Source organism: Mucilaginibacter sp. UYCu711 (assembly GCF_050433825.1).
Classification (GTDB): domain Bacteria; phylum Bacteroidota; class Bacteroidia; order Sphingobacteriales; family Sphingobacteriaceae; genus Mucilaginibacter.
The window spans coordinates 115,343-346,028 of record NZ_JBNPWM010000002.1; the positions used below are offsets into that span (position 1 = coordinate 115,343).

Sequence of the window (230,686 nt, forward strand, 5' to 3'; positions counted from 1 at the left end):
GTGGAGTATCTGACCGGGCTTGACGAAATACCGGCATTGGTAGAACGCACCCTGCTTTGCAACGACCACGTAAAAGAAATTGCCGCCCGTTTTAAGGATGCCAACAATGCCTTATTCCTGGGAAGGGGAAGCTCTTTCCCGGTGGCGTTAGAGGGCGCTTTAAAACTTAAGGAGATCTCATACGTACACGCCGAAGGTTATCCTGCTGCCGAAATGAAACACGGCCCTATCGCCTTAATTGACGAGGATTTGCCGGTTATATTCATCGCTACTAAAAACTCGTCGTACGAGAAAGTGGTGAGCAACATACAGGAAGTTAAAGCCCGGGGCGGTAAAATTATAGCCATAGTAACCGAAGGCGATACCGAGGTACGCGACATGGCCGATTATGTAATAGAAATACCACAAACTGACGATGCATTCGTTCCGTTGCTGGCAACCATACCACTACAATTCTTATCATACCATATAGCCGTAATGCGCGGCTGTAATGTCGATCAGCCACGTAACCTGGCTAAGTCGGTAACGGTAGAGTAGAGACTAGTATAAACATATAGTAAAAGCCGCTTTGATATTCAAGGCGGCTTTTTTGTTGTCCGTCCACCCGGGAACCACACCTATTGCGGATGGTCGGACACAATTGCTTAATCAATTATTACAATATCGACTAAATCAATAAAACTATTACCTTTACATAGATTTGCTCTATAACTCAATACACACCACTCAAAACTCATCACCCAACATGACTATTACACAGCTTGAATACATTGTAGCGGTTGATACCTACCGCAGTTTTGTGGCCGCGGCCGATAAGTGTTTTGTTACCCAGCCCACGCTTAGTATGCAGATCCAGAAGCTGGAAGACACGTTGGGGGTAAAACTATTCGACCGCTCCAGGCAACCCGTTACACCCACCGAGATCGGTATCGACATCATTAACCAGGCCCGCGTGCTGCTGGCCGAGAGCGAGAAAATAAAAGAGATCATATCCGACCGCCAGAAAGAACTCTCGGGCGAGCTAAAGGTGGGTATTATCCCCACCGTATCGCCTTATATATTGCCCAAGATCCTGCATGGCTTCATTCAAAAATACCCGCAGGTAAAACTCATCGTGTGGGAGCAAACTACCGAGCAGATCATCCAGCAGCTAAAACTGGGCACTTTAGACTGCGGCATCCTAAGCACCCCGCTGCACGAAAGCAGCCTGATAGAGATGCCCGTGTTTTACGAAAACTTTGTGGCCTATGCCAGCAAGCACAGCAAGCTGTATAAAAAGAAAACCATCAACCCCGATGATATCGACATGGAAGAGATCTGGGTGCTTAACGAGGGCCATTGCATGCGCGAGCAGGTGCTAAACATTTGCCAGCGACGCAAATCGACGCAGGGTTTCCAGCATTTCGAGTATAATACCGGCAGCGTGGAAACCTTAAAACGCATGGTCGACCAAAACAATGGCGCCACCATACTGCCCGAGCTTGCCCTGGCCGATTTGACCGACAAGCAGCTCGACCGTGTCCGCTACTTCAAGTCGCCCGAGCCGGCGCGCGAAGTAAGCATCGTCATCCAGCGCAACTACCTTAAACGTCGCATGATAGAAGCCCTTAAAAACGAGATCCTGGAGTTTGTACCCAAACGCATGAAGAATAAGAAGAAGAAGGATGTGATGGAATTTTGATTACGTTGTACGTGGGACGTAATACGTTTTACGTTGGATGCATATTTAATGAGCAACGGCCTGCGCGATTCCCTCCCAACGGGAGGGTGTAGGGAAGGGTCTCTCAAAGCGACAAGCAACTAATCTCTAATCACTAACCTCTAATCTCTAGTTCCTAAACGCCTGCGTAATCATCAACCCATACCAGCCGGCATCCAGTATGCCGATACCCAACCGCCCGAAGGCCGGGTTAAGGATATTGGCCCTATGCCCCGGCGAATTCATTAACCCCGTATGCGCCATAGGCAGGGTTTGGGTGATCGCGATATTTTCGCCGGCGGTTAAAAAGCGCAAGCCCTGGTTCTTCATCCGGTCGAACGGGTCCAACCCCTCGGGCGTGTAGTGCGAAAAGTAGCCCCGCTGCAGCATGTCGACTGAATGGTCGCGCGCTACCCGGGTTAATTCCGGGTCGGGTTTTAGGGTTTGCAGGCCGCGTTTATGCCGCTCTTCGTTCACAAGCTCCAGCATCCGGGCTTCCAGGTCGGGTCGGGGTTTGGCGGTTACCGATCTAAAGGGCAGCGTTATCATCCGCTCGTGGCTCACCATAGCCGTGCCGGTGCCCTTTAGTTGCATCAGCGCATCCGTAAATATGGGCGACAGGCGCTCGTTAATAAGCCCCACGTTGCCGGCCAGTTTTTTGGCTATGGGGCTTTTGCGGGCCTCGCGCATAAACAAATTATCCAACGGGTACACCACCAGGAAGGTGGCTATCAGTATCGCCCAGATATAACCGTTTACCAGCCCCGGCAAAGTGCCCAGCGCCAGGTTAAGCCGGCTTTCGGTTATCCGCTCGGGCACGCGGTTTAACAGCCAATGCACCAACCTATCCACCCCCGCCTGCGCCAGTATAATAGTGATAATAAACCCCAACGCTGGCGACCATACCCCCGTTTTAGGCAGCACCTTTAACAGCACGCCGCTAACCGGCTTGTACAACAGCAGCGCCAGCGCAAGCGTTGTAACCCACGACAACAGGATCAACCCCGACAGGATAAACCCCCGCCGGTACCCCGTATAAATGCTAACCAGCACCACAATAATTATCAGTAGGTCTACTATGTTCATATAGGTTATAACCTCCAAAGGAGTCCTTCGGATAAATATAACAGATTTTTTGTTTTGCAAGGCGGGGGGGAATTAAGCGATAGTAACTAATTGCTAATTATGGCGTTGCCTGCGGCCCACGCTTTCCGCTCATACTGCGCAGGCCTTAGCCACAAGGCAGGTATCCGCTGCAATCGTTAACGCAAGACAAATCAATTCCATAATTTTGCCGTTATTACATTATGGCAGACGTGCACAGCAAAGAAACCCGCAGCTATAACATGTCGCGGATTAAGAGTAAGAATACTAAGCCCGAAATGCTGGTACGCCGGTTTCTGCACAAAAAAGGTTTCCGCTATCGCCTGCACGTAAAAGACCTGCCCGGCAAACCCGACATTGTACTACCCAAATACAAAATCGTAATATTTATACACGGCTGCTTTTGGCATGGGCACGAGGGGTGTAAATACTATGTTGTGCCGAAAACAAGGACCGAGTGGTGGTTAAATAAAATTCAAGGCAATACCAATAACGATGTAAAATCCGAAGCTCTTTTGACAGAGGCTGGTTGGAAAATTATTAAGATTTGGGAATGTGAATTAAAGAAGCCTTTATCTGAAAAAACATTAGAGCAATTACTCCTTTTTTTGACACAAGAATAATTTTCCACAATCGCAAAAGTTCACTTATATCCGATTGACTTATAGTCGAATAGGCGATAGCTTGCAGCTATGGATATTCGCAAGAAAATCGGCCTTCGCATAAAGGAATACCGGACAAATTTAAAACTCACTCAGGAAGCTTTAGCCTTTAAAGCAGAGATAGATAAGACGTATGTAAACGAAGTTGAAAACGGAAAAAGAAACATTTCTGTAATCAATCTTGAAAAATTGATTTGTGCACTTGATGTAACTGTTAGAGAGTTTTTTGACAGCAAATCTTTCGAAGGAGGCATCGAATAATGGCTCTTAAATCTTCAAAGGCTAATTCTCCTCTTGTACCTAATGAATTAGATTCGGCAGTACTTACACATTATGTTGTAACAAAAAATAAAGTATATAAAGACAAGGCATACGAAATTGCTGAAAATAATCCGAGCGAGTTCCATGAGCCGGAAGCATTATACCAAGCCGTACAAAAAAGCTTATTTGATGTTACTGATATTCCTTTTCCCGGACCACCAAAAGGAAAAGAAAAATTCACGTTTATTGATTTGTTTGCTGGCATCGGGGGGTTTCGATTGGCTTTGCAAAATCTTGGCGGCCTTTGTGTATATAGTTCTGAGTACGATAAGTATGCCCAAAAAACATATTTCGCAAACTTTGGAGAAACACCTTTTGGGGATATTACCAAAGAAGAGACCAAATCTTTTATACCTGCTAAATTTGATATTCTTTGTGGTGGCTTTCCTTGCCAGCCATTCTCAATTGCAGGAGTGTCAAAGAAAAATAGCTTGGGAAGAAAACACGGTTTTGAGGATGAAAAACAGGGCAACTTGTTTTTTCATGTTGCAGAAATAATAGAGAAACACAGGCCAAAGGCTTTCTTTTTAGAGAACGTAAAGAATCTTGTATCTCATGACAAGGGCAATACATTCAAAGTAATTAAAGCCACACTTGAAGATTTAGGATATTCATTTAACCATCGGGTATTAAACGGAAAACATTTTGTTCCACAACACAGAGATAGAACGATTATGGTTGGGTTTGACAAAAAAGAGTTTGGTGAGAATGTCGCATTCGACTTCAATTTAGTCGAGCTACCGGAGGCTGATAAGCAAATAAAGTCTATACTAAAATCAGATGTCGACCCCAAATATACATTGTCGGAACACTTGTGGAATTACCTGCAAGGATATGCCAAAAAACATAAAGAAAAAGGAAATGGCTTTGGCTTTGGGTTGGTAAATTTAGATGGCATTAGCAGAACCATGAGTGCTCGTTATTATAAGGATGGTGCTGAAATTCTAATCCCACAAAATGGTTCAGTTCCCCGAAGATTGACGCCCGATGAATGCGCAGCATTACAAGGATATCCTGTGAACTTGGGAGATAAAAGTTTTAGAATACCCGTGTCGGATAATCAAGCATATAAACAGTTTGGGAACTCTGTTGTAACACCACTTATTGAGGCGGTTGGAAAAGAGATTGCAACTGTTTTAAGAACCCATAAAAATTAGCGAGATGGCCAGTTTAGACATTAATTCAATGCAATCCTACTTGTCGAATAGCGTAAGTAGCTTAAATGCTAATAAGATAAACGGCATGCTCGCAGAAATTGAATTAAGAAATTATCTTGAAAGATTAGGATATGGAGATCGTATTTCTCAAGGAGGCTGGATAGTTAGGAGTGTTGGGAGTAATTTTGGAGAGTTTACGTCAGTTTTATTTCCGCATACTATACAGCCGGGCATTAATTATGACCCCTCTAGGACCCTTGAAGGCCCAAGCAACGCTTTACACACGATATGCTCGACGATGCATCAAATCGGAGTGCATAGTTACTATTGCGTTCCATCTATAGCAGTAATTAACGATGCAAGCACTATTAGTTGGAATATTATGCAATTAGGCATTCCGGGTGCTCGTCCTTATACACCATTAAATAATACAATAAACAATTTCTTGTTGAGGAGTCGTAGGTATAATTTCTTACGTTATCATACCAATTCTTCACAAATCCCTATTGCGTCAATACCTGAAGAATTTACCAAAGAACATTTGCGAATTTCTTTTCAAAATAGTTTCATGTCTGAAATGTCTGATATCGACGGCGTTTTATGGGGTGAACAGCATACATATCCAATTGAAATAAAAGAAAAAACTGTCGCTAATGATAGTAAAGTTGGAGCCTATTTTGGATTAGATGTGGGTCCCTTTGTTAAATTGGCCTTTTATGCAGCAAAAAAAGGCAATTTGCATTCATTATTTTTCGTTCGAGAGATTAATAACGTTAATGACAGAGAATTAGTAAATTGGTGGTTTATAACCTTCGACACTATGGCTCAATATGCATCTTGGATTCCTATGGCCGGAGGAAAAAATATGTTAGGGGGCGCAAGCACGGTAATAAAAATTCCAAAAGCTAAGTTCACTGCATTAAATTCAACCAGTCTTTCACAACTTTAATCATGTCAAATTCTTTATCCAGTTATTTCAAAAGCATCGGGGCGAAAAGATTAAGCCGGGTCGAAATTGACCCTAAGACATCTCATCAACACGAGCTTAACGGCATAACTGGGTTCAAGGAAATATTTGGTTTAGATCCAATTGAATTTAAGACGAAGTTTATCTACTTAGCTGACGATGAAGATGGGATTTTTGAAAACGAAGGTTTTTTAAAATGGTACGATGCCAGAGAAAAGCACATTACCAGAACAGAGCATAGGCTATATTATTCCGATAATCAAGTTATTCCAATTTCTGCCGAAGGCGATTTAATTGTCGTGGGCGTGACACAAAAGAATGATGCAGTTGTCCTTGTTGCTCCTAATGGCTCTACTTCAGAAAAGCAATTACTTTGGTTGTTTAATCTTTCGGAAGTTAAAAATAAATTTATCGTCAAGGACTTATCCGCAGATAAGGCAGATATTGGGTTTGCGGGTAAATATATTATAGCATCGCTTGGCATTGAAATCGAAGAACCAGAAACGGACGATCTTGAAAAACTTATTGCCTTATTCGGCAAGAAGTTTCCGCCCACCTATATTTTCTCGGAATATGCCCGTTCAACAGTTAAAGATATTTCAATAATAGAGGCGCCGGATGAAACGCTTCTAAAATGGCTTGAAAGAGAAGAACTATTATTTCGAACATTAGAAAATATTATAGTCAAGGAGAAATTAACTACGGGTTTTGGTAAAGACAATAGCGACGTTGACGAATTTATCAGTTTTTCGTTAAGCGTTCAAAACAGACGGAAATCGCGAGCCGGCCATTCATTTGAAAATCATTTAGCTGTGATATTTGAAGGCAACAAGTTATCGTTCGATAAAGGAAAAACAACCGAAAGGAATAACAAACCGGATTTTCTATTTCCTAAAAATGGATATGCTGACCCGTTTTTCAATATTGAACTTTTAACTATGTTGGGCGTAAAAACTACTGCAAAGGATAGATGGCGACAGGTTTTATCGGAAGCTGATAAAATTCCGTATAAACACTTAATAACTCTTGAACCTGCGATTAGTAGAAATCAGACGGATGAAATGTTAGCCAAAAACTTACAGTTGGTGATACCCAAATCAATCATACCGACATATCAAAAGGACCAACAAGAACAATTGATTTGCCTTTCAGATTTTATTAAACTTGTGGCAAATAAACAAACCTTTATTTAAGCACATAAGAGCGCCCGCGAATTGCAGGAAATATTAGGCTATCAACGAGGGGGAAATTTTCTTATGCAAAGCAAAAAAAGCGTGTGAAAATTCCGGCTCTGCTATTGAGGATCATTTTCGTGATGTCACGAAAATGATCGCTATAGCCAAAGGCCTTGACGTTGAGGGTGTTGCAAAACTGTTTCACCGTGTTTTGTTAGATCATTGTATTTCTGCAGTTAACCTGAAACTGTTTCATAATGTTTCATTTAAAAGTGAAACACTTCAACTAATCCTGTAATCCTTAAATCCTGTTAATCATGGTTCAGACAATGCGTTAGGGGTAGCAGCGGATACCGGCTGCGCGAAAGCCCAAAGCATCGGCCGCGCTTAATGCCTCTGGGCGTATGAGCGCATAACCCGGGCCGAAGGCAACGCCATTATTACTATCGCTTTATTAAACCCCTCCCTACACCCTCCCGATGGGAGCGAACCACACAAGCCGCCGCCCACCCCAACGTAAAACGTATTACGTACAACGTCAAACGTAATACGTAACACGTTCGCACATTAACATAACGCAATCCCGCTCAAATCTGCCTTCCCGCTTTTCAGGAACTCGTAGGTCATGCGGTCGGCGTGGCAGTTGATGAACTTAATGCCTTTTAGCTTGCTGTTTTTAAAGAAGGTGTTAACCAGCGTCGCGTTTTGGAAGGTCACCCTTAAAAAGCCGCAGTTCTCGAAAGCGCAGTCCTGCAGTGCGCCTTCAAAAACCATATCGTCGATATGCGAGCCGTTAAAGGCCGTATGTTTTAACACCGCGTTGGTGAGCGTACTTTTTTGCAGGGCCGAGCCTTTAAACACTGCCCCGGTTAGGTCGGCACCGGTAAAATCGCAGCTTTTGATATGGCTTTTTGAAAATTCGGCGTCTTTGAGTAAACAGTCATTAAACTGGTTACCTGCCAGGTGCGAGCCTTGGATCTGGGCGTTGCTCAAGTCAGACCCGGAGAAGTCGCAGCTATCTACATGATTGCTTTTTAGCAACAGCCCCTGCATTGCCGAGCCTACGAATTTGCAGCGCTGCATGTTTGACGAGCTGAACTTTTCGTGCAGGTTTTTCAGCCCCGAGAAATCGGCATCCACCCAGTTCCCGTCGGACATGTTCCAGCTCAGTTTTTTCTCCTGCTTTACGGCTGCTGACCCGGCCGCTGCCATATCGCCACTTGCCGGCCAGGTGTTATCCGAAAAATAATTAAGGTCGACGCCCGTAATTTCGGCAAGGCGGTTTAAGGTGATGATATCGGGCATTGATTCGCCGCGTTCCCATTTACCCACTGCCTGCGGGCTGATGAACAGTCGGATGGCCAGTTCGGCTTGTGATATGTTGATCTGTTTTCGTGCTTTGGCAATTTTGCTGCCGATGGTTTTTGTTTCCATAGTTACTGTCTTTTTTTGTTTTAATTTCGACACAGCAAATATATTTAGCCGGTATCCTGCCTCCGGCAAAAACGCCGCCACTATTAGTTGTAATATAGCTACATCTGGTTGTTATTTGGCAACTAATGGTAGTGTTGGCTGGAATTACGCCGGCATGCCTTCATCACGGCACAAAGTTATGAGTCCCGATAGCTATCGGGATGAGTGGTGGGTTTTGAATTTCCTGTCGCGCCCAATTTTGTTTCAGATGTTTAAACATTATTTATTTTTACAATAATCTTATTATCAAATAGTTAGGCTGAAATCTTGTTTCATTTTGTTTCACTCGTTTTTTGCATGTCGCTATATTTCAGCCGGTTAAGCCGAAATCTTGTTTCACGTGTTTCATTTGTTTCACCCGCACGTGAAACAAAACAGGCGGTCCTGTAATCGTAACTTGCTGTAAATCACGGTTCAGACAGCCCTTGCGTTAGGTAGCAGCGGATACCGGCTGCGCGAAAGCCCCGGTGCAGGCCGCGCCTAATGCCTCGCGGCGTATGAGCGGATAACCCGGGCCGCAGGCAACGCCCAATTATACCTCCCCACCCCCACGTAAAACGTATTACGTACAACGTACAACCTCGCAAATCAAAAAGTCATTACCATGACACTACTTCGGGCGGTTTTAGTAATTTTGCTACTAATTACGCGCCATCCAAAACACATGACCATTACCAAAGAACAAGTACTGCAAGCTTTAAGCAACGTAGAGGAGCCCGATCTGAAAAAGGACCTGGTTACGCTTAACATGATCCAGGACATCGAGATAGACGGCAATAGCCTTAGCTTCTCGGTTATCCTGACTACGCCTGCCTGCCCGCTAAAGGCGCTGATTGAGAATGCCTGCCGCAATGCTATTGGCCACTTTATAAGCAAGGAGATACAGGTTACGGTTAACATGACGTCGCGCGTTACCACGCAGAAGAACACGGGCGTGCCGGGGGTGAAGAACATCGTAGCGGTTGCCAGTGGCAAGGGCGGTGTGGGTAAAAGCACCGTCGCGGTTAACCTGGCGCTGGGCCTTGCTAAAAGCGGTGCCAAGGTAGGCCTGATTGATGCTGATATTTACGGACCAAGCATCCCGATTATGTTCGGGCTGGAAGGAGCCAAGCCAAGGGCCAGTAACGAGAATGGCAAAACGCGCATTGAGCCTATTGAGAAGTATGGCATCAAGCTGCTGTCGATAGGGTTCTTTACTGATCCTAACCAGCCGGTGCCATGGCGCGGGCCAATGGTGTCGACCGCCGTTAAACAGCTATTTAATGATGCCGATTGGGGCGAGCTTGACTACCTGGTGGTAGACCTGCCACCCGGTACCGGCGATATCCATATCACCATTACGCAGACGTTCCCGGTTACGGGGGCGGTGATAGTAACCACTCCGCAGGCTGTTGCGCTGGCTGATGCCAGGAAGGGCATAGGCATGTTTTTGATGGAGAGCATAAACGTGCCGCTACTGGGCATAGTTGAAAACATGGCCTACTTTACCCCTGCCGAGCTGCCCGATAACAAGTATTACATCTTCGGGCAGGGTGGCGGCAAGAAGCTGGCCGAGCAGCTGGAAGTACCTTTTTTGGGCGAGATACCGCTGATTAAAGGCATAAGCGATAGCGGCGACGCGGGTAAACCCATTGTTTTAAACGAGGAGCACCCGCTGATGGTTACCGCCTTTACCGAGATGGCGAACCGCGTAGCGCAGCAGGTGTCGATCAATAATGCGATGGCTGCCAGTAGGAATATGATAAATAATTAATAACTTTACTTATAAATTAGTAAAAATGAGTGTATTAGAAAGGGTTGAAGCAGCGTTGGATAGCATACGCCCGTACCTGGAAACAGATGGCGGCAATGTATCGGTTGAGGAGATAACACCCGAAGGTATAGTGCGTTTGAAGTTGTTAGGGTCGTGCGGGTCGTGCCCAATGAGCATCATGACGCTTAAGGCGGGTATTGAAGGTGCCATTATGAAAGCAGTACCCGAAATTACCGGCATAGAGGCCATAAACCTTACCGATATAGACGACCCTAACGCGGTGCTCCCCGAAAATTTGCGCTAACTAAATGTTAAGTATTGTTAAAATGCCCCGGGGTATTGCTGCGATACTATTTTGTTAAGAAACTAAAAACTATTTTTACCCGTTAACAGTAATTATAGAAAAGCTTAGCCGCTAAATGAAATACCTAATTGGCATATTATTCTTATTTATAACCGCAACGGCAGTAGCGCAAACTACCGATAAGCCGCTGGTGCAGTTTAGCGGTATTACCCGTAATACGGATAGTGTCCGGGTTATTGTGCCTTACGTAAACATAACCAACGTTACTACCCATAAACAGGTTTATATTTCCAATTTCGAGGGCTATTTCTCGTTTGTAGCGCACGAGCAGGATACGCTGCGTTTTAGCAGCGTGGGTTATGTGCCTGTAACGGTTGTTATCCCCGTACACGTAACCAATCAAAGCCTGGTGATGAATGTGCTGCTGAAACCACAAATTATTAACCTGCCGGTTTTCAGGGTGTTTCCATGGGCTACCACGGATGAGTTCAGGAAAGATTTTTTGGCGATGAAGATAGCGGATGATGACCTGGAGATTGCCCGTAAAAACCTTAACCCTGCATCCATACACGCTGCCGAAGCATCAGCGCCGCATTATGGGTATGAGGGGATAAACGTGCAGGAAATGCATAACAGCATTGTTAATTCGCACTCAATTACCAATCCGCTGCTTAACCCATTTGCCTGGGGTAGTTTGATCCGCGATATTGCCGCCGGCGATAGATCTATTGGAGGCAAATAAGCTTAGCGCCCTTTCTTAACAGCCGGGAACTTCATTTTATATTCCACGTCCACTATTCCTTTTGAGATATCGGTCAGTCGTTTTTCAAGCATGCGCTTGCGTAGCGGGCTTAACCTATCGGTAAATAGCTTGCCTTCAATATGGTCGTATTCGTGCTGGATAACACGTGCAGCCATGCCGCTGAAGGTTTCGTCATGATGCTTCCAGTTCTCGTCGTAGTATGATAGCCTGATGGTTGATTTGCGGGTAACGTCTTCCCTAACATCGGGTATGCTTAAACAGCCTTCGTTAAAGCTCCATTCATCGCCGCTTTCTTCCTCGATACAAGCGTTAATGAACACTTTCTTGAAATTCTTCAATTCAGGCTCGTCATCATCAAACGGGGTGGCATCTATCACAAACAAACGCATGGAAAGCCCAACCTGCGGGGCAGCCAAACCAACGCCACGGGCAGCATACATGGTTTCGAACATATCTTCGCACAATTGTTTGATATGCGGATACTCTGCAGGCTCGATAGCCGTTGCTTTTCGTTTTAATACCGGGTCGCCGTAGGCTACAATAGGAAATTTCATGGTTACAAAATTACGGCTTTAATCCTTAGGCTCAAATAGCAGCGTTATCATTTTACTTTCATCAAATATTTCATTGCTAATCTCCAGCAATTGCTCTGCCGTTACGGCGTTTATCTTCTCGAATAATTGGGGCAGCGTATCCACATAATTAAAGTCGATCAAACTTTTAGCCATAGATATGATCAGACTCATGCGGTTCTCTTCGGCCAATGCTATCTGGCCTATAAACTTTTGCTTGGTTTGATGCAGTTGCAGGGTACCCAGCTTTTGCTCGCGCAGCTTCTTTAGCTCTTTATGCACCAGTTTGGCGGCTTTGGCAGCCTTTTCGGTATCGGTACCAAAGTAAATGGAGAAGATGCCGGTATCGGTGAACGCGGTATAGTTTGATTCGATGGTGTAGGCTATACCGTGTTTCTCGCGGATCTCCAGGTTCAGGCGGTTGCTCATACCCATGCCGCCAAGCAGGTTGTTCAGCAACAGCAAGCCGGTTTTATGGTGATGCGATGACGAGTATGCCTGGTTACCAATAACACAATGTGTTTGCGATATGGGTTTATGGATAATATGATTACCGCTGATATTAACCACCGGGGTTATCCTGCTTTTTTTATTATAATTTGGCTCGATATGCCCGAAATACTTATCGCCCAGCTTACTTATCTTTTTAAAATCATAATCGCCTATAACCGCGAAAATGATCTCGTTAGTATTATAATTTGTGGCGATGAATTGCTTCATGTCATCGCGGCTTAAAGCGCCAACGGTTTCGGTAGTACCCAGTATGTTTTTGCCTATCGGATGATCTTTAAACAGCAGTTCCTCAAAATCATCCTGGATAGCTTCCTCAGGCTGATCAAGGTAGGATGCGATCTCGTCCTGGATCACTCCGCGTTCTTTCTCCAGCTCATCTTCGGGGAAGGTAGAGTGAAATACAATATCCTCGAACAGGTCCATAGCACGCTCTAAATAAGGGTTTAAAAATGACGCGTGGATGCAGGTATACTCCTTTGTCGTGTAGGCATTCAGGTCGGCGCCGACAATCTCCAGTCGGTTCAGGATCTGGTTGGTGCTGCGGCGCTCGGTTTCTTTAAACAGCAGGTGCTCAATAAAGTGGGCCAGGCCTTCCTGGTTAGGCAGCTCATCGCGCGAGCCGGCGTTCATCAATATGCAGCAATGCGTAACCGCCGAAGGCGCATGCTTATACATAATACGGATGCCGTTGGATAGGGTATAGAGCTGGTATTCCATCATTTGAGGGGCAAAGATAGGGAATTAATAAACAGCTAATCATCAGCTATAAATCATAATAGCATCGCTTAAAATAAATACATTTATTACTTTCGTTTAAATAATCGCTCAAGTGTCCGGCCGGCCGAAAGGTGTCCGGATAGTTCCGGACGGACACCCTTAATAATATCATCGCAATGAACATAAAAATAGCCGATCTCGAATTTGAACCACTAATATCTGCTGAAGAGATCCAAACCCGCATCAAACAAATTGCTGCCCAACTAAACGCTGATTACGAAAACAAGACCCCGATCTTCGTCGGCGTACTTAACGGCTGCTTCATGTTTATGGGCGATCTGTTAAAGCAGATCACCGTCCCGTGCGAGGTCGCTTTTACCAAATTATCATCATATCACGGCGGCACAACCAGCACCCGCCGCATAAATGATGATTTTGATCTGATGGTTGATATCGCCAACCGCCATGTTGTACTTGTTGAAGACATTGTTGATACCGGCAACACGCTCGACTATTTAGTCGCCAAACTTAGCCACCGAAAACCGGCTTCCATAACGGTATGCGCCCTCTTGCTAAAACCTGATGCTATTGAATATCCTATTGAAGAGTTAACGCACGTTGCCTTTAATATCCCCAATGAGTTTGTAGTTGGCTACGGTTTGGATTATATGGAGTTGGGTAGAAATTTGGATGGGATTTATAAGAGGGTGGTCTAAGCGTTTTCTCAGTTTGTCATCCTGAGCATAGCGAAGGATCTTGTATAATTGACAGGTCGCCGTTCATTCTTATCGCGTGTAGAAGATCCTTCACTATGCTCAGGATGACAAACTGAATATATTTATTATATGCGTCAACACAATTACTATACATACATATTAACCACTTCAACTAAAAAGGTATTGCATACCGGCGTTACCAATAACTTGGAAAGGAGATTATATGAGCATTATTTTGGCACCGATGCCAAAGATAGTTTCACAACAAAATATAAATGCTACGATTTGGTATGGTTTGAAAGATATCAATATGTTAATCACGCCATCGAAAGAGAAAAAGAAATAAAAGGCTGGTTGCGAAGCAAAAAGAATAAACTTGTCGAAGAAGAAAATCCTGAATGGCGATTTTTAAACAATGATTTGATGGAATGGCCGCCTACACCAACAAAAGAATAACCCGACGCTTGTCATTCTGAGCGTAGCGAAGAATCTTCTACAAATGATAGGCAAGCGTAGTACTTATAGCGTTTAGAAGATTCTTCGCTACGCTCAGAATGACAACTTAGTTTGCTTCTTCCACCGCCAACATCCCACCCAATAACTCAACAGCTTCATTAATACCATATACTGCTTCAATGCTTAAGCGCAGGGTATCTTTTACCTCCTTTAAATTGGTACGGCGTGGGTTAACCTGAACAAAGGTTAGTACATTACGGAATGCCGCTGTTTCAAAGTATGGCGATTGCTGGTTAGTGATAAAGTAGCCGCGTAGTACGCCTTTCTTTAACGAGATCTTCTCGAAACCAATGGCTTTACCCATCCATTGCAGGCGCATGGTGTTAAGCAGATCATTTACCTGTGGCGGTATGGGGCCAAAACGATCATGCAGTTGTTGCTGGAAAGCCTGCAGCTCGGCTTCATTTTCCAGCTTTGAGAGATCTGAATAAAGATTATACCGTTCTGATAAGCTGGTTACATATTCGTTAGGGATCAATATCTCCAGGTCGGTATCAATTTGCGTAAACGCAATGAAAGGCCGCGGCTTATCATCAGGAAAAAGGCCTTTAAACTCGTCATCCTTCAGCTCGTGGATGGCTTCATCCAATATCTTATGATACATCTCGAAGCCTATCTCGGCAATAAAGCCGCTTTGCTCGGCACCTAAAAGGTTCCCGCTGCCGCGGATATCAAGATCGCGCATGGCAACGTTAAAGCCGCTGCCCAGGTCGCTAAACTCTTCAATGGCGCTTAATCGTTTCCGGGCCTCGTTAGTTAAGGTTGATAGCGGTGGGCTCAATAAATAACAATATGCCTTTTTATTACTCCGCCCTACACGGCCCCGCATCTGGTGCAGATCGCTCAGGCCAAACATGTGGGCGTGGTTAATGATAATGGTATTGGCGTTAGGGATATCCAAACCGGCCTCGATAATTGTAGTGGCTACCAGCACATCGTACTCATTATTCACAAACTTCAGCATTACATCTTCCAGCGCGTCGCCCTCTAACTGTCCGTGGGCGATGCCCACACGTGCGCCCGGCACAAGCTTGTGGATCATACCGCCCAGTTGCGGCAAATCAGCAACCCGGTTATGGATAAAGAAAACCTGGCCGTTGCGCTCCAGCTCAAACTCGACAGCTTCTTTTATCAGCTTATCATTAAACACATGCAGCTCGGTAACTACCGGCTGGCGGTTAGGCGGCGGAGTTGATATGATAGAAAGATCGCGCGCACCCATTAGCGAGAAATGCAGCGTACGCGGAATAGGTGTCGCAGTCAGCGTCAGTGTATCCACATTGGCGCGCATTTGCTTCAACTTCTCTTTAGTGCTTACGCCAAACTTCTGCTCCTCGTCAATAATCATCAGGCCCAGGTCCTTAAACTTCACATCCTTGCTCACTAAACGGTGGGTACCAATGATGATGTCAACCTTGCCTTCTTTCAGCTTTTCTAACGTTTCCTTTATCTGCTTGCTCGATTTAAAGCGGTTCACATAATCTATATTGCACGGGAAGCCTTTTAAACGCTCGCTAAAGGTTTTATAATGTTGGGCGGCTAAAATGGTCGTCGGTACCAATATGGCTACCTGTTTGCTATCTGCAACTGCTTTAAACGCTGCACGGATGGCCACCTCGGTTTTGCCAAAGCCCACATCGCCGCATATCAGGCGGTCCATAGGGTGTGGGGCCTCCATATCCTTTTTAAAGTCGGTGGTAGCTTTTTCCTGGTCGGGGGTATCCTCGTAAATAAAGGATGCTTCCAGCTCGGTCTGTAAATAGCTATCCGGCGAAAACGAGTTACCCACCTGCGATTTACGCAAGGCGTAAAGCCGGATCAGGTCGCGGGCTATGTCTTTAACTTTTTTTTTTGTTGTTTTCTTGAGTTTCTCCCACGTATCGGTACCCAGCTTGTTCATCCGGGGTACGGTACCTTCTTTGCCGCTATATTTAGAGATACGGTTAAGCGAGTTGATGTTTACATATAACAGGTCGTTATCCGCATAAATTAAGCGGATCATCTCCTGCTGCTTGCCGGCAACTTCTACTTTTTCCAGGCCGGCATATTTGCCTATGCCGTGGTCTATATGGGTAACATAATCGCCGGGCTTTAGCTCGCGCAGTTCTTTTAGAGTGATGGCCTGCGAGCGCTGGTACCCTTTTTTAAGCTTGTATTTATAATAACGATCAAAGATCTGGTGATCGGTATAGGCCGCCAGGTGTTGCTCCCTATCCACAAACCCTTCACGGATACTGATGCTTATAGGCGTAAACTTTACGGTTTTATCCAGGTCCTCTAATATGGCGTATAGGCGCTCTACTTGTCGCGCCGAATCGGTGAGGATAAAATTCTCTATCTTCTCGGCTTCGTTATTTTTAAAGTTATGGATCAGCAGGCTAAAGTCTTTATTAAACGATGGCTGCGGACGCATATCAAAGCTGATGGTCTCATCAGGCTGATAAAAGAATTGTTTACCAAATTCTATAACGGCATAATCGTGCAGCTGGTCGGCAATTAGCTTTTCGTCGGTAAAGCCAAACTTGGGGTCTATCCAATCAGGGTTCTGGTTCTTTTCATCTGCCGACAAAGCGTTCCACAACTGGGTAGCTTTTTTATAACCCGATTGGATAATATCGAACGTAAACTGCACATCCTTTATCCAGATCTGGGTATCATCATCAATATATTCTAAGAGCGATATATTGCTTTCTGTTAAAAATTTAGATTGCACATTAGGCACAATGGTAATGCTTTTAACCTGTTCGACTGATAGCTGGCTCTCTATCTCGAACGTGCGGATAGACTCGATCATATCGCCCCAAAACTCAACCCGGTAAGGCAGCTCGTGCGAGAAGGAGAAGATATCAACTATACCGCCACGGATAGAGAACTGCCCCGGCTCGTACACAAAATCTACCCTGTCAAAGTCATACTCCACTAAAAACTCGTTGATAAAATCAATGCTGAGCTTGTTGGTTACAGCTATTTCTAAAGTGTTTTTTTCTAAGGATGCGCGGTCTATCACCTTTTCGGCAAGGGCCTCTGGATAGGTAACTATTAGCCGGCCAAATTCGCTTGAATGGTTCAACTCATTTAATACCTCGGCACGCGCTAAAACATTGCTGCTATCGGGCTGGGTAAACTCAAACGGTTTGCGGTATGATGATGGAAAAAGCAGGACTTCTTTACCTGTCAAATTTTCCAGGTCGGCCTGGAAATAGCCGGCTTCTTCGCGCTCGGGCAATACAAACACCATGTGCTTGTGTTGTAAAAAATACAATGCTACCGCCATGGTCGCATCACCCGATCCGACCAAACCACGAAGCTGTATCCTTGGATTTTTCGACGCGTTGGTGGCCTTAGCCAGCGCCTTTATCCGGTCATCAGCTTTATATCTTTCTAATATATCACGGATGTTCAAAACTGCTGCAAATATACAGAAAAAGAGTTTTAAGCCTGATGGTTATCTGCAATATCTTGCCAGGCTGCTTTTGGCTCCTGAAAAACCCACAGACGCCGCCTTATTAATATCGACGCATGCCCCCTTTTTATCACCATAAAAGTATTTAGCAATACCCCGACTGTTATAAGCGTTGCCATAGGTAGGATCAAGTTTAATAGCCTCGTTATAGTATTGTATGGCAGTTGCGTAGTTGGCCGAAAAGATATATGAGTTTCCTAAATTTAAGTACGCAGCCGCGTCGTTTGGATTAATAGTTAATGCTTTTTTAAGATCGGCAATTGCTCCTTTATAATCTTTATGTTGGTTTTTTGCTAAACCCCTGTTACTGTAAGCTATTGCCAGGGTGTCTGTTATCAAAATGGCTTTATTGCAATCAGTAATGGCACCATCAAAATCACCCTTATGGTTTTTTGCAATTGCCCTGTTGGCATATGCTTCGGCATTGTTGGGGTTTAGCGCAAGTGCTTTATCAAAATTAATCATCGCGTCATTAAAGTTTCCTGTTGAAGCCTGTGTGACACCAAGTTTGATATAAGCTCCTTCATTTTTTTCATCCAAAGCAATTGCTTTATTATAATCAGCCGTAGCGCCAGTAAGGTCTTTCAGATCGGCCTTCATAATGCCCCGGTTGTAATAAGCATACGGTTGTTCGGGATCTTCTTCTATAGCTTTTGAAAAATCCGAAATAGCGCCGCCTTTATCATTAAGTTTTGCTCTAAGTAATCCCCTAAGCATGTAAATGTCTGCCCGGGGTTTTAATTCAATCAGACTTGTGCAATCGGCTATCGCAGCAGGGTAATCTTTTACATATTTTTCAGCGATGGCTCTATTAAAATAGGCGTCAACAAATTGCGGGTTATACTTAATGGCCTGATTGTAGTCTTTAATAGCATCGCTATAGTTGTTAGTTACTGCCTTTGTTGCTGCCCTGTTATAATATGCTACGGAATTGGTTGAATCTAACTTTATCGCGGTATCATAATCTGCAATTGCACCGGATATGTCATTGATATATCGCTTTGCACTACCCCTATGGTCAAACATAACCGAGTTACGATTCATAATTGAGATGGCAGATGTATAATCTTTTATAGCGCCCTGGTAGTCTTTAAGTTCAAACCTGGCTAGTCCGCGATGATAGTAAGCGTCGCCAAAACCTTTATCAGTTACAATGGCCTTGTCAAATAATTTAATGGATTCTGCGTAGTCCTTCTTGTTAAATTTATCGTAGCCTTCTTTATCATATTGATAGGCAGTTTGGGCAGATGATATCAACGGTAGTGTTAATAATAGCAGTAGTAATTTTTTCATAATCATAAGCTTGTTAAAGGTATTAAATTTTAAAAGCCGTTTTATTTACCTATCAAAAATATCAGATGGCTAAAACAAAATCGCCTTAAAAAGCCTTTTTATGGTAGTTTAAACAACGTATGGCATTTATAGCACGTATTTAAATTACAACTCACAACTTTTAACCTAATACTTAAATAAAATGAAAAATGCATTAATATGGGGCGCTGTTATAGGAATACTTAGCGCGGCCTGGCTATTTATTACACACGCAATGGGTTATGATACCCAAAATGATAACACTGCACCTTACGAATACTTTTCGATATTGATACCGATAATAGGTTTGTTTTTTGGCATATTAAACTACCGCACCGTAGAATGCAATGGCCAGATGGGATTTTTAGAAGCATTGATACAAGGTTTTAAAATTTTATTGTTTGGCGGTATCCTGGCTGTATTTGTAGCTATTGTTTATATTAACTATATCCAACCGGGCGATGGTAACTTTATGGCATTTTCGGGCCGTATGTTTGGCGCTTTGTTAATTGGATTATTGTCTGCATTAGGTGTATCTTTGGTTTTGGCGACAAAATCAAACAAAGTTGATTAAGTTTTTAAAAACAAATTTCGAACTCATTTTTTGGATTGCGGCTTTGATAGCATTGGGCGTAAGTAACCCTGCTGCGGGGCCGCAATATTCATTATGCCCGTTTAAGGCTATGGGGATAACCTGGTGCCCCGGCTGCGGCATAGGGCATGCTATATCATGGTTGTTGCATGGCAATATCGCCAAATCATGGCAGGCGCATTGGCTGGGAGTGCCGGCTTTATTAATTATAGGTTATCGTATTTATGTTTTGGGGCGAAGTTTGTTTGTGGGTAAACAAGCGTATAACTTTGAATAACTTATGGTTCTGTAATTATCCATAGCGATTGGTTTGAAACCCATCACTATAGATAATTCGCCGACACCCGCACTTCTCCCGCCATTTTCACCGCTTAAATTCCCGCGCTTACCGAGTTGTTTACCCGCCCTGCCCATTTTGCATAGGCCGATATTTAGTTCTATATTAGTTTTGGGGTATAAATAATAAACAATCACACTAAAAACAAAGATCATGGATATGTATCAAAACCCGTATATGAGCCTTCCAGGCATTTCATCTGAAGAATTGGCTCTGTTACAACAAGCAACTTCTGGCTTAACAGACGACCAGAAAAAATATTTCTTTATGAGCTATTCTGGTAAAAGAAAAACACCGCAGGATGTATTAATATTTACCCTGATAGGTTTCTTTGGCGTAGCGGGGATACAACGTTTCTTGTTAGGGCAGATAGGTATGGGCTTATTGTATTTCTTTACCGGTGGCTTTTGCTTAATAGGTACAATTGTCGACCTGGTAAACCACAAGAAATTAGCTTTAGAGTATAACCAAAAAATGGCTTTCGAAAGCTTTAACCTTGCCAAAATGGGTAACTAATCATCCGTAGGGGCCAAAACCCCGATCTATCATATATTGGAATCGTGAAGACGCAAAAGACATTTGCGTCTTTACTTGTTAAGAGGATTTTTGGTACTTTTATCAAAATCTGCGATCAATGAAACTATCCCAACTTACCACCTATCTTGAAAGTATTGCACCGCTGGCTTACCAGGAAGATTATGATAATGCCGGACTTATAGTGGGTAATCCCGACCAGGAAATCAACCAGGTCCTGATTTCGCTGGATTGTGTGGAAGCTGTGGTTGACGAGGCTATTGCGACTAACTGCCAGGTTATTGTATCCCATCACCCCATAGTTTTTAAAGGCTTAAAAAGATTTAACGGCAAAACCTATGTAGAGCGCGTGGTAGAGAAAGCCATCCGTAATAATATAGCTATTTATGCCATCCATACTAATTTAGATAGCGTGCTAAACGGCGTTAACGCTAAAATTTGTGAAACCCTCGGTTTAGAAAACTGCCATATCCTATCGCCTAAACATGGCATTTTAAAAAAGTTGGTTACCTATGTGCCTACCAGCCATGTAGACCAGGTGCGCAACGCGTTGTTCCACGCCGGTGCAGGTAATATTGGGAACTATAGCGAATGTAGCTTCAATGCCGAAGGCACCGGCACATTTAAAGGAAACGAGGATAGCGACCCATACGTTGGCGAACCCGGCATACGACATACCGAAGAGGAAACCCGCATAGAAACCGTTTACCCTGCCAATTTAGAAAGCAAGATATTAATGGCGCTGATACTGGCGCACCCCTACGAGGAGGTAGCTTATGATCTTTACGCGCTAACAAATCAACACCAGCAGGTAGGATCGGGCATGATAGGCGAGCTGGACCAGCCCATGGATACCGAAGAGTTTTTATATCACCTTAGAGAAAAAATGCATGCCCAGGTAATAAGGCATACCGCTTTCACCGGCAAGCAAATTAAAAAGGTAGCGGTTTGTGGTGGCTCCGGCGGATTTTTGCTAAAACAGGCCATTGGCGCAGGCGCTGATATCTTTGTCACCGCAGACTATAAATACCACGAGTTTTTTGATGCGGATGGCAAGATCATTATTGCCGATATAGGCCATTTTGAAAGCGAGCAATTTACCCAGCAATTACTGCATGAAATGATCCGGAAAAAGTTTGCCGATTTGCCTTTGCGCCTAACCAGTGTGAATACTAATCCGGTTAAGTATTTTATGTAGCCTGGCTTAATGTCACTCCCCTTTCCTTTGACAAACAGCAATTTACAATTGAATTATAAAATATTTTAAAAAAGTTGTATCTTTGCCATCCGTTTATAAAAAGAAATAAGTATAAATCCCGTCAAAATAATGGAACAAACCGTAGAACAAAAGCTTAAAGCGTTATACGAATTACAAACCATCCACACTAAAATTGATAAAATTCGCCAGATAAGAGGCGAGTTACCTATGGAAGTTGCTGATTTGGAAGATGATGTTGCTGGTTTGGAAACCCGTATACAAAAAATTAAAAGTGAGCTTGATGATTTGGAGGATGATATTGTTACCCGCAAAAACCTGATCAAAGAAGCGCAGGCTAACACCAAAAAATACGAAACTCAGCTTGGCGAAGTTAAAAACAACCGCGAGTATGACGCGATCTCGAAAGAGATTGAAATACAAGGGTTAGATATACAAGTTAGCGAGAAGAAGATTCGTGAATTTGGTTTTGAGATCGCTTCAAAAACCCAGGTTTATGAAAAAGCTCTTGCCGACTTAGAAGCCCGCAAAAGCGACCTTGAAGCTAAAAAAGACGAGTTAGGCACCATTACTGCCGAAACCGAAAAAGACGAAAGCGAATTAACTGTACAGGCAGAAAAAGCTATCCCCAACATCGAAGAGCGGTTATTGGTTGCTTACAACCGTTTGCGCCAAAATGCTAAAAATGGTTTAGCTGTAGTTACTATCTCCCGCGATTCATGCTCAGGATGTTTTAACCAGATCCCGCCTCAGCGTCAGTCTGATATCCGTCAACGCAAAAAAATTATTGTTTGCGAGCATTGCGGCCGTATCCTGATAGATGAAGTAATGGCTTTAGAAGCAGAAACTGCAACTGCTTAATTATTAAGCAAGAAAAATATAAAAGCGCCCCTGGGCGCTTTTTTTGTTTGCAGACTTTGCGTGTTGTAAAATATACATATATTTAACCATGTTAAAGGCGCGCCTGATCTATTTGTTCCTGATTGTAGTAACAGTTATTGTTGGCCTGGTATCGCGCGAGCCGTCTTCGGCAGTTGTACCATTGTTTGTCGGTGATATTTTATGGGGATTAGCAGTATTTCTGCTAATGCGGTTTATATTTATAGCTAAGCCGTTATCTTTTATCGTAATAATAAGTATAATTTATGCTTATGCGACCGAACTTAGCCAGCTATACAGTGCGCCCTGGATAGATCATTTGCGCCAGACATTTTTTGGCAAAGTAATGCTTGGCGAAACGTTCTTCCTTGGTGATATTGCCAGCTATACTATAGGTATTGGCCTGGGTGTATTGGTTGAGCTTTCGCTGCGCACGCTGGTAAGAACGATGTATCCGCAAGCGGATTGATAACTTTCGTTTTTTCCTGCAATTTCTAAAACATACTCGTCTGTTTCCCTCCCTTCGGCGTAAATAAACTAAAATCATACGGTGGCATTTCGCGGCCGGCTAAAAAACGGTTACAGGCCATCTTATATAACTGGCTGATAGATTGAGCAACCGGGCCATCGCCACGCATGCGGCGGCCAAATTCGCTGTCGTTTAAATTACCATCATGGCAGGCGCGGATCATATTTAAAACTTTCTCGGCACGGTCGGGGTAGGCTTTGTGGATCCAGTCGGTAAATATTTCGCCTATGCTACCGTTCAGCCTCACGATGGTAAACCCGGCCGATAGCACGCCCCGGTCGGCAGCAGCCTTAATGATATCCGGGATCTCGTTACTGTTTAATCCGGGGATGATCGGCGCGGCCATAACCCTTACCGGTACACCTTTTTCTGATAGCTTTTGTATCACACCCAATCGACCGCTTGCTGTTACCGTACGTGGTTCCAATTTTTGCCTTAGCGGTTCGTTTAACGAAGTGATTGATACATTGACATGGACCAAATTCAGCTTAGCCAGTTCGGTAATTATATCCAGGTCGCGGATGATGACATTGTTTTTGGTGATAATGCTTACCGGGTTTTTATATTGCAGAAATACTTCCAGCAATGCCCGGGTAATTTTTAAGCGGCGCTCTATGGGCTGATAACAATCTGTATTGCCTGATAGCAGGATCACTACCGGCTGGTAATTGCGCTTGTTAAAATATTTCTCCAGCAACTCAGGCGCGTTGCGTTTTACGATGATCTTACGCTCAAAATCCAGTCCGGCACTGAAGCCATAATACTCATGCGTATTACGGGCATAACAATATATACAGCCATGCTCGCACCCCTGGTAAGGGTTAATAGAATACATATTGCTCAGATCAGGGCTGTTTGATTCGCTTACTATCTTTTTGGGCGTCTCCTCAAATAATTGGGTCGCCCTATTTTCAAGCAGCGGCTCATCCAATCCCTCTATATGATCCAATACATATTTGCGCTTTAAAAACTTGTTATCGGTATTAACCTGCGCGCCGCGTCCCTTAAAAAAATCCGGATTATCCTGATGTGCCATAGCACAAATATTGCTAATATTTTTAGCAAATCACAATTCTATCAGGTTATTTTTTATGGCGTATAATACCAGTCCAACACGGCTTTTAATTTGCAGTTTCTCAAAAAGCTGATCGCGGTAACCGTCAACGGTGCGTACGCTTATGCACATTTGTTCGGCAATTTCCTTATAGGTAAGTTCGGTGCCCGATAGTTTTAAAAACTTAAGCTCGCGGCTGTTTAAGTTCACTGCCATAAATAGTTAGTTTAAATTTTTTAATACGCTATATTCCCTGCAACATTTATGAGCAATATATGTTAACAGACCATGCGCGAATTCCTGCAACGCTTATTAACTAAACCTGTTATAAGGTTAGCCAATAAATGGTCATCCCGGCCTGATAAAAAACGGGTTAACAAAGCGCTGAGTGATCTTTATCAAAATATAACAACCAACCCTGGTAAGCGCGGGTTGGTTGTTCCGTTTAATGCCGGTGAAGACAGGTTCATCATCCTTTCCGATCAGCATAAAGGGGCAAGGGACGGATCGGACATCTTTGCCCGGTCAGCCAAAAACTATTTAGCAGCTTTAGATCATTATAATAAACAAGGTTTTTGTTACATTAACCTGGGGGATAGCGAAGAGCTTTGGGAAAACCTGTTCCTCACCATTAAAAAGCACAATAAAAATACCTTCGAAGCCGAAAAGCTGTTTTTAGCGCGGGGTGCATTCATCAAAATTTTTGGCAATCACGACTTGTATTGGGACAACGATCCGCTGGCAATTGTAAGCCTGCTCCAAATTTACGGGCAACAAATTAAGGTTTATGAGGGCGCAATCCTGGAGACCATCGTCAACAACAAAAAACTATCCATCTTCCTAACCCACGGACACCAGGGCGACCTGCAAAGCGATGGTAACTGGTTCAGCAAATGGTTCGTGTCCGACGTATGGGCGCCTTTTCAATCCTACCTCCGGATAAACCCCAACACGCCGGCAAATAACGACCAGTTAAAAACCGACCATAACCGCCTGATGTATGAGTGGAGCTCGAAACGAAAAGACATTATTTTAATTACCGGGCATACGCACCAGCCGGTGTTCCGGTCGTTAACCGAACTGGAGATACTGTACGAAAGTTTGGCATCCGCCACCGGCGAAAACCAAGCGGTAATACAGGCGCGAGTTGACAAGCTGCATTTAGATGACTTTCGACCGCCCGATTTTAAAGGCTATTTAGACAGCTATTTTAACAGCGGTTGCTGTTGTTTTGATGACGGGGATATTACCGGTATTGAGATGGCGGATAATTGCATCCGTTTAATAAAATGGGAGTATAAAGGCAAGGAAAGCGTACGGATTGTACTGGAAGAATCACAATTAAAAGATTTGCGGTTATAGTGTGTTTGCATTGCTTAATTTAGTTGCAAATTCTACCGTCTTTCATGAAAAAATATATTTCCAAATTCCATTACTTAACCCAGGATCTTCCCAACCGCACCCATATTGAACAAGCGCAAATAGCCTGCCAGGCCGGGGCAAACTGGCTGCAGTACCGATGCCTTACCAAAAGTGACGATGAATTGGTTGCCGAGATAAACCAGGTTGCTGCCATTTGCGACGATTGGGGAACAACACTCATCATCACAAACCATTACCATTTATTAGATAAGGTTGATGTACAAGGTGTGCATATTGAAGACCTTGATGCTAACTTTGCTTCCATCAGGGCGCAGATAGGCGAGGATAAAACCCTGGGCGGATCGGCAACAAATGTTAAACGTTTGCTGGCTGTCCAGGCAACCGGCATGGTTGATTATTGCGGCTACGGGCCCTTTGCACATACTAATACCAAGCCAAACAACAGCCTGCTTATGGGGTTTGAAGGATATAGACAGCTGCAACGAATGATGGTAGAGATCCCGGTTATTGCCGTAGGCGGTATCCGGTTACCTGATGTTGACGCTTTATTAGAAACAGGCGTTTACGGCATAGCGGTATCTGCAGCGGTAAATTTATCGCCTGATCCGGCCGGGGCTGTTAAGGCGTTTTATAAGAAGATATATTAATCAGCGGCATCATTAATCACATTAATTAAGGATCATATGTCATCACACCACATTGTTCGCGAAAAACAGGAGCCGGCGCTACTGGTACTTGGGCTTGATAATTTTGATGATGAGCAACTGGGTCAGTTGCTGGAATGGAGTCCAACCCTGATCGTCACACCGGACATTGCCGAAAAGCTAAACGCCTATGGCATTAAAATAGACTGGATAATTACCGATGACGCAATAGACAACCTGCAATCAGACATCAAATGGCTGCCTGTGGGTAAGGATACCACGATAGCTGCGGCCCTTAATTATTTAACCAATCAGGGCTATCCTTCTGTTAATGTCGTAACCGATGAATTTGAGCTGGATGATTACCTGCCATTTGCCGATAAAATAAACCTTGTGATCTTTTATGATCAGCAAAAGATCTATGCCGTAAGCTCGGGATTTGGCAAGTGGAAACCGGGCGGCGAAATAATTAATATCCTGTCAAAAACAATCGCTTTAAAAACATTGGGATTAGAGGAGGTCGACGAAGACGAATACAAAACTATAGCCGATGGCTTTTTTACCCTGGAGTTTCACGAGCCGCTAATATTTATTGCCGAAAGCCTGTAACCTTTCGCGTTTAAATTCATCCGCTTATTATACTTGATCCTGGGTATTAACGTTATTTTTGTTACCATTAAACTTTTTACGCTGTTATCTGTCTAAAAAGTAACAATCGGCCTTATAACAATTACATAATATCACTAAAATGAGAAAGACATATAAAAATTTAACCGGATTTGCTTTAAGCGCTATATTATGCTTGGGCGTGGCACTTTCGGCCAGCGCACAAAGGGGTGGCGAACATAGCGATACTAAAACCACTCCGCCACCGGCAGCACCTGCACCGCAAGTACAACGCAGCAGCCCGCCGCCTCAACAACAGTCGGCACCACGGCAACAACCACCGCAGCAACAGGCTACGCAACAACAGGCTCCCCAACGTCAGCAGCCACAAGTGCAGCGTGGTGGCAGCCAACAAGGCCAGTCACAACAGCAACCAAACTCTTTCGATCGTGGCCGTGCCAATAACGCTGTTGGTACAACACAAAGCTTAGAGCCACGTGGTGGAGAACATAGGACGCAACCTGTTTTTACACCGGCCAACCCTAACAATGGTGGGCGCCGCTATCCGGGTATAACCCAAAGAGGTAATTCTAATTCATATAACCCAAGAGGCGGCGCATACAACCAGGGCAGAAGCAGCGGCTTCGATTATCGTCGTGGCAATAGCTATCGCAGCTATCCGGGGTTACAATTTGGCCACAACTATATAACAGCAAGGTCCCGCGGATTTTATTACCGCAACCGTGGCTATTATCAAACTTATTATACTCCGCAACTGGGCTTTAACTTAAGCGTGTTGCCATACGGGTATTATCCATTTTATTTCGGTGCCGATCAATATTTTTATAACGAAGGCCTGTATTACAGGCAGATGGAAAACAATGAATACACCGTAGTTGAACCACCAATAGGTGCAGCTATAGATAAGCTACCTGCAAAAGCACAGGCCATATCCATAAACGGTATGCAATATTATGAGCTTAACGGTGTTTACTATCAGCCGATAACTAAAGACGATGGCAGCTTAGCTTACCAGATAGCTGGTAAAGACGGCGAACTGAATACCGTTGATAACGGCAGCCCGGCAGATGACCTGCCGCAAGTTGGCGACCTGGTTGATAACCTGCCCGAAGGCTGTAAAATAATAAAGCTTAACGGACAGAGATACTATGTATCCCAAGAAGGATACTATTTCCAGGATGCGGTTGATACCAACGGCGACAAAGTATATAAAATTGTAGGCACGCCAACTGATGCGCCTAACGATTAAGTAATAACACGCCATTGCACATTAAGGGCGACTGTTTAGGCAGTCGCCTTTTTTTGTTGGTAAACTTTATGCCGGGTTAAAGGTTAATGCTATATATGAAAGTACTGGTATTAAACTGTACGCTAAAGCCGTCGCCGCAGGCATCAAACACCGAAGCGTTGGCCCTTGAGGTAATAAAGGAACTGGAAAAGCTGGGTGCCGATGTAAAAATGATACGGGTTGCCGACCATAACATTATCGTAGGCAGTAAATCAGACATGGGTGCAGGCGACGGCTGGCCGGCTATATTGGAGGACCTGTTGGCAAGCGATATCTTAATTATGGCAACGCCCACCTGGATGGGCACCCTATCAAGCATGGCTATGCGTGTTATGGAGCGCATTAACGGCCTTTATTCGGCGCGGGACAAACAGGGCCGGCCGGTAACTTATAATAAGGTAGCGGGCTTTGTGGTAACCGGCGAGGAAGACGGCGCCCGCCACGTTGTCGCCGAAATAGCCCACGGTTTGATGGATGTCGGCTTTACCATCGCGCCGCAAAGCTATACCTATTGGAACAATGGCCCCGGACCCGGCAAGGCCTATTTAAAGTCGGATTTCAGGAAGGACTGGTCGATAGAGACAGGGAAGCTGGTAGCCGCGAACGTTATGGCGGTAGCTAAGGCGTTGAAAAAGAGCCCGATACCGCCGCCCGCTTAGCACAAGCTATGCGCTGTTTGTTTCACGTGTGTGTGAAACAAATGAAACACGTGAAACAAGGTTTCGGCCATACGCGCTGACTATCAATCGCTTGCAAAAAACGCGTGAAACAAAATGAAACAAGATTTCCATTTAAATATCTGATAATAAGATAATTGTGAAAATAAAAAATGTTTAAACATTTGAAACGGCGTTTGTTGCCGTTTTTCACCCACATCTCACCTGTTTTTTCCCATATATCACGTCCTGTTACATTTAATCACGTGCTGTGCTGTGAAAGGCTTTTATTTAGTTATTTAACATGAAACTGCGACAGCAGCCATTTGGTCACTAAGTCCCCCTGTTCGGGGTATTGCCAATGGCCGGTATCCGCAAAAGGGACAAATGTTTTGGGCGAAGTAATGCTGTTGTAAGCCGCAAACGTGCTCGAAGGCGGGCAAACCTCGTCATTATATCCCGATGTATAAAAACCGGGTACTTTTAGTTGTTTGGCAAAGTTTACCACATCATAGTATCCGCAGGTAGCTATCTTATCCTTTTTATTGTTGAAGGCCATGTTGGCGTTTTCAAAATACTGCGGCCAGCCGCCGGCGCGGTTTTTTAGGGTGGCCGTTAAGTCGCATAAGGCGGGGTACATGGCGGCCAGGAAAGTTACCCGCTCATCCAGCGCCGCGGTTACAATGCTGAGCGCGCCGCCCTGGCTGCCGCCGGTTACGGCCAGCGTAGTGCCGTCAAACTGCGGCAGCGAAACCAGAAAGTCGTTAGCCCTAATGCAGTTTAAATAAACCCTTTTATAGTAAAACCTGTCCTTGTCGTCCAGGTTAATGTTGGGGTAGCCGGCTAAAGCACCGGTCGCCAGGGTGGCATATACACCTGGGTCCATGGTTACGGGGATACCGTGGATGCCTATTTCAAGGGTGATAATGCCCTTATCAGCCATGCCAATATCGCCGTTGTAGGGCCTTATGCCGGCACCCGGCACTTTCAGCAAAGCGGGGAACTTGCCCGCCTTGGTTGGTACACAAAGTATGCCGTATACGCGCGACCCTTTGTACCCGGCTAAATTAACCTGGTAAACATTTACCGTTTGGGTGCAGCGCTCGGGCAGTAAGGTCATTCGGTTCTCCATCGGGGTGCCCGCGAGCTCTTTTTTCCCCTGATCCCAAAATTGTTTAAAATCCGCCGGGAGTTCGGCCATAGGCTTAATTTTTTCGGGCTCGAAGCCGACCGTAGCCAGGTCGCGGTACTTTATGCCGTTTACTTCGGCAGTTACACTACAGCGCAAAAACCCGGGCTCTTTTAAAGTGCCGCCGTCTATCGTATACGACTTATCTGCCGAAACAAACGATCCTTTGGCCGCGGGCGGCATCCGCTCGGCGCCAACCTGGTAATCAGCCTTTATATTACTTAAGGTTACATTGTATTGGCTAATGGTAACATTAAACTTTACCTTTTCGCCAATCTTATACAGCCAATCGGCATGATCAGGAACTACGGAAATTCTAACCAGTTTCCCCGGCGGAACCTGCGCACTTACAAAGCGCGTTAACCCCAATAAAATACACAGACATAGGTATAATCTTATCTTCATAATTATTGCTTTTTATAATTAAATCTTCTTTTCAGGTAAGCTTTCGGCGTAGCCTATGGATAATAGGCTTGTTGGTTTATATAAAGGCTAATGTAAATAGTTTTGGCTAAATTCCAAGCTACCAGATTTATACCTCGTGGTGGGTTGTATATCCGATAATCAAATTTGTGCAACTTTAATTTATAAACAAATTTGTTTATCTTTGTTTTGTGGAAATAGTAATAGAGAAATATAAAGGCATTCACCCGGGCTTTATACTGGAACGCGAGCTTAAGAAAAGGAACCTTAAAAAAGGTCCTTTCGCGCTTTCATTGCAGGAATATCCGCAAACATTAAATGGCATAACAAAAGGCCAACGGGGTTTAACGTCCGCTCTTTCTTTAAAGATTGATAAAGCATTAGGGTTAGAAGAAGGGACTATGCTTTTGCTCCAGGCTTATTACGAAATAAAAAAAGAGCAACAAAAAAGTAATTCAGGAAAGCACCCTAATCTTTCTGTTATCCGAAAAATACTTTTTTGGGATACGGATATCAATAAGATCGATTGGGAAAAGCAGTATAAAGCCGTTATTAAACGTGTTTTTGAGCGTGGTAATGATGATGAAAAAAAGGAAATTTTTATGCTTTACGGTAAAGACAAAATTAAAGAGGTAACAGGTAGTGACCGGATAGAAAATAACACCATACCTGTAATGGCACATATCAAACCAAAACAATAATGCTTTATTGGAACACAGTTAATAGCATTTTAAAAGACTGCTTGCTAACCTTAATGGCTGCCGAAGAACTAAAAGACTTTAGATTGGTGGGCGGCACGGCTTTAAGTCTGTACTTGGGTCATCGGATATCTGTTGACATAGATCTTTTTACAGATGTAAAATATGGTACTATTGATTTTGATGCCATTGAAACCATGCTTAAAAAAACATTTGGATACGTAGCCGGTGAATTTGGGGGGAATCCGGGTATGGGAAAATCCTACCTCGTAGGAACTGATGCAGAGAGCGTTATTAAAGTGGATCTATATTATGCCATGGATCCATTTTTTCAAGATCTATTCTATGAAGATGGCGTACGAATGGCTACCGTGGAAGAAATAATTGCGATGAAGGTTGATGTAGTGCAGCGAGGCGGAAGAAAGAAAGATTTTTGGGATCTACACGAACTGCTTAGCCGGTATCCGATTACTGCCATGATTGATTTGCATAAACAACGTTTTGAATGGACGCATGACGGGCCGTTGATCACAAACAATTTTACCGATTTTGCTGACGCAGATAATGATTTAAACCCAATATGCTTAAAAGGCAAAGAATGGGTTTTTATCAAGGAAGATATTGAAGCAGCCGTAACTGATAGATAATCAAATTCAATGCACGCAAAGCAGATATAGTTTCCTGCTTTGTCCTCTTATCACACTTTTGCTTAGGTGATGACAGTCAATATATCCTAACTGGCCCATACGTTCTTTAATGATCTTTCCCTCTACTTCCTTATCCGCTACCTGTAAACGGTTCTTTTGGTGCCGCTTCAGAATGTTGTATACACCTGACGCTGATGGGTTAAAGTTATTTGATTTTTGTTTAAGCTGGTCAGCTATTTCAAACTTATTACAACCCCGCAATCGCAGATCAAGCACTTGTTGTTCATCATCAGGCGCAGGCCGCCTGGTAGCATACCTGGGGCCACGCTTAGCAGGCAACAGATCCAGTTCATTACCCGACTGCTTAAAACGATTATAATACTTTAAGAAACTTCTCGGATCGGTATCGTGAGCCAAATAAAAGTCTTTTGCAAACCTGAAAACAGGATGTTCCCCAGCTGGCGCGAGTATGCAGCGCAGGCCACTGCCGGGCGTACTCGTGACTTTACCAACTGACAGGATTTTGATTAGTAAGTGCAGAGATTGCTTCGTTCCTCGCAATGACGTGGTGGCGAGTGTGAAGCATCGGCCCGCGTTAGGGGTAGAAGCGGATACCTGCCGGGCGCGGCCTTTGCCATGGCCGCGCCTAATGCCTGCGCAGTATGAGCGGAAAGCCTGACCCGGAGGGGAACGCCCAAATTCAGTTGGCCGTTGTGAGTTTGCAGTTACCAGCAACCCATCGCTTTGTTAACCCCCTCCGCCCTCCCAGGGGAGGGAAGCGCACCAGGCCACCGCTTTTAAGGCCATCGTTAAGCAACCCCACGCAATCTAACTTTTAATAATTCGTTCTATATTTACACTTTATGTTTATAGCGATGAATATTATAAAACATCTTGCCGGTACAATTAAACAGCTTTGTTTATTACCGGCTATTGCACTTTTAACTGTCGCCCCCGCATTCGCGCAGCAAATAAAGGTAGCTGCTGCCGCTAACCTGCAATCTGTCATTACCGTATTGCAAAAGGATTTTAAACAAAAAACCGGTGTTGATATCGAACCTATCGTTGGCTCATCGGGCAAACTGGTGGCGCAAATTAAGAACGGCGCGCCTTTCGATGTTTTTTTATCGGCTGATATGGATTTCCCCGAGACCCTATATAAAGATGGATTTGCCACTAAGGCCCCCAAGGTTTACGCGCTGGGTAATCTTATTATTTGCAGCAGCAGGGACCTTGGCTTCGAGCGTTGGGAAAGGATCTTACTAACCCCGCTTATAAAAAAGATAGCGATAGCAAACCCCGCTGTAGCGCCTTATGGCAAGGCGGCAGCTGCCCTGTTAATGAAAAAAGGCATACTGGATAACGTGAAAAGCAAAATGGTTTACGGCGAAAGCATAGCGCAGGTAAATACTTATATAACTACGGGTGTGGTTAGTGTAGGCTTCACTACGCAGGCCTTGGTGAAAGACCCGGCCAATAAAACCAAACTGTTCTGGAAAATCATCGACCCAAAAAGTTACGACCCGATACAACAGGGCGCAGTGATATTAAAACATGGTGCCGCCAACCCCGATGCCGAAAAGTTTTACCGCTACCTGTTAAGCGCCGACGCTAAAAAGATCTTTGCGCAATACGGGTACCGCACACTATAATAAACAGTAAATGGACCTATCACCAATCTGGCTTACGTTAAAGCTTGCAGCAATTACAACCTTATTGCTGTTGTTGGTTGGTGTACCCATAGCCTGGTGGCTATCAAAAGGACGGTCGTTTTTTAAAACTTTGATAGAGGCTGTTATTACCATGCCGCTGGTGCTGCCGCCATCGGTGCTGGGGTTTTATTTGTTGCTGGCTTTTAGTCCGGCGCATGGTTTGGGCAAATGGCTGCAGGATAGTTTTGATGTTCAGTTTGTTTTTTCCTTTAAGGGATTGGTGCTGGCGTCGTTCATCTATAGTATGCCCTTTATGATCGGCCCCATTAAATCGGCGCTGCAGCAATTACCCGCTTCGCTGGCACAAGCATCGTATACGTTGGGTAAAGGCCCGTGGCAGACCTTTAAAAGCGTGTTGCTGACTAACATTAAACCATCAATGCTGACCGCCATTGTATTAACCTTTGCCCATACGCTGGGCGAGTTTGGGGTGGTGCTGATGATAGGCGGAAATATCCCAAATGTAACCCGCGTAGCATCCATCGCCGTTTATGATTCGGTTGAGCGGATGGATTATGCCGCGGCCAATAATTATTCGCTCATCCTGTTTGCCATTACATTTATAATGGTGATAAGCGTTTTTATATTCAATAAGTACCAGGCTAAATCTCCGTTAGAATGATAGATATAGCGATAGAGAAAAACCTGAAAGTTTACCACGGCAAGCGCGTATTAAAAATTGAGCATCAGTTTGCCTCCGGCAGTATTACGAAAATATACGGACCATCAGGCGCAGGTAAAACCACTTTTTTAAAGATCATTGCCGGCCTGGTTAATCCCGGCAAGGGAAAGATAGTTGTTGATGATGTTGTATGGTTAGACACCGACACAAACATCGACATCGCCCCGCAAAAGCGGATGCCCGGCTTTGTTTTCCAGGATTACGCGCTGTTTCCAAATATGACAGTTTTAGAACATTTGCAATACGCCACTAATGATACCGAATGGATAAACCGCCTGTTAGTTTTAGGTAAGCTGGATACGCTGACCGATCATAAACCTATCCACCTATCCGGCGGGCAGCAGCAGCGTTTAGCTATTTTACGGGCGCTGGCTATTAAGCCAAAGTTGCTGTTAATGGACGAACCTTTTTCGGCTCTGGACCCTGAAATGAAAAGTGAATTGATAGGCGAGCTAAAGATAGTTTTTAAGCAGATAGGTGCTACGGTTTTAATTGTTAGCCATAACCCGGTGGAACTGGAAGGGTTGGTTGACGGGGAGATTTATATTTCTTAGCGATAGCTTTTTGCCTATGCGCTCATGGCTTGCCCCGCTATGGCCGCGGAGGCCTTTTACTTTTTGCTTGATCAAAAAGTAACAAAAAATCAAGTCAGACGGGATGCTTCTTTGCCACACCGGCCACTGCGCTGCAAATCAGCTAAAACCTAAGGCCGGGTCCTTTTGCCGCCTATTGTCGCGCAAGGCTACCGTTTCCGGCAAAATTACCAATGCCTTTGCAGCCGCACTGCCCTACTTGTTTTATCTGATTTCGACCGAAGCTGCCCGTCTGACGGGTTTAGCTATAAAACAAGATTGCTCTTATTTTAAGCACCCTTATATAATCTCTAATATTAGCATGATGTAGGTAGTGTGCAAAGTGTCACCAAAAAAGCTTCGGGTGAGGGAAGGTAAAACAATGGTGGGTTGTGCAGTGGCACGGGCATCCGCAGATTTTGCTGAAGCGTGGGGCTGTGGGTGCGATAGCTGCGCAAAAGCGGCGCGGCCCGAGGTTTTACCTGGACTGCCGGGCAAAGGCCCCGAGCGCAAAGAATCCTCTTTGCTGACTTGATTTTTTGGTTACTTTTTCATCAAGGAAAAAGTAACTGGGGCTCCGCGCCCAAGAGCGGGGCAAGCCAAGAGCGCTATTACCAACAAGCGATAAGTAAGCGCCTCCTTACTCCGCCATCCCCACAATAACCTTATCCAAATTATGCAGATACCTGCGGCCTGTTTTCATATCCATCATGGAGGTCATTTGCAGGCTTTCTTTCATATCGGCGGCTTTAACGCCATTCTTTTCCATCAGGATGTATACATGGTTGCCCACCTCGGTATTGTAAAGCTCGTTCCATGAATAAACAACCTTGTAGCCATCGGCACCAACAAATACAAAGTACAGGGTGCTTAATAGCTTTGGGCTTACATTAAATAGGGTATGGCTTAACACATCTTTTATCAATATGCCTTTTAGCTTGTCGTCCTTGTGCTTAAAAACGCCGGTGTGGTCGGTTATTTTAATATCGCCAATGGTTTGTATGGTGTATTGTTTCAGGCTGTCCATAGTTATAACAGATCCTTTTTTAACTTTTCCGGCAATGCTAAACTGCGAGGTTTGCTTAACGGTTTCCTGCGCGAAGGCTACAGATGTGCAAAAAGTTAGGAGCAATAAAAGCTTTTTCATGGTAGATCTTTGTATCGCCCCTAAGTTAAATATTTGCCAACTTTTTAAAGCACACTTAACAGCGTTTGTATCGACGCCCTTTTACGGTAATCTTTATCAAAATGTACATATACCAGTTTACCGTCTTTACCAATAACATAAGTTGCGGGCACCGGCAGCATGTGGTCGGTATTACCGTTGTTGGCTTCCAGATCAATTCCGTAGCCTTTATATTTGGTAACCATTGCCGGGTCCATAACATAATTAACATCATAAGCTTTCATGATGGCATAGCCTTTATCAGACACCATAGAGAACGATGCATGTGTTTTGCCGACGGTTTTATCAAGGTTCTCCCGGGTCTCGGGTGTTACACCAACAACGTAGGCACCCTTGCCGGTTAGCAGTTGTAAGGAGTCTTGCAACTGCTGGATATGCTTATTGCAATAAGGGCACCACTGGCCCCGGTAAAAGAAAAGGACCACTGACTTATTGGTTTTTAAAAGAGATTTCAAGTTTAATGTTTTGCCATGGTTATCAACGGCTGTAAAGGCTGGTGCAACGTCGCCTTTTTTAAGGCCGGCTTGTGCAAATAAAGCAGCCGCAGCAAATATAAAGAAGGCAATAAGTATTAGCTTTTTCATGTTATGGGTTTTATAATATCTGGTGGTGATTTTAACAAAGCGGGAGAAGGATCTCCCGCTTTGTTAATTTACATTTTTTTCATTTTACCGGTGTCCTTAGCCATTTTCCTGGCTGACATCTTATCCATCTTTTTATCCATTTTGGAATCCATTTTGGAATCCATTTTTTTGTCCATCTTCTTATCCATTTTAGCCATTTTCCCGGTATCTTTTTTCATTTTTTGATAAGGGGTGCCGGCTACTGCCGATAAAGAAAGTGTTGCTACGATGGTACCTGCAGCCAGGATTTTTGAAATAATTGCTTTCATGTTGTTTGTGTTTGATTTAATGTGTGTTTCAGGCTTAGTCGCAGCCTAAATCTGTTCCTTACAGCAAAATCAATTTTTATTTAATTCTTGTTCAATCCGGTGCTGTAAGTCTTGCTTAAAGGTATCATCGAGCTGCACTGCCGCATCGTTACTGCTTTTAAAAAGCTGCTGCACCATTTTATTAATTATGGCGCTTTGCTTATCAAAAATGCGGCAAACCGAGCAACCGTACAGGTGAATGCGCAATTCCATCTTTTCGCGCAGCGTAAGGCGGTCTATCAGCTTTTTTTCAATTAAAAAAGTAGCGCGCTTACAGTTGTATATTATCTTTTTTATCGGGCCCATTTTAAATCCATGTTTTTTGAAGGCAAGCCCTCAGGTTAAGTTTGGTACGGTGAATAATTACCCAGAAGTTGGAGTCGCTAACCTTTAATTCGGCGCAAATATTAGTAGTTGGCTGGTCCTCCATGTGCTTCATGGTAAAAACCGCCAGCCAAAGCGCGGGCAGTTTTTGCATGCATTGCTGCAATACTTTGTTAAACTCCTTAGTGTGCAGCGGGTCGGCGTTTTCTATTCCTATTTCGCGCGGATGATATTCTTCTTTCCAATGGCCATCCTCATAAAAGAAATCATAGTCAGGCTGGCGTTCAACTTTTGCATCAATGTTAGCCAGGCCGGATGACCTTTTACGGTACACATCTACTATCTTATTTTTAAGTATAGCTGTAAGCCATGTTCGTTCGGTGCTTTTGCCTTCAAATTTATCGGCGCGCTCTAATGCTGCCAAAAACACCTCCTGGACTAAATCTCGCGCCTGCTCTTCGTCGTTTATCCTGCTTATCGCGTAAGCATATAAATAATCGGCATGGTGTTCAACCCATTTATGTGGGTTTAATAAAGATGTGGCTAACATTTTAGTATTATGTTGTTTATATAGTATTAGTCGCAGATATGGGTAAACCCTTACAAGAAAAAGATATATCAAATAAAAATATTAAATTTATTGTAAGGAATGTACTTGCAGCACGACCAATTGCGTATATAACCTGTAACTATTTGCAAAATGAGAGTCTTCAAAATATCCATATTAACAGCTGCTATTGCCGTATTTGGCTTTGCTGCTGCCGCGTTTATAAGCGCAAAGCCTTATAAAGCTAATAACACGGCCGGTAAAGGCTTTGCAGTAATTGAGTTGTTTACATCCGAAGGCTGCTCAAGCTGCCCGCCTGCCGACGAGCTGGTATCAAGGATTCAAAAAGAATATAAGGACCAACCTGTATATATCCTGGCTTACCATGTTGATTATTGGAACCGTTTGGGCTGGCGCGATGTTTTTAGCAATGCAGCCTACAGCGCCCGCCAATACGAGTATGCTAAATATTTAAAGACCCCGCAGGTTTATACCCCGCAAATTGTAGTTAATGGCAAGAAAGAGTTTGTAGGATCAGAAGAAAGAACATTGCGCAATGCTATTAAAGGCAGTTTAAAGCAAGATGCACCGGCACAAATAATTTTAACTGCCTTAAAGGTTGATGGCAATAAAGCCACCCTGCATTACCAAACCGAAGGGAACGGAAATAACAGCGTATTGCTTTTGGCATTGGTGCAAAAAAACGCCGTAAGCAATGTAAAGGCCGGCGAGAATAGCGGCCGCAAACTGGCGCATGTACAGATCATCCATGAATTAAATAGCGTGGTATTAACCAATGGCCGTGGCGGCATGGAAAGTATTAACTTGCCAAAAGAATTTAACCCGCAAGGCTGGGAAGTTATAGCGCTGATACAAAATACCAATACCGGCGAAATTGTGGGAGCAACGAAAGCAGGGTTCGCACCAAGCGCCTAATATGTCGTCTCGAACGATAGTGAGAGATCTATACAAGCAAGCGGATAACTATCTTTGTATAGATTTCTCCCATTGGTCAAAATAACAAAACGTATAATTAAACAAACGTGAAACAAATAAAAGAAAAACACTCCTTAGCCATGCGCTGGTGCCACTGGGTAAATTTCCCGGTGCTAACCATCATGATATGGAGTGGTATGCTGATCTATTGGGGGGATGACGAATATAAATTCACCCTGTTTGGGCATACCTTCTTTAAATTTTTCCCGGATTGGTTCAACACCTTTTTTAATATCCCCCGGCGACTATCAGAAGGTATGGCCTGGCATTTTTTGTTTATGTGGTTCTTTATCCTTAACGGGATATTTTATGTGGCGTATACCCTGATATCGGGCGAATGGCGCGAGCTTGCCCCTCAAAAAAAATCGTTTAAAGAAGCCTGGCTGGTTTTGCTGCATGATCTGCATATCCGCAAAATGGCGCCGCCGCAAAACAAGTATAATGCCGCGCAGCGGATTGCTTACACCGCCATCATTATAATGGGTATCGGCTCGGCAATTACGGGGGTGGCTATTTATAAACCCGTGCAATTTTATTACCTGGTGTGGTTATGCGGGGGCTATCATTTTGCCCGCATTATCCATTTTGTACTAACGCTGGGCTATGTTTTCTTTTTTGTGATCCATATTGTACAGGTTTTCCTGGCGGGATGGAAAAACTTTAGTTCGGCCATTACAGGTTTCGAAGTTGTTGAAACCAAGCCGGCTCCAATAATTGAAAAAAAACATGACGAAGAAAAAAGTTAAAAAGCCGCTTACTATCGAGCAAAAGATAACCCGGCGGACGTTTCTTTCGTTCGGGGTGTTTGGCGCGTTGGCAACCGGAGCGGTTTTTGGATATAAATGGCTATACAACTCGCCGATGGAGGTTAAATCCATAACCGGCGGCGAGCGGATACCGTTACGCCGCGCGCTTAATAAAACTGAGCTGGCTGTGCGCCGGCTGCTTTACAGCGAAAAGCACCTGGTTAAAACCTATCCAAAATCAATGGCTGCGAAAAACGTTAGGGAAAACAGCGATATTGGTTTAGAGAGCAGGATCGATCTTGCTGCCTGGAAACTGGAGGTTTGCAAAAGCAACGGCGAGCAACTGTTAATAACCATCGAGCAGATAAAAGCCCTGCCTAAAACAGAGATAGTTTTTGATTTTAAATGCGTTGAGGGCTGGGACCAGATCCAGCACTGGGGCGGGGTGTCTTTCAATGACTTCATCAAACATTTTAAGCTGGATGCAGAAACCAGGCTGGACTATGTAGGCATGGAAACGCCTGACAAACTATATTACGTAGGCCTGGATATGGATAGCGCGCTGCACCCGCAAACACTATTGGCTTATGAGATGAATGATAAGCCTGTCCCGCTTAACCATGGGGCGCCATTAAGATTGATCATCCCGGTTAAATACGGCGTTAAAAATTTAAAACGGATCGGCTCAATCACCTTCAGCAACACCCGCCCGCGCGATTACTGGGCCGAGGTGGGGTATGATTATTATTTGGGTTTGTAAATAGCTTTGCAATGAAAGTTCTATTAAATATAAAAGACGAAAAAGCCGATTTTATTCTTGAAGTCTTGGAAAATTTTAAAGATGTGAAAGTAACCCACCTTTCAACTCAAAAAGCAAATATACTTTGGGGAATAAAAGAGGCCATTGAAGAAGTAAAGCTAATTCAAGCAGAAAAACTCTCCGGCATACCTGCTAAAAATATATTAGACGAGCTTTAAAAGGCTCTGTTAGTATCCCTCTACACCCTTTTCATCTTAAATTCATTATCTTATTTTAATATTAGCATATTGCAATAAGATGCCCGTTGTAAAGTTTCCGTTCAGAAAACAGTTGGCTTATACCTGCGGGATGATAGGCTGGAGTATGATGACCAATACCATCATTGTTATGCTGCCGTACTTTTATTTACCGCCATCAAACTCGGGCCTTAAACCTTTTGTACCGCAGCTGCTTTTATTTGGGGTGATCAATATCTTATCGCTGATTGCCGCGTCGGGCAGGTTTGTTGATGCCGTGTACGATCCGTTAATCGCTTCGTTTAGCGACAAAAGCACCAATAAAAAGGGGCGGCGCATCCCGTTTATGAAATGGGCCATCTTACCCGCCGTGTTTTTCTTTTGTTTAACATTTTACCCGCTGGTTAAAGGCGAAAGCATGTATAATGCCTATTGGCTTACTGTTAATATGATCTGTTTTTTTATGGGTGCCACCACCTATATTATCCCTTACAACGCGCTGCTGCCCGAGCTTACAGAAACCGCTGCCGAAAAGGTTAAGCTATCGTCTTTTCAGCAAGTGGGATTTATTATAGGTATCGTATTCTCGGCGCTGATAAACAACTTTGCAGACCTGGTACAAAAATTATTTACCGTAACCGACCGTGATGCTGCCGTACAATATACCATTTGGAGTATGAGCCTGCTGGCCGGCTTATGTATGCTGGTACCGGTGATGTTTATCAACGAGAAAAAATATTCAAGCGGGAAACCATCCCATTTACCCTTCTTGCCTGCTATCCGCGCAACTTTTAGTAACAGCAACTTCAAATATTACCTGGTTTCTGATTTTTCGTATTACATGGCGCTCAGTATCATATCAAGCGGGTTGCTTTATTTTGTTACCGTGTTGTTGCACCTGCCCGAGTCGAAAGGCGGGGTATTAATGGGGACCATGGTGCTGTTTTCGCTGGTGTTTTACCCGCTCATAAATTACCTGTCAAAAAAGATCGGCAAGAAGCCTATTGTGCTATTTTCATTCGGTTTATTGAGCCTGATATTTATAACCATATTTTTCTTGGGTAAGCTGCCGTTTTCTTCCAACGTGCAAATCTATACATTAGTGCTGTGCGCGGCATTTCCGTTAGCATCGTTGGGGATCTTGCCTAACGCTATCCTTGCCGAAATTGCAGAACGCGATGCCGAAAAAACCGGCGAAAACCGTGAAGGGATGTTTTTTGCAGTAAAATACCTGTTTGTAAAATTAGGACAGACCTTAGGTATAGCCCTGTTTGCCTTCTTAACCATTTATGGCAAAGACCCCGGCGATGATTACGGGCTGCGCTTAAACGGAATTTGCGGCTGTGTACTGTGTATCCTGGCCCTCATTGTATTTAGCCGGTTTAAAGAAGTGAGAACGAGATAATAAATTATCCTCACGCCCTTCCTCCCCCTTCAGGGGGCCGGGGGGCTAACCGCTTTCAAAAACCGTTCAACCGCATAGGTTGACAACTGACCGCCGGGTCCGTTCAATATAAAATCAAATCCATGCGTGGCCCAGGGTAGTTTTAGCCAATAATGTTTAATGCCGTTTTTGGCCAGCTTTTCGTTTAACCTGCGGCTATGCTCGTAAGCTACCAGCACATCGCTATGGCCGTGGATGATGAGCGTTGGTACCGATGTTTGATCAACAAACTCAATTGGCGAACTTGCTACATAATTTAGCGGTACTTTAGCATACGATCCGCCCAGGTAAGCTTCCATCACCCCGCGCGAGTCCATGATCCATGGGTTGGCAGGAAGAGAATAACCCCAAACCATATCGGCAGGGCCGTAAAAATCTATTACTCCTTTAATGCCTTTGTCGTGCAGGGTGTAGGCCGCCAGCAGGGCTATTTGCGCACCAGCAGACCGGCCCAGTAAAATAAAGTTGTTAGTATCAATATTCAGTTGGTTGCTTTCCTTCCGCAGATATGTTAAAGCTTCTTTAAGATCCATAACCGCTGCCGGATTTTTATATTTTGGCGCCATACGGTAATCTATCGAAACCACGTTGTAACCCTTGCGGGCAAGGTAGCTGTTTAACTCGGGCAGCTGTGCTTTATCGCCTTTGGCCCATGAGCCGCCATGCACTACAATAACGCAGGGCTTTTTACCGGCCAGCTGGCTTGGATAATAGTTTAGGGTTAAGGCCGTATCGGCATAATTAATATAAGTTAAGGTTTTGCCGGCGACGTCTTTAGTGGGGATAAACATTTTACCAAAACTAAACGGCCGCCCGTTATCACCTTCGGTTAAGTTAAATGCTGTATTAAGCTCATCTTTTAAAGTACCCGCAACTGCATATGCCCTTACAATGGGCGATAGGTACAGGATGATAGACAGAATCCCGATAATGGTCCCCGCCAATTGATAATTCCTGATCCAAAATCCGGATGCCACCAATACGGCGCTTATCGTCACAAAAACTAAGGGGAACTCGGTTACTACAATGGCCAGCAGCCAGAGATAATAAGCCGGCGCTTCAAATACTGCCAGTAGTGATATGAGGAAAAAGATTAAAATCAATGATAACCGGGTCATGCGCCTGTTTTAAAGGATAAATATTAGTCGGCTATAAGTTCAACTTCGGCAACCGGGCTAAATAAATATACCCGTTTAGTTGTAAGTTCTATGCATTTATACCGTTTACGCAGTTTCTCTTCCTTGCGGAAAACGCGGCCGTCCTTCAATTTAAACACGGCGTGCATGGGTAGCTTTTCAACCGTATGGATATCTTCCTTAGGCGCGTCGTATTTACGTAATGAGCGATATAGCGTCAGATCAGAACAACTGGATGCTGCGGGATTATTCAGATAGCTAACAATGGCATGCTTAACATCCGGCGGGAAAACATCTTTTTCAAAAAACGGCTGCATCATTTTTTTGAAGTTGTTTTTCCATTCGGTGCCATGGGGTTTGGCTTTTTGCTTATGCTCGTTCCAGGTATGCAGGTGCGCAAACTCGTGTACGGTGGTTACCAAAAAAGCGTAGGGGTTAAGGTCGTAATTGACAGAGATGCGGTGCCCCTTGCCATCAAATGGTGCGCGGTAATCGCCAAACTTACTGCCGCGATTGCGCGAAATTTTAAACTCGCATTTAAAGTAGTCTATCCAGCGGCCAATTAAGGGAGCCGCGTCAGGCGGAAGATACTTTTCTAAAACTTTTACTTTATCCAATTCTTACCTCAAATCAAAGATAGTGGTTTTGGAGCTGAAAGCATAAAGACTAAAGTTAAAAGCTTTTTTATAATTGATAGGCGTTGGCTTTTTGCTTTGGTCTTTTCGCTGTGGGCTTAAGCGCTTTACCTCAATAACTGGTACACCACAAAACTTACCACATAAGCCAACACGGTCATATAAGCAAATTGTATGGCCGGCCATTTCCAGCTTTTGGTTTCGCGGAAAACAACGGCCACCGTGCTGGCGCACTGCATGGCAAAGGCATAAAACATCATTAACGAAAAAGCTACCGCGAAGGTAAATACCGGCTGCCCGGTTTGCGTGTTTTTAGCCTGGTGCATCTTTTCCTGTACCGACTGGATATCATCTACACTACCGTTTACGCTGTAAATGGTGGCCATGGTCCCCACAAATACCTCGCGCGCGGCAAATGAGGTAATCAGCGCAATGCCTATCTTCCAGTCAAACCCAAGCGGGCGGATAGCGGGTTCAATAACATGGCCCAGCACGCCGGCATACGAGTTTTCTAATTTTTCTGTCGCGATATCGCGGCTTAGCTGATCGGCGCTGATGTTTTGAGTGTATTGCGGCTGTTTGTATTTAGCATCTATCTTTTCAAACCGGTCTCCGGGGCCATAGGAGGCCATCACCCATAAAATTATTGATACAGCAATAATAACCTTGCCTGCCTGCACAACAAACGATTTAGAGCGCTCATACATCGAATAGGCAACGTTATTCCACCGCGGCATCCGGTAAACAGGCAATTCCATTATAAAATATCCGCGCTCGCGGCTTTTTAATATCAGCTTAAACACCCAGGCCACCACCACTGCCGATACCAGGCTGAAAACATACATACCGGTTAACGCCAACCCCTGCATGTTAAAAACCCACCAAATGTTTTTATTAGGTACCACCAGGGCTATCAACAAAGTATAAACGGGTAAACGGGCAGAGCAGGTAACCAGCGGCGTAACCATAATGGTTATCATGCGGTCCTTCCAGTTTTCGATGGTCCGCGTGCTCATAATAGATGGAACCGCGCAGGCAAAGCCACCAATCAGCGGCACTACCGATTTACCGTTCAGGCCAACCTTCCGCATCAGCTTATCCATCATAAACGTAACCCGCGACATATAGCCGGTATCTTCCAGTATGGATATAAAGGCAAATAATATAGCTATCTGGGGGATAAACACCATTACACCACTTAAGCCGGCAACAATACCATCGGCCAGTAAATTAACCAGCGGTCCGGCTGGTAAGGTTTTATGCAGGGTGTTTTGGATCCATACAAAAGCAGTATCTATCAGCTCCATCGGGTAGGCCGCCCATGAAAATATGGCCTGGAACATAAACATCAGTATGGCAAAAAATATAATAAAGCCAAATACCTTATGGGTTAATACCTTATCTATTTTATTGCTTAACGTTTCGTCCTGCGCCGTGTCGGGCACCTTAACGGTATCGTACAGCAATTCGTTAATGGCACTGTAGCGGGCAATGGTTTCGCTACCCTGTGCTTTTTGTGTGTGGAAAGAATGCTCCTTCTCCAACTCCTCAATCCTGGCCGACTGTTCGGTCGTCAAAAATTTTAGTGTTTCATGCTGATGTGCAAGCTGTAACGCAAAGTAAGGGTTATCAATATTTAGCTCGCGGCTTATGCTGTCTATCAGTTGCGGGGCTATACTGCGTACATCAATGCTGTCTTCCTGTAAAGCAATCTTGTTAGCGTAAGTTATAGCCGTTTTAAGCTCATCTATTCCCTCCTGTTTACGCGCGGCTATTGGCACCACCTGCACGCCAAGGGTTTTTGCAAACAGATCGACATCAATAACAATGCCCGACTTATTAGCCAAATCCATCATGTTTAAGGCGATGATGACCGGGATCTTGAGATCGGCAACCTGACTGTATAGTAGTAAATTTCTTTTAAGATTTGAAGCGTCAAGGATAACAATAACCAAATCAGGGCTTAGCGCGTTTGCCCTGTCGGCCAATACAGAAAACACAATAGATTCGTCCTGGCTTTTTGGATAAAGGCTGTAAGTGCCCGGCAGATCGACAATTTCGGCTATGCGCCCATCAGGTAGTTTGGTATAACCTACCTTTTTATCAACCGTAACCCCCGGAAAATTTCCTATTTTTTGGTTTAACCCTGTAAGTACGTTAAAGAGCGTTGATTTACCGGTGTTCGGGTTCCCTGCAAGTGCAACTCTTATATCGGCTTTCAACTACTTAAATACTATTGCAAAATTATGGTTGATGCTTCGCGTTTACGCAGGCTCAACTGGTATCCTGATACGTTTATGGCAATTGGGTCGCCCATGGGTGCAATTCTGTCAACTCTTATCTCTTCGCCGGGCAGGCATCCCATCTCCATTAATTTAACCGACATTTCCAGATCAGTAAACTCTTTTACGATACCTTTTTCTCCTACTTCAAGTTGCGAAAGCCTCATATATTAAACATTAACGCACAAATGTATCTCTTATTTAAATTAAATCCAAATAAGAACAGTGGATTTTGTGCGAAGCTTTCTCCTATTGTAAAAATAACACTAACAAACTAAAAAAAAGTTGGATGTATATACAACTGTTATTATAAAAAATCCCGATATTTGTAGGATTATCTGTAGGCTCTAGCCTACAATGTGATAAGGTTTAGGTTGAAAGTCCCCAAGCAGCGAGTGTGCGGGGACTTTTATTTTGCCTTATATTTTTACATTTACACCTGTGAGCAAATTAAAAGAAGCTTTATATCGGCAATGTATGGACTATGTGCAACAGCGCATGGCAGCTGCACAGCAAGGCATTGACGAGGCACAACAAGCAGCAAAAGACGATACCAAAAGCAGCGCAGGCGATAAGTATGAAACCGGCCGCGAAATGGCACAGCAGGAAACAAACCGCAACATGGCCCAGCTTACGGAGGCCAATAAACTAAAAATAGCTTTAAACTCCATTACTACATCGGGGGTTACCAACCGGGTTGAAAACGGTAGCGTAGTGACAACCAACAACGGCAATTTTTACATCGCCATAAGCGCCGGCGTGTTAACTGTTAATGGCGATAGCTACTTTGCTATATCGCCAGCGTCGCCAATTGGTTTAAAAATGAAAGGCCTGCAGGTAAAGGATAAATTTAATTTAAACGGGAAGCTGTATAAAGTAGAAAGTATTTTATAAGTTCACCGTACCAATTTAAATACTTTTTTATGGATACGCCACAAACCCTGCCTGTACTTGATGTTGCCGAATTACGCGTGTTAGGCGCGCTAATGGAAAAAGCCCGCACCACGCCCGACTATTACCCTATGACAATTAACGGCCTATCAGCCGCTTGTAATCAAAAAACATCGCGTAAGCCGGTGGTTCAATATGATGACGAAACGGTAATGAACGCGTTAAATACATTAAAGCGCCGCGGGCTGATCTCGACCGCTACGGGTGGCTCTATCCGGTCGGTCAAATACAAGCATAATTTTGCTATTGTTTTTCCGTTGATACCGGCAGAGCTGGCTATTATTTGCCTGTTGATGTTGCGCGGCCCGCTAACCCCGGGCGAGCTAAATACCAACGCAGGCAGGTTATGGGAGTTTGACTCGATAGAAGAGGTACAGGAGGTATTAGATAAACTGGCCGGGGGCGATATGCCATACGTGGTACAACTACCCAAGCGCCCGGGCCAAAAAGAAGCGCGCTACGCGCATTTATTAGCAGGTATACCCGAAATAAGTGATGATGATTTTGACGACGAACCTACAGGTAGGAGCAATAGCGGCCTGGAAACCCGCCTTGCAAAAGTTGAGCAGGAGTTAACCGAACTTAAAGAAGCGTTTGATAAGTTGATGAAAGAATTGACATAGCGCTATAAAAAAAGCGACAGGATTAGCCCCGTCGCTTTTTTTATACAGCTTATAGCGTTAGTTATATATAAAGCTACCATCGCCACGGCGGTTCATACGTTGGCCGTTGCGTTGCGGTGTACCACTCCATTTTTGCAGGTTAAGGCGCAGGCCTACCATAAAATAACGGCTTAAAGTATTTGATATAGTATTGGTTACCCCGCTTGCGGTTACGCTTTGTTGCAGGTAGTTATTTTGGTGCAGCAAGTCATAAACATTAAATGTTAATACCAGGTTTTTTCTTGCCAGGAACTCTTTTTCAAACCCGGCATTTATAATAAATGGAGTTGTGTTACCGCCGGTTATACCAGTTATATATTTTTTAGTGGCATCGTAGTTAATTTGCCATGTTTTAAAGAAGTACATACGGCCGGTAATACCCAACGAGGTTGTATTGAGCTGCGTTGAGTTTGATGTCACCGTTGATGTGGTGGTTGGTGGCAGCGTTGTAAAGTATCTTGAAACATCATAACCAATAAACGGATTGATCTCGAAGTTTTCGTTAGGGGTTATCCGCGGGCCAAAGCGCTCGTCGAAGCGCCAGTTTGTTTGATGATACAGGATGCTATTGCTCATTGCCGGCGTATAGCTATACGTTACATTTCCGTTTAAGGAAAGGTTTACTGCACGCTCATTTGATTGTTTAGCGACGTTATACCTTGCTACAATGTTTTTAGCACCACTTAAGTTAATGTAATGCGTTTCATAAATAGTTCTGTACCTGCTTTTTGTAGGATCAACAGGGTCAATAAAAATAGGAATTGACAACTGCAGCGTGTTTTGTGTGATAGCGTTATCAACCTGGCTGGCGGTTACCCCTAATGAGAAGTTGAATTTAGAATTTGCTAAATAATTATTGTATTGCGCGGTTAGCGAGTGTGTAAATGATGGTTTCAGGTCCGGGTTACCAACTACAATATTATTTGGATTTGAGATATCGGTAAATGGTTGTATTTCGGTAAAGTTTGGTTCCTGGTTGCGGCCGTTATAATTCAGCGTGAAACGCTCTGTTCTTGACCACGCATAGGCAAACCTAAACGCCGGTATTACCCTAAAGTTACTGATCGATGTTTCGGCATTTGTGCCAACTGCCGCGTTAAGTTTAGTACCACTTAAATTAAACGGAACCGCGGATGCGCCTAAAGAAAGCGTAAGCTTGGTGCCATTGTACCTATAACTCAATGTACCACGCGTATCGGTAACATTGTAGTCATAAATACTGCTGTATTTTGCAACCGGGTGTACTGTTCCATCTTTTGCCACTGTATCCTGTAATGATATCGAGCTATTGTTCCTCCGGCTTAAACTTGCGCTAAATTCCAAAACCGACATGGTGCTTAACGGCTCGACATAGGTTAATGAACCAGAGTAGGTAGTGGTATTATTGGTTCGGTTTGTTAACACATGGGCTGTCGAGTCTTTTATTATCGTATTTTGAGTAGCATCTGCATAGTTAAGATACCTTGTGTTTTGTTCGCCATCTGTTTTGTTGTCAGACCGGCTTATACCAAACTGCAATGAGAAATTTCTTTTTGGCTTTTTAAACACGTGCAGATAAAAGGCTGTAAGCCCGTAACTGCTGCTGCTGTTTAAGGTAGAGTTAGTCCCGTTTGTTGTCTGGTGCTCAAAATTGGTATAGTTATTTACGTTATCGCTGTATGAATTATTAGCACTTGTTGAATTGGTATAACTAAAGTTTGGCGTTAATTGCAGGTAATTGGCGCTATCCAGGTTAATATCCATCTCGTATCTCAGGTTATGCGATTTGCTATCTCTTTCTGAAGTACTTTTGGTAACAAAGTCGCTATTACCACGAGTAGTGTAACGGGTGCCATACTGATCATTAATAGCATTATTATTATTGAAAGTATAAGCATAACTGCCTATCACCTGGATGTTCTTACTCCACTGGTCGCGGTAGTTAAATGACGGGGAGCCCGAATGTGTTGTTCCACCACTTGCACCGTTGCCGCCGCCACCACCGCCGCCGCCACGGGCGTTGTTACCTACACCTATACCGCCACCGCCATCATTGGTTGCGCCGCCTTGCAAACCTGAGGATGCGACACCCAATACAGTATTACGCAAATTGCCTATAATACCTATTTGCTGGTTAGCATTAATACGCTGTGCAAAAACCTGTGCATTGTATCGGCCTGCGCTACCGTATTGCCCGGTTATTCTTGCCGTATTACCTACAGATCTATCGGCCCGGGTGGTAATATTCAATACCTTTTGCGGGTCGCCTTCTTTAACGCCGGTACGTGCCGCCTGATCACCATAATCATCAACGATCTGTATCTTTTCAACAATGTCTGCCGGTAAGTTTTGTATGGCCTGGGCAACGCTGCCGCCAGAGTATTCTTTGCCGTTTAATTTAGCTTTCACTACTTCCTGCCCCTGGTGGGTTAATGATCCGTCTGTGCCAACTTCCATGCCCTCCATCTTTTTCAGCAACTCATCTACTGTCGCGTTTTCGCGCACTTTATAGTCGCTGGCCCGATACTCAACCGTATCTGTTTTATACGTTACGCTTGGTGTGCCGTTAATGGTTACCAGCGCCAGTTCTTTCGAGTCGGTTTTTAGTGTTATAGGGTCAAGCACCACATTCTTTTTAGTGTCGCTAAATGCATATTTCTGTACAAATGGCAGCGCTCCTACATATTTAATAGTGATGTTAAAGGTGTTTTGCTTAACGCCTTTAATAATAAATACGCCGTCTTCGTTAGTAGCTACGCTAATAGTATCTGTTTTTGACTTTAATATAATTGTAGCTCCTATAACGGTTTGTCCACTTGCGTCTTTTACAATACCGCTTACATCTCTTGTAGCCAACGGCGGTGGTAGCGGGGCCGTTGTTGTACGGCTTGGTAAATTTGGCCGGTTTTCCCGCCCCTCCTGCTGTGCAAATACCGATGCCGATAACAAGATAAGGGCAGCTATAGTGAGTAATTTTTTCATTGTTAGTATAATGTGAGTTATATGGGTAGTATGTATTAGTCTTTCTTTGCCAAAGTGTATTTACCCCAAAAATCGCTTGGGGTAACCAGGTCCATAAAGTCGAGCGCGTTTCGGCCACCGGCTCCGCCGCCACCTCCGCCACCGCCGCCACCACCACCGGGACTACGTCCTGGTATTTTGAAACCGGTAAGTGTTACGTTATAAGCCATTTCTTTGGCGTTATCGACCTTAAGATTAAGCAGCCTGAGTGGCACGGCCATCTCAAACGTTAAAGCAGCACCATCAAAGTTTATAGCGGTCTTTATGCCCTCTTCGTTATATATTGAAATAATTGTATCGGGTATGCTTTTAATGCCCAACACCTTTATTTGCTTCGCGGCCAGGATCGTACGCTCATGTACGGCACGCATAAGTTGCGTATCTGCACCGGCATTGCGGTTTTCGAAACGGTTGCTCATCCCTCCGGCCAATCTTTCAGGGTGTTCAATTACCGGGAAAGTTATCGCGTATCCGTCTTTACTTTTCTTTTTTCCGTCGGTGTTAATTGTTAATGTAATACCGCCTGCAATAATCTTAGCCGTAGTTGTAAAATCGGTTGATTTAGCTGTCAGGTATATATATTTTTCGTCGTTAGATAAAATGTATAGCAACCGGGTGCTTCTATTATAAGCCTGGAAATTATTACCCCACTCATTCAGCTTGCCGTCAATTTTTATGGGGGATGGTGCAGCCATGCTGCCAAGTTGTATATCCTTTAGCTTTTTAGCAGGGTTTTCCTGCGCAAATAAGCTTGCCGATAACAGTATTAAAATTCCTATAGTAACTAATCTTCTCATTTTGTCTGTTAGCAGTATCTTATTTTTTGGCTAATGTGTATTTCCCCCAAAAATCATTTGGGCTTATCAGGTCCTGGAAATCTATGCTGTTTTTGCCGCCGCCGCCGGGACCACCAGGGCCGCCAAAAGTCATCATACGCATGCCACCGCCGCCGCCGGGACCATCGCCACCACCCGGAGGAGGCCCGCCGCCGTTATCAGACATCATCCTGAAGTTTAATTGCAGGCCATTTAACTTAATATTGTAGGCTATTTCTTTGCTATCGCCTGCTGCCAATGCCATTAACTTAAGCGGAACGGCCAACTCGTAAATAAAAGCGCCGTCTTTGTCATAGTTTATAGCTGCTTTAATGTTGTATTCGTTATAGATAGCTATCAGCGAATCAGGGATATCTTTAAACCCAAATACCTTAATTTCTTTAGCGGCATTGATCACACGGTCTTGCATTGCTTTTTGCATTGCCGAATCAGGTGCTGCAGGGCGGCCGCCGCCACCCGGGCCGCCAAATGTCATTAACCTCATGCCGCCACCTTGCGCGCCACCCGGTGCACCACCGCCGCCACCCGGACGGCCCATAGTTGAGCGAAGAGGATACGTAAGGCTATAAGCATCTTGTTCTTTCTTTTTATCAGCGGTGTTAATTGCCAGTGTTAAGCCACCTGCCACAATTTTGGCCTTAGTGGTCATGTCTGATGTTTTTACTACCAGGTAAAGGTTTTTCTCGTCGTTAGCGATTGTATAATATAAGTGGGTGCTTTTGTTATAGGCTTGAAACTCGTCGTTCCAATCATTAAGTTTACCATCAATTTTTACAGGCGATGGTGCAAACAGGTTATTGGCCTGCACATCTTTTAGTTTTTTGGGTGTTTCCTGCGCAAATAAACTTGTTACAGTCAGCAAGAGTAAACTTGTTAGGGAGGTAAGCTTTTTCATTTTTAAATTAAATAGGGTGCCCGCTTTCTACCAGGCATTGATAAGGTTAATAATCGATTAGTAAAGTACGAAATAAAGTATGCCATCCCTGTTATTGTAGCGACAAATTTACTTATAGGTGCAACAGGCACATTGTATTTAATTGAGTTGTACATCATTAGCTTGCTAAATAAATACTAAGATCTATCGTAAAAACTTCGCCGGTATTAGCAATATCCAGGTTATGTTTGCCGGGATATAAGATGGCTAATCTGCGCTTTACGTTGCTTATGCCAATACCAGAGTTATTGTCTTTCGACACATCCATTGGGCTAACCTTATTGGTTACTTTAAAATGCATTAAACGGGTATCGGCATCAATCGAAATTGAAATATCAATAACCGGGTTCTCTACCATGCCGGTTCCATGCTTAAACGCGTTCTCCACAAACGGGATCAACAGCATCGGCTCTATAATATATAGATCGGTATCGCCCTCAATAGCTATGTTCATTTTTACGTTGCTTCCAAAGCGCAGCATCTGCAGATTGATATAGCTTTTTATGTATTCGATCTCCTTGCTCAGGAAAACCCGATGATCATCGCTTTCATACAACATATAGCGCATTAATTGCGATAGGTTCATGATAGCCGGCTCCAGGTCATCTGACTTTTTACGGGCCAGCGACACCAGGTTATTCAGGATATTAAACATAAAATGCGGGCTTATCTGCGAACGCAAAAACGTTAGCTCTGTTTCCAGATGCGCTGTTTCGCGTTCTTTCAATAATTGCTGTTTGGCGCGGTTATCTAATATTATGCGGTAACACACGCTGCATAATATGGCTATCAGTGGTGATATGAACGGGATAAAATCAGCCGGACCGCCAAAGCCCCTTCCGCCGCGACGCCATCTTTTTTCTTCGCGCGGGTGGTGCTCCTGTAATGAATCAACGACTCTCCTGAATTGATGCCCCGTGCGCGGGCCATGTGGCGGCTCGGCACGTAGTAAATACCAGCAAAGCCAGTATAAACCTAATGCGACAATGAGCCCGAAAACATACCACCATATTTTTTTATTTAAAAGCGGATAAACAAGATAAGTATGAATATAAAACAAACACAGCAACAAAAAGTTACCGGTAATGATATTGATAATAAAGCGATGGCGTACTTCTTCCGGAAGGCTGTTATTTCCGTCGAGACTCACCAAAAAAGGCAGTACCAATACCAAAAACCATATTACAAATGGCATGGCGAAAAGAAACCAGCGGTTGTCAAGCAGTTTTTTCATACTACAAATAAAACCACTATTTAGCACAACAAAATATTTATGAGACCAGCACCCTCATTGTTGCGACGAAACCCAATTACATTATGATAATAACTTAGTAATATTGTACAAACCAACACCATGAACTGTATAATAATAGACGATGAACCACTTGCCCTTGAGCTTTTAGCCGATAATATCGGCATGGTTGAAAAGCTTACCCTGGTGGCCAGTTGCAGCTCGGCAGCGCAAGCTATGCTGGCGTTAAAGGATCACCAGGTCGACCTGATCTTCTGCGATATACAAATGCCCGGCATCAGTGGTTTGCAGTTTGTAAAGAGTCTGACCCAAAAGCCCCTTATTATATTTGTGACAGCTTACGACCAGTTTGCGCTGGATGGGTTTGAACTGGATGTAGTTGATTACCTGCTTAAGCCCGTGGCGGTTGAGCGTTTCCTGAAAGCCTGCAACAAAGCCATCACTATTTTTGAGCAAGCTAAACGGATGGGCGAACAGCCTGAAACAGAAAAACGCCGAAAGTATATTTTTCTTTATGCTGATTATAACCTGATAAAAGTAAACCACGAGGATATTACCTACATAGAAGGGTTAAAAGATTATGTGAAGATCTATTTGTCCAACTTGCCTAAGGCAATAATATCAAGGGTTACTATTAAATCGTTAGAGAGCCAGTTGCCGGCTGATGATTTTTTTAGAGTGCATAAATCATACATCGTCAATTTAGGCCATGTACATTCTATCCGTAAAGGCAGGATCAAGATCGCTGATGTAGAAATCCCGTTCAGCGATAGTTATAAAGATGTTATCGACCGGATGACAGGTAAGTTTAATTAAGCCGCCAATTGATACGCCACCATATTAACTAAACGGTCTACATCAAATGGCTTGTATAATACGTCATTAGGGCAACCCGGCTTGTTCATGGTTAATTGCAGGTTATCACGGCCGGTGCACATAATTATAGGCAGATGTTTGGTATCCGTGTTTCCTTTTATTTCTTTACATATTTCAAGGCCATCTGCCCCGGGTAACATTAAGTCTAAAATAACAAGGTCAGGGTTATTGGCTTTAATCTGGTTAATTACTTCATGGCCGCTACCCAGGGCTATTACCTCATAGCCCTTATTGTTTAAAATATAAGTCATTATCTCTATTATAAACTCGTTATCGTCCACAATTAATATTTTTTTACCCATTGTTTTGCATTTTAGTATATCATTGCAATTGCCATGCCGAATTAACAATAAGTTAAATTTTTAGCCAACAAAAAAGCGATGCGGTCCCTCAACCACATCGCCCAATAAATGTCCCCACCGGGGGGACATAAAATTATTTTAAATTCTCTGCCATTGGCAGAAAGATTGGAAAAATTATACTTATATATGTATAAATAACTCCGCTTTTGGCCTGCGTACTTTTGCAGCTTTACTCAGTACATCATCTTCGGCACGGAAACCTATTGGAGCTATAACAGATGTTGTTAAGCCCAGTTCTCTTAATCCTAATATCTCGTCAAACCTGCCGGCTTCAAAACCTTCCATTGGGCAGGCATCAATACCCTGGTCGGCAGCAGCGCTTAGTAATACACCCAGGGCAATGTAAGCCTGCTTATGGTTCCAAACAATTTTAACATCCTCGGTCATCCGGTTAATGTTGTGGGTAATATTAGTCTCAAAACCTTCCAGGGTTGCGCGGTCTATACCCCGGGTAGCGGCAATGCGTTCTATATACGTTTTTACATAGGCGCTATCCAAATTAGTCTCGGCTGCAAAAACTATTATGTGCGATGCTGTGGTTAACTGCTGTTGCCCACGTGCGGCTTCGCGCAATTGCTCTTTTACCTGCGGATTTTCAACCACAATTATACGGTAAGCCTGTAAGCCCGCCGACGATGGCGCCAACTGCACCGCATCTAATAAAGCGTTTAATTGTTCGGCGCTCAGTTTCTTTGTTTCGTCGAATTTTTTGGTGGCATAGCGCCAGTTTAATTTATCTATAAGTGACATTTTTTGTTTTCATTTAATTTCCGTCAAAATTAAATGTTTAAACATTTATTGTTGTCACACCATAGTAATTATAATTTACCCTGATCTTTAAGTGCCTGCTTCTTTGCCTTAATATCGTCTTTTATAGCTCGTTTTTCCTGTCGGATTTGTTTGCCGGTTTTTCCGGTAGTGATTATCGCATCTATTCTTTGCTGCTCTTCCTCCTTCAACATTTTTTCAGTTTTCTGGGCAACAGTGTCTTTCTTGCCAAATAGGCGCTGGAAAAAGTTTGGCTTTTTAACTGCCGGCTCTTCTAAAATAGGTAGAGATATATTAAGATCATCATCAGTAGGTGCATTCAACATTTTATTTGCAGCCGCCGAATCAACCGTTGCAACCCTGCGTCGCAGGCTTTCTTTTAAATATACGGTATAAAACCCGTACGAGCTGCTATCCGCCTGCGCGAAGCCCCTGCCCATCATCATCCTGCCCAACGAGTTAAAATAGTTTTCCAGTCCCGGCCGTAAGCTGCCATCCGGCAAGAAGGCATATAACCCGGCTTTGGGCCTGGGTACAATGCTGGCCAAAAATATACTTTCGCCCAGGGTCAGTTCAGACGGCGATTTACCAAAGTAATACTGCGCAGCTTCGCTGATACCATAAATGCCCGGACCCCATTCTATAATATTAAAATACACTTCCAGCATCCTGTCCTTGGTCATGATATTGTTGTTCTCAATCATCCAAACTATCAGGATCTCTTCTATTTTACGGGCCAGTGTTTTCTTACGGGTTAAAAATGTATTCTTAACCAATTGCATAGATATGGTACTGCCGCCGCGTTTAAACTTGTGCTCTTTAATATCGGTAATAATGGATTGCCTTATGGCTTTTTCAACAAAGCCGTGATTTTTGTAAAAGGTTGGGTCTTCGGCTGTCATAACCGCGTTACGCAGATAGGGCGACATTTCTTCCAACGGCGTAAAACCTGGATTTTCCGGCCCGATAATGTGAGACGCCATTGGTTTGCCCTTTTCATAAGGCGTATATACAAAGGTTTTATTAAGCTTGCTTAAGTCTGTTTTTCCGTATGCTACAATGCGAAAATCGGCATCCTTATCCATCCGCGAATCAAACTTTAAACTGTCGGGCCGCTCATTGTTTAAATAAAAATTAGCCGAGTAGTTTAACTTGCCCGTTACTTTAATCCCATCTAATGTTTCAAACATCCCGGTAGGGAACGAGTCGAAAATGTCCTGCGCGTTTTGCCAGCCGGTATTTATTTTAAGCTCGTAAATTTTAACCGGGTTAAGCGTGTATTTAACGAACGGATGTGCGCTCATTTTCTTTAGGTGAATAACCGACGAACTATCCAGTGATACATAATTTGTCCCCACAAAAACATTAGCCGCGATAGAACCATCCTGTACTATGATATCATTGGCTGCTAAGCCCGGTTGGTTTACTAACAGGTTATGGGCACTGCAATACGTTTCTATCCGTGTTTCGCCATCGCTATGCTTAACATTGTTTAGCTTGATGGTCAGGTTATCAAAGTTTACGCGGGCATGGAAACGCTTTTCAATAAACGGTATCTCAACTTTTCCTTTCTCGGCATAAAGCTTAACATCTATTTCCTTATCACTTGGGTGCATGGTGCCCGCAAAATGCCAGGTAGCAACGGTGTCGTTTATTTTTATGGTTGATGTCAGGTCGCCATCATCAATTTTAGCGGTTTGCGTAAGCAGCTTTAATTGGGCGCTATCGTTGGTGAATGATACCAGGAAATTATCGACCGTTAAGTTATCGGGGATCTTGTAAAGCACCTGTTTAATCAGGTTGTTTGACAGCTCACTCAGGTCGACCTTGGTGTGGGTTAGTACAGAATCCTTTTTCTTTTTAAACAGGAAATCGAAGTTTTTAACCCCCTTAATATCCGTAAGGTTTAAATGGGCATTAAACAGATCAACATTTGCCAGCTTAATATTGCCAAACAATAACGGCCATAGTTTTATGCTTACATCAAAATGTTTAATGTTTAACAGGCTATCGCGATTTTCGGGAACTATAGTAATCCCCTCACAGGTAACTGTTGTTAGTCCGGTAAAATGTGCCGAGGCTATTTGAAGATCTAAATGATAAAGGCGTTTTGCTTTGGCTTTAGCTTTAGCTATCTGGCTTTGTAAAATGGCTTCGCGTTTACTGTAGGCAATGTACCCGGCCATAAGTAGGATAACAAGTAGTGTAGCAGCTATAATACCCGCCAGGCGGATGTATTTAGGATTAAGGCGACGCATCAAAAAAAATTTATCAAAACTAAACTAAATTGTAAGGATACAAACGTTAGGATCGTTAAAATGTTTCCTTGTTACGGGTGCGCCGCCTTAATTTAAATGCTATTTGCTTACATATCCATCATATCATGTCCCATTTTCATCATTGACGGATTAATACGCAGGTAAACCTGGAAGCCCGTGGGCGTAGACCCGTAATAGCTTTTCAGGACTGATGGCGATACGTTTAATGTGCCTTGTACGCCTAAAGTAAGGTCGGTGTTTTTTGCGGAACCTAACCTGTAGTTAGTTCCGAGCGTAAGCGCATGAATATTAAAGTTTGGATTAGCAGGAAACGCGGCGTGCATATCCAGTTCATCAGCGTCTTTCTGTACAAATTCATAACGGCCATAAATAGCGGCACGGCTTAGCTGCAGGCTGTTTTCCAATAAAACAGAAGGCTGAGTTTTACCATTGTCTGAATAATGATTTTGCCCATAAACCAATGTGGTGGCTACATAGCTATCATCGCTCAACATTTTAGTGTGGATGGCCGATGCGGTAAAGCGATTAACATTTTGCATTGGCTCGTGCTCCTCCGGGCTATGGATCCAGCCATCAGACACCTGCAGGGCCCATTGTTTTGACGGGTTGTATGACAGGCGCAGCGAATAGCTATCCAGATTCAGCTTATCAAAATTGTACCTGAACTCATCCGGCTCACGGCCGGTAAAGGTTGAGCCTTCCAGCTTGATATCCTTATACCTAAACCCCAAAGTTGTTACACCGAAGGCAATGTGGGTGGCGTCCTGGTAATGGTGGCCCAATGGCGCGTTTGGATCATTCATTCCGGATAAGCGGTGCATAAACACCGGCGGACCGAATGCAGGTTCACCGGGATAGCCAAACGAAACAGAGATGTCGGTGTTTTTTGCAACACGTTGGGTGTAAGCAACAACCAACTCAGCAAACAGATCATGCGGGTGCTGGCGGTCGACCAATTGATTCCCCTGGTACGATTCGCCCGTTTGGAATAACAAGGGGTATCCACCCGCACCTACTAAAAACGGATCGAGCGAGAGCATGGTGTTGATACTAAACAGGCCATTGCTGCCCACCTTGGTTTGCGTCATACCCATTATCATATTAGGCACATCAAACTTTGAACCGCCGCGTGGCCCCGATTGGTTGTTATACCGCGCGAAAAAACTACCGTGGATCATGGTCATCCATTTTTTTCCGTGGATCATGTAAGCATACATCGGCGACTCATCGGGCACCCAGGAGGTACCCGAACCATCCCGGTTCATCGGCAGGTCGAGGGAGAATTGGCTGTTCATTTTCATGGATCCCATATCCATGTTCATCATATCATCGTCCATTTCAACGCCATTCATCATGTGGGTATGGCGTTTTATTTTGGTGGTATCGGTGTTAGTTTGCTGGGCAAACAGGGGGGTAGTTGCTGCCATTAACAGGGCAGTTAAGTATATTTTCATGATATAAAATTAATCGTAAACAAAAACACACAACAGTTAACCTATTGTGCAACACAAATGATGAACTTTAATCAAATACGAAGGGAGCAGTTTTTAATATACTGTGCCGCTTTGCCTGAAGAGGCCGGCGGAGGATCGGGGGGAGTACTACCTGAAAGTTTTTGTAAAAGCTCTTTTTGTGCCGATAAGAAGTAATCGCCGAAAGAAATTTCGGGCAGCTCAAACGCAAATATTTTAGAAAGTATTGATGGCGATTCGCCCTGGTGAGCATCTTTAACTTTTACATCAACCAGCTTATCGCTGCAGCACCTCATTTTTTTAACTGTAATAGGTTTACAGCTTTTGGCAGGCCCGTTAATTTTTACAGAAGCCAATACATCGCCACAATAATGAAGATTAAGCGCAAAGCCCAACACGGTAATGATATATACCTTTGTTAAAAAAAGCGTAGTTAATCTTTTTATCATGCAACAAAGCTAAACTTAACTTATTTGAAATACAAGAGGCAAAATGTTAAATAGTTGTTAATCGTTTAGTTAATAGCAATTTATGAGTACTGTAAATACAAAAGCCCCACCTTAACAGGCGGGGCTCCATAAAAACTATATAGCTGATATTTTAATTGCCTTGCGCGGCTTGTTTCTTCATTTGGTCATTAGCTACAATGGCTATCTCAACCCTGCGGTTTTGCGCACGGCCATCAGCAGTAGTATTATCTCCAACTGGCTCAGATTCGCCTTTGCCGCTTGTGGCTAAGCGTGAAGTGCTAACATTATCAGCCGCTATAAAAGAGCGCACTGCTGATGCACGACGTATAGAAAGGTCCATATTATGTTCAGCTGTACCCGTATTATCGGTATGCCCAATTATAGTTATGTTTGTTTCCGGGTTATTTATTAACGATGTAGCAAGGTTATGCAAATTTGTTTTTGCAGCGGGTTTAAGATTTGCCTGATCGACATCAAATAATATACCCGAGTCGAAGTTCACCAAAATACCTTCGCCTTGTCTTACTACTGTTGCTCCCGGTACGCTTTGTTTAATCTCTGCTGCTTGTTTATCCATTTTATGGCCAATCACTGCACCTGCTGTACCACCTACGGCGCCACCAATTATTGCTCCTAATGCGGTATTACCGGCACTACGCCCAATTATTCCGCCTATCACACCACCGGCGCCGGCGCCTATGGCTGCACCTTTTTGAGTTTTGTTTAAAGAGCTACATCCTGTGCCAAATAGGCTAAGTGTAAGGGCCGCGGCTACAATACTGTTTCTAATTGCTTTCATGTTGTTTTTATCTTGTTATATCATAGCAAGGCAAAGGCAATGCCAACAGAAGATAAAATTTACTTTAAGCCCCTTAGGCTGCCCCATTAACAACTTTAGAAACATTTTTTTAACAGGCAAGAAAAATCAAAGCTGTATTAAATTGTAAGTAATGACTAATTTTTAGTACAATATTAGCGTTTAAACAATTTTCGTAAACCCAGTAAACGCCAGGCTACCTCGGCACTCATTAATGCGCAAATTGCAAATACGGCGGGCTTAATGGTTTCTGGTGATGACGAAAAAGCGCCACCCAGAGCTACAAAATAAACCGATGCCGGCAGCAATAACATAAAACACAAACCGGTAATGTTTAATGGGATCTTAAACGGGCGGACGGTATCAGGCTCGCTAATGCGTAGTTTGATCAACGCGATATATTCTAACGATAGGCCCGCGCCATAAACAGTTACATCTATTATTAACAGATCGGCAAATGTCCATAATATCATCAGGCTTACAATAACCGAGCAGATGATGATTGAAACATACGGGGTTTGAAAACGGGAATGGAGCTTATTTAAACGCGCCGGCAAGAGGCTATCTTCCGACATCACCTGCGGAACGCGCGATACAGATAACAGCACTGCCGCATATATCCCCAATGTACTTGCCATACCACCCAAAGCCAGCAGGGCACCCAGCCAATGTCCGCCGATTATAACCCCTACAGCCGGAAACCCGTTTTCGGTTAAAACAGCCGGGCTGATGCCTGATAATTGCGCTACCCATATCACCAGGAAGTAAATAACAATTACCAAAGCAAAGGCGATGAACATAGACACCAGGTAAGAGCGTACGGGTTTTTCAACCTCCTCGGCATAGGTTGTGGTATTATCCCAACCTAAACAGTTCCACATTACCGTATACAGGGCCATACCCAACGATGGAAACGTAATACCATGTAATGAGGGCGACTGTATGGTCAGGCCGCCAGTGTGGTGATAAAAGGCCAGTACAAAAAGGATCAAAACAGGCGCTAATACAACGGCACCCAAAAACAACGAAACCCTTCCGACGGGTACTATACCTAATATGTTTAGGCCTGCAGATGCCCATATAATTACCAGGCATACCGGCACCTTATATGCTTGCAGGCCGGGAAAGAAGAAGGATGCATATTCCACAAATAGTACCGGGTATATAGCCAGATCAACGAAGGTATAAAGCCAGGTCCACCACCCCTCAAAGAACCCCCAACGGGTACCTAAAGCGTATTTAACCCATTTATAATATCCGCCGGTTACGGGCATCATGCTGTTAAACTCCAGCACCGTAAAAATGGCCGGCACGTCCCACAACAATGGCGTGATCAATAATACCAGTAATGCCCCGTGCTGCCCGGCATATTCTAACAAAGGCTCCAACCCATACGGGCCGCCGGATACCGTGAAAAAAATAACAGCTATTAGCTGCACCGGCCTTATCTTTTTTAAATATTGGGTTGATGGCATTGGCCATAAAAATATTGTTTTATCTGTGATTTTGCTATACCATCGGTGGACAAAAGCAGGACATTGTCCACTTCAGCACATTAACCTGCGATTAATACTCGGTTAATTTTTATCAACATTTTTTTTGACATTAAAACAACATGATATAGTTACCAACAAATATTAATAATGACAGTTGATTTAGACACCGCCACAATGCTCTCATAATCAACCAGTTACATGCGCAGCTAGGGGATAAACAACCCCCGGACGCTTTGGTGTTGGATAAAAAAGTTTCATGCTCGGTTAACTAAAGCGAAAAATTCTTCGTATGGGCTTTAAACAATCGTAACACTTTTAAGGCTTTTTACGTAAAAATGCTTTGCCTGTTAATTAAAACACGGTTGATTATTTGTGCGCGTAATGTTGCCCCGAAAAATAAAAAATATCTTATTTAGCTTTCTCCTTGCAGGGGTCATCGGGACTTCTTTTACCCAATTTAAATCACCTTTTAAATTTCTAATAGGCCCCGCTACCCAGAACGTAACTGTTTGCGGTACAAGCACAACGTTGACTTCAACCACGGTGCCTGGGTATGGAAATCTTATCTGGAACGATGGCACAACCGGCACATCTTTAACAGTAAATGCTTCGGGCGATTACTGGTGGCAGGTTACCGGCTCCTCTTTGGTAACAAATGGCGATTTCACCAGTGGTAATAGCGGCTTTACCAGTGCTTATACCTATATGCCTAAGACCGGTACTCCAAGCGCATTATATGCGGAAGGAACCTACGGGGTTTATACCGACCCAAGCGCGCTTCATAGTTCCTTTGGCGCCTTTACCGACCACACCGGTAACAGCCCGGCAAATAAAAGAAATATGCTGATAGTTAACGGGGCCGCAACAGCTAATGTTACTGTGTGGTCACAAAGTATTACCGTATTGGCTAATACAGATTATGTTTTCTCGGTATGGGTTACTTCAACAACCCCGACAAACCCGGCGCAGTTGCAGTTTTCTATAGCTGGCAGCCCGCTGGGCAGCATCATCACCCCATCAGCTACCGTGGGTAGTTGGCAATACTTTACCACCACCTGGACTTCGGGCACCGCCGGAACCTATCCAATCGCGTTGGTTAATCAAAATATTATTGCCAACGGTAATGATTTCGCGGTTGATGATATTGTTTTTGCCCCGGTTTACCGCCAAAATATCCATGTGGTGCTTAACCCTATACCGGTTTTAGCACTAACCGGGCCAAATACGGCCTGTGGCAATTATAATTTAACGCAAACCATAGTAAGTTATGATACAAATACGTACGACTATTTTTTTAAAGACAGCAATGGCAACACCGTAACCAACCCTACAGTAAGCCTGAGCGGCACTTATACCATAACAGAACAAAACAAGGCTACGGGCTGCACATCGTCGCCGGTACAAACAACAGTTACAATTAACCCAAACCCGCCAAAGCCGGGTATTACAACACTATAAAACAAACCCATTAACTACCACTAAATAATAAAAATCATGAAAAAAAGATCCCTGACCCTCTCAGCCATCCTGATACTCTTACTATCGATGGTTACTTTTATCGCGTCTGCCCAGGTAACTGCCGGGCCAAGTGATGCCACTACGGCGCCTCCGGCTACAGCCAGTGCTGTTGCTAAAGTAGTATGTTACGGCTCGACAATTTCTTTGTCAGGCCCACAAGACAACGGTGTTGACTTTGCCAAATACCATTGGTATAAAGTTGACCCGAATGGTGTAAGGCAAGAGGATACCAATCAAACCGGCAGAACTTACACCGAAACATCGGGCGCAGCCGGTTATTATACCTACCAGGTTGTCACAGAAAATGCCAACGGTTGTACATCGCCGTTGTCAGACCCATTGCAAATTTATGTATTACCGCAGTTAAGTGTTAATATAACAACGCCAACCAGCTCAATGTGTGCTGTAGCAACTAACTCTACCGTGTTAACAGCTAATGTTACACCGTCAACAGGCTATACCATAAACTACCAGTGGACCAGGAACGGAACTGATATATCGGGTGCTACATCAAGTACTTACACTGTAACTAACGAAACTACGGCAGCTACTGTAACTTTCGGTGTTAAAACAAGTTACGCACTTAATTCAACCTGCGCGGCTACAAATACAAAAGATATTGTAATTACGCCGCTGCCAACCAAACCAGCGATAACAGCTAACTAAAAATAATAGCGTGCAGCGACCGTGATGAGGCATTTGTGTAGAATAATAGTTATATGCGCATTGTTGATAATTAAAAGTATGGCTTATGCCCAAACCCCTGCAAATCAGGGTGGGTATACAACTTTTAACATCAACGAAGGGGCAACTATTGTTCTACACGGAAATGCCGATCATGCTGCAGCTTACCAATGGTATAAGGACGGGGTGAAGATAAGCGGGGCCATATCAAAAGACTATACAGCTAATACAGCGGGCATTTATTCGGTAACAGCTTTTAATGCCGAAGGTTGCCCGTCTGTAATGGCCGATGGTGTACGTATCGTTGTTAACCCGGTTATCAAACCTGATACGGTGGTGGATTTAAAGGTTAATATTAAATCAACAAATGTCAAAGCAGCGCCGGGCGATATTTTTGCCTTTGTACTAACCGCTAACAATAATAGCCCGATTACTGGTACCCATGTACAGGTAAGCTATGTTATCCCTGCTAACCTGGCTTATGTGTCTCAGCCGTATGACAAAGGCATAGTAACGTATAACGCTGATACACACAAAATAACCTGGTTGCTTACTGAAGTGAAAGAAAACGACCCAATTAACCTGGTAATAGCGGTTAAGGTTTTATCACCAGGGCTGGTTGAAAGTATTGTTAATATTAAAGGCAAAGAGCTTGACCCTATTCTGGCTAACAATGTTGATCAAACGGTCCAGCAGGTTTATCCGTTAGTGATATCAAATGTGTTTACGCCAAATGGCGATGGTGTGAATGATACGTTTGTGATACCCGGATTAGAAACCTACTCTGATAATGAATTAACTATTATAAACAGGTGGGGTAATACAGTATATCAAAAAACAAATTATAAAAATGACTGGGACGGCTCTGGCCTGGCAGAGGGCACTTATTATTATGTGCTGAGAGCAAAGAATAAAGCCGGAGTGTGGGATACTTATAAAGGTTATTTAACCCTGTTAAGGACGAAAATATAATGAAAAAGATAATTGTATTATTTATTTTAATAACAACGTTTATTACAGCGAAAGCACAGCAAGACGCACAGTTTAGCCAGTACGTGTTTAATGGCTTATACATAAACCCGGCTTATGCCGGCTATAAGAGTGATTTTTATATCAATAGCTTTTTCCGCTCGCAATGGACCGGGTTAACCGGCGCACCGCAAACAGGCTCGCTTGCCGCAGATGGTTCGGTAGCTCACGATAAGGTGGGGTTAGGGTTGTTATTACAACATGATCAGTTGGGTGCACAAAGCAATGTGGCCCTTTATACAAATTATGCTTACCGCATACAAATAGGCGAGGATGAAAACTCAAGGCTGGCTTTTGGCCTGGGTTTAGGGTTTATACAAGCGGGTATTGATGGCAACAAATTAAACCCGGTTCAAAGCGGCGATAATTATATCCCCACGGGTTACCATAGTTTCCTGTCGCCCGACATGCGGGTGGGGTTTTTATATACCAATGATGATTATTTTATAGGGGCATCAGTTGATAATTTGATACCCCAATATATGCATACAACTGCAAACGCTAACGCCCTGGGTGTACCCATACCCAAACCGCACGAGTATTTTACCGTAGGCGCCATATTTGATTTAAATAGCGATACCAAGATAAAACCATCCATCCTTATAAAAGACAACCCTACTGTACCAACCAGCATGGATGCAAACGTTTTTTTATTATTGAACGAAAGGCTTTGGTTAGGAACAACCTATCGTACGTCTATCCCGCTTTATAATAAACCCAACCTGCAGAAAGATTTGCCAACATCAAGCGCAATTGTTGCTGTAATTGAGTTTTTTGCCACCGAAAACGTGCGCATTGGTTACGCGTTTGATTATTCGCTTAACAAAATAGGCGCTTTAGGTTATGGCTCGCATGAGATCTCATTAGGCATCATGTTAAAAAACAACAAAAGCTCGCGCTCAAGCTTTAATGACCCTACACGCAAATGCTATTTTTAGTATCGCTATAACAAAGGATAATACAGATATCCCATATCGTAGACAAATATCTACATTCTATTCCCCAAGCTTAAGTTGCATACAACAACCGGCTCTATAAATACAGGTAATATGCTTTTTGGCCGATGTTTTGACTGTTAGTTGCTGTACAATGTTATTGTAATTAGTATTGCCTAATAAGACATCTATATGAGATCAACATTTAAATTTACTTTAGCTGCTCTTGCAGCTGTTTTAATTTATAGCAGCTGCAGCAAATCTGTAACAGAGCCTGCACCTTCAGCAAATAAAAATTCCGCACAAACACTTGCTATAAGCAAACAAATTGCTACTAATCTTTACAGATCATTAACAGGTGGTTATGGCGGCGCAAATATTGGCAGCGGCATAAAAGCGCCTTCTGCCATTACCGCTGCTCCAAAAGGTGGCCGCAGGGTAAATGCAGTTACACCTTATTGCGGTATGACTATAGATACTACGTTGTATTTTGATTTCATGCAACATGATACTACTACCACTGTAGACAGCAAGTACAAGTTTACTTATACCTGCAGCACAAACTCGCTTGATGGCTATATCCTGTCTGACAGTATTACTTATACAGATAAAACCTCAACGGTATTTAACCGGTACATAACCGGTCAAAATTACACAGTACAAAATGCAAGTGCTGATTTTAGCGTGGTTGCTATGTATGGTACTATCGGTACGTCGTTCCGCACATCAAACGTCAACCCATCTTCACATGCAACTACTAATTACAATTATAACGATACCAAATATTCTCTAAATAACCTTTTGGTAAACGTAAGGGGCGCGTCTCCTGATATTACCGGCGGCAGCGTTAATTTTGTATCAAACATAACTTATCTGGAAGTTGGCGGAAGCCCTGTAACCGGCGGCTTTAGCGGCACTATAACGTTTTTGGGTAACCATATGGCAAAAATGAGTGTAACTTATAATGGCGTAACTACCTTATATTCTTACAACCTTGTAACTAATGATGTTGATCCTATATAAAAGATAGCAGGCATATAAAGAAGAAGCGCCATCCGTATTTGGGTGGCGCTTTTTCTTTATCAGAGATTTCTATATTTTGGGAGATCCTATAGTAATTCAAATAACCACCTACCCTGCCCAGCCTTCTCTATCCAAACTTCTAAACTGTATGGCCTCGGCTAAATGCTCTATTTGTATGTTTTCGCTGCCCGCCAGGTCAGCAATGGTGCGCGATACTTTAAGGATTCTGTCGTAAGCCCTTGCCGACAATCCCAGTTTTTCCATCGCTTTTTTAAGCAGGTTTTGCCCGGCTTCGCTTATTTTACACAGCTCGCGGACCATCTTCGGGCTCATTTGGGCATTGGCGTGTAAATCGGGCTTGTTGCCGAAACGGGTTATTTGTACCTCCCGCGCTTTTATTACGCGTTCGCGGATGAGTTCGCTTTTCTCGGCTAACCGGTCTGATGCCAGTTCGCTGAAGTTTACCGGTGTTACTTCGACATGCAAATCAATACGATCCAACAACGGACCAGAGATCTTACTTAAATATTTCTGTACCATCCCAGGCGGGCAGATACATTCCTTCTCGGGATGGTTATAATAACCACACGGACACGGATTCATACTGGCCACCAACATAAAGCTGCTGGGGTAATCAACCGTAAATTTTGCACGCGATATGGTTACCCGGCGCTCTTCCAAAGGCTGGCGCATTACCTCTAACGCGCTGCGTTTAAACTCAGGCAACTCATCCAAAAACAAAACACCATTGTGGGCTAATGAGATCTCGCCCGGCTGCGGGTTACCCCCGCCACCTACTAAAGCGACATCAGATATCGTATGATGGGGCGACCGGAACGGCCGTATTGTTACCAACGCATCAGCAGCCGACAGCTTACCCGCTACCGAATGGATCTTGGTGGTTTCTAATGATTCGTATAAGCTTAACGGCGGTAGTATAGATGGCAGCCTTCGTGCCAGCATAGTTTTACCCGCCCCGGGCGGGCCTATCAATATCACATTATGCCCGCCTGCTGCGGCTATCTCTAAAGCCCGTTTTATGTTTTCCTGCCCCTTTACCTCGCTGAAGTCACTATCGTAGTTACAGAGGCTATTATAGAACTCCTCCCGCGTATTTACTTCTTCCCTGGTTAACACGATATCGCCATTAAAGAAACCTGCTACTTCTTTTATGCTTTCAACACCATAAACTTCCAGGTCATTAACAATGGCTGCCTCGCGGGCGTTTTGTTTGGGAAGGATAAAACCGTTGAACCCGTCTTTACGGGCTTGTATGGCGATGGAAAGTGCTCCCTTTATTGGCTGCAAGCCCCCATCAAGCGACAGTTCGCCCATTATTAAGTATTTGTCCAGCTCGTCCGAATTAATTTGCCCCGAGGCCGCAAGTATGGCGGTTGCAATGGTCAAATCGTAAGACGATCCCTCTTTTTTAATATCAGCAGGAGCCATATTTACAATAATGCGCTGGCGGGGCATCCGGAAACTATTAGTGGTTAAAGCCGATTCTATCCTTTGCCAGGATTCGCGTACAGCATTATCCGGCAAGCCAACTATCGAATAATAGATATTACCGCCACTGATATTAACCTCAATTGTAATGGTGATGGCCTCGATGCCATAAACGGCGCTGCCAAAGGTTTTAACTAACACTTATGATAAAAGTTTATTTAGCGTAAGATATGCATTTCTAAAGAAAACATCGCTTTGGCTATAATTTATAATTTTTCGAAGCATCGTCTATCACCAGCACCCAATCGTTACCATAGCCCGAGTTGGGCGGATAGTATTTTTTAGTGCCGGTATTATCAGCTTCGCCGGCTGGCGTTACTTTTCCGCTCCGTGGATCAAACCAAATAGCTTTTACTTTTTCGCCGGAGATCTTTCCCATCACAACAGTAAATGGCTTTCCTTCGGATGAATAAATAAAGGCATAATCTTTCCCGCGGGTTGCCTGGATGCGCGCCATTGGCGGCAGGTCGTTCTCTATGATCAGGCTTTGGTCGGGCACGCGGTCAAGGATCGGGTGTGACTCCATGAGCCTTTTTACATACAGCATTTGCTTAGCGCCGGGCAGGTCTATCGCCTTGTTCCAATAAAAGTGAGGGCCATTTATGGGTTCATTAGCCGGCGAATACATCTGCCAGATATCATGGCACCCATAAGTATGGCCAAAAGCCCCTGCAAAAAGATCGGTATAAGCATAATGGCGCACGTCGTAAGCGCTTGATGTACCCAGGTCGGCAGCGTTAAAACAGATGGGATGATCTTCATACAGCGGTTCACCGTCAATTACAGGTTTAAGCGGCAGGGCGTTATAGGCTTTAAAAACTTTTTGATAATTTGCATTATCCCTGCAATGGCCATTTTGAAACATGTTAAAATCAAACCAGGTTTCGTTCCTGAACCATTGTGCCGATCCTAATTCATTAGGCTGGCTATGGTAAGTAATCAGGGCTTTATTATTCGTTACCTTCTTTATGGCCAAACCCATTGCGTGCCATATGGCAATATCTGCATCGCCGCGCGGGTTCCTGTCGCCTCCTAATATCCAAATGATGTTCTTCTTATCCCTATACCTTTTGGCCAGCCATTCGGCATATACGGCTGCATTATTAACATTAAATATCTCGGGCCCTACGCCCCAGGCTTTATTTATCTTATCGCCCCAGGTTGGCAATAGTGCAATAGTGAGGTTATAGGAGGCGGCTTTATCAATAATGTAGTCAACGTGTCTAAAATAGTTTTCGTTTGGTGTTGCGGGGTCATTGTTGATCAGTGGTTTCTCGCCATAGGGGTTGGGTTTGTTTAACCCATCAAACTCTGCCAGGGCAACCGCCTGTATAACCGTAAAACCCTGTTCGCTGCGGTGTTTTAAGTAAACGTCAGCATCTTCCTTATTCAACCGATGGAATAACTCCCAGGCGGTATCACCCATCCAAAAGAACGGTTTGTTGTCTTTTAGGATATAATGTTGGTCGGGGCTCACCGTGAATTGGGCAAACACTGTTGTTTGGGTGATTAGCAGTAAGATGATTAGTATAGATTTTCTCATATCTATACTAATATCCTGATTTATTGGCGGGTTAAAAAATTATCGATGTAAAAATGAGTAAACATTGATAAACAAGTGCTTCCATTACGTTATTGAATATTGCGGAAACGTAAGCTGTAAGGCAAGTAATTAAACAGACATGCTTAATGAAGTACCTCACGAGTGCCTTTAATTCTAAAATCTAAACGGAGTGTATCCCCGTCGCTAAGTTTGAATTTTTTTGTCTTACAGATTGCATAGGGTATTACTCGCGTTTCAAAGGAATATACCCCGGATGGTACAGCAAATGAAAATGATCCGTCGATCTTTACTTTATTTATAATACCGTTATTTAATCGTAAAGTGCCGACAGGGATGATCTTATCGACCTCAAATTCACTAAAAGTGCCATAAACAACAGCTCTGTTAATACGGGAGCTCTTTAATATTGAATATCTATATTCACCATCGTCATTTGAGACCGCCCCTGTACCCTTGGTAGTGTAACACCCCGTAACTATTAAGAAATACATAAAAAGTTGGATTGTTAAAAGCAATCTATTCATGTGAATGTATTTATGTTAGCACAGGCTTATTCATAAAATAGCTAATCTAAATCCCTTACATTCCCACAACCGTAAAACCGGCCAGCAAATTCACATTCGGATCAACCTTTATAACCGGCAATTTTTTGCCCGCGGCTATATGCATGGTTGCAGACTGGTCGGTCATATTAATTGTATGCAGCTCGCCGTCAATAGCTATCTCCAACGGAAATGTATATAGATCCTTCTGCTTTTGGTCAACTTTTAGATCTACAACGTGTGTTTTGGTATCGTACTTCCAACTAACCGCTATATCGGGGTGGCCGGCGGTATTTAGCCATTGTTTAAAAAAGGCTTTCAGGTCCTGCCCGCTAATTTGCTCCATTACTTCGCGGAAGTCCGTCGTGTTTGCATTGCTGTTTTGGTATTTGAGGTAATAAGTATTAATGCCTTTCCAGAACACGCCATCGCCTAATTTGCGGCGCAGCATGTGCAACACCCAGCTACCTTTCTGGTAACTGTTATCATTAAGCAGCTGCATGTATTTATCTTTTACCGCGGTGTCAACAACGGGGGTATAGCGTTTCTTTTCAAACTTTATTATTGCAGTGCGGTCCTTGGTCAAACGTTTTTTAAGGGTGTCGGCGCCATATTTACTTTCGAGGTAGTAATTAGTTAAATAGGTGGCAAAGCCCTCGCTTAACCATAGGTGATGAAAGTTTTTCTCGCTGGCGGAATCGCCAAACCACTGGTGGGCAATTTCGTGTGCCATCAGTTCTTCTATTTCCTTGCTCTGCGGCGAGTCTTCAAAATAAAATATAGTCCCGGCATTTTCCATGCCGCCAAATATGGTTTTTGATTGCACGTTAGCCAGCTTTTTGTAGCTGTACGGGCCGATATGCTTGATATAAAACGGTAATATCTCGCCGGCTACCGCATAGCTTTTAAAGCCCGCATTAGCACTCTCGGGAAACACATAGGTATAAACCGGGATATCATCAACATCTTTAGGGTGATCAATAGCAAAATCGGCAACGCCAATAACCATTATTTTAGTTGACAGCGCTACGGTTTCCTGCCAATGGGTTATTTTAAGCTGACCGGGTAAGGCCGTTTCGCTGATCTTTAACCCGTTGGCTACAACCTGGTAATGATCGGGCGCGGTAACTGTAAAATCGACCGATGCTTTATCTGCAGGTTCGTCTACACAAGGGATCCAGTTATGCGCGCGGTTGGGCCAGTTATCGCCAAAAAAAGTACGGTGGCCAAATTTATTTGTAGATATGATCAGGCCGTCAGCCGGGATACCTTCGTAAAAAACAGTATAGGTTTTGGTAGTGCTTTCTGCCGCTTTGGTATAAATTTTCACCACATCACTATCCTGTTGAAAGCGGACAGCCTTGCCGTTCTCTAACACCCGGCCCACGGTCATGCCTTTGCCGTTAACACCTTTTTTTACCAAGTTGATGTGGAACGATCCCGGCGCTGCTAAAAACTTAACCAGGATCTCGGCTTTACCTTTAATATTATCAGTAGCATCGCTTAGCTGAACGTGGAAGCCATAATGCTGTACATCGATTACCGCACCCGGCGATTGGGCATTGACCGCAAGTGTAGCCAATGTTAATCCTGCAATAAAGTATATTTTCAGTTTATTCATAGCCTTACTATCTTACGTAATAATAAGCTATTTTGTTTGTAATAAAAAAAGCGGCATATAGCCGCTTTATATTTTCTCCCCCTTTACGGGACCGGGGGCTTTACCTCGGCATCCTCTTCATCATGCTTGCCATGGCGGCAGGGTTACTCATTTGCTTCATTACCTTACGCATATCCTCAAACTGTTTGATGAGTTTGTTTACTTCGGCCAATTCGGTACCCGACCCTTTAGCTATACGGGCACGGCGGCTTTGGTTAATGCTGTCAGGGTTTCCCTTTTCGCCCGGAGTCATGGATTGGATAATGGCCTCGATATTTTTAAAAGCATCATCCTGGATCTCTACATCCTTCATCATTTTACCAACGCCCGGTATCATGCCCATCAGGTCCTTCATGTTCCCCATTTTTTTGATCTGTTGGATCTGGCTGTAAAAATCGTTAAAGTCGAATTTATTTTTGCGGATCTTCTTTTGCAGCTCGGCAGCTTCCTTCTCGTCAAACTGCATTTGCGCACGCTCAACCAGTGATACCACGTCGCCCATGCCCAAAATCCGGCTGGCCATACGGTCGGGGTGGAAAACGTCAATCGCTTCCATCTTCTCGCCGGTACCAATAAACTTGATCGGCTTGTTAACTACTGATTTGATAGATAACGCGGCACCACCACGGGTATCGCCATCAAGCTTGGTTAATACAACACCGGTAAAATCCAACCGATCGTTGAATACTTTTGCGGTATTAACGGCATCCTGGCCGGTCATGGCATCAACTACAAACAAGATCTCGTGCGGGTTAACAGCGGCTTTTACCTGCTCAATCTCCACCATCATGGCCTCGTCTATAGACAAACGGCCCGCGGTATCAATGATTACCACGTTATGCCCATGTTGTTTGGCGTAAGCAATACCTTCATTTGCTATCGCGATAGGGTCCTTCGACTCTAAATTAGCATATACCGGTACACCTATCTGCTCGCCTAAAACCTGCAATTGCGTTATAGCCGCCGGGCGATAAATATCATCGGCAACCAACAGCGGCTTTTTATTTTTCTGTGTTTTTAAAAAGTTAGCCAGCTTGCCGGTAAACGTTGTTTTACCCGCACCATTCAAACCTGCTATCAAAATAATAGTTGGCGATTTTGACAGGTCAAGCTCGGCTGTTGTGCCACCCATAAGGGCCGCCAGCTCGTCGTTCATCAACTTGGTAAGCAACTGCCCCGGCGAAACCGCCGTCAATACATTTGCACCAATAGCCTTTTGCTTTACATCGTCTGTAAATGATTTGGCTGTTTTATAGTTAACGTCGGCATCCAGGAGCGCCTTACGGATCTCCTTCATGGTTTCGGCCACGTTTATTTCTGTAATGGATCCCTGTCCTTTAAGGACCTTGAACGCCCTGTCGAGTTTATCCGAAAGATTTTCAAACATATTGTTGTCGTACTTTATTTAATCTTTTTGAGGCTACAAAGGTATGATTTTACGGCAATTATGTCTTAAAGAATAGCAGAACCTTTCACATCTTTTAACTTTTCTTAACCATCCGTTAACAAAAATCATGTAACGTTTTTTCGAACTTGCCGTCTTATTGATGAGATTAACTTTAACTACCCGTGACTAAACATTTACTCGCCGTATTATTTGCCGGTGCCGGCTTAGGCGCTTTTGCGCAGGCTCCGGTTAAAAAGCTGGAAGCTATAAAAGTAACAACGGCCCCTAAAATTGACGGTTCGCTCGATGACGAGATCTGGAAAAACGCCCCCATTGCTACCGACTTCATTGAAAATAACCCTATAGCCGGCCGCCACGAAAAACCCGAAGAGCGTACCGAGGTAAAGATAGTTTATGATAATGATGCGATATATGTTGGCGCACGGATGTATGAAACTTCGGCCGCAAGGGTGGCCCGCGAACTGACCACAAGGGACCAGATAGCCAACGATGATTTTATCGGCATAATAGTGGATACCTATTTAGACGGCCTGAATGGCAGCGGCTTTTATAGCACGGCAGCCGGCGTACAATACGACGCCAAATACAGCAATGGCGGCGACGAGGATGACACCTGGAACGCGGTTTGGGAAAGCAAGGTTAGGGTTAATGACCACGGCTGGACAGCCGAATTTAAGATCCCATACTCGGCTTTGCGGTTTGGTAAAAAGGATGTGCAAACCTGGGGGCTAAACTTTGTACGCCGACGCCAGGCTGATAATAATCAACTGTTCTGGAACGAGCTTGACCCAAAGAAAAATGGCCTGATGAACCAGGAAGGGCACCTAACCGGCCTAAAAAATATCGACCCGCCTTTACGCCTGGCATTTTACCCATACTTCTCAACTTATGTAAACCATTATCCATACAATACACCGGGGGTTAAAAACACAACCAACTCGGTAAATGGTGGTATGGATGTTAAATACGGCATTAACCAAAGCTTTACGCTGGATGTTACCCTGATACCCGATTTCGGCCAGGTACAATCAGACAATAAAGTACTTAACCTAACGCCTTTCGAAGTAAAATATACCGAGAACCGGCCTTTCTTTACCGAAGGCACAGAGCTGTTTAACAAAGGCAATTTATTTTACAGCCGCCGCATTGGTGCACAGCCGGTTAATTACGGTGCGGCGGGTGAGAACTTAAAAGCCGGCGAGACCCTAATAAGCAACCCGACCGAAACCAAGCTGCTTAATGCCACTAAATTATCCGGACGACTATCAAATGGTTTGGGGATAGGGGTTTTTAACGCGGTTACCAATACAGCCAATGCAGTTATTGAAGATGCCTCGGGAAATAAACGCCTGGTACAAACCGCTCCGGTAACCAATTATAACATCCTGGTGCTTGACCAAACCCTGAAAAACAACTCAGACATCGCCTTAATTAACACCAACGTTACCCGCTTTGGTCAGGATTATGATGCTAACGTTAGCGGCGTGGTGTTTAACTTAAAAAACAAGGCCAACTCTTATAATATATCGGGCTATGGGATGATGAGCAATTTGCTTTACGCTGATAAACCCACAGTAACCGGTTTTAATTATGAGATTGGGGGAGGCAAGACGCTGGGTAATTTTACCTGGAACATTTACCAGAATAGGGTGGACAATAAATTTGATCCTAATGATTTGGGCATCCTGTTTAATAACAACTATTTAAACCATACCCTCAATTTGCAATTGAGCGATTATAAGCCGGGTAAGATCTTTAACTCGTGGTCGATATATAGTACTATTTTGTATTCGCGCAGATCTGCGCCAGCTACTTATCAAAATCTGAATATTTTTATCGGGTCGTTCCTTAGCTATAAAAACAAGTGGAGCAGTAACATCAACTTTAATCACAATTTAGAGGGGAATGATTTTTACGAGCCGCGCGTTGCCGGCCGGGGTTTCCGCACGCCGCAGGAAACTAATTTAAGTGCCAATTATAATTCCCCAAAATCCTTGAGGTTAAATGGCGGTATATTTTATCGCTACCGCATTTATAACAAAATGGGCGGGCGCGGAGCCGATGCAGAAGCTACTTATACCTTAAGGGTCAGCAATAACTTTTCGTTCGGGCAGGATGTGATCTGGTCGCCGCGTTATAATAACCTTGGTTTTTCAACAAAGGACACCGTTAACGGCAATCCAATATTTGCACGCCGCAATGTGCAAACGCTCGAGCATATTTTCAATATCAAATACACCTTTAACAATGTAATGGGCCTGTCTTTCAGGCTGAGGCACTACTGGTCAAAACTAAATGTGCTGCAATATTATGATCTTGCCCAAAATGGCGAACTGGCCGATCTGACGACATCAAACTTCAATAAAAATAACGATCAGAATTATAATGTTTGGAACATTGATATGATCTATCAATGGCAATTCTCGCCGGGAAGCGAAATCAGCGTTGCCTGGAAAAGCTCGTCGCAAAATAATACAACCCTGGCCAGCTACGGTTATTTTAACAATTTCAACAACACGTTAAATCAGCCAAAAAACAATAACCTTTCTATCAAGATATTGTATTATATCGACTATCAAAATTTAAAGAAAAAAAGACGTTAAGCGTTTAGTTAGGGAACCGGTATGCTATTCCCAGTGCCATACCTTCTGTACCCTGCGGCTTTCCGTTTATGCTTTTATCATAAACGAAGGTGCCGCCTATAGAAACGCGTACCAGCCGATTAACCTGGGCAACAAGCTGGGCATCAACTCTGTGTGTTATAAATGAGATATGCTTTTCATAAGGAATAAATAAAGCATAACGGGTATTAAGGTTCATGTTCTTAGCAATATCTTTAACAAAAGTTGCTACCACCTGGAAAGCCAGGTCGTTTCTAAACTTTTTCCCTCTTTTTACATTGTAGTTTGCCGGATTGTTTTTATACAGCGTAGTATCTATTAAAAATGTTTGGCGGGCCGTACCTGTACCAAGCCTTACATCCACAAAGCGCGATGGCTTATATTCAAAACCAACAGACTCGGTTAGATAACCGGGCGCCATGAATCTTGATATCAAAAGCGACGGACCATTATTGTTGTAGATAAAACCCTTATCAAACTGCGATTCGAAAGTTAACGACCCGAAGAAAAACCAGCTTTTTGACATCTGCGTAGCCAGTTTATTATCAAAGAATATACGGTCGACTGTTTTACGCGAGCCCTGGTCCTTGTTTTTTGAGCTTCCGTATTGCAACCGCAGCTCGCCAACATAATCAAGCGGAGCTTTGTTGTATTCGGTTTTATAATCAAAGTCGCCATTTAAAGCGATAGAGCTTGAACCACCGCCGGTGCTATAATGATTACTGTTTGCCGACTGGCTAAAGCCTAACCCTATAGTTACCCATTTGCGCCAATAATTTACATTATAATCAAGCATAGAAACCGGTACAGCTTCCTGCCTTATTTGTAATATTTTTGTTCGTACCGGTAATGAATTTTTAGGGGGGTCTATATGATATTTATTAAGAGCGGCGGTATCGATCTTTTTTAACGAGTCGGCCTTTTGCGCGGATGCAGACAGGGCCACCATTGACAGAACTAAAACTATATATCCGGGTCTGTTTTTTAACATAGATAGACAAAGAAACACATTTTTCCTTTTAAATCAGATTAAAAAGGGCACCATTGGTTTAATCAGGGAAAAACTTTTACTCTTTTTTTGTTTCAACCAGCGGCGATACTTTATAGGCCATCGGGTTTCGCCGGTATCTTTTTAAGTTATTCCTGATGGTATTTATAAACTCATATTCGGTAGCGTTTGCCAGGAAATAGTAGCCGGGCCGGTATTTTGCCATAAAGTCGGTTAACTCAAAACCCTTTAGCCCGGTAATGCGGCTTACCAGCCCCTTGTTAAATCTGTAATCAACAACATCATCCCTATAGTCTGCCTCTATGGTTTCGCGTAAATGAGCGGCGTTACGGCCCGCTTTGCTAAAAGCGTTATATATGGCATCAATACTTAAACCAACGCCAATACCCGGCGTAAGCGAAAACATGTCTTTATTACCCAATGATCCGCCATAGATCTTGCTGTTATCCCGTTTCCTGGCGGCTAATCGTTTTTGCGGGTCTGGCAACGAATCAAATATATTAACCTGTTTAAGCTGTATTGCTATGCGGCGCAGGTAAATAGCCAGGGGGATATAGTCTTTTATGGTTACAGTGTCAGCAAAATGTTCTACCTGCGAAAAAACCAGTCTGTCGCCGGGTTTGGCATCTATGGTAAAAACGCCGTTGATGTTATTATAGGTACTTGCACCGGTATTTAAGTTCATCACGTTAACCCGCGATAATCTGTCTTTACTATCCGTATCAAAAATGATCCCAGCCACAGAAGTTTCCTGGGCAAGTGCTTTTAAGCTTATCAGTATACAGAAGAAGAAAATTAGTACTGGTTTCATTAACGGCTAAAACTAAACGTTTGCTTACGTTGCGGCACAATATTTAACAATAATTAACAGGGTTACTTAGCTATGATCAGCTTCTGGCCAATCTTAATATTGTTATCGCCCATGCTATTTAATGCCTTAAGCTCGTCAACAGTTAAGCCAAAACGTTTAGAAACGTTGTATAGTGTATCGCCGGTTTTTATGGTGTATAATTTATTGGTTGGGGTACCCAGTACCAATGAGTCTTTTATTTCCTTGCCAATGTTTTGGTTGATCTGGGCCAGCACGCGGTCCTCGCGCTTAATTTTTTGCTCTTCGCCCTCTGGGCGATCAAACTGATCAAGATGATATTTCTCTATAACATTTATTAACAGTTGCGGATATTTTGGATTGGTGGCGTAGCCCGCGTCTTTTAAACCCTGCGCCCAGCCCCGATAGTCGTTTTTATCCAGCTCAAACAGTGGCGCGTAGCGCTTTCTTTTTAAAAAATCCGAGTGATCGCGGTACGAGTCTTCAGGTTTATCGTATACCCGGAAGCAATCGTTTACCTGGTCGTCGTCTTTATAATAGCTTTTGCCTTTCCATTCGCTGGTGCATTTTATGCCAAAGTGGTTATTAGCAATTTTTGAAAGATCGCTGTTACCATTTCCCGACTCGAATAACCCTTGTGCCAATGTTATACTGGCCGGTATGCCGTATAAATTCATTTCCTGGATAGCTATGGTTTTAAAACGGTCAATATACGTAGCAACGGTATAGGGCACAAAAGCTGCTATAGCCTCGCTGCGCACTTTTTGTACAATCTCGTTGTTTTTTTTTGCCTCCGAGTTAGAAATAAGGGGAACGACAGCACGGACCGGCGGCCTGTAAACCGTCGCCTTTTTATGTGCCGAGCATGAGGTTAGGGCCGCGGCGGCAATCAATAAAAAAAGTATATTTCTTTTTAAAATAAGGGGGCATGGCCCGGCATATATCATGATGCCAAATTAGGTTTTATTACTTTAAATACGGGTTTTCTGTAGCGCTTTGTGTTGCTTGCGCGGTTTGCGCCTGCTCTACAGGTGTTTGATCAAGATCATTCAATTGGTATTTGCGGATGATAGCCAACACCTGCGATGTCCATTTTTTGCTGCTGGCGTAGCCGCTGCGCTGGATCCCTTTAACCCATTTTTCGTAATCGTACTGGGTCAATTCATCTGATATGCGGCCCAATTCCTGGCGATGGGTAATGACGCGTGCAAAATCGTCGAACGATTCTAATATCGAATTGTACTTTTTATAGGCCGATGTTACCCTCTTGTTGTTTTTATAGTAAATAGTAGTACTGCCTCCTTTAAATCCAAATTGATTATTAAGATTTTTGGCAATTGAACTGTTCCCATTACCAGACTCATGCATAGCTATGCCTAAAACTATGCTGGCGGGTATGCCTGTTTCATGCATAATTTGTATGGCATTATCTTTGAACTGTTCGATGTAAGATTTTGAAGTGTTCTTTTGGGCGAACGCGGTAACAGACGATATTAGCAGCGTTGTAATCAGTAAGGTTTTCTTCATAATTATTTTTTTCTGATGATAAGTATACCGTCGCGCACTGGTAAAATGAGTTTTTCAACTCGTGTGTCAACAGCTATCCTGTCATTTAGTTTTCTGAAACTCTCCGTATCGGCATCTTTTTCGGCGCCGTATACTTTGCCCTTCCACAAAACATTGTCAATTATTATTAATCCTCCGGATCTGACTTTGTCAAATATTAACTCAAAGTAAAGTAAATTATTCTTTTTATCCGCATCAATAAACACAATATCAAACACTTCAGTGCTTAAAGTGTCTATTACATGCTCTGCAGGCCCAAAATGGACCCTTATTTTTTTTTCCACATCTGTTAGCGAAAAATGCTTTTTAAGCATTTCTTCTAATTCGCCGTTAACTTCAATGGTATGGATTATTCCGTCTTCGGTAAGCCCTTCGGCCAAACAAATAGTGGCATAGCCGGTAAAAGTGCCTATCTCCAAAATACGTTTTGGCTGCATCATTTTACTCAGCATGCTCAACACCCTGCCCTGGTAATGGCCCGACAGCATATTGGGCTTTAGCACCTTTAAATAGGTTTCCCTATTTATAAATTGAAGCGCCTCCGGCTCGGGTTCGCAATGGTTATCAAGATAGGATTGTAAGTCGCCTGGCAAAATTTCCATGGCGCAAAGATAAGTATTTTGAAATTAATGGGTTTTGAACCATGATTCGTAGGATTTAAGGATTGCCTTGATTTGCCTATCTATTTTGTATTTTAAACCATTTTATTATTATGGACACGTTTAAATTGCAAGCTTCGGGAACCGAAATTAATTAGCAAGCCTATCTCCATTTTATAGGCTTCAAGGTAATTCATTGTTTGGGCGAGATGTACATCTTCTAAATTAATAATTGCTTTTAGCTCAACCATTATTGCTCCTTCAATAAAGAAATCGACCCTTCGCATCCCGACATCAATTCCATCATAAAAAATTGGCATTTCCATTTCTCTTACAAAGCCTAATCCTTGCTTTTGCATCTCAACAGCCAGGCACCTTTGATAAATAACTTCTTGAAACCCATTACCCATAGCCGCATGCACTTTCATCGCACATCCAATAATCTTCTCAGTAAGCTCTTTATATTTCATGGTAATCCTAAAATCCTACGAATCATGGTTCAGAAACTTTTTTCCATCCAGCTCTGCAGCAAAATTGTAGCGGATATCGTATCAACCCTTTCTTTATTCTGCCTGTCCATTTTCTTAAATCCGCTTTGCATTATGGCTGCTGTCGCCATTTTTGAAGTAAAGCGCTCGTCCAGCATTTCTATAGGGATCTCTGGGAAGGTCCGCTTCAGTAAATTAACAAAGCCTTTAACATGCGGGGCAGATTGCGACGGGGTGTTATCCATCTGTTTGGGCTCGCCCACAATAAAGCGTTCCACCTGCTCTGTTTGCAAATATTTTTTCAGGAAGTCGATGATCAGGTTAGGATGTATCGTATCCAGACCGGTCGCGATGATCTGCATCGGATCAGTAATCGCAATGCCGATGCGCTTGGTGCCGTAGTCGAAAGCCATAATGCGGGGCATAGTGAGTAGTGATTGGTAAATGATGAGTGTTATATGCAAATGTATTTTTTAATAATTGAAAGTTGGTTATTTGTAAAATAAAAACAACCGCTGCAAAAAACCCACCACTCACTACTCACCACTCACTACAAATTATTATCTTGCACCAATGCAGTTTAAACAAATAGTAGGGCAGGCCGCCATAAAGCAACGGTTAATCAACTCGGTAAAAGAGAACCGGGTTAGTCATGCGCAGCTGTTTTTGGGGCCGGAGGGGTCGGGAAGTTTGGCGCTGGCGGTTGCTTACGCGCAGTATTTATCCTGTTTGGACAAACAGGAAGATGATTCGTGCGGCGAATGCTCATCATGCCGCAAATACCAAAAGTTAACGCACCCCGATCTGCATTTTACCTATCCTACATTTGGTACACCAAAAGAAACGGCTGTCGATTTTATTGACACCTGGCGCACGGCATTTTTAGAAAACCCTTACCTGAACCTCGATATCTGGCGCAGTTATTTGGATGCCGGTAACAAGCAGGCCAACATCAATATTTTAGACTGCCACCAGATCATTAAAAAACTAAGCTTTAAACCGTTCGAGTCGGACTATAAGGTTTTGATCCTTTGGATGCCGGAGTTTTTAGATAAGCAAGGAAATTCACTGTTAAAAATTATTGAAGAGCCGCAACCCAATACGCTTTTTTTATTGGTGGCCCAAAACCAGGACCAGATCCTGAATACCATCTTATCACGTACGCAGCTGATAAAAGTTCCGGCTTTGGGGTATGAGGATATTAAGTCGGAAATGATAGCCCACCATAATCAAACAGAACATGCCGCTGCCGAGATTGCCTATTTAAGCAATGGTAATTTAACCGATGCGCTTTTAATGCTGCAGCAGGATAATAAAAGTTACAATACCTTATTTGTACAATGGCTGCGCCTTTGTTTTGGCAATAAGGGGATAGAGATCGTTAGCTTTGTTGACCAGCTGTCAAAGATGGGGCGAGAGAACCAAAAGAATTTTTTGCGTTACGGCATCAGCTTTATAAGGGAATGCTGCTTATTAATTGCTGGCGCCGGCGAGCTGGTACATTTGCCCGCTGCCGAACTGGAAACCGCGCAAAAACTAAGCGCGATAATGAATATTTCTATCAATAACTCCATCATAACCGAGTTGGAGAAGGCACATTATCACGTAGAAAGAAATGCAAACCCTAAAATTTTATTTTTAGATGTATCTTTACAAATTATAAGCTTTTTAAAGCTTAAGACAAGCCCGCAAGGGAATCAATATATAGCGAACTAAATTATGGGATGTGGAAGTTGCTCAACGGGGGGCGGATGCTCGCCGGCAGGCTGCAAAAGTAATGGCTCATGCCTCACAAACGGATGCAGTAAATTAGATGTTTACGACTGGCTGTCGCATATGGACATGCCGGTAAATTATAAGCCGTTTCCAATCATCGAGATAAAATTTAAAGGCTCACGCAAGGAGTTCTTTTTAAATACCGATAATATTTACCTGGAAAACGGCGACCTGGTGGTTGTTGAAGCCACAACCGGCGGATACGACATTGGCCATATATCATTAACCGGCGAGTTGGTGCGCATGCAACTGACCAAGCGCCGCGTTAAAGAAGAAGATGTTTTAAAGAAGATCTATCGCCGGGCTACACCCGCCGATGTGGACAAGTGGAAAGCCGCCAAGGATATGGAATGGGAAACCATGCATAGCGCGCGCAAGCTGGCCCTCAGCCTTAACTTATCAATGAAGTTAAGCGACGTGGATTACCAGGCCGACAAAAGCAAGGCGACATTTTATTACACGGCCGAAGGCCGCGTGGATTTTCGCGAGCTGATCAAGAAAATGGCCGAGACCTTCCGTATCCGGATAGAGATGCGCCAGATTGGGATGAGGCAAGAAGCAAGTCGTTTAGGCGGTATTGGCTCCTGCGGCCGCGAGTTATGCTGCTCTACCTGGTTAACCGATTTTAAAACAGTTTCAACATCTGCTGCGCGGTATCAAAACCTGTCGCTAAATACGTTAAAGCTGGCTGGCCAATGCGGTAAATTAAAGTGCTGCTTAAATTATGAGCTGGATACTTATATGGATGCGTTGAAGCATATCCCCGATAATGTAAACTACCTTAAAACGCTTAAAGGTGATGCCCGCCTGCAAAAAACGGATATCTTTAAAAAGCAGATGTGGTTTAGCTACCCGCGCGAAGAATCGTGGATAGCGGTGCCATTGGCACGGGTTAAAGAGATCCAGCAAATGAACAAGGATGGCGTTTTGCCTGACGACCTGTTGGTGTTTGTCGAAGTTGAAAACGAACCAATAAAAGCATTGGATTACGAAAACGTTGTTGGCCAGGATAGCCTTACCCGTTTGGACGAGCGCAATCGCAACGCCAAAAAGAAAAACAACAAGAACCGTAATAAAAACAAGCCAAACCCCAATAACCCGGGTGGGCAACAACGCCCTGAAAATGCCGGCGGCCAGCAAAACGCCAGTGCGCAACAAAGGCCGCAGGGACCAAGACCAGAGGGTGGTCAGCAACAAAGGCCACAAGGCCCACGCCCCGAAGGTGGTGGACAGCCCAATAACAATGCCCAACAACGCCCGCAGGGGCCAAGGCCCGAAGGCGGCGCAAACCCCAACAGGGACCGTAACAGGAACAGGCCAAATAATAACCGAAATCGTCCGCGCCCTGATGGGAACCGTGGTGGTGTAGATGGCGGTGGCGAAGCACCAAAAGCTTAAGTAATGAAAATTGGTTTAAAATATATATTCCCCGCCATGATAGCGCTGTTGGCGCTGTCATGGTCGGGGTGTACAGACCCAAACGCTGTTGTTGATAAGAATATTGAGATCGTCAACAACAACTGGGCCTACACCAACAAAGTTAAAGTCGAGGTTAGGATAGACAACGAGCAAATCCCCTATAACCTATACCTTAACCTGCGGGTAACCGCAGATTATAAGTATTCGAACATGTTTGTGCTGATCAGCCAGGTAAATCCGGATAAGAAATCAGCCAGCACACGTTATGAAGCCAAACTGGCAAATCCGGATGGCGAATGGCTTGGTGATGGATCTGGTAATTTATACAGCTTTCAAATACCTTTCAAAACCAACTATAAATTCCCGGCAAAGGGCACCTATACTTTCCAGCTGGAGCAAAACATGCGCGATAACCCGCTGAAAGAGGTGAGTGATGTTGGGATAAGGGTTGATAAAGCAGTTAGTCAATAGGGCTTTAAGCCCGCGGTACGACTTATGTTTGCATCAAATAGTCCGTTTTATTTTATAACTTTACTTCATCAGTAAATAAAAACGGTTGTTATGTATTCTGAAGAAAGAAAAACACATTTAATCGAAGAGGTACAAAAAATCGAAAGCGAAGCTGTTTTACTTGAAATTGAAACTGTTTTAAGTAAGCACAGTAAAGCTACAAAAACGGTTAGCATCTATGATTTCGTTGGAATAATTTCAAAAGAAGAAGCTGCCGAAATGAATAAAGCTATTGAAGAATCATGTGAACGCGTAGACGAAAATGACTGGAAGTAATGTCTTTCTCGACACATCTATAGTCATTGAGCTTTTTTCAGGGAATCAAATAGTCGCCGACAAGATCAATGAACAACCTGCATTTTATATTTCTTCGATCGTTCTTGGTGAGCTTTATATTGGCATAAACAGAGTAGCTAATAAAACTAAACACCTACAAAAACTTAACTCATTTTTAGATTTGTGTATTGTACTTGATATCGACAAAACTACTGCTCAATTTTTTGGAGAAATTACTGCCACCCTCTATAAAAAAGGCAAACCAATACCTACTAATGATGTTTGGATTGCGGCATCGGTTAAACAACATGATCTTATTTTAGTATCGATGGATAGCCATTTCGTAGAAGTTGATGCTATCCGAGTAGCCCGCTGGTAAGTTTTTTCTTCACCGTCCTTCATTTATTAATTTTTCCTACCTTCGTTTTGCTAATATTTTTATCAAAATGACCGTTGCTGTTTTAGTTGCTTCCCTTATTATCCTGTTAATTGCTGTGTTTCTTTTTTTAAAGAAGCCGGCTGCCGCTGATGGCATTTCGGCAGATGAGTTCGCGCATTTAAAAAATGAAAATACTACGCTAAGCATTTCGTTGGCTAAAGCCGAGGAGCGCGCGCTGGGCCTGGGCTTAGAGCGTGATAAAGCCGACAGGTTATTACAGGACGAACGCGAGCGCTATGATACCGGCATTGCAGCCCTTAACCAGGAGCTGCTTACCGAAAAGAACCGCATGGCCAAGGCCGAAGAATCATTTAAAGCACAGCGCGAACGGCTGGGCGACCAGGAGAAAAGTATCCAGGAGATCCAGGTAAAGTTTCAGAAAGAGTTTGAGAATGTTGCCGAAAAGCTGTTGAAAGAAAAATCGAAAGAGTTTATTGATGTTAACCGTGCTAACCTGGATATCATCCTAAATCCGCTTAAAGAAAACTTGAAGGCGTTTGAAGACAAGGTAGAAAAAGTTTATAAAGTGGAGTCGGACGAGCGTAATTTGCTCAGGGGCGAGTTAACCCAGTTAATGGCTTTAAATAAGTTAATAAGCGAAGAGGCAAACAGTTTAACCAAAGCCTTAAAAGGCGACAATAAAAAACAAGGTAACTGGGGCGAGGTAATCCTGGAACGCGTTCTTGAACGCTCGGGCCTGGTGAAGGACCAGGAGTACCGCCTGCAAGCCAGTTTAACAGGCGTAGACGGCACCCGCCTGCAGCCCGACGTTGTGATTGACCTGCCGGATGAAAAACATTTGATAATCGACTCTAAAGTGTCCCTGATAGCTTATGAGCGTTTGGTTAATTGCGAGACCGAGGATGAGCGCAAGCTGTTCAGCAAAGCGCATGTCGAGTCAATCCGCAGCCATGTTCATGGGTTATCATCAAAAAACTATCACGATCTGTACCAGATCAACTCGCCCGATTTTGTGCTGCTGTTCATCCCGATAGAATCGTCGTTTAGTTTCGCTGTGCAGATAGACTCTGAATTATTTAGCGATGCCTGGGATAAACGTGTGGTAATTGTTAGCCCGTCCACCTTGTTGGCTACGCTACGCACCATTGCCAGCATCTGGAAACAGGAGCGCCAAAACCGAAACGTATTAGAGATTGCCCGCTTAAGCGGTGCCATGTATGATAAGTTTGTAGGTTTTGTAACCGATATGGAAGGCATCGGCAAAAACATAAAACAAAGCCAAAGCGCTTATGACAGCGCTATTAACAAGCTAACCGAAGGCAATGGCAATTTGACCAAAACCGCCGAAAAAATTAAAAGCCTTGGCGCCAAAGCCAATAAGCAGCTGGATCAGAAATATATTGAGCTCGGGGATGATGAAGTTTATGAATAGTCCCCTTTATATTTTAAGTTAGGCCTGTTTATTAATTCGCACTTATGTCATTCTGGATATTTGATTTCATTTTCATCTTCATGTCCATCTTCATTTCTTTTACGGCCATGTTAAAGATCATATCAAAATCGGTGTCCATGGCTACCGGGTAACTTTTATCAATAGCATACACCATTTTACCCATGCCGTTGCCGGTACCTTTTCCAACCAGGGCAACACCATTTTTTTCGGTATTCATATTAAACTCCATGGACATATCTGTATCAAAATAGCCTTGCGTACCCTTTAAGCCGGTAAGCTTATAAATTGTTTTTATTACAATATCCATGTTCAGAACCCCGGCTGGTACGCTCATGGGTATCTCCTGGGTAAATGAGTCTCCGATAGCTAGCGGCTTTTCAGGAAATTTTATCTGGGCCTGCATTTTGTTCATCATGTCAGTCATCGCGGCTTTTAATTGCTCATTGGCGCTTGTCGAATTAATTTTATCCACACGCAACTTTCCATCCGCATCACATTCGCCTATCATTTTCTCGCCAGCGATAGGGTTTTTTGGCATAAGGGTTTCCTGGCCATTCATCGTCATTTTTGTTGTAATATCGTTATAGCTCATTTCGAACGGGAACGTTTGGGTTGGACCTAAAGCACCGGTAATTATGTTGGCGCCAAGGCTCATATCCATTTTCATTACCATAGGTTGCTTGGCGCCCTGCGCCTTAAGTTTAGCAACGGTAGCCGAATCGCCGCCCATAGCCATTTCCATCCCCATAAGCATTTTCATGTTTATTTTATAGGTGTGTTTTGGCAGGTATTTATATTTAAACAAAGCTGATTGCTGGGCTTTTAAAGCTGTAGACAGGCCCACTAAAACAATCAGGTAGTAAATTTTTTTCATGGCTAATTGGTTAGGTTATTTACAATTTCATTTAAATGTATAAATATTGTTACCAATAACAGAGAAAATTTCGGGCAAAAAAAAAGCGCCGAAGGCGCCGAAAAATTTTTTAGCGAAGGTTATTCGCCTTCGTTCTTAGGAAACGCGTTCCAGCCCTGCGCTTTTAACGGATGCACCATGCCCGATTTTGTTATCAAATTACAACCTGATGCCGGCTCGGTGATATGGCCTATGATGGTGATATCCATTTTAAACTTGATCTTTTCGTAATCGGCTTGTTTAACGGTGAAAAGTAACTCGTAATCTTCGCCGCCGCTTAAGGCGCAAACCGTTGGGTCGAGGTTAAATTCGCGGGCCGTCTCAAAGGTCATCGGGTCAAGCGGAATTTTTTCTTCGTAAATACTGCAGCCTTTTGCACTTTGCTTACAGATATGCATGATCTCTGACGCTAACCCGTCGGACACATCTATCATCGCCGTAGGCTTAACATCAATCTCTTTTAACAGGTCTATAATATCACGTCGTGCCTCTGGTTTTAACTGGCGCTCAACTATATAATCTTTACCTTCCAGGTCGGGCTGGATATTCGGATTTTCTAAATAGATCAGTTTCTCGCGTTCTAATAATTGCAGGCCAACGTACGCGCCACCCAAATCGCCCGATACACAGATCAGGTCGCCTTCCTGCGCGCCATCACGATAAACCACATCTTCGGCATTGGCATAACCAATTGACGTTACACTTAATACCAGACCCTGTTTTGATGCTGATGTATCGCCACCTACCAGGTCCACGCCGTATTTTTCGCACGCAATGTAAATCCCTTCATAAATTTCTTCAACAGCTTCAATAGGGAATTTGCTTGACATGCCGATAGCAACAGTTACCTGGGTAGCGGTGCCGTTCATGGCGTAAATATCGCTCAGGTTTACCTGTACAGCTTTATAGCCCAAGTGTTTTAACGGGGTATAAGCCAGGTCGAAATGAATACCTTCCAGCAGCATATCGGTTGATACCAACATTCTTTTTCCTTCAAAATCAAGTACAGCGGCATCATCACCCACACCTTTAATGGTACTTTTTTGCACCAGCTGTATATTTTTAGTTAAGTGATTGATCAGGCCAAACTCGCCTAAGGCTTCTATATTGGTTTTTTCTTTATTATCAAACATATTATTGATGATTACACTGATGTTATTTAATGATTACACTGATTTATTTTCGGAATTAGACTGATCTGTGAAATCATTCTTAAATCTGTGAAATCCTAAGTCGGCAAAAATACAAAAGCTTAAATCAAATTAAGCTAAATACTACTAAAACAACTTTTTAAGAGGCACGTTATTAAAAAACTATCACAATTTTATTGTTATTTAATGGTGATTTAAAAAAATTAACGTGCAATTAACATTTGATCCCGATATTTACCAAAAAAACATTTATTTATGAATTTCAGAAAAATACTTATTTATGTAGGCTTTGCTACAGTTATAACTGTAGCGGGTTGTAAGAAAAGCAGTACAGTTGATCCGGGACCTATAGGCAGCACCGGAACAACCGGTAGCACAGGTTCAACCGGTACAGTTGCAACACCATATGCTATTACAGAAGATTTTGAGGTTGGAACAAAAGGGGGTTACTTACTTGATAATGTAACACTTACTACCGGTTCATGGGCTTTTGACGATGCAGTAATAGGAAGTTTAGCCACAGACGTTAAAAATGGTAGTAAAGCTGTTAGGTTACGTACCGGCGATATCCACATGAATTTTGATGTGAACGGCGTAAACAAGATCATTATAAAACACGCTAAATATGGTGCCGACGCAGCATCTACCTGGAAGTTATCCATGTCGGCAGATGGTGGCGCAACCTATACCGATTTAGGTGTTGCTATTAATGAAACATCAACAACATTGGTTACCGACTCTTTTGCAGTTACAGCAACAACTAAAGTAAGGTTCAAAATATCAAAAACAGGCACCACGCGTGTTAATATTGATGATATTACCTTTAAAGGAAAAGGCGATGCCGGCATAACTGTTGGTATACCTGATACCCAGGGTCCTGATACTACAAAAACCACATCTGCAACTACACCAAGGGGTGTTACCATAGGTGCCGATGCCCCACCAACTACTGGCGAAAACAGCAATATGTTTTTCGGTAATCCATCAGGCGCCACACCATCTGTAGTTTCTAATACCAATTATTTAATAGATGCCGGTTATTATGTAGAATCATACAGTAATGTAAGGGGTACACCTAACTGGGTAAGCTGGCATTTGGATGCAACTAATACTACTAATGCTACTCCGCGCTTAGATAATTTTGCAGCTTATACAGGCATAGATCCAACCTGGTATGCTGTACAAAGTAACAGTTATAGTGGTTCAGGGTTCGACAGGGGGCATAATTGCCCGTCGGCTGATCGGACCAGTTCAGCGAATGCTAATTCAGCTACATTCCTTATGACTAACATGATCCCGCAGGCGCCTCAAAATAACCAACAAACCTGGAATAATTTAGAAGCGTATTTACGCCAACAGGTATCCTCGGGTAATGAAGTTTATATCATTATGGGTAGCTATGGCACTGGTGGTGTAGGTTCAGCAAGCTCAACAACTGTTACTACTATAAACAATGGGCACGTAACTGTGCCCAGCAATGTTTGGAAAGTTGCCGTTATTATCCCGGCAGGCACAGGAGATCTGAGTCGGGTTACTGCTTCAACAAGGGTTCTCGCCGTTAATACTCCCAACGTTAACAGCATAAACTCCGATTGGAAAAACTATATAGTTACGGTACGCGATATAGAAACAGCTACCGGTTATAATTTATTATCAAATTTACCGCAAGCTGTACAAGATGCTGTAGAGACTAAGAAGGATTCCGGAAACTAATAAAAAAATCGCGCCCCCCGGCGACACTATAGTACGGCCGAGGGCCGGAAATTTTTTTGGGAAACCAGGTTTTACATATAAGGAAGGCCCTTGACAAACATCAAGGGCCTTTTTTATTTAACCTTTTTAGAAAGTACCCCCCTTTTGGGGGGCGGAGGGGGCTACAAACCCAGCCTTGCCGAGATCTCCAGCATTCTTTCAATAGGTATTACTGCTTTTTCAATTATATCTGCCGGAACATCAATCTCGGGCCTTTCGTTTTTAAGGCATAAATAAAGCTTCTCCAGCGTGTTTCTTTTCATGTGAGGGCAATCATTACACGCGCAATTATTATTCGGTGGCGCGGGGATAAACACCTTATCAGGGTTATCTTTTTGCATCTGGTGAATAATGCCCGGCTCGGTAGCTACAATAAATTCTTTATCGGGATGATTGGTAGCATATTTTAATATGCCGGTGGTCGATCCGATGTAATCGGCCATTTGCAGTATTACATCTTCACACTCAGGATGTGCCAGTAATTTAGCCCCGGGGTGACGTTCCTTTAGCTTGGTAATTTTCTCTCTCGAAAATATTTCATGCACCATGCAGGCACCGTTCCATAATACTAAGTCGCGGCCTGTTTTTTTAGCTACATAAGCACCTAAGTTTTTATCCGGGCCGAAGATAATTTTTTGGTCGATAGGTAAGCTTTCTACAATTGCTATGGCGTTGCTTGATGTACAAACAATATCGCTCATTGCTTTAAGTTCGGCAGTGCAATTCACGTAAGTTATCACCAGGTGATCCGGGTATTGCTCCTTGAATTTTTTAAACAAATGCGGCGGGCAGCTGTCGGCTAACGAGCATCCTGCTTTTGCATCGGGCAGTAAAACCTTTTTTGTGGGTGATAGTATCTTTGCTGTTTCGGCCATGAAGTGTACACCGGCAAATACAATAATGTCGGCACTGGTTTTTGCAGCTTCTTGTGATAGCCCAAGGCTGTCGCCAATATAATCTGCAATGTCCTGTATATCGGGATCCTGGTAATAGTGCGCAAGTATGACAGCATTTTTTTCTTTTTTAAGTTTTTCTATCTCATCAAAAAGATCAAGCGTTGGGTCTATATATTCCTCGGCGTAGCCTTTCAGTTTTATTTCTTCGAAGATATCCATTTCAACAATTCAATTAATAACAATGATTTTTTTATATAAAAAGAAACTATTGTTATTGGTGTGTTAGTTATGTTTAAAAGTAGGCAGACGTTTTTATGAAAATATTGTTTTTAACTATTTACTAACAGCTTATTAATACGTTTTATTATTTATTATACTGATTATGAGATTTGTTTGATAATCACTTTTTATTTAAAAAACTTATTTGTTAATATTTTACTGATGTTTGTAATGTTAGTTACGTTGTTAAAACGATGCAAAAGTCGCTTAAAAATTCTTACTATTATCATCAAAAAGCAAGGTTATCCACTTTTAAAATACTTGTTAGCTTTTTGCTTACACAAAATTAACATCTTTGAACCCTATTGTTAACATACTTTATAATTTTACACATCTAACACATTTTCTATGTCAAAATCAGTCGATTTCCTGGTTGTAGGTTCGGGTATTGCCGGGCTAAGTTTTGCACTTAAAGCCGCAAAGCATGGTAAGGTACTGATAGTTACAAAATCAAACGAGGATGAATCAAACACTAAATATGCCCAGGGAGGTGTCGCGGTGGTTGTGGATAAAAAGGAAGATTCTTTTGAAAAACATATAAACGACACCTTAATTGCCGGCGATGGGCTATGTGATAAAGAAGTTGTAGAAATTGTAGTAAAAGAAGGACCGGACCGAATTAATGAAATTATTGATTACGGAACCAGTTTCGACAAGACAAATGATGGGTATTACGACCTGGCAAAAGAAGGCGGCCACTCTGAATTCAGGGTGCTGCATTATAAAGATATTACCGGGTTTGAAATAGAACGTTCGCTATTAGAACAGATCCATAAAAACCCAAATATTGAAATACTAACGCATTATTTTGCTGTAGATTTAATAACCCAACACCATTTAGGAGAGTTTGTAGATAAATCATCAAACGATATTACCTGCTATGGTATTTATGCTTTAAATACGGTTACTAACGAGGTTGAAAAGTTTTTATCCAAAGTAACCGTTATGGCATCGGGAGGTGCGGGGCATATCTATTCGGTAACTACTAACCCGACTATTGCAACCGGTGACGGAGTGGCCATGGTTTACCGGGCTAAAGGCAAGGTTAGAAACATGGAGTTTATCCAATTCCATCCAACAGCTTTATATAACCCGGGCGATTATCCTTCTTTCCTGATATCAGAAGCAGTACGTGGTTTTGGCGGGATTTTAAAAAGAACCAACGGCGAAGAATTTATGCAGGAGTATGACGAGCGCAGATCATTAGCGCCGCGTGATATCGTTGCCCGTGCCATTGATGCCGAGATAAAAAAATCGGGCGAAGATTTTGTTTACCTTGATATCCGTCACCGCAGTAAAAAAGATCTGTTAACTCATTTCCCAAATATCTATGCAAAGTGTTTAGAGATCGGTATTGATATGACCAAGGATATGATACCCGTATCGCCGGCCTGTCATTATATGTGTGGCGGAGTAATGGTCGATCATTATGGACAGTCATCTATTCAACGCTTATATGCCTGTGGCGAATGTTCATCAACTGGATTGCATGGCGCTAACAGGTTAGCCTCCAACTCCTTATTAGAGGCGCTGGTTTTTGCGCATCGCATCTATAAAAACGCGATGGATAAATTTGAAGCTATTATTATCCCTGGAAACATACCCGACTGGGATGAACACGGTGTAAAACTATCAAATGAAGATATCCTGGTTACCCACAACATCCGCGAAATGCAAAAGCTGATGAATGATTATGTAGGTATCGTCCGTTCTGATTTCAGGTTGGAAAGAGCTATGCGCCGTTTAGGTTTATTGTATGAAGAAACAGAAGCGTTCTATAAACAAACCAAACTATCCGTTAAGCTTTGCGAGCTGCGCAATCTGATACAGGTATCCTACATCGTCGTAAAATCTGCCATGATGCGTAAAGAAAGCCGGGGCCTGCATTTTACTACAGATTATCCGAACCATCAGGAGGTTTTGGAGGATACGGTATTTTAGCCCCCTCTAAATCTCCCCCGGAAGGGGAGACTTTTAATAAATGCTTTTAAAGCCCTCCCTTCCTGGGTAAGTTGGGTGAGCTGAGCGAAAAACGGGATTCGAACCCGCGGCCTTCAGTTTGGGAAACTGATGCTCTACCAACTGAGCTATTTTCGCTTATCGAATATTACATCCCCGATGTGCCTTCACCCCTTATCCTAAACGTCTTATCCGGAGCAGCGTTAGGCGAATAATCATTAGTTATAATACTAACATACTTCATGCCTGTACCTTTTTCTTTTTCAATCGTTACCGTTTTAATTTTATTGGGCGCATAAAACATATCTGTAGTGCTCCTGGTCAATGTATTGTTTATATACAAAGGCAGCGTTCTAAACTTTGGTTTGATATTAAATTGATCCAGAAGGTAGGTAAGTGGATGTATTTCTGTGCCTTGAGTTAGTGTGATAATGATAACACCGTTTTTGGCTTTTGCACCGTACATATCATCGGCAGTTTTATCTTTAAGTATCTCCATACTGGCAATTAAGTTTTGGTCAATTAAACCAAGCAACGGTGCCGCGGTAAATTCTTGATTATCGCCATAAACTTTAAAAACATAAAGCGGAGATTTTGCAAATCCGGAGGTATCTTTATTGAGTTTAACTTGTTGCGCAAAACTGCTGCCGGCCATAGCCAGGACGAGGAGTGATAAGGCAATATGTTTTTTCATGGTTAAATAGGTTTAAATCAAATATAAAGAATAGTAATTGTAAATTCACCCATTCAATAATTCACTCAATCACTCATTGATAAAATGCCCGTAATCCTACCCGTAAAAGATAAGAGCCCATCATGGGGACAAGACTGTTTCATTGCCGAAAACGCTACCATAGTTGGCGATGTTGTAATGGGCGATAAATGTTCGGTATGGTTCAATGCGGTTATCAGGGGTGATGTTAATTATATCAGGATAGGAAATAACTCCAACATCCAGGACGGCGCCGTCATCCATTGTACCTACAACGGTGCTGCTACAAATATTGGCAACTACGTATCCATCGGGCATAACGCGCTGGTGCATGGCTGTACTTTAAAAGACCATACCCTGGTAGGCATGGGCGCTATTGTAATGGATAATGCCGTGGTTGAAGCGTACGTAATAATAGGGGCAGGCTCGGTAGTGTTAGAGCGCACCGTTTGCGAATCGGGCTACTTATACGCCGGTACACCCGCCAAAAAAATAAAACCCTTAACCGACGAACAACTCGCCATGCTGGATAAGCTGCCTGATAATTATGTGATGTACTCGGGTTGGTTTACTAAAGAGAGTTAGATTGATTTAAATAAACAGAGGCGTAGCCTCGCTTCATATTGTAGCACCGGGTTTCAACCCGGTGAAAATCGCAAAAGAACAATAAAAGAACCGTCGGTTCGGCCCATATAATATGTATCATGCCTACGGCACTCGATAACGTTTGGGAATTTGTTTACCACGGGTTTAAACCCGTGGCTACAATATTTGCCGAGCCGATGGCTCTTGATATTTGGATACCTAAATTTACGGCGTAATAACTTCCTTCGGTATATCTACGGCTTCTTCCAGTTCCCAGTTTGGCCGCAGGGTAAATGCTTTATCATATACCCAAATGTTTTCTGGCTGGCGGCGGTCTTTTACACTGCCCGAGTCCCATTTGCCGTTTTTGTTACCGTCGTAAACTACCCTTACCGTAAACTTACCTACATAATAATTACGATAAACGAGCGTGGTTTTTTTGGTTATTACATCGCTGCGTAAAGGGTTCTTATTTTCGTCCAGCAATTCAACAACATACATTTTTGTGCTATCCGGTACACTTACTTTTAAAGTTAAATTGCTAAAGTTTTCGGGTTTGCTAACGGTGAACCTTTTGCCCTGCTTTTTATTTTTATCACCATATATGCTTACAAAAGCACTTTCATTCATATCCAGCAGGTAGCTTGATTTTTGCTTAAAGCGATATTTTAAAGTGAGCCTTTTAGTGGTACCGGTATCTTTAACAAGGGTAAAATTAACAAAGTTTGAGTCTTCTTTTAAAGTGATCAGTTGCGGCTCGAAGGTCTCTATCGGCAGGCTCGAATAGATCTTTAAATCTGCACCCGGCCTCAATTCAGAGTTAGCATCTACACCATACCTGAAAGCTATATTCCTGGTGAAAGATTCTTTACGGGCCTTGCGTAAAGAAGTTGTATCAACGGGCTTGTTATCATCATAAAAAGCTACCCGTACCGAATCGAAATCCATGTTCTTCGAATATACAGTAGCGGTATCACCCGTCCTGCTAAATTCAACTATCTTCTGTTCATCCAGGCCGGGCGGATAAATTATTTTTACTGACGGTTTTTTGAGTGGCTTATTTAAAGTAAAATACATGGCCCCATCATTATTAAACTTCCGGTCGACAAACCTTATTTTAGATGGCTCTTGTTTAAAAAGCTTTAACCTGACATTGCTGGTATCGTGCGTTAAGTTTATCGGGTTGGTCGCGAATGCGATCAGCTCGTTATCGTTATTATAGATCTTGTCGCCGCCTTGTTCTTTGAGGGCATATAATTTATAAACACCTTCCTTTAAATTACCTAACGTAAAGTTGCCCGATGAATCTGTCGTGGTATATAAGCTTGGTTTCTTTTTACCGAACAGCAGCGAATCCTGTTTAAGCGAAAAAAGCATAACCGTAGCATTCAATTCTTTTTGCTGCGTTTGGTTATTGGTAACCGTACCTGATATGCTTAACGAATCGATATGGTCACCCGTCGAAAAAACGTAAGTGAAATTTTTAAGCACGTTGCTTTCGTTAACATCCTGGATTCCTTTGCCGAAGTTGATAACGTAAGTTGTGTTTTTTAGCAAGGTGTCTTTTAATTCGATGATCAGACTTTTTTGGCGCACCTTGTAATCCGGTATTTTGTCGGGAGCGGGGAAAACAGTAAATTCCTGGAACTGGTTTGACAGTTTAAAATATTCGTCAAAATCCAGGCGGATCTCTTTTGCTTTAAAATTATGGGTGAGTTTGGCCGGCGTCGCCAATAATAATTTTGGCGGATTGGTGTCGCGCGGTCCGCCCTGTGGTCTTTGTTGTACCGCGCAGCCTAAAGCCAGCAATGAGGCGATAAAAACCCAGAAAATTTTAGTGAAAAAAGGCCTTTTTTTATTTAACGTCATTTTTAAGCGAAATAAACGATTTTTTGTTTTTTATGAAGATTACCCCTCGGATTTAAAAATAATGGCTTAAAATTAATATTTTATAATTAATTGATTTACAATAAGTTATAATCTATCTTGACATGTGAACCATCAAAACAGATATATCAGACGGCGACACCCCCGAAATACGGGATGCCTGGCCCAAAGTACGTGGTTTTATCTTCATCAATTTTTCGCGCGCCTCTTTTGACAAGGATTGCATTTGGTGATAATTAAAATCGGGGTTAATTTCTTTGTCCTCCATTTTTTTCATCCGTTCTACAATATCCATTTCCTTTTCAAAATAACTCTCATATTTAATTTTTATTTCAGCCTGCTCAATTGTTTCTTTATCAAAGTTTGATAAGTAGCCGGCCAGGTCGGGGTTAACCCCCTTAAGGTCGTTAAAAGAAACTTGTGGCCGACCCAGTAAATTGAACAACCGGGTACTTTGTTGTACCGGCGAAGTATTCAGATCTTCCAGTAACGGGTTAACGCTTGCCTGGTCTATTGACCGGTTGCGGGTATAGGCTACAATATCGTCCGAGTTTTTTACTTTCGCTTTTACTTTGTCCAAACGCTCATCACTTATCAAACCTAATTCGTGGCCGATAGGACTGAGGCGGATATCGGCATTATCCTGGCGCAACAACAAACGGTGTTCGGCCCGCGAGGTAAACATCCGGTAAGGCTCTTCAGTTCCTTTAGTTACCAGGTCATCTATCAATACACCGATGTACGATTCTGATCGCTTCATAATCAGCTCATGTTTGTCCTTTAATTTTTGATGCGCGTTAATGCCCGCGATGAAGCCTTGTGATGCTGCCTCCTCATAGCCGGTTGTACCATTTATCTGCCCGGCAAAATACAGGTTGCTTATTAATTTGGTCTCCAACGTCAGCCCTAACTGGGTAGGCGGGAAGTAATCATATTCGATAGCATAGCCGGGGCGAAACATTTTAGCTTTTTCAAAGCCCGGGATTTGGATCAATGCTTTGTATTGTACGTCCTCTGGCAACGAGGTAGAGAATCCATTTACATAGATTTCGACAGTATGTAAGCCTTCCGGCTCAACAAAGATCTGGTGACGGTCGCGCTCGGCAAAGCGGTTTATTTTATCCTCAATGGATGGACAGTACCGGGGCCCCAACCCTTTGATCCGCCCGGTAAACATGGGCGATTTTTCAAAGCCTTCCTTTAATGTTTCGTGTACTTTGGTATTGGTATAAGTTATCCAGCAGCAGCGTTGCTCTTCGATTTGCTTGACGTCGGTATAGGAGAACCGGCCCCTGTCTCCCTCATCGCCCCACTGCTCTTCCATTACCGAATAGTTCAGGCTGCGGCCATCAATACGCGGTGGGGTTCCCGTTTTCATTCGTCCTGATTCGAAGCCAAGGGTTATTAATTGTTCGGTTATCCCGGTTGATGCTTTCTCTGCAGCCCGGCCGCCGCCAAACTTTTTCTCGCCTATATGGATCAGGCCGTTCATGAAGGTGCCATTGGTTAGTACTACAGCATCGGCTTCTATTTCTATTCCCAAGGATGTACGTACACCTTTGATAGTATTCCCGGTTACCAATAACGAGTTAACCGTATCCTGCCAAAAATCAACATTTGGTGTTCTTTCTAATGCCAGTCGCCATTCTTCCGCAAAACGCATCCGGTCGCTCTGTGCCCTTGGGCTCCACATAGCGGGCCCTTTAGACAGGTTAAGCATCCTGAACTGGATAGATGTTTTATCTGTTATGATGCCGGAGTAACCACCCATGGCATCTATCTCGCGCACTATTTGCCCCTTGGCAACCCCGCCCATGGCAGGATTACAACTCATCTGTGCTATCGTCCCCATGTTCATGGTAATCAATAATACAGACGATCCCAGGTTGGCCGCCGCTGCCGCTGCCTCACAACCGGCATGGCCGGCACCAACTACAATTACGTCGTATTTCTTAAACATTTTAACCTCCATGTTCCACGTGGAACATTAAATCTTCAATCTCTTAATCATGTTCCACGTGGAACATGGGTCTTTGTCCGTATGCGGTTAGTAACCAATGAGTACCCGTGTTCCACGTGAAACATGGGTACTATGTGGTGCTTATCCGGCAACTGGACGGTGTTATATGGGTGTTACCCGGGCACTTTTTAGCTATAATCAGGCACTTTCACTATGTTCCACGTGAAACTTTTATAAATGATACCAGCGCAAAACCCGCCCATATACCTTCTAAAACTACAAAAGGGTAAAAGCTGATCATATAGGAAGACACCCCGCACATTGCCGCGCCTATAAAATTCATCGCACAATAAGCACGGCTGTTCGCCTCCAGCTTCTTATATAAATTTAGTAAAAACGCTACCAATAGTATAATAACACCTAATGACGCGATAATATCTGATAGCTTCATTAGGCCTCTTTTAGTTCTGTTAGCTCTAACCAGCGCATGGTTTTTTCGTCCAGGTCGTTGGTCAGGTCGGTTATTTTCTTAGCTGTATCTACAATAGTTGTATTATCTATTCCTGAGTTTAGCTTTTTGTTTAGTTCTTTAATTTTATCTTCAAGCTTAGCAATATCACTTTCCAGTGTATCCATCTCTTTCTGTTGTTTAAAGCTCAGCTTGTTTTTAGGGGTAGATGAAGAATTTGTATTAACTGTACCGGATGCTTTATCAGCACGATCTTGTTGTTTTTGATCTTCCTGCTCCAGGCGGTACGATGAATAGTTACCGTTATAGATGCGTACGTGGCCTTTTTCTTCAACGATAAATAACTGCTCGGTTAACTTATCCAGCAAATACCTGTCGTGAGATACGATCATTAACACACCCGAATAGTTGGTTAAAAACTCCTCCAATACATTCAGTGTGTCAATATCCAGGTCATTAGTGGGCTCATCCAGGATCAGGAAGTTAGGATTCTTCATTAGGATGCTCATTAGCTGCAACCTCTTTTTCTCGCCCCCGCTTAGCTTTGAGATAAAGCCATACTGCTTAGCCGGCGGGAAAAGAAACAAGGTAAGCAGGGCCGATGCCGAGATCAGCTTGCCATCGGCCATAGTAATAAACTCTGCTACATTTTTAACGATATCTATTACCCGCTCTTCATCCTTAAATACAATGCCAGATTGATGGAAATAGCCCAAAACGGTTGTTTCGCCGGTTTGGATATGACCGCTATCCGGCTTCAAATTACCGGTGATCATGTTCAATAGTGTCGATTTACCGCTGCCGTTCTTGCCGGCAAGGCCAATCCGGTCGCCCTTTTTAAAGATGTAATTAAAGTGATCCACGTAAGTATTGCCGTTAAAAGCCTTACTTATATCATGTATCTCCATGATCTTATTACCCTGGCGCGCGGTTTTTACACTTAACTCAACGTTTTGCTTTGGCCCACGGTTCTGCGTTTTTTCCTCAAGCTCATAAAAAGCATCCTGGCGAGCCTTTGATTTGGTGCCCCGGGCTTTTGGCTGGCGGCGCATCCATTCTAATTCTTTGCGTAAAAGATTAGAGTTTTTCTGGAACGTGGCGTCATCTGAAGCGTCACGGCCTGCCTTCCGTTCTAAATAATAACCATAGTTACCCACGTAGGGGATGATCTTACCGCGGTCAATTTCCAGGATCTCATTACACACGTTATCCAGGAAATACCTGTCGTGCGTAACCATCAGGATAGTTTTTGACCCTTCGGTCAATAATTTCTCCAGCCATTCAATAGTATCAATGTCCAAATGGTTAGTTGGCTCATCCAGGATATATAGCTCAGGATCCTCAATCAGCAGCTTAGCCAAAGCCAAACGTTTCTTTTGCCCTCCCGATAAGGTAGTAATACTTTGGTTAAGGTGGTGGATGTCCAACCGGCCTAAAATTGTTTTGATCTTATACTCGTACTCCCAGGCATCAACCTCACTTAGCTCTTCCATTACGTCGTTTAGCGCAGCGGCGTTATCGGGATCATTCTCCAATAACTCTTCATATTTACGGATAGCTTGTTGCTGCACATTATCCTTATGGAAAATGTAGTCGCTTATCGTAACGGCATCTTTAAATCCGGGGTCCTGTTCAAGGTAACCCATGCGCAGATCCTTTGTCTGCACAACCTTGCCCTCGGTTGGTATAAACTGGCCGGCCAACAGCTTTAGTAAGGTTGATTTACCCGCACCGTTTATACCCACAAGCGCAACACGGCGCCCGCGGTTTATACCCAGGGTTATGTTTTTAAACAGCCAATTATCATGAAACTGGTGACCAAGATTTTCTACAGATATATAAGTACTCACGCTTTTTGTTTTATTTTGTCAGATGTATAAATAAACACACCTCTTTTATTTTTTAATGATTGTTTATACATGGCTTTGGCAACGTCGCTTGCTTGAATAGCTTTATACTTTTTTAAGCGCCCAATTAAAAAAGGGTTTATTATTTTCATTACTAAAACCGCTATTCGCTCAAGGGGCCTCGACTTTTTTCTATACCCGATTAGTACAGAGGGCTCATAAATATGCAGGCTTTTTAAGCCTATTTTTTTAAGATCCTCCTCTGTATTTCCTTTCATCTTAGTATAAAAATTAGATGATTCAGAATTTGCGCCTATAGCCGATATGAAGTGATATTCATCAATGCCATTCTTTAATGCAATCTCTGCTAACCTAACCGGGTAGTCGTGATCTATTTTTCTATACTCCTTTAAATTAGGTGTTTGGCTTTTAGTAGTACCCATGCAGCAAAATACAACGTCGCCGGTTATTAAGTTAGTATAGTGATCAAGATATTCAAAATCAATAATCAACTGCGTAATTTTAGTATTTGAGGTCCTGGTTTTCTTGCGGGCAATAACTAAAATTTCACTATAATCCGGCTGGGTACAAAGGATAGCTAACAGTTTACTGCCAATTAGTCCGCTTGCACCTATAATTATTGCTTTTTTTGTCATTCCGGAATACCAAATTGTTGCAAAAATACATATAATTAATTTGTGGAATAACTATTGTATGTTTAAACACACAAATTAGACAATATGAAAAGTATTTTTTATCCTGCCAATGAGCGGGGAACAAGCGATCACGGATGGTTAAAAGCCAATTTCTCATTCAGTTTTGCAGGTTATTATCACCCGGATAAAGTTAATTTTGGTGCCCTAAGGGTGTTGAACGATGATATTATAGCCGGGGGAATGGGGTTTGGTGCTCACCCGCATGATAATATGGAAATTATTACTATCCCATTACAAGGCGCACTTGAACATAAAGACAGTATGGGTAATATAGGAGTAATACATGCCGGCGAAGTGCAGGTAATGAGTGCCGGTACCGGTGTTGAGCACTCAGAATATAATCACTCAAAAACCGAAGCTGCTAATACGCTACAAATCTGGTTGTTTCCAAAATTCAGGAACATCGAGCCAAGATATGATCAGCGGGACTTTAAAGATCAATTTAAACTGAACGAGTTTACTACGCTGGTAACCGGTGATAAAAATGTTGACGCCTTATGGATTAACCAGGATGCGACATTCTCTATGGGTGAATTTGAAGCAGGACAAACCATTAATTACGATATAAAAACCGCCGGAAATGGGGCTTATATATTTGTTTTGGATGGGGCAATTAAAATAGATGGGCAGATTCTAAACAAAAAAGACGCATTTGGTGTTGATGGTATGAGTTCGATAACTATTGATACCCAGGCGACTACTAAAATACTCATCATAGAAGTGCCGATGCTTAAATAAAGCCGCTGCCTTGGGTTGGTTTATCGAACGTAAAACAATTAAGCAAAACTTTGTTGTTAGTACGTTAATAGCATAACCATGGCAGAAGAAATTACTATACCCGGCTGGAAAAAGTGGCTGGAAGACATTGGCGAGCAAGTATCGTTTTTTACCCGCTTTATCAAAAACATATTTGTTGGCGGGTTTGAATGGTCTGAATTTGTTCGCCAATGTTATGAAATAGGGTACCGATCAATGATGTTGGTTGGTATCACCTCCTTTATAATGGGCGTGGTTTTAATTTTACAATTAAGGCCCACCCTTGTAGAGTTTGGCGCAGCAAGCATGTTGCCCAAAACCCTCTCTGTTTCTTTTGTACGCGAAATTGGCCCTGTTATTATCGCCATAATCTGCGCCGGTAAAATAGCTTCAAGTATTGGTGCCGAGCTGGGCAGCATGAAAGTTACCGAGCAATTGGATGCCATGGATGTTTCAGGCGCTAACCCACTTCAATATTTAGTTGTTACGCGGATATTGGCCACCACGCTTATGGTGCCCCTGCTTTCTGTAATTGGCGACGTTATAGGCCTGTTTGGCGGGTTTTTAGCCCTAAACCTGCGCGATCATATCAGCTTATCATTATACGCCACCAAAGTAATAGCGTCTTTAGATTATACCGATTTTATGCCGGCGTTTATCAAGACCATCTTTTTTGGCCTTGCAATAGGCTTTGTGGGTTGCTATAAAGGCTTCCATTCAAGCAAAGGGACCGAAAGTGTGGGATTAGCTGCAAACTCGGCTGTGGTCACCGCATCGTTATGGATCTTTGTTATTGATGCCATCGCTGTACAGATAACCAGTTTATTATTTTATAAATAGATCATGGAAGAGAAAGAGACGGTGGCCGAGCCAACAGAGAAAAAGACCCATGATAAAAACGAGGTGATCATTGAGATAAGGAACCTCAAAAAATCATTCGGCAGCAAGGATGTTTTAACCGATATCAACCTTACTGTTCATCGTGGAGAGAATGTGGTTGTACTGGGCCGGTCGGGCCAGGGAAAATCAGTCACCATTCAATGCATTGTAGGCATGCTGATGCCTGATGCCGGCACCCTTAAAGTTTTTGGTGAGGAAGTAGCGGAACTAAAGGACAAAGAACTAAAAGAACTGCGCATGAAAATAGGCTTCCTGTTTCAAAGCGGCGCGCTTTATGATTCTATGACGGTGCGCGAAAACCTGGAATTCCCGCTTACAAGGGTTTTAAAACTTACCGATCAACCGGAGATTGACCAACGTGTGGAAGAAATTTTAACAGCTGTTGGCTTGGCTGATGCTGCTGATAAGATGCCGTCAGACCTATCAGGTGGGATGCGTAAAAGAGCAGGCCTGGCGAGGACACTTATCATAAAGCCCGAGATCATGCTGTATGATGAGCCGACAACCGGACTTGACCCGATAACATCGCGCGAGATAAGCGAGCTAATACTGGACATGCAGAAAAAATATAAAACAACATCCATCATCATCACACACGATATGGAATGCGCACGCATAACCGCCGACCGTATAGTAATTATGAACGACGGTGAATACATAGAAGAGGGCACATTTGAGGGCCTGCAAAAATCAAAGAACAAAATTGTACAATCATTTTTTAAAGATATATCATGAAAACTACCCCATCACAAAGAATAAGAATAGGCCTGTTTACCTTCATTGGCTTGCTGGTATTGATAGCAGCCATATTTTTTATAGGTAATCAAAAAAACCTGTTTAGCTCTACCATCAAGCTTAGCGGCACATTTAAAAACGTAAGCGGATTGCAGGTTGGTAATAATGTCAGGTTTGCGGGCATTAACGTTGGTGTGGTTGATGATATAGCGATTATTAACGACACAGCAGTAAAAGTTACCGTAAACATAGACAATGACGTTAAGAAATTTGTTAAAAAAGATGCTAAAATGAGCATTGGAAGTGATGGATTGATGGGCGACAAGCTGGTTGTACTATCACCAGGCGGCGCTAACACTACTGAGATGGTAAATGACGGCGACCAGATAGCTTCTGTAAACCCGGTTGATGTTGATAAGATCATTGCCAAGTTTACTAAGATGGCGGATAATGCAGGGTCGCTTATTGACGGCTTATCGCAGATTGTGGCTAAGGTAAATGGCGGCCAGGGCAGTATAGGCCGCTTATTAAATAATGATAAAATGGCCCGCGACATGGAGAAGACCGTAGCCCAGGCAAAAACCACCATGAAAACGGTACACGCAACTACCAGTACGCTAAACGAAGATTTGAAGGCCGCTCAAAGCAATTTTTTACTAAAAGGATTCTTTAATAAGAAAAAGAAAGCCGCACAGGCCAAGCAAGACTCAATAAAAAAAGCAGGCGAAAAGGCTGAGAAAGAGCAAGAAAAAGCGGCTAAAAAAGCAGCAAAACAATAACAAAAAATTAACGGAAAATATTTAAAGAAAAAGTTAAAATATTTTTATATTTATAGACTAATCAGTCTATAATAGTGAGTAAACAAGAACAAATACAGGCAACGGCATTGCGGTTGTTTGTGGCCGACGGTTTCCATGGGACGCCAACGGCCAAAATAGCGGCCGAAGCGGGCGTGGCAAACGGCACGCTTTTCTATCACTACAAAACCAAGGACGACCTGGTTGTGGCATTGTATAATAAAATTAAGGATGAGCACGCCAATAACGTGCAGGCTTTTATAAACCGCGACGATTTTATAACCACAAAGTTCAGGAATATTTTTATACATTCCGTTAACTGGGCATTAACAAATCGCGACAAGTTTTATTATATCCAGCAGTTTAACTTTTCGCCGCACCTGGCACACGTATCCGCAGAAACTTTAGAACAGCAAAATTTAGGTTACGCCGGTTTTATTGCCGAAGGGGTCCGTAAAAAATTATTAAAACAACAACCGGTTAGCCTGATTATATCCATGTTTAATGGGCATGTTTACGGCATTTATCAATATTTAATTGCCGGCGATTTTGATGCGGAAGAGAAAGAAAGGATAATTAACGAAGGCTATGACATGCTGTGGGATATGATGAAGTATATGTAGGATCGAATAAATATAGCCAGAGTGTTCTCCAAAAATATGCTATAAAAGAAAAAGCCACCCAATTTTGGTGGCTTTTTCTTTTATAGCGTTGATAAGCCTATAAATTTGCAGTAATTTTTGGATCCATTGGCGTCACAGCCGAGCGGAAACGATGAATTAATTTACCGTTCTCGTCTAACAAAAATTTCTCAAAATTCCATTTGATCTCGCCGGTAAAATCAGGATTTTCAGTCTCGGTTAAATACTTAAACAAAGGCGCAATGTCATCGCCTTTAACACTAACCTTTCCACTCATTGGGAAAGTAACGTTAAAGTTATCATGGCAAAATGTTTTTATGTCCTGCTCTGTACCCGGTTCCTGGCCACCGAAGTTGTTTGCCGGAAAACCCACTACAACTAATTTGTCTTTATATAACTCTGATAGCTTTTGCAGGTCGGCATATTGTTTAGTATAGCCGCATTTTGATGCTGTATTAACCACTAATATTTTTTTGCCTTTGTACTTTTTCAATGAGAAGTTACCCCCATCAATGGTTTTCAGTTTAAAGTCATAAACGGACGCTGGTGCGCTTACAAAAAGAAGCGCGAAAACTAATGCTAATATTTTCATGTTGTTAAAATTGGTTACTTAATTTGTGAGTTGATAAAGTAAAATTAGCTAATAAATTGACGTTTAGCTAAATAATGATCCTCTTTTTGTGTCATATTTTTGTTATCAGCCGGGGTTTTATCTTTATAGCCAAGTAAGTGTAAAGCTCCGTGGATGATAACTCTATGTAATTCATCAGCCTCTGACACACTGAATTTTACCGCGTTTTCCCGGATCCTGGGGATAGAGATAAAGATATCGCCAACAATATCGCCCTCATATTCAGAGTTATCAAACGTAATGATATCGGTGTAGGTGTCATGATCCAGGTATTGCTGGTTTATTTGCAGCAAATACGCGTCCGAGCAAAATATATAAGTAAGATCCTGTAATTTATAACCTTCGGCCACAATGGTGTCTTTTATCCATTGCTTTACTTTTAACTTATCTTTTAGTTTGTAGGTTACGTCCTCTTCAAAAAAATGGATAGCGGGCATTATAACTTAAATAGCAATTCAACCTCGTTGCCTTTGGTGTTAAACACACACTGGTCTGCAAGGTGTTTAATAATAAATACGCCACGGCCGGTAAGGTTTTCCAGGTTCTCTTCGGCGGTTGGGTCGGGCAGGTTGTTATAATCAAAACCTTCGCCTTCGTCAGTAACGGTCCACGTAGCACGTTTGGCATCAACCTCTACATTTACAATAACCTTTTTATTGGGGTCAAGCCTGTTACCGTGTACTATAGCATTGGTAACAACCTCATTAAGGCAGGTCATCATATTGGCAAAAATATCATCCTCCACCTGGTGTTTGTCGGCGATTTCTTCTATCAAATTTTCCAATAACGTTATACTCTCCCGGTTGGACGGTAGTTGTAAAGTATAAAGCTCGGTGGTTTGGATAGGTGCCTGGTCCATATTATTTTGCATTAAGTTGATCAAAATACGATTTTATTTTTTGCTTATAATACAAATTAAGAGCCGGAGGGACGGTTCTAATTTGTTCTGTTTGTTTTCCTTTTATTTGTTGGTAGTCTTGTAGCGCTTTTACGTAGCCCGGTGGCATATCCTTGCCAACATGGCTCTCTCTTTGTTTGTCCTGTTCACGTTCCTGTTCAGCTTTTTCGGCTTCTAATAAACGGGTATGAATGTCCTTCTGCCTGTTTAGCGCCTCGTCTGTTATCTTCCTGTTTACGATATCCTTTTCTATTTGTTCCATTTGTTGGGATATTTTATCAGCATCTTTTACGCCTGCGCCCCCATTTTTACTTTCCTCGTTATCCAGCTGTTGTAATTGCTGACGGATCATTTGCTGCTCGCGGGCCATTTTTGCCAGTTGTTCGCTCATTTGCCCGCGTTGTTGCTGGCTTTGCCCTTTAGGGTCATTGCCTTCTTTTTGCATTTGCTCGCGCGCTTTCTGCATGTTCTGGCTCAGCTTTTCCTGCATCTGTCTTAATTGTTTAACCGACATTTGCTTGCCTTTTTTACCCTTGCCGCTTTTCTCGCTCATCTTATCCTGCAATTGCGACAGCGCATCACTCAACATTAATGCCAAATTGTTCATAGACGTCATGGCATACTGCTGATTGCGGTTGGCTTCGGCAGTACGGCGTTCGCCTAAATTTTCAAGGGCGTTACCTATTTGTGTGTTTATTGCAGTTATTTCGCGGTGTACGGTTGATTGTATTTGAGGGATACGTTTACTGAGCGAAAATAAACTATCCTCGGCGGTTTTTAAATTATCCTTTATGTTTTTTTGTGTTTGCGCCTGTGTTACATAATTCGGATCAGATGGCCCCATGCTCCTAAGGGCCTCCATTGTTTTTTCCTGGTTAAATGAACTGTTTACTAAACTTTTTAATAACTCTCGCAATTGTTTGGCATCAATTTCTACCTGCTTTTCGTCCTGCTCTTCCTGCTCCTGCTCCATTTTTTGGGCCATTTGCTTCATTTTTTGCGCGGCGCTTTTTTGTGATTGAGAAGCTTTTGGCTTATTGTTTTTTGCCAGTTGTTTAGCGCTTTCCTGCATTTCGTCTTTAATCTCGCTCTCTTCTTTCTCGGGGTTATTAAAATCCTGCTTGTTTTCAGATTTATCCAACTCATCCAGGTTCTTTTTTATATCCTCAAATTCTTTGTTCAGGTTTTTTTGCTGTTCTTCTAAACGGTCGGCTTTTTCTTTATCGTCAGCAGCTTTTTGCTCGTCAGATTTTTTATTGTCGTCCGCTTTGTCCTGTTTATCGCCTTGTTTTTTATCATCGCCGGCTTTATCCTGTTTATCACCTTGCTTTTTATCATCACCAGCCTTGTCGTTCTGCTTATCGGCTGCTTGCTGTTTATCGTCCGCCTTTTTCTGGTCGTTGGTTTTGCTTTGTTCGGCAAGCTGCTCCTGCTTCTCCGCCAGTTTTTTTAGCTGACTAATGTTCTGATTCAGTTTTTGATCAAACTCCAGCTTTTTATACAGCTGCAGCATCCGGTCAAGCTCTTTTTTGAGCGATTTATTGTCGGTGTTCATTTTTGACAATTCCTCGCGGGTATCATTTTTTTGCCCCTGCTGCATTAACTGTTGCAGCTTTTGCAGCAGCTCCTTGGTTTTTGGGTCAAGTACATTGTTTAAAAGGTTCTCTATCTGCTTCTGCTCTTCCAGCAATTCCTTGTTTTGCTCTGTTTGCTGGCGGTTATACAGGTTCTTTTTATTGTCGGCCTGTATTTGTTTTACCAGGTCGTCCAGTTCTTTGCGTTTATTTAACAAGTCTTCCACCTGTTTTTTTTCATCAAAAGAGAGGCTGCTTTTGTTCAAAAGCATTTGATCCAGCTTTTTCGAGTCGCGCTCTATCTGGTCGGCCATTTTTATGGCCGATTGCATTTTTTGCTTAACACCTGTCGTTCCCGCGTTTAACTCCTCGCGCAGCTGGTTCTCATCAGGCATATGCAAAGTGCGTTCAGCAGTACGGGCTTTTTTAGGGCCGTTCACATCATCATTATCAGCCACCTCGAAAAAGTAAGTTACCTGGTCGCCGGGTTTTATTCCCAACTCTTTTAGGTTCCAGAAATAAAAGAAATCTGATAGCGACTGGTTCAGATCGGCTTTAACCGATTTTACAATATCTCGTTCCGCACTCTTATCGCCGGGTGCGCCAATGCGGTAATGGAAGGTTAATGACGAAAAGCCATGATCGTCCTGAATCTTACCATTAAAGTAAAAAGCCTGCAGGCTAACCGAGTCCGGTTTTTCTTCAACTCCGATAGTTGGTGCCTCATCGGCAATCGTATTTATACGGTATGATGCCGAATCGCTTTGTGAAACAACCGCGTTTTGCGGATTTAATTTATAAACAGATGGCTGGCTTACACGCTCGGTATGTTCAAACAGATCGTTGCTTACCGGGCTTAGTTTATGCAGCTTATTATTCATCGCAAACTCCAAATTTGTAGCGTTTTGTGTATGAAAAAGCCATTTAACTGTTGTGCCTGCCGGGATGGTCAGGTCGCCGGCATTGGCTAATGTCTCATTTGTTTTATGCAGGTATGCCGGGTATTTAAGCTCTACATCAAAATGTAATAATGACGGGCGCAGGTTTACCCTGATCTCGTAAGGCTGCGAGGTAAAGCCATTGCCTACCAGTCTGAATGTGGTGTTTTGCTGTAGGTTGGTAAACAGGTAATGGAATTTGGTAACCGCGTCTTTATCCAATTTAAAAGTATTGTTGGCGGTTTCTACATATACATCGGCAGGCAGCTGATTGCCGGTTAGTTTTAGGTCGAGTTTCAAATCCTCGCCCTGCACCGCCGACAGGTTATCATTCAACACCACAAACTTAAACGGCGCTACCGGCGCGAAATACTCGTTATGGCGGATGATCTTTTTAGTGCTCTCGGTTAAAATTGACGGCGCGGCTAAGCCAATAATTATAATTATAGCTACCGGTGTTAATATCCATTTTAAATAACGGCTGTTGTCTTTTATGTTAATGGCCGATGGGAAACGAACCGGCCTTAAGTTTTCAATTTTTTGATCGATGCTGGCCTCTATCAGCTCGCGGTGGCGCTCATCTTCGCCCGAAAGCTTTTTAAGCTGGAGGGTGTTTAACAGTTTATCATTAACATCATTAAAATGCTTGCCGATAATTTCGGCTGCTTCATCATGTGTTAAAGTTTTACCCAGTTTTAAGTAGGCCAGTAGCGAAGGGATAACCAGCCAGCCAATAAGGCCAAGGTTTAGCAGGATAAACCCGTAAAACAGCACACCGCGAAAGAATGAATTAAAGTTACCAAAGTACTCGCTAAGCGTAATAACCACGTAGGCCGAAAACAAGCCCGCGCCCAAAAATATCAACCCCCGTAACAGGTTGTTCAGGTAATACTTCCGGGTGAAAGTATTGATCTTATCGATCAGAACATTATAGTTTTCAGTTGATTGCATATTTGTTCCTAAAATAACGCTATTAAATCTTTAAACTACAAAAATTGCCGGAAATTATAAGTAATTAAAATTTAATTGCGGGAAACTAAGATAATGAAAAATAAAAGCTAATTAATAACATAATTAATGCAATTGTTTACTTTTAAAAAGCGAAACTAATAACATGACCCGGTTACTTAATTTTTTATTTGTTTTTACAGTTTGCTGCGCCCCTGTTTTTGCGCAACAAGGCATTGTGCCCGCTATAAAAAGGATCCCGCCCGAAGGCGTACAGGTAGCGGACAACGACCGCGACGAATTAGGTGCGAACCTGTTAGCTTTAGGCAAGGAGATTGATAATCTGAAACAAAAAAAAGATCCGTTTATAACCAACCTGTTGCCAGATGTGCAGATTTACTATAAGGCGGTTGACTATGCCATAAGATACCAGGAATTTTTCTCGCAAAAGGATGTGGCTGCCGGGAAAAAGATTTTGCAGGAAGGATTGGCCCGTGCCAAAAGTCTTGCTGAAAAGCAGGCACCCTGGGCCAGCCAAAAAGGCGAAGTGGTGCGTGGTTATATCTCAAAGATAGATGGATCTGTGCAGCCATATGGGGTTACGGTGCCTGATAATTATTCGGCAGATGGGAATGCGTTCGATTTGTCTTTATGGTTCCACGGCCGCGGCGAGACCCTGGGCGAAGTAAGTTTTATAGCGGGTGGTAAAGGTTTTGCCGGAGCAATGCCGGCCATGAAGAACACCATTATGCTATACCCCTATGGCCGTTATTGCAACGCCTTTAAGTTTGCCGGCGAGGTTGATGTGCTGGAAGCATTGGCTGATGTAAAAAAGAAATATAAAATAAACGATAATGGCTTGTTCGACCGCGGCTTTTCCATGGGTGGCGCGGCGGCCTGGCAGTTTGCGGTGCATTACCCTGATATGTGGCTGGCGGCAAACCCCGGCGCAGGCTTTGCTGAAACGGTTGATTTTATGGACAAGTTCGGTCACGAAAAACTGCACCCTACCGATTATGAGCGCAAGCTTTGGCATTTGTATGATTGTACCGATTATGCAAGCAACCTATCAAACCTACCCCTATATGCCTACAACGGCGACAAGGACCCGCAACAACAAGCTGCCGATGTAATGGAAATTGCCATGAAAAAGGAAGGCCTGAAGCTAAACCGTATTTGGGGTATCAACATGGGGCATGGCTATACCAAAGCGGCTGCCAAAACGGTTGATAGTTTGTTGACGATTGAGCAGTCGAAAGGCAAAAAACCATCTCCCGCAGAAATACATTTTATCACTTATACTTTAAAATATAATAGTATGTATTGGCTGCAGGTTGATGCCATGGGCGAGGAGTGGGAGAAGGCGCGGGTTGACGGCAGCATCATAGGAAATACAATAACACTTAAAACACAGAATGTAAGTGAGGTGAGTATTGTGATGAACCAGCTACCCAAACATTTTGCAGTAGGTGATAACCTGACATTAATTATTGACAATGATGCAGTTAAACTAAAGATAATTGCCGACAATGATACGCTTGTATCTCATAAGGAGGGCGCAAGATGGCCGGGAGGCGTGATTACTTATCCGCAGCTTTTAAAAAGACACAACCTGCAAGGACCTATCGACGATGCGTTCATGTCGGCGTTTATAATAGTTAAACCATCTGGCACAAGCAAGAATGTGTTGTTTGACAAATGGAGCAAAGCCGAAATGAACCGCTTCATCGACCAATGGCGCATGCAGTTTCGCGGCGACCCGGTTGTTAAAATGGACAGCGAGATAACCCAGGCAGACATGGCATCAAACCTCATCGTTTTTGGCGATGCGCAAAGCAATAAACTAATAGCGAAGCTGAACGCCAAGCTACCCATAAAATGGGTTGCCAATAATATACAGGCGGGCCCTGCAAGCTATTCAGCAAAAGATCATGGACTGATCATGATCTATCCAAACCCATTAAATCAAAAACATTACATCGTATTAAACAGCGGGTTTACTTTTAGGGAAGACGCTTATTTAAACAATTCCAAACAAATCCCAATGCTGCCGGATTGGGCGGTGGTTGATTTAAATACACCGCCGGATTTTGTGCATCCGGGGAAGATAGAAAAGGCTGGCTTTTTTGGTGAACATTGGGAGTTGAAGGCGAAAAACTAGCTGGTTTTTGAACGAATCCAAAGAGGCGTAGCCTCGGCCAATATTGTAGCCACGGGTTTCAACCCGGGGTTTACGAAAAAGAAATTATGGAGTGCCGTAGGTACGACGCATATTATATGGACCGTGCCTACGGCACTCAGAACGGTAGGTGGCGTTTACCGCGGGTTGAAACCCGCGGCTACAAAATGTATCGAGCCTACGGCTCTTGCTGGTTTGGATATACATTCGTGGTAATCCGACTAATGTATGTTGAAATGAAATTTATAACACATCATGGCAAAAGAAGACAACACCGACCTCTTACTGTTCCTCCGCCCGTTTACCCCGAGAATCCAGGAACTTACGCTTTGGCTGCGCGATTTTGTTTGGGACCTTTACCCGGAAAGTAACGAGCTGATCTATGACAACTACAACGCCGTGGCGTTTGGCTGGTCGCCGTCGCATACGCTGGGTGATACTTTCTGTTCGATTGCGGTGCCCCATGATAAATACGTGCATTTCGGATTTTATTGGGGTGCCAAAATAGCCGATCCGAAAAAGATGTTATTGGGTAACGGCAGCCAATACCGCTATATCAAGGTAGAAAATAAAGAAGATTTCCCCGCCGGGTATATCACCGAACTCATAGCCGATGCCTATCGTTTCTCAGTTAATAAAGCTAAAAATCTTGCCAATGTGCCACGTGGAACAACCATCGTAAAATCTATTTCGCCGGTAAAGAAAAGGCCAGGTATGGTGGTGGGGAGGAAGAGTGGTAAATAAGCGGCGCGCGTTTACTCAGCCCGCGACTCTTCGAGCGCGACCCTCTCTTCGCCTTCGGCGGAAAGAGGGTGGGATACGACCTGTATTCTTTTAAGTCGCCCTCTTTCCCACTTGCGGAAGAGAGGGCAGACGAGCGAAGCGATGTCGGGTGAGTAAGCGGCGCGCTTTCATTACCGGTGTAGAGACGCCATGTATTGCGTCTCTACGAATGCCGGAATCTTGTTTCACAACAGCCAAAATGTGAAACAAAAACCTTGTTTCATGGGGTCAAAACGACATAATTTGCAATTGTTTAATTACCAATAGATTAGTAAAAATTCATGTATAATCTTACTGACTGAAACGTTGTTTCATTTTGTTTCACGCAATTTTTGCAAACATCTTATTTTCAACTTATTAACTCAATATCCTGTTTCACTTGTTTCATTTGTTTTACCATTTCGTGAAACAAAACAAATCGATTTCAAAATTACCCTGTCATGATAAAGAAATAAGAATACCGCGCTATATTTGTAAGGCAAACTAATTAGTTTGCCTTACAAATAATGAATAGTAACAACCAGGAATTCGTTTCAGACCTGCGCACAGTAGTGGGCAGGTTAATTAAAAAACTGCGGAAAGAATCGGCTACCGGTCGGCAACTGTCACTTACCGAGCGGTCTGTGCTTTTTTTATTGCTGCAGCATAAAGAGTTACTGCCAAGCGAGTTGGCTGCCATGGAGCAGATCACCAATCAATCCATGTCGACCATATTGAGCCACCTGCTTGAATTGGGCTATATCACCCGAACCGCTTCGACAACGGATAAGCGCAAGGTATTGATCACCCTGACAACCGAGGGCGAAAAAACTTTGCAACAAGTACGCACTGAGCGCGATCATTGGCTGGCCCACGCTATCGAGGCCACCTGCACCCAACAAGAACAAGAGTTATTAAAACAAGCAATAATACCGCTAACCAAAATAGTTGATTTTGAGTGACCGGTAAACATTTGTGAAGACGGATTAGAATAGAAATGAACATCACAACTTTCAGGGCATTCAGCAGCCGCAACTACCGGCTATATTTTACAGGACAATCTATATCACTTATTGGTACCTGGATGCAAAAAACCGCGGTAAGCTGGGTTATCTATACGCTTACACATTCAACCTTTATGCTGGGGCTAACGCTGTTTTGCAGCCAGTTCCCCTCGTTTTTATTTTCGCTTATAGGCGGTGTGGTGTCTGACAGGTATGACCGTTACAAAGTTTTACTGGCTACGCAAATAGCCTCCATGGTACAGGCTATATTGTTAGCTGCGCTGATCCTGTTAAACCATTACGAGGTTTGGGAGATATTGGCGCTAAGCGTTGTGCTGGGCATTATCAATGCTTTTGATGTACCGGCCCGGCAATCGTTAGTGTATGATATGGTTGATGATAAAAATAACCTGCCGAATGCTTTGGCGCTAAACTCGTCCATGGTTAATTTATCCCGATTGATAGGCCCGGCTATAGCGGGCCTGATATTAGAAAAATTTGGCGACGGAGCCTGTTTTGTTGGTAATGCCGCAAGCTTTATAGCGGTTATAGGCTCGTTGCTAATGATGCGGCTGCCGAAATATATCAAGAAGCCCCACCCAAAAAGCGGCTTCGGCGAGTTGCGCGAAGGATTATCCTACATCAAACGCACGCCGTCCATTATGTTTGTACTGATCATGCTGGCATTAATAAGTTTGATGGTGTTGCCGTTTAGTACGCTGATACCTTACTATGCCCGCGATGTGTTTAAAGGCACGGCTACTACCTTTGGTGTAATAGATAGTTTTATCGGCCTGGGTGCATTCTCGGGCGCGATATTTCTGGCCTCGCAAAAAACGGGGGCTAACTTAAAGAAGATCCTGTTTATTAACACGCTGGTATTTGGCGCGGGCCTTGTGCTATTTTCGCACGAGCATAATTATTGGCTGGCGCTGCTATTTGTTACTATAGCCGGTTTTGGTATGATGTCGCAGATAACGGTGAGCAATACGCTGATCCAAACAACCGTCGACCAAAACATGCGTGGCCGGGTTATCAGCTTTTACGCCATGGCGTTCTTCGGGATGCAGCCTATAGGCGGATTATTAGTTGGTTCGATATCCAAATGGGTAGGTAGTACAAATACGATGCTTGGCGAGGGTGTGGCCGCATTATTAATTGGGTTGTTGCACTGGCGTTATTTACATAACGAGAAATTGAAATTAAAAAAGAAACAAGTATTGGTACAACCGGTTGTTCCTGCAGCTTAATCGCGATAGCAAAACATCACCAAATAAAAAACGTTCACTATACAAAGCTATTACTATGGAAATTAGACGCAGCGGAACACAACCATCAGGAAAAGGCCCCGCAGAATATTTCACAGGGCAGGTAAGGATAGACCCGCTAAACAGTCCGCCCGAGCCGGCACGTGCTGTAATGGCCCTGGTAACATTTGAACCGGGTGCCCGCACTGCGTGGCATACTCATCCGCTTGGGCAAACGCTTATTGTTACGGCCGGCTGTGGTTGGGTACAACGCGAAGGTGATGCCAAACAAGAGATCAGGCAGGGTGATGTGGTTTACTTTGAGCCGGGCGAAAAGCACTGGCACGGTGCCACCGCAAATACAGCCATGAGCCATATTGCCATACAGGAAAAACTGAACGGCTCGCCGGTTGACTGGATGGAGCAGGTTACGGACGAACAATATAACGCAGCATAATTAATAGTCGCCGGTTTGGCGACTGTACTGTACCAGGAACAGGTGAAACACCTGGTACAGCTGGTACATTTGGTACACCTCCCCATTTCTCCCCAATCTTTAGATTTAAACCTTCGGCCCGCACTTAAAAATGCGGCCCTTTTTGTTTTTATGGGCTGTCGATAAAAAAGCGTAAATTTCCTGTAACCAATTTTTTTTATCAGAGTTTACAGTACTATATATGATCACAATAAAAAAATAAGCCGCGTTGAACTCGTTAACTGACAATGCGATAATGCTAAAGGTAAGGGACGGCGACCTTGACCGGATGGGGCTGCTTTTTGAGCGCTACCACCGGCAATTGTACCGCTTTCTTTACCACATGACCTATCAGCGCGAGGCCAGCGAAGATATGGTGCAGGTAATTTTTTATAAGATGATCAAATATCGCAACAGCTTTACCGGTACAGGCGAGTTTGTGCACTGGATGTACACCATTGCGCGTAATGTGCTGAAGGATCAGGGACGGCAAAAAAAGCAGGTGCAAGCCGGGATAAGCGTGGATGAAATGGCCGACTGGCTGCCTGACGGCGTTAGCCTTGAATTGCAGCTGGAAAAAAAGCAAGCTGCCGAAGGATTGCGCCGGGCGATGGAGCGCCTTAATGCCGACGAGCGCGAGGTGTTGACGCTAAGCCGTTTCCAGGAATTAAAACACCAGGAAGTTGCGCAGATACTAAATATTAGTGAGGGTGCGGTAAAAGTGCGGGTGCACCGGGCTATACAGGAGTTAAAGAAGATATATATAAACGTAGAACGATAAACAGAAAAAACGATGAAGTGCGAGCAATATGAGGAACTGTTTACCGGCTGGATAAAGAAAGAACTTAAACCGGCCGAAAGCGAAATGCTGAAGCAACACCTTGCCGGGTGTAATGCCTGCCGCGAAGAGCTGGCAGCAATGCGCCGGGTATGGGCCGATATGGATACTGTTGAGGTGCCTGAACCATCTGCACATATGCAGGTTAGATTCCAAGCCATGCTGGATACTTACAAAGAAACCGAAGCGGACAAAAACAGGTTTTTGCGCAATTTAAAAGATAAGCTGAACAACTTATGGTACTGGCAGCCACGCTTGCCTATGGCTTATAGCCTGGTAATAATAGCAGTTAGTTTTGCCTGCGGATATTGGGTGTTCAATACAGCCAAAGGGGCACAACAGGATAAACAGCTGCAGGCACTAAGCGGCCAGGTGCATGAGTTAAAGCAAACCATGATGCTGGCATTGATGGAAAACCCATCGGCTTCCGAAAGAATAAAAGGCGTGAGCTATACCACCGAGATAAAACACGTGGATGACCAGGTTATTGAGGCTCTGTTAGCAACATTAAATAACGACCCTAATGTAAACGTGCGATTAAGTACACTGGACGCGCTAACCCACCTGGCCAATCATCCGGAAGTTAGGGCGGGGTTGATCCTGTCTATAACAACGCAGGATTCGCCACTGATGCAATCGGCCATTGCGGATGTGATGCTGAAACTACAGGAGAAAAAAGCGGTGGGGTCATTTAAACAATTATTAAAACAAAAAAACCTGGACAACGGTGTCAGGGATAAGATCAAGCAAACAATAAACAGTTTAATTTAACCAAACTTAAGTATGAAAACATTAATATGGATCGCGCTATTAGCGGGATACGGAAGCTGTTTTGCCCAAAATAAGGCGGAAAAACTACAAGCCAAAGAGCACATAAGCAAACAATTTACACTGCAACAACCGGCTGCAAACAGCGTATTTACACTTTATAATGTATGGGGAAGTGTAAAGGTTGAAGGCTATAGCGGCAACCAGGTAATGATTGAAATTGATCAAACTATTGAGGCTGATGACGCCGAACAAATGGGGTTTGCTAAACAGGAATTTAAGCTGGGGTTCGACCAAAAGGCGGATACTATTGTTGCCTATACTGCAGAGCCCTATGACACCCGTCCGCATAAATGGATAGACAACGACAAACCTCGGCCACGCAGGCATTACATTGTAAAATTAGAGTATACCGTGAAGGTGCCTAACAATATGAATATTAAAGTATCAACAGTTAACAATGGCAGCATAGTTGTGAGCGACGTTTACGGCAAACTAAAGGTTAATAATGTTAATGGGCCTGTAACCATTGTAAATGCAAAAAACACCACAGATGCACGTACGGTTAATGGGAATGTTACGGTAAATTATTTGGTTAACCCAACCGAGCCAAGCAGCTATTTTACAATTAACGGCAAGCTTGAGATCACTTACAAAAACAGCCTGGCGGCTAACCTGCAGTTTAAAAGCATGAACGGCCAGTTTTATACCGACTTTGACAATACCGAGATCCTGCCAACAGAGGTAGTAAAAACAGAAACCAAAAGAGACAATAGCACAACCTATAAACTAAATAAAAACACCCAGATAAAAGTGGGCGCAGGCGGCAAACTATTTAAGTTTGAAACCCTCAACGGAAATATCTATATTAAAAAAGCTTAATTAATAACAAACAACATGAAAGCAAGTAAAATTACAGGCATATTATTAATAGCGATGATGCTATCGGTACGCCTGGTAGCACAAGAAACAAAAGAACAACTGATAGTGTCCCTAAGCGAACCGGGCAAACCCTATAAATTAAATGTTGACCTGGTATCTGGATCTATTATAGTGCTGCCTTACGAAGGCAAAGACATTATTATAGATGCCCAGGCAGAAAGCCGCAAAGAAAGAGGTGAAACCCAAAATGGTATGAAACGGATCTCGACCAGTGGTGGGTTGGATGTTACCGCCCGTCAAAAAAACAATACGGTTGATGTAACTACCGGCAACCCCGGTAGAAAGGTTACGCTTACTATTAAAATACCTCAGGGAGCCAATAGCGTTAAACTGCATACCGTAAACGGGGGTAATATAAACGCCAGCGATATCAGCGGTGATATTGAGGTGATAAATGTTAACGGTGCTATTAAATTAACCAATGTAGGCGGCTCTGTAGTAGCCAATACGGTTAACGGCAATGTTATAGTTACCCTAAAAACAATAGACCCAAAAGCGGCTATGGCATTTACCACGCTTAATGGTAATGTTGATGTAACTTTCCCTGCAAGCCTTAAGGCCAATGTTAAACTACGGTCTGACCGGGGCGAGATCTATACTGATTTTGATATGGCCGCGACCAAAGGCGCGGCGCCTAAAAGCAGTAAAACAGTTAAAGATGGCTTATACCATATAGAAATAGAAGACTGGGTAAACGGAACAATAGGCGGCGGCGGGCAGGAGCTGCTGATGAAAAACATGAATGGTAATATTTATCTGCGCAAGGCGAAATAACTACACCTCTGATATTCCTTTAAACAAAGGCCCCGATCACCCGGGGCCTTTGTTTTATTATATATGTTATTATTAGGGGCAAATTAAACTCAAATTTGTTCTTTGAGGGGTTAAAAAGGGCCGAATGACTCTCGCAGTATTTCGGCCCTACATCTACCTATGAAAAACAACCCTTTTGGGAGGGATATATATTCTTAGACAAATGCAATGCCAATGTAACGGACGTGTTACAAATTGCGCAAAACGAAACTTTTAACTTAAAAAGTAAAGTTGCAATGTTGAATTTGTTCCCCAGTTAGGGTGTATTTTGCGCAAGTTGGCCACAGTGATGGTAACCCAATAAGAGCACTTAACGCCGCTGTGCTTCATCAGTTATATGAGAACAGATCAACGACTCAGTCATTTATCCATCTATCTATAAATAAAAAACCTGAAACTATCCGCGTTAAGTGTTGTTAGGAAATATATGGAATACAATGTATATCTATTAGCAACCGATCCGAATAACCCTTGCCGAGATATAATTCATTCAAGAGACACAAACTTGAAGATACGGGTGCATTGCCTGGACAATGACAGGTTTGAGCCCAATAATAACGAAATACAGTTATTTGGTTATGCGCAAAACAAGCTATACGCCTTCGAGACCATTGATATATCTGCAGAGGATGCTTTGGATGTTGTGGGCGCCATACAATGGTATGCCGAGTATATTGAGTTTCCGGAAATGGAAATATTGCCCGAGGACCCACGCCCCGGGCATAGTGTAGCTATGTAATTTTAAACGTCAAGTTTTGATAGGTATTCCATATTAATCTTCATGCTTGACGCGGGCGATCCTGCAGGATATTCTTCCTGTTCAATAAAGAAGTATTTCATACCGGCATCTTTGCTTTGTGTAAGCAAGCCTTTGATATCTAAAGTGCCGTTACCAAACTCAACGCTGTTTCTGCCTTTCATGTCTTTTAAGTGCCATAACGGGAAACGGCCCGGGTATTCTTTAAAATAGGCAAGCGGGTCTTTACCGGCAGCAACCACCCAACCCAGATCCATCTCCATTGATACCAGCTCGGGGTCTGTATTTACCAGCAGCACATCATACAACACCAACCCATCATCAACCTTAAATTCATAATCATGATTATGATAGCCAAACTTCAGCCCTGCTTTTTGACACTCTTCGCCGGCCTTGTTAAAGCGTTCTGCTATTTTTTGATAATTAGCAACGGTATCGCCTGCATATGGAATGGAAGAACAAACCAGGTATTCCTGTCCTGATTCTGCAGCCTGATCAATGGTTTGTTGCCAGTTGGCATCAATACCACAATGTGCGCTGCGTAAGGTCATACCCAGGTCCTTACACGTTTGCTTCATTTCTTTCGGCGTTAAACCATAAAACAATCCCTTATTACTTGCAGCAGACTCTATCTGTTTAATACCCAGGTCGGCAATAATTTTTAATGTGCCTTGTGGGTCTTTTAACATTTCCTGGCGGAAAGTGTAAAGCTGGATCCCAGCGTTGCTTACCTTCTTAGGGGCAAATTTATACGATGATAGCAATACCGACCCGACGGCCAGTGCGCCCATGTTTTTGAGGAAATCTCTGCGTTTGTTCATGTTTTTTGATTTACTAATTAATATATCTATTCGCTATTACTAAATTTTATCTCCCTTATACTTAAGGGGGTACCCTTAAATACAAAATACAGATCGGACACTCCCCGGTTAGCAAAGCCTATTTTTATGTTTTTCTTTAACCCGCCATAGTACGAAAAAGCACTTATTGGTTTACCCTGTAATGAACCGGCGTACACTTCAATGTTCCCTTTTGCGGTTGTGTTGTCGCGGCCGGCAGAGGCTATTAACTCCATTTGAATAAACCCGGTAAGATCAACTTTGTTAAACTTTAGCCAGGCACCTTCAGCCTTAACAATGGCAACTGTGCTGTCGCGATTAAAAGCTATATCATGGGTTTCAACAGCGGTTGATACAGGTAAAACAGGAGCGCGCAAAACCAGCACCTGTTCACCCGTTTGGCTGCCAATATTCTTATTACCGCGGTCTGTATAAGCAGCGCGTAGTATAAAGCTGCCATCAGTGTTTTCCCCTTGCGGAACCGAAGTGGTATAAGTACCTGCAACAGGCAAAGATTTGGCGACATGCGGATAAGCCAGGCTCAATATATATTTTACAATTGCCTTAGCGTCAGCATCGGCCAGGGTTGGGTGTGCCGGCATCTGGGCATCACCCCAAACACCTTGTCCGCCCGATATGATCTTTTTAGCCAAACGGTCGGGAGCACCCGGATCGCCTTTGTATTTTATACCTACCTGGGTAAAGGCAGGACCTAAAACCTTTTCGGTTATCGAGTGGCACGATTTGCAATCGCTTTTAGCTATCAAAGCCATAGCCCCGGCATATTGTGTACCGGCATCAACACTGCCCTGTTTTGAGGCAATAGCCGTCATGTTATATCCTTCTGATAAATAATTGGCGCTAACAGCTACCCGCGCTGGAGAGATCCGTTTATTAGCCAGGCTGCCATCTTCCTTATCAACTACGTTCACGTTATAGGTTATGCTCTGTCCGCGAACGAAGTAAGTCGAATTACCTTTAATAACGTTAATGGTTACTAACGGCGGCTCGTTGCCTGCTTTTATCTCAACCGCCTTGCTGTTGCTGGCGCCTTTGGTATCGGTAACGGTTAACAGGGCCTTGTAAACACCCGGTGTGGTAAAAGCTAATGAAGGATTAGCTTGCGCGATGGTTTTAAACGGTGCGCCATTTTTGGTGATCTTCCAGCTATAAGTTAGTTTATCGCCCTCGTCATCATCCTTTGTACCCGCCGATGAAAGGTTAACTGTTAACGGCACCGCGCCGGCTATTTTATTTGCAGTTGCCTGTACCTGTGGCTTGCGGTTGCCGCCATTATATTCTATGCGGATCAATTCGGCTTCGGGATTGTCTTTAAAATAACCGTTACCATATTCTAATACATATAGGTCGCCGTTAGGGCCAAACTTCATATCAATTGGTCCGCGTAGTTTCTGGCCGGGCAGGAAACGCTCCATGTTAACATAATTTCCATTATCATCAATTGTCACCACGTTTATCCAGCCACGCACCCAATCGGTAATAAACCATTTTCCTTCGTAATATGACGGGAACAAACGCGGGGCATTATTAAAATCTGACGCGTGAAATATCGGCCCGCCAACGGCGCTGTTACCGCCACTCTCAAGCAGCGGGAACTTGGTGCTTTGCTGTTTTGAATACCAGATAAATGCCGGTATAGTTGGCGGCAGATCTTTAAGGCCGGTATTATTTGGTGATGTATTTACAGGATGTTCAGGGTCAAACAATGGGCCCGATTCTTTAGTGGCAAAGTTATAATGATGATAAGGGAAGCTGTTTCCCACAAAATAAGGCCAGCCATAGTTACCCGCTTTTTTTGCCTGGTTAAATTCGTCGTACGATTGTGGTCCGCGGTGCTCAAAATCATCCTGGCTGCCATCCGGGCCAACTTCGCCCCAATATAACCAGCCGGTTTTACTGTCAATTGTTAAGCGCCATGGGTTACGGTTACCCATAGTATAGATCTCGGGGCGTGTTAGCGGTGTACCGGGCTTAAATAAATTTCCCTTCGGGATTGTATAGGTGCCATTCGCCTCCGGGTGGATCCGCAGGATCTTTCCGCGCAGGTCATTGGTGTTGGATGAGCCTTTTTGCGAATCCTGGGTAAACATGCCCGGGCGTTCGTCTAACGGTGAGAAACCGTCGGATGCGCGAGAAAAAGTATTATCGCCCGTACTTAAATATAAATTCTTGTCTTTATCAAAAACCATCCCGCCACCAACGTGGCAGCACTCAAAACGCTGCACAACAACATCAAGCACTTTCTTTTTTGATGCCACATTCAACGGGCCTTTGCCATCCCAGGTATATCTTTCTAAACGGTTAACTGACTCATTACCCGCAGGGGCATAGTAAATATAGATCAAATGGTTCTTATAAAAATCCGGATCAAGCACCACACCCTGTAACCCATCCTCGGCTTCACTAACCTCGCCTGTTTGACTTACATATTTGGTGCTTACCGCAAACTCGTGGATAACGGATATTTTTTGTGTAACGGGATCATATAGCTTTAGCTTGCCTTTGCGCTCGGCATACAAAACCTTGCCATCCTTCAAGATCTGGAATTGCATAGGCTCTTCAATACGCTGAGCCAGTACTACTTTGGTAAAGCGGTTATCATCCGGCTTTTGTTGTGCCGAAGCGTTAAAAAACAATGCGGCTGTTATCAAGCCCGATAGTAAAATTTGTTTACGCATAACAGTTGGTTAGTAAGATAGCAATAAATTGAGCTGATCGTTGAATAATTGGTGCTCAATGATACTATATTTTTACAAATTATCAAATTTGTTACACATAAATAGTGACATTTAATAGGTGGATGTGCCGCATGCTTAAACATTGTCAACACGTATAAGAATTTGATTTAAAGGATTTTTAATATAAGTTTGAGAAACCTGCTTTAAACCAGCTAAACCCCATGTTAAAACCCCAATACCGGCTTTTAGTGCCGGCGCTGTTGTTGCTATGTGCCGCGCGTTTAAGTGCGCAGGGGTTGTATCGTGATTTTAAAATGCCGCCGGCTAAATTCAGGCCGGTTCCATTTTGGCATTTAAACGGCAACCTAACAACCGATGAAATAAACAAACAGGTTGCTGCAACAATGAAAGCTGGTTTTGGCGGTGTAACCATTTTACCGGTTACCGCCGGCAGGCAGCATCCAACGGGTTTACTCTCGCCCGGAATGAGTCCCGTTTATTTAACCGGCGAATACTTTGCCCGCTACGCGGATATTTTAAAAGCAGTAAAGGCAAATAATGGCCGTGTTATTTTTTATGACGACGTGGATTTTCCCAGTGGTACGGCGGGCGGCAAATTAAAGCGGCTTTATCCGGGTGCAACCCGTAAGTTATTAGTTAAGAAAGATACTTTAGTAAACGGCGGCCAGCAAATAAATTTAACCTTATCCGCAGGTGCCTTAATGGCGGTTGTTGGTACAGATCTATCCAACAATAAGCGTATAGACCTTACTCCATTTGCTAAAGACGGGAAGCTATTATGGCAGGCCCCGGCCGGACAATGGAAAATCCAAACCTTTACCAGCCAGCCAAACGGGGAGGCGCTGGTTGATTATATGGACCCTGATGCTGTGAAGAAATTCATTGGCTTAACTTACGATGAATATTATAAGCGCTTCGGCAGCTATTTTGCAACTACCATACAGCAAACCTTCTTCGATGATGTTGGCTACTACAGCGCAGAGCGTGGCTGGACCGACGCTTTTAACGCAAAGTTTAAACAGCTATATGGTAAAGATCCCGCTACATATTATCCCGCGCTATGGGAAGACATAGGCCCGGAAACCGAAGCCGCCCGGGTTGCTTTTTTTGACACCCGGGCCGAATTGTTGGCCGAAGGTTTTCCTAAAATAGTTACCGATTGGGATAACAAACATGGCTTGAAAAGCTCGGGCCATCCACCCGGTAACTACGAGATCCAGCCGGTGGATATGAACTTCGATATTTTTAAATTTAACCGCCACCAGGATATCCCAACAATGGATGCCATATTTTACCACGGCCATGGCAGGGAAGGTTTTAAGTTGGTGAGTTCGGCTGCGGCGGTGTATGATAAACCGGTTGTGGCTGCCGAGATCTTTGGCGCGTTTTTAGAAGATAAATTTACTATTAACACCATGTACCAGGCCGCTATGGAGGTATTTGTACGTGGCATAAACCAACTGGTACCGCATGGTATGTGGTATGATTATAAACCGCAGTCGGTGCGCATACCACCGTTGGTGTCGCCTTATAGTGATAAGATAGCGCCGGGATTAAAAAAGTTTAATGATTTTGCAGCCCGTACATCAATGGTGCTTACCGGCGGCAGGCAGGTAGCAGAAATTGGGGTTATCTACCCCATAGCCGCGTTGGAAGGCTTTTACCGTTTTGAAGCAAAGGGCCATGTATACGGGCAGATGCCCCCCAAAGGTACTGACTACTTGGCCATAAGCGATTTGCTGACCAACAACCTGCACCGCGACTTCTCTTTTATTCATCCGCAACTGTTTACGGGCGCTAAGTATCGCGTTAGCCAAAAACAGGTAGTTTTAAATAATAAGGTTAACAAACAAACCTATAAGGTGATTATCTTACCTGCCGGGAAAGTTATCTCTTACCCGGCGCTAAAAAAATTGCAAACGTTTTACCAACAGGGCGGCAAGGTTATAGCTACCTACTTGCTGCCGTCTAAATCGGCAGAGTTTGGGATGGATGCCGGGGTTCAAAGCATCGTGAAACAAATGTTTAATGTTGACGGCGAACAAATGCCCGCAACGATAACCACCAATAAAAACACCAGTGGCGGCGTGGCTATGTTTTTGCCAATGGCCGATTCGGTTAGCTTGGCGCAGGCGTTAACTGTGATGGCACCTACTCCGGATGTGATCCTGGAAAACACGCTGGCGGCAAATAGTCAAACGGGGAAGCTATCTTATCTTCATAAAATAAAAGGTGGAAAGGATATTTATTATATAGCCAATTCAACCACTAACCCGGTAAATACTTATATCAACCTAAAAGGAAAACTGGATTTAGAAATATGGGATCCTGACACCGGTAAAGAAGTAGCCATAAAACAGCTATTGTATTTAAAGATCAATGGTGCTGTTTATAGCCGCGTTAAACTGAATTTAGCCGCGGTAAAATCAATTTTTATAATTAGTAAAGGTAAGCCATGAAAAGAAAACTGATTTTAAACCTTGTATTCCTACTTATTGTATCGCAAGCATTTGCACAAACTGCGGACAAGTCAAAATTTAAGATAGTGGGCTATTATTCTATCCGGGCGGCGCTTACTGCCGATTTGACTACCGTACCTTTTGATAAGCTTACCCACGTTAACCTTTGGTTTTTAAATCCCGATACATTAGGGAACTTTAGTACGGACCTATCCGGCCTTATTCCGTTTATAAAAGCAGCGCATGCTAAAAACGTAAAGGTGCTGGCCTCAATTGCAGGCGGTGGTAAGCATCCTTACTATGGTAACTTGTTAAAGGACGATAAAAGAAACAAATTTATTAACGACTTAACCGGCATCGCACTTAAACTGGGCCTTGACGGTATAGATGTGGATATTGAAAGCCGGGATATTGACGACAACTACGAGAAATTTGCCACCGGGCTATCGGCAGCCATGAAAGCGCATAATTTGCTCACCACAGCAGCTATCGCCATATTTTATAAAGACCAGCTCACCGAAGCCGCCCTTGCCCAATATGATTTTGTGAACCTGATGAGTTACGATCATACCAGCCCGGGAAGACCAGAGCGACCCGGCCAACACTCGCCGTATGATAAGGCCGTGTCTGACCTTGATTATTTCCATACCGTAAAACATATCCCTAAAGATAAGATAGTATTGGGTGTTGGGTTTTATGGATATGGGTTTGGCCCGGATTTGATTACACCAGGTATCAGCATGACCTATGGACAGCTGATAACCCAAAACCCCGGTGCCGAGCTGCTTGATCAATGGGACCTGCCCGGCGGCAAGATTATTTATTATAATGGCATCCCAACCATTAAACAAAAAACCGACCTCGCTAAAAAAGAAGCGGCAGGTATAATGATATGGCAGTTGCTGGGTGATGCACCTGGCGATAAATCGTTATTAAATACTATTTACCAGCAAGCCTACAAAAAAGATTAACCGCATACCCAATGAACCCTCAAAAAACTTTTATAGCCCTTGCGGCATTTTTATTGATCGGCCCGGCTTTTGCGCAAAAGAAACAGGGGTTTAATACAACATCTGCCGTTGCCGATCCGCAAATGGTCAATCATTTTAAGACCCCGCCTCACGTTGCACGGCCCTGGGTTTTCTGGATGTGGCTGCGGGTAAATACCAGCAAGGAAGCCATTACAAAGGATTTGGAAGAAATGAAAGCTAAGGGCATTGAGGGAGCGATACTATATGAAAGCGGTACCGGCAGTGAACTAAGCTCGACTTTGGCTACCATGGTTTTAAAAGACAAGAAATATGTTTTTACCCCGACTAAAGATTTTGCCGGAGCCTACATGAACGACCTGCCAACGGCGCATCTGCAACCCTGGGATAATCGGGTGCGCGAGCTATTTAGATTTGCTGCAAAAGAAGCCGGACGATTAGGCGTAAAGTTGGTTTTAAGCGTTGGGTTGGCCGGCACATCGGGCCCCATTCCGGCTGAGTATGGGCAGCAGCGGATGCTATGGTCCGAAAAAAACATTGAAGGAGGCACTGTTTTTGGTGAAGTGTTGCCCGAGCCAAATGAAACTGTTTCGGCAACTTATTTATCGTCGGCAGGCATTGCAGCAGATTATAAACGAAAATCTGCACGGCAAGCCCAAAACCCAAAGACACCTAAATTTATAGGACATGAAATTGCGGTGCTGGCTATCCCGCAGGGAGTTAAAGCCGATGCTTTCCGGGTGATCAATTTATCTGATAAGATTGATGCCGATGGCCGCCTGCGTTGGGATGCACCGGCGGGTAAATGGAAGATCCTGCGGTTTGCTTACCAGCCCACCAACAAAGGTGATGTTTGGGGTTTATTTACCGATGGCATGAGCGCAGAGGCATTAGATACCACCTGGAGGCATACCATTGGGCGCATGCTGAAGGAAATGACACCCGCAGAAAAAAGAGGCCTAACCGGTATTGAGGACGATAGCTGGGAAGGCGGCGAGACTACATGGACAAAACAGTTCCCGCAAAAATTTAAAGACCTGCGCAATTACGATCTGATCCCGAGGTTGCCTGCGCTGGTGGGAATAACCATTGGCGATTCGGTTCAATCGGACGGGATCCGCCGTGATTATTACCGCACTATCGCCGACCTGATCGCCAAAAACCATTACGGGCGATTAAAGGAGCTGGCAAACAAACATGGATTGATCAGCTATTCGGAAGCATCAGGGCCAAACTCGGCGCAGCTGGATGGCATGAAAAACTCGAATGGTGTTGATGTTGCCATGGGCGAGTTTTGGGTGCCGTCGGTACATCGCCCTACGCCCGATAGGCGCTTTCTGTTGCGCAATACAGCGAATGCAAACCATATCTATGGCAAGTTATTAACGCCTTGTGAGGCATTTACGTCGGTAGGGCCGCATTGGGAGGAAACTTTTTTCGACCTGAAGAACGTAGCCGACCAGGCATTTTGTGATGGTGCAAATTCTATTGTCTTCCATAATTTCAGTCATTCTTCATCGGTTACCGGCAAGCCCGGCTTTGTTTATTTCGCCGGTACGCATTATAGCCGCAACGTAACCTGGTGGGAGCAAACGCCGGCGTTTAACGCCTATGTTGGCCGTTGCTCGTACATGCTGCAGCAGGGCTTATTTGTTGCAGATGCATTATATTACGTTGGCGATGGCATAGGCCACGGCGAGCCACAGAAAACCCAACCGGCTTTACCCGCACGGGGGTATGATCATGATAATTTAAATCTTGATGCGCTGCTTACCCGCGTAAGTGTAAAAAATGGCCGTTTTGTTTTGCCCGATGGTATGAGCTATAAAATATTGGTAATGCCGGGCCAAGCTAAAATGGACCTGAAAGCACTTGAAAAGATCAATTCATTGGTAGCTGCCGGTGGGATAGTTGTCGGTCCGCGCCCAGATGGGGTCGCAGGATTAGTTGGCAGTGAAACAGCATGGGAAGAAAAAATAATATCAGACATTTGGGATAAACCGGCCGCTAAACATGTAATTGCCGACCGTACTGCCGCTGAGGTTTTGAATGACCTGCACATTGCCCCCGACTTTGCATACACTGGCCTGAGCAATGCCGGCGATATCGACTGGATCCATCGCAAAGCAGGTAATGAGGATATCTATTTCATCGCCAGCCGCTGGGATGCTCAAGAAAAAATAAACGCCACCTTCCGCGTAAACGGGAAACGGCCGGAGATCTGGGACCCGGTTACAGGCGAAACGCGGCCCGCCACAGCATTTACGCAAGCCAATGGGTTAACTACTGTTCCGTTGGAGTTTGATCCGCGTGGATCAGTGTTTATTGTATTCAGGAAGCCGATTGCAATACACACGCAGGGTAATGCAAGATCGAATTATCCAGCACTTGTCACCAAAACCATGTTAACAGGCGGTTGGGAGCTGCATTTCGACCCTAAATGGGGCGGCCCGGCAACCCTGCATATCGACTCATTAATGGACTGGACAAAATTTGACGATTATAATATCAGGCATTACTCGGGCACGGCGGTTTACAATAAAACATTTAGGGTAGACAAAGCATCCGCACGTAAAAAACTAATCCTTGACCTGGGCGTAGTGCACGAGGAAGCCGTGGTAAAAGTAAACGGCGTTAACATGGGCGTGATATGGACCAAGCCCGCGCAGGTAGATATTAGCCGCGCGGCACATCCCGGTATAAACAAGCTGGAAATCACGGTAGTGAACCTATGGCCTAACCGCTTAATTGGCGATGAGCCCCTGCCGGTGGAAAAACGATTTACGTTAACTAATATGCATAAGTTTAATAAGGACACACCGCTTTATCCTTCGGGATTGATTGGGCCGGTGAAGTTGGAGGAAGTAGAATGAAAACCATTAAAATTTTGGCCGCATTAATCTTGCTATCTATAGTACGGCCGGTGTTGGCGCAAAAAAGCGTTAGTTTGAAATCGCCGGATGGCAATATCCGCTTCGCGCTGACATTGACTAAAGAGAAACCAATGTACCAGGTTAGCTATAAAGGCAAACCACTGATTAACAACTCGGGCCTTGGGCTGATGTTTAAAGACAGCGGCAATTTTGTAAGGGATTTGAAAATGTTGAAGCCCCTTTACAAAACAGGCAATGAACAATATGACTTGGTGGTGGGTAAGGCCAGGCATGTTATTAGCCATTATCAGGAGGTTAGTATCCCATTGATAGAGAATGCTGCTGCAAAGCGGATGATAAACATTGTGGTACGTGTGTTTAATGATGGGCTGGCTTTTCGGTACGAATTTCCGCAGCAAAAAAACTGGGCGGCTTATACATTAACCGACGAGAACAGCGAGTTTAACGTAGCAGGCAATCCGCAATTGCGCATCCTTAGCTTTAAAAACTATACCAGCAGCCACGAGGGCGAGTACGAAAAAATGCCGTTAAACCAATTAAAAGAAAATGTTTTGGTTGACATGCCGGCATTATTTGAGTTTAGTGACAAAACTTACATGGCCATTACCGAAGCCAGCCTGCGCGATTACGCGGGCATGTACTTAGGTAAACATGGCGATGGGCTGATCAGCAAACTTTCGCCATTACCGGGGCAAAAGGAAATTAAAGTAAAAGCCATCATTCCGCATCACACACCGTGGCGGGTTATGATGATAAGCGACCGCGTTGGTGCTTTGATAGAATCAAACATACTTACTAACCTAAACGAGCCCCCTAAACTTAAAGATTATTCGTGGCTTAAACCGGGTAAAACTTCGTTCCACTGGTGGAATGGCGATGTTACCCCCGACACCTCTTTTACACCGGGCGCAAACTTCGAGACCAATAAGTACTACATTGATTTTTGCGCGCGTAACCATATCGAATACCATTCGGTAATTGGCTATGGCGGTTTTTCATGGTATCCCACCAATTGGGCGGGCTATGGCACACCGGGCACTTATTCTGATGTAACAAAATCTATTGCATCGCTTGATATGCAGCAAATCTGCGACTACGCTAAAAGCAAAGGGGTAAATATTCACGTTTGGGTAAACTGGCACGCGCTTTATCCGCAATTGGAAACCGCTTTTACGCAATTTGAAAAATGGGGAATTAAAGGCATGATGGTAGACTTTCTGGACCGCGACGACCAGCTGATGGTAAAGATCCAGGAAGAGATATTGCAAAGAGCAGAGGCACACCACCTGTTCATCCAGTTTCACGGCGCTTATAAACCCACCGGTATGAGCCGGACGTACCCTAACGAGTTTACCCGCGAGGGCAGTTATAATTATGAGAACAACAAATGGCGAACAATGGGGCTAACCCCCGAGCATGACCTGGACCTTGCCTTTACACGCTTACTTGCCGGCCCAACAGATTACCATTTAGGTGGATTCAGAGCCGTGCCGCCATCAGAATTTAAAACGCACTTTATAAGGCCGCTGATGTTAGGTACGCGATGCCATATGTTGGGCATGTATGTGGTTATGGAGAGTTACCTGCACATGGTTGCCGATTACCCGCAGGCTTATGAGGGCCAGCCGGGCTTTGACTTTTTGCAGCATGTGCCAACCGTTTGGGACGAAACCAAAGTACTTAACGCCGAAACCGGCGGCTATCTAACCATAGCCCGTCGCCATGGCGACGATTGGTATGTAGGCACTATCAATAACAGCGTAGGCCGTACCTTAAAAATAAACCTCGCCTTTTTACCTGCCGGGACATATAATGCAGAGCTATACCAGGACGCAGCAGATGTTGCCACACAGCCGAATCATTTAACCAAGACTGTAAAGAGCGTGGATAATAACGAGGTGTTGGAAATACCCATAGCTGCCGGCGGCGGACAGGTAATGCGTTTGGTGAAAGAATAAATAACCAATGACAGAAGCAGCTAATGCGCTTTTATTATAAATTTGAGTTAACCAATAATATCACCCGTTATGAGAAATGACCTGTCGCCGCAAGCTATTGCGCAATACCGCCGCGATGGCTTCTTAGTGATCGAAGATTTTTTATCTGCCGATGAGCTCGCCTTTTGGCGCGAAGCGCTTAACGAATCAGTAGCTAAACGCAACGGCAATAAAATGCCCGATCGTAAGGAAGTTTACGGCAAAGGTGATGATGCCGATAAATCATATTATGACAATGTGTTTGATCAGCTGATTAATCTTTGGCAGGATAATGAAAAGATGCGCCGGATAATGCTGGATGAGCGCCTGGGTAAAATGGCCGCGCAACTGGCAGGTGTTGATGGCATAAGGATCTGGCATGACCAGGCCCTGATTAAAAAGCCGTGGGCTAACCCAACCTCATGGCATTTGGATACACCGTACTGGTCGTTTAGCGACCGCAGGGCAGTATCTATCTGGGTAGCGCTGGACGATGCTACTTACGAGAATGGCTGCCTGTTCTTTATCCCCGGCTCATACGAAAAAACCACTTTCGAAAATCCGGGTATCGGTAAAAATATGGGGGCCATATTCACCACTTATCCCGAGTTTAAAACAACCAAAGCGGTAGCCGCACCAATGAAGGCCGGAAGCTGCTCGTTCCATAACGGGCTTACTATACATGGCGCTCACGCTAACATGACACCCGGTCTGCGCCGGGCAATGACCTGCGCGTATATGCCCGATGGTAATACTTATAACGGTACGCAAAACATCTTATCAGACGAGATGGTAGCCACACTAAAAGTTGGTGATCCACTAAATAGCGATGTTATTAATCCGCTCATCTACAGTAAAAAAAAAGCTGTATGAGAATGGTAAAAGGTATGCTATTGTTCCTGTTGATATATGCCGGGTTTGGATTTAATGCCGATAAAACCATAACGCTGACAGTTCCCAATAAAACCTTATCAATAACCATTGATTACGCTGCCGGCTATGTGATTAAGGCGCTGAAAATAAAAGGGCGTAATGTGCTATCTGCCGCAGGCGTATATACCGGCATCCAAACTAAAAAGGGAGTATATACCTCTGCGTCGCAAGCATCGGATATGAGGCTAACAGAAACCAAAGACGGCATTAAACTATCAGGCCTAAAATATGGTGATGGCACATTGACCGTGGCCGAAACTTGGGTGTTTAAAATAATCGGCGACAAAATACACTGGACAATTACCCGCAATTATGATAATGATGCCGAGCTGGAAGACACCGCATTCCCCAAATACAACTTTGCCAATTTGAATGTCTGGAAGGGCGGGATTTTAGATAATGGGGGTATGGTTTGGTGTAAATATCTTAAACAGGTAAATGATACCTACGGCGTGCACACCGGGGGCGTAACGTTCTGGAATGCCGAATCGGGCGATGGATTGCGTATCAGTACAAAAACAAGCAATGGCAATGCTATCGCCACAAAATATTCGCATAGCGCTAATAATGAATTTATTTGTAGTCAGGCCATAACCGCTGAGCCATTGGGACAGCGTTATAATCTTAGTCGTTTTGTTTCTAAAAAAGCCGATGTATTTGCACCGTTTAGGGTTAAGAAAGGTTCAGTTACACTTGCTATCGACCTGCAATATATAGACTATTTTAAAACGTATTCAAGAGGCACGCTGCCCGGGATAGATGCCGCTGCCGTACGCGAGCTGTTGAATACTACCGGCAGGTATGGCGTTGTAGACAACAATATTATTGGCGCTAATGGGTGGCTTACCAACTGGAAATGTATGCACGAACCATTCTTCGCGCAGATTGGTATGGCGGTTGATGATGAAAATTACACCAAAAACATGTCGGCCACGCTTGACCAGGAGCGCGACGAGGCTATGTTGCCCGACGGGCGGGTGCTATCGCGCTGGCATAATGCGCGCGGCGATGAGATCCCCGGCACGTACAATGCCAAAACAGGCTACTACGAGGCCATGTGGGGATATACTATTGATTCACAAACAGGATATGTTATTAACGCCAGTGAACAGTTTGATCTGAACGGAGATGTCAAATGGCTGAAAGCGCACCAAATAAGTTGTGAAAAAGCTTTGGACTGGCTGATAAAACGCGATGCCAACAACAACGGGATCTTCGAAATGATGAACAACAACATCGCCGAGAAAAAAGGCAGCGATTGGCTGGACATTGTTTGGGCTAGTTATGAAAACGCCTTTGTTAACGCGCAAATGTATGAGGCGCTAAAGCTATGGGCCAATTGCGAAAAGGTATTAGAGAACACGCAAAAGAAGGAATACTATACAGCCATTGCACAACGCCTTAAAACAGCTTTTAACAAACCTATTGATGACGGCGGTTTTTGGTCGCCACAAAAAAAGCAATACGTTTACTGGCGTGATAACGACGGCTCGGTGCACGGTGACAACCTGGTTACCCCGGTTAACCTGGGTGCCATTGCATTTGGCATTTGCGATGATCCGCAACGCATAGCGCAGATATTGGACCAGATTGAGGCACGCACTTCAAAAGAAAACCTGTTCCACTGGCCGCTATGTTTTGATTCGTTTAAAAAAGAAGAGGTACAAAGTGGGAACTGGCCGTTTCCCAAGTATGAAAACGGCGATATCTTCCCTACGTGGGGTTATCTTGGTATCCGGGCGTATGCCAATTACGATAAAGGCATCGCCCTTAAATACATTAACAACATTTTAAAGCAATATAAAAAAGATGGGCTTTCATCGCAACGCTACAGCCGCGTAACCCAATTGGGCCAGGGCGAAGATATCCTGGCAGGAATTTCAACAACCACTACCGCCCTGTATCGGGATATTTACGGCATCCGCCCTAAATGGAACCGAATGGGTATAGAACCTAATATTTCGGTACAATTAAACGGAGCGAAGTTTGCGTACACCCTGCGTGGTATAGTATACCAGCTTAAATTAAATGTTAATGACTATACGATGAATACCGATGGGTTTTTAATTAAAAGCAAAGAAGGGTTTGGCGCAAGTAAAGTTGGGCGGCAATTATCATTTTACCCGCATAACAATGATGTTATGACGATGCAGGTAAATGCCACATCAAACCGTAAAATATATATGGATACTGGCTCATGGTTGCAAGAGGCCTGTTCATGGACCATCAACTCAAAAGATAATTACCGGTTTATCATTAATGGCTTGGCACCCGGAGCGGCTTATCTGCTTAAAATAAACAATACAGCCACAATCGTTAAAGCCAATGCGGTGGGCTGTTTGTTGTTAACGAAACGCTGTACTACGCCCACCCGGTTTACAATTAAGAGGTTGGCTTGATACCGCTAAGGCGTGTAATATAGCAATAAACCTATGCGAGAGTGAATATTATACCTTTAATGGATTGATAATCAGCAGATAATAGTATTATTTCATTTTTATTTTGAGGAGTTGCAACAGAGTTCTATATTTGCAGTCCCAAAACGAAGGGAGTTTAGCTCAGCTGGTTCAGAGCATCTGCCTTACAAGCAGAGGGTCACTGGTTCGAACCCAGTAACTCCCACACTTTAAAAAGTCCGACAGAAATGTTGGACTTTTTTGTTTCGCAAAAATCACAAAACATACCTTTTTGCTTAAACCCGTATAAAAATGCGCTAATAATTGTTTGATAGTGGTATATACCAGCCTGCCTAATAGCCTGATTTACTTATTGATGGTTTAATAATTTGAAGTATTAAGTAATTATGACAATAAATAAACGAAATATTTCTTTTTAATTTAAGCCGTATGTAATAGATTTGCTTTAGTAAACTATTGATTGAAAATAAAAGGCAGCCAGTTTTTTTATTTGATATCAGCACACTCTCCCTTTTATTCCGAATTTTTCCCCCTGGTTACACCTTTTTTAAATTAAACCAATTTAATCAAATACCCTTTTTTGCCTAACCATTGTCGTAGATAATAAAATATTAACCAAAACCAATTAAGACCTAATCTAAAAGTTAATTAACAGGCTATGAAAAAAAATAATATCGTGAAGGTAGCCGGGTGTTTTGTGCCCAAATTTTGGCAAATAACCGGCTTTATCGGCGATCATCAACCGCCTTAATCAGCAGCCGTAACGGCACTTCCAAACTATTAAACAAACAACTATAAACAACTAAACATTATGAAGAAACAATTTATTTACTCAATCCTGCTTATACTGCTGTCGCTGCAAGTGATGGCTCAAAGCAAAATAACCGGTATTGTAACCGACGCAAAAGACGGTTCACCCCTGCCGGGCGTAACTGTATTAGTAAAAGGCGTACAGGGCGGTACCCAAACTGATGTAAATGGTACCTACAGCATTCAGGTAGCGGCCGCTAATGCTACATTAGTCTTCTCGTATACCGGCTATACGTCGCAAGAAGTAAGTACAGCCGGTAAAACGACAGTTGATGTTAAACTTACAGAAGAAATAAGAAACCTTAACGAAGTAGTAGTAATAGGTTATGGTACGGCCAGGAAATCAGACCTTACCGGAGCGGTTGCTACTATTAAAGCCGAACAATTATTGGATAAGCCTGTGCCAAACTTAACCCAGGCTTTACAGGGCAAAATTGCCGGTGTTGAGGTTAGCGTTAATGCTAACGCACCAGGTGCCCCGGCCAAGGTGCGTATAAGGGGCCTTGGATCAATAAACTCAAACCTCGACCCTACTTACGTGGTTGACGGGGTAGTTGGTGTGGATCCTAACTCCATTAACCCGAATGATATTGCGTCAGTGGAGGTTTTAAAAGATGCCTCGTCAACCGCGATATATGGTGTGCGTGGTGCCAATGGCGTAGTCATGGTTACTACCAAGCGCGGCAGGGCTGGTGCAGCTACCATTAGTTATGAGGCAAATGGTAACGTTAGCGAATTGACCCGCCACCTGCCAACATTAAATTCAGCACAATTTGTGCAGATATATAACCAGGCGTTTGCAAACGGTCAAAAATTTGCAACAGACGGTTCTGTACAAGTTCCGCCAAAAGCATTAAATCATACAAATTTCCCGTTATTGTTCGATGTAAATAATAACCCGATTTACGATACTAACTGGGAAAAAGAAACCTATAAACCCGCATTTTCGCAAAGCCATCAGTTAAATATCCAGGGGGGCAACGACAAATCGCTTTACAGCTTATCGTTAGGTTATCTTAACCAAAAGGGCTTAACACCAACATCGGCTTTTAAACGCTACTCCATTAAAATGACGATGGATAACGATGTAAAAAGCTGGTTGAAAATAGGCGGTAGTGTAAACGTTATTGCCAGCCGCCAGCGCATGGTGAGCGATGGTAACGGCGGACTTAACGTACCCCGTGACGTATCAGAAGAGGTGCCAATCGTACCCATAAAATATCCAAACGGTACCTGGGCCGGTAACTTTGATATTGATGGCTTAGAGGGTGCGCCAAACCCTATACAGGTGGCTAACGAGCGCTATACTTTAAACAATACAGCTCAAATGTTAGGTAATGTTTACGCAGTATTTAAAATATCGCCGGAACTGGATTTTAAAACAGACTTTGGGTACAATTTAGCCACACTTAAAAACAACTTTTACTCTTCATTAACACTCCAGCATTTATCTGCCGACCAGGGTGGTGTAGCTAATCTTAACGAGTATTCCAACTACTATTGGCAGTCTGAGAACTATTTAACCTGGAATAAAAAGATAAACGATAAACAACGGTTTACAGCTCTGGTGGGTTTCTCATTAAGCCGTAACGGTTTTGAGCGGGTACGTGCGGAAACGCAAAACTTTATTGATGATTTTTTCCAGTTTAATAACCTTGGCGCAGGCTCGGTTAAAAGTGCTTCAGAGTCTGACGCTGCATCAAATCAATTAAATTCAATCTATGGTCGGATAAGCTATAATATTGATGAGAAATATTTATTTACAGCTACTGGCCGTTATGATGGTTCGTCGCGGTTTAGTGATAAAAACAAATTCTCATTTTTCCCTTCTTTAGGAGCGGCGTGGCGCATTTCGCAGGAAGATTTCTTAAAAAACAACACTACTATATCTAACTTAAAGATCCGCGCCAGTGTGGGTGTTACCGGTAACCAGGAAATAGGTAATTACCGCTCTCTGCCGCAATATAGTACCAGCCAAACTGTTTTAGGCGGCGCCGCTGCCATTACACTGCGCCCAAGTTATTTAGGTAACCCCGATTTAAAATGGGAACGGACCACCCAAATAGACGGAGGCCTTGAGCTGGGTTTATTTAGCGACAGGATAATCCTTGATGCCGATTACTACAGCCGTACTACCAACGACCTTTTATTACAGGCGCCGATTCCATGGTCGGCTGGTTTTACAACGGCAAACGTTTATAAAAACGTTGGTTCGGTGCGTAACTCAGGTGTCGAGCTAAGCTTAAATACCGTTAACATTAAAAGCACCAATTTCCAATGGTCTACAGCTTTCTTGTTCGCGGCTAACAAAAACAAAGTTTTGAAATTGAATGACGGGAATGCCGACATATTCCCGGGCCCTAATTTCCTTGGCCAGAACTATGTAATAAGGGTGGGACAGCCGCTTGGATCATTCTATGGAATGACGCGTTTGGGTACTTATAGCGACAGCCCTGCAGATGTAGCAGAAGCCGCGAAACATGGCTTAAAATCAGGCGACCGAAAATATATTTACAATGCCGATGGAAGTAATTATTACAGCATTATTGGCCAGGCCTATCCAAAATGGACCGGCACATTTAGTAGCACCATGAAGTACAAAAACTGGGACTTCTCGTTTGATATCCGCTTTGTACAAGGTGTAAATACTGCTGCAAACTTCAAACATTCATCTGAGGACAGGCAGACTATCTCCAATAGTTTAACTACAGTATTAAACGGCTGGACGCCTACCAATCAAAACACGATGATCTCGCAGGTACGTAACTATAAATATGCGCAGGATTCGCATTTCGATACCTGGTGGGTTGAGGATGGATCATTTATCCGCGGTCAAAACTTTGTGTTAGGTTTCAACGTACCGGGTGCAACCATTAAAAAATTAAACATGACACGCCTGCGCGTTTATGCAAGTGTTCAGAACCTTTTCATCATAACCAAATACACAGGATATGACCCGGAGGTTGATACGTTTAATGCCAGTTATGGATCAAACGCTGCGTTTTCACAAAACATTGATTTCTTTGCTCCGCCGCGCCCTCGCGTATGGAACCTGGGTGTACAAGTAGGATTTTAAAACATAGGATATGATCAAGCAAAGAGAACGTAGTGTAGTATTTAAACACCTATTAAATCGTAACAACATGAAAACATTTAAAAATATATTAGTATTAACCTGCCTGTTGCTTACCTGCTCATGCAAGAAGTTTCTGGAAGAAAAGCCGTCATCTTTTTTAACCCCGGAGTCTGATCTTTCGAGCGCTAAAGTAGCACGGGCATTTGCTAACGGGCCATATCAAAACCTGCAAGGGTTACTTAATGGCCAATCCGGCTCATACGGTGGCAACACTTATAACTTACTGGAGTTTATGACCGGAAAAGCCAATAGCGACCTGGGTCAAACGGGCTTTGTAAGCTTTCAGACCTTAACTTACAGCAGTACCTCGTTTTACTTTGATACCTGGTGGCAGCAAATGTATTTAGGTATAGGCGCAGCTAACCTGGCAATTCAAAAGATCCCAACCATAACAGCTGCTGGCCTAACCGATGCCCAAAAAACCAATATGGTTGCCGAAGCACGTACGCTAAGGGCATTATATTATTTTTACCTGGTGCGGATGTATGGTGCAGTACCAGAAATAACAGCACCGCCAAAAGATCTGAATTTACAGGTGCCACGCACCCCGGCAAAACAAATTTATGACGAGGTGATCATTCCTGATCTGCTGGCTGCCGAAAAATCGACTTTGCCATATAAGGATGTTACCGGGAAAGTAAGCATGGGCGCGGTAAAATCAATCCTGGCCGACGTATACCTTACTTATGCAGGGGCGGCCATAAATGGTGGTACTGCAAATTATGCCGAATCAGCTAAGCGATCACTGGATGTAATTACTAATGGTGGCTATACGTTATTTCCAAACTATACCGACATGATCATCCCGGCGAACAAAAATACCGGTGAGTTTATTTTCCAGGTGCAATATGCCGCTGCGGTACCGTCAAACAACCCGCTTACGCCGCTTACTATACCAAACTTCTCTAAGATCTCTAAGTATTCTGACGAGTATGGTTCGGTATTCCCGACACCACAGTTTTTGGCGTCGTTCCCGGCCGGTGATAAACGTGTACAGGAAAAGCAGTTTTTCTATAGTAGCTATCCAAGCATTACCAACGGTGCAACAGTAACATTTGCCCACCCTTATATTTATAAGTGGTTTGACGTAAATGCGGTTACCAATACAGCTAAATCTGACCTGAACTACACCATTTACCGGTTGGCAGATGTGATGTTAATGTATGCAGAAGCCTCAAACCGGGCCGAAAATGGACCAAACTCGGTGGCAATGGGCTATTTGGATGCTATCAGGGGCCGGGCGGGCCTGCTACCTACTGGTGCATTATCAATGGACGCATTTGAGAAAGAGGTTTGGTTGCAACGCTATTTCGAGCTATGTTTCGAAAACAAAATGTGGTTTGATATGGTGCGTACCCGCAAGATCCATAATGATGTAACCGGCAACTGGGATGACTTTGTTGGCCATAAAACAGTGTTTAATGCAACTTATACAACCAATCAACTACTGTTCCCGGTGCCTAAGCAGGAAATAGATGTTAACCCTAAATTGTTACCAAACAATACCGGGTTTTAATAAAGGTTGAATTTTCTAACTCAGATATCAATGGAAAGCCTGGCAGAAATGTCAGGCTTTTTTGTTTACATTTAGTTATGTATTTAAGCCGAATTATAGTTTTTGTTTTAACACTATCCTGTTGTTCTATTAACACACTTGCACAAAATCGTGAAAACACGCTCGAAGCAAGAATTTCTTTTATGGAAGAGATCTTCACTTCATATAAACATAAAGATGCAACGCCTCAAAAGTGTTTTGCTTTGTCGTTCGTCAACAACTCAGGTCAGGATATTTTTATCCCATATTTTTTCAACTTTATTTTAAACAAAGTTAATCAGGGAACTTTTCTATCGTATTACAGGAAAGACGAATCTGGATATCAACTCATGTTGCGCCCTACTAATGTTCACGGAGTATTGGGTGTTGGAATGGGGCCTTATCCTTATAAAGGCAAGTTAGAGTATGATAAATTTGTGCAGTTTGTAAAAGAGAATAACAAGGCAATAGGCGCGGAAAAAGTCAATGATCTATTAGCCGTTCCCAGTGATAGGGCGCTATTTTTAAAAGCGCATGAAGAAAAACAGTATTACGTATTGTTAGCCATTCATGATTTTTCTTACCTTCCCGGCGACTACAAAATAACATTCGAGCCCCTCTTTAATATGCCTAAAGTAGATGAATTCCCGTGGTTTATCTTGACCTACAAAAAATTCTTTCCTACCCAAATCAAGTCTAACATAATCTATCTACATTTTGAAACACTTGTCCGAGAAGACAGATAACACTATGAAACAAATACTTGCTGCCTGTATCTTATTCTTTTGCGGTTTTACATCGACTTTTGGTAAACCGATGCCTGTAAAGGTTGATAACCTTAAATGCGAATATCTCTCAAATCCCATAGCCATCGATAACCAACATCCAACATTAAGCTGGCAATTAATTTCTGCGGATAATGGTAAAAGCCAAAAGGCGTATAAAATATTAGTAGCCAGCAGCCTCGCTTTGTTAACACAAAATAAAGGCGATTATTGGAACAGCGGCATCGTTCACTCATCAAATTCTATCCAGGTTAGTTATGGAGGGAAAGCGTTACCCTCCAGGCAAAAACTGTATTGGAAAGTAATGGTATGGGATGAGAAGAATCAACCATCTGCCTGGAGCCGAACAGCTTCCTGGGGTATGGGTTTATTGAAACCCGCAGACTGGAAAGCAAAATGGATCGGCTCAATGGAAGATCCAAATCCTGATGCTGCTATAACTTATCCGGCACCCTTTTTTCGCAAGGAGTTTGCGGTAGCTAAAAAAATAAAAAAAGCAACCGTTTACGTAAGCGGACTGGGTTTTTATGAACTGTACCTAAACGGTAAAAAAATAGGCGACCAGGTACTGGCACCCGCCGTTACCAATTATGATGAGCGCCCGCTTAAAAAGCTGTTGTATCATTATGATGATCAATCGACGCAGCGGGTTTTGTACAATGTTTTTGATGTCACAGGCGATATCACTCAACAAAATAACGCTATCGGCATATTGCTTGGCAACGGCTGGTACAACCAGCGCGACCGGACAATTGAAGGTACACTATGGTATGATCTGCCGAAGGTGATTTTCCAATTAGAAATAACCTACACCGATGGGAGCAAAAGCTTAATAACCTCAGATAACACTTGGAAAACTACAACTGGCCCCCTACTAAAAGACGGCATTTTTACTGGCGAGAATTACGACGCGCGTTTGGCATTAGACGGTTGGGATAAAATACGCTATAACGATGGTAAATGGAAAGCGGCGATTTTTGTTAAACCGCCTACCGGCGCTTTGCAACCACAACTGGCACCATTTGATAAAGTTACCCGCACATTAACGCCAACCTTCGACGGTAAAATGAAAGATTCTGTTTATACCTATCATTTAGACGAAACCGTGTCGGGCTGGGCGACCATCAATGTTAAAGGCAACGCCGGCAGCAGGATCAAAGTTAGATACATAAGCGAGGAAGGGGATGATTACGGACAATTTGATACTTACACCTTAAAAGGGGGCGATACTGAAACCTGGGAGCCTAAGTTTACCTGGCATGCGTTCAGGAAGATCGAAGTAGTTTCGCAGGGTGTGGTGCTTGATGCCGGGAGCATCCGGGTAAAGGACGTGCATACCGATGTGGCCGCTAACGGAACTTTTGAATGTTCTAATCCGCTAATCAACAAAATAAACACCGCTTATTTAAAAACCCAACTGGCCAACCTGCACGGAAGCCTGAGCAGCGATTGCCCGCACCGCGAACGGTTAGGTTATACCGGCGACGGGCAGGTTGCTATGGAAAGCGCCTTGTTATCGTTTAATATGCCGCAGTTTTATCGTAAATGGTTTAATGATATGGACGATGCCCGGAACCATAAAACCGGCTTTGTTACGCATACCGCGCCATTTGCGGGCGGTGGTGGCGGCCCTGCCTGGGGATCGGCCTATGTAATTATGCCGTGGCTGTATTTTAATTATTATGGCGATACCACCCTGTTAAGGCAGCACTACGCGGGTATGAAACAATGGGTAGCATACCTGCAAACCCGCACCGATAATAATGGCCTGATATCCCACGAAGAACCTAACGGCTGGTGCCTTGGCGATTGGTGCACACCTACCAGAGTACAGATCCCCGAGCCTTTTGTAAATACCGCTTACTTTTATCACGTGACCGACCTGATGGCTAAAGTTGCCGCAGTGCTGGGAAAAACAGATGACCGCATCAGATTTATAACTCTCGCGCAGCAAATAAAAAAGAATTTTAACACCGCTTACTTTAACCCAACAACAAACGCCTACTGGCAAAGCAGGCAGGGCGCCGAAGTATTTGCCCTGGCTTTTGGTTTGGCCGATGGGGAAAACTATAACCGCGTTTTTAATTCGTTACTGAGCCATTTAGAAAAGATCAACTACCATTTTGATACCGGGATCCTGGCAACCCCATTACTGCTAAAAGTACTTGCAGCAAACGACAGGGATGACATAGCCTATAAAATAATGGCCCAAAAAACTGCTCCGGGATTTGGCTATCTGCTGGATGACAAAAACAGCACCCTGTGGGAAAGCTGGAACGGCGGCGGCTCACACACCCACCCCATGTTTGGTAGTGTGGTAGAGTGGCTGTATTCATCCATCGGCGGCATTAAAATCGATGCTGGCAACCCCGGGTTGAAGCATTTTATCATCGCCCCCAAACCTTTGGACGATCTGACTTTTTGCAAATCATCCTACAATAGCTTGTACGGTAAAATTCGCTCGGAATGGAAAAAGACCGGGAGCGGAAGTATAGCGGTATCAATTGAAGTGCCGCCAAATACCTCGGCTACCTTTATATTGCCCGATGGTAAAACTTCGGCAAAAAATGAAGCAGGACAAGGCGTAGCTGTTAAATTGATTAATGGCAAAAGTTCCGTTGAGTTTGGTAGTGGGGTTTATCGGTTTGAGGTAAGGTAATTTACCGGATCAAAAAAGCGTCGGACCTGTGCGATTCCCTCCCTTGTGTCCACACAGTAGCCCGTGGGGAGGGAATGTAAACTCTTCCGAGCAACAGGTGTGATAACATTAAGTGGGAAAGAATAGAAGAGGCAGAGCCTCGACCAATATTGTAGCGCCGGGTTTTAACCCGGCGAGAAATAATAACCCCCTGACAATAGTGCCGTAGGCACGGCGCGTATATGTATCGTACCTACGGCACTTTATTTTATACTTTTTCATTTACGACGGGTTGAAACCCGTCGCTACAAAATATAGCCGAGCCTACGGCTCTCTATTTATAGCGTTTTGTGGCGGGATGAGAAGGTAATGATTTCGGAAGGGTAATACACCTTGCACAAGACGCTTGTTGGTGACACCAACAAGGGCGTAAGCGAGTATGTATTATGTCATAACCTCGTTTTGCATACCACTTATATAGCCAATTAGTGTAATCTATAACTTAATAACTATATTGAGTGACTAATATCAGTCCATTTTTTATGTGAGTAAAAGACGAATAGTTTTTAATCATGAGTGAAAAAGAAGAAAGCCCTTTATTTAAGTTAGATGTCGTATTAATGTTCCTATTCATCTGATGATAATGAAATAGCATTAATTCTTAAAAAGTTAGAAAAGGAAGAATACATATTAAAAGAAACGAGAATTCGATAGCAACATACGTGTTTATAAATACAATATTACTTTCGACGGGAAGATATTCTTGAAGCTGGGCGGTTATTGCTTAGAGGACATACGATCCCGCGAGCAAAATATACGGGTCGAAAAGATAGAATCTTCCCAACGCACACAAGCGGAGAGGTTGAACAAGTTGACTGCTTGGATTGCGGTAGCCTCCGTGATCGCCGCGATATATTATTTGATAGAGATTTGTCACGCCCTCTGTGGAAAAGCAAACTAATTCTGCAATGAGTTACTTCACCACCCCACCTACACTATACCCCCGCTCTTTTTGCAACTCTAACAATTCTTTTAGCTCCTTAACTATATCGGGATATTTATTGTAAACATTGGTAGTTTCGCGTTCGTCCTGTTCCATATCGTATAGTTGGCCGGGTGCGCTATCCTGCGGGTCCTTTGCCGACCAGCCGCCGCTGCCTATACCATCAATAAATTTCCATTTGCCTTTGCGTATGGCAAACATACCATCGTTGGAGTGGTGGATAATGCTCGGCCTTACTACCGGTTTGTTTTGGCTAATCAGCGGCCAAAAATCATAGCTGTCGGGGCCCGCGCCCTTGGGTAATTGCTGGTGGGTAACATCGGCCAGTGTTGCCATCATATCAACCAGGCAAAATGTGGTATTGCTGCTGCGGTTACCGGCAATGCCGCCGGGCCAGCGAATAATAAACGGGATATGATGACCGCCATCCCAAATGTCAGACTTCTCGCCACGGAAAATATAATTAGCCTGGTGTTTCGGGAACTCGGCCAAGTCGGTCTTTTTCCAGTCGGCACCATTGTCCGAGCTAAAAATGACGATGGTGTTTTCGGTAAGCTTCAGGCTGTCCAGCACGCGTAATACCCTGCCAATCGCATCATCCGTATGCGCCACAAAATCGCCATAGATACCAGCGCCTGATGTGCCTTTAAATTTTTCGGCAGGCAGCCAGGGCGTATGAGGGGCAGTAAGCGTCAGGTACAGGAAAAAAGGATGATCGGTCTCCTTGCTGGCTTTGGTGATATAACCGCGCGCTTTATCAACCCAGTGATCCAGGGTATTCTCTATCTTAAAATTTTTAGCCTTAAGCCCTCCACGCCAGAAAACACCGCGACTTGTTCTAACGTCTTGCTCGGGCACCAGGGGCAAATCATCCGGCTTGCCGTTCTCTAAATATAAATAAGGCGTCATATCCAGCGATGCGGGTAAAACATAACTATAATCAAAACCATGGTTGTTTGGCCCGTTAACCACCGGCGAGTTTAGATCAACATTACTTAGGTCCGCACCATCCGGCCCGTTTAGCTGAATGGCTTTTTTTGATGGGTCGATTGGTTTCCAATCCATACCAAGGTGCCATTTGCCTATCAGCGCTGTTTGGTAACCGGCGTTTTTTAACAATGTTGCGATAGTAAATCTATCCGGTTCCACCAATGCAGGTGAATAACCACCTAATACCCCTTTTTTCATTGACGTGCGAAACGCATAGCGCCCCGTCAGTATGCCATACCGCGACGGCGTACATACCGAAGATGCCGAATGAGCGTTGGTAAACATCATGCCACCGGTAGCTAAACGATCTATATTTGGGGTTGAGGTTTGGGCATTGGGATTAAACTTTTTAAGATCGCCATAACCCAGATCATCCGCCAGTATAAAAACAATATTGGGCTGTTTTTTAGCGGCCTGCCCATAACAGGCGATGCTGCCCGCCAAGCCGAAACCGACTAAGCCTGCAAAGGCCATCGCAAAATAATTTATTTTCATCGGTTTATTGGTTTGGTGATACCAGGGTCCTGTTATCAAATGTAATAGCCAACAATGGATAATCAAACAGGTAAGCAGAAATGTTACGTTAGGCTTGTTTCACCCTTGAAACAAAAACCCTGTTTCACACCACCAAAACCACCCGTTTCGCAAATGTTTAATTATCAATAAATTAACCGTCGGTCATTCGTGAAAAAGCTGACGTAAAAGTTGTTTCATTTTGTTTCACCGATTTTTAATAAGGCATTGTATTTTAGATAGTTAACCTAAAAACTTGTTTCACGTGTTTCATTTGTTCCACTATTTCGTGAAACAAAACGAGGATTTACCTCTCCAATAAAATATAATAAGCATCCACCGGAAGCTGAAACGAAACGCCGGCACCATCGGCCAACAAGTCCAACTTCTTAACGGCATACCCGGCAACATCCAATTGTGTGGCTTTCTTTATCAATTTATTTTTCAGGCTGATGCCGCCATTAGCCGGCATCCCCAGCCAGGGCATTTTACCCGTGTTGGTTATTTTAAACCCGGTTAGCTGCTTGTTATTACTGGTGATGGTGGTGGCCTCCTCGTTCCAGCCGGTGGGCCTGAAAATGGTGCCAACCTGCACTAAGATCTTTTTAGACCGGCCGGTACTTTGCCCATCCATGCTCACTACCTCGATTGTTGCATACTCATTGTCCGACTGAATGGTCACATCGCCCAGCGTAAACACCTTTTTTAAATTTAAGAAACCGGTAACGGCTTTGGCTTGAGGTGTATTAAGCGTGAATATACCCGACTTGTAGTCCAGCTCCTGCTCGCCGGTAATGGAAGATACTTTAGCATCTTTAATATTAATCAGTTGTGCGAGTTTTGGCGAAACAAAGGCGGTGTCTACCTTGCTGCCATAAGTAGTAGTTACCCCGCCGGTTAAGAAAATTAAAGGCGATAGTTTGCCCTGGTCCTTATTCGTACTGACTACAAAATCGCGGTTAGGATCAAACGATTGCTCCTCGAATATCGGCGGGATCTCGCGATTCAACATGCTTTTCATGGTGCGCTGTTCCTGCACGGCGTTGGCTTGCTTAACATAGCCCAACCGTTGGATCAACGCGTTAGCCGGGAACATGCCGATCTCGCCGGGCGTTGATGTGCTCCAGCGGGTCATCGGGTGCTGACCCTTGATGTTCAAAAAGGTAAAATACGGCTGCTGCATATAGTTTACCGCCGTTGGCGTAAACCAGAAGTAAGCATCCAGTCCTGATAATCCACCGTATGCTGCAACCAACAACGCGCCCTCGGTTTGATACCTGTTTGGTAAGTTCCAGCCGCTTTCGGTAACCATCATAGGGTGGCCGGCTACGTGTTTAATGTTCGTCGGCAAGTCGGCAGGGTTCTTTAATGCTGATGGTGCGCCATAAAAATCTCCCGGATCAACCCGCCAGCCTACATTGGGCCCGCCTTTATGCTGCGGGTCGAAGTACTTGTTTACTGCAATAACACCGGCCCCGCTGTTGGTCCACCGCTCCAAATCCAATAAGCGGCTTTGCGATGCTGTGCGCCAATTGTTACCGTTGATTAGTTGCCTGCAGCCTAATACATCGCGGTAGTAATGTACCATGTCGTCATAAAAAGCGCGTTGGCTTTCGGTGTAGAACTCCACCTGGTCGTGCAGCCGGTTTTTAACGTTGGCGCGGGGTGGTATAGTAAACTCATAAATAGGCACCAGGGTCATGGTATCTTTAATGTCTGCAGAAGGGCCATACCTGGCCCTGAGCCACTTTGAAAACTGTACGCCTACCATTTTAGCCAGCGCCGGTTTTATCGCGCTCATGGTCCAGAAAAACGGCGAATCCTCGTTCTCTACCTGGATGATGGCAACTGCCGGTTCATCCTTTAACGCAACCTTTGTATATGGGTTGGGTGTAGTGTACAAATACTTTATCCAGGCCTTGTAACCTTCTTTCAGTTTATCATTAAAGTACAGCACCGCCCACATATCATCCTTACCCGAATAGCCGTCAATACCCCATTCGGCAGGGATCCAGCCGCCCATGTGCCCGTTGGCAGGCCAAAACGGCGAGATAACCGTATAGATGCCCTGCTTCTTCATTGCTGCTACACATCGCCATATATTGCGCGCCTCGGTAGTATCAACATCCGTAATTTTTGTGTTCTTGCCTTTTGGGTTGATAGCCCCATGATAACGGATTAGGTTAACACCCATCTTCGCGAGGAAACGGGCAAGGCTGTCCAGCTTTTTATCGTCGAAATCTTTGGCTAAACTACCACCATTACAGGCCCAAAATCGGATCTCTTTACCCTTGCCATTTACAAAAGAGTTGCAATCGGTACTTAAGCGGATAAAGCCGTTCTCGCCGGCAAAGTGCTCATTAAGATAGCGAAGATCTAACAGGCTGCTACCTGTCGGTTTTTCGGCATAAGAGAATGTCCACCAGCTTTTATCTGGTACTTGGGCCTTGACAATTACAAGGGATAATAGCAGAACTAATAAACAGGCAGACTTTTTCATTGGTTGTTGAATATCTAAAGATAGTTTTTAAAACCTGATTTAACCAATGGCACTATAGTTGCTGTTTATTATAAAATCAAGAGATCATGGGATTATTAAAATACGCGATATTGGGAGCAGCTGTAGCTTTCGGCATAAATCAGCTTACAAAGAAAAGAGAAGATGGTTCATCGTTGTTAGATGACCTGACCGAACGGTCGCCTGAATTTATGGACAAAGCAAAAGATTACGCGGCACAGGCCGTGGATCACCTGTCGAATAAATTACAGGAAAGATTGTCTTAATTATTCGGCACAAAAACAAAACGCCGGGCTACATAGTCCGGCGTTTTGTTTGAATATTATTAAGCCTCCGATGGATCGGCATCACCGTGGTCGGTTAATATCTGGTGTTTAAGGAGTGCTTCACGGTCGGTTTTGGGTGTTTTATGGGGTGTATCCAGGTAGTCCAGAGCATGGTCATCGTTCGCTGCTTCGGCAGTACCCATTAGGGTGTTGCGGATGCGGTCGAAACTGTTACAAATCTCGTCGCGGATAACAGCGCCTTTGCCGGAAAACATTAAATATGCAGCTACACCCGCGGCAGCCGTGCCAATGATAACGCCTGCTATCAGGCTGGTATGATTTTCTTTTTCGAATGGATTTTTCATAAGGATTGTTTTATTAACTAACAGGCGTTATGGATTTTAGTTCTCGTGTTCTTCAATTTTAAATGCGCCGCTCTTATAGTCATGCATATACTGCTTGTAATAGCCTTTAACTATGCCGGCATATTTCTTAGCATACTTAATTAAGTGTTCCTGCCAGCTTTTGTCTTGCCCAAATGCCATCAGCTCATCAATAATTGCCGAGCCCTGTATCCCACCACTGCGCAACTGCGCCGACGCGGTTAACGCCGCCATATCGTCTATCACCTGGTACATATCCCGGTACTGGTCTTTAATAAACTTAAATTTTATAGTGTCTTTTACCGGTTGCAGTTCCTGTATCACGTAGGCCTCGTCCCTGAAAACAGTAGTACTTAATAATGCCGCCGATACATCTTGCATCCGTTGCTGCACAGTTATAATGCGATCCGCCTCTGTCGGCCAGTCAAGCTGTTGTGCTTTTAGGTAGGGTAGTAATGATGATTGCCGGCTTTGCTTCATATCCACCAACAAATACCTCTCTTTTGTGATGGTACTTTTAAGCAAGAACAGGTAACGCTTTAAGCCAAGACTACCCGTACCCGCCAGCCTGAAAACAATGCTTTTAACTTTATAGTTATATGGGCCGTCGCTGCTGTTGGCTATCCAGTCGTTTATATGAGCTTTAAGCTCTTGCTTTAACTTTTTGTCAACTTTAAATTGCCGCTCCTCATCTAACGACAGCATGATCTTGTTTTTCTTGCTGACGGTACGTTTTTTCAATACGTCCTTGTAACTACTGTTTTGTGCCGCAGTTAAAAAATTACAAACAATGCCTTTGGCTGTACGCGGCTCAATGCTGATGGCTTTGCCCCTGGCCAGTGTGCCCGAATAAGTTTTCAGGAACAATTGTGCCATTTTCATAGCCCTGACGGGTTCTATATTCAAGGTATCGAAAGCTATAAAAATGCTGGTAAGTAAGCGCATCAGTTCATAACTTGCCGGTGCCAGCACGCTTTCGTCAAAATCATTCAAATCAAAATAAACCAGCTTATTATCACCTTTGTAGCTGCCGAAGTTTTCCAGGTGCAGGTCGCCGCAAATCCAGGCCAAAGGCGAAAGCGGAATGGTCGTCACTTTAGAAAGATCCTCATAAAACAAATGACAGGTGCCGCGATAAAAGCGGAAAACATTATCAGCCATAGCCTCGTATTTTAACTGTACCATATCAGGCAGCAAGGGGGCGTTAAATGCTTTTATTCGGATAGAAAGTTTTGACATATTGCGCGGTGTTGGACTACTACAATATTATTACCGGCCAATTTGTTTTTATTTGTGTAAAAGAGGCAATCAGTAAATAATACCATACAAGCCCCAAACTATACCATTAAACCCGGTTATTACCACTTATCTTTGATGTATGAAAACGGCCATACCTATTTATGATATTTGTAGCCTTACCCAAAAGCGCGAGGATATACTGATAGAGCGGTTTGCGCCATATTTAAAAAGTCACCGCAATTTGCACCTGGCGCATAAGCACTCGTTTTATCACCTGGTATATTTTACAAAGGGTGGCGGCTCACAAACTATCGACTTTGAACAAGTACCCGTAAAACCCAACCAGGTTTATTTTATGATTCCAGGCCAGGTACATAACTGGGCATTTAAAGGCGAGGTTGATGGTTACATTATTAATTTCTCGGTACCGTTCTTCCAGTCGTTTTTATTGAAGGCGAATTATTTGGAGGAGTTCCCGTTCTTCACCGGAATAATAAATGACGCGGTTATTGATGTTCCTGCAGAGCTTCAACCAAAGGTTATCCAACTATTTGAAGAGCTGATCCAGGAAACCGGAGAGCCCAAACCATTGGAAATGGATATGGTGCGGTCAATCATGTTGCAGTTATTCATCAGCATTGCCCGGCTTGGATTGAATACGGTAAACAAAGCCATACCATCATACAATTACACCCTGCTGCGCAGCTTTCAAAAACTGATAGAGAAAAACTACACCAGCATAAAAATGCCGAAAGGATACGCCGAGCTGCTTTACATTACCCCAAATCATTTAAATGCATTATGCAATGATGTATTGGGCATGCCTGCAGGCGAGGTTATCCGTAACCGTATAGCATTAGAAGCAAAACGCCTTTTAATAAACAATGATTTAACCGTACAGGAAATAGCCGGTCAACTAAACTTTGCTGATAACTCTTACTTCACCAAGTTTTTTAAGAAACAGGTTGGCATTACCCCCGAAGAATTTAGAAAAACAACAAATAGCCATGAATAGGTCAACTATAAACACCCAGACAATGGAAACGCCATCTCAACTATCAGCCGCCATACACTGCAAATGCCCTAAATGCCGTCGCGGCGATATGTTTGCCAACAGCATGTACGGTTTTTCATCACAAAAAATGAACGAGCAGTGTTCGCATTGCGGCTATACATTCGAGATTGAGCCGGGCTATTTTTATGTAGCCATGTTTGTAAGCTATGCCTTTAACATTGCCCAAATGGTAACGCTTGCCGTAGGCCTATACATACTAACCGGCACCCGTAATCCATGGATCTATGTAGGCGCGCTGTTAGGGGTATCGGTTGTATTGTCACCGTTTAATTTTAGGTACTCAAGGGTGGTGCTGCTTTACTGGCTAACACCGGGTGTGCATTTCGACCCCAACCGTGCCCGCGACGATTATCAAAGAATACAGTAATTACAGCCTCGGCTTTATTGGTTTATAAGGCGGTTCGAATGTATTTATGCCGCGCGTTTTAAACTTGCGGCGGTAAACTTTATCCTTACAGGCTACATACATTATATCAAAATTGCTGCCGCCAAAGCAAAGGTTAGCAGGCTGACCGGAAGGGAGCGGGAAAATAATATTTACACGGCCGGCCTGGTCGGCTACCTGGATACCTAAACGGGTAGCTACGTAAAGCCTGCCGGCGGTATCTGCTTTCATGCCGTCAGCGCCTGCATCGTTTTGTGTATCGGGCATGTATAGCCAGTCGTATCGCTGTTTATTAGCTAAAGCGCCATCTTCTTTTATCGAAAACAGGTAAACAAAATGCGATCCCATTTCGGCAACGTATAGCTGGGTTTGGTCGGGTGTAAGCGTAAGCCCGTTAGGGTATTTTAAGCCTTCATCAACTACCTGCTTTTCGCCATTGGGTTTCACCATGTATATTTTGCCGGGCTTCTCCATACCATCGGGCGCGGTAACATACATGTTGCCATTTTTTGCTACCGCGATATCATTACCGGCAAAGCCATCGGCAACTACTTTTTCTTTGCCTTTAGCGTCGTAACTTAAAATTTGATTTGTTGCTGTCGCGACGGTATACCGCATACCTTTATCATCAAAACCGGTACCGCCGGCTTTTTTAGCGTCTATCTTTAAATCAGTGATCTTGCCGTCAAGCCCGATCTTATACGTTTTTGAATTCGGGATGTCCTGGAAATAAACCTCGCCGGCTGCATTGGCTATAATTCCCTCTGTAAAGCCGTACCCCTGGCCCGCTAACTCCCAGCCTTCGCCCGGGATGGTTAGTTCATGCAGCATGGCATTTTTGCTTTCGCCGGTAGTAATGGGTTTAGGGTAATCCGTCCATAACCAGCGCATCGCGGCAGGGAACACAGCTTCAGCCTGTTTGCCATTATGATTGCCCTCGCCCCAGGCATGCTGTACTTCAGTACCTGCAAATTGTAATGAGCGCTCCATCATCTGGTTGGCGAAGAACCAATCACCAGGATAGCTATTTTGATCGTTACTGCCATCCTGTAAGAAAACCCGCATGGGCCTTGGCTCATATTTCCGTATCAGCGACGAATAGCGCTCGCCGCCCCGCAAACCTACATAAGTGCCAATCCCCGAAAACACGCGTGCAAACTCGCCCGGCATTTCCCAGGCTGCAGTAAATGCCGCTATGGCGCCGCTGCTATTGCCACCAATGGCGCGGTCATTACCTGTTTTTAGCAGGTGGATAGCGCGGCTATTGGTGGCTTTTTGCTTTTCAACGTCGGGTAGTAATTCCTGTAAAATAAAGCGGGCGTAGGCATCGCCCAGGCCGTCGTATTCAAAGCTGCGGTTATAGCGGTCTAATGCTGTTTTTTGGTCAGCCGCCACTATTCGCCCTGGCGAAACAAATACGCCAATGGTGACGGGCATTTCTTTACTGTTTATCAGGTTATCAAAAACAACGGGAGCTTTATTCTGGATGCCGTCCTGATTAATATAAACACAGGCCGGTTTGGTGCCATCATATTGCGCGGGGATATAAACCCAATACTCGTGCATTTGCCCCGGATAGATCTTAGAATTTTGCAGTGTAAATTTAAGCACTTCGCCTTTAGGCACACCGGGCTGCACCACAGATGCCGGATCGACCGGGTAGTTTTCAACAGGGGCCTGGCCAAAAGTTACTATCGGCACAAACAGCAAACAAGCGTAAAGCAATGCTTTCATGAAAAGGGAGTTTATAAAAGGTTATAGTAAATATATGGGTTTTAACTATAAACCAATGGTTGGGTGGGAAAGTGAAACCAAACTAACTCAAAAGGGCGTTGATTTCTTTTAATAGCGTTGGTAAATACTTAACAACGATCGACCAGATAACATCATCAGACACACTATCATAGCCGTGGATTATTCGGTTACGGGTATCAATTATCTTTTTAATGTCGGTTATTTTGATCGTCGGATCTTGCTTTAGGATGCGATTGGCTGCTTCTCCAATGATCTCCATATTTCTTTCAATAGCCCTCTTAGTTTTAAGGTCTTTTTGAAATAAGAAGAAATCCTTTTTATCCGGAAGGAAATCATTAATCTCTGTTATCGCTTGTTTTATGTCCGATAACCAGCTCTTGATCTCATCTTCCATAAACAAGCACCTTGGTGTTATTGATCTGCTGTTTTAGAAAGGGGTTTTTTACAGCTTTATCTTCCAAAAGGTCAATCGGTCGGTTTAAAATTTCTTCTAATTGGAATTTCAGATCGAAATAGTTATCTGTATAAGTTATGGGATCTGTGCTGTCGATATCTACTATCAGGTCTATATCGCTATTTGGTTTTAATTTGTCTGAAACTATCGAACCAAAAGCAAAAAGCGATTTGACATCATGCGCATGGCATAATTTTTTAATTTGCTCTATATGTTCCTTTAATTCTTTCACAACAACTCAAAGTTAAGAAAAATTAGATCAACACGTTAGCTTACTTATCGCTCAATATAATCGGGTTACCGCCTTTACCACCCATAATAATGATCTTGGTGTTAGGCGATAAGGCAATATCCTTTTGCGCGCGGATAGATTCGTATTGCAATTGCTTGTCTGATAAGCCGGTTGCCAGTATTTTTTGGTAATCGGCTATACCTTGTGCTTCTACACGTTTAACATCGGCCTCCTGGCGGGCCTTGGCTAATACAAATTGCATTTTTTGCGATTCCTGCTCAGCCTGGATCTTTGATTCTATACTGGCGCGAACGGTGGCGGGCAAGGTAATATTACGTATCAATATCTGTTGTACCTCCAGTCCGTTCTTGGCAAAATTATCGCTGATGGTTTTGTTCATCTTAAACTGGAACTCTTGTCTTTTGGTCGAATACAGATCAACCGCCGCATAGCTAACCGCGTTGTCGCGCACGGCGGTACGGGTAACCGGACGAACGATCTTATTTACGTAATCATTACCAATGTTCTGTAAGATAAAAGGTGCTTTTGCCGGGTTTACTTTGTACAGTACCGACAGGTCGATAGTAACCTCTAATCCATCCGAAGATAAAACACGGATGGCATCATCACCCTCAACCTGGCCCTCGCCGCTGCGGGCGCTCATGGTATAATTTTCTGTTTGGATACTAAAGGTAGTAACATCAACCAGTGGGTTGATTATATGCAGGCCACTTTCAAGGTAATTGTCCTGTACTTTACCAAAAAGGGCTTGTACGCCTACTTTACCCGGCTCAATAATTTTAAAGGTCGATGATAATACGCCCAGTGCCAGTATAACCAGGCCTACTATAGTAACTATGCCACCAAACCGGTTCTGTGGTTCGGGCGAGCGTTTAAGTACCGTACCTACTACCAGTACAATAACACCAAGAATTAAAATGACCATATTTTTGTGAGTTTAAGGTTTAAGCGTATTACGAACGTCTTTAAGCAGTTTAATTTTAAGCGCGACAAATATTACCAGGCCAAACACAGCGGCCATAACATATTCGTAGTGCTTATCGGTTAAACCGGTCCACCCCAGTATAATACATCCAAAAATGCATAGGTTGTACAGGGTGCTCAAAAAAATTTTATTCCTCATTGTTTAGTAAACTGATATATCAGGATCAATCTCCGCAGCCCAGGCCAGTATACCACCTTGCAGGTTTGACAGATTGGTATATCCCAATTGTTCTAACTGCATAATAGCTGCCGCGCTGCGTTTACCACTGCGGCACATTATTACAACAGGTTTGTCTTTGCTTATTTTATCAGCTTCAATAGCTATGCCGCCCAAGGGTATTAGCAAGCCGCCAATGTTTGATGTTTCATATTCAAAATCCTCCCTCACGTCAATCAGTTGGAAGTCTTCGCCGCTGTCTAATTTTTCTTTAAGTTCCTGTACGGTTATCTCTTGCATGGTTATAAATATTGTTTTACAGATCAAATGTAGTTGTTATGTATAATAATTGCGTCCTTATTTTGTAACAATCGGTGGCTAAGTGCGTTTCATATATGTTTATAACAATTAGCGTATAATAAATGGATAAAGTTACCCGGTTTTTTTGGTTCTGTTCGGGCGCACACATTGATACCTTAAAAAAGTATCCTATTGAACATAATAAGTACGTAGGCATAGGCGCGACTATATTTTTTACCGCGCTTTTTGCATCACTATCGGGCGGTTACGCCATGTATTTTGTATTTAACGGCGATGCGTTCGCGGTTGGGTTCGCTATCCTGTTTGGGTTATTATGGGGTACGGCGATTTTTAATATGGACCGGTACATCGTATCCAGCATAAACAAAGAAGGCAGTACTAACCAGCAGATCTTACAGGCATCGCCGCGTATTTTGTTGGCAATTATGATTGGTATAGTTATATCACGCCCGCTGGAGCTGAAGATCTTTGATAAAGAGATCCGCCAGAAATTAAGATCCGCCTATATCAAGGGCCAGCACAGTAAAATAGATACCCTGCAAAAAACATACAATGATAAATATGCGATAGAGCTGGGTAATAACTCGGCGCTTAAAAAAGAAAAAGATTCGTTAGAGCGGGATATCAACCGCTCGCGCACCCAGCTTAATGAGGAAGTGTTTGGCGAAAAAAGCAGCCAGACATCGGGCATTGTAGGGTATGGCACTTACGCCAAACAAAAGCAAACCATTTTACAGCAAAAAGAAGATCGCTTAAAAACAGTGACCGATAAAGCCGAAAAGCTGGACGGATACCTGAGCCAGCGAAAAGAATACGAGGGCGTAAATGCCACCAAAATGTTTAGCGACCATCAACTGGACAGCCTCTCAAAAATAGCCGGCTTTGCCGACCGTAACTGGGCGCTTGGGCAATTAACCTATAACGAAAACGGCACCCGCGACCTGGATACATATCTGGCAATATCATTCATTGGTTACCTGTTTATATTGTTTGAGTGCCTGCCGGTATTTGTTAAGCTGATGTCGCCAAAAGGCCCCTACGATGTTGCGATGGCTAAAATACATGAAGCCAATGTTTATTATGCTGATAAGGATAAGGAACGGGATATATCGGTTATTGATTCGGTTTACAAAGATCACCTCGACGAAGATATAAAGCGACGGCGGAATACCCTTGCCAACCGGTCTGACCGGGATAAGGATGAGCATAGGTACGATTAGATAGCATATGAATAATTTATATTGAATTTATTATATTTGTATAGTTTAACAGCAATCATGGTTACTATAAATTCAACATTAGAGGATATTATGCAATTGGATTTCGATTCAAGAGAGATGCTGCTGGAGATATTACAAAAACGGCAAATAGATGCCCGTAGAACCAAAATTGAAAAAGCAGCTAAGCAATCGTTAAAAGAATATCACAAGGGTATAATAACACCTACAACTGCCGAACAGATAATTGAGCAACTAACCAAGCCTTAATTATAAATGCTTTCGGAAAGAAAACTTGTGTTGTCAAAAACTTTTGAAAAATCCTATCAAAAGTATACTAAAAACAACCCGGCCCTTAAGCAATCTATAAGCAAAACCTTAATAAAATTACAGCACGATGCTTACGACCCATCACTAAGGACTCATAAATTAAGCGGGAAACTGGTTGCTTATCTTGCCTGCAGCTGTGGTTATGACTGCCGAATTATATTTACTATTGAAAAGGATATTGTTGATACACAATTGGAAAACGTTGTCTTGTTAGATATCGGCACACACAACGATGTGTATTAGCCATTGTTAACCTCCCTCCCTTTGCTATTATTTATATTTAATCGTAATTTGAGCGCAATTAACTGAACTGATGAAAAAACTATTCCTATCTACCTTAATTGCTGTAGTTATTACCGGTGTTGTGTCGGCACAAAAGGCACCAAAAGCCATTTATTACAAAGTATCTTTCCCAAATGCCGTGCATCATGAGGCCGAAATTGAGCTGACTGTTCCTGCGGCACCTACCGGTACCTTGAAGTTTCGTATGAGTCGGTCGTCTGCAGGCAGGTATGCCACGCACGAGTTTGGTAAGAACGTGTACAATGTTAAAGCGACTGATCCCGATGGCTCTGCGCTAATCGTAAAACAAACTGAAGGGGATGTATACGAAGTCGAGAAGCATGGCGACGCAGTAAAAATAAGCTATACCCTTTTTGCAAACTGGACAGACGGTACCTACGCCAGTATTGACCCCAGCCATGCGCACTTAAACATGCCCGCCGCTTTTATGTGGCTTGCCGGAATTGATGACCGTGCCGTTAGGTTTGAGTTTAATGACTTAGATAAATATGGCTGGAAAGTAGCCTCCCAATTAAAGCACGAAGGATCAAACGTTTATAGCGCGCCCAACTTTCAATACATGATGGATAGCCCAACCGAGCTATCTGCCTTTAAAGAAACCAGCTGGGATGTGGTTAATACCGATGGTAAAAAACAACGCATTAACGTAACCGTCCACTCAACCGACGACCAGGCTGTAGTAGACAACTTTGGTAAGATGGTGCAAAAATTGGTGCTGGAAGAAAAAGCAGTATTTGGCGAGTTGCCAAGCTATGATTATGGTGAGTATACCTTTTTGGATGATGTATATCCAACCAACTCGGGCGATGGCATGGAGCATAGAAACTCGACCTGCATTGTTGACCCGATTGAAAAAGTAGGCGGCAACGAAATAGATGTATTAAGCACTTTCTCGCACGAGTATTTCCATAGCTGGAACGTTAAGCGGATCCGCCCAAAATCATTGGAGCCATTTAACTTTGAGCATGCCAACATGAGCAACGAGCTGTGGTTTGCCGAAGGGTTTACCCAATATTATGGCGAGCTGTTATTGGTTCGCGCAGGGTTCCATACCCCCGAAGAATATACGCGCACCGTTAGCGGATTGGTTAATTCGATCTTAAATTCGGCAGGGGCAAAAAAATATCCGGCTGTCGAGATGAGCCGCAAGGCGGTATTTACAGATGCCGGTGTATCTATAGATCCATCTAACTATACCAATAACTTTTTAAGCTATTACTATTATGGCGGTGCCGTTGCATTGGCGCTTGATCTGCGTTTGCGCACCGAGTTTAATTTAACTTTGGATGATTATATGCGCGCTGTTTGGCTGGCGCAGGGCAAGGTAATGAAACCTTATACCGTTCCTGATCTGCAGAACGTATTGGGCAAGCTAACAACTCCAAAATTTGCTGCCGGGTTTTATACCAAATACGTTTACGGGATCTACAAAAATAATTATGCCGACCTCTTGGCTAAAGCGGGTTTTATTGTGCGTAAAGCAGCGCACGGCAAGGTGTGGTCGGGTTTATCAACAACGCCTATCCGCGGGCGCTCAGGCCAGGCGCGTACGGTTGGTACCGCAGGGTTGCCTATAACTGCCAGCACTATACAGGGAACACCGTTGTATAATGCCGGAATTGATGCGGGCGATGTTATTTTGAAAGCCGATGGCAAAGACATTACCGACGCGGCATCGTTTGCGCAGGTTATAAGCGATAAAAAACCGGGCGATAAAATCAGCGTGGCATATACAAACCGTACAGGGGCGCATACCACTACGGTTACCCTGGATGAAAATCCATATTATGAAGTAGTAACAGCCGAGAAAGCCGGCAGTACCCTAACTGCCGAGCAGGCAGCATTCCGTAAAAATTGGTTATCATCAAAAGTTAAATAATAGATCCATGAAAAAATTTATAGCAGTAATTGCATTAGTAACAGCATCAACGTACAGTTTCGCGCAGGATGTGGACAGGTTGATACAGCAGCCGGAAGTTGAGCGCATTATCAAAACCTTATCGGCTGATGATATGCAGGGCCGCGCAACTTTTACGCCCGGTATAGAGAAAGCGGCAAAATTCATTGAGAACGAGTTTAAAACCATTGGCTTAACACCATTAGAGGGCGCTTCAGGCTTCCGCCAAAGTTTTAGCATGGTTAAAAGCACGCCGGTCAGTACTTCGGTTTCTATTAACGATGTAGCCGTGCCGGCTGATCATATTGCTACATTTTCTGCAACCCCTATTAACTGGCAGGGCACGGGTGCCGAAATAGCCCAGGTAACGGCTAACATGGATTTACAGAACGATTTCCGTAAATTTTTAGGCGGAGATAAAGCCCGGCTGGTAATAGTCGACCCTAAGTTTGAGACCTTTTTTAAGCGATTAAGTGCATTTGCCATGCGTGGCAATACTACAGCAAAAGATGCACCTGTACAAGCTCCCGTAGTATTTGTATTAGGTAGTTTTGATGATGTAAAATCGTATAAAGTTAAATACGACGTGCAAAACGCTGAAATGCCCCTGTTTAATGTGGCTGGCATGCTGCCGGGTAAAAGCAAGGCTAAGGAGTATGTGATCTTCTCGGGTCATTATGATCACCTGGGTATTATTAAACCAATGGATGGCGACAGCATAGCCAACGGTGCTGATGACGATGCTACCGGCACAACCGCAGTAATAACGCTGGCAAAATATTTTAAGCGCCTGAACAATAACGAGCGTACATTAATCTTCGTGGCTTTCACCGCTGAAGAAATTGGCGGTTATGGCTCGCAGTATTTTTCAAAGCATGTCAGCGCCGATCAAACTGTTGCCATGTTTAATATCGAGATGATTGGTAAGGCATCAAAATTTGGTGAGAACTCAGCTTTTATTACCGGTTTTGAACGGTCTGATTTTGGCCCGATACTACAAAAGAACCTGGAAGGCACAGCCTTTAAATTTTACCCGGACCCATACCCCCAGCAACAACTGTTTTACCGCAGCGATAACGCCACGCTGGCAAGATTAGGTGTACCGGCACACTCTATATCAACCGACCAGATAGATACTGATAAATTATACCATAGTGTAAAAGATGAGTTTAGCAGCCTGGATGTGAGTAACATTGTGGCAACTATTAAAGCGATAGCTTTAAGCTCGCGCACCATTGTTTCGGGTCAGGATACGCCTACGCGAGTTGCTAAACTGGAAAGATAATTTAAAGATAATGGAAACTCCTCTGCATAAAATACCCCGTGTAGCTATACAAAGTGTAGCTACCGGGCTTTTACTGATGGCTGTTTTTACAACCGTGTGGGCGGGTATCGCCAGTGGCAGCTTGAATAGCGATGCAAAGTATTTTGAAATAGCATTTTTTAGTACGCTGGTAATTGGCTTTATAGGCAGCTCGGTTTACTTTTTCTCCGTAGCCAAACGTTTTCCGGTTTTAAGCAGTGATGCAGATAAGGCCCGCGGCAAAAAGGACGGCATGTGGTTTGGTATTATTTTCGGCGGCGAGGGGTTGGGTATTTTTATAGCCGTAAACCTGGTGATCAATCTTGGGCACCCCGACCTGGTAATACCTGTTATTGCTTTGGTGGTGGGCTTGCATTTTTATCCAATGGCAAAGCTATTTAAACGTACGCTTGATTATTACATAGCTACGTGGTCGACCATCATCGCCATTTGCGGCATTGTTTTTACATTGAATAAAACCATGGAGCCGGCACATATTATTTTGTTTGTGGGTATCGGGATGGCTTTTTCGACAACCTGCTATGGCTTATATATGATGAGGACCGGAATAAACTATGTAAAGCGTACGCCTATTGATGTGCAAACGGCAGTATTGTAACGACATTTATGCAGGAGCATCACCCACCTCTTCTATAGGTGCTAATGTGGCTTCATTCTCTTCTTCATTAGCTATGGCTTTTTCTTTTTTAACCAAAGTTTGTAATTTCTCAACCCAATAGAGCATAAAAACAGCTACAAAATTAATTCCCAATTCAAAAGGCGTATCGTCTGTATTAAAAGCGATATTCCATGTGGAAGTCAAAGAAAAATTAAAAGAGAAGTTAAAGCCGTGGTTAAATGATATTTTGCAAAGCAGCATACTTCCGGCTATATACATAAACCCGTAACCAAGCATTTTGAAACTTAAGATTTGTAATGCCTGATTAACGATAGTCAAATTAAAGCCAAACAAATATTTGTCAGAAAGTAAAAGCCGTCCGCAATAAATAGAAAACCCAAACAATCCAAAAGCCACTAAAAGGAATAAAAGAATCAGTCCCGTAATTTGATTTGTATGAGCCAATAACCAAATAGTTAAAGCAATCCCACATATTCCGCCTAATATTTGATACCAAGCTAATAGTTTTAATTTTAAGGCGGTTTTCTTACTAAGAAAGAAGTGCATTGGGTTTAAGTATTTTATTCTAAAGTACCTTTTTCTTTATAAAAAAGAAAAAATTCAGATATTTACAATTCTTTCCGCATAACATAATCATTCATCCAATATGGGCCGATGGCTATGTCTTCTTCGGATACGACATTAAAGCCCATTTTTTCGTAGAAGCTTTTAGCATTATTATATCGGTTTACATTAAGCTCTAAAACGGTTTTACCGGCTTCAACCACTTTGCCAATAATCTCATTTAGCAATATTTTTCCGTAACCCTTTCCCTGGGTTGACGGCAGGCAATAGATCTTATGCAGCTTATAAATTTCGGGGTCGTCGTCACGGGGTGAATAGGAAGCAAATGCAACCGGAGTTTCATCCTCTGATAACAGCAGGAACGTTTGAATGCCTTGGTCTATTTGAGTAGTTAGCTTTTCGTGCGAATAGATCTCGCCCAGCATAAAGTTTATTTGTTCGGCTTCAAGTATCGGCGAATAGGTGGGCCACCAAATTTCATGGGCCAGTTGCCGTATGGTTTCTACGTCGTAAACGGTTGCTTCGCGGATAGTGTACATGAAAAGAGGTCTTTAATGATTCTCTTCCTCGTCAATTTTTACATTAACAGTTGCAGCAGTTTCGCCAATAGCAAAATATTGCTCCAGCTCTGCCAGGGTTGATGAACTGGTGGCTATATCTTTGATGATCCTGCCTTTTTCCATTAGCAGAATGCGGTCGCAAACATCAGTAACGTGGTTAAGGTCATGGCTTGATACCAGGGTGGTTACACCTTTTTGATTAGCCTCTTTGATCAGGTTCTTTAACCTGAACTGTGTGGTTGGGTCGATATTGGCAAAAGGCTCATCCAGCATCAGGATCTCCGGTTGTTGCATTAAACACGAGGCTATGCCTACTTTGGTTTGATTGCCTTTTGACAGATCGCGGATGTATTTGCCGCGTTTCAATATCTCGCCGTTAAAGAAGTCGGAATAGCCGGCTAAAAAATCATCAACATGCGCGCGGGTTTGCTGGTGCAGGCCGCCGATGAAGTAAAAGTATTCTTCGGGTGTCAGATAGTCTATCAGGAAACCCTCGTCTAAATAAGACGCAGTGTAATTTTTCCAATTTTCGCTGCCTGCTACCGGTTCGCCTTTTGATAAAACCTGGCCACTTTCGGGGCGGATCAGATCCAGTATCATGCGGAACAAGGTAGTTTTACCCGCTCCATTATTACCAACCAGTCCGATACTCTCGCCCTGCCTGATTTCTAATTCAGGAATATTTACAACGATAACGCCGCTATAAACTTTCTTCAGATCTTTTACTTGTATCATTATTATTTGTTTCTAAAACCGTCAAGTATAGTAAATTTTCGTTTGTAAAAATCGGCCTCCAAAAATTTGATGAAGTAGCCGCGTGTAAGTATCCCGGCTATACCAACCATTGCTGTAAAAAGCAGGGCAAGATTTGGATACCCCAATAGTTTAAAGGGTAGGTAAGCTATCATTGGCGGCAAAAACAGCAGGAACGACATCAATAACTGTGTTGCCCCAACACCTTCCCAGTTAAATGACGCGCCTTTGCTCAGATCGATACGTTTAGCATTGCGGTTAGCAAAGTATAATACGATGTTGGTGGTAATGCCCAGGTTCCATAAATACAGTGCTAAATGAATTAATAATACGCGCCAGCCGAAATATACATATGGAATGGTCAATAAAAAAGCAACTGTACTGGCAACGGTAAACATTAAATACTTGCCTTTTAAAAAATTAGCAAAATTAACCTTGCTTACCATTAGCCCATCGAAATGAGATGCCTGCCAGCTAAACATAAACTGGCCATAGCTAATAATGAAAAAGCCCGTCATAAACATGCCGGCAAAAATTTTAATGCCTTCGCTGCTTTTAAAGGCCGGATTGGCATAAAACATTAATCCATACAGCAAAAAAAGTAATGACATAACAAGGGCCGAACGCGGGCGCTTGTTGCGTAATATCAGTTTAACCTCGTTGGCAACCAAATCTCCGGTTGCGCCAAAATAACTTAGTATAGGGTACTCGGTACTGCTTTTATATTTATCTTTTTTGGTGATAAGGTCCTCGAGGTACAGATTTTGCTTAAGGTATACGAAGTTAAAATAATACATCAAAATACCCATTGCTACGGGGATAAGTGCTAAAGCCGGCTGTTTAATTACATTGCCAAAAAATAAGTACGAAAGATTCCGGATAGAATATAGATGCCACAAAAAATCGCCGGCGATTACTAATACCAAAACGGTAGTGGCAATTAAAAATACCCAGCCGTTTATATTTGCCTTGCGTTTGATATATAGTGCCAGGTAGTTGTTAAATATGGAAATACCTAATATGGCTATAATAAAACTTAATGTGGCCATGCCACCGGCATCGTGCAAAATGATCTTAAAAAGGAACGGCCAGAAAAGCAGGAAGGGCCATAAATTAAACACTGAAAAAAGCGATGTAAATGCCAGGTACCCAACAATGGAATTGCGTTTAATGGGTAGCTGTAAATAAGGCTGGACCCTTAATGTGGGCAGCTCCTGTAATTGAATCCTGGAAAACAGTTCGCCTATAAAATAAATAAGGACGAACCCGCAAAACGAAACTATAAGTGAATCGTGCGGGAATGCTTTTTTCAGGATCATATCCATGAAAAAACCGGCGGCCACAACATACAACATCAGTATTAAAATTAATACCGACATGATGATACGTACAGCTACGTTTTTACCCGCGTTTTTGGTACGCCAAAAGGCTTTTAATTCGTGACTAAAGAAAGTTGAGATCATATGGTACCCGCTATGACGAATGAGTTTTTAATTACTGTAATTATAATTAAATAATTTAAAATAAAAGGAAAAAGCGGGCTAATACTTGTACTTATCGCCCCATAATTTTTTTAACTTTTCTTTTGACTCGTGCTCGCGTGGGTTGTTACCCGGCTCGTAAATTTTTGTGCCTTTTATGGCATCGGGTAAAAAGTCAAGGTTGACAAAGTTGCCCTCAAAGTTGTGCGCATACTTATAGTCTTTACCATAGCCAATATTCTTCATCAGCTTGGTCGGGGCATTGCGCAGGTGCAGCGGTACGGGCAGGTCGCCGGTTTGTTTTACCAGGCCCATGGCTGCACCAATAGCGGTAGTAGCCGAATTGCTTTTGGCGGAGGTAGCAAGGTATATGGCGGTTTGTGACAGGATCAACTGCGACTCGGGCATCCCGATCACATTAACCGAGTTAAAGCAGGCCTGCGCCAGCAATAAGGCATTAGGGTTGGCATTGCCGATATCTTCTGATGAAAGGATCAGCATCCGCCTTGCAATAAACAAGGGATCCTCGCCACCGGCTATCATTCGCGCCAGCCAATAAACCGCGCCGTTGGGGTCGCTGCCGCGCATGGATTTAATAAAGGCCGATATGATATCGTAATGCTGTTCGCCGGCTTTATCATACAGCGCCATGTTTTGCTGTACATGTTCCAGCACTATTTTATTGGTCAGCTCTATTTTTTTGCCCGATATGGCATTTACGAGAAGTTCAAATATGTTCAAAAGCTTACGCGCATCACCACCCGACAGACGCAGTAAGGCTTCGTGTTCTTTTATGTCGATCGTTTTTTTGCTGATAACGACATCCTCCTTTTTGGCCTTCTCCAAAAGATTTACCAAATCAGCTTCTTCTAACGGTTGCAGGATATAAACCTGGCATCGCGATAGCAAAGCCGATATTACCTCGAAGGATGGGTTTTCGGTAGTGGCGCCTATCAGTGTAACAATGCCCCGCTCAACGGCCCCTAATAACGAGTCCTGCTGCGATTTCGAGAACCGATGGATCTCATCAATAAACAGTACGGGCATGGCGTCGCCTTCTTCTTTTAACCGCGAAGCGGTTTCAATAACCTCGCGCACATCCTTAACGCCCGAGTTAATGGCGCTCAGCGAAAAGAAGGGCCTGTCCAGCGTTTGAGAGATGATATAAGCCAGCGTGGTTTTACCAACGCCCGGCGGCCCCCAAAACAGCATGGAGGGCAACGAGCCGCTCTCTATAGCCTTACGCAATACCGCCCCGGGGCCAACCAGGTGTTTCTGGCCAACGTAATCGTCGAGGTTTTTTGGGCGCATGCGCTCTGCTAATGGCGGCAAATTGTTCATGTAGTAAAAATCTGAAAAGGAAACGCTAATTCCTAAATTTTTTAGTATTTTTAAATAACAATTATATGATCAACAAGTTTACCCATTCCAATTTTCATACTATTTGTGATAAGCTGGCATTAGCTGACGAAGCATTGGGAGCCATCATCAACACTCATGACTACCCGCCATTATGGAGCCGGCCTAACACCTTTGAAACATTAGTTCATATTATTTTAGAGCAACAGGTTTCGCTGGCGTCGGCATTATCAGCCTTAAATAAGCTACGCGAACGGGTACAGGAAATTACACCTGGACGGGTATTGTTATTAACCGACGAAGAGTTTAGGGCCTGTTATTGCAGCCGCCAAAAAACCGCCTACATTAAATATTTAGCCGAAGCCATACTAAGCGGACAAATTAACCTGCGGCATTTTGAGGATCTGCCCGGTGATGAAATTCGCTCACAACTGGTAGCCCTAAAAGGCATTGGTAACTGGACGGTGGATGTTTACCTGATGTTTGTGCTGCAGCGCGCGGATATATTCCCCATAGGCGACCTGGCAGCAGTTAACGCTTTAAAACGGGTTAAAGGATTACCCAGTAGCACAACCCGCGAGGTGTTAATTGACGTAGCCACCCAATGGCAGCCTTACAGGACAGTAGCTACCATACTATTGTGGCATTACTACCTGTCGGCACCTAAAAAGGTAAAGAGTAAATAGTGTACCAGCTGTACCAAGTGTACCAGCTGTACCAAGTGTACCAGGTGTGCCACCTGTTCCTGGTACATACACCTTAAAACAAAAAAGAGCCCCAACATACATCGGGACTCTTTTTTTATTTTGTCGACCAGTTTTATTTAAACGTCACACCCGTTTTGCCCATGGTATAACCATCGGCATATAATAATACGGTATAAGTGCCTTTTTGGAATGGTTGCGCGTACATCCAGTCGACAGTGTAGTTAACACCATCGTCTTTATAATCAATAGATGTTTTGTAGGTGTATTGCAGGTCCTGATTATCGGCATTAAATGTACCGCTGTCGTCAGTAGTTATCAGGTTACCAATCGGGTCGATAATACGGATAAAAACATCATGCGATCCTTTGGCTGCCACAGCATTGCTGGCGACCGTAAAGTTTATCTTTAGCTTATTAACGTTTTTGGCTTTGGTTTCGTCGCTTTCCTTGCCATTCTTTTTAACCTTGTAACCAACTACGCTGGCGGCGCCAACTTTTATGGCTGATGCAACCTGTACTTTGGTATTAAGGTCCTGGTTTTGTTTTTCAAGATCGGTTGCTTTAGCGCTAACTGTAGTTAAGTTAGTTTTTAAAGTATCCCTTTCGGTAACTAAGGATACGTTTTCTTTTCTCAGCTCCTCAATATCAGCAGTGTACTTGGTAACAAAGTAGCGTAGCTGCTTAACATCCTCCTGTGCTTTGCTTAATTCTTCGGCGGTTAATTTGCCTTTGGCAAGGTCGCTTCTTAATACTTTTATTTTTGCTCTGAGCGAGTCGTTTTTAGCTTGCAGCTCGGCCGACATTTTTGTTTTACCGGCGCTTACCTGTTCTATCTGCGCTTCAAGGCTATCCAGTTCAACTTGCAATTTTGTTTTCTCGTCGCTCTGCACGGCAATTCTTTGGTCAGAATTGTTTTTCTTCATGTATAAATACACGTCAGTGCCTAATAAAGCTACAATTACCACTACCAAAAAGTAAATAACGTTCGAATTTTTTTTAGGCTCTTGTGTTGTTTGGTTCTCCATAAAAATTATCTGGTTTAATACTTAAATAATAATAAATGCGGCAGGGTATTTGCCTACTGTCAGGACTGATTGTACCTGCATTTATTATTGTTAACTATAACTATACGTAATAATGCGAAATTTATGATAATGTTTTTTACAAATGGCTATAAATATTCCTAAAAGTATGTACAAATTGATTAAAACGCAATTATTATTCGCCATAATAAACCACCTTATTAAGTAGTTTATATCTTTGCAGTTCTTAAAACAAGCCCTTTAATGCAGTATTTACGCTATCTTATTTTATTGGTTTCGTTAGCCATTTTAACCAAAGCCAACGCCCAAAATCCAACTCAAGCCGACTCGATAGCCAAACAAAAACTAAAGGATCACCCTAAGCGCGAGTTCAGGGGGGTATGGGTAGCAACGGTTGGTAATATAGACTGGCCCTCGCCGCGGTCAACTGTCGAGCAGCAAAAACAAAAGCTGCTGAGCATATTAGATCAGCACCAGCGTACCGGCCTTAATGCTGTAATGTTCCAGGTGCGCCCGGCTGCCGACGCGTTTTACGCAAAGGGCACCGAACCATGGTCTAAATGGTTAATGGGTAAACAGGGGCAGGTACCTAATCCGTTTTATGACCCGTTGGAATTTGCCATTACCGAAGCGCATAAACGCGGCATAGAACTGCATGCCTGGTTTAACCCTTACCGTGCAACTACTGATAATAAATATTCGGGTTTAAGCCCTGAGCATATCACCAACAAACACCCAGAGTGGTTTTTTACCTATGGTGGGCTTAAAACCTTTAACCCCGGCTTGCCCGAAGTGCGCGAATACATTGTACAGGTTATTTTGAACGTGGTTGACAATTATGATATAGACGGCGTGCACATGGATGATTATTTTTATCCGTATGCCATTGCCGGCCAAAAGATAAACGACGCCGCAGCTTACCAGCAATACGGAAGCGGGTTTTCCGATATCCGCGATTGGCGACGAGATAACGTAAACAAGTTGATAAAAATGCTGACAGATAGTATCCACAAGCATAATCCGCGAATGAAATTTGGTGTAAGTCCGTTCGGGATCTGGGCCAATAAATCGCAAAACCCAGAGGGGTCTGATACGCACGGCGGTGATACCTATTACGAACTGTATGCCGATGCGCGCAAGTGGATAAAAGAGGGCTGGGTTGATTATATTAATCCACAATTATACAGACCTATCGGAGATAGGCTGATGGCGTATGATAAACTGGTGCTATGGTGGAGCGATAATACGTATAACCGGCATTTATATATTGGCCATGCTGCCTATCGTGTAAATGAACATCAGTTACCCGCCTTTGACAAGCCAAGCGAAATGTCTGACGAAGTAAGATTATTGCGTAACAATCCAAGAGTACAGGGCAGCGTTTATTTCAGCTCGCAATCATTAACAAATAATAAACTGGGTTTTAGAGATTCATTAAGCCTTAACTATTATAAATATCCAGCACTACCGCCGGTAATGTTATGGTTAGATTCGATAGCGCCTAATGCGCCACGTAATTTGGTGGTTACTAAAATGCCTAACTCAACCCAGGTACAATTAAAGTGGGAAGCCCCGTTGCCGGCAAAAGACAAAGAACCTGTATATGGCTATGTTATTTACCGTTTTGAAGGAGAGGAAAAGATCGATATATCAACACCGGAACACATATTGCATGTACAATATGATGTTACACCGTTTTTTGTGGATAATACCGCCCAACGTAATAAAACTTACCTGTATTTGGTAACGGCTATCGACAGGATAAAAAATGAAAGCGAGCGCACACCTGCCATAGCGGTGACCGTTCAATAACATCATATTTATTATATTGCCGCCTGATTTTATAAAATGAGAGCGGTAATACAACGTGTTTCTGAAGCAAGCTGTAGGGTTGATAGCCAGGTAACCGGCGAAATAGGCCCGGGTTTCCTGGTACTGTTAGGTATTGAGGATGCCGACACAGAAGAAGACCTGCAATGGTTGGCCCGGAAAATATACGGCATGCGTGTTTTTGGGGATGAAAACGGCCTAATGAATAAAGCATTGGCTGATGTCGACGGCAGTATTTTGCTGATATCGCAGTTTACGCTATTCGCCCAAACTAAAAAAGGGAACCGGCCATCATTTATTAAAGCCGCCCGGCCGGATAACGCTATCCCCCTATATGAGCAAATGATAAAAACGCTTGACAGCCTAACCGGCAAAAAAACCGCGACAGGAATATTTGGTGCCGATATGAAGATAAGTTTGGTTAACGATGGGCCTGTTACCATCATCATGGACACTAAAGACAAAGAAAACCACTAATTATGGAGTTAGCTGAAGCACAAAAACTCGTAGACAACTGGATAAAAACAACCGGTATCCGTTATTTTAACGAGCTAACCAATACGGCTATATTAATGGAAGAGGTTGGCGAAGTTGCCCGTATTATGGCGCGGCAATACGGCGAGCAATCCTTCAAAAAATCTGATACCGAAGTTAACCTTGCCGATGAAATGGCTGATGTTTTGTTTGTGCTGATATGCCTGGCCAACCAAACGGGTATTAATCTTACCGAAGCCCTGCAAAAAAACCTGGAAAAGAAAAGCATCCGCGATGCCGACCGGCATAGGAATAATGAGAAGCTAAAGTAACAGTTACTGCAACTTAACCAGCCTATCCCCATCCAAAACAGGGATAGCGGTAGTCAGGTCAACCTTTAAACAAAACTCAATATCGGCCTCAATGCCTAATGCTTTCAGGCGCTCACTGTGCGATGTTTTTTTAAGATAGGCGTCCAGGTCGGCTTTGGCTATTTGGTAAAGGTCATTAGCGGCAATGGCGGGATCGTCAACTACAAAGCCGCTGCCTTTTAATTGCTCAACTACGGCACCTGCAAACAGGGTGTCCTCCAGGTTAAAGTTGTTTTTCCAACCCGAGCATACCAACAAGATATTTTGGTTTTGTTGCTTTAACCAGTTGCAAATGGCAGTCAGGTTTATAAAAGCGCCTATAACTATTTTCTTTGCGCTGCGCGATAGGTGCAGGGCGTGTGTACCATTGGTGGTAGTTAACACGATGGTTTTACCCGCAACTTTTTCTTTAGTGTAGGAAAATGGTGAGTTACCAAAATCAAAGCCGTCAACCACTTCGCCATTACGCTCGGCGGCTAAGAGGTAGTCCAGGCCCTTCTCGCGGTAAGCGCTGCACTCTTCAACCTGCGATACCGGGATAATAGCTTCGGCACCGTTTTCAATACCATAACAAATGGAGGTTGTAGCCCTGAAAATATCTATAACTACTACAACGTATTCTTCAACATTGTACAGCGGGATAAGCGCAGGCGTAAGGCAAACTTCTAATTTAGGTTCGCCCCCCCCGCCCCCTAACGGGGGTGCTGAATGTGTGTTGGTATGTAAAGTCATTACTATCGTCTTATTTTAAGTACCCCCTTTTGGGGGGTTAGGGGGCTATTATTTATAAAATGGTGGCTTAACTATCTTAGCCTTAATGCTGTTATCGCGGATCTTTATAAAGATCTCGGTTCCTTCTTTGGCAAACTGGGTTTTTACATAACCCATGCCTATAGCTTTTTGTAACGATGGCGATTGTGTACCCGAGGTTACTTTGCCTATGTTATTGCCTTCGGCATCAACTATCTCGTAGTCGTGGCGTGGTATACCGCGGTCTATCATTTCAAAACCAACCAGCTTTTGGCTTACACCGGCCGCTTTTTGCCCGGCTAAGGCTACCGAGTTGGTGAACTCTTTATTAAACTTGGTTACCCAGCCTAAACCGGCTTCTAATGGCGAGGTGGTATCATCAATATCATTACCATACAGGCAGAACCCCATTTCTAAACGCAGCGTATCGCGTGCGCCCAGGCCTATAGGTTTAATACCAAAGGGCTCGCCGGCTTTAAATACGGCGTTCCAGATAGCTTCGGCATGCTCATTATCTACATATAGCTCAAAGCCGCCTGCGCCGGTATAGCCGGTTGCAGATACTACAACGTTATCAATACCTGCAAATGTTCCCTTTTTAAAGGTATAATATTCCATTGATGCCAGGTCGATATCAGTAAGGCTTTGCAGGGACTCTGCTGCTTTTGGGCCTTGTACAGCTAATAACGAGGTGCGGTCTGATATATCCTTCATCGGCACGCCTTCGGTATTGAACTGGCTAATCCAGTTCCAGTCTTTTTCTATGTTCGAGGCGTTTACAACCAGCATATAGGTTTGCTCATCAATACGGTAAACCAACAGGTCATCAACAATACCGCCGGTTGTGTTGGGCAGGCATGAGTACTGCACCTTGCCGTCATATAGTTTTGAAGCGTCGTTACTGGTTACGCGTTGGATAAGGTCCAGCGCCTTATAACCTTTCAGCATGAACTCGCCCATGTGGCTTACGTCAAACACGCCTACCCCCTTGCGTACGGTTTCGTGTTCGGCGTTGATGCCGGCGTACTGTACGGGCATGTTATAACCGGCAAAGGGCACCATCTTGGCACCTGCTTTTACGTGGATTTCGCTTAAGGCTGTGTTCTTCATACAAAATTATATTTGGCACAAAAGTAATAAAAATGCAGGCAGGTTGCGTGCTATTGCGAAAGGATTTTGATTGGCACCAAATTGCGCCATTTATCGCATTAATATGCACATTTAGTTAACGTTCGTGCTACTTTGGTCCACAGTTCACGTTGCTTTAGTCACCGCTTGCATACGTGTAAGCACAACAAAACACTCATTTTTCACCACTTTTTATGCACACTCATCGTGCGTTAACAGCACGTTAAAAACAGTTAAAAAAATTAACTTAAAATGTGGTGATAAAATAGCGCCACCATTTAATTGTCGGGGGTTGCCGTAATTTGTAATCGTCGGGTAATACCGTGTCCTGTACGGCCCTTATATTAGTCCGTAATTGCCGCCTTGTTTTTCCGGAAGGTTGTTTAAATTTGGGTATGAAACAATTGACATACAAGGCCAATATTTCGGCCCCGGCTAAAATTGTATGGGACACCATGCTTGGTGCCGAAACTTATAAAGTGTGGACAGCGGTTGCCTGGCCCGATTCGCGTTACATTGGCGAGATGGGGCCAAACAACGAGATTAGGTTTGTAGCCGCCGGTGGCGCCGGCACCAGGGGCGTGATAAAAACGTACCGACCTTATGAGCTGGTAGTGTTTGAGCACCTGGTTGTTTTACTGCCCGGCGGCATCGAAGATCGTGAAAGCGATATGGCAAAAACATGGATAGGATCAATAGAGCAATACGCGTTTACAGAAAATGCCGGTGTAACTGAACTGGTGGTGACAATGACCATCAACCCGAAATGGGAAGCGATGTTTAACAACGATTGGCCAAAGGCGCTGGCGAAGTTGAAGGAGATCTGCGAAGGGTAATTAAACGTGGTTGTTAAAATTGATCATCCTCCGTTGGTCCGGATTTTTAGTCCCGGACCGCTATTAAAGTTTTGAGAGCCATCGGCTCGATCAATATTGTAGCCACGGGTTTCAACCCGTGGTGAGCAAGCCCCCAATCTTTTTGAGTGCCGTGGGCACGATACATATATGGGCCGAACCTACGGCTCTTTTACTTGTTCTGTTTCAGTTTTCACCGGGTTGAAACCCGGTGCTACAATATGAGGCGAGGCTACGCCTCTGTTGATTTAAATTTTTTGTTGGTCAGGGATTATAAACCCGGACCGCTATTACCGGGGATTTGCAATCTCCTTCCGTACTCGGATTACAAATCCGAAAACAATTAGTCCGGGATTGTAAATCCGGACTAACGCAAACACATACGTTGCAGCCGCACAGCCCAACTTGTTTTACCTGTTTTCACCCTAAGCTTTTCGGCTGACGGTTTCGGTTAGGATCAAGATTTTTCGGCTAATGGAAGAAAATTTTTGAGAGCCATCGGCTCGATCAATACTGTAGCCACGGGTTTCAACCCGTGGTGAGCAACCCCAATCTTTTCGAGTGCCTTGGGCACGATACATATATGGGCCGAACCTACGGCTCTTCGATTATTCTGTTTCGATTTTTCACCGGGTTGAAACCCGGTGCTACAATATGAGGCGAGGCTACGCCTCTGTTGATTTAATCTTTTATTGTTAATCCGGGATTGTAAATCCGAACTAACGGAAATGCGACGCTTCAATAGATTTTATAATCGAATCCACAACGATATCTTCTTTCCCTCTTTCAGGTTCCTCACAGTTATATGTTATAAACACAACCTCATTCGAGAAGTTGAATAACCAATATCGCCAGTAAATCCCACCTTCATCAACAATATTAAAATAAGGCGTTGCTATATCAACGCTTTTATAAATTTCATCTAAATGACTTTTTAATTCTTGAACAGAATCAATAAATAGCCCATCTGGAATTGTGTAGACAGAAATTTGTATTGCTCCGAAACCATCAGTCGCATTATACAATGAGGTTAAACCGTGATCGTTAGTTTCTGAAATCCAGTTCTCTGGCGCCGCCATTATGATATGAGCACTTAAATGTATTTCCTTCATTTAATCATCCCTCACAACAAGCCTTATAAAACTTAACCAAATGTTTGGTCACCAAAGTGATATCATGCTCCTTCTCGGCTAACAGGCGGGCGTTTTTGCCCAGCTGGATGCAAAATTCTTCGTCGCGGATGCAGCGTTGCATGGCCTGGTAAAACTCGTCGCGGGTGTTGGCTATCAGGATATCGTGGCCGTCTTTAAAGTTAATACCCTCGGCACCCAATGAGGTAGAGATAATGCATTTCTGCATGGCCATGCCCTCCACAATCTTAACCCGCATACCACCGCCGGATAGTAGCGGAACGATCATGATGGATTTGCTGTTCACAAACTCCAGCGCGTCGTCAACCTCGCCCTGTATAAACACCTTTCCTAATGCCTCATAATCATCAAAGCGTTCGGGGATATCGTTACCTGCAACGTAGAGCTTAACGGGCAGGTCGCCGCTGATCAGGTCGTTTATAAATGTATCTAAAAACCACTCCATGCCCTCGCGGTTCGGCAGCCAGTCTAACGATCCTAAAAAGAACAGGCTCGGGAACTCGGTTTTCTTAATATCAGGTTTGTAATGATCCAGCTTCAGGGCTATCGGCAACACGGCTATAGGCACGTTAATACCGTACTCAATCAGCGTGTCTTTATCATGTTCAGAAAATACGGTTATGGCATCAAACTTATTAAGCTGTTGCTGCTCGTAGTTTTTTATGCGGCGGGCATGCATCCGCAGGTATGATTTTTTAAATGGATCCAGCTTTTGAAGGGCCAGCCGCCACCAGATCTGGTTCTCGATATTATGCGCCCTATAGATCAGCTTGGCTTTTGAATGCTTGCGCACCGCCGGCAGGTATAATGATACAAACAACCCCTCGAACTGGATGATGTCATAATCGCTGTTACGCAGCTCGCGGATGAGTAACGTTTCAAATTCCGGATCGTAATACCTATCGACATTAAAAGATGTTTTTTTGAAGAGGTTCATGGCCACGCCCAGCACGGTAACCGTGGTATCAATATCATAAGCGCGGTAATTGATCTTACCCATCAGTTCCTCATCCGGCAGGCTGCTCTGGTAATTATGGCGCTTGGCATTAAGCGCCACCAGCGAAACATCATGACCGGTACTAACCAGGCTTTTAATGGTATTGGCTACCACTATCGCATATCCGCCATTTTGCGGGAAGGGTACACGATGGCTTAGTATAAGGATCTTCAAAATGAATTCGGTTTTTACCAAAAATACTATTCTAAGGTTAGAGTATCAAGGTGTAACCTATTCCGAATTGTAAGGGTTGAGTCATTTGGCAAGAGATAAAGGTGTTTTATTAACTTTTGGGCGTTTCCCTTCGGGGCAAGCCATGAGCGTAAGGGCCACAACGCGAAAAGTATTACAGCACCTGTATCATCACACCATCAGTTTCAAAACTTACGCTAAACGTGCGGCGATGATAGGGCGTATAGCCATGCTGCAAAATAGACTTGCGATGTTTTAATGTGCCGTAGCCTTTATTGGAATGCCAGTCGTATTCCGGGTGCTCGGCCGCTATCTGCTTCATGTAATCGTCGCGATAGGTTTTGGCAAGGATAGACGCGGCTGCTATACTCAAGTACTTGCTGTCGCCTTTAACTACACAGGCATGCGGTATGGTGGGATGTTTGTTAAAGCGGTTACCGTCGATAATTAAAAACTGCGGGGTTAGATGCAGTTTTTCGATAGCACGGTGCATAGCCAGGAACGAGGCGTTCAGAATATTGATATCGTCTATTTCCAGGCTGTCGCATGACGCAACGGCATAGGCAATAGCTTTTTGTTCGATCTCGGTGCGCAGCGTGTTGCGTAACGGCTCGGGGATAAGTTTAGAGTCGTTTAACAGTTCGTGTTCAAAATCATGTGGCAAAATAACGGCAGCGGCAAATACGGGCCCTGCCAGGCAACCGCGACCGGCTTCGTCGCAGCCTGCTTCAATAAATTCGTGCTGGTATCTGGCTAATAACATTTGACCTTAAACGTGTAATACAAAATTATTATTTTAAAGGGAGGCGTTTTTAGGGAGTTATCAACAAAAGCGTTTATTTACTCAGCCATTTCAATATTTTGCTATTGTAATCCTGCTGACTTGTTTTATCAGCATCGGGCTTATTTAAATAATGATCGCAACCCACACATGGTTCGTAGGTTAAATTTTTCTTTCCAAGCCTGATAAAGTCAAGCTGAACATAATCAAGCCCGTAAATAGGCGAGCTTTCATCAGCGGTAGCCACGATCATATAAATTGGAATATTAAGCATCCGCAATTTTTCAAACGGGGGATTGAGCCCAAAACTGGCCCATCTTTTATAGGTATGACCGCCATATTGCAGGTGGGTACTGCCAGGATTTGCGTAAATATCTTTTATCCTTTTTAACTCAACATCGATACTGTCCTGAGCTTGTTGTTGGGTAACTTTGCCTTTTGCTGCTTTTACGCGCCAAGCCATTATTCCATCATAAAATTGGTTTAAACCACTACCAACCACGGCTATCACGTGTGTTATCCGCTTATCGGCTACCGCTAAAGATGGTACCACCTGGCCACCCTCAGAATAGCCATAAGCTGCAATTTTTGTTCCGTCCCAATAGCCCTGTTTAATAAGGTAAGTTATCACCTTCTTTGTAGCGGCAACGCGCCAGTTTAAGCTAAGCTGCCTGGTGTACCCGGCCGAGTATTTATAGTTGGCAATAAGCTGATGCGCGTCGAAATGTTTAGCATCCTCGTTGGTTTTGATCGTATCGCAAAATGGGGTACCCGGTTTCCCTAAAATAATATAATGGAAATCTTTTTGGATGACTGCCTTCAGCTGCTCGTTTAATGTATTGTATATACTGCCAAATCCTTTGCCTTTGATAAAGATACATAGTGGTAAACCGCCACTTCCGTTAACTTCAATAAAAAAAGGCTGTTTCTTTTTAATGTTTATGGTATCTACATAAAATCTAATCAACCCCAGTTTGGCATCCTTCAAGGTAAATTCCTTTAAACCATGATCCGCAGGTTTTACGGGCTGCGCCTTAAGGGCTATTGAAGTGGTAATTAAGACTAAACTTAAAAGCGATATTACTCTCAGGTAAGACATTATTGTATTTAATTTACTACAAGACAACACTTTTGATAAATATGTTACAGCAAACTTACTGCTCACACAATTACTCGTCTTCGCAGCGAAACCCCTCCCAATCAGAACCCTCTCCAAAGGAGAGGGCAGGGGTGAGGCTCTAAAATATCCGCAGCGTCAGTATCGTGATGTCATCAATAGGCTTACCTTTTATGCCGATGTTTAAATGGTCCATTAGCAACTGGTTAAAAGCATCGGGCGAGAGCTCACCATTGGCTAATACAAAATCCATCAACTCTTCTTCGTTCCAAACCTTATCGCCATTAGGCTCAAAATCAAGCAGGCCATCGGTATAGTTAACCAATAAGCTGCCGGGTTCGATATCTATCTCGCCCTCGTTTAAAAACGGCAACTGCTCAAACGCGCCAATCATGGTGGTGCCCAGTTTAAGGGTTATGGCTTCGCCCTCCGAGTATAGGATGGTGGCGTTATGCCCGGCGTTTATGTAGTTAAGCTTGCGGGTTTGCTCGTTGTATTTGGCAATAAACAGGGTGATAAACCGCTCGCCCTGGGTGTTTGATACTACTTTTTGATTAAGGCGATCGATGATATTGGTCAGGTCATCCTCCACCGCCGACCAGGCATGCAGGCTTGCCTGGAAGTTAGCCATGAGCAAGGCTGCCGATACGCCCTTGCCCGATACGTCGGCAATGCACCATAAAAATTCATGGTCATTAAGGCGGATAAAATCATAATAATCGCCGCCGATGTTTTGGTGGGGCAGGTATTTGGCGCCTATCTCCACGCTTTCATCTTTGTGCATCCGCAGCGGGATCAGCATATTCTGTACCTCGGCGGCCAGCTCCATCTCGCGCTGTAAACGCTCGGACTGCAGCCTTTCGCGGAAAAGCTTTTTATTCTCCAATGCTACCACCACCACGTTTATCATAGTTTGGATAAAGTTAAGGTCGTTGTTCAGCATCTCGCCCGAGGTGTTGAAATTGCCTATCAGCGCAAAAGCCAGCGCCTTGCTTTTATGGTATATGGGGATAAAGTAATCGTACTTTTTAAGGGTAGGGTTGGTGTTGCCGGCTAACGATTCGGGCGACCTTACCTTGCTTAAGGTAGCGCAGGCCTTATTTAACACGCCTATCGTCTCTATCTCGCCGCCGTATTTTGAGATACAGGCATAGGTGCCATCCTTCTCAATTAGAAAGCGGAAAGTGCCCACTTGCAGATAGTTCTGCAAAATTACTTCAAGCATCTGTATCAAAACCGGGGTAGCGGCATTTTTATTGATAGCACGGGTCACCTCTAATAAAGAGTTTAACTCGGACTGTCTTTTTAACAGTAACCTGATTAATTCGTCCTCTCCGGAGGACTGGCCAGTATTTTGCATATTGGTTCTCGGAGTGACTAAATTATGCAAAAAATATAATTTAAATACGTGTGCTTGCCGATTTAATATCAAAAGCGTCTCTCAGGCCTACCGTTACAAGGTTAAATGCATACACAATCAGCATGATAGCCAGGCCCGGTATTATAGATAAATATGCCGAATCCATGATGATATAGCCATAATGTTCCTTGATCATGCTGCCCCAGGTAGGCATTGGCGGCTGGGCGCCAAATCCAAGGAAACTTAACCCTGCTTCTAACAGTATCGCGGCAGCAAAATTTGATGAAGCCATAACCAAAATGGGCCCGGCTATATTGGGCAAAATATGCCTGCGGATAATGCGGAGATTGTTATAACCCAATGAGCGGGCAGCCTCAATATATTCGGTTTGTTTAATGCTGAGCACCTGGCCGCGCACCAAACGGGCAACCTCAACCCACATAGAAATACCAACGGCGATAAAGATCTGCCATAAACCTTTACCCAAGGCAAAGGATATGGCTATAACCAACAGTAGTGAAGGTAATGCCCAAAGAATATTCATGAGCCAGCTTAACGACGCATCAATCCAGCCGCCAAAATACCCGGCTACAGCGCCAATGGTAACGCCTGTTAATAAACTGATGATAACGGCCATTAACCCTACCGATAACGAAATGCGGGCACCTAATATCAAACGGCTCAGCATATCGCGGCCATATACATCGCTACCCAGCAAAAATGTACGGTAAGTGATGTAGGCTGACGGGCCCCGGGCAATTATATTGGCGGGTAGTTGATAGGTCTTTTTTTCGGGCTTATCTTCATCGCCTATATATTCATCTGCAGTAATGGTATTTCCGGTTAGTTTATAGCCGGTGATGGGTATTTCGCGGTAAAAATCGGGCTGGCCGTAAAGCATTTTGGTAAACAGGTTTACGGTATCAACAGGTTCGGTCTTTTTTAAGCGCAGCATCATAAACCGGGTGCCGGGTTTTTTAATACTGAGCTGGATGGTTTGGTTATTGGCAAGCGGGGTGGAGTCGGGCATGATCAAATAGCCCAATATGGCTACCATTACCGAAAATATAATGAACAGCAGCCCCGCAACAGCAAACTTGTTGCGTTTAAAAGCTTTCCAGGTGCGTTGTGCGGGTGTTAGTTCTGCCAAGAGTTATAGTTCCGTTTTGCTAAATATCGTTTAATTTGGGTGGATTGACAATGTTGGTTCAGACAATTATTTAACCATCCGGCCTTTCCAGTGATATTTACGTGTAGTACCCATTAGGGCCAGGTAAGCCAGGTAAATGATGTGCACAGGCGCTACTATTATCAGCAACAATAAAAGCTGTCTGCGCTTAAAAAACGAACAGACAAATGCAAGGTATACCAACTCTACCAAATATTTTAACCCGAACTGGAAAAGGAAGATCTTAAAGAAAGCAATATTAAAAAGGCCCAGTGCCACGTTAACCAGCATGGTCATGTTAAAAAGCCACATAAATATGGTAAGGGCTATAATTTTTTTGTCCTTGTATTTGGTTGATTTTGAGGCCCAGCGCCGGCGCTGCTGCAAAAACTCTTTTAAATTGTATTTGGCATGGGTATAAACAATGGCATCGCGCAGCTTTAAAAAGCCGATCTTTCCCGGGAAGCGCTCGGCTACTTTTTGTAATAACAACTCGTCATCGCCTGATGCTAATTCATCAATGCCGGTAAACCCGCCTACTTCATAAAATACATCCTTACGGTAAGCAAAATTGGCCCCGTTACAGGTTGATGCCCAATTATGCCCTATAAATGCGGCGCCAACGCCTATCAGGAACGAAAACTCCAGCGTTTGCATCCGCTCGAACAAACTTTTTTCCTCGAAAAAATTTACCGGCGATGAGATCATCACCACGTCATTAGCCTCGTAATACCCAACTATAGATGACAGCCATTTTGTGCCCATGCGGCAATCGGCATCAGTAGCTACCATTAAATCGCCGGTAGAAATACCGATGGCTTTGGCGATAGCTTTTTTCTTGTAGGAGTTTAGCGGTTGTGCTTCATTAAGTTGTAATAGTTTGACCCCGCGGTCGGCATAGCTGCTGATTATCTCGCTGCTACGGTCGGTAGAGTGGTCATCTACAATAATAATTTCGGTAAGGTGTTTGGGGTAATCCTGCGCCAGGATATCCTCTATAGTATAATGGATGCGTTCCTGTTCGTTACGGGCGGCCACCATTACGGTTACTTTGGTGATGTAGCCATCGGTGTTAATTTGGGGTCGCTTAAGGTTGGTCCACCCTTTTATAAAGTATAGCACCAGCAATAAGTAACCTGCTGTAAAGATTGAACAAATTATACTATACGCTACGATCAAAGAATTTAAGTTTAAATATAAACACCGACCCTAAAATAGCGGGAATAATCAAGTTAATGAGCCAAATAGAGCTAAATGCTGCAATTATGGCTATTTGCTGATCTGTTACGTAAGCAAAAACAGTAGCCGCCGCCGTTGCGCGCACGGGCACATCTAACAGATCAAGCGATGGTAATGCTGATTGTATAAAAAACACTATAAACACCAGTAATATCACATCGATGAAAGGTATCGTTGGTATAAGCAGGTGAATAACAAGATAATATTGAAATGAGAAAATAGAGAAGCGTGTTATACAAAAATACATGATGTTCACCATTTCTTTAAACCCATACTCGCCCATGATATCAAAAAAGCGGTGATATTTACGTAAAAATGAAATGTTGTTTAACCAACGCACTATCCATTTAATATTAAAAAATGCTATAATGAACAGGCTGGCAAATGCCAACCCTAATATGGTTATTAATGCCAGTAGCCAACCATTTAAATGCAAAAAAGTAAAGCAAAACCAAATCAAGGCAAACGCGCCCAAAACATTTGTTAGTACGTTTTGACCAAAGCCGGCTACTGCCATAACAAACACCCCGTGAATGCGTTTGCGAGGCGGTAAAAACATTACACGGCCGCCATATTCGCCAATGCGGTTAGGCGTAAATATGGCCCAGGTGAGCCCGCAAAAAACCCCCTCAATACTTTCCCACAGGCTGATCTTAACTAATTTTTGTGTTACGTGCTGCCACTTTAAACATTCTGTAAGCCAGTTGGACAGCATAAGCGCAAAGATCGAAACCATTACTACAATTACCTGTGTGCGGTTTAGGCGGTCAAGCGCCTCTTCAAACTGACGTATGTTGTTGCCTTTTATTATATATTGGTGGTATATAAAGAAAAAAGCCAATACCAGTATAGTGGCTTTAAGCAGGTAGGATAAGAGTTTTTTATAAGTAGTAGTCAACAGCAAAAATTTATGCAATGTTACGAAAAATGCTGTAAGCAGTAATTGCGTAAGTACAAATACAAAAAATGCCGCTGTTTGTTTGGTGTTTTAATTTTTTTGCGCCACCAGTATATAATGGTTGAAGAAAAATTCTTTTTTAATAAGCTCTTTTTGTAGTATGGTGCACCCCAGTGTAGTAAGCATTGCTTCGTATTCAGGAAGATCATATTGATGTGGGTGCAAAATATCCGCGGGCTGCATCCTGAAAAAATATTTAAAAAACTGACGGTTGTGCGCGTCTATAGAAACTATAATGCGGCCACCCGGCTTAGCTTGATTGTAAAGTTTTAAAAAAGCTTCCTCCAATTGCGATACGTGATTAATTGCATTCATGCAAAATATCATGTCAAATAGGGTGTTGCTATTAAAGTTCTCCAATGTTTCGGTAACAAAATTAACCGCAGGATACATCTCCTTTTTAAAATGTGGAAGTGTTTGATGGTAAGTGTCAAGTAACGGATCGAAGGCTGTAATTTTATAACCGGGCAGGGCAATAAAAACACCTGCAGGGCCGCAACCAGCATCAAGCACATCCTGGCCCGCCTGCATGCCAAGGTTTTTGTTAATTAAATTTAAGGTGTTGTCCCAGTAGCCTCTTTTCCATTTAAGGTAGGTGCTAACATCTTTACGGTGTAAATATTTTTTCCACCACCGGGCCTCAAATGATTGTGCAACACGCCAGCGCAGGGTTTTTTTCATGAATAGGGTTTAATGTAAACGAAAAGCGAAATTACAGTTTTTAGGTTAGTAATGATATCTGCATTGAAAAATAACAACTGTATCATTATCGATCTTGTAAACTATTCGATGTTCAAGATTAATTCTGCGAGACCAATAGCCGGCAAAGTTATGACGTAATGGCTCTGGTTTGCCACTACCTTCAAATGGAGTGCGTTCTATCTCTTTAATTAATGCATTGATTTTTTTAAGCAATGCTTTATCAGTGCTCTGCCAATATAAATAATCCTCCCACCCCTGGTCAAGAAAAACAATCTTCATTCTTCAATAAGGCTTCTTTCCAGGCCCAATCCTTTTTCATAATCTTCAATGCTTTTTAACAGGCGGGTAGCATTAGCAGGGCTTTTAAGCAAATAAAAAGTCTCTTCCATACTTTCGTAATCAGACTTTGAAATCACAACAACGTCCTCGCCATTGGCGCTGGTAACAAAAAGTGGCGTATGGTTATTACGTACTTTATCTAAGTAAGACTTTAGTTGTTGCCTGAAAGATGTGTAAGTAGTAACCAGCATAATATCTATTTATTTTAATAAAGGTAAATAAGATTTTTTACATGTACAACTTTACGTACAGGTATTTTACAACCCCATCTCCTTCTTCAAAAACTGCCCGGTAAAGCTATTTTTAACCTTACACAAACCTTCCGGTGTACCAGAGAAAAGAATGTTTCCACCGCCCGAACCACCCTCAGGGCCAAGGTCTATCACGTGGTCAACCACCTTAATTACATCCAGATTATGCTCGATAACTAATACGGTATTGCCTTTATCAACCAATTGATATAGCACACCTAATAATACGTTAATATCCTCGAAATGCAGGCCTGTTGTCGGCTCATCCAATATATAGAAGGTATTGCCGGTATCTTTTTTAGAAAGCTCGGTAGCCAGCTTAACCCGCTGGGCCTCGCCGCCCGACAGGGTGGTTGACGATTGCCCCAAACGGATATACCCCAAGCCAACATCCAGCAGCGTTTTTACTTTACGGTAGATAGACGGGATATGCTCAAAAAACGGAACGGCATCCTCAATGCTCATGTCCAGCACATCGCTTATTGATTTGCCTTTGTAGCGTACCTCTAAAGTCTCGCGGTTATAGCGCCTGCCGCCGCACTCTTCGCAGGGCACCTGTACGTCGGGCAGGAAGTTCATTTCAATAACCTTCATTCCTGCACCCTGACAGGTTTCGCAACGGCCGCCTTTAACGTTAAACGAGAATCGGCCCGGCTTATAACCACGGATGCGTGACTCTGGCAATGCCACATATAAATTACGGATATCAGAAAACACGCCGGTATACGTTGCCGGGTTCGACCGTGGTGTGCGACCTATGGCGGTTTGGTCTATCTCTATTACTTTATCAATGTTTTCTAAACCTTCAATCTTCTCATAAGGCAGCGGGTGTTTCTTGGCCCTGAAAAAATGATGGTTTAATATAGGATACAAGGTCTCTGTTATTAAGCTTGATTTACCACTGCCGGATACCCCGGTAATGCCTATCAGCTTACCTAACGGGAACTCAACACTCACTTTCTTTAAATTATGGCCGGTAGCTTTTTTAAGCGATAATGTTTTACCATTACCCTCGCGGCGCTTCTTCGGGATCGCAATTTCGCGCTCGCCGTTAATGTATGATGTGGTAAGGGTATGTTGCAGCATTAACTCGGCAGGAGTGCCCTGCGCCACTACCTGGCCGCCGTGTACACCGGCTGCCGGGCCCATATCAATAACATGGTCGGCCTCCAGTATCATGTCCTTATCATGCTCAACCACTAATACAGTGTTACCCAGGTCGCGCAGGTTTTTGAGGGCATTTATCAGGCGCTCGTTATCACGCTGATGCAGGCCTATACTCGGCTCGTCTAAAATGTACATTACGTTCATTAATTGCGAACCTATCTGCGTAGCTAAACGAATGCGTTGCGCCTCACCACCGGATAGGGTTTTGGCTGTGCGATCAAGCGTTAAATAGCTTAAGCCCACATCCATCAAAAACACAATACGGGCACGGATCTCTTTTAAAATTTCTTTGGCGATGACGTTCTGGCGATCACTCAAACGACCCTCCAAACCCTCAAACCAATCCTGCAGGGTATTGATATCCATTATGGCCAGTTCGAAGATATTTTTACCATCGACTTTAAAATGCAATGATTCCTTTTTCAACCGTGCGCCATCACAGGTAGGGCAGGTTTTAAGCACGCGATAGTTTTCCATATCGTCCATGCCTTCATCGCCGCGGCGTTCCTGCTGCTCTTCCAGCATCCGGATAATCCCGTCAAAGGTGATCTGGTAGCTCTGCACGTTCCATTTGTTATACTCGACAGAAACCGTCACCATTTCGTTGGTGCCGTTAAGGATGATATCCAGCTTGTCTTTCTCCAGTTTTTCAATTGGTGTCGATAACGAAAAATCAAACTTTTTGGCCAGGGCCTTTAATACCTGGAAGATCCACGTTTCGCGGAATTCGCCCAAAGGCGCAAGTCCTCCGGCAAGGATGCTTAGTTTTGGGTTAGGGATAACTGAAGCCTCATCAACCTCAAAAATATAACCCAGGCCGTTACATTTTTCGCAGGCGCCGTAGGGCGAGTTAAACGAAAACGTATTTGGCTGCGGCTCGTCGTACGAGATCCCCGAAACCGGGTCCATTAAATATTTACTGAAGTAGGCTACGTTATTATCTTTATCGCCTATGCGGATAATGCCTTTGGCGATCTTTAACGCGGCTTGTATAGAAGTGTATAAACGTTTGCTATCAGCCTCGCTTACAACCAGGCGATCAACAACAATATCAATATCATGAATTTTATAACGGTCCAGCTGCATTTTTGGCTCCACATCGGCAATGGCGCCATCAATCCAAACTTTTAAATAACCCTGCTTGCGTATCTGCTCGAACAACTCGCGGTAATGGCCCTTACGTGCTTTAACAACCGGTGTAAGTATGTTTACCGGCTGCCCGTCAAACCGCTCGAAGATGGTTTTCAGGATCTGGTCCTCGCTCATGCGCTCCATTTTCTCGCCGCTTACGTAGCTGTAGGCTTCGCCTGTACGGGCAAAAAGCAACCGCATAAAATCATAGATCTCGGTAATGGTACCAACGGTCGACCGGGGATTTTTACTGGTGGTTTTTTGTTCTATGGCGATAACCGGGCTCAGCCCCGATACCTTATCCACATCGGGCCGCTCCATACCGCCCATAAACTGGCGCGAGTAGGCCGAAAATGTTTCCATATAACGGCGCTGCCCTTCGGCATAAATAGTATCAAATGCTAAAGATGATTTACCGCTGCCGCTTAAACCGGTAATAACAACCAGCTGGTTGCGCGGGAAAGAAACATCAATGTTTTTTAAATTATGTACCCGTGCGCCGTAAACTTCAACTTCGCTTTGCTCGCCCAGGTCTATATGTTTTTCGCTCATGGATTTAATTATAGACTTACTGAATTATTGATTTATTGAATTGGCCTTTAATCATTTAATTCAATAATTCAGCTATTCAATAATTCAGTAATTAACTCCCGCAAATATAAATAAAAAAGCCCGACCTGTCATCTGGACAAGTCGGGCCGTTTAGTGCTCCGTAATAAAATTTTACAACAATGTGTTATTGATTGTTAGTAAAGTTTTAGGCTGTAAATAGCTATAGTAGGTATTGTAACCATATTTTTCAGGGTTATCAATAATCGCCTTCATGGCAATTAAATTGTAAACATAATTTCCGGTTTCGCGGTTAAGCTTCATCCTGAAATAATTGTCTTCGCTTTGCGCGCGGATGGCTTTGGCTAGTTTAATAGAGCCATTATTGTAAGCCGCTGCGGCTAAGGTCCAGCTTTTAAACTCGCCGTGTAACTCTTTAATGTAGCGGCAGGCAGCAATAGTTGCTTTGCGTACATTAAGGCGCTCGTCGATACCGTGTCCAACTTTTAATCCATAAGTACGCGCGGTACCGGGCATAAACTGCCATAATCCGCGGGCGCCTTTTGGTGAGGTGCCTTCGTTTAAGCCCGACTCAACCAACGGCAAATATTTAAAATCCAGTGGAATACCGTACAATTTTAAAATTGGCTCGATAATTGGAAATAGTTTGTCGGCCTTGCGTTGCAGGATGTGTGATTGAACATGCTTGTAGGAGTGCCTTTTTATAGAGTTATTGACTTTTCGGTACACTGCATTGTTAACAGGTAGGGCCTCATTTGCGAAGCTGTAATCATTTGCGGTATCGGTATGGTAAGCGATATAATCAGAGATGCGGGGGCTTATTTTTGCCCCGGTTTTAGCAACCGAAGTGCTGCAAATGTTAAGCTTGAAAATGATAGCCAGCACAAGGATTACGGAGCACGTAATTAAGTGTTTGTTAATCATTTTTTTTGTATTCATAGAACGATTCATTTTGGTAAATGCTGTGCAAAGGTATGTTATATAAAGCAGATTGTCAAACACTTATGACCCCCTTAGTGTTTTGAGTTTTTTAAAACAGGCGAAAAATCGGGCTTTAAAGTGGTTTAAACACAGTTTTTAGACCGATGAAAAAAAATGAAAAAAGCAATAAAAATCGCCCCAAAAACCGTACTTTTGCCCCTCACGCTGCGAAAGCGCAAACAAAAAAACTATGGTATTTAAAAGACCAACAAACAGTCGCGACGACAGGAATGGCAGATCAAACGGACCCTCAAAAGGTGGCGATAATAAACGATCTTCTTCCCCCCGTGCAAAGTCTTCAAAAGGCGCGGATAAAACCGGTAATGATGGAACTAAAAAAAGATACTCGAGCGGCCCTGCTGCCGAGCGTAGTTCGTTTTCATCAGGAGCCGAAAAGAAAAGCTTTGGCCCACGCAAGCCTTACTCTGGCCGCCCAACAGGTGGTGGTGACGAAGAAAGGCCAAAAAGAAGCTACGGCAACGAAGCCGGCGGCGATAAAAAAAGCTTTACACCACGTAGTAAACCATACACCGGCCGCCCGTCAGAGGGTGGCGATAGTGAGCGCCCAAGAAAAACCTTTGGTGCTGATAAGAAAGATTTTGCACCACGCAGTAAGCCTTATGGCACCCGTGATGGTGGTAGCGATGACCGCCCGAAAAAGAGTTTTGGTGGCGATGGTACCTTCAACCGTAAACCAAAAGGCGCAGATTTTGGCGATAAACCAAAAAGAACTCCTACAAGTTACGGCAATACCGACAGGCCAACAGGCGACCGTAAGTTTACCGGTTCAAAACCGGTAAGAGGCGAATTTAAAGGTGACGACAGACCAACACGTAAGCCAACTTACGATAAAATAACCCGCGACCGTGATGCACCTGTAAAAACATTACGTGCAAAAAAACCAACCAAAAAAGCTGAGGACGACGGATTGATCCGTTTGAACCGTTATATAGCTAATGCCGGCATCTGCTCTCGCCGTAAGGCCGATGAGTTAATTACGGCAGGTGTGGTGTCTGTGAATGGTATAGTAGTTAGCGAGCTTGGTTTGAAGGTTGACCCCATGAAAGACGAGATCCGTTATAATGGCGAAACCCTTAAACGCGAAAAGAACGTTTACGTATTATTAAATAAGCCAAAGGATTACATTACCACTACCGACGACCCGCAGGAACGCCGTACCGTAATGCAATTGGTTGAAAAAGCCAGCCGCGAGCGCATCTATCCTATAGGCCGTTTGGACCGTAATACTACCGGGTTGTTATTAATGACCAATGATGGTGACCTGGCCGATAAGCTTTCACATCCGCGCAGCAACATTACTAAATTATACCATGTTGAGTTAAGCAAAAGCTTAGCGCAAGGCGATTTGAATAAATTGCTGTTTGGCTTAGAACTGGAAGACGGCCCGATAAAACCGGACTCGGTATCATATGTAACGGGTGGCACAAAAAGAGAAGTTGGTGTACAGATCCACAGCGGCAAAAACCGTATTGTGCGCCGTATGTTTGAACACCTGGGCTACGAAGTGGTAAAATTAGATAGGGTGGTATATGCCAATCTTACCAAGAAAGACCTGCCACGCGGCCGCTGGCGCTTCCTTGACGAAAAGGAAGTTATCCAATTGAAGCATTTGATAAAATAAGCCTCACCCCAACCCCTCTCCTCCGCAGGAGTCCTTCGGACAAAAAAGAGGGGCTTTAAATATTACATTAAGAAACGCCCCGCACTCCGGAGCGTTTCTTTTTATATATTATTCCTAACTTGCACTTATAAACCAATATGTTCCGTCAAGTCATGAAAATTTTATTGCAAATAGTTATGCTGATATCGCCCATACTTACTGTTGCGCAAAAAAAGGGGGCAGCGCCTAAAGTGTTTGACCTGGTAATAGGCACCTTTACCGGCGATGCGCCAACGGCAAGTAAAGGGATATACGTTTACCGGTTTTATGAGGAAAGCGGCAAGGTTGCTTATTTAAGCGAGATTGAAACACAAAACCCTTCGTTTTTGGCCGTAAGTGCTAATCAGCAGTTTATATATGCGGTTAATGAGAATAATGGCGCCACCCCAAGTACGGTAAGCGCGTTTAAATTCACCAAATCAACCGGTAAATTAGAATTATTAAATACCCAGCCTTCAATAGGTTCGCCGGCTTATATCTCGGTTGATAAAGCTCAGAAAAATGTATTCATCGCAAATTATGGCGGCGGTAGCCTGCAGGTATACCCCGTTAATAAAGATGGGTCATTAGGTGCGTCATCACAAACCATCCAGAATGCAGGCTCGGGGCCAAATTCTGCCAGGCAATTGCAACCGCACGTACACTCGGCGGTATTATCGCCGGATGATAAATACCTGCTGGCCGCTGACCTGGGTACCGATAAAATAAACATCTTCCGCTATAAAGCATCAAAGAACCCACCGCTTACTCCGGCAGATGTGCCCTTCTTTCAAACGGCAGGCGGCTCTGGCCCGCGCCACAGCGAGTTTGCCCCTAACGGTAAGTTTATGTATAACATACAGGAAATTACGGCTACCATCACCGCGTTTAGCTATGATGGCGGCGATCTGAAAGAGCTGCAAACCATAAACATGATGCCCAATGATTTTAAAGGAACAAACGGCGCTGCCGATATCCATGTATCGCCCGACGGGATGTTTTTATACGCCACCAACAGGGGCACCGTTAACGAGATCTTTGTTTATGCTATAGACCAGGCTACCGGCAAACTAACAGCTGTGAGCCATTATCCTACCGGCAACAACCCGCGTAACTTTGTGATAGACCCTACGGGTAATTACGTACTGGTCGGCAGCTCGAACCGGGTGATTGTTTTTAAGGTGAACAAAGCCACCGGTAAGTTAACGCAGATCAATTCAGCCATTAATATGGAGTCGGCGGTTTGTTTAAAAATGATACCGGTAGAATAACCGGGTTAAACCGCTTGCGTTTTACCTTTTAGCCGTGTAAGTAAATAATCTGCCAATAACAGGATTACAACTATTACCAGGGCCATTAAATATATGGGCGGTATGGAGTGGGTATAATTAATAGCATCAACTATCCGGTTTTTATGAGCAGTGTTTTGCGTCGACGAATTAGCTACAAATAGCAACAGAAAGAACACAACCATCATTGCGGCAATGCCATACCAGGCTTTACGGGTAATTATTGGCTTATAAACAGCGGCATGTTTGTCCGCTGCTATTTGGGCCATAACATTGGCTGTAAAATTAAACGCCGGGCCCACTGCTTCTTCCTGTTGTAACAAAGCTTTCAGGGCTGTTTCGCGCTGCAGGTCCGCCTCAATGGTTTTCATTACCGATGCGGTAAAATCCACCGCCGGATTTTCGTCAGCGGCCAGCTTTATAATTTTTCTAAAGCGATCCTTTTTATCAGCCTTCATTCTTAATCTCCTTTTCGTTATCCAGCAAAAACTTCAATTTATGCTCTAAAACCTTGCGTGCCCTAAACAGCTTGATCTTGATGTTTGGGTTTGACATGCCGGTGATCTCTTGTATCTCTTTAATGGGCAGGTCGTTTATATAATATAGTGTAACCAGCGTAGCATCAATTGGCGGTAACCTATCGATCGCCTGTTTAACATAGTGTTTTACCTGTTTTGCCTGCAGCTGGTCAAACTGATCGGGCAAATCATCAGCTATCTCATCAACCTCTAAATCCATACCAACGGTTTCTACCCGTTTATCATTTAAACGCGTTACTGCCGTGCGGTAGGTTATGGTGTACAACCAGGTAGAAAACTTTGATTTACCTTCAAATTTATCAATTTGCCGGTAAGCTTTTATAAAACTATCCTGGGCAATATCATTTGCTTCATCGGCATCGCGCAAAATTTTTATGGCGATACTGTAAACCATATCCTTATACCGGTTAACCAAAAACGCAAATGAGGCGGCATCGCCACTTTGGGTTTTCTCTATATAATACAGGTCATCGGTATGCGCCATTACCCATGTGACTAAAAAAACCGGGAGTTGGTTACAAAAAAGAAATTTTAATTATTTTGTATCCGGTTGTATTGTTTTGCTGTCATATGGGGGTAAGCAATTAAATAACAACATTTAAATAAATAAAGATCATGCAAGAAGTAACCAGAGACGCCATAGTATCCATCACCCTGTTTGCCGCTGTATTTGGCATGGTGTACGTGTTTTTAATAACCCGCCACCGCGAGCGGATGATCATATTAGAAAAGAGCATAGATTACCCTTTCCCGGTCACCAACTTTAATAACATCACGCTAAAATGCGGCATGCTGCTGTCGGGCGTGGCCATAGGCTTTTTAATAATATATGTATTACAGGCCTGTGGTGTTTATAGCGACCTTATCTCGGTAGCAATGGTATGTTTATTTGGCGGGATAAGTTTAATAGCCAGCTACATTATAGTGGAGAAAAAAACCAAACAATTAAAATAATCCAATACCTGCTGCAAGCGGGTAATTAACAAAGCACTTAATTAACAAAAGTAAAGGCGCCCTCAGGCTGCTTGCCGGGTGCCCTTTGCCTAATATTTTATCATGAAACGCATCGCACAAAACCTACAGACCCTATTAATTACTGCCCTGCTTTTGTCAGGACCGGCACTGATGGCCCAAACCAAAACAGATACCACGGCCAAACTAAAGGTTAACGACTTAAAGGAAGTTACCATAAAGGCCGATAAGCCAATAATTAAACAGGAGGTAGACCGTATTACCTACGACCTGCAGGCCGACCCCCAAAGTAAATTTAGCAACGTGCTGGAGATGATGCGCAAAGTGCCTTTTGTTACAGTAGACGGTAATGAAAACATTATGCTTAAAGGGAATGCCAGCTATAAGATACTGATAAACGGCAAGCCATCAAGCCTGATGGAGCGCGATGCCAAAAGCATATTGCGCAGCATGCCGGCATCAACCATACAACGGATAGAAGTTTATACCACACCGCCGGCGAAATATGATGCCGAGGGCCTGGGAGGGATTATCAACATCATCACCAATAAAAAACTGGTTGATGGCTATAACGGCACCCTAAACATCAGCGAGCGCACCCCAACGGGGCCGGGCGCAGGTGCATCTTTTACAGCAAAGGCCGGTAAGTTTGGCCTGTCGGTATTTAGTGGCGGCAATCTCAACGATAATCCAACTACCACGACATTAAACACCCGTACAACAACGGGTACTAACCCCACAAATCTTAACCAGCAAGGCAACACCCGCTCTGATAGTAAAAACGCGTACCTGGGAACGGAGCTGAGCTATGAGATAGATCCATATAACCTGGTATCGGCGCAGTTTAATATTAATGGCAGCCGCAATAATGGCTTTAGCGACCAACGCTCGGTATTGAACCAAAGCGCGGGAAGCATCACCTACAATATAGACAATGCCAGCGCTAATACGGGAAAAGGTATAGATGCAGGGGTAAACTATCAGTTAGGGTTTAAAAATGATAAAATGAGATTACTTACTTTCTCTTATCGATATTTTAAATATAACGCAAGTAATCATAATGATATCGCTTTCAGCAACCGCATTAACTATGCGGATCCTGATTATAACCAGGAAAACTTTGGCTACGCATCCGAGCAGACCGGCCAGGTGGACCTTGTGCAGGGGTTTAAAAAATGGACGGTCGAAGCCGGAATAAAAAGCATTTTCAGGGATAACTCAAGCGATTTCCAATCGAACGTGTTTAACGCCGGGACCGGCAACTTTGATCGCGTTGCTGCCTTATCTAACCAATACAGCAGCACCCAAAACATATTGGCGGCTTATAATACCTGGCGGTATTCTTCAAAAAAATTAGAGGTTAAAGCCGGGATCCGTTTAGAGCATACTACTACCGATGCTGATTTTATATCTACCTCATCGGCAGCGCATCAACAGTATTTGAATTTGCTGCCATCTATCGCCATTAATATCCCTTTGGATGTTACAAGCGGGCTTAACCTGGGATTTAGTCAGCGTTTAAAGCGCCCGGGTATCAATAAATTAAATCCGTTTGTTGATCGCTCTAATCCCAACTTTTACTCGTCTGGTAACCCTGAGTTAAGCCGGTCAATAGTAAGCGACCTGCGGCTGGGGTATAGCCTGTCAAAAAAAGCCAGCTTAAACTTAAGCGTTTTTTATGATTTCGGTAAAAACCTTGACCTGTTGGTTTCCACGCTTGATCCGGCTACCAACATAACCTACAGTACTTATAAAAACACCGGGTCGGTTTTTGGAATAGGCAACGCTATCAGCTTTAGCTACCCGATATCTAAACGCTGGGACATCAGCATTAACACCAACGCCATGTATTTTGAGATACAGGGCCCGGTTGACGGCGGAACAAGCAAACGCAGATTTGTGGTTTTTAGCAGTTTTTCATCCTCCAATTATAATATTAATGATACCTGGCGCGTAGGGGCATCCGTTGCTGTTAATGGCCGCAACCCTACGGGCTTGCAGGGCTCTACTAACGGTTCTGTAAGCCCGTCGGTTTATGGCAGCAAACAACTCATAAAAAATAAATTATCCTTATCAGCATCCATGAGCAATCCATTTACTAAATACCGCGATGCCATGACCGAAACCAAAGGATCAAACTTTACACAAACCATTAGTAATCAAAACTATTTCAGAACATTTAACTTCAGCCTCAATTATAATTTCGGCAAATTGAAGGAATCCATCAAAAAAACCAAAAGAGGTATTAATAATGATGACGGAGCGCGGTAAGTATCATAATGGAAATCGCTTTAAGATAGGGGGCTCCGCTGGAGCCGTTAAAGATCTTGGGTATTTACTATAAACAGGTAGTTCCTCCGGAACTCCTTTTTTAAGAACTCCGGAGGAGTAGCCTGTTTATAGCAAGGAAAGGCGCAGTGGCAGGCTCCAGCGGAGCCTCCTTAAACGATTTTAATTTTTAAAAAGCGATTTCCCTGTATCAGATTATTTACAGCATGGGTTGGGTTGATTTGCTATCTTGCATTAACCAATTGCCTAACTTATTATGAAAAAGCTGATTATAGTATTGTCGTTGCTATCGCCACTGTTTGGGTTTTCACAACAAATAGCCAAAACGTATGACCTGTTACTGGGTGGTTATACGCCCGCCGGCCAGGACAAGGGGATCTCGGTTTACCGCTTTGATTCTGAAACGGGTAAAGTAAGTTTGTTAAGCCAGGTTGCAGGGTCTTTAAACCCCGACTTTTTAGCGCTAAGCAATGATAATAAATTTGTTTATGCCTGCAATGTTGGTGTTAAAACCAGTGTAGAGGGCGAGGTAAGCGCGTTTAAGTTTGATAAAGCTACAGGCAAATTAACGCTGATAAATAAAGTAGCCGGCGGTGGTAACAACCCGGTGCATATCAGCATTGATAAAGATGGTAAGAATGTGCTGGTATCTTATTATTCCAGCGGTAGCGTAACAGTGCTGCCTGTAAATAAAGATGGATCAATAGGCGCGGTTTCGCAGACTATCCAATACGCCGGATCCGGGCCGCATAAAAACCAGAAAGGCCCGCATGTGCATATGACAAAGTTCTCGGACGACGGCAAGACGGTTTTTGTTGCCGATTTAGGGACCGACAGAATATTGATCTACAATTACGATAACACCAGGGCCCAACCCTTAACCCCTGCCGATCCGGCCGTTGAGCTGATGTCGCCTGCTGACGGGCCGCGCCACATAGAGTTCTCGCCGGATAAAAAGTTTTTGTATGTTATCCAGGAGCTGAGCGCTAATGTAAGGGTATATAAATATGATAAAGGAAAGCTGGCTTTTGTGCAAACCATTAACATGATGCCCGAGGGCTATGATAAAAATGGTGGTGCAGATCTGCATGTGTCGCCTGATGGTAATTTCCTGTATGCATCTGTACGTGGCGATGCTGATAAGGTAGTGCTGTACGCTGTAAATAAACAAAATGGCAGGCTGACTTATATCGACAAATATGATGTAAGCAAAGCGCCCCGCGGCTTTACCGTAGACCCAACCGGCAACTTTTTAATTAGTGCAGGCCAGGATGGTAATACCATTGACTTTTTTAAAATAGACAAAGCTACCGGCAAGCTATCCCTTACCGATACTAAAATATCATTGGCGCAGGTTACCTGTTTAAAATGGGTAGCGGTAGATTAATTAAAGAAGTTTAAAATATTTTGGGGGGACAATCGTCTGTTAGCTATGTACTCAACCTTATTAGCTTTACATTCACTAACCCGCTGGCTGGTATTGGGCAGTTTGGTGTTGGCAATTTTTCGCGCTTACCGGGGCTGGCTGTTTAATAAACCCTGGTTAAAGTTTGATGATACAACGCGCCATATCGCGGCTACTATGGCGCACATTCAGTTTTTGTTGGGCGTGACTTTATATTTTATCAGCCCTATCGTAAGTTATTTCCTTCATAATTTTAGTACAGCCGTGCATGAGCGGGCCATCAGGTTTTTTGGGATGGAGCACGTCACCATGATGTTGATAGGTATTGGCATTATCAGTACAGTATCTGCAAAAGCAAAAAACAAACCTACCGACCAACAGAAGTTTAAATTCCTGGCCGTTTGGTATACCATTGCCCTGCTTATTATATTGAGCTCAATACCCTGGTCGTTTTCGCCGTTAATTAGCCGGCCAAATTTCAGGCCGATATGGTAAAACAAAAAAGGCCGCTTTTAAGCGGCCTTTTGTTATTTAAAGATAATAGCGTTTTTATGAACGGGCAAGCAATTCGTCCAAATTGCCCAAGCCCATGGTAAAGCCTTCTTTGAAGCCCATACCCACTATTTGAGCCATATCCGCTTCGGTATCAAATGATAGTTGGATATCTACTTTTGATCCGGTAGCAGTGGCGCTAAATACATTACGCCAATACATAGGCGGGAAGCTTTTATCAATGTTGCCACCCTCGTCGCAAAAGGCGGCGGTTGCATCAAAGCTTTGGCCCGGTGTAATGGCGGTAAAATCCACACGGCACCAGGCCTTCTCGCCAGTAGGGCCGGCCATACAGTATAGCCAAAACCCGCCTACGGTAAAGTCCATAGTTTTAGTTATGGCGCGCCATGGTTTAGGTGCCCACCACTTATCTAATTGTTCGGCCTCTGTCCAGGCTCTCCATACTTTATCAACCGGCGCGATAAATTCGCGGGTTATATTTAACTGCCTGTTGTTTGCGTCTTTTTCAATTTTGGTTTCGTGTGTCATAATTATTGTTTTAAAGGTCTGCTAATAGATCATCTAATTGGTTAAAGCGGTCCTCCCACATTTTGCGGAAAGTATCCAGCCATTTGTCTACTTCTTTCATTTTATTTGCGTTTACATGGTAATATATTTCGCGGCCATTTTGCTTTTGCGATACGGCTTCACACTCGGCCAGGATCTGGATATGTTTGGATACCGCCTGACGCGTGCTGTTAAAATGCTCGGCAAGGGCGTTAGGTGTCATGGCCTGTATAGCCAGCAGGGTTAATATCGCGCGGCGCGTGGGGTCGGCTATTGCCTGGTAAATATCTCTTCTCATTTTATTTGCAACTGATTGATTGCAAATGTATGCGCAATTAATCAGTTGCGCAAATTTATTTTCATTTATTTTCTTGGGACTGAAATAGCGGGAGTATAACCGGGTTAATTAAAATTAATTTTTACTTTTATGAACCAAGTTAAACCAATATACTATGCCTGTTCCCCATAAACTAAGAGCCCTAAGCTTTTTATTAATAGCATCGGCTACAATTTTAAATGTAAAAATAGCATCGGCCCAAACGGCGGTTAACCTAAAGGGCTTTAATAAAACCAGCGGTGTGGTAATAAAAACTACCGGCTCAAAAATAGACCTGAGCTGGCCCACCGGCGCGGCCCAACATGGCCGTGTAGTTTTAGATCTTGATAAAAACAACCCGTTATTTAAAAGTATACAAGCTACCAGTAAAGGCATTTACAAAGAAGTAGCCAGTAACCTTAATCCCGAGTTTATCCTCACCATAGGCAAACGGGACCTGATCTCACAAAACGGCTGGAACATCTTTTTCGACCGTGTGCCTACAAAACCCTTTAAAGCTTACCACGCCGAAATGATAGATAAGCAAAACGCTTCGGTAAAAACAGCCGGTTCGCGCACTATTGTAAGTTTAGGGAATATTCAGGCCGATAGATTTAGCGGGCATATTGAAATGACTTTCTACAACGGTAGCCCTTTGTTTAATGTGGCTGCGGTTATGTCAACAGGGATAGATTCTACCGCTGTTGTGTATGATGCCGGTTTGGTAAGCAATAACCCCAGCTGGAGTAAAATCGGCTGGGCAAAAACAGACGATAAATTTAACAATATCGAATTTAATGCGGCCGATAGCAGCAGAAACGTAATGGTAAAATATCGCACGATAATAGGCCAAACAGCTAATGGGAGCCTCGCGGTTTTCCCGGCGCCACACCAGTATTTTTACCCGCTGGATGAAGCCTTTAACCTGAAATTTACCTGGTATGGCACCAATTACCGCAAACTGATACCGGGCTATGGTATAGGCATTCGCCAGGATCTTTATGGCGATCGTAGATTTGTGCCATGGTTCAACGCCCCTCCGGGAACTAAGCAACGGATGAATTTTTTCTGCATGGTTAGCGTGGCTGATGGTGCAGGTGTTTTATCGGACGTAAAGAAATTTACCCGCAATGATAAATACCAGCCTTTGCCGGGTTACAAAACCATGGCCAGCCATTTCCATAATGAATATACCACTACAGTATTATTAAAAGGCAAGCCGGCCGAGGATGAGCCGGAATATGTGCGCGTATTTAAAAACTTAGGGGTTAACATCGTTCACCTGGCCGAGTTCCACGGCGCGGGCCATCCAAAAGGACCGGACGAATCGCGGTTAAAAGAACTAAACACGTTGTTTAAAGAATGCGAAAAAGAATCGCATGGCAACTTCCTGCTGCTGCCCGGCGAAGAACCTAATGAGTTTTTTGGCGGCCATTGGCTGGAGTTTTTCCCTAAACCGGTTTACTGGGTCATGTCGCGTAAGGATGGTGTGCCATTTGTGGCTGATGATGCCCGTTACGGCAACGTATATCATATCCGCGACAAAGATGATATGCTGAAGCTATTGGAAACAGAGAACGGCCTGGCCTGGACCGCCCATGCCCGCACTAAAGGATCAACCGGTTATCCTGACAAGTATAAAGATGAAGCATTTTATAAATCAGCTCATTTTAACGGCGCGGCCTGGAAAAACATTCCCGGCGATCTATCAACCGAAAGAATGGGCCGCAGGGTCTTTGAGCTGATGGACGATATGAACAACTGGGGCCTGAAGAAAAAGGTGCTGGCCGAGTCAGACATATTTACCATCACCCAGGAAAACGAAATGTACGCCCATGTAAACGTTAACTACCTTAAAATGGATAAGCTGCCTGAGTTTAAAAATGGCTGGCAGCCCGTATTGGATGTATTAAAAAGCGGTAATTTCTTCGCCACAAGCGGCGAGGTGCTGTTACCAACGTTTAAAGTTAATGGTGCCGAAGCAGGATCAACCATAAAAGTAAAAGATCCGGCCAAAGCGATGGTAGATTTCTCGGTTAAATGGACTTACCCGCTAAACTTTGCCGAACTGATAACCGGCGATGGCAAAAACGTTTATCACCAACGTATCAACCTAAATAATACTACGGCTTTTGGCGATAAGAGCTTCCATGTACCGGTAAATTTAAAGGGTAAGAAATGGATCCGCCTGGAAGTTTGGGATGCGGCGGTTAACGGGGCATTTACGCAAACGGTTTGGTTAAATTAGTGAAGTTATAATCTATATCAAAATGAAGCGCTTTGTTTTAATCCTTTTATTAATACTAACCGGTAATTTTTTTGTTTCGGCAAAAAACTGGTATGTTTCGGGTACCGGTAACGATGTTAATGATGGTACAACGCCCGCCGGAGCTTTCAGAAATTTGCAAAAAGCAGAAAGCGTAGTACAACCCGGCGATATTGTCTGGGTGGGCAATGGTATTTATACTAATGATGATAAAGTTAGCGCGGTGCTTTCTATAACCAGGCCAGGCAAACCAGGCGCGTGGATAACCTGGAAAGCTATGCCAGGCCAACATCCTCAAATAAAACCTACTGGCTGGGCAGGAATAAGCATAACAACGTCATACCAAATATTAGACGGCCTTACTGTTACCGGCGCTAATGATGCTATTGTATTGCTGGATGCCCAGGAAGATGCAAAGAAAACTACCCCGAACCCATATTTTAACACCAATGGTATATTTATAAATGGTCGCCCGTGCAAGCCTGATGACAAGCCACACCATAATATCATCCGCAACTGTGTGGTAAATAACTGCCCCGGCGGCGGTATCTGTGCTATTGAAACCGATTATGTCACGATACAAGATTCCCGGGTTTTTAATAATGCCTGGTTTATGCGCTATGGCGGGTCGGGGATTACCACATTGCTAAACTGGGCCTATGACGCTGCGCCGGGTTATCATGTCATTATCCAACGTAATTATGTTTGGAACAATAAAACAATGGTACCATGGGAGCAGATAGGTAAGCTTAGTGATGGCAATGGTATTATCCTTGATGTTACCGATCAGGAAGAAAACGGAGCAACGAACCCCAACGCCGATGCTGTTGTTAAAACGCAAAGCGTAACACCCGCTCCTGCCGCAAAACCAAAAAGGCCGGAGTGGAAGGGCCGGGCACTTATTGCCAATAATTTAAGTGCTTATAATGGTGGCTCGGGCATACATACATTCCGCACTAAGTATGTAGACATTGTTAATAATACTACTTATAGCAACGGATCGAACGTTGGCTACGCAGAAATGTTTGCAAACCATAGCGAAGACATTGTATTCTTAAATAACATTATAGTACCCCGCCCCGGTGGTAAAGTAACCAGTAATAATAATAAAAACGTTAACATCAGCTGGGATTATAACCTGTATCCGGTTGTTCAGAATTTATTTAAAGCGGAACATGATATTGTTGCTGATCCAAAATTTATAGCAATAGAAGCTGATTTTAATAAAAGTAATTTTGGTTTAGCTAAAGGCAGTCCTGGCCTTAACTCGGCATCTGGCGAATTGCCGCAGCCTACTGACATAAGTGGCAAACCGCGCCCCAAATTACATGGCCGCGATCGGGGAGCGTTTGAGCAATAGTTACATTTGGTTTAAGCGTTCATAAGAAAGCAACTATCTATTTAAATTGTAACAATTAACTAACATAGAAAGGTTTACGGCTTAACGTGTTGTGTTTAAGTTTGCGATAACGTAAATTGCTGTTATACCACTATTAACTGCTTATTGTCATGATCGAAGAGACCTCTGCTTCAAACCTTACAGGCGATGATAACGACCTGGACCGCCGCCATTTCCTAAAATTAATGGGCGTAACCACAATTGGCTTACCGCTTGTGGGGTTCACCAATTTTAACGCGCAAGGCGTATCGCTGGTTATCGATCCTAACGATGATATGGCCACCTCGGGCCCTGCCAAATGGGCCGTGGGCGAACTGGAAGCATCGCTTAAAGCCAAAAATATTGCTGTACAGTACTGTGCAAGTATTGAAAAAGCCGCTACCGGCAATTTATGTGTCGTTGTTGTGTGGGCCGAAAGCAATGCCGGAACAATTTTATTAAAAAAAGCCGGAGCCACTATCCCGGCCAAAGCCGAAGCAACGGGCCTGGTGCCTGCCATGCATGGTGTTCGGCCGGTTATAATAGCCGCAGGTTATGATGTGCGGGGATTGACCTATTCGCTGTTAGAGTTGACGGACAGGGTTAACTATTCTGCCACGCCCTTAACAGCAATGCATATTTCAAAACCTGTTATTGAACAGCCGCTAAATAAAGTACGCGCTATAAACCGCATATTTTGCAGTGATATTGAAGATAAGCCCTGGTATAACGATGTAGAAATGTGGCCCAAATACTTATCCATGCTGGCCACCCAGCGTTTTAACCGTTTTAACTTAACTTTTGGCCTTGGGTATGACTTTTTAAATGGCGTTACCGATGCTTATTTTTTGTTTGCTTATCCGTTTCTGCTATCAGTGCCGGGCTATAATGTACATGTGCCGCAATTGCCAGATGCCGAACGCGACCAAAACCTGAAGATGCTGAAATTTATCAGCGAACAAACGGTAGCGCGCGGAATGGAGTTTTGTTTAGGCATCTGGATGCATGGTTACGAATGGATAAAAGCGCCTAATGCCAATTATACTATTGAGGGATTAACCAAAGAAACCCATGCAGCTTATTGCCGCGATGCCATCCGGTTGTTGTTGCAACAATGCCCGGCTATTAGCGGCGTTACCCTGCGCATCCACGGCGAAAGCGGGGTTACCGAGGGCAGTTATGAGTTTTGGAAAACTATATTTAGCGGCGTAGCCACCTGCGGCCGCGTAGTGCCTATAAACCTGCATGCCAAGGGCCTCGACCCCGAAATGCTGAATAATGCCATGGCATCGGGTGTGCCGGTGTCAGTATCGCCTAAATATTGGCTGGAGCATATTGGCATGCCCTATATGCAGGCGGAGATTCGCGAACCGGAGATCCCAAAACCTAACAAAAAAACATCCAAACTGATGAACCTTAGCGAGGGGTCGCGCAGCTTTACCCGCTATAGCTACGGCGATTTTCTGAAGGAGGATCGCAAATACCAGGTCATTCATCGGATCTGGACAGGTACCCAACGCTTTTTGCTTTGGGGCGATCCGGTGATGGGGGCCGCGCAGTCGCGTGCATTTAGCTTTTGCGGGGGCGACGGTGTTGACTTAATGGAACCGCTATCGTTTAAGGGCCGCCGTGGCTCGGGTGTTGCCGGCGACAGGTGCGCTTACGAAGATACGGCACTGAGGCCGCGCTGGGATTGGGAGAAATATTTATATAGTTTACGGGTATTTGGAAGGACGTTATATAACCCGGATACCGACAACGACGTATGGAACCGCTTTTTACGGAAAGACTTTGGCCCAGGGGCTAACGGCGCGCAACAGGCACTTGCACATGCAACGCGGATTCTGCCAACCGTGCTTACCGCCCATGGCGAGTCGGCAGCTAATAATGCTTACTGGCCGGAGATGTATACCAATATGTCGATAGTGGCTGTGTTGAGGGATCAGATTGGCGATACGCCATCGCCGCATATGTTTGGTGCGGTTACACCGTCTGATCCGCAATTCTTTTTAAGTAAAAATGATTATGCCAAAGAACTGGTGACCGGCAAGCACAGCGGTAAGTATACCCCGCTTGAAGTAGCGCAATGGCTGGATGATGAAGCAGATGCTGCCGAACGCAACTTACTGTTGGCAGCCAAAGCATCCAACAAAACCAAGCCGGAATATAGACGATTGGTTATTGATGTTGCCATGCAAGCGGGCTTGGGCAGATTTTTTGCAGCTAAATTCCGGTCGGGCATATTATACAATATCTTCGAGCAAACCGGCGACAGGACCGCACTTGCAGAGGCATTAAAACAATATAAAGCAGCCCGCGAGCATTGGTTTAAACTGGCCAATAAAGCCAAAGGTATTTACATGAAAGATGTTACCGGCGGCGAGAACCCCTGGCTGCGCGGCCATTGGTTGGACAGGCTGCCCGGCATAGATAAAGACGTTGAGCGCATGAGCGCGAGGTTAGACGGAGCCCAACCCAATGATACCCGGCAACCCGCCGCAGTTATGGCAGTTAACACCTGCTTACACATCACCAAACGCATAACTGTAAAATGCACCCATCAACCGCTTAAAACATTTACACCGGGTAGTGCGTTAACCCTTGAGCTGGCGCTTGAGAAAGCGCCTTTGGCGGTAAGGTTATGTTATCGCCATGTAAATATGGCCGAACGATTTGAAACTGTTGATATGAAACCCTCCGGAAATACGTATGTTGCAAATATTCCGGCGGCATATACACAGTCGCAATACCCGTTGGCCTATTATTTTGAGGTGGAAGAAGGCCCGGCAGCGGTTACCGTATATCCGGGTTTTAATGAGCTGCGTAATAACCAGCCTTATTTTGTTATAAGACAGGCGTAAGCTATAAATGAAAAAACTGTTACTTGTATTATCGTTATTTCTGTCCCTGTATTGCAAAGCACAAACTGCAGGCAGTAAAATTTACGACCTGGTTGTGGGCACCCGCACCCATGGCGCAAGCGACGGGATCTACGTTTACCGGTTTGATCCAGAAACCGGCAAGATCATTTACCTTAACCATATTGACGGCATAGCCGACCCCACCTATCTCTGCATCTCGAACAATAAAAAGTTTGTTTACGCGGTAAGCGATAAAGCCACGGGGTCCGGCGGGGTATATGCCTATAAATTTGACGCGGCTACCGGTAAGCTGGACTCTATAAATAACCAGCCTGCTTATGGCGGCCCGCTGTATGTATCGGTAGATAAAGCACAAAAAAACCTGTTTGCAGCTAATTACCTGGGCGGGGTATTGTCGGTTTATCCAATTAATGCCGATGGTTCTTTAGGAGCAGCTTCGCAGGTGATCCAGGATATTGGCAGCAGCATAAACCGGCTAAGGCAGGAAGGCCCGCATGTGCACACCGCGTTTTTATCACCCGATGAAAAGTACCTGCTGTACACCGACCTGGGAACCGATAAATTAAATATTTACAAGTATAACCCGGCAGGTTCTCTGGTACTAACCCCAGGCCCGGTGCCATTTGTAAGCGGCAACCCGGGGTATGGTCCGCGGCATATTGATATGTCGGCAAATGGAAAATTCATTTACATGTTGCAGGAACTAACAGGTACCGTAACCGTATACCGGTTTAACCGGAGCCGTCCTGTTGAGCTACAGATCAAATCAATGGTAGTGGATAATTTTAGAGGTAACATACAGGCGGCAGATATTCATTTATCGCCGGATGGCAGATTCCTGTATACCTCTAACCGTGGCTCGGCTAACGAAATTATACAGTTCTCGGTGAATAAGGCAACCGGCTTACTAACGTTTGTTAAGCGCTACAGCAGCATGGGCAGATCGCCCCGCAATTTTGTGATCGACCCAACAGGCAACTATTTATTTGTATCAAACCAATACTCAAACAATGTTGCCGTATATAAAATTAATAAACGTACCGGCAGGTTAACGCTAACCCCCAGCGTAATTAACATTGATGCGCCCATGTGCATCAGGTTTGTACCGGTAGGTTAAAGGTAAAAAATAGTCAGGGAAATACTGTTAATTTGGGGCTATGAATATTTTGATTGCCCCCAATGCTTTTAAAAACAGCCTCGACGCGCAAAGCGTAGCCGAAGCTATTGCATTGGGCCTGCAGCAAAGTAGACTGGATTGCCAATGCCAACTCTTCCCGGTTGCGGATGGCGGCGATGGGACAGGAAGCCTGATTATAAAACATCTAAACGGAACATTCATAAACACCCCCGCTCATGATGCGCTGGGCCGCCCAATAGCCGCCGCTTTCGGGCTGATTGACGGTGGCCGCACCGCTGTTATTGAAATGGCCGACGCATCGGGTATCCGCTTATTAAAAACAACCGAACTAAACCCAATGCTGGCCAATACCTTTGGCACCGGCGAACTGATAAAGGCCGCCCTTGATAAAGGAGTAACTAAAATCATAATCGGTATGGGAGGCTCGGCTACGGTTGATGGGGGAATGGGGATCTTGCATGCCCTTGGCATTGAATTTTTGGATGGAGACGGAAAATCCTTAAAACCAATAGCGGCAGAACTGATTAATATTGCAGCCATAAACACAAGTAACTTAGATAAACGAATTCCCGGCTGCGAAATAATCGTCCTATGCGATGTAGATAATAAACTGTTGGGGCCTGAAGGCGCGGCTGCGGTATTTGGTCCGCAGAAAGGAGCTGCGCCAGCGGCAGTAACTATGCTTGACGCTATGCTTGCCAGGTTTGCGGCGATAACTTTGCAGCAAACGGGCCGGGATATGACTACTATTAAGCACAGTGGCACGGCGGGTGGGGCAGCTGCCGGACTATACGCTTTTTTAAATGCGAAGCTGGTAAGCGGCGCAAACCACTTTTTAGAGCTTACCGATTTTAACCGAATGTTACAAAATTGCGATATAGTTATTACCGGCGAAGGCAGTATTGACGAACAAACTTTGCAAGGAAAAGCCCCCGCGGCGGTAGCTGCTGCTGCTAAAAAGAAAGGTATTAAAGTGATAGGTGTAGCAGGAAAAGTGCCGGCAGCGCATAGTGAGGCACTTAATCAGGTTTTTGATCAGCTATTGTCCATTAATAGCGATCCGGTTGATTTGGCTACGGCATTAAAAAACACCCGGAACAATTTAATTATCACCGCCCAAAAAATTGGCGACCAGTTAGCTTTGAGTTAATATTCCGCGATACGTAAATTCCTACATAATAGCTGCTTGCAATGCTGCTACAACCTGTGATTGTATAGCTGGCATACTAATTGACTACTTACTGTACAACTCTGCTGTTTATTCACTTAAAATTTGCTTTTATGAATTTCCCCCGATTTACTTTAAATACGACCAGCATGATACAGGCAAAAATTAATAGCCAGACCTATTTTTTCACCATAAGCCATATTACCCGCGAAACAGAAAACCGGTTACTATACGGCCTGCGTTTAAATAACATCAGCTACTTTATTAGTAAAACATATGGCGTAAATGACGGCGAGCAATTAGATACAAACCAGCCGTTAGCCGGTAATATTCTTAAAGAATTAAATACAGTTATAACCCAGGTTGAGCTTAATCACAAAAAGCGCCCATCGTTAGAGCAGATAAACCGCGAGATCTTCAGTATTCTTATCCGGCTACGTAATTTTGGCTCGAAAACATTTAAACCGGTTTTAAGTTAACCCGTTTATTTTTCTTCGGCTGCCGCCCATATATCACGGATGGTATCTTCATCGCCATGCCCATCAGGTACAGCATCGCTTTTATTATTGGCATAATACCACCGTTTTTTATCTAATGGAGATGTGGTTTGGCGGAAGCCCGGCATTTCGACGTGACCGTTAGGATCGGTTTTCTTTACCCAATCATACGCATAATGCAGCCAGTTTTGGCGATAGGCGGCAGGCTGATGCGCGTACCAGCTTATCTCATCATATCCCCAAACCCAGATACTTAATCCTGCTGCTTTTGGCTGGCTTGGTTGTTTGCTTACGCCGTAATTATCAAATTCGACAATGTAAGGTAAGTGTTCGCAACTCCAACCGCTTGGGGTAATGCCGCCTTTACTTCGCAGAAACAAGGCATCGGTATGGCCCACTTTTAACTCCGCCTCTTCGGGCTTATCAGAGATCTCTTTTATCCTTAGTGGAAATGCATGTACATCCATCAATAATTTGCCATCCTTTACAAAACCACCGCTTGGTACATGCGAGTCGCAGATCACCATTTTACGGCGGGCGTGTTTATGCGCATAATCACGGATCAACGCTAAGATTTGTGCATAATGATCCAGGTTCTTGTCGTTCTTATTCATCAGCTCAACCTGCCCAAAGTGCAGGCCCTCAATACCGGCATTTAGGTAGGATGCCCCAAGGAAATAAAAGAACAGCTTGGTTTCATTCTGGCTCACATCGGGTACCGAGCCGCGGCCCCATTGGCCTTTAAATTTACCATCGGGATAAAGCATGGCATCATAGCTAAACTTCCGTGTCTCAACCGGCAGATTAAGCGCTTTAAATGCCCAGTCGGGGATATCCAGCTGATTCACCTGCGGGGTTACAATTTCAAATATGCAGGCCTGTAAAATAATGTCCCGGTCTACGGCGTGTACTTTGGCCGCCATTTCTTTTTCTTTTAGGAGATTGGTAGGGATGTCAGCCTCCTGACCCCATTGGCAAACGGCACGACCGATCAACTTGGGGCCAATGTTTTTTATCATTCGCAAATTATCATCAAAATTACCCCGGCCTATTAACAGGCTTTGCATGGTTATAGAGCGGTCGAGGTAGTTCTCCAACACCTCGCGCGATATGGTTTTTTTGAATTTATAGTTTAGTTTTTTTGCAGGAGGGTTGGCAAATGAAGTAACCGATATACCGACCACACAAACAGCAATCAATGATTTGTATAAGATGTTCATATCAATTGGTTTAATAACAATTCAAATAAAGCAGCTTGTCATTTCGAAACGTAGTGAGAAATCTTATACGCCAAATAGGTCGCACGTATAAGATTTCTCCGCGTACCTCGTTCGAAAAGACAAAGCAGAAATGGTGTCCTATATCCCCCACTTCTTATTCGCCACACTTCCCATCACAAACTCCAATGTGCCTCCCGCCAGGATCTGTTTATGACTGATATAACATTTGTTATAACGCTTGCCATTTAACTTAGCCGACTGGATATAAACATTAGCCGGCGAGTTGCCTTTAGCAATAATAGTAAATATCTTACCCGTAGCACCGGCGCGGATAGCTACCTTGTTAAACGTAGGGCTGAAAATCTCATATCTTGGGTCGCCGGGTGTTGCCTGGTGCAGGCCGCTTGCCGCCAGTACATACCAGGCCGACATCTGGCCAACATCCTCATTACCAACTAAACCTTCAACACCTGTAGTGTAGGCATTGGCGCAAATTTTACGCACCCACTTTTGGGTAAGCCATGGAGTGCCCAGTCGGTTAAACATAAATGGTACCAGATGCACCGGCTCGTTAGCCTGATTATAATAGTCGTTCCAGGTAAAATTATCGGGTGTGTTTTCGAAGAAGGAATTTAAATCGGCAATGGTTTTTTCACGACCGCCCATCAAAGTTGCCATACCGTCAATATCATGCGGAACGAACCAGCCTTGCTGATACGGGTTACTCTCAACCGTAGCGTAATCCTGTTGTAAGCGGCCTTTCTTTGGCCAGGGCTTCCAGGTGCCATCCGCGTTTTTAGGGCGGAACCAGCCTTTCTCCGGGTCGTAGATCTGTTTATAGGTTTGGCCCCTGTCGGCATATAGTTTTACATCCTCCGGGTGGCCCAACCATTTTGCCAGTTGCGATTGGCACCATTCGTCGAAACCATATTCCAGGGTTTTTGAGATATCCATTTCATGCGCGCCGGGCAGGTTGCCAAATTTCTCAACCGTATTGCGGGCATATTTATAAGCTTTCTGCGCGTCAAAATTGCGGATGCCTTTACTGTAAGCGTCTGCAATTACCGGGATAGCAGGATTACCCACCATACAACCCGAATAGGCGTTTAGCAATTCCCAGCGCTCTAAATAATGCTCGCCGCTTTGGTCGGCAATCTCAACCAGCGAGTTTACCATATCGCTCACAATAGTTGGGTTAATAATGGTTTGTAACGGGAACTGGCTCCTGAAAACATCCCAGCCACTAAATACAGAACGCTTAATAAACTTGCCGGTATGGTGTGGTTTCATATCGGCGCCCATATAGGTGCCATCCACATCGCTGGTAGCCCGCGGGTCAATCATAGTATGATATAGCGCGGTATAGAATACAGTCTTTTGGTCCTCAGTTCCACCGGCCACACTCATGGCCGACAGGCTTTTGTTCCACAGGGCCTTAGCCTGGGCGCGTGTTTTATTAAAATCCCAGGCTGGTATTTCTGTGGTTAAATTAAGTTTGGCTCCGGCCATGCTTGAAAACGAGATGCCCGATTTCATCATTACCACCTCTTTATCGCCCGTGGCAAACTCGGTATAAAAGCCAAGGTGCTTGCCTTGTTGCTGTTTAATGTTTGGTATGATAACCGCTTTAGCTATCAGCGAATCGTATTTTAAACTGGTAACGCTTTCGCTCTTGCGCGACATCCCGTTAGGAATATCGGCGCTCCAAACGCCATAGTTTTTTAGTGGCTTACTAAACTGCGCGTAAAAATAAACGGTATAGTTTGCCTTGCCTGCGCCATCGCCCCAGCCACCACCTTCGGGCGGGCATTTCATCCAGCCCTGGATGGTATGGTCGTCAACCACTTGTATATATTGTTCGGTTGATGTACCGCCAACCCTGCGGGCCAGATCAAGTTGTATGCGCGATTGTTTGTTTTGTGGGAAGGTAAACTTCATTATCCCGCTATGCGGCGCGGCAGTAACCTCCGCGCGTATTTTATAATCGGTTAACGTAGCGGCATAATAACCGGCTTTGGCAACTTCATCATCCTTGCTATATTTAGAGCGGTAGCCCGGCAATTGTTTATGCCGGCCCGCAACTACATGTAAGGGGCCGGTTGTTGGTGTGGTTAATAAATTACCCAGGTCGCCATACCAACCTATGCCGCTCATTTGCGTAAAGGCGAAGCCTTCCATATATTCCATTTCGTAACTGTAACCCGGGCCGTTATCACCGCCGGTTATGGTATTAGGGCTTACCTGTACCAGGCCAAAAGGCGTAGCCGCCCCAGGGAAGGTTTTGCCCAGGCCATGCAAAACACCGGCCTTTGCCGCACTGGTGCTGCCACCAATAAAAGGGTCGACATAATCGGCAGGGGTTTTTGTTTGTGCCGATATATGCACAGTGCATATCGATGCAATAGCAAACAGAGCAAATCTTTTCATTACAATTGGTTTATAATATTGGCAGTTTATTACAAAACGAATGTAATATAAAAGGCAAGTTATTAATTATTTTAAATTACCTGATTAGTAAGCATTCTTAACATCAGCAGCGGGCTACTAAGTAAAATAATTATTACGAAATCGATTTCTTCGCTATATTTCAGTTTCAAAAGCAAAATAGATAGACGTTTATTAAAAAATAAAGGTTTATTTGCCTGAATAAGACTTGTATATATCAGTTACTGGCATATGCACCAACCAATTATTCACACACATGAAAAAGTACGGCTATATATTTCTGTTTTTGCTGGCGGCAGCTGTTTTGTACCAATGTACAACCCATAAACTACTGGTATCAACGCTGACTAACAATCCGCCAAAGGCTGATATCAATTCGTCGCCGGTTATACCGGCTAACGAGTCCATCGGTAAAATGAAACTGGAGCCGGGCATGACCATATCGCTGATAGCTTCCGAGCCGTTGGTAAGCACGCCGGTAGCGATGATGTTTGATAAAAAAGGCCGTATTTGGGTGCTGGAGATGGAAGATTATATGCCCGATACCACAGGCAAGGGCGAGAACGAACCATTGGGTAAAGTAGTTGTACTAACAGATAAAAATAACGACGGCGTAATGGATGAGCGTAAGGTTGTTATTGATTCGCTGGTAATGCCGCGCGCTTTTTGTTTGATAGAGAACGGCATATTAGTTGCCGAGCCACCCCGCCTGTATTACTATGACCTGGCTAACGACAAACCCGTAAAACGCACACTAATTGATGGTAAATATACGGTAGGGGGTAATGTAGAGCACCAACCAAACGGCCTTTACCGTGGTTTGGATAATTGGATCTATAACGCTAACTCGGCCAAACGTTACCGTAAAAAAGGCGATAAATGGCTGATAGAAACCGCGCACGAAAAGGGCCAGTGGGGCATAACCCAGGACGACCAGGGCCGCATGTATGCCAATGATAATTCGGCCAATTTATATGGAGATTTCTTCCCGCCCAGCCTTGGTTTAACAAACAAAAACCAAAAAGGCATGGCCGGCTTTAATGAGCGTACGGTGTCTGATAACCGTGTGTTCCCGATAAGGCCTACACCGGGCGTTAACCGGGGCTATATGAAAGGTGTCCTGGATGATAGCCTGCGCCTGGTAAACATGACCGCGGCTTGCGGACCGATGATCTATCGTGGTGGGTTGTTTGGGGCTGACTATGAATTTAACGCCTTTGTTGCCGAGCCATCGGCCAATTTAATTAAGCGTGACATCCTTACCGAAAAGGGTAACCTGGTAAAAGGAGTAGAAGCTTATCACGGCCGGGAGTTTTTGGCGAGTGTTGATGAACGTTTCCGACCGGTAAGTTTGTATGACGGGCCCGACGGCGCGCTGTATATTGTTGACATGTACCGTGGTATCATCCAGCATAAAACGTATTTAACGCCTTATTTAGCTAATGAGATTGGCAAACGCAGCCTGATCAAACCGCTATCATGCGGCAGGCTATATAAAGTTTATCCGGCAGGTAAAAAGTTAACACGGGTTACTTTCCCTGAAGACCCGCTTAAACTGGTTGCGCTGTTAGGCAACCCCAATGGTTATGTGCGTGATAAGGCGCAACAGATTTTAGTTGATGCCAAACCGCAGCAGGCTATACCGGCTTTAAAAGAAGCTTTAAAATCAACTAACCCGCTGTTTGTTACGCATGCTTTGTGGACACTGGAAGGTTTTGGAGAGTTGCAGGCTGATGAAGTTTTGGCATTGTTGCAATCGCCGCAATGGAATATCAGGATGCAGGCTTTAACGGCATCGCCTGCAGTTATCGCCCAAAAAAATTACAGGCAGTTTGTACCGGTGTTAACGCAAATGGTTAATGATACCACAGCAGCGCCATATGTTGGGTTTGTAACCAACGCTATAAAAACTTACGACCAAAAATTGGCGGACAATATCTTATTCGCTCTTGCAAAAAGGCACCCTAAAAATATTTTTATTGCTGATGCCATTGTGTCAAACCTGCAGGGACGTGAGCAAGCCTTCGAGAAAGAAATGCTGACCTATCTGCCCGACACCAGCCTGGCTATTAATAAACGGATAAACCGGGTGGTAGTTGCTATTGAAGACGCCAAGCTAAACAGTGATCCTAAGCTGATGGCAAAATATTACCCAAGAGGGGTAGCTATTTACGGTACCGTTTGTAAAACCTGCCACGGCGAGGATGGTAATGGCGTAACGGCGTTAGCGCCGCCGCTAAATAGGTCAGAGATAGTTAATGGTAATAAAGTTACCATGATCTCAATTGTATTAAAAGGTTTGAGCGGGCCGGTTAAAATTGCCGGCCACGTATATAAAGCACCCGAGATAAGCGGCGAAATGCCGGGCTTTGCCGATAATAAGGACTTTACGGACGACGACCTGGCGCAGGTGATGAACTTTGTGCGCCGTTCATGGCAAAACAAAGGCGATAAGGTTAATCCCGCCGATGTGAGGAACCTGCGCGCTAAGCTGGCTTCTCGCCAAAAAGTGTTTACTATGGATGAGCTGAGCGCGCCCGGTAAGGCTGCCGCTGCTGATCCGTCAATAAAAACTAATTAGGGCTACAACACTAAACTTACGAAGTTTCTAAGACTTCGTAAGTTTTATTGCTGTACTGTGCCAGGCACAGGTGGCACACCTGGCACAGTTGGCACACCCCGGGACAGTGTTACTGTTACAGAAACGGGTGTGCCACCGGTAACGCATGTTACACCTGTAACAGTCTTCATTTTAACTTCTGAGTTATCTGATAGGATGATTCGTAATCTTTTGATTGATAAGTGATAATTTAAAATAATTGTTAAATTTAACTCACCAATTAATTATGACCTGGATTCAGCCTGTTGATCCCCTGCATAACCTTACCCTGTCTGCACTGGTTGCGATAATGCCCGTATTGGTTGTTTTTTGGGCGCTAATCATCAAGAAAAGCAAAGGGTACAAAGCCAGTTTGATGGCTTGTGCTGTAGCCATAGTATTAGCAATTGTTGTTTATGAAATGCCGGTAAAGCTGGCAGTTTTATCTGTGGCAAATGGGGCGCTTTATGGGTTTTTCCCTATATGCTGGATTGTAATAAGCGCAGTATTTTTGTTTAACCTTACCGTTAAAGCCGGGCAATTCGAGGTTATTAAACATTCTATGGCATCCATCACCGCCGACAGGCGTTTGCAGGCCATACTCATCGCATTTTCATTCGGAGCTTTCTTAGAGGGAACTGCAGGTTTTGGCGCGCCGGTAGCAATATCAGCAGCTATGCTGGTAGGTTTGGAGTTTGATGCCATGTATGCCACGGGCCTTTGCCTGTTGGCGAATACAGTTCCGGTAGCTTTTGGTTCGGTAGGCATCCCGGTTGCGGTAGCTTCACAGGTTTCCGGATTGCCCGAAATGGAGATCTCGCAAATGATAGGCCGGACGCTGCCCGTCCTCTCCTTGATCACACCGCTTTACCTGGTGATGATTATGGCTGGCTTTAAAAAGTCGATGGAGGTGCTGCCGGCAATATTGGTTTCGGGTGGATCGTTTGCTGTGCTGCAATTTGTAACATCTAACTTCCTGGGTCCCGCGTTGCCTGATATTGTCGCGGGTATTGGGTCTATAATATGCCTGGTTGTATTCTTAAAATTCTGGAAGCCCAAAAACATCTGGCGTTTCGCTAACGAAAAATCGCCGTTAAAATTGGTAAAGGAAGATTATACATTTAACGAGGTGATTACCGCCTGGTCGCCCTTTTTATTGCTGACTGTAGTTATACTAACCTGGGGATTGCCGCCGGTTAAAGAATTCCTGAACGCTAAAAGTCAGTTGCAATTTAATTTCCCCGGTTTACACAACGCTATTGTCGATTTATCCGGGAAACCGCTGGCGCATATCTTTAAATTTAACTACCTGTCGGCAGCGGGTACAGCAGTATTAATATCCGCCTTAGTAGCAGTACCGGTAATTGGATTGAGCTACCGGCAAGCACTAACCGTATTCGGCGAAACCATGAAACAGCTCAAGTTCCCGATAATTACCATCATGTCGGTTTTAAGTTTTGCTTATGTGCTTAACGATTCGGGTATTACCACCACTATAGCCTTATTGTTGGCCAATACAGGTCCGCTGTTCCCGTTTTTTGCACCGGTGCTGGGCTGGCTGGGTGTATTCATCACCGGGTCAGACACGGCCTCAACCGCCTTATTTGCCAAACTGCAATATGTAACAGCAACCCAAATCGGCGTTGCACCGGTGGTTACGGTTGCTGCAAATTGCTCGGGCGGGGTGGTTGGTAAAATGATCTCGCCGCAATCTATCGCGGTAGCTGCCGCGGCAGGTGGGTTGGTTGGTAAAGAATCGGCTTTGTTTAGGTTTACTTTAAAGCATAGTTTCTTTATCCTGCTGTTTTTATGCTTTTTTGTTTTAGGGCAGGCCTATTGGTTTACCTGGATAATTCCGAAAAGTGCGCCGGTTGCGCATACCTTAAGCGTGGCTGATGCCGGCTTGCCGGGCTATAGCTGGTTGATATTAACGGCTGTTGTTATAGCTATATTTGTGGCGTCACTTAAGTTAACCGGCAAAAAGGCCTGATGTCTTGTTTCACGAAAAGGTGAAATAAATGAAACAGGTGAAACAAGATTTTAAGCTAACATTTTGAAAACAAGCGATTTGTAAAAATTGGATGAAACAAAATGGAACAACCTTTACGTCAGTAATTGTGAACAAGGATTTGATGTGTCTAATTAAGGATAAGTAACTTGCAATTAAGTGGGTTTAATACTATGAAACAGCGGAAACCAAATTTTGAAACAAGACTTTTAAATAAAACATCGCCCCAATAAAATGAAAATAGTAGTACTTGACGGATATACGCTTAACCCGGGCGACCTGGACTGGGACGCGCTAAATAAAGTAGGCGACGTTACTATATACGACAGAACCCCCTACGCCGAAACGGCTGAAAGGTGCGAAGGCGCCGCGATAGTACTAACCAACAAAGCCCCGTTGGACGAGGCCATACTTAACCAGCTCCTTGATCTTAAATATATTGGCGTATTAGCCACCGGTTACAACATTGTTAACACCGAAGTATGCAGGCAAAAGGGGATAGTGGTAAGCAATGTACCCGGCTATGGAACCGGCGCCGTGGCGCAGTTTGTATTTGCTTTACTGCTTGAGCTTTGCCTGCACGTACAAAAACATAGCGACGAAGTAATGGCTGGCCGCTGGGCTAAGTCGGTTGATTTTTGTTTTTGGGATTACCCGTTGATAGAATTGGCCGGGAAAACTTTGGGCATTATCGGGTTTGGAACTATTGGCCAAAAAGTAGCGGATATAGCAACAGCCTTTGATATGGATATTATTGCTACCGGCAGGCGGCAAACCGATCAATCACACCGTAAAAACTTTAAATGGGTGAGTTTGGATGAATTGCTGCAGCAATCAGACGTGGTAAGTATCCATTGCCCGTTAACGCCTGACACACAGGGATTGATCAATGCGGAAAATCTGGGTAAGATGAAACCATCGGCCTTTTTGATCAATACATCGCGCGGCCCCATCATTAATGACGCCGACCTGGCCCACGCGTTAAACAATAATATTATTGCCGGCGCGGGCACTGATGTGCTGTCAAAAGAACCACCACCAGCTGATAACCCAATTTTTACGGCGAAGAACTGCATTATAACCCCGCATATTGCCTGGGCCGCCAAAGAAGCCCGCGCCCGCCTAATGGGTACTGTGATAAGTAATCTTGAAGCATTTATAGCGGGGCAGCCGGTTAATGTTATAAATAATTAAATTTCCTGAAACTTATTAACTGCCGCTTGGTTTACTTAGAAAGAAACAAAAGTAAACCTATGAAAAAGTTAAGTTCAATTTTAATGATCGCTACAGCCGGGCTATTGTTCGCCTGTAACGGCACCCCAAAAGACAGCACCGATGCTGCTGACAGTGTAAACAAGGTAAAAGATACCACCACTACGGGCCAAACCGGCATTGCGGTAGTTGCTGATGACGCTAAATTTGCAGTTGACGCAGCCAACGGCGGCATGACCGAAATAGAGCTAAGCAAACTGGCTTTGGAAAGAGCCACAAATGCTAAAGTGAAAGAGTTTGCCAATATGATGGTGATGGACCATAGCAAAGCCGGCGACGAGCTAAAGGGCATAGCTACAACTAAAAACATTACCTTACCAGCTGAGGTTAATGAGGATTCAAAAAAAGCGATAGCTGATTTGTCTGCTAAAAAAGCAGGTGCCGATTTTGATAAAGCTTATGTAGATAAAATGGTATCAGACCATAAATCAACTGTAGACTTGTTTGAAGACGCGTCAAAAAATGTAAAAGATCCGGACCTTAAAGCTTTTGCTGATAAAACATTGCCTACTATAAAAGGCCATTTAGGACATATAAATGCTATACACGACGGCATGAAATAAGCCAATTCAAAATATTGTTTTGTGAAAAGCATACTGCGGGCAACGGCCAGGCTGTATGCTTTTTTTGTTTTTAGCAAATAGAGCCGGGAGTTGTGTATACAACCGATAAGTTTGCCGTAACATGTAATAACAGAATAACATTTGGAAAAACGAAAAAAAAATTATTTTTAAATTTATTCTACTAAGTATATAGAATTTTATACCTTTGCAACACTTGTTACAATCGGACTAAACCAATTCGTTCTTTATGAGAATAATGAGATCAGTTAATTTTAGAGGAGAAGTTTTAGCGGACTTCTCCTTTTTTAACCCCTCTTAAATTGTAAAGTTGGTTAAATATAAATTTGTTTTGGGCTCATTTATATTTAACCTGAAGTGACCTCCACCGGCTAAAGCGCCCGCTAAGCAGGTATAATACTCATTAAAGCATCATATAATTTATTCAGCTCGATAGGTTTTCTTAAAAACCCGCTAAAGTGAGAATGATGTTCGTTTTGATACTCGGCCGTTACGTCAGCGGTGAGTGCATATATTGGCGTTTTACGGTTAGGATTATCAGTTTCGGAGATTATCAGCTTAGTAGCTTCAAAACCATCCATATCCGGCATATGTATGTCCATCAAAATAAAATCAAATGTTTTTTGCTTTGATTTTTCGAGCGCTTCCAACCCGTTTTTGGCAAGCTCGACCGTTATTTTCCAGTTAGACAGCAGTTTGCTTATCACCATGGCATTGATCACATTGTCCTCGGCCAGTAAAACGGTACGGCCCTGTAAGCTGTCCGAATATTTTGCGAATACTTTAGTGGGTTTATCGGCACGCTTAAGTTTCAGCTCGAAATAAAATGTCGATCCAATGCCCTCGGTGCTTTTTACCTCAATACCGCTGCCATGCAGGTTCACTAACTTTTTAACAATGGCCAACCCAAGGCCCGAGCCGCCTTGTTTACGGGTGGTGATAGATTGCGGCTGCGAAAAACTTTCAAAAATATCGTGCAAATGGCATGCCGCTATGCCTACGCCGGTGTCATTAACTTTAAACAGGAGTACATCTTCAAAGTCTGCCGAATTTAACCGTTCAACTACAATATTTACCTGTCCAAAATAAGTGAATTTGATAGCGTTGGTTACCAGGTTTCCCAGTATCTGCGCTATTTTATTCTCATCTATCTCGTACGACTCGGCAATTGCATCGTCTAAAACCAGGTTAAGCTGAATCCCCTTTTCACGGGCAAGACTATCATAAGTTTTCTTTATGTTATCAAGCAGTTGTTTAAAGTTGGCGGGCCGCATTTCTAAATTTGTTTTACCCGCCTCAAGCTTGGTAAAATCAAGGATATCGTTTATCAGCAGTAGTAAACTGTTTGATGCAAATCTTAAAGCATTTATCAACTCCTGCTCTTCCGGGTCAACCTTATCACCCAACAAGGTGGCAATAGTAATAATAGCGTTTAATGGGGTGCGGATCTCATGACTCATGGTAGACAGAAACTCCTGCTTTACAATGGCGGCCTGCTCGGCAAGGTTTTTCTTCTCGATGATCTCGGCTTTTTCCAACTGCAGTTGTGCTTCTTTTTTAAGGGCCTCCATTTTGTTAATGAGATCATAGTTCTCAATAACTTTTAAAGTTTGCGCGTTAATTACACTCTCGCGCTCTTTAAGGTACAGCTCTAAATAATTAAGCGAGCTAACCGGGTCGTTTTCCAGCTTATAGATCTCATAAAATAAATGGTAACATTTAAACTTCACCATTGATAAATGGTACTCGGTACTATAGTCAAGCCCTTTTTTTAATATTTCTTTGGCTTGTGATAACTGCCCCATCTCCACATATAATGATGCCAGCTTATGGTAGGCCATACCCAGGCCCAGGGTTTCGCCCATTTCCAGATGGATATTTACAGATGCTTTAAGGTCTTCTTCGGCTTTTTCGAATCTTTTTTGAGCAGTGTATACTTTGCCCCTGCCGTAATAGCTAAATGCCAGCCCTCTGATATCGCCGGTTTGGACCTTCATAGCTATCGCCTTTTCTATCAGGTCCATAGCCGTTTCCATGTCGTGTTTTTTTAGATAGATGCCTGAAAGGGGGTTATAGGCGTTTGATTCCAAATTAAGATCGCCTGCTTGTTTTGCCGCTACTATAGAATCTTCATAAGTTTGGATGGCATTTTTTTCATCGCCAAAATATTCATAAACCGTACCAAGCGATTTATGCGAACGGGCAAGGTTGTGATAGTCGTTATACTTACGGTAAGTGTTTATGCAATCAACCAGGTTAACCAGCCCTAAATGGTAGTTGTTGGTTTTATAATATACACCGGCAATATTATACTTGGCATCGGCAATACCTTTATCATCCTCCAATGTCTCATAAAGCTGTATAGCATCTGCCGACATAGTTAAGGCATGCTCATATTGGCCCAAAATCATGGCAAAAAGGGCAGCGTGGCTAAGGCTTTTAGCTATTAATGCAACGTCATCAAGTTCGCGGCTTAACGCAAGGGCCTGTTGGGCAAGCTGGGTACTGCGTTTTAAATTATTGGTCCTACAAGCATAAGCTTCATCTAATAAAGACGTGATACGCACTTTGTTATCTGGTTGTAGGGGTAAATTCATACTGTTAATACGAGTGAATCCAGCAAAGGGTTTTTTACTATTTTAGTTAATAAAGTAAAAGGATTATATAACAGTCCTGCCGTAGTTATAAATCTACAAAACATTTTGTAAAAATTATTCTAACTTAAAGTAAATTATTTTGAGAAAAAAGAGACAGGGCGACTTTGCTACCGTTAAAACAAACTGGTTTGCAGGCTAACCAAAGGGGCATAGGCACGGACGGCTGTCCCGCTGATATGATATACTGCAGTTTCATGATAGCGGGATGCTACTACTATTTCTGTACCACGGGCATGAGTATTAAACAGATTATGCACCAGGGTTGGGTCGTTATTGTCCTTTGACAGGTGCGACAGGAACAAGTGGGTCATGTAGGCGGGCTTATAATCCATGAATAAAGCCAGTGCCTGCCTGTTGGATAAGTGGCCCATACCGCCGCGGATCCGTCGTTTTAAATGATAAGGATAGCTACCGCTTTCTAACATTTCCTCATCGTAATTAGCTTCAAGGAACGCCGCGTGGCATTGCTGGAAGTGTTGTACCAGGTTTTCGCAAACTGCGCCAAGGTCTGTAAATACCCCAACCTTTATGTCGCCGCAGGCAATAGTAAAACTATGCGGATGCGCGGCATCATGTATTTTTGAGAAAGCGGTAATTAATAACTGTCCAATCCGGATAGGTTGTTCAGCAATGAAATCTGTTACCAGGTCATCCAGCCTTAAGCCGCCATGCAGCAGTGTTGGCTGGGTAATATAAACCGGTATGCTATACTTTTTTGCAAGTACGGTTACCCCACGGATATGATCAGAATGCTCATGAGATATAAAGATCGCCTTTATTTTTCGCATGGAAAGCCCCAGGCGGGTCATGCGGGTCTCGGTTTCGCGGCAGGATATGCCCACATCAACCAATACCGCCTCGTGCTCATTACCAACGTAATAGCAGTTACCATTGCTTCCTGAATTTAAAGAGGCTACAAATAATGACATTTATACAAATTAACCTGTTTTTAGGCTATAATTAAAATTTTATCGCTCAAATTATTTTATCACTAAACCAAGGCCCGGGTCGTCACTTAACACATATTTCCCATCAACAAAAGCCGGATCCCGGTACGGGTTATTTTTAGTTAAAAACGGGCCGTCGATATCGGCCCAGTCGCACAAAGGGGCCAGTGCCGCAGCAGCTAAGGATGCGCAGCTGGTTTCGCTCATGCAGCCTATCAATACTTTCAGGCCAAGCTGCCTTGCTTTCAATATCATTTGCCGGCCCTCATACATCCCCGCCGATTTCATCAGTTTAACATTGATGCCATGATATATACCTGCTGCCTTCTCAACATCGCCCAGGCGCTGTACTGCTTCATCACCGATAATGGGGATGGGGCTATGTTGTGTAAGCCACGCATTGCTTTCTGTATCGGTTTTAAGCATGGGTTGTTCTATTAACACCACGCCTTGTTCCTGCAACCAATGGCACATCTCCAGGCTTTTTTGGCGATCTGTCCAGCCCTGGTTGGCATCTACATATATAGGTACCTCGGTTACCGAGCGAATAATGTTGATCAGCTCTTTATCGGTATCACGACCCAGCTTTACTTTTATTACTTTAAAGCCGTCTGCCTCTTTAACTTTTTTAAGAAATACCTCGGGCGTATCCATACCGATAGTATAGCTGGTTACCGGCATCAGGGCCGGATTGCTGCCCGCCAGTTGCCAGCAGGGCTTATTTAATAATTTACCTTCTAAATCGTGCAGGGCGATATCAATTGCCGCTTTAATGGCAGGGTTACCAGGCTCTAAGCTATCCAGGTAATTAGTGATCGCTTCAAAATCAAACGGAAATTTAAACTGACCAATATCAACTTTACTTAAAAACGCCGCGGCACTTTCGTGCCTCTCGCCCATATAAGGCACCATTGATGCCTCACCATAACCAATATATCCCTCGTGTGCCAACTGCACCAGCATTATTGGAGTAGATGTGCGCGAAAACTTTGCAATAGTAAACGGGTGCTTTAATTCAAGCTCGAATGGCCGCCTGGTTAACTTCATAGTATAGTCTCGCTTAGTTCCGTTAAGTATTTCCCCATTTGGCCGCGGTTATCCATTTTGCCTTCTATTAATTCTTTTGCCGGTGGCTGCCTTACTACCCATCGGTTTTCTTTTACAAAGGCGGTAAGTTCGTCCAACCCGTCTTCAGAGAATTGAAAGATAGTATAATCCCATTTGCTGTAAAAGGCCAGCATCCATTTAAACTCGTCGTCCAATTCGTCGGCCTGTAACAGGCCATTTAGTAGTTCATAAGCCTCTAACATGGTATCGTCATGCAACTCGCTGATACCGGTTAACAGGTTAGGCTCGGCCAAATAGTACCAGTTTAAAAATATCAATCGTTTTAAAGCCTCGGTTTTAATTGCCGCATCACGGCTTTCTTTATATAGGTTCAAATACGCGTTATGGATAGCTTTATAGTCCTCAAACAGAGCCGGAGTGCTTGTTTGGTCTGTAACACTATCGGCATGCGCGTAATTAAACACCGAGCTTGCCGATAGCTGCAGTTCATTATCCGAAAGTTCACGAAGGCGGTTGGTCATAAGCAAAACATAATCTCAAAGCTAAATTTTTCTTTTTAAAATGATGGCTATCTTAGCGGCGTAATTTATATCCATGCCCGTACAACCATACGCACCATTTGAAACTGCTAATTTTAGCAATAAGCTTTGTTTTTTAACCGGGCAAACGCTTAGCAGCGAAGACGAAAAGATCCAGGTTTTTCCGCAATGGTTAATGCGCATGTATGACCTGGAAGAAAAGCCGTTTAAGCTGCTCGACGAAAGCATGGCCACCTACAAGGATATTAAACTGCCCTGTTCGGCCGCTGTTAATGAAACCTTTCTTGAACCTTTAGAAGCAGAAATTGCCGCGGCTTTTAATAGCGGCTATGAGGCGGTTAAAGCTTTAGACGAGTTGAAGATCTTTCAATGGGCGGGCAAATTATTGTACGGGATTATTTTTAATGAGATCCAGGCCGGCATCCGCCAGCAATATGCGCAGGGCGAGGAGTTTAATATATCAAAAGCTATCATCCATAAATTTAGCAACCTGCATTTAATGTTGCAGAGCATTAACCTGCCGGTGTTTTTTGAGGATTTTACGCCTTACAGCATTTTTTTGTTTAAGGTTGATAATAACGAGCAGGAGTTTGGCTATCGCGATGAGATTAATACGCTTACTTTTGCTTTACGGATAAAAGATTTTGGGTTGATCATTTGTTTCCAGGATAATGGGGCCAACCGCAGGTATCAACAGGAAACGCTGGATAAGATAGGCGATAATAGCTTACACCCCATCCAGTTTGAAGAGTTTAGCGGGCGGGTATTTTACTCAAATTACCTGTTTAACCGCCTGCCCGAGTACAATTTGCTACCCGTTGCCGAAGAACTATATATTGAAGCTATGCCGCTGCGCGGGATAAGCAGCAAGCCGCTGTTTGACAACTGGGTAAACAAAACCTACGGCCAGGTATTAGAAAACTTCTGGAAAAACTGGGGTTTCCTGTTGTTAGAGATCATCAAAAACCCCGAAGAGCCCATGAGCTTTTTATTTGATGCCGATGGCAACTTTGTTAATGAAGCAGCAATCCAACTCCCCCGCTAAGCTGGTGGATAAACTGGGGCAATACCTCCGGGTGTAAAATTGCCGTAATAAATACACCGCATAAAGCACCAAAAAAGTGAGCGTCATGGTTAACATTATCCCGCGCATGTTTTGAGGCATAATGGCAATAAACCAGGTACAACACGCCAAATATTATTGCCGGGATCTCAAAAGGTATGGGTATGATCATCATTTTGGTCATAGGTGCATACATAATAAAGCTAAATATAACCGCACTAACTGCGCCCGAAGCACCAAGGCTATGGTACCAATAATCATTTTTGTGTTTAGCAACCGATGGCAGGTCGCTTAATATTAAACTGGCTATGTATAGCACCCCAAACTGCCAATGACCGACAGCTCCTTCAAGCTGGAATGCAAAGAAATAATACGACAGCATATTAAAGATCAAGTGCATCCAATCTTTATGGATGAGGCCGCTTGTTAGTAACGTAAACACATTTTTTTTTCGATAAATGCTATAAGGGTGCAGCATCCATTTGCCGGATAGCCCCTCATTATTAAAAGCCAGTAAGGATGCGCCAATGGTTAGGGCAAATATGAAGGATGCGACCGGCGCAAATTTTAAGTATTCTATCATTTCAGGTCCAATTTGGTATTGGCCATCAGGCGCGCTACCGGGTAGCGAAGATATGTTTTTTCGAAATACGGCGAGTTGCGGTAAACAAAATTTAACTGCGCCGAGGCGCTGGCCGCCAGGGTTGCATCTTTTGCTTTTTCATCATCCAGCTTTTTACGCAATGCAGGATCTTTCTTTAACAGCTCGGCTGCGACATCTTCAAAAACATACGGCGAGTACCCTTCTTTTGATCCCAATATCGAATCGAAAAAGTTCCAGGCAAAGTATGAGTCGACACCCTGTGGCTCCAGAGTTTCAACTATAAAGCGGTTAAGCGCCTGGTTGGTGTACACCACGTAATCGCCTTCATAAAACTTGATCTTCAAATCCGTTGGTGTTAGTTTTACGCCGCTGTGCAGGTAATGGCCCTCATACGGGCGCTGGCCGGTTTTATAGTCGGCTATGTAAACATTTGTACAGCTATGGTCGTATCGTGCGCTAACGGGCGCATAGCCACCTTGTTTAGCTTATAAAGCTCTATTATCTTGCCCCAAGCTTGCGGGATGATATAAGCCACCGGTTTATCTACCGTTAATGTAGCTACGTAGTTATCAAAATATTTGATGGTTTTGGTAAAAGGTTTGCTGCGGTCGTAATACAAGCGACTTAGTCCGCTTACTTCGCTTGGTTTGTAGCCGCCAAAATATCCTTTAAAGCTTAAACTGTCTACATTCTTATAATCAACGGCCCAACCCATGGCAAATGTTTTTTGTTGCTTTACGTCCTCATCCGCTTTAGCTTTTACTTCGCCTATCAGTTTGGCATCGCGCTCGTTAATGTCAACCAGTGCCTGCATAAAATCATAAGTGGCCCAAACGCGCTTGTCAAACTCCTTTAGCATGTGCGTTTCGGTAATATAGCTGATGATGTTATGTTGGGCGGTATAACCAGTCGCAAAGCGCGGCGTTTCTAAAAAGCTCACAATGCCGTTGTCCGGTGTGGTATCCTCGCTTTCAACATACGGGGTCATTTCAAAACCGCTTGCCTTCATCCGTTTATATAACTCGGGCGATAATGTTTTCGAGGTATAATCGGCCAGTATGCGGTTTTGTTTGTCTTTCTGGGTTTCTATCAGTGTCATTACATATTGGTAATCGGCGCCATCGCTGGTGTGGTTATCTAAAAATATCTCGGGGTTCCAGGTATTAATAATAGTTTCTAAGGCGATGGTGTTGCGGCTGTCAACCTTAATAAAATCACGGTTAAGGTCTAAGTTACGCGAATTCCCCCTGAAGCCATAAGCGCTTGGCCCGTTCTGGTTGATGCGGCTTAGGCCGCGGTTTAAGCTCCCATCAATATTGTAAAGCGCCACAATACAGATCACCACATTTTTAGGCAGGCCATTCTTTTTCATCAAGTCGCGGGCAAACATCATGCTGGCGTCAATACCCTCGGGTTCGCCGGGGTGGATACCGTTGTTAATTAACAACACCCGTTTGTTTTGCTTTTTGATGGTGGCCGGATCAAAAACCTTGTCGCGCGATAGCACCACCAGCGTTAGCGGTTTGCCAATGTCTGTACTGCCGTAATTTATCAGTTTCATTTGCGGGCTGGTTTTAGCAAGCTTAGTGTAATAGCTAATAACCTGGGCGTAGGTTGCCGTATAGTTTTTGTCCTTACTTAATTCAAAAGGGGTAAGCTGGGCATGTGCGGCAACAACAAATAAACAGGCAGAGAGCGCCAGGGCAAATATTTTCATTGTGAGTATTTAGCAGTTAATTCGACCTTTAAGGTACGTATTATTCAGAAACGCCGGTAATTTCGGCCCGGGTTTTTTTAGGCAGGCTTTTAAGTATCAGATCGTAAGAATGGTCTATCATCTCCAACAGTTGCTTATGGGTTAATGTCCCGTTAATGAAAACAGTGTTCCACATGGCTTTATTCATATGATAGCCGGGTTGCACTTCGGTGTAACGGTCGCGCAATTCAACAGCAAGTTCAGGGTCGCACTTAACATTAAAACGGTCGCCCTGCTTTAACCCGGTTAGTAGGAACATTTTGCCCGCAACTTTAAAAACCAGGGTGTCCGAATCAAACGGGAACCCTTCGGTAACGCCAGGCTTTTCCAGGCAATAATCGCGTAGCTCTTCTATGTTCAAGCGTTAATTGATCTGTTTGGTGTAAGGGACAGCCGATCCGAAATTGATCTTTATTCCAACTACAATCTGGCGATATTGGTCGTTCGAGTTATTTTTAAACCCTTTTGAAGAATCGGTATAGCCATCTAAGCCCTCGCCCCAGGTCATGTTGTGAATATAACCTATATTCAAGCCCATAAATGGTTCGCCGTAAGTATTATATATTTTAAGCTCATATCCAAAGCGTATAGGCACTATTAAATTAGCACTTGAATTTTGCCCCGGAAAGGTATAACCACCAACCGGGTAACCATTGGCTATCAAGTTGGTCCGTTGTATAAAGGCCATTTTATTGTTGATCATACCAAAGCCGGTACCAAAGTATAGGTCCTTTGCAAATTTTAAGAAGAAATTACCGTCATAGTCCATTATCTCACCGAGTGACAAATCGCCATGTACAATAACTGCCATGTAATGATTATCATATTGCCGTTTGGACTCATCGGTAATGATACTTCCGCCCGAGACGCCGCCCGTCTGAATTTCAAGCCCCAGCGGGACATACGGTGTTAAATTATAATAACCGGTAACGTTGAACGTTTTGCCCTGGTTGGCTTGCTTCAAATCAGCATACGGAAAATTAGAGCTGGCAAAAAACCCAATGCCCCAATGCGAAAAGTTATAGCTATCCTGGGCATTTGCAGATAGCTTTAATGCCGCTAAAATAAAAAATAAAGTAACCTTTTTAGACATCAAATTTTAATCAATCTTTACACGTTAATATTGGGGGCTAAACTTGTCACAAATATTTAAAAAAAAATTAAAATTATCAACATAAATATATGAAAATTAGGTTATTAAATAATTTTACCGTAGCAGAAAATTTTTTTCGTTACGCATGTGTCGATACGCAATCAAATCCCGAATCAACCACCTCTCCGTCAACAGAAAAGCAAAAGGACCTGGGGCGGATATTAGTCGAAGAACTGCAACACATTGGAGTAACTGATGCCCATTTAGATGAGTTTGGTTATGTATATGCCACGATACCTGCAAATACCGACAAACCGAACGTTCCGGTAATTTGTTTTTGCTCGCATATGGACACTTCGCCCGATTGTAGCGGAGAGGGTGTAAAACCTATTATCCATAAAAATTACCAGGGCCAGGACCTGGTGTTGCCGGATGATCCGTCGCAAGTATTGCGGATGAGCGAACATCCTGACCTAAAAAACCAAATAGGTAATGATATAATAACCGCAAGCGGCACCACTTTATTAGGTGCCGATAACAAGGCCGGTGTTGCCGAAATAATGGACGCGTGTTACCAGCTGATAAATAACCCCGAAATTAAACATGGTACCATAAAAATATTGTTTACGCCGGATGAAGAGATAGGCCGGGGTGTAGATAAGGTTGATATCAAAAAACTGGGCGCTTACGCCGCGTATACTATTGATGGAGAAAACGCTGGCAATATGGAGAACGAGACTTTTAGTGCTGATGGTGCCAAACTTATAATTAATGGTGTAAGCACTCACCCTGGTTTTGCAAAGGGCAAAATGGAAAGCGCGCTAAAAATTGCATCGATAATTGTGACGATGTTGCCTTATGAACTATCGCCCGAAAATACTGAAGGAATGGAGGGCTTTATACACGCCGTAGGGATTTCTGGGCATGTTGAGCAGGCAAGTATCGATTTTATAATCCGCGCTTTTGATGAAGAGTACCTTGTAAGGTATGCCAACGAGCTAAGGAAACTGGCCGATGAGGTGCTGGAAGATTTCCCCGGGTCATCATACAAATTACAGGTAAAAGAGCAATACCGAAATATGAAAGTGGTGCTTGACCAACACCCGGAAATTGTCGAATATGGCATGGAAGCCATTAAACGCGCCGGGCTGAATGCTAAGTTATGCAGCATCCGTGGCGGTACGGATGGCTCGCGCTTATCTTTTATGGGCCTGCCATGCCCCAATATCTTCGCCGGCGAGCATGCGTTTCACGGCAAGCAGGAATGGGTATCGGTACAGGACATGCAAAAAGCTGTTGAGACCATTTTGCATTTGTGTATGGTGTGGGAAGAGAAGGCGTAAACCTTATTTCAGGTTATTGCACTTATTAGCTTCATACCATTCAAGCCATTCCGCTTTTTCTGTTTGAAAAGATTGCAGATCGGGATACCCGGTAGTAGATTTTTTATCAAGATTGATAGACACACGGGCATATTTTGAAATAAATTTAAGCGCTTTTAAAAACCGCCGGTAACTTATTGTGCTTTCATGGTGTCCGGTTTTGTCGATAGTATGTTTTTCTACAATCGCGATGTTGGCAAAAAACCGGTCCTTAAACGTAAGGTTTTCATTGCAATTGCTGTTGGTTGCCGGTTCTTTAGCCGCTGGCCCCGGGTTAATCGGCAGGAATTTACCGGGCACCTTACCCTGCCCGATATTATCGGCAGCCCCTGTTGGTTTTTTAGCATCCTTGCCGGTTACGATGTATGAGCTACCTGTCGTTTCGTCCCGGTTACGTTTAACGTAACCGCGTATCACTACCTCGCTTAGAGACCTGTCGTCGGGCATCAACTTTATATTTAAATTAGTTTGTTTATCAATTTTAATTACCTGCGTCTTATAACCTATGTTGGTTGCGACAAGTGTATTGATATCGACAGGTACAGTTACCGTAAATTTGCCGTTTGCATCGACCTGTGTTAAGCCTTTGCCGGCAGCACCTATCGTTGCGCCTTCTAATGCCTCACCATATATACCTTTTACCTCACCGGATACAGTTACATATTTTTTTGAGGCATCCTTTGCCATTTCGGCCCACTTACTGCTGTCAATAGCAGAGAGCCCGCGAATATTTACCGTGCCGCGCATACCGGGTGCTCCGGTATTATTTTTGACGTTAATGCCCCCAACCTTTCCTTGCAAGAGCTGTTCCACATTACCAACCGGGTTGTCCTGCACTTCTTTACCTGTAATTATATATGGACTGCCCAAAGTCAAATCTTTGTTACGCTTTACATAGCCTCTCACAACCGGATCGCCAGAATAGGTATAATTCGTATCTATTACTTGGTTTTTTGCGCCATATATTTCGGTTTTTGCGGCTGCCCCGGAAAAATTTTCCCCGTTATGCCGTATCCCGACAACCGACTGGCCGTTTTTGGCAATGAGCCCATTAGTGTCAACCTTTAACGCTTCCATCTTTTTCAGGATATATTCAAATTTCTTAGCTTTATTAACAATTGTCATCCGGGTATCAACGGTATCTGTTTTAGGAACTATGCGGGTGCCCGTTGGGCTTTTAGGATGATCAGCTTTTGCTAACGCTCTCTGTACGGGCTTATTATTGAGGTGTTTAACCACGGGCGATTTTTGGACACTATCAACCGTAACCACGTTAGCATATTGGTTCTTATCGGCTTTGGGTTTAAAAAACCAATAACCCGCTCCCAGCATAATTAATACGCTTGCCGCAATTGGCAAAACTCTCCATAATAATACACTGCGTTTCTTTTCATCAGCAATCCGTTTTTTAATTCGCACTGCCAGTTCGGTAAGATTAGTTTGCTGATCTAAACCTGCTTTTTCATAACCTTCTAACGCGTCCATCAAAAATGGGTCGTCGTGCGCGTCGCGCTCCAATTGGTGCATAGCTTTAGCATCCAGTTTACCCTGCAGGTATTTGTTAATTTGCGATATGTCGTTTCTTTTAGCGCTCACGGTTCTTCTCCAAACATATTTTTAAATTCCGTTTCCCGTTCTGGATATAGCTTTTCACCTCGTTAAGTCTATACCCGGTTTCGTCAACAATTTCTTTATAACATTTTTCATC

General features: G+C 43.7%; 214 protein-coding genes and 2 tRNA genes (2 of these 216 cut by a window edge). 109 read left to right on the forward strand and 107 right to left on the reverse strand.

Annotation, left to right across the window (positions count from 1 at the left end):
• Positions 1-537 carry the 3' end of a glutamine--fructose-6-phosphate transaminase (isomerizing) gene (glmS, locus tag ABIB50_RS04530; RefSeq protein ID WP_429377627.1) on the forward strand. It extends 1,299 nt beyond the left edge of the window, so only the last 537 of its 1,836 coding nucleotides appear in the window; its start codon lies off the left edge, out of view; the stop codon is at positions 535-537.
• Between the two features lie 208 nt (positions 538-745).
• Entirely contained in the window at positions 746-1,681 is a 936-nt protein-coding gene (locus ABIB50_RS04535; RefSeq protein ID WP_429377629.1) for a LysR substrate-binding domain-containing protein, read from the forward strand.
• A gap of 147 nt (positions 1,682-1,828) precedes the next feature.
• Here ABIB50_RS04535 and ABIB50_RS04540 read toward each other — a convergent pair whose 3' ends face one another.
• Positions 1,829-2,785 (reverse strand): CvpA family protein, encoded by a 957-nt coding sequence (locus ABIB50_RS04540; protein WP_429377631.1) that lies wholly within the window; start codon positions 2,783-2,785, stop codon positions 1,829-1,831.
• A 221-nt stretch (positions 2,786-3,006) separates the two neighbouring features.
• Here ABIB50_RS04540 and ABIB50_RS04545 point away from each other — a divergent pair, with 221 nt between their 5' ends.
• The 5 genes from ABIB50_RS04545 (at position 3,007) to ABIB50_RS04565 (ending at position 7,103) form a co-directional block, all read left to right on the forward strand.
• Complete coding sequence (locus ABIB50_RS04545; RefSeq protein ID WP_429377633.1) at positions 3,007-3,426, forward strand: very short patch repair endonuclease; 420 nt, start codon at positions 3,007-3,009, stop codon at positions 3,424-3,426.
• Positions 3,427-3,495: 69 nt separating this feature from the next.
• The gene (locus ABIB50_RS04550) at positions 3,496-3,726 is read left to right on the forward strand and encodes a helix-turn-helix domain-containing protein (RefSeq protein ID WP_429377635.1); all 231 of its coding nucleotides are present in this window, start codon (positions 3,496-3,498) and stop codon (positions 3,724-3,726) included.
• Positions 3,726-4,943 (forward strand): DNA (cytosine-5-)-methyltransferase, encoded by a 1,218-nt coding sequence (gene dcm / locus ABIB50_RS04555; protein WP_429377637.1) that lies wholly within the window; start codon positions 3,726-3,728, stop codon positions 4,941-4,943. The genes ABIB50_RS04550 and dcm overlap by 1 nt, the downstream gene beginning before the upstream one ends.
• A gap of 85 nt (positions 4,944-5,028) precedes the next feature.
• Complete coding sequence (locus ABIB50_RS04560; RefSeq protein WP_429377639.1) at positions 5,029-5,892, forward strand: hypothetical protein; 864 nt, start codon at positions 5,029-5,031, stop codon at positions 5,890-5,892.
• 2 nt (positions 5,893-5,894) lie between these two features.
• Positions 5,895-7,103, forward strand: coding sequence for a type II restriction endonuclease (locus ABIB50_RS04565; RefSeq protein ID WP_429377641.1), 1,209 nt, complete (start codon positions 5,895-5,897; stop codon positions 7,101-7,103).
• Positions 7,104-7,652: 549 nt separating this feature from the next.
• Here the strand turns inward: ABIB50_RS04565 and ABIB50_RS04570 are convergent.
• The gene (locus tag ABIB50_RS04570) at positions 7,653-8,519 is read right to left on the reverse strand and encodes a pentapeptide repeat-containing protein (protein WP_429377642.1); all 867 of its coding nucleotides are present in this window, start codon (positions 8,517-8,519) and stop codon (positions 7,653-7,655) included.
• Positions 8,520-9,222: 703 nt separating this feature from the next.
• Between ABIB50_RS04570 and ABIB50_RS04575 the strand changes: the two genes are divergently transcribed.
• The 3 genes from ABIB50_RS04575 (at position 9,223) to ABIB50_RS04585 (ending at position 11,357) form a co-directional block, all read left to right on the forward strand.
• Positions 9,223-10,311 (forward strand): Mrp/NBP35 family ATP-binding protein, encoded by a 1,089-nt coding sequence (locus ABIB50_RS04575; RefSeq protein WP_429378463.1) that lies wholly within the window; start codon positions 9,223-9,225, stop codon positions 10,309-10,311.
• 25 nt (positions 10,312-10,336) lie between these two features.
• Complete coding sequence (locus ABIB50_RS04580) at positions 10,337-10,615, forward strand: NifU family protein (protein ID WP_429377644.1); 279 nt, start codon at positions 10,337-10,339, stop codon at positions 10,613-10,615.
• A 115-nt stretch (positions 10,616-10,730) separates the two neighbouring features.
• Positions 10,731-11,357 (forward strand): hypothetical protein, encoded by a 627-nt coding sequence (locus ABIB50_RS04585; RefSeq protein ID WP_429377646.1) that lies wholly within the window; start codon positions 10,731-10,733, stop codon positions 11,355-11,357.
• 2 nt (positions 11,358-11,359) lie between these two features.
• Here the strand turns inward: ABIB50_RS04585 and def are convergent, their stop codons facing one another.
• Both def and ABIB50_RS04595 read right to left on the reverse strand, forming a co-directional pair.
• On the reverse strand, positions 11,360-11,932 hold the full coding sequence (gene def, locus ABIB50_RS04590) for a peptide deformylase (RefSeq protein WP_429377648.1): 573 nt from the start codon (positions 11,930-11,932) through the stop codon (positions 11,360-11,362).
• 18 nt (positions 11,933-11,950) lie between these two features.
• On the reverse strand, positions 11,951-13,180 hold the full coding sequence (locus tag ABIB50_RS04595; RefSeq protein ID WP_429378465.1) for a M16 family metallopeptidase: 1,230 nt from the start codon (positions 13,178-13,180) through the stop codon (positions 11,951-11,953).
• 176 nt (positions 13,181-13,356) lie between these two features.
• Here ABIB50_RS04595 and hpt point away from each other — a divergent pair, with 176 nt between their 5' ends.
• Both hpt and ABIB50_RS04605 read left to right on the forward strand, forming a co-directional pair.
• Positions 13,357-13,896 (forward strand): hypoxanthine phosphoribosyltransferase, encoded by a 540-nt coding sequence (gene hpt / locus ABIB50_RS04600; RefSeq protein WP_429377649.1) that lies wholly within the window; start codon positions 13,357-13,359, stop codon positions 13,894-13,896.
• Between the two features lie 129 nt (positions 13,897-14,025).
• On the forward strand, positions 14,026-14,352 hold the full coding sequence (locus ABIB50_RS04605; RefSeq protein WP_429377651.1) for a GIY-YIG nuclease family protein: 327 nt from the start codon (positions 14,026-14,028) through the stop codon (positions 14,350-14,352).
• Positions 14,353-14,458: 106 nt separating this feature from the next.
• On the opposite strand, the gene mfd is transcribed toward ABIB50_RS04605, so the two are convergent.
• Both mfd and ABIB50_RS04615 read right to left on the reverse strand, forming a co-directional pair.
• Complete coding sequence (gene mfd, locus ABIB50_RS04610; RefSeq protein ID WP_429377652.1) at positions 14,459-17,815, reverse strand: transcription-repair coupling factor; 3,357 nt, start codon at positions 17,813-17,815, stop codon at positions 14,459-14,461.
• Positions 17,816-17,857: 42 nt separating this feature from the next.
• Complete coding sequence (locus ABIB50_RS04615) at positions 17,858-19,168, reverse strand: tetratricopeptide repeat protein (protein WP_429377654.1); 1,311 nt, start codon at positions 19,166-19,168, stop codon at positions 17,858-17,860.
• Between the two features lie 181 nt (positions 19,169-19,349).
• On the opposite strand from ABIB50_RS04615, the gene ABIB50_RS04620 reads away from it, so the two are divergent.
• The 6 genes from ABIB50_RS04620 to ABIB50_RS04645 all read left to right on the forward strand — a co-directional run bounded on the left by ABIB50_RS04620 (position 19,350) and on the right by ABIB50_RS04645 (position 23,213).
• Entirely contained in the window at positions 19,350-19,760 is a 411-nt protein-coding gene (locus tag ABIB50_RS04620) for a DUF4199 domain-containing protein (protein ID WP_429377655.1), read from the forward strand.
• Positions 19,753-20,055 carry a DUF2752 domain-containing protein gene (locus tag ABIB50_RS04625; RefSeq protein ID WP_429377656.1) on the forward strand — a complete coding sequence of 101 codons (303 nt, stop codon included), beginning with the start codon at positions 19,753-19,755 and terminating at the stop codon, positions 20,053-20,055. The genes ABIB50_RS04620 and ABIB50_RS04625 overlap by 8 nt, the downstream gene beginning before the upstream one ends.
• Before the next feature lie 213 nt (positions 20,056-20,268).
• The gene (locus ABIB50_RS04630) at positions 20,269-20,631 is read left to right on the forward strand and encodes a TM2 domain-containing protein (protein ID WP_429377657.1); all 363 of its coding nucleotides are present in this window, start codon (positions 20,269-20,271) and stop codon (positions 20,629-20,631) included.
• 118 nt (positions 20,632-20,749) lie between these two features.
• Complete coding sequence (locus tag ABIB50_RS04635) at positions 20,750-21,847, forward strand: Nif3-like dinuclear metal center hexameric protein (protein WP_429377659.1); 1,098 nt, start codon at positions 20,750-20,752, stop codon at positions 21,845-21,847.
• A 129-nt stretch (positions 21,848-21,976) separates the two neighbouring features.
• A complete protein-coding gene (locus ABIB50_RS04640; RefSeq protein WP_429377661.1) occupies positions 21,977-22,726 on the forward strand; it encodes a zinc ribbon domain-containing protein in 750 nt (249 codons plus the stop codon).
• 88 nt (positions 22,727-22,814) lie between these two features.
• On the forward strand, positions 22,815-23,213 hold the full coding sequence (locus ABIB50_RS04645) for a DUF2809 domain-containing protein (RefSeq protein WP_429377663.1): 399 nt from the start codon (positions 22,815-22,817) through the stop codon (positions 23,211-23,213).
• 25 nt (positions 23,214-23,238) lie between these two features.
• Here the strand turns inward: ABIB50_RS04645 and ABIB50_RS04650 are convergent, their stop codons facing one another.
• Together ABIB50_RS04650 and ABIB50_RS04655 are read right to left on the reverse strand one after the other, a co-directional pair.
• Entirely contained in the window at positions 23,239-24,309 is a 1,071-nt protein-coding gene (locus ABIB50_RS04650; protein WP_429377665.1) for a PA0069 family radical SAM protein, read from the reverse strand.
• Positions 24,310-24,339: 30 nt separating this feature from the next.
• Positions 24,340-24,543, reverse strand: coding sequence for a response regulator transcription factor (locus ABIB50_RS04655; protein ID WP_429377667.1), 204 nt, complete (start codon positions 24,541-24,543; stop codon positions 24,340-24,342).
• 72 nt (positions 24,544-24,615) lie between these two features.
• Between ABIB50_RS04655 and ABIB50_RS04660 the strand changes: the two genes are divergently transcribed.
• The 5 genes from ABIB50_RS04660 (at position 24,616) to ABIB50_RS04680 (ending at position 28,928) form a co-directional block, all read left to right on the forward strand.
• Positions 24,616-25,689, forward strand: a complete 1,074-nt coding sequence (locus tag ABIB50_RS04660) for a metallophosphoesterase (protein ID WP_429377669.1) — start codon at positions 24,616-24,618, stop codon at positions 25,687-25,689.
• 44 nt (positions 25,690-25,733) lie between these two features.
• Positions 25,734-26,357 carry a thiamine phosphate synthase gene (locus tag ABIB50_RS04665; protein WP_429377671.1) on the forward strand — a complete coding sequence of 208 codons (624 nt, stop codon included), beginning with the start codon at positions 25,734-25,736 and terminating at the stop codon, positions 26,355-26,357.
• A gap of 36 nt (positions 26,358-26,393) precedes the next feature.
• A complete protein-coding gene (locus ABIB50_RS04670) occupies positions 26,394-26,963 on the forward strand; it encodes a thiamine diphosphokinase (protein WP_429377673.1) in 570 nt (189 codons plus the stop codon).
• A 139-nt stretch (positions 26,964-27,102) separates the two neighbouring features.
• On the forward strand, positions 27,103-28,230 hold the full coding sequence (locus ABIB50_RS04675) for a DUF6515 family protein (protein ID WP_429377675.1): 1,128 nt from the start codon (positions 27,103-27,105) through the stop codon (positions 28,228-28,230).
• Between the two features lie 95 nt (positions 28,231-28,325).
• Positions 28,326-28,928 (forward strand): flavodoxin family protein, encoded by a 603-nt coding sequence (locus ABIB50_RS04680; protein WP_429377677.1) that lies wholly within the window; start codon positions 28,326-28,328, stop codon positions 28,926-28,928.
• 292 nt (positions 28,929-29,220) lie between these two features.
• Here ABIB50_RS04680 and ABIB50_RS04685 read toward each other — a convergent pair whose 3' ends face one another.
• Positions 29,221-30,519 carry an acetylxylan esterase gene (locus ABIB50_RS04685; protein WP_429377679.1) on the reverse strand — a complete coding sequence of 433 codons (1,299 nt, stop codon included), beginning with the start codon at positions 30,517-30,519 and terminating at the stop codon, positions 29,221-29,223.
• Positions 30,520-30,728: 209 nt separating this feature from the next.
• Here ABIB50_RS04685 and ABIB50_RS04690 point away from each other — a divergent pair, with 209 nt between their 5' ends.
• A complete protein-coding gene (locus ABIB50_RS04690) occupies positions 30,729-31,238 on the forward strand; it encodes a helix-turn-helix transcriptional regulator (protein ID WP_429377681.1) in 510 nt (169 codons plus the stop codon).
• Positions 31,239-31,291: 53 nt separating this feature from the next.
• Entirely contained in the window at positions 31,292-31,882 is a 591-nt protein-coding gene (locus ABIB50_RS04695) for a nucleotidyl transferase AbiEii/AbiGii toxin family protein (protein WP_429377683.1), read from the forward strand.
• Positions 31,883-31,888: 6 nt separating this feature from the next.
• On the opposite strand, the gene ABIB50_RS04700 is transcribed toward ABIB50_RS04695, so the two are convergent.
• Positions 31,889-32,617 (reverse strand): hypothetical protein, encoded by a 729-nt coding sequence (locus tag ABIB50_RS04700; RefSeq protein ID WP_429377685.1) that lies wholly within the window; start codon positions 32,615-32,617, stop codon positions 31,889-31,891.
• Positions 32,618-32,757: 140 nt separating this feature from the next.
• Between ABIB50_RS04700 and modA the strand changes: the two genes are divergently transcribed.
• Genes modA through ABIB50_RS04715 form a run of 3 tightly spaced genes read left to right on the forward strand, consistent with a single transcriptional unit; the run spans position 32,758 to position 34,830 of the window.
• Entirely contained in the window at positions 32,758-33,534 is a 777-nt protein-coding gene (modA, locus tag ABIB50_RS04705) for a molybdate ABC transporter substrate-binding protein (RefSeq protein WP_429377687.1), read from the forward strand.
• A gap of 10 nt (positions 33,535-33,544) precedes the next feature.
• The gene (gene modB, locus ABIB50_RS04710; protein ID WP_429377689.1) at positions 33,545-34,216 is read left to right on the forward strand and encodes a molybdate ABC transporter permease subunit; all 672 of its coding nucleotides are present in this window, start codon (positions 33,545-33,547) and stop codon (positions 34,214-34,216) included.
• Positions 34,213-34,830 (forward strand): ATP-binding cassette domain-containing protein, encoded by a 618-nt coding sequence (locus ABIB50_RS04715; RefSeq protein WP_429377690.1) that lies wholly within the window; start codon positions 34,213-34,215, stop codon positions 34,828-34,830. Before modB ends, ABIB50_RS04715 begins: the two co-directional genes overlap by 4 nt.
• A 658-nt stretch (positions 34,831-35,488) precedes the next feature.
• On the opposite strand, the gene ABIB50_RS04720 is transcribed toward ABIB50_RS04715, so the two are convergent.
• The 5 genes from ABIB50_RS04720 to ABIB50_RS04740 form a co-directional block, all read right to left on the reverse strand.
• Positions 35,489-35,995, reverse strand: coding sequence for a hypothetical protein (locus tag ABIB50_RS04720; RefSeq protein ID WP_429377692.1), 507 nt, complete (start codon positions 35,993-35,995; stop codon positions 35,489-35,491).
• 44 nt (positions 35,996-36,039) lie between these two features.
• The gene (locus tag ABIB50_RS04725) at positions 36,040-36,618 is read right to left on the reverse strand and encodes a peroxiredoxin-like family protein (RefSeq protein ID WP_429377694.1); all 579 of its coding nucleotides are present in this window, start codon (positions 36,616-36,618) and stop codon (positions 36,040-36,042) included.
• Positions 36,619-36,686: 68 nt separating this feature from the next.
• Positions 36,687-36,926 carry a hypothetical protein gene (locus ABIB50_RS04730; RefSeq protein WP_429377696.1) on the reverse strand — a complete coding sequence of 80 codons (240 nt, stop codon included), beginning with the start codon at positions 36,924-36,926 and terminating at the stop codon, positions 36,687-36,689.
• A 69-nt stretch (positions 36,927-36,995) separates the two neighbouring features.
• Positions 36,996-37,271: a hypothetical protein gene (locus ABIB50_RS04735; RefSeq protein WP_429377698.1), complete on the reverse strand. Its 276-nt coding sequence runs from the start codon at positions 37,269-37,271 to the stop codon at positions 36,996-36,998.
• Between the two features lies 1 nt (position 37,272).
• Positions 37,273-37,839 carry a sigma-70 family RNA polymerase sigma factor gene (locus ABIB50_RS04740; protein WP_429377699.1) on the reverse strand — a complete coding sequence of 189 codons (567 nt, stop codon included), beginning with the start codon at positions 37,837-37,839 and terminating at the stop codon, positions 37,273-37,275.
• 150 nt (positions 37,840-37,989) lie between these two features.
• Here ABIB50_RS04740 and ABIB50_RS04745 point away from each other — a divergent pair, with 150 nt between their 5' ends.
• The 5 genes from ABIB50_RS04745 (at position 37,990) to ABIB50_RS04765 (ending at position 41,979) form a co-directional block, all read left to right on the forward strand.
• Positions 37,990-38,772, forward strand: a complete 783-nt coding sequence (locus ABIB50_RS04745) for a DUF1223 domain-containing protein (RefSeq protein ID WP_429377701.1) — start codon at positions 37,990-37,992, stop codon at positions 38,770-38,772.
• Positions 38,773-38,879: 107 nt separating this feature from the next.
• The gene (locus ABIB50_RS04750) at positions 38,880-39,578 is read left to right on the forward strand and encodes a cytochrome b/b6 domain-containing protein (RefSeq protein WP_429377703.1); all 699 of its coding nucleotides are present in this window, start codon (positions 38,880-38,882) and stop codon (positions 39,576-39,578) included.
• A complete protein-coding gene (locus ABIB50_RS04755; RefSeq protein ID WP_429377705.1) occupies positions 39,559-40,338 on the forward strand; it encodes a molybdopterin-dependent oxidoreductase in 780 nt (259 codons plus the stop codon). Before ABIB50_RS04750 ends, ABIB50_RS04755 begins: the two co-directional genes overlap by 20 nt.
• A gap of 11 nt (positions 40,339-40,349) precedes the next feature.
• Positions 40,350-40,556 carry a hypothetical protein gene (locus tag ABIB50_RS04760; RefSeq protein WP_429377708.1) on the forward strand — a complete coding sequence of 69 codons (207 nt, stop codon included), beginning with the start codon at positions 40,350-40,352 and terminating at the stop codon, positions 40,554-40,556.
• 79 nt (positions 40,557-40,635) lie between these two features.
• Positions 40,636-41,979: an MFS transporter gene (locus ABIB50_RS04765; RefSeq protein WP_429377712.1), complete on the forward strand. Its 1,344-nt coding sequence runs from the start codon at positions 40,636-40,638 to the stop codon at positions 41,977-41,979.
• Positions 41,980-42,008: 29 nt separating this feature from the next.
• Here the strand turns inward: ABIB50_RS04765 and ABIB50_RS04770 are convergent, their stop codons facing one another.
• The 4 genes from ABIB50_RS04770 to ABIB50_RS04785 form a co-directional block, all read right to left on the reverse strand.
• Entirely contained in the window at positions 42,009-43,136 is a 1,128-nt protein-coding gene (locus tag ABIB50_RS04770; protein ID WP_429377714.1) for an alpha/beta hydrolase fold domain-containing protein, read from the reverse strand.
• A gap of 23 nt (positions 43,137-43,159) precedes the next feature.
• The gene (locus ABIB50_RS04775) at positions 43,160-43,771 is read right to left on the reverse strand and encodes a SprT-like domain-containing protein (protein WP_429377716.1); all 612 of its coding nucleotides are present in this window, start codon (positions 43,769-43,771) and stop codon (positions 43,160-43,162) included.
• Between the two features lie 125 nt (positions 43,772-43,896).
• On the reverse strand, positions 43,897-46,011 hold the full coding sequence (feoB, locus tag ABIB50_RS04780; protein ID WP_429377718.1) for a ferrous iron transport protein B: 2,115 nt from the start codon (positions 46,009-46,011) through the stop codon (positions 43,897-43,899).
• A gap of 11 nt (positions 46,012-46,022) precedes the next feature.
• The gene (locus tag ABIB50_RS04785; RefSeq protein WP_429377720.1) at positions 46,023-46,238 is read right to left on the reverse strand and encodes a FeoA family protein; all 216 of its coding nucleotides are present in this window, start codon (positions 46,236-46,238) and stop codon (positions 46,023-46,025) included.
• 274 nt (positions 46,239-46,512) lie between these two features.
• On the opposite strand from ABIB50_RS04785, the gene ABIB50_RS04790 reads away from it, so the two are divergent.
• Together ABIB50_RS04790 and ABIB50_RS04795 are read left to right on the forward strand one after the other, a co-directional pair.
• Positions 46,513-46,965: a 3-oxoacyl-ACP synthase gene (locus ABIB50_RS04790; protein ID WP_429377722.1), complete on the forward strand. Its 453-nt coding sequence runs from the start codon at positions 46,513-46,515 to the stop codon at positions 46,963-46,965.
• Between the two features lie 29 nt (positions 46,966-46,994).
• Positions 46,995-47,645 carry a YceH family protein gene (locus ABIB50_RS04795; RefSeq protein ID WP_429377723.1) on the forward strand — a complete coding sequence of 217 codons (651 nt, stop codon included), beginning with the start codon at positions 46,995-46,997 and terminating at the stop codon, positions 47,643-47,645.
• Between the two features lie 57 nt (positions 47,646-47,702).
• Here the strand turns inward: ABIB50_RS04795 and ABIB50_RS04800 are convergent, their stop codons facing one another.
• From ABIB50_RS04800 to ABIB50_RS04815, 4 genes are all read right to left on the reverse strand, one after another.
• Positions 47,703-50,645, reverse strand: a complete 2,943-nt coding sequence (locus ABIB50_RS04800) for an outer membrane beta-barrel protein (RefSeq protein ID WP_429377725.1) — start codon at positions 50,643-50,645, stop codon at positions 47,703-47,705.
• 35 nt (positions 50,646-50,680) lie between these two features.
• Positions 50,681-51,481, reverse strand: a complete 801-nt coding sequence (locus tag ABIB50_RS04805; protein ID WP_429377727.1) for a hypothetical protein — start codon at positions 51,479-51,481, stop codon at positions 50,681-50,683.
• 19 nt (positions 51,482-51,500) lie between these two features.
• The gene (locus ABIB50_RS04810) at positions 51,501-52,415 is read right to left on the reverse strand and encodes a hypothetical protein (protein WP_429377729.1); all 915 of its coding nucleotides are present in this window, start codon (positions 52,413-52,415) and stop codon (positions 51,501-51,503) included.
• Between the two features lie 157 nt (positions 52,416-52,572).
• Positions 52,573-53,688 carry a sensor histidine kinase gene (locus tag ABIB50_RS04815; protein WP_429377731.1) on the reverse strand — a complete coding sequence of 372 codons (1,116 nt, stop codon included), beginning with the start codon at positions 53,686-53,688 and terminating at the stop codon, positions 52,573-52,575.
• 120 nt (positions 53,689-53,808) lie between these two features.
• On the opposite strand from ABIB50_RS04815, the gene ABIB50_RS04820 reads away from it, so the two are divergent.
• Entirely contained in the window at positions 53,809-54,522 is a 714-nt protein-coding gene (locus tag ABIB50_RS04820) for a LytR/AlgR family response regulator transcription factor (RefSeq protein ID WP_429377733.1), read from the forward strand.
• Here the strand turns inward: ABIB50_RS04820 and ABIB50_RS04825 are convergent.
• From ABIB50_RS04825 to ABIB50_RS04855, 7 genes are all read right to left on the reverse strand, one after another.
• Entirely contained in the window at positions 54,519-54,884 is a 366-nt protein-coding gene (locus tag ABIB50_RS04825) for a response regulator (RefSeq protein WP_429377735.1), read from the reverse strand. The two genes, ABIB50_RS04820 and ABIB50_RS04825, sit on opposite strands and share 4 nt — an antisense overlap.
• Positions 54,885-55,064: 180 nt before the next feature.
• Positions 55,065-55,694, reverse strand: coding sequence for an NAD(P)H-dependent oxidoreductase (locus tag ABIB50_RS04830; RefSeq protein WP_429377736.1), 630 nt, complete (start codon positions 55,692-55,694; stop codon positions 55,065-55,067).
• 68 nt (positions 55,695-55,762) lie between these two features.
• Positions 55,763-57,970 carry a transglycosylase domain-containing protein gene (locus tag ABIB50_RS04835; RefSeq protein WP_429377737.1) on the reverse strand — a complete coding sequence of 736 codons (2,208 nt, stop codon included), beginning with the start codon at positions 57,968-57,970 and terminating at the stop codon, positions 55,763-55,765.
• A gap of 107 nt (positions 57,971-58,077) precedes the next feature.
• Positions 58,078-59,445 (reverse strand): hypothetical protein, encoded by a 1,368-nt coding sequence (locus ABIB50_RS04840; protein ID WP_429377738.1) that lies wholly within the window; start codon positions 59,443-59,445, stop codon positions 58,078-58,080.
• A 71-nt stretch (positions 59,446-59,516) separates the two neighbouring features.
• Positions 59,517-59,912, reverse strand: coding sequence for an HYC_CC_PP family protein (locus tag ABIB50_RS04845; RefSeq protein WP_429377740.1), 396 nt, complete (start codon positions 59,910-59,912; stop codon positions 59,517-59,519).
• A 151-nt stretch (positions 59,913-60,063) separates the two neighbouring features.
• Entirely contained in the window at positions 60,064-60,732 is a 669-nt protein-coding gene (locus ABIB50_RS04850; protein WP_429377741.1) for an OmpA family protein, read from the reverse strand.
• A gap of 173 nt (positions 60,733-60,905) precedes the next feature.
• Positions 60,906-62,225, reverse strand: coding sequence for an APC family permease (locus tag ABIB50_RS04855; RefSeq protein WP_429377743.1), 1,320 nt, complete (start codon positions 62,223-62,225; stop codon positions 60,906-60,908).
• 402 nt (positions 62,226-62,627) lie between these two features.
• Between ABIB50_RS04855 and ABIB50_RS04860 the strand changes: the two genes are divergently transcribed.
• From ABIB50_RS04860 to ABIB50_RS04880, 5 genes are all read left to right on the forward strand, one after another.
• Entirely contained in the window at positions 62,628-63,704 is a 1,077-nt protein-coding gene (locus ABIB50_RS04860) for a hypothetical protein (protein ID WP_429377745.1), read from the forward strand.
• A 36-nt stretch (positions 63,705-63,740) separates the two neighbouring features.
• Positions 63,741-64,430, forward strand: coding sequence for a hypothetical protein (locus tag ABIB50_RS04865; protein WP_429377746.1), 690 nt, complete (start codon positions 63,741-63,743; stop codon positions 64,428-64,430).
• 78 nt (positions 64,431-64,508) lie between these two features.
• Positions 64,509-65,420 carry a gliding motility-associated C-terminal domain-containing protein gene (locus tag ABIB50_RS04870; RefSeq protein ID WP_429377748.1) on the forward strand — a complete coding sequence of 304 codons (912 nt, stop codon included), beginning with the start codon at positions 64,509-64,511 and terminating at the stop codon, positions 65,418-65,420.
• A complete protein-coding gene (locus ABIB50_RS04875; RefSeq protein WP_429377750.1) occupies positions 65,420-66,415 on the forward strand; it encodes a PorP/SprF family type IX secretion system membrane protein in 996 nt (331 codons plus the stop codon). Before ABIB50_RS04870 ends, ABIB50_RS04875 begins: the two co-directional genes overlap by 1 nt.
• Before the next feature lie 189 nt (positions 66,416-66,604).
• On the forward strand, positions 66,605-67,435 hold the full coding sequence (locus ABIB50_RS04880) for a hypothetical protein (RefSeq protein WP_429377751.1): 831 nt from the start codon (positions 66,605-66,607) through the stop codon (positions 67,433-67,435).
• Between the two features lie 108 nt (positions 67,436-67,543).
• Here ABIB50_RS04880 and ABIB50_RS04885 read toward each other — a convergent pair whose 3' ends face one another.
• From ABIB50_RS04885 to ffh, 5 genes are all read right to left on the reverse strand, one after another.
• The gene (locus tag ABIB50_RS04885) at positions 67,544-69,085 is read right to left on the reverse strand and encodes a YifB family Mg chelatase-like AAA ATPase (RefSeq protein ID WP_429377753.1); all 1,542 of its coding nucleotides are present in this window, start codon (positions 69,083-69,085) and stop codon (positions 67,544-67,546) included.
• A 58-nt stretch (positions 69,086-69,143) separates the two neighbouring features.
• Positions 69,144-70,487 (reverse strand): glycoside hydrolase family 140 protein, encoded by a 1,344-nt coding sequence (locus ABIB50_RS04890; RefSeq protein WP_429377755.1) that lies wholly within the window; start codon positions 70,485-70,487, stop codon positions 69,144-69,146.
• Between the two features lie 143 nt (positions 70,488-70,630).
• Positions 70,631-71,032 carry a hypothetical protein gene (locus tag ABIB50_RS04895; RefSeq protein ID WP_429377757.1) on the reverse strand — a complete coding sequence of 134 codons (402 nt, stop codon included), beginning with the start codon at positions 71,030-71,032 and terminating at the stop codon, positions 70,631-70,633.
• A gap of 55 nt (positions 71,033-71,087) precedes the next feature.
• The gene (locus ABIB50_RS04900) at positions 71,088-72,671 is read right to left on the reverse strand and encodes a M1 family metallopeptidase (RefSeq protein ID WP_429377759.1); all 1,584 of its coding nucleotides are present in this window, start codon (positions 72,669-72,671) and stop codon (positions 71,088-71,090) included.
• A gap of 100 nt (positions 72,672-72,771) precedes the next feature.
• Positions 72,772-74,097 (reverse strand): signal recognition particle protein, encoded by a 1,326-nt coding sequence (gene ffh / locus ABIB50_RS04905; protein ID WP_429377761.1) that lies wholly within the window; start codon positions 74,095-74,097, stop codon positions 72,772-72,774.
• Positions 74,098-74,279: 182 nt separating this feature from the next.
• On the opposite strand from ffh, the gene ABIB50_RS04910 reads away from it, so the two are divergent.
• Complete coding sequence (locus ABIB50_RS04910) at positions 74,280-76,721, forward strand: DUF5916 domain-containing protein (RefSeq protein WP_429377763.1); 2,442 nt, start codon at positions 74,280-74,282, stop codon at positions 76,719-76,721.
• A gap of 4 nt (positions 76,722-76,725) precedes the next feature.
• Here ABIB50_RS04910 and ABIB50_RS04915 read toward each other — a convergent pair whose 3' ends face one another.
• From ABIB50_RS04915 to ruvX, 7 genes are all read right to left on the reverse strand, one after another.
• Complete coding sequence (locus tag ABIB50_RS04915) at positions 76,726-77,730, reverse strand: DUF3078 domain-containing protein (protein WP_429377764.1); 1,005 nt, start codon at positions 77,728-77,730, stop codon at positions 76,726-76,728.
• A 76-nt stretch (positions 77,731-77,806) separates the two neighbouring features.
• The gene (locus tag ABIB50_RS04920; protein WP_429377766.1) at positions 77,807-78,559 is read right to left on the reverse strand and encodes a hypothetical protein; all 753 of its coding nucleotides are present in this window, start codon (positions 78,557-78,559) and stop codon (positions 77,807-77,809) included.
• Between the two features lie 62 nt (positions 78,560-78,621).
• Positions 78,622-79,524, reverse strand: coding sequence for a glucosaminidase domain-containing protein (locus tag ABIB50_RS04925; RefSeq protein ID WP_429377768.1), 903 nt, complete (start codon positions 79,522-79,524; stop codon positions 78,622-78,624).
• A gap of 19 nt (positions 79,525-79,543) precedes the next feature.
• A complete protein-coding gene (locus ABIB50_RS04930) occupies positions 79,544-80,104 on the reverse strand; it encodes a glucosaminidase domain-containing protein (protein ID WP_429377769.1) in 561 nt (186 codons plus the stop codon).
• A gap of 2 nt (positions 80,105-80,106) precedes the next feature.
• Positions 80,107-80,745 carry an O-methyltransferase gene (locus tag ABIB50_RS04935; protein ID WP_429377770.1) on the reverse strand — a complete coding sequence of 213 codons (639 nt, stop codon included), beginning with the start codon at positions 80,743-80,745 and terminating at the stop codon, positions 80,107-80,109.
• Between the two features lie 92 nt (positions 80,746-80,837).
• Positions 80,838-81,212 (reverse strand): GxxExxY protein, encoded by a 375-nt coding sequence (locus ABIB50_RS04940; protein ID WP_429377771.1) that lies wholly within the window; start codon positions 81,210-81,212, stop codon positions 80,838-80,840.
• Between the two features lie 29 nt (positions 81,213-81,241).
• On the reverse strand, positions 81,242-81,655 hold the full coding sequence (ruvX, locus tag ABIB50_RS04945; protein WP_429377772.1) for a Holliday junction resolvase RuvX: 414 nt from the start codon (positions 81,653-81,655) through the stop codon (positions 81,242-81,244).
• Positions 81,656-81,803: 148 nt separating this feature from the next.
• Between ruvX and ABIB50_RS04950 the strand changes: the two genes are divergently transcribed.
• The 6 genes from ABIB50_RS04950 (at position 81,804) to ABIB50_RS04975 (ending at position 87,043) form a co-directional block, all read left to right on the forward strand.
• Positions 81,804-82,946 carry an ATP-binding protein gene (locus ABIB50_RS04950; protein WP_429377774.1) on the forward strand — a complete coding sequence of 381 codons (1,143 nt, stop codon included), beginning with the start codon at positions 81,804-81,806 and terminating at the stop codon, positions 82,944-82,946.
• Between the two features lie 3 nt (positions 82,947-82,949).
• Positions 82,950-84,404, forward strand: coding sequence for a regulatory iron-sulfur-containing complex subunit RicT (gene ricT, locus ABIB50_RS04955; protein ID WP_429377775.1), 1,455 nt, complete (start codon positions 82,950-82,952; stop codon positions 84,402-84,404).
• 3 nt (positions 84,405-84,407) lie between these two features.
• The gene (locus ABIB50_RS04960; protein ID WP_429377776.1) at positions 84,408-84,896 is read left to right on the forward strand and encodes a gliding motility lipoprotein GldH; all 489 of its coding nucleotides are present in this window, start codon (positions 84,408-84,410) and stop codon (positions 84,894-84,896) included.
• A 90-nt stretch (positions 84,897-84,986) separates the two neighbouring features.
• Positions 84,987-85,211 (forward strand): hypothetical protein, encoded by a 225-nt coding sequence (locus ABIB50_RS04965; RefSeq protein ID WP_429377777.1) that lies wholly within the window; start codon positions 84,987-84,989, stop codon positions 85,209-85,211.
• Positions 85,198-85,590, forward strand: a complete 393-nt coding sequence (locus ABIB50_RS04970) for a type II toxin-antitoxin system VapC family toxin (protein WP_429377778.1) — start codon at positions 85,198-85,200, stop codon at positions 85,588-85,590. The genes ABIB50_RS04965 and ABIB50_RS04970 overlap by 14 nt, the downstream gene beginning before the upstream one ends.
• A 67-nt stretch (positions 85,591-85,657) precedes the next feature.
• Positions 85,658-87,043: a DNA recombination protein RmuC gene (locus ABIB50_RS04975; RefSeq protein WP_429377780.1), complete on the forward strand. Its 1,386-nt coding sequence runs from the start codon at positions 85,658-85,660 to the stop codon at positions 87,041-87,043.
• A gap of 31 nt (positions 87,044-87,074) precedes the next feature.
• Here ABIB50_RS04975 and ABIB50_RS04980 read toward each other — a convergent pair whose 3' ends face one another.
• Positions 87,075-87,938, reverse strand: a complete 864-nt coding sequence (locus ABIB50_RS04980; RefSeq protein ID WP_429377782.1) for a hypothetical protein — start codon at positions 87,936-87,938, stop codon at positions 87,075-87,077.
• Positions 87,939-88,057: 119 nt separating this feature from the next.
• A complete protein-coding gene (gene thiL / locus ABIB50_RS04985) occupies positions 88,058-89,110 on the reverse strand; it encodes a thiamine-phosphate kinase (RefSeq protein WP_429377783.1) in 1,053 nt (350 codons plus the stop codon).
• 273 nt (positions 89,111-89,383) lie between these two features.
• Between thiL and ABIB50_RS04990 the strand changes: the two genes are divergently transcribed.
• The gene (locus ABIB50_RS04990; protein ID WP_429377785.1) at positions 89,384-90,841 is read left to right on the forward strand and encodes a DNA/RNA non-specific endonuclease; all 1,458 of its coding nucleotides are present in this window, start codon (positions 89,384-89,386) and stop codon (positions 90,839-90,841) included.
• Between the two features lie 161 nt (positions 90,842-91,002).
• Here the strand turns inward: ABIB50_RS04990 and nadA are convergent, their stop codons facing one another.
• On the reverse strand, positions 91,003-91,995 hold the full coding sequence (nadA, locus tag ABIB50_RS04995) for a quinolinate synthase NadA (RefSeq protein WP_429377787.1): 993 nt from the start codon (positions 91,993-91,995) through the stop codon (positions 91,003-91,005).
• Positions 91,996-92,403: 408 nt separating this feature from the next.
• Here nadA and nadB point away from each other — a divergent pair, with 408 nt between their 5' ends.
• Positions 92,404-93,996 (forward strand): L-aspartate oxidase, encoded by a 1,593-nt coding sequence (nadB, locus tag ABIB50_RS05000; protein WP_429377788.1) that lies wholly within the window; start codon positions 92,404-92,406, stop codon positions 93,994-93,996.
• 83 nt (positions 93,997-94,079) lie between these two features.
• Here the strand turns inward: nadB and ABIB50_RS05005 are convergent.
• Positions 94,080-94,152 (reverse strand) — tRNA-Gly (locus tag ABIB50_RS05005).
• Positions 94,153-94,162: 10 nt separating this feature from the next.
• Entirely contained in the window at positions 94,163-94,708 is a 546-nt protein-coding gene (locus ABIB50_RS05010) for a hypothetical protein (protein WP_429377789.1), read from the reverse strand.
• Positions 94,709-94,792: 84 nt separating this feature from the next.
• On the opposite strand from ABIB50_RS05010, the gene ABIB50_RS05015 reads away from it, so the two are divergent.
• On the forward strand, positions 94,793-95,311 hold the full coding sequence (locus tag ABIB50_RS05015; protein WP_429377790.1) for a gamma carbonic anhydrase family protein: 519 nt from the start codon (positions 94,793-94,795) through the stop codon (positions 95,309-95,311).
• A 225-nt stretch (positions 95,312-95,536) separates the two neighbouring features.
• Here the strand turns inward: ABIB50_RS05015 and ABIB50_RS05020 are convergent, their stop codons facing one another.
• The 5 genes from ABIB50_RS05020 to ABIB50_RS05040 form a co-directional block, all read right to left on the reverse strand.
• Positions 95,537-97,180: an Ig-like domain-containing protein gene (locus ABIB50_RS05020; RefSeq protein WP_429377792.1), complete on the reverse strand. Its 1,644-nt coding sequence runs from the start codon at positions 97,178-97,180 to the stop codon at positions 95,537-95,539.
• 112 nt (positions 97,181-97,292) lie between these two features.
• Positions 97,293-99,158, reverse strand: a complete 1,866-nt coding sequence (gene mnmG / locus ABIB50_RS05025; protein WP_429378467.1) for a tRNA uridine-5-carboxymethylaminomethyl(34) synthesis enzyme MnmG — start codon at positions 99,156-99,158, stop codon at positions 97,293-97,295.
• A 211-nt stretch (positions 99,159-99,369) separates the two neighbouring features.
• Entirely contained in the window at positions 99,370-99,609 is a 240-nt protein-coding gene (locus tag ABIB50_RS05030; RefSeq protein ID WP_429377794.1) for a CBU_0592 family membrane protein, read from the reverse strand.
• Complete coding sequence (locus ABIB50_RS05035) at positions 99,609-101,477, reverse strand: ABC-F family ATP-binding cassette domain-containing protein (RefSeq protein WP_429377796.1); 1,869 nt, start codon at positions 101,475-101,477, stop codon at positions 99,609-99,611. The genes ABIB50_RS05030 and ABIB50_RS05035 overlap by 1 nt, the downstream gene beginning before the upstream one ends.
• Complete coding sequence (locus tag ABIB50_RS05040; RefSeq protein WP_429377798.1) at positions 101,474-102,130, reverse strand: NAD(P)H-binding protein; 657 nt, start codon at positions 102,128-102,130, stop codon at positions 101,474-101,476. The genes ABIB50_RS05035 and ABIB50_RS05040 overlap by 4 nt, the downstream gene beginning before the upstream one ends.
• Positions 102,131-102,214: 84 nt before the next feature.
• On the opposite strand from ABIB50_RS05040, the gene ABIB50_RS05045 reads away from it, so the two are divergent.
• The 5 genes from ABIB50_RS05045 (at position 102,215) to ABIB50_RS05065 (ending at position 106,001) form a co-directional block, all read left to right on the forward strand.
• Complete coding sequence (locus ABIB50_RS05045; RefSeq protein ID WP_429377799.1) at positions 102,215-102,928, forward strand: pirin family protein; 714 nt, start codon at positions 102,215-102,217, stop codon at positions 102,926-102,928.
• Positions 102,929-103,006: 78 nt separating this feature from the next.
• Entirely contained in the window at positions 103,007-103,786 is a 780-nt protein-coding gene (locus tag ABIB50_RS05050; protein WP_429377801.1) for an MlaE family ABC transporter permease, read from the forward strand.
• A 3-nt stretch (positions 103,787-103,789) separates the two neighbouring features.
• Complete coding sequence (locus ABIB50_RS05055; protein WP_429377803.1) at positions 103,790-104,581, forward strand: ABC transporter ATP-binding protein; 792 nt, start codon at positions 103,790-103,792, stop codon at positions 104,579-104,581.
• Positions 104,578-105,360, forward strand: coding sequence for an MlaD family protein (locus ABIB50_RS05060; RefSeq protein WP_429377805.1), 783 nt, complete (start codon positions 104,578-104,580; stop codon positions 105,358-105,360). The genes ABIB50_RS05055 and ABIB50_RS05060 overlap by 4 nt, the downstream gene beginning before the upstream one ends.
• Positions 105,361-105,434: 74 nt before the next feature.
• Entirely contained in the window at positions 105,435-106,001 is a 567-nt protein-coding gene (locus ABIB50_RS05065; protein ID WP_429377806.1) for a TetR/AcrR family transcriptional regulator, read from the forward strand.
• Between the two features lie 97 nt (positions 106,002-106,098).
• Here the strand turns inward: ABIB50_RS05065 and ABIB50_RS05070 are convergent, their stop codons facing one another.
• The 4 genes from ABIB50_RS05070 to ABIB50_RS05085 are packed head-to-tail and all read right to left on the reverse strand — an operon-like array spanning position 106,099 to position 111,011.
• Complete coding sequence (locus ABIB50_RS05070; RefSeq protein WP_429377807.1) at positions 106,099-106,611, reverse strand: glutathione peroxidase; 513 nt, start codon at positions 106,609-106,611, stop codon at positions 106,099-106,101.
• Between the two features lie 44 nt (positions 106,612-106,655).
• On the reverse strand, positions 106,656-107,087 hold the full coding sequence (gene ybeY, locus ABIB50_RS05075) for an rRNA maturation RNase YbeY (RefSeq protein WP_429377808.1): 432 nt from the start codon (positions 107,085-107,087) through the stop codon (positions 106,656-106,658).
• Positions 107,087-107,521 (reverse strand): ATP-binding protein, encoded by a 435-nt coding sequence (locus ABIB50_RS05080; protein WP_429377810.1) that lies wholly within the window; start codon positions 107,519-107,521, stop codon positions 107,087-107,089. The genes ybeY and ABIB50_RS05080 overlap by 1 nt, the downstream gene beginning before the upstream one ends.
• A complete protein-coding gene (locus tag ABIB50_RS05085; RefSeq protein WP_429377812.1) occupies positions 107,511-111,011 on the reverse strand; it encodes a DUF4175 family protein in 3,501 nt (1,166 codons plus the stop codon). Before ABIB50_RS05085 ends, ABIB50_RS05080 begins: the two co-directional genes overlap by 11 nt.
• A gap of 163 nt (positions 111,012-111,174) precedes the next feature.
• On the opposite strand from ABIB50_RS05085, the gene ABIB50_RS05090 reads away from it, so the two are divergent.
• The 10 genes from ABIB50_RS05090 to ABIB50_RS05135 all read left to right on the forward strand — a co-directional run bounded on the left by ABIB50_RS05090 (position 111,175) and on the right by ABIB50_RS05135 (position 120,775).
• On the forward strand, positions 111,175-113,169 hold the full coding sequence (locus ABIB50_RS05090; protein WP_429377814.1) for a hypothetical protein: 1,995 nt from the start codon (positions 111,175-111,177) through the stop codon (positions 113,167-113,169).
• 273 nt (positions 113,170-113,442) lie between these two features.
• Positions 113,443-113,931, forward strand: coding sequence for a hypothetical protein (locus ABIB50_RS05095; RefSeq protein ID WP_429377815.1), 489 nt, complete (start codon positions 113,443-113,445; stop codon positions 113,929-113,931).
• A gap of 545 nt (positions 113,932-114,476) precedes the next feature.
• Positions 114,477-114,911, forward strand: a complete 435-nt coding sequence (locus ABIB50_RS05100; RefSeq protein ID WP_429377817.1) for a MarR family winged helix-turn-helix transcriptional regulator — start codon at positions 114,477-114,479, stop codon at positions 114,909-114,911.
• A gap of 35 nt (positions 114,912-114,946) precedes the next feature.
• The gene (locus ABIB50_RS05105; RefSeq protein ID WP_429377818.1) at positions 114,947-116,203 is read left to right on the forward strand and encodes an MFS transporter; all 1,257 of its coding nucleotides are present in this window, start codon (positions 114,947-114,949) and stop codon (positions 116,201-116,203) included.
• A gap of 55 nt (positions 116,204-116,258) precedes the next feature.
• Positions 116,259-116,657, forward strand: coding sequence for a (R)-mandelonitrile lyase (locus ABIB50_RS05110; RefSeq protein ID WP_429377820.1), 399 nt, complete (start codon positions 116,259-116,261; stop codon positions 116,655-116,657).
• A 274-nt stretch (positions 116,658-116,931) separates the two neighbouring features.
• A complete protein-coding gene (locus ABIB50_RS05115; RefSeq protein WP_429377822.1) occupies positions 116,932-117,456 on the forward strand; it encodes an RNA polymerase sigma factor in 525 nt (174 codons plus the stop codon).
• Positions 117,457-117,468: 12 nt separating this feature from the next.
• Positions 117,469-118,284 (forward strand): zf-HC2 domain-containing protein, encoded by an 816-nt coding sequence (locus ABIB50_RS05120; protein WP_429377824.1) that lies wholly within the window; start codon positions 117,469-117,471, stop codon positions 118,282-118,284.
• A 12-nt stretch (positions 118,285-118,296) separates the two neighbouring features.
• A complete protein-coding gene (locus tag ABIB50_RS05125; RefSeq protein WP_429377825.1) occupies positions 118,297-119,163 on the forward strand; it encodes a hypothetical protein in 867 nt (288 codons plus the stop codon).
• A 15-nt stretch (positions 119,164-119,178) separates the two neighbouring features.
• Positions 119,179-119,997, forward strand: coding sequence for a DUF4097 family beta strand repeat-containing protein (locus tag ABIB50_RS05130; RefSeq protein WP_429377827.1), 819 nt, complete (start codon positions 119,179-119,181; stop codon positions 119,995-119,997).
• Between the two features lie 544 nt (positions 119,998-120,541).
• Complete coding sequence (locus ABIB50_RS05135) at positions 120,542-120,775, forward strand: hypothetical protein (RefSeq protein ID WP_429377829.1); 234 nt, start codon at positions 120,542-120,544, stop codon at positions 120,773-120,775.
• Between the two features lie 2 nt (positions 120,776-120,777).
• Here the strand turns inward: ABIB50_RS05135 and ABIB50_RS05140 are convergent, their stop codons facing one another.
• Entirely contained in the window at positions 120,778-121,614 is an 837-nt protein-coding gene (locus ABIB50_RS05140) for a sugar phosphate isomerase/epimerase family protein (RefSeq protein ID WP_429377831.1), read from the reverse strand.
• A gap of 26 nt (positions 121,615-121,640) precedes the next feature.
• The gene (locus ABIB50_RS05145) at positions 121,641-124,331 is read right to left on the reverse strand and encodes a PQQ-dependent sugar dehydrogenase (RefSeq protein WP_429377832.1); all 2,691 of its coding nucleotides are present in this window, start codon (positions 124,329-124,331) and stop codon (positions 121,641-121,643) included.
• Positions 124,332-124,552: 221 nt separating this feature from the next.
• Between ABIB50_RS05145 and ABIB50_RS05150 the strand changes: the two genes are divergently transcribed.
• The 11 genes from ABIB50_RS05150 (at position 124,553) to ABIB50_RS05200 (ending at position 144,944) form a co-directional block, all read left to right on the forward strand.
• A complete protein-coding gene (locus ABIB50_RS05150; protein ID WP_429377833.1) occupies positions 124,553-126,811 on the forward strand; it encodes a glycosyl hydrolase in 2,259 nt (752 codons plus the stop codon).
• Positions 126,808-127,782 carry a glycosyl hydrolase family 18 protein gene (locus ABIB50_RS05155; RefSeq protein WP_429377835.1) on the forward strand — a complete coding sequence of 325 codons (975 nt, stop codon included), beginning with the start codon at positions 126,808-126,810 and terminating at the stop codon, positions 127,780-127,782. The genes ABIB50_RS05150 and ABIB50_RS05155 overlap by 4 nt, the downstream gene beginning before the upstream one ends.
• Before the next feature lie 11 nt (positions 127,783-127,793).
• Positions 127,794-130,673 carry a glycosyl hydrolase gene (locus ABIB50_RS05160; protein WP_429377836.1) on the forward strand — a complete coding sequence of 960 codons (2,880 nt, stop codon included), beginning with the start codon at positions 127,794-127,796 and terminating at the stop codon, positions 130,671-130,673.
• 14 nt (positions 130,674-130,687) lie between these two features.
• A complete protein-coding gene (locus ABIB50_RS05165; RefSeq protein WP_429377838.1) occupies positions 130,688-132,652 on the forward strand; it encodes a glycoside hydrolase family 97 protein in 1,965 nt (654 codons plus the stop codon).
• A gap of 69 nt (positions 132,653-132,721) precedes the next feature.
• The gene (locus ABIB50_RS05170; protein WP_429377840.1) at positions 132,722-133,543 is read left to right on the forward strand and encodes a phytanoyl-CoA dioxygenase family protein; all 822 of its coding nucleotides are present in this window, start codon (positions 132,722-132,724) and stop codon (positions 133,541-133,543) included.
• Positions 133,540-136,002, forward strand: a complete 2,463-nt coding sequence (locus ABIB50_RS05175) for a hypothetical protein (RefSeq protein WP_429377842.1) — start codon at positions 133,540-133,542, stop codon at positions 136,000-136,002. The genes ABIB50_RS05170 and ABIB50_RS05175 overlap by 4 nt, the downstream gene beginning before the upstream one ends.
• A gap of 148 nt (positions 136,003-136,150) precedes the next feature.
• Positions 136,151-136,225: transfer RNA gene (locus ABIB50_RS05180), tRNA-Val, on the forward strand.
• A 606-nt stretch (positions 136,226-136,831) separates the two neighbouring features.
• Entirely contained in the window at positions 136,832-139,906 is a 3,075-nt protein-coding gene (locus tag ABIB50_RS05185; protein WP_429377844.1) for a SusC/RagA family TonB-linked outer membrane protein, read from the forward strand.
• A 10-nt stretch (positions 139,907-139,916) separates the two neighbouring features.
• Complete coding sequence (locus ABIB50_RS05190; RefSeq protein ID WP_429377845.1) at positions 139,917-141,482, forward strand: RagB/SusD family nutrient uptake outer membrane protein; 1,566 nt, start codon at positions 139,917-139,919, stop codon at positions 141,480-141,482.
• Between the two features lie 182 nt (positions 141,483-141,664).
• Positions 141,665-142,246: a hypothetical protein gene (locus ABIB50_RS05195; protein ID WP_429377847.1), complete on the forward strand. Its 582-nt coding sequence runs from the start codon at positions 141,665-141,667 to the stop codon at positions 142,244-142,246.
• Between the two features lie 4 nt (positions 142,247-142,250).
• Positions 142,251-144,944: a family 78 glycoside hydrolase catalytic domain gene (locus tag ABIB50_RS05200; protein ID WP_429377848.1), complete on the forward strand. Its 2,694-nt coding sequence runs from the start codon at positions 142,251-142,253 to the stop codon at positions 144,942-144,944.
• 952 nt (positions 144,945-145,896) lie between these two features.
• Here the strand turns inward: ABIB50_RS05200 and ABIB50_RS05205 are convergent.
• Positions 145,897-147,411 (reverse strand): sulfatase-like hydrolase/transferase, encoded by a 1,515-nt coding sequence (locus ABIB50_RS05205; protein WP_429377849.1) that lies wholly within the window; start codon positions 147,409-147,411, stop codon positions 145,897-145,899.
• 325 nt (positions 147,412-147,736) lie between these two features.
• Entirely contained in the window at positions 147,737-149,929 is a 2,193-nt protein-coding gene (locus ABIB50_RS05210) for a hypothetical protein (RefSeq protein ID WP_429377850.1), read from the reverse strand.
• An 86-nt stretch (positions 149,930-150,015) separates the two neighbouring features.
• Between ABIB50_RS05210 and ABIB50_RS05215 the strand changes: the two genes are divergently transcribed.
• On the forward strand, positions 150,016-150,213 hold the full coding sequence (locus tag ABIB50_RS05215) for a YtxH domain-containing protein (RefSeq protein WP_429377852.1): 198 nt from the start codon (positions 150,016-150,018) through the stop codon (positions 150,211-150,213).
• A gap of 59 nt (positions 150,214-150,272) precedes the next feature.
• On the opposite strand, the gene ABIB50_RS05220 is transcribed toward ABIB50_RS05215, so the two are convergent.
• Together ABIB50_RS05220 and ABIB50_RS05225 are read right to left on the reverse strand one after the other, a co-directional pair.
• A complete protein-coding gene (locus ABIB50_RS05220) occupies positions 150,273-150,578 on the reverse strand; it encodes a hypothetical protein (protein WP_429377853.1) in 306 nt (101 codons plus the stop codon).
• A 36-nt stretch (positions 150,579-150,614) separates the two neighbouring features.
• Positions 150,615-151,835, reverse strand: a complete 1,221-nt coding sequence (locus ABIB50_RS05225) for a DUF2252 domain-containing protein (RefSeq protein WP_429377854.1) — start codon at positions 151,833-151,835, stop codon at positions 150,615-150,617.
• 139 nt (positions 151,836-151,974) lie between these two features.
• Between ABIB50_RS05225 and ABIB50_RS05230 the strand changes: the two genes are divergently transcribed.
• Together ABIB50_RS05230 and ABIB50_RS05235 are read left to right on the forward strand one after the other, a co-directional pair.
• Complete coding sequence (locus tag ABIB50_RS05230) at positions 151,975-152,850, forward strand: AraC family transcriptional regulator (RefSeq protein WP_429377855.1); 876 nt, start codon at positions 151,975-151,977, stop codon at positions 152,848-152,850.
• Positions 152,851-152,872: 22 nt separating this feature from the next.
• Entirely contained in the window at positions 152,873-153,277 is a 405-nt protein-coding gene (locus ABIB50_RS05235; RefSeq protein WP_429377857.1) for a DUF983 domain-containing protein, read from the forward strand.
• Here the strand turns inward: ABIB50_RS05235 and ABIB50_RS05240 are convergent, their stop codons facing one another.
• From ABIB50_RS05240 to ABIB50_RS05265, 6 genes are all read right to left on the reverse strand, one after another.
• The gene (locus ABIB50_RS05240) at positions 153,278-155,029 is read right to left on the reverse strand and encodes an SMP-30/gluconolactonase/LRE family protein (protein WP_429377859.1); all 1,752 of its coding nucleotides are present in this window, start codon (positions 155,027-155,029) and stop codon (positions 153,278-153,280) included.
• Between the two features lie 82 nt (positions 155,030-155,111).
• Positions 155,112-155,444, reverse strand: a complete 333-nt coding sequence (locus ABIB50_RS05245) for a HepT-like ribonuclease domain-containing protein (protein WP_429377861.1) — start codon at positions 155,442-155,444, stop codon at positions 155,112-155,114.
• Positions 155,434-155,736: a nucleotidyltransferase family protein gene (locus ABIB50_RS05250; RefSeq protein ID WP_429377862.1), complete on the reverse strand. Its 303-nt coding sequence runs from the start codon at positions 155,734-155,736 to the stop codon at positions 155,434-155,436. The genes ABIB50_RS05245 and ABIB50_RS05250 overlap by 11 nt, the downstream gene beginning before the upstream one ends.
• Before the next feature lie 40 nt (positions 155,737-155,776).
• Entirely contained in the window at positions 155,777-156,682 is a 906-nt protein-coding gene (locus tag ABIB50_RS05255; RefSeq protein ID WP_429377863.1) for a prohibitin family protein, read from the reverse strand.
• Between the two features lie 12 nt (positions 156,683-156,694).
• Entirely contained in the window at positions 156,695-156,880 is a 186-nt protein-coding gene (locus ABIB50_RS05260; protein ID WP_429377865.1) for a DUF6358 family protein, read from the reverse strand.
• A 3-nt stretch (positions 156,881-156,883) separates the two neighbouring features.
• A complete protein-coding gene (locus tag ABIB50_RS05265) occupies positions 156,884-157,198 on the reverse strand; it encodes a rhodanese-like domain-containing protein (RefSeq protein WP_429377867.1) in 315 nt (104 codons plus the stop codon).
• A 122-nt stretch (positions 157,199-157,320) separates the two neighbouring features.
• On the opposite strand from ABIB50_RS05265, the gene ABIB50_RS05270 reads away from it, so the two are divergent.
• The 6 genes from ABIB50_RS05270 to ABIB50_RS05295 all read left to right on the forward strand — a co-directional run bounded on the left by ABIB50_RS05270 (position 157,321) and on the right by ABIB50_RS05295 (position 162,888).
• Positions 157,321-158,439: a DUF4407 domain-containing protein gene (locus tag ABIB50_RS05270; protein WP_429377868.1), complete on the forward strand. Its 1,119-nt coding sequence runs from the start codon at positions 157,321-157,323 to the stop codon at positions 158,437-158,439.
• Positions 158,440-158,496: 57 nt separating this feature from the next.
• On the forward strand, positions 158,497-158,706 hold the full coding sequence (locus tag ABIB50_RS05275) for a hypothetical protein (RefSeq protein ID WP_429377870.1): 210 nt from the start codon (positions 158,497-158,499) through the stop codon (positions 158,704-158,706).
• A gap of 6 nt (positions 158,707-158,712) precedes the next feature.
• A complete protein-coding gene (locus ABIB50_RS05280) occupies positions 158,713-159,009 on the forward strand; it encodes a type II toxin-antitoxin system RelE/ParE family toxin (RefSeq protein WP_429377872.1) in 297 nt (98 codons plus the stop codon).
• Positions 159,010-159,079: 70 nt separating this feature from the next.
• A complete protein-coding gene (locus ABIB50_RS05285; RefSeq protein ID WP_429377873.1) occupies positions 159,080-160,948 on the forward strand; it encodes a M61 family metallopeptidase in 1,869 nt (622 codons plus the stop codon).
• A gap of 7 nt (positions 160,949-160,955) precedes the next feature.
• Complete coding sequence (locus ABIB50_RS05290) at positions 160,956-162,251, forward strand: M20/M25/M40 family metallo-hydrolase (protein WP_429377874.1); 1,296 nt, start codon at positions 160,956-160,958, stop codon at positions 162,249-162,251.
• A gap of 10 nt (positions 162,252-162,261) precedes the next feature.
• Positions 162,262-162,888 (forward strand): hypothetical protein, encoded by a 627-nt coding sequence (locus tag ABIB50_RS05295; RefSeq protein WP_429377875.1) that lies wholly within the window; start codon positions 162,262-162,264, stop codon positions 162,886-162,888.
• Between the two features lie 6 nt (positions 162,889-162,894).
• Here the strand turns inward: ABIB50_RS05295 and ABIB50_RS05300 are convergent, their stop codons facing one another.
• The 5 genes from ABIB50_RS05300 to ABIB50_RS05320 form a co-directional block, all read right to left on the reverse strand.
• On the reverse strand, positions 162,895-163,455 hold the full coding sequence (locus ABIB50_RS05300; protein ID WP_429377876.1) for a hypothetical protein: 561 nt from the start codon (positions 163,453-163,455) through the stop codon (positions 162,895-162,897).
• A 62-nt stretch (positions 163,456-163,517) separates the two neighbouring features.
• Positions 163,518-164,012, reverse strand: a complete 495-nt coding sequence (locus tag ABIB50_RS05305; RefSeq protein WP_429377878.1) for an N-acetyltransferase family protein — start codon at positions 164,010-164,012, stop codon at positions 163,518-163,520.
• Positions 164,013-164,024: 12 nt separating this feature from the next.
• The gene (locus tag ABIB50_RS05310; protein ID WP_429377880.1) at positions 164,025-164,768 is read right to left on the reverse strand and encodes an ABC transporter ATP-binding protein; all 744 of its coding nucleotides are present in this window, start codon (positions 164,766-164,768) and stop codon (positions 164,025-164,027) included.
• 2 nt (positions 164,769-164,770) lie between these two features.
• Positions 164,771-166,249 (reverse strand): DUF5687 family protein, encoded by a 1,479-nt coding sequence (locus ABIB50_RS05315; protein WP_429377882.1) that lies wholly within the window; start codon positions 166,247-166,249, stop codon positions 164,771-164,773.
• Between the two features lie 78 nt (positions 166,250-166,327).
• A complete protein-coding gene (locus ABIB50_RS05320) occupies positions 166,328-167,608 on the reverse strand; it encodes a replication-associated recombination protein A (protein ID WP_429377884.1) in 1,281 nt (426 codons plus the stop codon).
• Positions 167,609-167,673: 65 nt separating this feature from the next.
• Here ABIB50_RS05320 and ABIB50_RS05325 point away from each other — a divergent pair, with 65 nt between their 5' ends.
• Positions 167,674-168,312, forward strand: coding sequence for a DNA-3-methyladenine glycosylase family protein (locus tag ABIB50_RS05325; RefSeq protein WP_429377885.1), 639 nt, complete (start codon positions 167,674-167,676; stop codon positions 168,310-168,312).
• 133 nt (positions 168,313-168,445) lie between these two features.
• Here ABIB50_RS05325 and ABIB50_RS05330 read toward each other — a convergent pair whose 3' ends face one another.
• Positions 168,446-169,357 carry a hypothetical protein gene (locus ABIB50_RS05330; protein ID WP_429377886.1) on the reverse strand — a complete coding sequence of 304 codons (912 nt, stop codon included), beginning with the start codon at positions 169,355-169,357 and terminating at the stop codon, positions 168,446-168,448.
• Between the two features lie 261 nt (positions 169,358-169,618).
• On the opposite strand from ABIB50_RS05330, the gene ABIB50_RS05335 reads away from it, so the two are divergent.
• From ABIB50_RS05335 to ABIB50_RS05345, 3 genes are read left to right on the forward strand one after another with little or no spacing between them, the layout of a single operon-like run.
• Positions 169,619-171,187: a glycoside hydrolase family 10 protein gene (locus ABIB50_RS05335; protein ID WP_429377888.1), complete on the forward strand. Its 1,569-nt coding sequence runs from the start codon at positions 169,619-169,621 to the stop codon at positions 171,185-171,187.
• A gap of 36 nt (positions 171,188-171,223) precedes the next feature.
• Complete coding sequence (gene dtd / locus ABIB50_RS05340; RefSeq protein ID WP_429377890.1) at positions 171,224-171,682, forward strand: D-aminoacyl-tRNA deacylase; 459 nt, start codon at positions 171,224-171,226, stop codon at positions 171,680-171,682.
• Between the two features lie 2 nt (positions 171,683-171,684).
• A complete protein-coding gene (locus tag ABIB50_RS05345) occupies positions 171,685-172,011 on the forward strand; it encodes a nucleotide pyrophosphohydrolase (RefSeq protein WP_429377891.1) in 327 nt (108 codons plus the stop codon).
• Positions 172,012-172,014: 3 nt separating this feature from the next.
• Here the strand turns inward: ABIB50_RS05345 and ABIB50_RS05350 are convergent, their stop codons facing one another.
• Positions 172,015-172,782, reverse strand: coding sequence for a 2-phosphosulfolactate phosphatase (locus ABIB50_RS05350; RefSeq protein ID WP_429377893.1), 768 nt, complete (start codon positions 172,780-172,782; stop codon positions 172,015-172,017).
• Between the two features lie 48 nt (positions 172,783-172,830).
• On the reverse strand, positions 172,831-173,910 hold the full coding sequence (gcvT, locus tag ABIB50_RS05355) for a glycine cleavage system aminomethyltransferase GcvT (protein ID WP_429377894.1): 1,080 nt from the start codon (positions 173,908-173,910) through the stop codon (positions 172,831-172,833).
• Positions 173,911-174,323: 413 nt separating this feature from the next.
• Between gcvT and ABIB50_RS05360 the strand changes: the two genes are divergently transcribed.
• Positions 174,324-174,764: an SRPBCC family protein gene (locus tag ABIB50_RS05360; protein WP_429377896.1), complete on the forward strand. Its 441-nt coding sequence runs from the start codon at positions 174,324-174,326 to the stop codon at positions 174,762-174,764.
• Positions 174,765-175,501: 737 nt separating this feature from the next.
• Here ABIB50_RS05360 and ABIB50_RS05365 read toward each other — a convergent pair.
• From ABIB50_RS05365 to ABIB50_RS05425, 13 genes are all read right to left on the reverse strand, one after another.
• A complete protein-coding gene (locus ABIB50_RS05365; protein ID WP_429377898.1) occupies positions 175,502-175,861 on the reverse strand; it encodes a hypothetical protein in 360 nt (119 codons plus the stop codon).
• 37 nt (positions 175,862-175,898) lie between these two features.
• Complete coding sequence (locus tag ABIB50_RS05370) at positions 175,899-177,104, reverse strand: glycosyltransferase family 4 protein (protein ID WP_429377900.1); 1,206 nt, start codon at positions 177,102-177,104, stop codon at positions 175,899-175,901.
• A gap of 172 nt (positions 177,105-177,276) precedes the next feature.
• Positions 177,277-177,885, reverse strand: coding sequence for a ribonuclease HII (locus tag ABIB50_RS05375; protein WP_429377902.1), 609 nt, complete (start codon positions 177,883-177,885; stop codon positions 177,277-177,279).
• 73 nt (positions 177,886-177,958) lie between these two features.
• Positions 177,959-179,002 (reverse strand): alpha/beta hydrolase family protein, encoded by a 1,044-nt coding sequence (locus ABIB50_RS05380; protein WP_429377904.1) that lies wholly within the window; start codon positions 179,000-179,002, stop codon positions 177,959-177,961.
• Between the two features lie 139 nt (positions 179,003-179,141).
• On the reverse strand, positions 179,142-180,380 hold the full coding sequence (locus tag ABIB50_RS05385; RefSeq protein ID WP_429377905.1) for a PP2C family protein-serine/threonine phosphatase: 1,239 nt from the start codon (positions 180,378-180,380) through the stop codon (positions 179,142-179,144).
• Positions 180,381-180,420: 40 nt separating this feature from the next.
• Entirely contained in the window at positions 180,421-181,530 is a 1,110-nt protein-coding gene (locus tag ABIB50_RS05390) for an ABC transporter permease (RefSeq protein ID WP_429377906.1), read from the reverse strand.
• A 66-nt stretch (positions 181,531-181,596) separates the two neighbouring features.
• Positions 181,597-182,727 carry a glycosyltransferase gene (locus tag ABIB50_RS05395; RefSeq protein ID WP_429377907.1) on the reverse strand — a complete coding sequence of 377 codons (1,131 nt, stop codon included), beginning with the start codon at positions 182,725-182,727 and terminating at the stop codon, positions 181,597-181,599.
• A complete protein-coding gene (locus ABIB50_RS05400; RefSeq protein WP_429377909.1) occupies positions 182,711-183,685 on the reverse strand; it encodes a hypothetical protein in 975 nt (324 codons plus the stop codon). The genes ABIB50_RS05395 and ABIB50_RS05400 overlap by 17 nt, the downstream gene beginning before the upstream one ends.
• Positions 183,686-183,775: 90 nt before the next feature.
• On the reverse strand, positions 183,776-184,426 hold the full coding sequence (locus tag ABIB50_RS05405; protein WP_429377910.1) for a class I SAM-dependent methyltransferase: 651 nt from the start codon (positions 184,424-184,426) through the stop codon (positions 183,776-183,778).
• Between the two features lie 45 nt (positions 184,427-184,471).
• Positions 184,472-184,726 carry a Txe/YoeB family addiction module toxin gene (locus tag ABIB50_RS05410; protein ID WP_429377912.1) on the reverse strand — a complete coding sequence of 85 codons (255 nt, stop codon included), beginning with the start codon at positions 184,724-184,726 and terminating at the stop codon, positions 184,472-184,474.
• Complete coding sequence (locus ABIB50_RS05415; RefSeq protein ID WP_429377913.1) at positions 184,723-184,977, reverse strand: type II toxin-antitoxin system Phd/YefM family antitoxin; 255 nt, start codon at positions 184,975-184,977, stop codon at positions 184,723-184,725. The genes ABIB50_RS05410 and ABIB50_RS05415 overlap by 4 nt, the downstream gene beginning before the upstream one ends.
• Before the next feature lie 66 nt (positions 184,978-185,043).
• The gene (gene uvrA, locus ABIB50_RS05420; RefSeq protein ID WP_429377915.1) at positions 185,044-187,887 is read right to left on the reverse strand and encodes an excinuclease ABC subunit UvrA; all 2,844 of its coding nucleotides are present in this window, start codon (positions 187,885-187,887) and stop codon (positions 185,044-185,046) included.
• A gap of 171 nt (positions 187,888-188,058) precedes the next feature.
• Positions 188,059-188,844 carry a lytic transglycosylase domain-containing protein gene (locus ABIB50_RS05425; protein ID WP_429377917.1) on the reverse strand — a complete coding sequence of 262 codons (786 nt, stop codon included), beginning with the start codon at positions 188,842-188,844 and terminating at the stop codon, positions 188,059-188,061.
• Between the two features lie 232 nt (positions 188,845-189,076).
• Between ABIB50_RS05425 and ABIB50_RS05430 the strand changes: the two genes are divergently transcribed.
• Positions 189,077-190,528, forward strand: coding sequence for a pseudouridine synthase (locus ABIB50_RS05430; protein ID WP_429377919.1), 1,452 nt, complete (start codon positions 189,077-189,079; stop codon positions 190,526-190,528).
• Between the two features lie 137 nt (positions 190,529-190,665).
• Positions 190,666-191,817, forward strand: a complete 1,152-nt coding sequence (locus ABIB50_RS05435; protein WP_429377921.1) for a lactonase family protein — start codon at positions 190,666-190,668, stop codon at positions 191,815-191,817.
• Between the two features lie 5 nt (positions 191,818-191,822).
• Here ABIB50_RS05435 and ABIB50_RS05440 read toward each other — a convergent pair whose 3' ends face one another.
• Together ABIB50_RS05440 and ABIB50_RS05445 are read right to left on the reverse strand one after the other, a co-directional pair.
• Complete coding sequence (locus tag ABIB50_RS05440) at positions 191,823-192,293, reverse strand: hypothetical protein (protein WP_429377922.1); 471 nt, start codon at positions 192,291-192,293, stop codon at positions 191,823-191,825.
• The gene (locus ABIB50_RS05445) at positions 192,283-192,858 is read right to left on the reverse strand and encodes an RNA polymerase sigma factor (protein ID WP_429377924.1); all 576 of its coding nucleotides are present in this window, start codon (positions 192,856-192,858) and stop codon (positions 192,283-192,285) included. Before ABIB50_RS05445 ends, ABIB50_RS05440 begins: the two co-directional genes overlap by 11 nt.
• Before the next feature lie 131 nt (positions 192,859-192,989).
• On the opposite strand from ABIB50_RS05445, the gene ABIB50_RS05450 reads away from it, so the two are divergent.
• The 4 genes from ABIB50_RS05450 (at position 192,990) to ABIB50_RS05465 (ending at position 197,535) form a co-directional block, all read left to right on the forward strand.
• Positions 192,990-193,328 (forward strand): DUF6249 domain-containing protein, encoded by a 339-nt coding sequence (locus tag ABIB50_RS05450; RefSeq protein WP_429377926.1) that lies wholly within the window; start codon positions 192,990-192,992, stop codon positions 193,326-193,328.
• A 102-nt stretch (positions 193,329-193,430) separates the two neighbouring features.
• Positions 193,431-195,617, forward strand: coding sequence for an outer membrane beta-barrel protein (locus ABIB50_RS05455; RefSeq protein WP_429377927.1), 2,187 nt, complete (start codon positions 193,431-193,433; stop codon positions 195,615-195,617).
• A gap of 274 nt (positions 195,618-195,891) precedes the next feature.
• Positions 195,892-197,022: a lactonase family protein gene (locus ABIB50_RS05460; RefSeq protein ID WP_429377929.1), complete on the forward strand. Its 1,131-nt coding sequence runs from the start codon at positions 195,892-195,894 to the stop codon at positions 197,020-197,022.
• Positions 197,023-197,067: 45 nt separating this feature from the next.
• Positions 197,068-197,535, forward strand: a complete 468-nt coding sequence (locus ABIB50_RS05465) for a hypothetical protein (RefSeq protein ID WP_429377931.1) — start codon at positions 197,068-197,070, stop codon at positions 197,533-197,535.
• A 54-nt stretch (positions 197,536-197,589) separates the two neighbouring features.
• Here the strand turns inward: ABIB50_RS05465 and ABIB50_RS05470 are convergent, their stop codons facing one another.
• Positions 197,590-198,081: an SRPBCC family protein gene (locus tag ABIB50_RS05470; RefSeq protein ID WP_429377932.1), complete on the reverse strand. Its 492-nt coding sequence runs from the start codon at positions 198,079-198,081 to the stop codon at positions 197,590-197,592.
• 10 nt (positions 198,082-198,091) lie between these two features.
• Positions 198,092-198,397 (reverse strand): ArsR/SmtB family transcription factor, encoded by a 306-nt coding sequence (locus ABIB50_RS05475; protein ID WP_429377933.1) that lies wholly within the window; start codon positions 198,395-198,397, stop codon positions 198,092-198,094.
• A gap of 154 nt (positions 198,398-198,551) precedes the next feature.
• On the opposite strand from ABIB50_RS05475, the gene ABIB50_RS05480 reads away from it, so the two are divergent.
• From ABIB50_RS05480 to ABIB50_RS05505, 6 genes are all read left to right on the forward strand, one after another.
• Positions 198,552-200,663, forward strand: coding sequence for a hypothetical protein (locus ABIB50_RS05480; RefSeq protein ID WP_429377934.1), 2,112 nt, complete (start codon positions 198,552-198,554; stop codon positions 200,661-200,663).
• Positions 200,664-200,685: 22 nt separating this feature from the next.
• Positions 200,686-202,041 carry a right-handed parallel beta-helix repeat-containing protein gene (locus ABIB50_RS05485; RefSeq protein ID WP_429377936.1) on the forward strand — a complete coding sequence of 452 codons (1,356 nt, stop codon included), beginning with the start codon at positions 200,686-200,688 and terminating at the stop codon, positions 202,039-202,041.
• Positions 202,042-202,190: 149 nt separating this feature from the next.
• Entirely contained in the window at positions 202,191-204,920 is a 2,730-nt protein-coding gene (locus ABIB50_RS05490) for a hypothetical protein (protein WP_429377937.1), read from the forward strand.
• A gap of 7 nt (positions 204,921-204,927) precedes the next feature.
• Positions 204,928-206,058, forward strand: a complete 1,131-nt coding sequence (locus ABIB50_RS05495) for a lactonase family protein (protein WP_429377939.1) — start codon at positions 204,928-204,930, stop codon at positions 206,056-206,058.
• Positions 206,059-206,098: 40 nt separating this feature from the next.
• Positions 206,099-207,229 (forward strand): glycerate kinase, encoded by a 1,131-nt coding sequence (locus tag ABIB50_RS05500; protein ID WP_429377940.1) that lies wholly within the window; start codon positions 206,099-206,101, stop codon positions 207,227-207,229.
• A 131-nt stretch (positions 207,230-207,360) separates the two neighbouring features.
• A complete protein-coding gene (locus ABIB50_RS05505; RefSeq protein ID WP_429377943.1) occupies positions 207,361-207,726 on the forward strand; it encodes a hypothetical protein in 366 nt (121 codons plus the stop codon).
• A 5-nt stretch (positions 207,727-207,731) separates the two neighbouring features.
• On the opposite strand, the gene ABIB50_RS05510 is transcribed toward ABIB50_RS05505, so the two are convergent.
• Positions 207,732-208,964 (reverse strand): hypothetical protein, encoded by a 1,233-nt coding sequence (locus tag ABIB50_RS05510; protein ID WP_429377944.1) that lies wholly within the window; start codon positions 208,962-208,964, stop codon positions 207,732-207,734.
• Between the two features lie 138 nt (positions 208,965-209,102).
• The gene (locus tag ABIB50_RS05515) at positions 209,103-211,391 is read right to left on the reverse strand and encodes a GH92 family glycosyl hydrolase (RefSeq protein WP_429377945.1); all 2,289 of its coding nucleotides are present in this window, start codon (positions 211,389-211,391) and stop codon (positions 209,103-209,105) included.
• Between the two features lie 274 nt (positions 211,392-211,665).
• Here ABIB50_RS05515 and ABIB50_RS05520 point away from each other — a divergent pair, with 274 nt between their 5' ends.
• Positions 211,666-213,990, forward strand: a complete 2,325-nt coding sequence (locus ABIB50_RS05520) for a PVC-type heme-binding CxxCH protein (RefSeq protein ID WP_429377947.1) — start codon at positions 211,666-211,668, stop codon at positions 213,988-213,990.
• A gap of 44 nt (positions 213,991-214,034) precedes the next feature.
• Here the strand turns inward: ABIB50_RS05520 and ABIB50_RS05525 are convergent, their stop codons facing one another.
• Positions 214,035-214,160 (reverse strand): hypothetical protein, encoded by a 126-nt coding sequence (locus ABIB50_RS05525; protein WP_429377949.1) that lies wholly within the window; start codon positions 214,158-214,160, stop codon positions 214,035-214,037.
• Positions 214,161-214,255: 95 nt separating this feature from the next.
• Here ABIB50_RS05525 and ABIB50_RS05530 point away from each other — a divergent pair, with 95 nt between their 5' ends.
• From ABIB50_RS05530 to ABIB50_RS05540, 3 genes are all read left to right on the forward strand, one after another.
• Complete coding sequence (locus ABIB50_RS05530; protein WP_429377950.1) at positions 214,256-215,998, forward strand: L-lactate permease; 1,743 nt, start codon at positions 214,256-214,258, stop codon at positions 215,996-215,998.
• A gap of 252 nt (positions 215,999-216,250) precedes the next feature.
• Positions 216,251-217,210: a D-2-hydroxyacid dehydrogenase gene (locus ABIB50_RS05535; RefSeq protein ID WP_429377951.1), complete on the forward strand. Its 960-nt coding sequence runs from the start codon at positions 216,251-216,253 to the stop codon at positions 217,208-217,210.
• Between the two features lie 59 nt (positions 217,211-217,269).
• The gene (locus ABIB50_RS05540; RefSeq protein ID WP_429377952.1) at positions 217,270-217,851 is read left to right on the forward strand and encodes a DUF4142 domain-containing protein; all 582 of its coding nucleotides are present in this window, start codon (positions 217,270-217,272) and stop codon (positions 217,849-217,851) included.
• A gap of 401 nt (positions 217,852-218,252) precedes the next feature.
• Here ABIB50_RS05540 and ABIB50_RS05545 read toward each other — a convergent pair whose 3' ends face one another.
• The 4 genes from ABIB50_RS05545 to ABIB50_RS05560 form a co-directional block, all read right to left on the reverse strand.
• Positions 218,253-220,466 (reverse strand): ATP-binding protein, encoded by a 2,214-nt coding sequence (locus ABIB50_RS05545; RefSeq protein ID WP_429377953.1) that lies wholly within the window; start codon positions 220,464-220,466, stop codon positions 218,253-218,255.
• A 173-nt stretch (positions 220,467-220,639) separates the two neighbouring features.
• A complete protein-coding gene (locus tag ABIB50_RS05550) occupies positions 220,640-221,455 on the reverse strand; it encodes an MBL fold metallo-hydrolase (RefSeq protein WP_429377954.1) in 816 nt (271 codons plus the stop codon).
• Positions 221,456-221,506: 51 nt separating this feature from the next.
• A complete protein-coding gene (locus ABIB50_RS05555) occupies positions 221,507-222,520 on the reverse strand; it encodes a dipeptide epimerase (protein ID WP_429377956.1) in 1,014 nt (337 codons plus the stop codon).
• On the reverse strand, positions 222,517-223,062 hold the full coding sequence (locus ABIB50_RS05560) for a hypothetical protein (protein ID WP_429377958.1): 546 nt from the start codon (positions 223,060-223,062) through the stop codon (positions 222,517-222,519). Before ABIB50_RS05560 ends, ABIB50_RS05555 begins: the two co-directional genes overlap by 4 nt.
• Before the next feature lie 73 nt (positions 223,063-223,135).
• On the opposite strand from ABIB50_RS05560, the gene ABIB50_RS05565 reads away from it, so the two are divergent.
• On the forward strand, positions 223,136-224,125 hold the full coding sequence (locus ABIB50_RS05565) for a hypothetical protein (RefSeq protein ID WP_429377959.1): 990 nt from the start codon (positions 223,136-223,138) through the stop codon (positions 224,123-224,125).
• Here the strand turns inward: ABIB50_RS05565 and ABIB50_RS05570 are convergent.
• The 5 genes from ABIB50_RS05570 to ABIB50_RS05590 all read right to left on the reverse strand — a co-directional run bounded on the left by ABIB50_RS05570 (position 224,094) and on the right by ABIB50_RS05590 (position 227,596).
• Positions 224,094-224,726, reverse strand: coding sequence for a rhomboid family intramembrane serine protease (locus ABIB50_RS05570; protein WP_429377961.1), 633 nt, complete (start codon positions 224,724-224,726; stop codon positions 224,094-224,096). The genes ABIB50_RS05565 and ABIB50_RS05570 overlap by 32 nt on opposite strands.
• Positions 224,723-225,091, reverse strand: a complete 369-nt coding sequence (locus ABIB50_RS05575; protein WP_429377963.1) for a hypothetical protein — start codon at positions 225,089-225,091, stop codon at positions 224,723-224,725. Before ABIB50_RS05575 ends, ABIB50_RS05570 begins: the two co-directional genes overlap by 4 nt.
• Positions 225,092-225,165: 74 nt before the next feature.
• Positions 225,166-226,464 (reverse strand): M14 family zinc carboxypeptidase, encoded by a 1,299-nt coding sequence (locus tag ABIB50_RS05580; RefSeq protein ID WP_429377964.1) that lies wholly within the window; start codon positions 226,462-226,464, stop codon positions 225,166-225,168.
• Positions 226,465-226,504: 40 nt separating this feature from the next.
• On the reverse strand, positions 226,505-226,864 hold the full coding sequence (locus ABIB50_RS05585) for an MmcQ/YjbR family DNA-binding protein (protein WP_429377965.1): 360 nt from the start codon (positions 226,862-226,864) through the stop codon (positions 226,505-226,507).
• A 3-nt stretch (positions 226,865-226,867) separates the two neighbouring features.
• Positions 226,868-227,596, reverse strand: a complete 729-nt coding sequence (locus ABIB50_RS05590) for a hypothetical protein (RefSeq protein WP_429377967.1) — start codon at positions 227,594-227,596, stop codon at positions 226,868-226,870.
• 89 nt (positions 227,597-227,685) lie between these two features.
• Between ABIB50_RS05590 and pepT the strand changes: the two genes are divergently transcribed.
• Positions 227,686-228,939 carry a peptidase T gene (gene pepT / locus ABIB50_RS05595; RefSeq protein ID WP_429377969.1) on the forward strand — a complete coding sequence of 418 codons (1,254 nt, stop codon included), beginning with the start codon at positions 227,686-227,688 and terminating at the stop codon, positions 228,937-228,939.
• Positions 228,940-228,942: 3 nt separating this feature from the next.
• Here the strand turns inward: pepT and ABIB50_RS05600 are convergent, their stop codons facing one another.
• Both ABIB50_RS05600 and ABIB50_RS05605 read right to left on the reverse strand, forming a co-directional pair.
• Positions 228,943-230,574, reverse strand: a complete 1,632-nt coding sequence (locus ABIB50_RS05600) for a carboxypeptidase-like regulatory domain-containing protein (protein ID WP_429377971.1) — start codon at positions 230,572-230,574, stop codon at positions 228,943-228,945.
• Positions 230,564-230,686, reverse strand: partial view of an RNA polymerase sigma factor gene (locus tag ABIB50_RS05605; protein WP_429377973.1) — the end only. It continues 447 nt past the right edge of the window; the window shows 123 of its 570 coding nt (coding positions 448-570); its start codon lies off the right edge, out of view — the gene reads right to left on this strand; it ends in the stop codon at positions 230,564-230,566. Before ABIB50_RS05605 ends, ABIB50_RS05600 begins: the two co-directional genes overlap by 11 nt.

Excerpts from the sequence above, each read along its gene's own strand:
- ABIB50_RS04580 (WP_429377644.1), top strand. The coding sequence starts at position 10,337 with ATGAGTGTATTAGAAAGGGTTGAAGCAGCGTTGGATAGCATACGCCCG.
- ABIB50_RS04915 (WP_429377764.1), bottom strand. The coding sequence starts at position 77,730 with ATGTTAAAAAACAGACCCGGATATATAGTTTTAGTTCTGTCAATGGTG.
- ABIB50_RS04535 (WP_429377629.1), top strand. The coding sequence starts at position 746 with ATGACTATTACACAGCTTGAATACATTGTAGCGGTTGATACCTACCGC.
- ABIB50_RS05330 (WP_429377886.1), bottom strand. The coding sequence starts at position 169,357 with ATGGAGAACCAAACAACACAAGAGCCTAAAAAAAATTCGAACGTTATT.
- ABIB50_RS04975 (WP_429377780.1), top strand. The coding sequence starts at position 85,658 with ATGACCGTTGCTGTTTTAGTTGCTTCCCTTATTATCCTGTTAATTGCT.
- ABIB50_RS05045 (WP_429377799.1), top strand. The coding sequence starts at position 102,215 with ATGAAAAGTATTTTTTATCCTGCCAATGAGCGGGGAACAAGCGATCAC.
- ABIB50_RS05465 (WP_429377931.1), top strand. The coding sequence starts at position 197,068 with ATGTACTCAACCTTATTAGCTTTACATTCACTAACCCGCTGGCTGGTA.
- ABIB50_RS04785 (WP_429377720.1), bottom strand. The coding sequence starts at position 46,238 with ATGAGGCTTTCGCAACTTGAAGTAGGAGAAAAAGGTATCGTAAAAGAG.
- ABIB50_RS05590 (WP_429377967.1), bottom strand. The coding sequence starts at position 227,596 with ATGTCTAAAAAGGTTACTTTATTTTTTATTTTAGCGGCATTAAAGCTA.
- ABIB50_RS05435 (WP_429377921.1), top strand. The coding sequence starts at position 190,666 with ATGTTCCGTCAAGTCATGAAAATTTTATTGCAAATAGTTATGCTGATA.
- ABIB50_RS05555 (WP_429377956.1), bottom strand. The coding sequence starts at position 222,520 with ATGAAGTTAACCAGGCGGCCATTCGAGCTTGAATTAAAGCACCCGTTT.
- modA (WP_429377687.1), top strand. The coding sequence starts at position 32,758 with ATGAATATTATAAAACATCTTGCCGGTACAATTAAACAGCTTTGTTTA.
- ABIB50_RS04615 (WP_429377654.1), bottom strand. The coding sequence starts at position 19,168 with ATGAAAAAATTACTACTGCTATTATTAACACTACCGTTGATATCATCT.
- ABIB50_RS04725 (WP_429377694.1), bottom strand. The coding sequence starts at position 36,618 with ATGAAAAAGCTAATACTTATTGCCTTCTTTATATTTGCTGCGGCTGCT.
- ABIB50_RS04900 (WP_429377759.1), bottom strand. The coding sequence starts at position 72,671 with ATGAATAAACTGAAAATATACTTTATTGCAGGATTAACATTGGCTACA.
- ABIB50_RS05580 (WP_429377964.1), bottom strand. The coding sequence starts at position 226,464 with ATGAAAATATTTGCCCTGGCGCTCTCTGCCTGTTTATTTGTTGTTGCC.
- hpt (WP_429377649.1), top strand. The coding sequence starts at position 13,357 with ATGAACATAAAAATAGCCGATCTCGAATTTGAACCACTAATATCTGCT.
- ABIB50_RS05350 (WP_429377893.1), bottom strand. The coding sequence starts at position 172,782 with ATGACTTTACATACCAACACACATTCAGCACCCCCGTTAGGGGGCGGG.
- ABIB50_RS05405 (WP_429377910.1), bottom strand. The coding sequence starts at position 184,426 with ATGAAAAAAACCCTGCGCTGGCGTGTTGCACAATCATTTGAGGCCCGG.
- def (WP_429377648.1), bottom strand. The coding sequence starts at position 11,932 with ATGAAATTTCCTATTGTAGCCTACGGCGACCCGGTATTAAAACGAAAA.
- ABIB50_RS05570 (WP_429377961.1), bottom strand. The coding sequence starts at position 224,726 with ATGATAGAATACTTAAAATTTGCGCCGGTCGCATCCTTCATATTTGCC.
- ABIB50_RS05440 (WP_429377922.1), bottom strand. The coding sequence starts at position 192,293 with ATGAAGGCTGATAAAAAGGATCGCTTTAGAAAAATTATAAAGCTGGCC.
- ABIB50_RS04965 (WP_429377777.1), top strand. The coding sequence starts at position 84,987 with ATGTATTCTGAAGAAAGAAAAACACATTTAATCGAAGAGGTACAAAAA.
- ABIB50_RS05495 (WP_429377939.1), top strand. The coding sequence starts at position 204,928 with ATGAAAAAACTGTTACTTGTATTATCGTTATTTCTGTCCCTGTATTGC.
- ABIB50_RS05125 (WP_429377825.1), top strand. The coding sequence starts at position 118,297 with ATGAAAACATTAATATGGATCGCGCTATTAGCGGGATACGGAAGCTGT.
- ABIB50_RS04980 (WP_429377782.1), bottom strand. The coding sequence starts at position 87,938 with ATGAAAAAAATTTACTACCTGATTGTTTTAGTGGGCCTGTCTACAGCT.
- ABIB50_RS04685 (WP_429377679.1), bottom strand. The coding sequence starts at position 30,519 with ATGAAGATAAGATTATACCTATGTCTGTGTATTTTATTGGGGTTAACG.
- ABIB50_RS04875 (WP_429377750.1), top strand. The coding sequence starts at position 65,420 with ATGAAAAAGATAATTGTATTATTTATTTTAATAACAACGTTTATTACA.
- ABIB50_RS05215 (WP_429377852.1), top strand. The coding sequence starts at position 150,016 with ATGGGATTATTAAAATACGCGATATTGGGAGCAGCTGTAGCTTTCGGC.
- ABIB50_RS04835 (WP_429377737.1), bottom strand. The coding sequence starts at position 57,970 with ATGCGTCGCCTTAATCCTAAATACATCCGCCTGGCGGGTATTATAGCT.
- ABIB50_RS04935 (WP_429377770.1), bottom strand. The coding sequence starts at position 80,745 with ATGGAAATTTTGCCAGGCGACTTACAATCCTATCTTGATAACCATTGC.
- ABIB50_RS04815 (WP_429377731.1), bottom strand. The coding sequence starts at position 53,688 with ATGAAAAAACTGCTTGACAACCGCTGGTTTCTTTTCGCCATGCCATTT.
- ABIB50_RS04670 (WP_429377673.1), top strand. The coding sequence starts at position 26,394 with ATGTCATCACACCACATTGTTCGCGAAAAACAGGAGCCGGCGCTACTG.
- ABIB50_RS04990 (WP_429377785.1), top strand. The coding sequence starts at position 89,384 with ATGAATTTCAGAAAAATACTTATTTATGTAGGCTTTGCTACAGTTATA.
- ABIB50_RS04850 (WP_429377741.1), bottom strand. The coding sequence starts at position 60,732 with ATGAAAGCAATTAGAAACAGTATTGTAGCCGCGGCCCTTACACTTAGC.
- ABIB50_RS04650 (WP_429377665.1), bottom strand. The coding sequence starts at position 24,309 with ATGGCACATCAGGATAATCCGGATTTTTTTAAGGGACGCGGCGCGCAG.
- ABIB50_RS04800 (WP_429377725.1), bottom strand. The coding sequence starts at position 50,645 with ATGAAAAAATTACTCACTATAGCTGCCCTTATCTTGTTATCGGCATCG.
- uvrA (WP_429377915.1), bottom strand. The coding sequence starts at position 187,887 with ATGAGCGAAAAACATATAGACCTGGGCGAGCAAAGCGAAGTTGAAGTT.
- ABIB50_RS05475 (WP_429377933.1), bottom strand. The coding sequence starts at position 198,397 with ATGAGAAGAGATATTTACCAGGCAATAGCCGACCCCACGCGCCGCGCG.
- ABIB50_RS05530 (WP_429377950.1), top strand. The coding sequence starts at position 214,256 with ATGACCTGGATTCAGCCTGTTGATCCCCTGCATAACCTTACCCTGTCT.
- ABIB50_RS05385 (WP_429377905.1), bottom strand. The coding sequence starts at position 180,380 with ATGCAAAATACTGGCCAGTCCTCCGGAGAGGACGAATTAATCAGGTTA.
- ABIB50_RS04825 (WP_429377735.1), bottom strand. The coding sequence starts at position 54,884 with ATGGGTAAAAAAATATTAATTGTGGACGATAACGAGTTTATAATAGAG.
- ABIB50_RS05170 (WP_429377840.1), top strand. The coding sequence starts at position 132,722 with ATGAGAAATGACCTGTCGCCGCAAGCTATTGCGCAATACCGCCGCGAT.
- ABIB50_RS05210 (WP_429377850.1), bottom strand. The coding sequence starts at position 149,929 with ATGAAAAAGTCTGCCTGTTTATTAGTTCTGCTATTATCCCTTGTAATT.
- ABIB50_RS05100 (WP_429377817.1), top strand. The coding sequence starts at position 114,477 with ATGAATAGTAACAACCAGGAATTCGTTTCAGACCTGCGCACAGTAGTG.
- ABIB50_RS05490 (WP_429377937.1), top strand. The coding sequence starts at position 202,191 with ATGATCGAAGAGACCTCTGCTTCAAACCTTACAGGCGATGATAACGAC.
- ABIB50_RS04680 (WP_429377677.1), top strand. The coding sequence starts at position 28,326 with ATGAAAGTACTGGTATTAAACTGTACGCTAAAGCCGTCGCCGCAGGCA.
- ABIB50_RS05255 (WP_429377863.1), bottom strand. The coding sequence starts at position 156,682 with ATGGTCATTTTAATTCTTGGTGTTATTGTACTGGTAGTAGGTACGGTA.
- ABIB50_RS05535 (WP_429377951.1), top strand. The coding sequence starts at position 216,251 with ATGAAAATAGTAGTACTTGACGGATATACGCTTAACCCGGGCGACCTG.
- nadB (WP_429377788.1), top strand. The coding sequence starts at position 92,404 with ATGTCAAAATCAGTCGATTTCCTGGTTGTAGGTTCGGGTATTGCCGGG.
- ABIB50_RS04840 (WP_429377738.1), bottom strand. The coding sequence starts at position 59,445 with ATGAAAATATACTTAACTGCCCTGTTAATGGCAGCAACTACCCCCCTG.
- ABIB50_RS04770 (WP_429377714.1), bottom strand. The coding sequence starts at position 43,136 with ATGACCCGGTTATCATTGATTTTAATCTTTTTCCTCATATCACTACTG.
- ABIB50_RS05175 (WP_429377842.1), top strand. The coding sequence starts at position 133,540 with ATGAGAATGGTAAAAGGTATGCTATTGTTCCTGTTGATATATGCCGGG.
- ABIB50_RS05425 (WP_429377917.1), bottom strand. The coding sequence starts at position 188,844 with ATGAATACAAAAAAAATGATTAACAAACACTTAATTACGTGCTCCGTA.
- ABIB50_RS05055 (WP_429377803.1), top strand. The coding sequence starts at position 103,790 with ATGGAAGAGAAAGAGACGGTGGCCGAGCCAACAGAGAAAAAGACCCAT.
- ybeY (WP_429377808.1), bottom strand. The coding sequence starts at position 107,087 with ATGCCCGCTATCCATTTTTTTGAAGAGGACGTAACCTACAAACTAAAA.
- ABIB50_RS04665 (WP_429377671.1), top strand. The coding sequence starts at position 25,734 with ATGAAAAAATATATTTCCAAATTCCATTACTTAACCCAGGATCTTCCC.
- pepT (WP_429377969.1), top strand. The coding sequence starts at position 227,686 with ATGAAAATTAGGTTATTAAATAATTTTACCGTAGCAGAAAATTTTTTT.
- ABIB50_RS04795 (WP_429377723.1), top strand. The coding sequence starts at position 46,995 with ATGGATACGCCACAAACCCTGCCTGTACTTGATGTTGCCGAATTACGC.
- ABIB50_RS04715 (WP_429377690.1), top strand. The coding sequence starts at position 34,213 with ATGATAGATATAGCGATAGAGAAAAACCTGAAAGTTTACCACGGCAAG.
- ABIB50_RS04640 (WP_429377661.1), top strand. The coding sequence starts at position 21,977 with ATGGAACAAACCGTAGAACAAAAGCTTAAAGCGTTATACGAATTACAA.
- ABIB50_RS05085 (WP_429377812.1), bottom strand. The coding sequence starts at position 111,011 with ATGCAATCAACTGAAAACTATAATGTTCTGATCGATAAGATCAATACT.
- ABIB50_RS05205 (WP_429377849.1), bottom strand. The coding sequence starts at position 147,411 with ATGAAAATAAATTATTTTGCGATGGCCTTTGCAGGCTTAGTCGGTTTC.
- ABIB50_RS04870 (WP_429377748.1), top strand. The coding sequence starts at position 64,509 with ATGGCTTATGCCCAAACCCCTGCAAATCAGGGTGGGTATACAACTTTT.
- ABIB50_RS05300 (WP_429377876.1), bottom strand. The coding sequence starts at position 163,455 with ATGCACTTCTTTCTTAGTAAGAAAACCGCCTTAAAATTAAAACTATTA.
- ABIB50_RS04630 (WP_429377657.1), top strand. The coding sequence starts at position 20,269 with ATGGATATGTATCAAAACCCGTATATGAGCCTTCCAGGCATTTCATCT.
- ABIB50_RS05110 (WP_429377820.1), top strand. The coding sequence starts at position 116,259 with ATGGAAATTAGACGCAGCGGAACACAACCATCAGGAAAAGGCCCCGCA.
- ABIB50_RS04970 (WP_429377778.1), top strand. The coding sequence starts at position 85,198 with ATGACTGGAAGTAATGTCTTTCTCGACACATCTATAGTCATTGAGCTT.
- ABIB50_RS05050 (WP_429377801.1), top strand. The coding sequence starts at position 103,007 with ATGGCAGAAGAAATTACTATACCCGGCTGGAAAAAGTGGCTGGAAGAC.
- ABIB50_RS04735 (WP_429377698.1), bottom strand. The coding sequence starts at position 37,271 with ATGGGCCCGATAAAAAAGATAATATACAACTGTAAGCGCGCTACTTTT.
- ABIB50_RS04560 (WP_429377639.1), top strand. The coding sequence starts at position 5,029 with ATGCTCGCAGAAATTGAATTAAGAAATTATCTTGAAAGATTAGGATAT.
- ABIB50_RS04820 (WP_429377733.1), top strand. The coding sequence starts at position 53,809 with ATGAACTGTATAATAATAGACGATGAACCACTTGCCCTTGAGCTTTTA.
- ABIB50_RS04880 (WP_429377751.1), top strand. The coding sequence starts at position 66,605 with ATGAGATCAACATTTAAATTTACTTTAGCTGCTCTTGCAGCTGTTTTA.
- ffh (WP_429377761.1), bottom strand. The coding sequence starts at position 74,097 with ATGTTTGAAAATCTTTCGGATAAACTCGACAGGGCGTTCAAGGTCCTT.
- ABIB50_RS05225 (WP_429377854.1), bottom strand. The coding sequence starts at position 151,835 with ATGTCAAAACTTTCTATCCGAATAAAAGCATTTAACGCCCCCTTGCTG.
- ABIB50_RS05280 (WP_429377872.1), top strand. The coding sequence starts at position 158,713 with ATGCTTTCGGAAAGAAAACTTGTGTTGTCAAAAACTTTTGAAAAATCC.
- ABIB50_RS04730 (WP_429377696.1), bottom strand. The coding sequence starts at position 36,926 with ATGAAAGCAATTATTTCAAAAATCCTGGCTGCAGGTACCATCGTAGCA.
- ABIB50_RS05160 (WP_429377836.1), top strand. The coding sequence starts at position 127,794 with ATGAACCCTCAAAAAACTTTTATAGCCCTTGCGGCATTTTTATTGATC.
- ABIB50_RS05120 (WP_429377824.1), top strand. The coding sequence starts at position 117,469 with ATGAAGTGCGAGCAATATGAGGAACTGTTTACCGGCTGGATAAAGAAA.
- ABIB50_RS05270 (WP_429377868.1), top strand. The coding sequence starts at position 157,321 with ATGGATAAAGTTACCCGGTTTTTTTGGTTCTGTTCGGGCGCACACATT.
- ABIB50_RS04655 (WP_429377667.1), bottom strand. The coding sequence starts at position 24,543 with ATGGCAGTGAACTTAAACAGCCGCGAGCTTAAGTTTTTAAAACTATCG.
- ABIB50_RS05060 (WP_429377805.1), top strand. The coding sequence starts at position 104,578 with ATGAAAACTACCCCATCACAAAGAATAAGAATAGGCCTGTTTACCTTC.
- ricT (WP_429377775.1), top strand. The coding sequence starts at position 82,950 with ATGGGATGTGGAAGTTGCTCAACGGGGGGCGGATGCTCGCCGGCAGGC.
- ABIB50_RS04950 (WP_429377774.1), top strand. The coding sequence starts at position 81,804 with ATGCAGTTTAAACAAATAGTAGGGCAGGCCGCCATAAAGCAACGGTTA.
- ABIB50_RS04845 (WP_429377740.1), bottom strand. The coding sequence starts at position 59,912 with ATGATAAAAAGATTAACTACGCTTTTTTTAACAAAGGTATATATCATT.
- ABIB50_RS04760 (WP_429377708.1), top strand. The coding sequence starts at position 40,350 with ATGAAAGTTCTATTAAATATAAAAGACGAAAAAGCCGATTTTATTCTT.
- ABIB50_RS05265 (WP_429377867.1), bottom strand. The coding sequence starts at position 157,198 with ATGCAAGAGATAACCGTACAGGAACTTAAAGAAAAATTAGACAGCGGC.
- ABIB50_RS05115 (WP_429377822.1), top strand. The coding sequence starts at position 116,932 with ATGCTAAAGGTAAGGGACGGCGACCTTGACCGGATGGGGCTGCTTTTT.
- dtd (WP_429377890.1), top strand. The coding sequence starts at position 171,224 with ATGAGAGCGGTAATACAACGTGTTTCTGAAGCAAGCTGTAGGGTTGAT.
- ABIB50_RS05375 (WP_429377902.1), bottom strand. The coding sequence starts at position 177,885 with ATGTTATTAGCCAGATACCAGCACGAATTTATTGAAGCAGGCTGCGAC.
- ABIB50_RS05010 (WP_429377789.1), bottom strand. The coding sequence starts at position 94,708 with ATGAAAAAACATATTGCCTTATCACTCCTCGTCCTGGCTATGGCCGGC.
- ABIB50_RS05090 (WP_429377814.1), top strand. The coding sequence starts at position 111,175 with ATGACCCGGTTACTTAATTTTTTATTTGTTTTTACAGTTTGCTGCGCC.
- ABIB50_RS05525 (WP_429377949.1), bottom strand. The coding sequence starts at position 214,160 with ATGAAGACTGTTACAGGTGTAACATGCGTTACCGGTGGCACACCCGTT.
- ABIB50_RS04695 (WP_429377683.1), top strand. The coding sequence starts at position 31,292 with ATGGCTGCCGAAGAACTAAAAGACTTTAGATTGGTGGGCGGCACGGCT.
- ABIB50_RS05500 (WP_429377940.1), top strand. The coding sequence starts at position 206,099 with ATGAATATTTTGATTGCCCCCAATGCTTTTAAAAACAGCCTCGACGCG.
- ABIB50_RS05130 (WP_429377827.1), top strand. The coding sequence starts at position 119,179 with ATGAAAGCAAGTAAAATTACAGGCATATTATTAATAGCGATGATGCTA.
- ABIB50_RS04570 (WP_429377642.1), bottom strand. The coding sequence starts at position 8,519 with ATGGAAACAAAAACCATCGGCAGCAAAATTGCCAAAGCACGAAAACAG.
- ABIB50_RS05240 (WP_429377859.1), bottom strand. The coding sequence starts at position 155,029 with ATGAAAGCATTGCTTTACGCTTGTTTGCTGTTTGTGCCGATAGTAACT.
- ABIB50_RS05155 (WP_429377835.1), top strand. The coding sequence starts at position 126,808 with ATGAAAAGAAAACTGATTTTAAACCTTGTATTCCTACTTATTGTATCG.
- ABIB50_RS05310 (WP_429377880.1), bottom strand. The coding sequence starts at position 164,768 with ATGATACAAGTAAAAGATCTGAAGAAAGTTTATAGCGGCGTTATCGTT.
- ABIB50_RS05460 (WP_429377929.1), top strand. The coding sequence starts at position 195,892 with ATGAAAAAGCTGATTATAGTATTGTCGTTGCTATCGCCACTGTTTGGG.
- ABIB50_RS05480 (WP_429377934.1), top strand. The coding sequence starts at position 198,552 with ATGCCTGTTCCCCATAAACTAAGAGCCCTAAGCTTTTTATTAATAGCA.
- ABIB50_RS04740 (WP_429377699.1), bottom strand. The coding sequence starts at position 37,839 with ATGTTAGCCACATCTTTATTAAACCCACATAAATGGGTTGAACACCAT.
- ABIB50_RS04675 (WP_429377675.1), top strand. The coding sequence starts at position 27,103 with ATGAGAAAGACATATAAAAATTTAACCGGATTTGCTTTAAGCGCTATA.
- ABIB50_RS05070 (WP_429377807.1), bottom strand. The coding sequence starts at position 106,611 with ATGAAAATATTAGCATTAGTTTTCGCGCTTCTTTTTGTAAGCGCACCA.
- ABIB50_RS04960 (WP_429377776.1), top strand. The coding sequence starts at position 84,408 with ATGAAAATTGGTTTAAAATATATATTCCCCGCCATGATAGCGCTGTTG.
- ABIB50_RS05540 (WP_429377952.1), top strand. The coding sequence starts at position 217,270 with ATGAAAAAGTTAAGTTCAATTTTAATGATCGCTACAGCCGGGCTATTG.
- ABIB50_RS05235 (WP_429377857.1), top strand. The coding sequence starts at position 152,873 with ATGGAAACGCCATCTCAACTATCAGCCGCCATACACTGCAAATGCCCT.
- ABIB50_RS04930 (WP_429377769.1), bottom strand. The coding sequence starts at position 80,104 with ATGAAGAAAACCTTACTGATTACAACGCTGCTAATATCGTCTGTTACC.
- ABIB50_RS05145 (WP_429377832.1), bottom strand. The coding sequence starts at position 124,331 with ATGCGTAAACAAATTTTACTATCGGGCTTGATAACAGCCGCATTGTTT.
- thiL (WP_429377783.1), bottom strand. The coding sequence starts at position 89,110 with ATGTTTGATAATAAAGAAAAAACCAATATAGAAGCCTTAGGCGAGTTT.
- ABIB50_RS04755 (WP_429377705.1), top strand. The coding sequence starts at position 39,559 with ATGACGAAGAAAAAAGTTAAAAAGCCGCTTACTATCGAGCAAAAGATA.
- ABIB50_RS05510 (WP_429377944.1), bottom strand. The coding sequence starts at position 208,964 with ATGAACATCTTATACAAATCATTGATTGCTGTTTGTGTGGTCGGTATA.
- ABIB50_RS05470 (WP_429377932.1), bottom strand. The coding sequence starts at position 198,081 with ATGACACACGAAACCAAAATTGAAAAAGACGCAAACAACAGGCAGTTA.
- ABIB50_RS05080 (WP_429377810.1), bottom strand. The coding sequence starts at position 107,521 with ATGCAAAATAATATGGACCAGGCACCTATCCAAACCACCGAGCTTTAT.
- ABIB50_RS05360 (WP_429377896.1), top strand. The coding sequence starts at position 174,324 with ATGAAACAATTGACATACAAGGCCAATATTTCGGCCCCGGCTAAAATT.
- ABIB50_RS04620 (WP_429377655.1), top strand. The coding sequence starts at position 19,350 with ATGAAAAATGCATTAATATGGGGCGCTGTTATAGGAATACTTAGCGCG.
- ABIB50_RS05230 (WP_429377855.1), top strand. The coding sequence starts at position 151,975 with ATGAAAACGGCCATACCTATTTATGATATTTGTAGCCTTACCCAAAAG.
- ABIB50_RS05335 (WP_429377888.1), top strand. The coding sequence starts at position 169,619 with ATGCAGTATTTACGCTATCTTATTTTATTGGTTTCGTTAGCCATTTTA.
- ABIB50_RS04895 (WP_429377757.1), bottom strand. The coding sequence starts at position 71,032 with ATGAATAGATTGCTTTTAACAATCCAACTTTTTATGTATTTCTTAATA.
- gcvT (WP_429377894.1), bottom strand. The coding sequence starts at position 173,910 with ATGAAGAACACAGCCTTAAGCGAAATCCACGTAAAAGCAGGTGCCAAG.
- ABIB50_RS04830 (WP_429377736.1), bottom strand. The coding sequence starts at position 55,694 with ATGTCACTTATAGATAAATTAAACTGGCGCTATGCCACCAAAAAATTC.
- ABIB50_RS05515 (WP_429377945.1), bottom strand. The coding sequence starts at position 211,391 with ATGAAAAGATTTGCTCTGTTTGCTATTGCATCGATATGCACTGTGCAT.
- ABIB50_RS04890 (WP_429377755.1), bottom strand. The coding sequence starts at position 70,487 with ATGAGAAAATCTATACTAATCATCTTACTGCTAATCACCCAAACAACA.
- ABIB50_RS05105 (WP_429377818.1), top strand. The coding sequence starts at position 114,947 with ATGAACATCACAACTTTCAGGGCATTCAGCAGCCGCAACTACCGGCTA.
- ABIB50_RS04855 (WP_429377743.1), bottom strand. The coding sequence starts at position 62,225 with ATGCCATCAACCCAATATTTAAAAAAGATAAGGCCGGTGCAGCTAATA.
- ABIB50_RS04595 (WP_429378465.1), bottom strand. The coding sequence starts at position 13,180 with ATGGAATACCAGCTCTATACCCTATCCAACGGCATCCGTATTATGTAT.
- ABIB50_RS04565 (WP_429377641.1), top strand. The coding sequence starts at position 5,895 with ATGTCAAATTCTTTATCCAGTTATTTCAAAAGCATCGGGGCGAAAAGA.
- nadA (WP_429377787.1), bottom strand. The coding sequence starts at position 91,995 with ATGGATATCTTCGAAGAAATAAAACTGAAAGGCTACGCCGAGGAATAT.
- ABIB50_RS05185 (WP_429377844.1), top strand. The coding sequence starts at position 136,832 with ATGAAGAAACAATTTATTTACTCAATCCTGCTTATACTGCTGTCGCTG.
- ABIB50_RS05290 (WP_429377874.1), top strand. The coding sequence starts at position 160,956 with ATGAAAAAATTTATAGCAGTAATTGCATTAGTAACAGCATCAACGTAC.
- ABIB50_RS05315 (WP_429377882.1), bottom strand. The coding sequence starts at position 166,249 with ATGATCTCAACTTTCTTTAGTCACGAATTAAAAGCCTTTTGGCGTACC.
- ABIB50_RS05305 (WP_429377878.1), bottom strand. The coding sequence starts at position 164,012 with ATGTACACTATCCGCGAAGCAACCGTTTACGACGTAGAAACCATACGG.
- ABIB50_RS05200 (WP_429377848.1), top strand. The coding sequence starts at position 142,251 with ATGAAACAAATACTTGCTGCCTGTATCTTATTCTTTTGCGGTTTTACA.
- mnmG (WP_429378467.1), bottom strand. The coding sequence starts at position 99,158 with ATGTTTAAGAAATACGACGTAATTGTAGTTGGTGCCGGCCATGCCGGT.
- modB (WP_429377689.1), top strand. The coding sequence starts at position 33,545 with ATGGACCTATCACCAATCTGGCTTACGTTAAAGCTTGCAGCAATTACA.
- ABIB50_RS05285 (WP_429377873.1), top strand. The coding sequence starts at position 159,080 with ATGAAAAAACTATTCCTATCTACCTTAATTGCTGTAGTTATTACCGGT.
- ABIB50_RS04585 (WP_429377646.1), top strand. The coding sequence starts at position 10,731 with ATGAAATACCTAATTGGCATATTATTCTTATTTATAACCGCAACGGCA.
- ABIB50_RS05325 (WP_429377885.1), top strand. The coding sequence starts at position 167,674 with ATGATCAACAAGTTTACCCATTCCAATTTTCATACTATTTGTGATAAG.
- ABIB50_RS04550 (WP_429377635.1), top strand. The coding sequence starts at position 3,496 with ATGGATATTCGCAAGAAAATCGGCCTTCGCATAAAGGAATACCGGACA.
- ABIB50_RS05020 (WP_429377792.1), bottom strand. The coding sequence starts at position 97,180 with ATGACGTTAAATAAAAAAAGGCCTTTTTTCACTAAAATTTTCTGGGTT.
- ABIB50_RS04645 (WP_429377663.1), top strand. The coding sequence starts at position 22,815 with ATGTTAAAGGCGCGCCTGATCTATTTGTTCCTGATTGTAGTAACAGTT.
- ABIB50_RS04635 (WP_429377659.1), top strand. The coding sequence starts at position 20,750 with ATGAAACTATCCCAACTTACCACCTATCTTGAAAGTATTGCACCGCTG.
- ABIB50_RS05380 (WP_429377904.1), bottom strand. The coding sequence starts at position 179,002 with ATGTCTTACCTGAGAGTAATATCGCTTTTAAGTTTAGTCTTAATTACC.
- ABIB50_RS05040 (WP_429377798.1), bottom strand. The coding sequence starts at position 102,130 with ATGACAAAAAAAGCAATAATTATAGGTGCAAGCGGACTAATTGGCAGT.
- ABIB50_RS04860 (WP_429377745.1), top strand. The coding sequence starts at position 62,628 with ATGTTGCCCCGAAAAATAAAAAATATCTTATTTAGCTTTCTCCTTGCA.
- ABIB50_RS04925 (WP_429377768.1), bottom strand. The coding sequence starts at position 79,524 with ATGATATATGCCGGGCCATGCCCCCTTATTTTAAAAAGAAATATACTT.
- ABIB50_RS05320 (WP_429377884.1), bottom strand. The coding sequence starts at position 167,608 with ATGAACAATTTGCCGCCATTAGCAGAGCGCATGCGCCCAAAAAACCTC.
- ABIB50_RS05140 (WP_429377831.1), bottom strand. The coding sequence starts at position 121,614 with ATGAACAAACGCAGAGATTTCCTCAAAAACATGGGCGCACTGGCCGTC.
- ABIB50_RS05365 (WP_429377898.1), bottom strand. The coding sequence starts at position 175,861 with ATGGCGGCGCCAGAGAACTGGATTTCAGAAACTAACGATCACGGTTTA.
- ABIB50_RS05550 (WP_429377954.1), bottom strand. The coding sequence starts at position 221,455 with ATGTCATTATTTGTAGCCTCTTTAAATTCAGGAAGCAATGGTAACTGC.
- ABIB50_RS05275 (WP_429377870.1), top strand. The coding sequence starts at position 158,497 with ATGGTTACTATAAATTCAACATTAGAGGATATTATGCAATTGGATTTC.
- ABIB50_RS05415 (WP_429377913.1), bottom strand. The coding sequence starts at position 184,977 with ATGCTGGTTACTACTTACACATCTTTCAGGCAACAACTAAAGTCTTAC.
- ABIB50_RS05245 (WP_429377861.1), bottom strand. The coding sequence starts at position 155,444 with ATGGAAGATGAGATCAAGAGCTGGTTATCGGACATAAAACAAGCGATA.
- ABIB50_RS05030 (WP_429377794.1), bottom strand. The coding sequence starts at position 99,609 with ATGAAGCTATCAGATATTATCGCGTCATTAGGTGTTATTATACTATTG.
- ABIB50_RS05190 (WP_429377845.1), top strand. The coding sequence starts at position 139,917 with ATGATCAAGCAAAGAGAACGTAGTGTAGTATTTAAACACCTATTAAAT.
- ABIB50_RS05095 (WP_429377815.1), top strand. The coding sequence starts at position 113,443 with ATGGCAAAAGAAGACAACACCGACCTCTTACTGTTCCTCCGCCCGTTT.
- ABIB50_RS05220 (WP_429377853.1), bottom strand. The coding sequence starts at position 150,578 with ATGAAAAATCCATTCGAAAAAGAAAATCATACCAGCCTGATAGCAGGC.
- ABIB50_RS05150 (WP_429377833.1), top strand. The coding sequence starts at position 124,553 with ATGTTAAAACCCCAATACCGGCTTTTAGTGCCGGCGCTGTTGTTGCTA.
- ABIB50_RS04765 (WP_429377712.1), top strand. The coding sequence starts at position 40,636 with ATGCCCGTTGTAAAGTTTCCGTTCAGAAAACAGTTGGCTTATACCTGC.
- ABIB50_RS04810 (WP_429377729.1), bottom strand. The coding sequence starts at position 52,415 with ATGAAAAAGCTTACCTCCCTAACAAGTTTACTCTTGCTGACTGTAACA.
- ruvX (WP_429377772.1), bottom strand. The coding sequence starts at position 81,655 with ATGCCCCGCATTATGGCTTTCGACTACGGCACCAAGCGCATCGGCATT.
- ABIB50_RS05015 (WP_429377790.1), top strand. The coding sequence starts at position 94,793 with ATGCCCGTAATCCTACCCGTAAAAGATAAGAGCCCATCATGGGGACAA.
- ABIB50_RS05545 (WP_429377953.1), bottom strand. The coding sequence starts at position 220,466 with ATGAATTTACCCCTACAACCAGATAACAAAGTGCGTATCACGTCTTTA.
- ABIB50_RS04605 (WP_429377651.1), top strand. The coding sequence starts at position 14,026 with ATGCGTCAACACAATTACTATACATACATATTAACCACTTCAACTAAA.
- ABIB50_RS04940 (WP_429377771.1), bottom strand. The coding sequence starts at position 81,212 with ATGAAATATAAAGAGCTTACTGAGAAGATTATTGGATGTGCGATGAAA.
- ABIB50_RS05410 (WP_429377912.1), bottom strand. The coding sequence starts at position 184,726 with ATGAAGATTGTTTTTCTTGACCAGGGGTGGGAGGATTATTTATATTGG.
- ABIB50_RS04865 (WP_429377746.1), top strand. The coding sequence starts at position 63,741 with ATGAAAAAAAGATCCCTGACCCTCTCAGCCATCCTGATACTCTTACTA.
- ABIB50_RS04660 (WP_429377669.1), top strand. The coding sequence starts at position 24,616 with ATGCGCGAATTCCTGCAACGCTTATTAACTAAACCTGTTATAAGGTTA.
- ABIB50_RS04545 (WP_429377633.1), top strand. The coding sequence starts at position 3,007 with ATGGCAGACGTGCACAGCAAAGAAACCCGCAGCTATAACATGTCGCGG.
- ABIB50_RS05195 (WP_429377847.1), top strand. The coding sequence starts at position 141,665 with ATGGAAGAGATCTTCACTTCATATAAACATAAAGATGCAACGCCTCAA.
- ABIB50_RS05260 (WP_429377865.1), bottom strand. The coding sequence starts at position 156,880 with ATGAGGAATAAAATTTTTTTGAGCACCCTGTACAACCTATGCATTTTT.
- ABIB50_RS05445 (WP_429377924.1), bottom strand. The coding sequence starts at position 192,858 with ATGGCGCATACCGATGACCTGTATTATATAGAGAAAACCCAAAGTGGC.
- ABIB50_RS04745 (WP_429377701.1), top strand. The coding sequence starts at position 37,990 with ATGAGAGTCTTCAAAATATCCATATTAACAGCTGCTATTGCCGTATTT.
- ABIB50_RS04805 (WP_429377727.1), bottom strand. The coding sequence starts at position 51,481 with ATGAGAAGATTAGTTACTATAGGAATTTTAATACTGTTATCGGCAAGC.
- ABIB50_RS05345 (WP_429377891.1), top strand. The coding sequence starts at position 171,685 with ATGGAGTTAGCTGAAGCACAAAAACTCGTAGACAACTGGATAAAAACA.
- ABIB50_RS05505 (WP_429377943.1), top strand. The coding sequence starts at position 207,361 with ATGAATTTCCCCCGATTTACTTTAAATACGACCAGCATGATACAGGCA.
- ABIB50_RS04920 (WP_429377766.1), bottom strand. The coding sequence starts at position 78,559 with ATGAAACCAGTACTAATTTTCTTCTTCTGTATACTGATAAGCTTAAAA.
- ABIB50_RS05520 (WP_429377947.1), top strand. The coding sequence starts at position 211,666 with ATGAAAAAGTACGGCTATATATTTCTGTTTTTGCTGGCGGCAGCTGTT.
- ABIB50_RS05455 (WP_429377927.1), top strand. The coding sequence starts at position 193,431 with ATGAAACGCATCGCACAAAACCTACAGACCCTATTAATTACTGCCCTG.
- ABIB50_RS05485 (WP_429377936.1), top strand. The coding sequence starts at position 200,686 with ATGAAGCGCTTTGTTTTAATCCTTTTATTAATACTAACCGGTAATTTT.
- ABIB50_RS05560 (WP_429377958.1), bottom strand. The coding sequence starts at position 223,062 with ATGACCAACCGCCTTCGTGAACTTTCGGATAATGAACTGCAGCTATCG.
- ABIB50_RS04540 (WP_429377631.1), bottom strand. The coding sequence starts at position 2,785 with ATGAACATAGTAGACCTACTGATAATTATTGTGGTGCTGGTTAGCATT.
- ABIB50_RS05430 (WP_429377919.1), top strand. The coding sequence starts at position 189,077 with ATGGTATTTAAAAGACCAACAAACAGTCGCGACGACAGGAATGGCAGA.
- ABIB50_RS04575 (WP_429378463.1), top strand. The coding sequence starts at position 9,223 with ATGACCATTACCAAAGAACAAGTACTGCAAGCTTTAAGCAACGTAGAG.
- dcm (WP_429377637.1), top strand. The coding sequence starts at position 3,726 with ATGGCTCTTAAATCTTCAAAGGCTAATTCTCCTCTTGTACCTAATGAA.
- ABIB50_RS04720 (WP_429377692.1), bottom strand. The coding sequence starts at position 35,995 with ATGAAAAAGCTTTTATTGCTCCTAACTTTTTGCACATCTGTAGCCTTC.
- ABIB50_RS05295 (WP_429377875.1), top strand. The coding sequence starts at position 162,262 with ATGGAAACTCCTCTGCATAAAATACCCCGTGTAGCTATACAAAGTGTA.
- ABIB50_RS05565 (WP_429377959.1), top strand. The coding sequence starts at position 223,136 with ATGCCCGTACAACCATACGCACCATTTGAAACTGCTAATTTTAGCAAT.
- ABIB50_RS05450 (WP_429377926.1), top strand. The coding sequence starts at position 192,990 with ATGCAAGAAGTAACCAGAGACGCCATAGTATCCATCACCCTGTTTGCC.